232 protein-coding genes, 5 tRNA genes and 3 pseudogenes (2 of these 240 running past the window's edge) are annotated in these 228,131 nt (G+C 64.2%); 116 read left to right on the top strand and 124 right to left on the bottom strand.

Going from position 1 to position 228,131, the window contains the following annotated elements; all coding sequences use genetic code 11:
• Positions 1-1,058, bottom strand: partial view of a 3-hydroxyacyl-CoA dehydrogenase NAD-binding domain-containing protein gene (locus AC5Y42_RS05590; RefSeq protein WP_499896409.1) — the beginning only. The gene continues 1,075 nt to the left of window position 1, outside the view; 1,058 of the gene's 2,133 nt are visible here — the first part of the coding sequence; the start codon lies at positions 1,056-1,058; its stop codon lies off the left edge, out of view.
• Between the two features lie 5 nt (positions 1,059-1,063).
• A complete protein-coding gene (locus tag AC5Y42_RS05595) occupies positions 1,064-2,275 on the bottom strand; it encodes an acetyl-CoA C-acetyltransferase (RefSeq protein ID WP_499896410.1) in 1,212 nt (403 codons plus the stop codon).
• A 191-nt stretch (positions 2,276-2,466) separates the two neighbouring features.
• On the opposite strand from AC5Y42_RS05595, the gene AC5Y42_RS05600 reads away from it, so the two are divergent.
• Positions 2,467-3,663, top strand: coding sequence for a pyridoxal phosphate-dependent aminotransferase (locus AC5Y42_RS05600; RefSeq protein ID WP_499896412.1), 1,197 nt, complete (start codon positions 2,467-2,469; stop codon positions 3,661-3,663).
• On the opposite strand, the gene AC5Y42_RS05605 is transcribed toward AC5Y42_RS05600, so the two are convergent.
• From AC5Y42_RS05605 to AC5Y42_RS05620, 4 genes are read right to left on the bottom strand one after another with little or no spacing between them, the layout of a single operon-like run.
• On the bottom strand, positions 3,635-4,084 hold the full coding sequence (locus AC5Y42_RS05605) for an SRPBCC family protein (protein WP_499896413.1): 450 nt from the start codon (positions 4,082-4,084) through the stop codon (positions 3,635-3,637). The two genes, AC5Y42_RS05600 and AC5Y42_RS05605, sit on opposite strands and share 29 nt — an antisense overlap.
• Before the next feature lie 11 nt (positions 4,085-4,095).
• Positions 4,096-4,551: an SRPBCC family protein gene (locus tag AC5Y42_RS05610; RefSeq protein ID WP_499896414.1), complete on the bottom strand. Its 456-nt coding sequence runs from the start codon at positions 4,549-4,551 to the stop codon at positions 4,096-4,098.
• A 40-nt stretch (positions 4,552-4,591) separates the two neighbouring features.
• The gene (locus AC5Y42_RS05615; RefSeq protein WP_499896415.1) at positions 4,592-5,725 is read right to left on the bottom strand and encodes a CaiB/BaiF CoA transferase family protein; all 1,134 of its coding nucleotides are present in this window, start codon (positions 5,723-5,725) and stop codon (positions 4,592-4,594) included.
• Positions 5,726-5,731: 6 nt separating this feature from the next.
• The gene (locus AC5Y42_RS05620; RefSeq protein ID WP_499896417.1) at positions 5,732-6,172 is read right to left on the bottom strand and encodes an SRPBCC family protein; all 441 of its coding nucleotides are present in this window, start codon (positions 6,170-6,172) and stop codon (positions 5,732-5,734) included.
• A 66-nt stretch (positions 6,173-6,238) separates the two neighbouring features.
• Here AC5Y42_RS05620 and AC5Y42_RS05625 point away from each other — a divergent pair, with 66 nt between their 5' ends.
• Positions 6,239-7,906 carry an alpha-keto acid decarboxylase family protein gene (locus tag AC5Y42_RS05625; protein WP_499896419.1) on the top strand — a complete coding sequence of 556 codons (1,668 nt, stop codon included), beginning with the start codon at positions 6,239-6,241 and terminating at the stop codon, positions 7,904-7,906.
• Here the strand turns inward: AC5Y42_RS05625 and AC5Y42_RS05630 are convergent.
• From AC5Y42_RS05630 to AC5Y42_RS05650, 5 genes are read right to left on the bottom strand one after another with little or no spacing between them, the layout of a single operon-like run.
• Entirely contained in the window at positions 7,903-8,076 is a 174-nt protein-coding gene (locus tag AC5Y42_RS05630; RefSeq protein WP_499896420.1) for a (2Fe-2S)-binding protein, read from the bottom strand. The genes AC5Y42_RS05625 and AC5Y42_RS05630 overlap by 4 nt on opposite strands.
• 12 nt (positions 8,077-8,088) lie before the next feature.
• Positions 8,089-8,688: a fatty-acid--CoA ligase gene (locus AC5Y42_RS05635; RefSeq protein WP_499896789.1), complete on the bottom strand. Its 600-nt coding sequence runs from the start codon at positions 8,686-8,688 to the stop codon at positions 8,089-8,091.
• A 26-nt stretch (positions 8,689-8,714) separates the two neighbouring features.
• Positions 8,715-10,118, bottom strand: a complete 1,404-nt coding sequence (locus AC5Y42_RS05640; protein ID WP_499896422.1) for a FadD3 family acyl-CoA ligase — start codon at positions 10,116-10,118, stop codon at positions 8,715-8,717.
• Between the two features lie 32 nt (positions 10,119-10,150).
• Entirely contained in the window at positions 10,151-11,341 is a 1,191-nt protein-coding gene (locus AC5Y42_RS05645; RefSeq protein WP_499896424.1) for an amidohydrolase family protein, read from the bottom strand.
• 35 nt (positions 11,342-11,376) lie between these two features.
• A complete protein-coding gene (locus tag AC5Y42_RS05650) occupies positions 11,377-11,811 on the bottom strand; it encodes a hypothetical protein (RefSeq protein WP_499896426.1) in 435 nt (144 codons plus the stop codon).
• 100 nt (positions 11,812-11,911) lie between these two features.
• Between AC5Y42_RS05650 and AC5Y42_RS05655 the strand changes: the two genes are divergently transcribed.
• From AC5Y42_RS05655 to AC5Y42_RS05665, 3 genes and pseudogenes are all read left to right on the top strand, one after another.
• Complete coding sequence (locus tag AC5Y42_RS05655; protein ID WP_499896427.1) at positions 11,912-12,643, top strand: enoyl-CoA hydratase/isomerase family protein; 732 nt, start codon at positions 11,912-11,914, stop codon at positions 12,641-12,643.
• Entirely contained in the window at positions 12,640-13,047 is a 408-nt protein-coding gene (locus tag AC5Y42_RS05660; protein ID WP_499896429.1) for an Rv2576c family protein, read from the top strand. Before AC5Y42_RS05655 ends, AC5Y42_RS05660 begins: the two co-directional genes overlap by 4 nt.
• A 218-nt stretch (positions 13,048-13,265) precedes the next feature.
• Positions 13,266-13,397: pseudogene (locus AC5Y42_RS05665) on the top strand (pyridine nucleotide-disulfide oxidoreductase); the annotation flags it as partial.
• 40 nt (positions 13,398-13,437) lie between these two features.
• Here AC5Y42_RS05665 and AC5Y42_RS05670 read toward each other — a convergent pair.
• Positions 13,438-14,049 carry a TetR/AcrR family transcriptional regulator gene (locus AC5Y42_RS05670; RefSeq protein WP_499896430.1) on the bottom strand — a complete coding sequence of 204 codons (612 nt, stop codon included), beginning with the start codon at positions 14,047-14,049 and terminating at the stop codon, positions 13,438-13,440.
• 163 nt (positions 14,050-14,212) lie between these two features.
• Here AC5Y42_RS05670 and AC5Y42_RS05675 point away from each other — a divergent pair, with 163 nt between their 5' ends.
• Complete coding sequence (locus tag AC5Y42_RS05675) at positions 14,213-15,493, top strand: cytochrome P450 (protein ID WP_499896432.1); 1,281 nt, start codon at positions 14,213-14,215, stop codon at positions 15,491-15,493.
• Entirely contained in the window at positions 15,490-15,747 is a 258-nt protein-coding gene (locus tag AC5Y42_RS05680) for a hypothetical protein (RefSeq protein WP_499896436.1), read from the top strand. The genes AC5Y42_RS05675 and AC5Y42_RS05680 overlap by 4 nt, the downstream gene beginning before the upstream one ends.
• On the opposite strand, the gene AC5Y42_RS05685 is transcribed toward AC5Y42_RS05680, so the two are convergent.
• The 3 genes from AC5Y42_RS05685 to AC5Y42_RS05695 form a co-directional block, all read right to left on the bottom strand.
• Complete coding sequence (locus AC5Y42_RS05685; RefSeq protein WP_499896791.1) at positions 15,744-17,180, bottom strand: adenylate/guanylate cyclase domain-containing protein; 1,437 nt, start codon at positions 17,178-17,180, stop codon at positions 15,744-15,746. The genes AC5Y42_RS05680 and AC5Y42_RS05685 overlap by 4 nt on opposite strands.
• A gap of 211 nt (positions 17,181-17,391) precedes the next feature.
• Positions 17,392-17,760, bottom strand: a complete 369-nt coding sequence (locus tag AC5Y42_RS05690) for a hypothetical protein (RefSeq protein WP_499896793.1) — start codon at positions 17,758-17,760, stop codon at positions 17,392-17,394.
• Positions 17,761-17,911: 151 nt separating this feature from the next.
• Positions 17,912-18,313 carry a hypothetical protein gene (locus AC5Y42_RS05695; RefSeq protein WP_499896438.1) on the bottom strand — a complete coding sequence of 134 codons (402 nt, stop codon included), beginning with the start codon at positions 18,311-18,313 and terminating at the stop codon, positions 17,912-17,914.
• Positions 18,314-18,567: 254 nt separating this feature from the next.
• On the opposite strand from AC5Y42_RS05695, the gene AC5Y42_RS05700 reads away from it, so the two are divergent.
• The 3 genes from AC5Y42_RS05700 (at position 18,568) to AC5Y42_RS05710 (ending at position 20,570) form a co-directional block, all read left to right on the top strand.
• The gene (locus AC5Y42_RS05700) at positions 18,568-19,302 is read left to right on the top strand and encodes an Rv1363c family protein (RefSeq protein WP_499896446.1); all 735 of its coding nucleotides are present in this window, start codon (positions 18,568-18,570) and stop codon (positions 19,300-19,302) included.
• A complete protein-coding gene (locus tag AC5Y42_RS05705) occupies positions 19,299-19,916 on the top strand; it encodes an Rv1363c family protein (protein WP_499896447.1) in 618 nt (205 codons plus the stop codon). The genes AC5Y42_RS05700 and AC5Y42_RS05705 overlap by 4 nt, the downstream gene beginning before the upstream one ends.
• A gap of 126 nt (positions 19,917-20,042) precedes the next feature.
• Entirely contained in the window at positions 20,043-20,570 is a 528-nt protein-coding gene (locus AC5Y42_RS05710; RefSeq protein ID WP_499896794.1) for an Rv2253/PknI dimerization domain-containing protein, read from the top strand.
• 21 nt (positions 20,571-20,591) lie between these two features.
• On the opposite strand, the gene AC5Y42_RS05715 is transcribed toward AC5Y42_RS05710, so the two are convergent.
• From AC5Y42_RS05715 to AC5Y42_RS05770, 12 genes are read right to left on the bottom strand one after another with little or no spacing between them, the layout of a single operon-like run.
• Positions 20,592-22,313, bottom strand: a complete 1,722-nt coding sequence (locus AC5Y42_RS05715) for an MCE family protein (RefSeq protein WP_499896448.1) — start codon at positions 22,311-22,313, stop codon at positions 20,592-20,594.
• On the bottom strand, positions 22,314-23,588 hold the full coding sequence (locus tag AC5Y42_RS05720; RefSeq protein WP_499896450.1) for an MCE family protein: 1,275 nt from the start codon (positions 23,586-23,588) through the stop codon (positions 22,314-22,316).
• Entirely contained in the window at positions 23,585-25,003 is a 1,419-nt protein-coding gene (locus tag AC5Y42_RS05725) for an MCE family protein (RefSeq protein ID WP_499896452.1), read from the bottom strand. The genes AC5Y42_RS05720 and AC5Y42_RS05725 overlap by 4 nt, the downstream gene beginning before the upstream one ends.
• Positions 25,000-26,118, bottom strand: coding sequence for an MCE family protein (locus tag AC5Y42_RS05730; protein WP_499896453.1), 1,119 nt, complete (start codon positions 26,116-26,118; stop codon positions 25,000-25,002). The genes AC5Y42_RS05725 and AC5Y42_RS05730 overlap by 4 nt, the downstream gene beginning before the upstream one ends.
• Positions 26,111-27,145 carry an MCE family protein gene (locus AC5Y42_RS05735; protein ID WP_499896455.1) on the bottom strand — a complete coding sequence of 345 codons (1,035 nt, stop codon included), beginning with the start codon at positions 27,143-27,145 and terminating at the stop codon, positions 26,111-26,113. The genes AC5Y42_RS05730 and AC5Y42_RS05735 overlap by 8 nt, the downstream gene beginning before the upstream one ends.
• Positions 27,142-28,329, bottom strand: coding sequence for an MCE family protein (locus AC5Y42_RS05740; protein ID WP_499896457.1), 1,188 nt, complete (start codon positions 28,327-28,329; stop codon positions 27,142-27,144). Before AC5Y42_RS05740 ends, AC5Y42_RS05735 begins: the two co-directional genes overlap by 4 nt.
• Before the next feature lie 11 nt (positions 28,330-28,340).
• Entirely contained in the window at positions 28,341-29,204 is an 864-nt protein-coding gene (locus AC5Y42_RS05745) for an MlaE family ABC transporter permease (protein WP_499896458.1), read from the bottom strand.
• Positions 29,201-30,013 (bottom strand): MlaE family ABC transporter permease, encoded by an 813-nt coding sequence (locus tag AC5Y42_RS05750; RefSeq protein ID WP_499896460.1) that lies wholly within the window; start codon positions 30,011-30,013, stop codon positions 29,201-29,203. Before AC5Y42_RS05750 ends, AC5Y42_RS05745 begins: the two co-directional genes overlap by 4 nt.
• The gene (locus AC5Y42_RS05755; RefSeq protein WP_499896461.1) at positions 30,003-31,172 is read right to left on the bottom strand and encodes a thiolase C-terminal domain-containing protein; all 1,170 of its coding nucleotides are present in this window, start codon (positions 31,170-31,172) and stop codon (positions 30,003-30,005) included. The genes AC5Y42_RS05750 and AC5Y42_RS05755 overlap by 11 nt, the downstream gene beginning before the upstream one ends.
• Complete coding sequence (locus AC5Y42_RS05760; protein WP_499896463.1) at positions 31,169-32,344, bottom strand: Zn-ribbon domain-containing OB-fold protein; 1,176 nt, start codon at positions 32,342-32,344, stop codon at positions 31,169-31,171. Before AC5Y42_RS05760 ends, AC5Y42_RS05755 begins: the two co-directional genes overlap by 4 nt.
• An 11-nt stretch (positions 32,345-32,355) precedes the next feature.
• Positions 32,356-33,561 carry a CaiB/BaiF CoA transferase family protein gene (locus AC5Y42_RS05765; protein ID WP_499896465.1) on the bottom strand — a complete coding sequence of 402 codons (1,206 nt, stop codon included), beginning with the start codon at positions 33,559-33,561 and terminating at the stop codon, positions 32,356-32,358.
• On the bottom strand, positions 33,558-35,090 hold the full coding sequence (locus tag AC5Y42_RS05770; protein WP_499896467.1) for an aldehyde dehydrogenase family protein: 1,533 nt from the start codon (positions 35,088-35,090) through the stop codon (positions 33,558-33,560). The genes AC5Y42_RS05765 and AC5Y42_RS05770 overlap by 4 nt, the downstream gene beginning before the upstream one ends.
• A gap of 257 nt (positions 35,091-35,347) precedes the next feature.
• Here AC5Y42_RS05770 and AC5Y42_RS05775 point away from each other — a divergent pair, with 257 nt between their 5' ends.
• From AC5Y42_RS05775 to AC5Y42_RS05800, 6 genes and pseudogenes are all read left to right on the top strand, one after another.
• Complete coding sequence (locus tag AC5Y42_RS05775; RefSeq protein ID WP_499896469.1) at positions 35,348-36,049, top strand: SDR family NAD(P)-dependent oxidoreductase; 702 nt, start codon at positions 35,348-35,350, stop codon at positions 36,047-36,049.
• A gap of 15 nt (positions 36,050-36,064) precedes the next feature.
• A complete protein-coding gene (locus AC5Y42_RS05780) occupies positions 36,065-36,925 on the top strand; it encodes a mycofactocin-coupled SDR family oxidoreductase (protein ID WP_499896471.1) in 861 nt (286 codons plus the stop codon).
• Between the two features lie 10 nt (positions 36,926-36,935).
• Positions 36,936-37,130, top strand: a pseudogene (locus AC5Y42_RS05785) (ferredoxin); the annotation flags it as partial.
• A 59-nt stretch (positions 37,131-37,189) separates the two neighbouring features.
• Complete coding sequence (locus AC5Y42_RS05790) at positions 37,190-38,554, top strand: cytochrome P450 (RefSeq protein WP_499896472.1); 1,365 nt, start codon at positions 37,190-37,192, stop codon at positions 38,552-38,554.
• A 78-nt stretch (positions 38,555-38,632) separates the two neighbouring features.
• A complete protein-coding gene (gene tnpA, locus AC5Y42_RS05795; RefSeq protein ID WP_499896474.1) occupies positions 38,633-39,046 on the top strand; it encodes an IS200/IS605 family transposase in 414 nt (137 codons plus the stop codon).
• Positions 39,043-40,596: an RNA-guided endonuclease InsQ/TnpB family protein gene (locus tag AC5Y42_RS05800; RefSeq protein ID WP_499896475.1), complete on the top strand. Its 1,554-nt coding sequence runs from the start codon at positions 39,043-39,045 to the stop codon at positions 40,594-40,596. Before tnpA ends, AC5Y42_RS05800 begins: the two co-directional genes overlap by 4 nt.
• A gap of 25 nt (positions 40,597-40,621) precedes the next feature.
• Here AC5Y42_RS05800 and AC5Y42_RS05805 read toward each other — a convergent pair whose 3' ends face one another.
• Positions 40,622-41,830, bottom strand: a complete 1,209-nt coding sequence (locus tag AC5Y42_RS05805; protein ID WP_499896477.1) for a cytochrome P450 — start codon at positions 41,828-41,830, stop codon at positions 40,622-40,624.
• A 47-nt stretch (positions 41,831-41,877) separates the two neighbouring features.
• Here AC5Y42_RS05805 and AC5Y42_RS05810 point away from each other — a divergent pair, with 47 nt between their 5' ends.
• On the top strand, positions 41,878-42,486 hold the full coding sequence (locus tag AC5Y42_RS05810) for a TetR/AcrR family transcriptional regulator (protein WP_499896478.1): 609 nt from the start codon (positions 41,878-41,880) through the stop codon (positions 42,484-42,486).
• Between the two features lie 77 nt (positions 42,487-42,563).
• Here the strand turns inward: AC5Y42_RS05810 and AC5Y42_RS05815 are convergent, their stop codons facing one another.
• Positions 42,564-43,736 carry an acyl-CoA dehydrogenase family protein gene (locus AC5Y42_RS05815; protein ID WP_499896479.1) on the bottom strand — a complete coding sequence of 391 codons (1,173 nt, stop codon included), beginning with the start codon at positions 43,734-43,736 and terminating at the stop codon, positions 42,564-42,566.
• Complete coding sequence (locus AC5Y42_RS05820; protein ID WP_499896481.1) at positions 43,720-44,718, bottom strand: acyl-CoA dehydrogenase family protein; 999 nt, start codon at positions 44,716-44,718, stop codon at positions 43,720-43,722. The genes AC5Y42_RS05815 and AC5Y42_RS05820 overlap by 17 nt, the downstream gene beginning before the upstream one ends.
• A gap of 349 nt (positions 44,719-45,067) precedes the next feature.
• On the opposite strand from AC5Y42_RS05820, the gene AC5Y42_RS05825 reads away from it, so the two are divergent.
• From AC5Y42_RS05825 to AC5Y42_RS05840, 4 genes are read left to right on the top strand one after another with little or no spacing between them, the layout of a single operon-like run.
• Complete coding sequence (locus tag AC5Y42_RS05825; RefSeq protein WP_499896483.1) at positions 45,068-46,156, top strand: amidohydrolase family protein; 1,089 nt, start codon at positions 45,068-45,070, stop codon at positions 46,154-46,156.
• Between the two features lie 22 nt (positions 46,157-46,178).
• Positions 46,179-47,324, top strand: coding sequence for an amidohydrolase family protein (locus tag AC5Y42_RS05830; protein ID WP_499896484.1), 1,146 nt, complete (start codon positions 46,179-46,181; stop codon positions 47,322-47,324).
• On the top strand, positions 47,325-47,717 hold the full coding sequence (locus AC5Y42_RS05835) for a Rieske (2Fe-2S) protein (protein ID WP_499896486.1): 393 nt from the start codon (positions 47,325-47,327) through the stop codon (positions 47,715-47,717).
• 17 nt (positions 47,718-47,734) lie between these two features.
• Positions 47,735-48,604, top strand: a complete 870-nt coding sequence (locus AC5Y42_RS05840) for an alpha/beta fold hydrolase (protein ID WP_499896487.1) — start codon at positions 47,735-47,737, stop codon at positions 48,602-48,604.
• A 2-nt stretch (positions 48,605-48,606) separates the two neighbouring features.
• Here the strand turns inward: AC5Y42_RS05840 and AC5Y42_RS05845 are convergent, their stop codons facing one another.
• Complete coding sequence (locus tag AC5Y42_RS05845) at positions 48,607-49,080, bottom strand: hypothetical protein (RefSeq protein ID WP_499896489.1); 474 nt, start codon at positions 49,078-49,080, stop codon at positions 48,607-48,609.
• A gap of 27 nt (positions 49,081-49,107) precedes the next feature.
• Between AC5Y42_RS05845 and AC5Y42_RS05850 the strand changes: the two genes are divergently transcribed.
• The 11 genes from AC5Y42_RS05850 (at position 49,108) to AC5Y42_RS05900 (ending at position 57,698) form a co-directional block, all read left to right on the top strand.
• Complete coding sequence (locus tag AC5Y42_RS05850; protein ID WP_499896490.1) at positions 49,108-50,418, top strand: NADH-ubiquinone oxidoreductase-F iron-sulfur binding region domain-containing protein; 1,311 nt, start codon at positions 49,108-49,110, stop codon at positions 50,416-50,418.
• Complete coding sequence (locus tag AC5Y42_RS05855; RefSeq protein ID WP_499896491.1) at positions 50,415-50,711, top strand: ferredoxin; 297 nt, start codon at positions 50,415-50,417, stop codon at positions 50,709-50,711. Before AC5Y42_RS05850 ends, AC5Y42_RS05855 begins: the two co-directional genes overlap by 4 nt.
• Entirely contained in the window at positions 50,708-52,351 is a 1,644-nt protein-coding gene (locus AC5Y42_RS05860; protein ID WP_499896493.1) for a thiolase C-terminal domain-containing protein, read from the top strand. The genes AC5Y42_RS05855 and AC5Y42_RS05860 overlap by 4 nt, the downstream gene beginning before the upstream one ends.
• 73 nt (positions 52,352-52,424) lie before the next feature.
• Entirely contained in the window at positions 52,425-53,294 is an 870-nt protein-coding gene (locus tag AC5Y42_RS05865; protein WP_499896494.1) for an alpha/beta hydrolase, read from the top strand.
• On the top strand, positions 53,294-54,112 hold the full coding sequence (locus AC5Y42_RS05870) for an NAD(P)-dependent oxidoreductase (RefSeq protein ID WP_499896496.1): 819 nt from the start codon (positions 53,294-53,296) through the stop codon (positions 54,110-54,112). The genes AC5Y42_RS05865 and AC5Y42_RS05870 overlap by 1 nt, the downstream gene beginning before the upstream one ends.
• Positions 54,109-54,897 (top strand): NAD(P)-dependent oxidoreductase, encoded by a 789-nt coding sequence (locus AC5Y42_RS05875; RefSeq protein ID WP_499896497.1) that lies wholly within the window; start codon positions 54,109-54,111, stop codon positions 54,895-54,897. Before AC5Y42_RS05870 ends, AC5Y42_RS05875 begins: the two co-directional genes overlap by 4 nt.
• A 101-nt stretch (positions 54,898-54,998) precedes the next feature.
• Positions 54,999-56,201, top strand: a complete 1,203-nt coding sequence (locus AC5Y42_RS05880) for a cytochrome P450 (protein WP_499896499.1) — start codon at positions 54,999-55,001, stop codon at positions 56,199-56,201.
• Positions 56,198-56,389, top strand: a complete 192-nt coding sequence (locus AC5Y42_RS05885; protein WP_499896500.1) for a ferredoxin — start codon at positions 56,198-56,200, stop codon at positions 56,387-56,389. The genes AC5Y42_RS05880 and AC5Y42_RS05885 overlap by 4 nt, the downstream gene beginning before the upstream one ends.
• 141 nt (positions 56,390-56,530) lie before the next feature.
• A complete protein-coding gene (locus AC5Y42_RS05890) occupies positions 56,531-56,761 on the top strand; it encodes a FitA-like ribbon-helix-helix domain-containing protein (RefSeq protein WP_499896502.1) in 231 nt (76 codons plus the stop codon).
• 16 nt (positions 56,762-56,777) lie between these two features.
• The gene (locus AC5Y42_RS05895; protein WP_499896504.1) at positions 56,778-57,176 is read left to right on the top strand and encodes a type II toxin-antitoxin system VapC family toxin; all 399 of its coding nucleotides are present in this window, start codon (positions 56,778-56,780) and stop codon (positions 57,174-57,176) included.
• Positions 57,177-57,407: 231 nt separating this feature from the next.
• Positions 57,408-57,698, top strand: a complete 291-nt coding sequence (locus AC5Y42_RS05900; protein ID WP_499896506.1) for a CDGP domain-containing protein — start codon at positions 57,408-57,410, stop codon at positions 57,696-57,698.
• Between the two features lie 11 nt (positions 57,699-57,709).
• Here AC5Y42_RS05900 and AC5Y42_RS05905 read toward each other — a convergent pair whose 3' ends face one another.
• From AC5Y42_RS05905 to AC5Y42_RS05965, 13 genes are all read right to left on the bottom strand, one after another.
• Entirely contained in the window at positions 57,710-58,912 is a 1,203-nt protein-coding gene (locus AC5Y42_RS05905) for a cytochrome P450 (RefSeq protein ID WP_499896507.1), read from the bottom strand.
• 77 nt (positions 58,913-58,989) lie between these two features.
• Complete coding sequence (locus AC5Y42_RS05910) at positions 58,990-59,295, bottom strand: DUF1330 domain-containing protein (protein WP_499896508.1); 306 nt, start codon at positions 59,293-59,295, stop codon at positions 58,990-58,992.
• A 12-nt stretch (positions 59,296-59,307) separates the two neighbouring features.
• Positions 59,308-59,496, bottom strand: a complete 189-nt coding sequence (locus AC5Y42_RS05915; RefSeq protein WP_499896510.1) for a ferredoxin — start codon at positions 59,494-59,496, stop codon at positions 59,308-59,310.
• Positions 59,493-60,776 (bottom strand): cytochrome P450, encoded by a 1,284-nt coding sequence (locus AC5Y42_RS05920; RefSeq protein ID WP_499896511.1) that lies wholly within the window; start codon positions 60,774-60,776, stop codon positions 59,493-59,495. Before AC5Y42_RS05920 ends, AC5Y42_RS05915 begins: the two co-directional genes overlap by 4 nt.
• 160 nt (positions 60,777-60,936) lie before the next feature.
• Positions 60,937-61,440, bottom strand: coding sequence for a hypothetical protein (locus AC5Y42_RS05925; RefSeq protein WP_499896513.1), 504 nt, complete (start codon positions 61,438-61,440; stop codon positions 60,937-60,939).
• Positions 61,437-62,042, bottom strand: coding sequence for a TetR/AcrR family transcriptional regulator (locus tag AC5Y42_RS05930; RefSeq protein ID WP_499896514.1), 606 nt, complete (start codon positions 62,040-62,042; stop codon positions 61,437-61,439). The genes AC5Y42_RS05925 and AC5Y42_RS05930 overlap by 4 nt, the downstream gene beginning before the upstream one ends.
• Before the next feature lie 148 nt (positions 62,043-62,190).
• On the bottom strand, positions 62,191-63,339 hold the full coding sequence (locus AC5Y42_RS05935; RefSeq protein WP_499896515.1) for an acyl-CoA dehydrogenase family protein: 1,149 nt from the start codon (positions 63,337-63,339) through the stop codon (positions 62,191-62,193).
• Between the two features lie 2 nt (positions 63,340-63,341).
• Positions 63,342-64,487, bottom strand: a complete 1,146-nt coding sequence (locus AC5Y42_RS05940; protein WP_499896516.1) for a thiolase family protein — start codon at positions 64,485-64,487, stop codon at positions 63,342-63,344.
• On the bottom strand, positions 64,480-65,286 hold the full coding sequence (locus tag AC5Y42_RS05945; protein WP_499896517.1) for an enoyl-CoA hydratase/isomerase family protein: 807 nt from the start codon (positions 65,284-65,286) through the stop codon (positions 64,480-64,482). The genes AC5Y42_RS05940 and AC5Y42_RS05945 overlap by 8 nt, the downstream gene beginning before the upstream one ends.
• Entirely contained in the window at positions 65,286-66,494 is a 1,209-nt protein-coding gene (locus tag AC5Y42_RS05950; protein WP_499896518.1) for a CaiB/BaiF CoA transferase family protein, read from the bottom strand. The genes AC5Y42_RS05945 and AC5Y42_RS05950 overlap by 1 nt, the downstream gene beginning before the upstream one ends.
• Entirely contained in the window at positions 66,494-67,252 is a 759-nt protein-coding gene (locus AC5Y42_RS05955; protein ID WP_499896520.1) for an SDR family NAD(P)-dependent oxidoreductase, read from the bottom strand. The genes AC5Y42_RS05950 and AC5Y42_RS05955 overlap by 1 nt, the downstream gene beginning before the upstream one ends.
• Positions 67,252-68,418: an acyl-CoA dehydrogenase family protein gene (locus tag AC5Y42_RS05960; protein ID WP_499896796.1), complete on the bottom strand. Its 1,167-nt coding sequence runs from the start codon at positions 68,416-68,418 to the stop codon at positions 67,252-67,254. Before AC5Y42_RS05960 ends, AC5Y42_RS05955 begins: the two co-directional genes overlap by 1 nt.
• Positions 68,419-68,490: 72 nt before the next feature.
• Complete coding sequence (locus AC5Y42_RS05965; RefSeq protein WP_499896521.1) at positions 68,491-69,786, bottom strand: amidohydrolase family protein; 1,296 nt, start codon at positions 69,784-69,786, stop codon at positions 68,491-68,493.
• A gap of 274 nt (positions 69,787-70,060) precedes the next feature.
• Here AC5Y42_RS05965 and AC5Y42_RS05970 point away from each other — a divergent pair, with 274 nt between their 5' ends.
• The 7 genes from AC5Y42_RS05970 to AC5Y42_RS06000 are packed head-to-tail and all read left to right on the top strand — an operon-like array spanning position 70,061 to position 75,683.
• The gene (locus AC5Y42_RS05970) at positions 70,061-70,591 is read left to right on the top strand and encodes a carboxymuconolactone decarboxylase family protein (protein WP_499896523.1); all 531 of its coding nucleotides are present in this window, start codon (positions 70,061-70,063) and stop codon (positions 70,589-70,591) included.
• 4 nt (positions 70,592-70,595) lie between these two features.
• Positions 70,596-71,873 (top strand): aromatic ring-hydroxylating oxygenase subunit alpha, encoded by a 1,278-nt coding sequence (locus tag AC5Y42_RS05975; RefSeq protein WP_499896525.1) that lies wholly within the window; start codon positions 70,596-70,598, stop codon positions 71,871-71,873.
• Positions 71,857-72,180, top strand: a complete 324-nt coding sequence (locus tag AC5Y42_RS05980) for a hypothetical protein (RefSeq protein ID WP_499896527.1) — start codon at positions 71,857-71,859, stop codon at positions 72,178-72,180. Before AC5Y42_RS05975 ends, AC5Y42_RS05980 begins: the two co-directional genes overlap by 17 nt.
• A 3-nt stretch (positions 72,181-72,183) precedes the next feature.
• On the top strand, positions 72,184-73,398 hold the full coding sequence (locus tag AC5Y42_RS05985) for a metal-dependent hydrolase family protein (protein WP_499896528.1): 1,215 nt from the start codon (positions 72,184-72,186) through the stop codon (positions 73,396-73,398).
• Positions 73,382-73,801, top strand: coding sequence for a nuclear transport factor 2 family protein (locus AC5Y42_RS05990; RefSeq protein WP_499896530.1), 420 nt, complete (start codon positions 73,382-73,384; stop codon positions 73,799-73,801). Before AC5Y42_RS05985 ends, AC5Y42_RS05990 begins: the two co-directional genes overlap by 17 nt.
• Positions 73,798-74,889, top strand: coding sequence for an acyl-CoA dehydrogenase family protein (locus AC5Y42_RS05995; RefSeq protein ID WP_499896532.1), 1,092 nt, complete (start codon positions 73,798-73,800; stop codon positions 74,887-74,889). Before AC5Y42_RS05990 ends, AC5Y42_RS05995 begins: the two co-directional genes overlap by 4 nt.
• A gap of 26 nt (positions 74,890-74,915) precedes the next feature.
• Positions 74,916-75,683, top strand: coding sequence for an acyl-CoA dehydrogenase family protein (locus tag AC5Y42_RS06000; RefSeq protein WP_499896798.1), 768 nt, complete (start codon positions 74,916-74,918; stop codon positions 75,681-75,683).
• A 76-nt stretch (positions 75,684-75,759) separates the two neighbouring features.
• On the opposite strand, the gene AC5Y42_RS06005 is transcribed toward AC5Y42_RS06000, so the two are convergent.
• Positions 75,760-76,932: an acyl-CoA dehydrogenase family protein gene (locus AC5Y42_RS06005; RefSeq protein WP_499896534.1), complete on the bottom strand. Its 1,173-nt coding sequence runs from the start codon at positions 76,930-76,932 to the stop codon at positions 75,760-75,762.
• A gap of 197 nt (positions 76,933-77,129) precedes the next feature.
• Here AC5Y42_RS06005 and AC5Y42_RS06010 point away from each other — a divergent pair, with 197 nt between their 5' ends.
• The 6 genes from AC5Y42_RS06010 to AC5Y42_RS06035 all read left to right on the top strand — a co-directional run bounded on the left by AC5Y42_RS06010 (position 77,130) and on the right by AC5Y42_RS06035 (position 82,915).
• Entirely contained in the window at positions 77,130-77,786 is a 657-nt protein-coding gene (locus AC5Y42_RS06010; protein WP_499896535.1) for a TetR/AcrR family transcriptional regulator, read from the top strand.
• A 37-nt stretch (positions 77,787-77,823) separates the two neighbouring features.
• Positions 77,824-78,645, top strand: coding sequence for an acyl-CoA thioesterase (locus AC5Y42_RS06015; protein WP_499896537.1), 822 nt, complete (start codon positions 77,824-77,826; stop codon positions 78,643-78,645).
• A 241-nt stretch (positions 78,646-78,886) separates the two neighbouring features.
• Entirely contained in the window at positions 78,887-80,089 is a 1,203-nt protein-coding gene (locus tag AC5Y42_RS06020) for a cytochrome P450 (protein ID WP_499896539.1), read from the top strand.
• A 47-nt stretch (positions 80,090-80,136) separates the two neighbouring features.
• Positions 80,137-80,973, top strand: coding sequence for a mycofactocin-coupled SDR family oxidoreductase (locus AC5Y42_RS06025; protein ID WP_499896541.1), 837 nt, complete (start codon positions 80,137-80,139; stop codon positions 80,971-80,973).
• A gap of 64 nt (positions 80,974-81,037) precedes the next feature.
• Positions 81,038-82,051: a phosphotransferase gene (locus tag AC5Y42_RS06030; RefSeq protein ID WP_499896799.1), complete on the top strand. Its 1,014-nt coding sequence runs from the start codon at positions 81,038-81,040 to the stop codon at positions 82,049-82,051.
• Positions 82,052-82,090: 39 nt separating this feature from the next.
• Entirely contained in the window at positions 82,091-82,915 is an 825-nt protein-coding gene (locus tag AC5Y42_RS06035) for an SDR family NAD(P)-dependent oxidoreductase (protein WP_499896542.1), read from the top strand.
• On the opposite strand, the pseudogene AC5Y42_RS06040 reads toward AC5Y42_RS06035, so the two are convergent.
• The 11 genes and pseudogenes from AC5Y42_RS06040 to AC5Y42_RS06090 all read right to left on the bottom strand — a co-directional run.
• Positions 82,912-82,998 (bottom strand): annotated as a pseudogene (locus AC5Y42_RS06040) (oxidoreductase); the annotation flags it as partial. The gene AC5Y42_RS06035 and the pseudogene AC5Y42_RS06040 overlap by 4 nt on opposite strands.
• 129 nt (positions 82,999-83,127) lie before the next feature.
• Complete coding sequence (locus AC5Y42_RS06045) at positions 83,128-83,982, bottom strand: LLM class F420-dependent oxidoreductase (protein ID WP_499896544.1); 855 nt, start codon at positions 83,980-83,982, stop codon at positions 83,128-83,130.
• Positions 83,979-86,405, bottom strand: coding sequence for a CaiB/BaiF CoA-transferase family protein (locus AC5Y42_RS06050; protein ID WP_499896545.1), 2,427 nt, complete (start codon positions 86,403-86,405; stop codon positions 83,979-83,981). The genes AC5Y42_RS06045 and AC5Y42_RS06050 overlap by 4 nt, the downstream gene beginning before the upstream one ends.
• A 2-nt stretch (positions 86,406-86,407) precedes the next feature.
• A complete protein-coding gene (locus AC5Y42_RS06055) occupies positions 86,408-87,358 on the bottom strand; it encodes an enoyl-CoA hydratase/isomerase family protein (protein WP_499896547.1) in 951 nt (316 codons plus the stop codon).
• Positions 87,351-88,481 (bottom strand): M24 family metallopeptidase, encoded by a 1,131-nt coding sequence (locus AC5Y42_RS06060; protein ID WP_499896548.1) that lies wholly within the window; start codon positions 88,479-88,481, stop codon positions 87,351-87,353. The genes AC5Y42_RS06055 and AC5Y42_RS06060 overlap by 8 nt, the downstream gene beginning before the upstream one ends.
• Positions 88,471-89,706 carry a M24 family metallopeptidase gene (locus tag AC5Y42_RS06065; RefSeq protein ID WP_499896550.1) on the bottom strand — a complete coding sequence of 412 codons (1,236 nt, stop codon included), beginning with the start codon at positions 89,704-89,706 and terminating at the stop codon, positions 88,471-88,473. Before AC5Y42_RS06065 ends, AC5Y42_RS06060 begins: the two co-directional genes overlap by 11 nt.
• 9 nt (positions 89,707-89,715) lie before the next feature.
• Entirely contained in the window at positions 89,716-90,777 is a 1,062-nt protein-coding gene (locus AC5Y42_RS06070; protein WP_499896801.1) for an amidohydrolase family protein, read from the bottom strand.
• 176 nt (positions 90,778-90,953) lie between these two features.
• Complete coding sequence (locus AC5Y42_RS06075) at positions 90,954-92,195, bottom strand: cytochrome P450 (protein ID WP_499896551.1); 1,242 nt, start codon at positions 92,193-92,195, stop codon at positions 90,954-90,956.
• Between the two features lie 3 nt (positions 92,196-92,198).
• Complete coding sequence (locus AC5Y42_RS06080) at positions 92,199-92,393, bottom strand: ferredoxin (protein ID WP_499896552.1); 195 nt, start codon at positions 92,391-92,393, stop codon at positions 92,199-92,201.
• Positions 92,390-93,061 carry a TetR/AcrR family transcriptional regulator gene (locus AC5Y42_RS06085; protein WP_499896802.1) on the bottom strand — a complete coding sequence of 224 codons (672 nt, stop codon included), beginning with the start codon at positions 93,059-93,061 and terminating at the stop codon, positions 92,390-92,392. Before AC5Y42_RS06085 ends, AC5Y42_RS06080 begins: the two co-directional genes overlap by 4 nt.
• A gap of 36 nt (positions 93,062-93,097) precedes the next feature.
• Positions 93,098-93,910, bottom strand: a complete 813-nt coding sequence (locus AC5Y42_RS06090; protein WP_499896553.1) for an SDR family NAD(P)-dependent oxidoreductase — start codon at positions 93,908-93,910, stop codon at positions 93,098-93,100.
• A gap of 311 nt (positions 93,911-94,221) precedes the next feature.
• Between AC5Y42_RS06090 and pstS (AC5Y42_RS06095) the strand changes: the two genes are divergently transcribed.
• The 3 genes from pstS (AC5Y42_RS06095) to pstA are packed head-to-tail and all read left to right on the top strand — an operon-like array spanning position 94,222 to position 97,277.
• A complete protein-coding gene (gene pstS, locus AC5Y42_RS06095) occupies positions 94,222-95,367 on the top strand; it encodes a phosphate ABC transporter substrate-binding protein PstS (RefSeq protein WP_499896554.1) in 1,146 nt (381 codons plus the stop codon).
• A gap of 54 nt (positions 95,368-95,421) precedes the next feature.
• Entirely contained in the window at positions 95,422-96,375 is a 954-nt protein-coding gene (gene pstC, locus AC5Y42_RS06100) for a phosphate ABC transporter permease subunit PstC (RefSeq protein WP_499896555.1), read from the top strand.
• The gene (pstA, locus tag AC5Y42_RS06105; RefSeq protein ID WP_499896557.1) at positions 96,372-97,277 is read left to right on the top strand and encodes a phosphate ABC transporter permease PstA; all 906 of its coding nucleotides are present in this window, start codon (positions 96,372-96,374) and stop codon (positions 97,275-97,277) included. Before pstC ends, pstA begins: the two co-directional genes overlap by 4 nt.
• A 356-nt stretch (positions 97,278-97,633) precedes the next feature.
• On the opposite strand, the gene AC5Y42_RS06110 is transcribed toward pstA, so the two are convergent.
• Positions 97,634-98,380 (bottom strand): TetR/AcrR family transcriptional regulator, encoded by a 747-nt coding sequence (locus tag AC5Y42_RS06110; protein ID WP_499896558.1) that lies wholly within the window; start codon positions 98,378-98,380, stop codon positions 97,634-97,636.
• A 424-nt stretch (positions 98,381-98,804) separates the two neighbouring features.
• Here AC5Y42_RS06110 and AC5Y42_RS06115 point away from each other — a divergent pair, with 424 nt between their 5' ends.
• From AC5Y42_RS06115 to AC5Y42_RS06145, 7 genes are all read left to right on the top strand, one after another.
• Positions 98,805-99,584, top strand: a complete 780-nt coding sequence (locus AC5Y42_RS06115; RefSeq protein WP_499896560.1) for an alpha/beta hydrolase — start codon at positions 98,805-98,807, stop codon at positions 99,582-99,584.
• Positions 99,585-99,659: 75 nt separating this feature from the next.
• The gene (locus AC5Y42_RS06120; protein WP_499896561.1) at positions 99,660-101,333 is read left to right on the top strand and encodes an FAD-dependent oxidoreductase; all 1,674 of its coding nucleotides are present in this window, start codon (positions 99,660-99,662) and stop codon (positions 101,331-101,333) included.
• A 13-nt stretch (positions 101,334-101,346) separates the two neighbouring features.
• Entirely contained in the window at positions 101,347-102,582 is a 1,236-nt protein-coding gene (locus AC5Y42_RS06125) for a cytochrome P450 (protein ID WP_499896563.1), read from the top strand.
• A gap of 34 nt (positions 102,583-102,616) precedes the next feature.
• A complete protein-coding gene (locus tag AC5Y42_RS06130) occupies positions 102,617-104,272 on the top strand; it encodes an acyl-CoA synthetase (RefSeq protein WP_499896564.1) in 1,656 nt (551 codons plus the stop codon).
• The gene (locus tag AC5Y42_RS06135) at positions 104,269-105,258 is read left to right on the top strand and encodes an NAD-dependent epimerase/dehydratase family protein (protein ID WP_499896565.1); all 990 of its coding nucleotides are present in this window, start codon (positions 104,269-104,271) and stop codon (positions 105,256-105,258) included. Before AC5Y42_RS06130 ends, AC5Y42_RS06135 begins: the two co-directional genes overlap by 4 nt.
• Positions 105,259-105,603: 345 nt before the next feature.
• Positions 105,604-106,452 carry an SDR family oxidoreductase gene (locus tag AC5Y42_RS06140; RefSeq protein WP_499896567.1) on the top strand — a complete coding sequence of 283 codons (849 nt, stop codon included), beginning with the start codon at positions 105,604-105,606 and terminating at the stop codon, positions 106,450-106,452.
• A gap of 12 nt (positions 106,453-106,464) precedes the next feature.
• Positions 106,465-107,862, top strand: a complete 1,398-nt coding sequence (locus tag AC5Y42_RS06145) for a WS/DGAT/MGAT family O-acyltransferase (RefSeq protein ID WP_499896568.1) — start codon at positions 106,465-106,467, stop codon at positions 107,860-107,862.
• Between the two features lie 132 nt (positions 107,863-107,994).
• Here the strand turns inward: AC5Y42_RS06145 and AC5Y42_RS06150 are convergent, their stop codons facing one another.
• From AC5Y42_RS06150 to AC5Y42_RS06200, 11 genes are all read right to left on the bottom strand, one after another.
• The gene (locus tag AC5Y42_RS06150; protein ID WP_499896570.1) at positions 107,995-109,962 is read right to left on the bottom strand and encodes a serine/threonine-protein kinase PknD; all 1,968 of its coding nucleotides are present in this window, start codon (positions 109,960-109,962) and stop codon (positions 107,995-107,997) included.
• 22 nt (positions 109,963-109,984) lie between these two features.
• Entirely contained in the window at positions 109,985-111,097 is a 1,113-nt protein-coding gene (gene pstS / locus AC5Y42_RS06155) for a phosphate ABC transporter substrate-binding protein PstS (protein WP_499896571.1), read from the bottom strand.
• 180 nt (positions 111,098-111,277) lie between these two features.
• Positions 111,278-112,093, bottom strand: a complete 816-nt coding sequence (locus tag AC5Y42_RS06160; protein ID WP_499896572.1) for an alpha/beta fold hydrolase — start codon at positions 112,091-112,093, stop codon at positions 111,278-111,280.
• Positions 112,094-112,189: 96 nt separating this feature from the next.
• A complete protein-coding gene (locus AC5Y42_RS06165) occupies positions 112,190-112,780 on the bottom strand; it encodes an NADPH-dependent FMN reductase (RefSeq protein WP_499896574.1) in 591 nt (196 codons plus the stop codon).
• A gap of 8 nt (positions 112,781-112,788) precedes the next feature.
• On the bottom strand, positions 112,789-113,778 hold the full coding sequence (locus AC5Y42_RS06170) for a cyclase family protein (RefSeq protein WP_499896575.1): 990 nt from the start codon (positions 113,776-113,778) through the stop codon (positions 112,789-112,791).
• A complete protein-coding gene (locus AC5Y42_RS06175) occupies positions 113,766-114,590 on the bottom strand; it encodes a coniferyl-alcohol dehydrogenase (RefSeq protein ID WP_499896576.1) in 825 nt (274 codons plus the stop codon). Before AC5Y42_RS06175 ends, AC5Y42_RS06170 begins: the two co-directional genes overlap by 13 nt.
• Complete coding sequence (locus AC5Y42_RS06180) at positions 114,587-115,888, bottom strand: LLM class flavin-dependent oxidoreductase (RefSeq protein ID WP_499896577.1); 1,302 nt, start codon at positions 115,886-115,888, stop codon at positions 114,587-114,589. The genes AC5Y42_RS06175 and AC5Y42_RS06180 overlap by 4 nt, the downstream gene beginning before the upstream one ends.
• Positions 115,885-117,609 (bottom strand): FAD-binding protein, encoded by a 1,725-nt coding sequence (locus AC5Y42_RS06185; RefSeq protein ID WP_499896579.1) that lies wholly within the window; start codon positions 117,607-117,609, stop codon positions 115,885-115,887. Before AC5Y42_RS06185 ends, AC5Y42_RS06180 begins: the two co-directional genes overlap by 4 nt.
• On the bottom strand, positions 117,606-118,523 hold the full coding sequence (locus AC5Y42_RS06190; RefSeq protein WP_499896580.1) for a 3-carboxyethylcatechol 2,3-dioxygenase: 918 nt from the start codon (positions 118,521-118,523) through the stop codon (positions 117,606-117,608). The genes AC5Y42_RS06185 and AC5Y42_RS06190 overlap by 4 nt, the downstream gene beginning before the upstream one ends.
• Positions 118,471-120,159 (bottom strand): bifunctional 3-(3-hydroxy-phenyl)propionate/3-hydroxycinnamic acid hydroxylase, encoded by a 1,689-nt coding sequence (locus AC5Y42_RS06195; protein WP_499896581.1) that lies wholly within the window; start codon positions 120,157-120,159, stop codon positions 118,471-118,473. Before AC5Y42_RS06195 ends, AC5Y42_RS06190 begins: the two co-directional genes overlap by 53 nt.
• A 1-nt stretch (position 120,160) precedes the next feature.
• On the bottom strand, positions 120,161-121,024 hold the full coding sequence (locus tag AC5Y42_RS06200) for an alpha/beta fold hydrolase (protein WP_499896582.1): 864 nt from the start codon (positions 121,022-121,024) through the stop codon (positions 120,161-120,163).
• 128 nt (positions 121,025-121,152) lie between these two features.
• Here AC5Y42_RS06200 and AC5Y42_RS06205 point away from each other — a divergent pair, with 128 nt between their 5' ends.
• From AC5Y42_RS06205 to AC5Y42_RS06215, 3 genes are all read left to right on the top strand, one after another.
• Positions 121,153-121,818, top strand: coding sequence for an IclR family transcriptional regulator (locus AC5Y42_RS06205; protein ID WP_499896583.1), 666 nt, complete (start codon positions 121,153-121,155; stop codon positions 121,816-121,818).
• A gap of 14 nt (positions 121,819-121,832) precedes the next feature.
• Positions 121,833-123,449 (top strand): FAD-dependent oxidoreductase, encoded by a 1,617-nt coding sequence (locus tag AC5Y42_RS06210; RefSeq protein ID WP_499896584.1) that lies wholly within the window; start codon positions 121,833-121,835, stop codon positions 123,447-123,449.
• Positions 123,450-123,553: 104 nt separating this feature from the next.
• Positions 123,554-124,990 (top strand): WS/DGAT/MGAT family O-acyltransferase, encoded by a 1,437-nt coding sequence (locus AC5Y42_RS06215; protein WP_499896586.1) that lies wholly within the window; start codon positions 123,554-123,556, stop codon positions 124,988-124,990.
• A 5-nt stretch (positions 124,991-124,995) separates the two neighbouring features.
• Here the strand turns inward: AC5Y42_RS06215 and AC5Y42_RS06220 are convergent, their stop codons facing one another.
• Complete coding sequence (locus tag AC5Y42_RS06220; RefSeq protein WP_499896588.1) at positions 124,996-125,796, bottom strand: lysophospholipid acyltransferase family protein; 801 nt, start codon at positions 125,794-125,796, stop codon at positions 124,996-124,998.
• A 106-nt stretch (positions 125,797-125,902) separates the two neighbouring features.
• On the opposite strand from AC5Y42_RS06220, the gene AC5Y42_RS06225 reads away from it, so the two are divergent.
• Positions 125,903-126,988: an NAD-dependent epimerase/dehydratase family protein gene (locus AC5Y42_RS06225; RefSeq protein ID WP_499896590.1), complete on the top strand. Its 1,086-nt coding sequence runs from the start codon at positions 125,903-125,905 to the stop codon at positions 126,986-126,988.
• Here AC5Y42_RS06225 and AC5Y42_RS06230 read toward each other — a convergent pair.
• Positions 126,966-127,484 carry a TetR/AcrR family transcriptional regulator gene (locus AC5Y42_RS06230; protein ID WP_499896804.1) on the bottom strand — a complete coding sequence of 173 codons (519 nt, stop codon included), beginning with the start codon at positions 127,482-127,484 and terminating at the stop codon, positions 126,966-126,968. The two genes, AC5Y42_RS06225 and AC5Y42_RS06230, sit on opposite strands and share 23 nt — an antisense overlap.
• A 161-nt stretch (positions 127,485-127,645) precedes the next feature.
• Between AC5Y42_RS06230 and AC5Y42_RS06235 the strand changes: the two genes are divergently transcribed.
• Genes AC5Y42_RS06235 through AC5Y42_RS06250 form a run of 4 tightly spaced genes read left to right on the top strand, consistent with a single transcriptional unit; the run spans position 127,646 to position 130,011 of the window.
• The gene (locus AC5Y42_RS06235) at positions 127,646-128,389 is read left to right on the top strand and encodes a hypothetical protein (protein ID WP_499896591.1); all 744 of its coding nucleotides are present in this window, start codon (positions 127,646-127,648) and stop codon (positions 128,387-128,389) included.
• On the top strand, positions 128,386-129,150 hold the full coding sequence (locus AC5Y42_RS06240; RefSeq protein ID WP_499896593.1) for a hypothetical protein: 765 nt from the start codon (positions 128,386-128,388) through the stop codon (positions 129,148-129,150). The genes AC5Y42_RS06235 and AC5Y42_RS06240 overlap by 4 nt, the downstream gene beginning before the upstream one ends.
• A 10-nt stretch (positions 129,151-129,160) precedes the next feature.
• A complete protein-coding gene (locus AC5Y42_RS06245; protein ID WP_499896595.1) occupies positions 129,161-129,745 on the top strand; it encodes a cytochrome c oxidase subunit 3 in 585 nt (194 codons plus the stop codon).
• Positions 129,742-130,011, top strand: a complete 270-nt coding sequence (locus AC5Y42_RS06250; protein WP_499896597.1) for a cytochrome C oxidase subunit IV family protein — start codon at positions 129,742-129,744, stop codon at positions 130,009-130,011. The genes AC5Y42_RS06245 and AC5Y42_RS06250 overlap by 4 nt, the downstream gene beginning before the upstream one ends.
• Positions 130,012-130,141: 130 nt before the next feature.
• Here AC5Y42_RS06250 and meaB read toward each other — a convergent pair whose 3' ends face one another.
• The 6 genes from meaB to AC5Y42_RS06280 all read right to left on the bottom strand — a co-directional run bounded on the left by meaB (position 130,142) and on the right by AC5Y42_RS06280 (position 136,478).
• Positions 130,142-130,999 carry a methylmalonyl Co-A mutase-associated GTPase MeaB gene (meaB, locus tag AC5Y42_RS06255; RefSeq protein ID WP_499896598.1) on the bottom strand — a complete coding sequence of 286 codons (858 nt, stop codon included), beginning with the start codon at positions 130,997-130,999 and terminating at the stop codon, positions 130,142-130,144.
• 10 nt (positions 131,000-131,009) lie between these two features.
• Positions 131,010-132,149: a thiolase family protein gene (locus AC5Y42_RS06260; RefSeq protein ID WP_499896600.1), complete on the bottom strand. Its 1,140-nt coding sequence runs from the start codon at positions 132,147-132,149 to the stop codon at positions 131,010-131,012.
• 27 nt (positions 132,150-132,176) lie between these two features.
• Positions 132,177-132,944 (bottom strand): enoyl-CoA hydratase/isomerase family protein, encoded by a 768-nt coding sequence (locus AC5Y42_RS06265; protein WP_499896602.1) that lies wholly within the window; start codon positions 132,942-132,944, stop codon positions 132,177-132,179.
• Positions 132,945-133,122: 178 nt separating this feature from the next.
• Positions 133,123-134,205, bottom strand: coding sequence for an acyl-CoA dehydrogenase family protein (locus AC5Y42_RS06270; RefSeq protein ID WP_499896604.1), 1,083 nt, complete (start codon positions 134,203-134,205; stop codon positions 133,123-133,125).
• Positions 134,192-135,097 (bottom strand): acyl-CoA dehydrogenase family protein, encoded by a 906-nt coding sequence (locus AC5Y42_RS06275; protein WP_499896605.1) that lies wholly within the window; start codon positions 135,095-135,097, stop codon positions 134,192-134,194. The genes AC5Y42_RS06270 and AC5Y42_RS06275 overlap by 14 nt, the downstream gene beginning before the upstream one ends.
• A complete protein-coding gene (locus tag AC5Y42_RS06280) occupies positions 135,075-136,478 on the bottom strand; it encodes a class I adenylate-forming enzyme family protein (protein WP_499896606.1) in 1,404 nt (467 codons plus the stop codon). Before AC5Y42_RS06280 ends, AC5Y42_RS06275 begins: the two co-directional genes overlap by 23 nt.
• Before the next feature lie 90 nt (positions 136,479-136,568).
• Between AC5Y42_RS06280 and AC5Y42_RS06285 the strand changes: the two genes are divergently transcribed.
• Positions 136,569-137,576, top strand: coding sequence for a 2Fe-2S iron-sulfur cluster-binding protein (locus tag AC5Y42_RS06285; protein ID WP_499896607.1), 1,008 nt, complete (start codon positions 136,569-136,571; stop codon positions 137,574-137,576).
• A gap of 12 nt (positions 137,577-137,588) precedes the next feature.
• The gene (locus tag AC5Y42_RS06290) at positions 137,589-138,032 is read left to right on the top strand and encodes a TIGR03618 family F420-dependent PPOX class oxidoreductase (protein ID WP_499896609.1); all 444 of its coding nucleotides are present in this window, start codon (positions 137,589-137,591) and stop codon (positions 138,030-138,032) included.
• On the opposite strand, the gene AC5Y42_RS06295 is transcribed toward AC5Y42_RS06290, so the two are convergent.
• From AC5Y42_RS06295 to AC5Y42_RS06310, 4 genes are read right to left on the bottom strand one after another with little or no spacing between them, the layout of a single operon-like run.
• On the bottom strand, positions 138,029-139,054 hold the full coding sequence (locus AC5Y42_RS06295) for a CaiB/BaiF CoA transferase family protein (protein WP_499896610.1): 1,026 nt from the start codon (positions 139,052-139,054) through the stop codon (positions 138,029-138,031). The two genes, AC5Y42_RS06290 and AC5Y42_RS06295, sit on opposite strands and share 4 nt — an antisense overlap.
• A complete protein-coding gene (locus tag AC5Y42_RS06300; RefSeq protein ID WP_499896611.1) occupies positions 139,051-140,007 on the bottom strand; it encodes an LLM class F420-dependent oxidoreductase in 957 nt (318 codons plus the stop codon). The genes AC5Y42_RS06295 and AC5Y42_RS06300 overlap by 4 nt, the downstream gene beginning before the upstream one ends.
• Positions 139,992-140,417, bottom strand: coding sequence for a cobalamin B12-binding domain-containing protein (locus AC5Y42_RS06305; RefSeq protein ID WP_499896612.1), 426 nt, complete (start codon positions 140,415-140,417; stop codon positions 139,992-139,994). Before AC5Y42_RS06305 ends, AC5Y42_RS06300 begins: the two co-directional genes overlap by 16 nt.
• A complete protein-coding gene (locus tag AC5Y42_RS06310; RefSeq protein ID WP_499896613.1) occupies positions 140,418-141,995 on the bottom strand; it encodes a methylmalonyl-CoA mutase family protein in 1,578 nt (525 codons plus the stop codon).
• Positions 141,996-142,064: 69 nt separating this feature from the next.
• Here AC5Y42_RS06310 and AC5Y42_RS06315 point away from each other — a divergent pair, with 69 nt between their 5' ends.
• Positions 142,065-142,874: an SDR family oxidoreductase gene (locus AC5Y42_RS06315; RefSeq protein ID WP_499896614.1), complete on the top strand. Its 810-nt coding sequence runs from the start codon at positions 142,065-142,067 to the stop codon at positions 142,872-142,874.
• Between the two features lie 18 nt (positions 142,875-142,892).
• Here the strand turns inward: AC5Y42_RS06315 and AC5Y42_RS06320 are convergent, their stop codons facing one another.
• Positions 142,893-143,690: a methyltransferase domain-containing protein gene (locus AC5Y42_RS06320; protein ID WP_499896615.1), complete on the bottom strand. Its 798-nt coding sequence runs from the start codon at positions 143,688-143,690 to the stop codon at positions 142,893-142,895.
• Between the two features lie 17 nt (positions 143,691-143,707).
• A complete protein-coding gene (locus tag AC5Y42_RS06325; protein ID WP_499896806.1) occupies positions 143,708-144,346 on the bottom strand; it encodes a M15 family metallopeptidase in 639 nt (212 codons plus the stop codon).
• Between the two features lie 174 nt (positions 144,347-144,520).
• Between AC5Y42_RS06325 and AC5Y42_RS06330 the strand changes: the two genes are divergently transcribed.
• From AC5Y42_RS06330 to AC5Y42_RS06365, 8 genes are all read left to right on the top strand, one after another.
• The gene (locus tag AC5Y42_RS06330) at positions 144,521-144,895 is read left to right on the top strand and encodes a WXG100 family type VII secretion target (protein ID WP_499896616.1); all 375 of its coding nucleotides are present in this window, start codon (positions 144,521-144,523) and stop codon (positions 144,893-144,895) included.
• A gap of 3 nt (positions 144,896-144,898) precedes the next feature.
• Positions 144,899-146,713 (top strand): Rv0964c family protein, encoded by a 1,815-nt coding sequence (locus AC5Y42_RS06335; RefSeq protein WP_499896617.1) that lies wholly within the window; start codon positions 144,899-144,901, stop codon positions 146,711-146,713.
• Positions 146,710-147,132: a hypothetical protein gene (locus AC5Y42_RS06340; protein WP_499896618.1), complete on the top strand. Its 423-nt coding sequence runs from the start codon at positions 146,710-146,712 to the stop codon at positions 147,130-147,132. The genes AC5Y42_RS06335 and AC5Y42_RS06340 overlap by 4 nt, the downstream gene beginning before the upstream one ends.
• Positions 147,133-147,511: 379 nt before the next feature.
• Positions 147,512-147,844: an Imm63 family immunity protein gene (locus AC5Y42_RS06345; protein ID WP_499896808.1), complete on the top strand. Its 333-nt coding sequence runs from the start codon at positions 147,512-147,514 to the stop codon at positions 147,842-147,844.
• A gap of 73 nt (positions 147,845-147,917) precedes the next feature.
• Positions 147,918-148,220, top strand: a complete 303-nt coding sequence (locus tag AC5Y42_RS06350) for a hypothetical protein (protein WP_499896619.1) — start codon at positions 147,918-147,920, stop codon at positions 148,218-148,220.
• A gap of 313 nt (positions 148,221-148,533) precedes the next feature.
• Positions 148,534-148,803, top strand: coding sequence for a hypothetical protein (locus tag AC5Y42_RS06355; RefSeq protein WP_499896621.1), 270 nt, complete (start codon positions 148,534-148,536; stop codon positions 148,801-148,803).
• 262 nt (positions 148,804-149,065) lie between these two features.
• The gene (locus AC5Y42_RS06360) at positions 149,066-150,439 is read left to right on the top strand and encodes a rolling circle replication-associated protein (protein ID WP_224097131.1); all 1,374 of its coding nucleotides are present in this window, start codon (positions 149,066-149,068) and stop codon (positions 150,437-150,439) included.
• A gap of 59 nt (positions 150,440-150,498) precedes the next feature.
• Positions 150,499-150,810, top strand: coding sequence for a hypothetical protein (locus AC5Y42_RS06365; protein ID WP_131806047.1), 312 nt, complete (start codon positions 150,499-150,501; stop codon positions 150,808-150,810).
• 57 nt (positions 150,811-150,867) lie between these two features.
• Here the strand turns inward: AC5Y42_RS06365 and AC5Y42_RS06370 are convergent, their stop codons facing one another.
• Positions 150,868-151,449, bottom strand: a complete 582-nt coding sequence (locus tag AC5Y42_RS06370; protein ID WP_014710943.1) for a TetR/AcrR family transcriptional regulator — start codon at positions 151,447-151,449, stop codon at positions 150,868-150,870.
• Between the two features lie 83 nt (positions 151,450-151,532).
• Between AC5Y42_RS06370 and AC5Y42_RS06375 the strand changes: the two genes are divergently transcribed.
• Positions 151,533-152,726: a cytochrome P450 gene (locus AC5Y42_RS06375; protein WP_014710942.1), complete on the top strand. Its 1,194-nt coding sequence runs from the start codon at positions 151,533-151,535 to the stop codon at positions 152,724-152,726.
• 58 nt (positions 152,727-152,784) lie between these two features.
• On the opposite strand, the gene AC5Y42_RS06380 is transcribed toward AC5Y42_RS06375, so the two are convergent.
• The gene (locus AC5Y42_RS06380; protein WP_014710941.1) at positions 152,785-153,420 is read right to left on the bottom strand and encodes a TetR/AcrR family transcriptional regulator; all 636 of its coding nucleotides are present in this window, start codon (positions 153,418-153,420) and stop codon (positions 152,785-152,787) included.
• Positions 153,421-154,216: 796 nt separating this feature from the next.
• Between AC5Y42_RS06380 and AC5Y42_RS06385 the strand changes: the two genes are divergently transcribed.
• The gene (locus AC5Y42_RS06385; RefSeq protein WP_024636820.1) at positions 154,217-157,303 is read left to right on the top strand and encodes an MMPL/RND family transporter; all 3,087 of its coding nucleotides are present in this window, start codon (positions 154,217-154,219) and stop codon (positions 157,301-157,303) included.
• Complete coding sequence (locus tag AC5Y42_RS06390) at positions 157,300-158,196, top strand: alpha/beta fold hydrolase (protein ID WP_014710939.1); 897 nt, start codon at positions 157,300-157,302, stop codon at positions 158,194-158,196. The genes AC5Y42_RS06385 and AC5Y42_RS06390 overlap by 4 nt, the downstream gene beginning before the upstream one ends.
• Positions 158,197-158,224: 28 nt before the next feature.
• Here the strand turns inward: AC5Y42_RS06390 and AC5Y42_RS06395 are convergent, their stop codons facing one another.
• Positions 158,225-158,671: a DUF6188 family protein gene (locus tag AC5Y42_RS06395; RefSeq protein WP_014710938.1), complete on the bottom strand. Its 447-nt coding sequence runs from the start codon at positions 158,669-158,671 to the stop codon at positions 158,225-158,227.
• 264 nt (positions 158,672-158,935) lie between these two features.
• On the opposite strand from AC5Y42_RS06395, the gene AC5Y42_RS06400 reads away from it, so the two are divergent.
• Positions 158,936-160,504, top strand: coding sequence for a hypothetical protein (locus AC5Y42_RS06400; protein WP_224097130.1), 1,569 nt, complete (start codon positions 158,936-158,938; stop codon positions 160,502-160,504).
• Positions 160,505-160,511: 7 nt separating this feature from the next.
• On the opposite strand, the gene AC5Y42_RS06405 is transcribed toward AC5Y42_RS06400, so the two are convergent.
• Positions 160,512-160,943, bottom strand: coding sequence for an NUDIX hydrolase (locus tag AC5Y42_RS06405; RefSeq protein ID WP_008263949.1), 432 nt, complete (start codon positions 160,941-160,943; stop codon positions 160,512-160,514).
• 79 nt (positions 160,944-161,022) lie between these two features.
• Here AC5Y42_RS06405 and AC5Y42_RS06410 point away from each other — a divergent pair, with 79 nt between their 5' ends.
• The 5 genes from AC5Y42_RS06410 (at position 161,023) to AC5Y42_RS06430 (ending at position 165,084) form a co-directional block, all read left to right on the top strand.
• Positions 161,023-161,817: a GntR family transcriptional regulator gene (locus tag AC5Y42_RS06410; RefSeq protein ID WP_020821582.1), complete on the top strand. Its 795-nt coding sequence runs from the start codon at positions 161,023-161,025 to the stop codon at positions 161,815-161,817.
• 99 nt (positions 161,818-161,916) lie between these two features.
• Positions 161,917-162,339, top strand: a complete 423-nt coding sequence (locus AC5Y42_RS06415) for a hypothetical protein (RefSeq protein ID WP_008263947.1) — start codon at positions 161,917-161,919, stop codon at positions 162,337-162,339.
• Positions 162,336-163,682, top strand: coding sequence for a hypothetical protein (locus tag AC5Y42_RS06420; protein WP_020821580.1), 1,347 nt, complete (start codon positions 162,336-162,338; stop codon positions 163,680-163,682). The genes AC5Y42_RS06415 and AC5Y42_RS06420 overlap by 4 nt, the downstream gene beginning before the upstream one ends.
• Positions 163,683-163,692: 10 nt before the next feature.
• Positions 163,693-163,926 (top strand): helix-turn-helix transcriptional regulator, encoded by a 234-nt coding sequence (locus tag AC5Y42_RS06425; RefSeq protein WP_008263943.1) that lies wholly within the window; start codon positions 163,693-163,695, stop codon positions 163,924-163,926.
• Positions 163,927-165,084, top strand: a complete 1,158-nt coding sequence (locus tag AC5Y42_RS06430; protein WP_008263933.1) for a tyrosine-type recombinase/integrase — start codon at positions 163,927-163,929, stop codon at positions 165,082-165,084. It begins immediately after the preceding gene.
• Positions 165,085-165,116: 32 nt separating this feature from the next.
• Here the strand turns inward: AC5Y42_RS06430 and AC5Y42_RS06435 are convergent.
• The 3 genes from AC5Y42_RS06435 to AC5Y42_RS06445 all read right to left on the bottom strand — a co-directional run bounded on the left by AC5Y42_RS06435 (position 165,117) and on the right by AC5Y42_RS06445 (position 165,406).
• Positions 165,117-165,193 (bottom strand) — tRNA-Phe (locus AC5Y42_RS06435).
• Positions 165,194-165,220: 27 nt separating this feature from the next.
• A tRNA-Asp gene (locus tag AC5Y42_RS06440) sits at positions 165,221-165,297 on the bottom strand.
• A 36-nt stretch (positions 165,298-165,333) separates the two neighbouring features.
• Positions 165,334-165,406: transfer RNA gene (locus AC5Y42_RS06445), tRNA-Glu, on the bottom strand.
• Positions 165,407-165,529: 123 nt separating this feature from the next.
• On the opposite strand from AC5Y42_RS06445, the gene AC5Y42_RS06450 reads away from it, so the two are divergent.
• The 4 genes from AC5Y42_RS06450 to AC5Y42_RS06465 all read left to right on the top strand — a co-directional run bounded on the left by AC5Y42_RS06450 (position 165,530) and on the right by AC5Y42_RS06465 (position 168,816).
• A tRNA-Lys gene (locus AC5Y42_RS06450) sits at positions 165,530-165,605 on the top strand.
• Positions 165,606-165,887: 282 nt separating this feature from the next.
• Positions 165,888-166,466 carry a hypothetical protein gene (locus AC5Y42_RS06455; protein ID WP_499896625.1) on the top strand — a complete coding sequence of 193 codons (579 nt, stop codon included), beginning with the start codon at positions 165,888-165,890 and terminating at the stop codon, positions 166,464-166,466.
• A complete protein-coding gene (locus AC5Y42_RS06460; protein ID WP_499896627.1) occupies positions 166,453-167,430 on the top strand; it encodes an McrB family protein in 978 nt (325 codons plus the stop codon). The genes AC5Y42_RS06455 and AC5Y42_RS06460 overlap by 14 nt, the downstream gene beginning before the upstream one ends.
• Before the next feature lie 6 nt (positions 167,431-167,436).
• Positions 167,437-168,816 (top strand): 5-methylcytosine restriction system specificity protein McrC, encoded by a 1,380-nt coding sequence (locus AC5Y42_RS06465; protein WP_499896629.1) that lies wholly within the window; start codon positions 167,437-167,439, stop codon positions 168,814-168,816.
• On the opposite strand, the gene AC5Y42_RS06470 is transcribed toward AC5Y42_RS06465, so the two are convergent.
• From AC5Y42_RS06470 to AC5Y42_RS06505, 8 genes are all read right to left on the bottom strand, one after another.
• Positions 168,789-169,931, bottom strand: a complete 1,143-nt coding sequence (locus AC5Y42_RS06470; RefSeq protein ID WP_499896631.1) for a DNA-methyltransferase — start codon at positions 169,929-169,931, stop codon at positions 168,789-168,791. The two genes, AC5Y42_RS06465 and AC5Y42_RS06470, sit on opposite strands and share 28 nt — an antisense overlap.
• Positions 169,932-170,151: 220 nt before the next feature.
• Complete coding sequence (locus AC5Y42_RS06475) at positions 170,152-171,507, bottom strand: tyrosine-type recombinase/integrase (RefSeq protein ID WP_499896633.1); 1,356 nt, start codon at positions 171,505-171,507, stop codon at positions 170,152-170,154.
• Positions 171,507-171,761 carry a DUF4314 domain-containing protein gene (locus AC5Y42_RS06480; RefSeq protein ID WP_499896635.1) on the bottom strand — a complete coding sequence of 85 codons (255 nt, stop codon included), beginning with the start codon at positions 171,759-171,761 and terminating at the stop codon, positions 171,507-171,509. Before AC5Y42_RS06480 ends, AC5Y42_RS06475 begins: the two co-directional genes overlap by 1 nt.
• On the bottom strand, positions 171,761-172,462 hold the full coding sequence (locus AC5Y42_RS06485) for a recombinase family protein (RefSeq protein WP_499896636.1): 702 nt from the start codon (positions 172,460-172,462) through the stop codon (positions 171,761-171,763). The genes AC5Y42_RS06480 and AC5Y42_RS06485 overlap by 1 nt, the downstream gene beginning before the upstream one ends.
• A 58-nt stretch (positions 172,463-172,520) precedes the next feature.
• Entirely contained in the window at positions 172,521-173,333 is an 813-nt protein-coding gene (locus AC5Y42_RS06490; protein ID WP_499896638.1) for a hypothetical protein, read from the bottom strand.
• A 346-nt stretch (positions 173,334-173,679) separates the two neighbouring features.
• Positions 173,680-175,773, bottom strand: a complete 2,094-nt coding sequence (locus tag AC5Y42_RS06495; protein ID WP_499896640.1) for a bifunctional DNA primase/polymerase — start codon at positions 175,771-175,773, stop codon at positions 173,680-173,682.
• A gap of 439 nt (positions 175,774-176,212) precedes the next feature.
• Positions 176,213-176,788 carry a hypothetical protein gene (locus tag AC5Y42_RS06500; protein ID WP_499896641.1) on the bottom strand — a complete coding sequence of 192 codons (576 nt, stop codon included), beginning with the start codon at positions 176,786-176,788 and terminating at the stop codon, positions 176,213-176,215.
• A 122-nt stretch (positions 176,789-176,910) separates the two neighbouring features.
• Positions 176,911-177,114 carry a DNA-binding protein gene (locus tag AC5Y42_RS06505; protein WP_499896643.1) on the bottom strand — a complete coding sequence of 68 codons (204 nt, stop codon included), beginning with the start codon at positions 177,112-177,114 and terminating at the stop codon, positions 176,911-176,913.
• 311 nt (positions 177,115-177,425) lie between these two features.
• Between AC5Y42_RS06505 and AC5Y42_RS06510 the strand changes: the two genes are divergently transcribed.
• Positions 177,426-178,601, top strand: coding sequence for a hypothetical protein (locus tag AC5Y42_RS06510; RefSeq protein WP_499896644.1), 1,176 nt, complete (start codon positions 177,426-177,428; stop codon positions 178,599-178,601).
• 135 nt (positions 178,602-178,736) lie between these two features.
• Entirely contained in the window at positions 178,737-178,949 is a 213-nt protein-coding gene (locus AC5Y42_RS06515) for a hypothetical protein (protein ID WP_499896646.1), read from the top strand.
• Between the two features lie 211 nt (positions 178,950-179,160).
• On the opposite strand, the gene AC5Y42_RS06520 is transcribed toward AC5Y42_RS06515, so the two are convergent.
• Positions 179,161-179,694 (bottom strand): hypothetical protein, encoded by a 534-nt coding sequence (locus tag AC5Y42_RS06520; protein WP_499896647.1) that lies wholly within the window; start codon positions 179,692-179,694, stop codon positions 179,161-179,163.
• Positions 179,695-180,002: 308 nt separating this feature from the next.
• Between AC5Y42_RS06520 and AC5Y42_RS06525 the strand changes: the two genes are divergently transcribed.
• The 4 genes from AC5Y42_RS06525 to AC5Y42_RS06540 all read left to right on the top strand — a co-directional run bounded on the left by AC5Y42_RS06525 (position 180,003) and on the right by AC5Y42_RS06540 (position 182,311).
• Positions 180,003-180,130, top strand: a tRNA-Lys gene (locus tag AC5Y42_RS06525).
• Positions 180,131-180,342: 212 nt separating this feature from the next.
• Positions 180,343-180,558 carry an excalibur calcium-binding domain-containing protein gene (locus AC5Y42_RS06530; RefSeq protein WP_499896649.1) on the top strand — a complete coding sequence of 72 codons (216 nt, stop codon included), beginning with the start codon at positions 180,343-180,345 and terminating at the stop codon, positions 180,556-180,558.
• A gap of 39 nt (positions 180,559-180,597) precedes the next feature.
• The gene (locus AC5Y42_RS06535; RefSeq protein ID WP_499896651.1) at positions 180,598-181,155 is read left to right on the top strand and encodes a DUF2510 domain-containing protein; all 558 of its coding nucleotides are present in this window, start codon (positions 180,598-180,600) and stop codon (positions 181,153-181,155) included.
• A 70-nt stretch (positions 181,156-181,225) separates the two neighbouring features.
• Entirely contained in the window at positions 181,226-182,311 is a 1,086-nt protein-coding gene (locus AC5Y42_RS06540) for a F420-dependent hydroxymycolic acid dehydrogenase (protein WP_499896653.1), read from the top strand.
• On the opposite strand, the gene AC5Y42_RS06545 is transcribed toward AC5Y42_RS06540, so the two are convergent.
• On the bottom strand, positions 182,308-183,213 hold the full coding sequence (locus AC5Y42_RS06545; protein ID WP_499896654.1) for a class I SAM-dependent methyltransferase: 906 nt from the start codon (positions 183,211-183,213) through the stop codon (positions 182,308-182,310). The genes AC5Y42_RS06540 and AC5Y42_RS06545 overlap by 4 nt on opposite strands.
• A 67-nt stretch (positions 183,214-183,280) precedes the next feature.
• Positions 183,281-184,177: an SAM-dependent methyltransferase gene (locus AC5Y42_RS06550; protein WP_499896656.1), complete on the bottom strand. Its 897-nt coding sequence runs from the start codon at positions 184,175-184,177 to the stop codon at positions 183,281-183,283.
• A gap of 77 nt (positions 184,178-184,254) precedes the next feature.
• On the opposite strand from AC5Y42_RS06550, the gene AC5Y42_RS06555 reads away from it, so the two are divergent.
• The 3 genes from AC5Y42_RS06555 to AC5Y42_RS06565 are packed head-to-tail and all read left to right on the top strand — an operon-like array spanning position 184,255 to position 185,397.
• On the top strand, positions 184,255-184,752 hold the full coding sequence (locus tag AC5Y42_RS06555; RefSeq protein ID WP_499896658.1) for a nucleoside deaminase: 498 nt from the start codon (positions 184,255-184,257) through the stop codon (positions 184,750-184,752).
• A 46-nt stretch (positions 184,753-184,798) separates the two neighbouring features.
• A complete protein-coding gene (locus tag AC5Y42_RS06560; RefSeq protein ID WP_499896660.1) occupies positions 184,799-185,188 on the top strand; it encodes an ArsR/SmtB family transcription factor in 390 nt (129 codons plus the stop codon).
• Between the two features lie 5 nt (positions 185,189-185,193).
• Complete coding sequence (locus AC5Y42_RS06565; protein WP_499896662.1) at positions 185,194-185,397, top strand: zinc transporter Slc39a7; 204 nt, start codon at positions 185,194-185,196, stop codon at positions 185,395-185,397.
• Positions 185,398-185,407: 10 nt separating this feature from the next.
• Here the strand turns inward: AC5Y42_RS06565 and AC5Y42_RS06570 are convergent, their stop codons facing one another.
• On the bottom strand, positions 185,408-186,421 hold the full coding sequence (locus AC5Y42_RS06570) for an oxygenase MpaB family protein (protein ID WP_499896663.1): 1,014 nt from the start codon (positions 186,419-186,421) through the stop codon (positions 185,408-185,410).
• A 69-nt stretch (positions 186,422-186,490) separates the two neighbouring features.
• Here AC5Y42_RS06570 and AC5Y42_RS06575 point away from each other — a divergent pair, with 69 nt between their 5' ends.
• The 5 genes from AC5Y42_RS06575 to phoU all read left to right on the top strand — a co-directional run bounded on the left by AC5Y42_RS06575 (position 186,491) and on the right by phoU (position 192,373).
• Positions 186,491-187,075: a TetR/AcrR family transcriptional regulator gene (locus AC5Y42_RS06575; RefSeq protein WP_499896665.1), complete on the top strand. Its 585-nt coding sequence runs from the start codon at positions 186,491-186,493 to the stop codon at positions 187,073-187,075.
• 85 nt (positions 187,076-187,160) lie between these two features.
• Entirely contained in the window at positions 187,161-188,183 is a 1,023-nt protein-coding gene (locus tag AC5Y42_RS06580; protein ID WP_499896666.1) for an acyl-ACP desaturase, read from the top strand.
• A 7-nt stretch (positions 188,184-188,190) separates the two neighbouring features.
• Positions 188,191-189,324, top strand: a complete 1,134-nt coding sequence (dusB, locus tag AC5Y42_RS06585) for a tRNA dihydrouridine synthase DusB (protein ID WP_499896668.1) — start codon at positions 188,191-188,193, stop codon at positions 189,322-189,324.
• A 239-nt stretch (positions 189,325-189,563) separates the two neighbouring features.
• A complete protein-coding gene (locus tag AC5Y42_RS06590) occupies positions 189,564-191,633 on the top strand; it encodes an LCP family protein (protein WP_499896670.1) in 2,070 nt (689 codons plus the stop codon).
• A gap of 71 nt (positions 191,634-191,704) precedes the next feature.
• Positions 191,705-192,373, top strand: coding sequence for a phosphate signaling complex protein PhoU (gene phoU / locus AC5Y42_RS06595; RefSeq protein ID WP_499896672.1), 669 nt, complete (start codon positions 191,705-191,707; stop codon positions 192,371-192,373).
• Here phoU and pstB read toward each other — a convergent pair.
• The 4 genes from pstB to AC5Y42_RS06615 all read right to left on the bottom strand — a co-directional run bounded on the left by pstB (position 192,370) and on the right by AC5Y42_RS06615 (position 196,238).
• Positions 192,370-193,146 carry a phosphate ABC transporter ATP-binding protein PstB gene (gene pstB / locus AC5Y42_RS06600; RefSeq protein WP_499896673.1) on the bottom strand — a complete coding sequence of 259 codons (777 nt, stop codon included), beginning with the start codon at positions 193,144-193,146 and terminating at the stop codon, positions 192,370-192,372. The genes phoU and pstB overlap by 4 nt on opposite strands.
• 192 nt (positions 193,147-193,338) lie before the next feature.
• The gene (gene pstS, locus AC5Y42_RS06605; RefSeq protein ID WP_499896675.1) at positions 193,339-194,424 is read right to left on the bottom strand and encodes a phosphate ABC transporter substrate-binding protein PstS; all 1,086 of its coding nucleotides are present in this window, start codon (positions 194,422-194,424) and stop codon (positions 193,339-193,341) included.
• A gap of 141 nt (positions 194,425-194,565) precedes the next feature.
• Positions 194,566-195,474, bottom strand: a complete 909-nt coding sequence (gene mshD, locus AC5Y42_RS06610) for a mycothiol synthase (protein ID WP_499896677.1) — start codon at positions 195,472-195,474, stop codon at positions 194,566-194,568.
• Positions 195,471-196,238, bottom strand: coding sequence for a winged helix-turn-helix transcriptional regulator (locus tag AC5Y42_RS06615; RefSeq protein ID WP_499896678.1), 768 nt, complete (start codon positions 196,236-196,238; stop codon positions 195,471-195,473). The genes mshD and AC5Y42_RS06615 overlap by 4 nt, the downstream gene beginning before the upstream one ends.
• 114 nt (positions 196,239-196,352) lie before the next feature.
• On the opposite strand from AC5Y42_RS06615, the gene lmeA reads away from it, so the two are divergent.
• The 7 genes from lmeA (at position 196,353) to AC5Y42_RS06650 (ending at position 200,233) form a co-directional block, all read left to right on the top strand.
• Complete coding sequence (lmeA, locus tag AC5Y42_RS06620) at positions 196,353-197,159, top strand: mannan chain length control protein LmeA (protein WP_499896679.1); 807 nt, start codon at positions 196,353-196,355, stop codon at positions 197,157-197,159.
• Complete coding sequence (locus AC5Y42_RS06625) at positions 197,156-197,563, top strand: thioredoxin family protein (protein WP_499896681.1); 408 nt, start codon at positions 197,156-197,158, stop codon at positions 197,561-197,563. The genes lmeA and AC5Y42_RS06625 overlap by 4 nt, the downstream gene beginning before the upstream one ends.
• Positions 197,564-197,592: 29 nt before the next feature.
• The gene (locus AC5Y42_RS06630; protein ID WP_419866417.1) at positions 197,593-197,682 is read left to right on the top strand and encodes an Ms5788A family Cys-rich leader peptide; all 90 of its coding nucleotides are present in this window, start codon (positions 197,593-197,595) and stop codon (positions 197,680-197,682) included.
• 78 nt (positions 197,683-197,760) lie between these two features.
• On the top strand, positions 197,761-198,249 hold the full coding sequence (locus AC5Y42_RS06635) for a DUF4395 domain-containing protein (RefSeq protein WP_499896682.1): 489 nt from the start codon (positions 197,761-197,763) through the stop codon (positions 198,247-198,249).
• Positions 198,228-199,061 (top strand): sulfurtransferase, encoded by an 834-nt coding sequence (locus AC5Y42_RS06640; RefSeq protein ID WP_499896683.1) that lies wholly within the window; start codon positions 198,228-198,230, stop codon positions 199,059-199,061. Before AC5Y42_RS06635 ends, AC5Y42_RS06640 begins: the two co-directional genes overlap by 22 nt.
• 1 nt (position 199,062) lies before the next feature.
• Entirely contained in the window at positions 199,063-199,365 is a 303-nt protein-coding gene (locus tag AC5Y42_RS06645) for a DUF1416 domain-containing protein (RefSeq protein ID WP_065014517.1), read from the top strand.
• Between the two features lie 226 nt (positions 199,366-199,591).
• On the top strand, positions 199,592-200,233 hold the full coding sequence (locus tag AC5Y42_RS06650) for a heme-binding beta-barrel domain-containing protein (RefSeq protein WP_499896685.1): 642 nt from the start codon (positions 199,592-199,594) through the stop codon (positions 200,231-200,233).
• Positions 200,234-200,530: 297 nt separating this feature from the next.
• Here AC5Y42_RS06650 and AC5Y42_RS06655 read toward each other — a convergent pair whose 3' ends face one another.
• Positions 200,531-201,382 (bottom strand): aminodeoxychorismate lyase, encoded by an 852-nt coding sequence (locus tag AC5Y42_RS06655; protein ID WP_499896809.1) that lies wholly within the window; start codon positions 201,380-201,382, stop codon positions 200,531-200,533.
• 138 nt (positions 201,383-201,520) lie between these two features.
• Between AC5Y42_RS06655 and ygfZ the strand changes: the two genes are divergently transcribed.
• Both ygfZ and AC5Y42_RS06665 read left to right on the top strand, forming a co-directional pair.
• Positions 201,521-202,615 carry a CAF17-like 4Fe-4S cluster assembly/insertion protein YgfZ gene (gene ygfZ / locus AC5Y42_RS06660; protein WP_499896686.1) on the top strand — a complete coding sequence of 365 codons (1,095 nt, stop codon included), beginning with the start codon at positions 201,521-201,523 and terminating at the stop codon, positions 202,613-202,615.
• A gap of 136 nt (positions 202,616-202,751) precedes the next feature.
• Positions 202,752-202,943 carry a DUF3073 domain-containing protein gene (locus AC5Y42_RS06665; protein ID WP_499896688.1) on the top strand — a complete coding sequence of 64 codons (192 nt, stop codon included), beginning with the start codon at positions 202,752-202,754 and terminating at the stop codon, positions 202,941-202,943.
• Between the two features lie 4 nt (positions 202,944-202,947).
• Here AC5Y42_RS06665 and purM read toward each other — a convergent pair whose 3' ends face one another.
• The 7 genes from purM to AC5Y42_RS06700 form a co-directional block, all read right to left on the bottom strand.
• Positions 202,948-204,042, bottom strand: a complete 1,095-nt coding sequence (gene purM, locus AC5Y42_RS06670) for a phosphoribosylformylglycinamidine cyclo-ligase (protein WP_499896689.1) — start codon at positions 204,040-204,042, stop codon at positions 202,948-202,950.
• Between the two features lie 36 nt (positions 204,043-204,078).
• Positions 204,079-205,644 (bottom strand): amidophosphoribosyltransferase, encoded by a 1,566-nt coding sequence (gene purF / locus AC5Y42_RS06675; protein WP_499896690.1) that lies wholly within the window; start codon positions 205,642-205,644, stop codon positions 204,079-204,081.
• A 290-nt stretch (positions 205,645-205,934) separates the two neighbouring features.
• Entirely contained in the window at positions 205,935-206,327 is a 393-nt protein-coding gene (locus tag AC5Y42_RS06680) for a sterol carrier family protein (protein WP_499896692.1), read from the bottom strand.
• A gap of 3 nt (positions 206,328-206,330) precedes the next feature.
• A complete protein-coding gene (locus AC5Y42_RS06685) occupies positions 206,331-206,960 on the bottom strand; it encodes an Rv0804 family intramembrane glutamic endopeptidase (RefSeq protein WP_499896693.1) in 630 nt (209 codons plus the stop codon).
• On the bottom strand, positions 206,960-208,726 hold the full coding sequence (locus AC5Y42_RS06690; protein ID WP_499896694.1) for an alpha/beta hydrolase: 1,767 nt from the start codon (positions 208,724-208,726) through the stop codon (positions 206,960-206,962). The genes AC5Y42_RS06685 and AC5Y42_RS06690 overlap by 1 nt, the downstream gene beginning before the upstream one ends.
• 3 nt (positions 208,727-208,729) lie before the next feature.
• Positions 208,730-211,000 carry a phosphoribosylformylglycinamidine synthase subunit PurL gene (gene purL, locus AC5Y42_RS06695; RefSeq protein WP_499896811.1) on the bottom strand — a complete coding sequence of 757 codons (2,271 nt, stop codon included), beginning with the start codon at positions 210,998-211,000 and terminating at the stop codon, positions 208,730-208,732.
• Positions 211,001-211,124: 124 nt separating this feature from the next.
• Positions 211,125-212,384 (bottom strand): M18 family aminopeptidase, encoded by a 1,260-nt coding sequence (locus tag AC5Y42_RS06700; protein ID WP_499896696.1) that lies wholly within the window; start codon positions 212,382-212,384, stop codon positions 211,125-211,127.
• Between the two features lie 50 nt (positions 212,385-212,434).
• On the opposite strand from AC5Y42_RS06700, the gene AC5Y42_RS06705 reads away from it, so the two are divergent.
• Positions 212,435-213,451, top strand: a complete 1,017-nt coding sequence (locus AC5Y42_RS06705; RefSeq protein ID WP_499896698.1) for a Dyp-type peroxidase — start codon at positions 212,435-212,437, stop codon at positions 213,449-213,451.
• A complete protein-coding gene (locus AC5Y42_RS06710; RefSeq protein WP_499896700.1) occupies positions 213,451-214,248 on the top strand; it encodes a family 1 encapsulin nanocompartment shell protein in 798 nt (265 codons plus the stop codon). The genes AC5Y42_RS06705 and AC5Y42_RS06710 overlap by 1 nt, the downstream gene beginning before the upstream one ends.
• 77 nt (positions 214,249-214,325) lie before the next feature.
• Here AC5Y42_RS06710 and AC5Y42_RS06715 read toward each other — a convergent pair whose 3' ends face one another.
• Positions 214,326-214,904: a TetR/AcrR family transcriptional regulator gene (locus AC5Y42_RS06715; RefSeq protein WP_499896702.1), complete on the bottom strand. Its 579-nt coding sequence runs from the start codon at positions 214,902-214,904 to the stop codon at positions 214,326-214,328.
• Positions 214,905-215,041: 137 nt separating this feature from the next.
• Here AC5Y42_RS06715 and AC5Y42_RS06720 point away from each other — a divergent pair, with 137 nt between their 5' ends.
• The gene (locus tag AC5Y42_RS06720) at positions 215,042-216,367 is read left to right on the top strand and encodes a glycosyltransferase (RefSeq protein WP_499896703.1); all 1,326 of its coding nucleotides are present in this window, start codon (positions 215,042-215,044) and stop codon (positions 216,365-216,367) included.
• On the opposite strand, the gene purQ is transcribed toward AC5Y42_RS06720, so the two are convergent.
• The 3 genes from purQ to AC5Y42_RS06735 are packed head-to-tail and all read right to left on the bottom strand — an operon-like array spanning position 216,334 to position 217,968.
• Positions 216,334-217,008 (bottom strand): phosphoribosylformylglycinamidine synthase subunit PurQ, encoded by a 675-nt coding sequence (gene purQ / locus AC5Y42_RS06725; protein ID WP_499896705.1) that lies wholly within the window; start codon positions 217,006-217,008, stop codon positions 216,334-216,336. The two genes, AC5Y42_RS06720 and purQ, sit on opposite strands and share 34 nt — an antisense overlap.
• The gene (gene purS / locus AC5Y42_RS06730) at positions 217,005-217,244 is read right to left on the bottom strand and encodes a phosphoribosylformylglycinamidine synthase subunit PurS (RefSeq protein ID WP_499896707.1); all 240 of its coding nucleotides are present in this window, start codon (positions 217,242-217,244) and stop codon (positions 217,005-217,007) included. The genes purQ and purS overlap by 4 nt, the downstream gene beginning before the upstream one ends.
• A 52-nt stretch (positions 217,245-217,296) precedes the next feature.
• The gene (locus tag AC5Y42_RS06735) at positions 217,297-217,968 is read right to left on the bottom strand and encodes an ATPase (RefSeq protein WP_499896709.1); all 672 of its coding nucleotides are present in this window, start codon (positions 217,966-217,968) and stop codon (positions 217,297-217,299) included.
• A gap of 32 nt (positions 217,969-218,000) precedes the next feature.
• Between AC5Y42_RS06735 and AC5Y42_RS06740 the strand changes: the two genes are divergently transcribed.
• On the top strand, positions 218,001-218,639 hold the full coding sequence (locus tag AC5Y42_RS06740) for an MBL fold metallo-hydrolase (RefSeq protein WP_499896711.1): 639 nt from the start codon (positions 218,001-218,003) through the stop codon (positions 218,637-218,639).
• 67 nt (positions 218,640-218,706) lie between these two features.
• Here the strand turns inward: AC5Y42_RS06740 and AC5Y42_RS06745 are convergent, their stop codons facing one another.
• Genes AC5Y42_RS06745 through AC5Y42_RS06755 form a run of 3 tightly spaced genes read right to left on the bottom strand, consistent with a single transcriptional unit; the run spans position 218,707 to position 221,616 of the window.
• Positions 218,707-220,350: an FAD-binding dehydrogenase gene (locus AC5Y42_RS06745; RefSeq protein ID WP_499896713.1), complete on the bottom strand. Its 1,644-nt coding sequence runs from the start codon at positions 220,348-220,350 to the stop codon at positions 218,707-218,709.
• A gap of 27 nt (positions 220,351-220,377) precedes the next feature.
• On the bottom strand, positions 220,378-221,082 hold the full coding sequence (locus AC5Y42_RS06750; protein ID WP_499896715.1) for a DUF2334 domain-containing protein: 705 nt from the start codon (positions 221,080-221,082) through the stop codon (positions 220,378-220,380).
• A 45-nt stretch (positions 221,083-221,127) separates the two neighbouring features.
• Positions 221,128-221,616 carry a glutathione peroxidase gene (locus AC5Y42_RS06755; protein WP_499896717.1) on the bottom strand — a complete coding sequence of 163 codons (489 nt, stop codon included), beginning with the start codon at positions 221,614-221,616 and terminating at the stop codon, positions 221,128-221,130.
• Positions 221,617-221,679: 63 nt separating this feature from the next.
• On the opposite strand from AC5Y42_RS06755, the gene AC5Y42_RS06760 reads away from it, so the two are divergent.
• The gene (locus tag AC5Y42_RS06760; RefSeq protein ID WP_499896718.1) at positions 221,680-223,140 is read left to right on the top strand and encodes a DHA2 family efflux MFS transporter permease subunit; all 1,461 of its coding nucleotides are present in this window, start codon (positions 221,680-221,682) and stop codon (positions 223,138-223,140) included.
• 28 nt (positions 223,141-223,168) lie between these two features.
• On the opposite strand, the gene AC5Y42_RS06765 is transcribed toward AC5Y42_RS06760, so the two are convergent.
• Positions 223,169-225,319 (bottom strand): S9 family peptidase, encoded by a 2,151-nt coding sequence (locus AC5Y42_RS06765; protein WP_499896720.1) that lies wholly within the window; start codon positions 225,317-225,319, stop codon positions 223,169-223,171.
• Positions 225,316-226,209: a phosphoribosylaminoimidazolesuccinocarboxamide synthase gene (locus AC5Y42_RS06770; RefSeq protein ID WP_499896722.1), complete on the bottom strand. Its 894-nt coding sequence runs from the start codon at positions 226,207-226,209 to the stop codon at positions 225,316-225,318. Before AC5Y42_RS06770 ends, AC5Y42_RS06765 begins: the two co-directional genes overlap by 4 nt.
• 216 nt (positions 226,210-226,425) lie before the next feature.
• On the opposite strand from AC5Y42_RS06770, the gene AC5Y42_RS06775 reads away from it, so the two are divergent.
• Positions 226,426-227,040, top strand: a complete 615-nt coding sequence (locus AC5Y42_RS06775; RefSeq protein ID WP_499896724.1) for a hypothetical protein — start codon at positions 226,426-226,428, stop codon at positions 227,038-227,040.
• On the opposite strand, the gene AC5Y42_RS06780 is transcribed toward AC5Y42_RS06775, so the two are convergent.
• On the bottom strand, positions 227,027-228,028 hold the full coding sequence (locus tag AC5Y42_RS06780; RefSeq protein ID WP_499896725.1) for a tellurite resistance/C4-dicarboxylate transporter family protein: 1,002 nt from the start codon (positions 228,026-228,028) through the stop codon (positions 227,027-227,029). The genes AC5Y42_RS06775 and AC5Y42_RS06780 overlap by 14 nt on opposite strands.
• Positions 228,025-228,131 carry the end of a cytochrome P450 gene (locus tag AC5Y42_RS06785; RefSeq protein WP_499896726.1) on the bottom strand. 1,144 nt of this gene lie beyond the right edge of the window, so only the last 107 of its 1,251 coding nucleotides appear in the window; the start codon falls outside the window, past its right edge; the stop codon is at positions 228,025-228,027. Before AC5Y42_RS06785 ends, AC5Y42_RS06780 begins: the two co-directional genes overlap by 4 nt.

Here is a 228,131-nt window from a genome sequence, read left to right on the forward strand (position 1 = left end):
AGGCTGACGTCCTTGAGCACCACGTCGAAGCCGGCCTTGGCGGAGACGTAGGCGATACCGGCGCCCATCATGCCGGCACCGAGCACACCGATCTTGTTGATCTTGACCGGCTCAATGCCGTCTGGCCGCGAGCCGCCGCCGTTGATGTGCTGCAAATCGAAGAAGAACGCCTGAATCATGTTCTTGGCCACCTGGCCGGTGACCAGCGAGGCGAAGTAGCGGCTCTCGATGCGGCTTGCGGTGTCGAAGTCGACCTGAGCGCCCTCCACCGCCGCGGACAGGATCGCCCGCGGTGCGGGCATCGGCGCGCCCTTGAGTTGCTTGCGCAGGTTCGACGGGAACGACGGCAGGATGGCCGCCAGCGACGGCGACGCCGGGGTGCCGCCAGGCATCTTGTAGCCCTTGACATCCCACGGCTGAGTGTGGCTGTCCGGGTTGGCCTTGATCCACGCCTTGGCGGCGGGGACCAGCTCCTCGACGCTGCCCAGCACCTCGTCGACCAGACCCATGTCCTTGGCCTTGGCAGGCTTGAACCGGGTGCCCTGAGCGAGCACGCTCACGAACGCGTTCTGAATACCCAGCATTCGCACGGTGCGGGTCACTCCACCGCCACCGGGCAGCAGCCCCAACGTTGCCTCCGGCAAGCCAATCTGGCTGCCCTTGACGTCGGCGGCGATGCGGTGGTGACAGGCCAGCGCGATCTCCAGGCCCCCGCCCAGCGCGGCCCCGTTGATGGCGGCGACGACGGGCTTGCCGAACGTCTCCAGGGTGCGCAGATCCTTCTTGACCCGCTCGACGGTGTCGAAAGCCTGCCCGGCGTCTTCGGGGCCGAGATTGATCATGCCCTTGAGGTCACCGCCGGCGAAGAAGGTCTTCTTCGCGCTGGTGATCACCACACCGGCGATCGAATCCGCTTCCGCGACAAGGCGTTCGACGGCCTTGGTCATCGACTCGGCGTAATGCTCGTTCATGACGTTGGCCGACCCGGTCGGGTCGTCCAGGGTCAGTGTGACGATGCCGTCGGCGTCCTTGTCCCACTGAATCGTGTTCTCAGGCATGTGAGTTAAACCCTCTCGATGATCGTCGCGACGCCCATGCCGCCGCCGATGCACAACGTGACCAATGCGCGCCGGGCGTTGCGGCGCTCCAGTTCGTCGACCATGGTGCCCAGGATCATCGCGCCGGTAGCACCCAACGGGTGACCCATCGCGATCGCACCGCCGTTGACGTTGAGCTTCTCGTCGGGGATGTTCAGGTCCTTCTGGAACTTCAGCACCACCGAGGCGAACGCTTCGTTGAGCTCGAACAGGTCGATGTCGTCGACGGTCAGGCCGGCCCGGTCGAGCACCTTGCGGGTGGCCGGCGTCGGGCCGGTCAGCATGATCGTCGGCTCCGACCCGCTGGTGGCGGTGGCCACGATGCGGGCCCGCGGGGTCAGCCCCTGCGACTGGCCGGCTTTTTCGCTGCCGACGAGCACCAGCGCGGCGCCGTCGACGATGCCGGAGCTGTTACCGCCGGTGTGCACGTGGTCGATCTTCTCCACCCAGTGGTACTTCTGCAGCGCCACGTCGTCGAAGCCGCCCAGCGCCGCAACGCCTTCGAAGGCGGGCTTGAGCTTGGCCAGACCCTCCATCGTGGTGTCGGGCCGCATGTGCTCGTCGTGGTCGAGGATCAGCAGGCCGTTCTGGTCGCGGACCGGCACCACCGACTTGGCGAAGTAGCCGCCCGACCACGCCGCGGCGGCCTTCTCCTGGCTGCGCAGCGCGTAGGCGTCGACGTCCTCGCGCGAGAATCCCTCGATGGTGGCGATCAGGTCGGCGCCGATGCCCTGTGGCACGAAGCCCAGGTCGTAGTTGGTGGCCGGGTCCAGCGCCCAGGCGCCGCCGTCAGAACCCATCGGCACCCGGCTCATCGACTCCACGCCGCCGGCCAGCACCAGGTCGTCCCAGCCGGAGCGCACCTTCTGGGCGGCGGTGTTGACCGCTTCCAGGCCCGACGCGCAGAACCGGTTGAGCTGCACGCCGCCGGTGGTGTCGGGCAGGCCTGCGGCCAGCACAGCGGTGCGGGCGATGTCGCCGCCCTGGTCGCCGACCGGCGAGACGACGCCCAGGATCATGTCGCTGATCAGGGTCTCGTCGAGGTCGGGGAACCGGTTGCGCAGCTCGTCGACCAGGCCGACGACCAGGTCCAGCGGCTTGACCTCGTTCAGTGACCCGTGGCGCTGCTTGCCTCGCGGGGTGCGGATGGCTTCGTAGACAAAAGCTTCTTCGGACATGGCTGATTCCTCTTCACACGTGGGTTTCGGATCCGTCCACCGGGGACGCTAGTCCTCTGCAGGCCAGCCTAACAGGGCAGCCGATCAACCTGTTGGTTGGGAGCTCCTCAGCGCCGAGCGTGAAGTTGGGTTCACTTTCGATATCGAGCGTGAAGCTACGTTCACGCTCGGCCGCTTTAAGCTCGACGACCATGACGGTGTCGCGGCTGCGGCCGTACGCGACGACGGTGTTCGCCGAGATGTCGGCGCTGGCCGCGCGCATCGGCGCGGTGAACCTCGGGCAGGGCTTTCCCGACGAGGACGGGCCGCCGGGAATGCTCAAGGCCGCTCAGGACGCCATCGCCGACGGCGTCAACCAATACCCTCCGGGCCTGGGCATGGCCCCGCTCCGAGAAGCCGTCGCCGCACAGCGCCAGCGGCATTTCGGCATCGACTACGACCCGGACACCGAGGTGCTGATCACCGTCGGTGCCACCGAGGCCATCGCGTCGGCGGTGCTGGGCCTGGTCGAACCCAGCTCCGAGGTGATCCTGATCCAGCCGTTCTACGACTCCTACTCGCCGGTGGTCGCCATGGCGGGCGCACAACGGGTCGTCGTGCCACTGGCGGCCCACGGTCGCGGCTTCGCCCTGGACACCGACGCACTGCGGCGTGCGGTGACACCGCGGACCAAGGCGCTGATCGTCAACTCGCCGCACAACCCGACCGGCATGGTGCTGACCGAAACCGAACTGACAGCCATCGCGGAGATCGCCGTCCAAGCCGATCTGCTGGTCATCACCGACGAGGTCTACGAGCATCTGGTCTACGACGGCCGCCGACATCTGCCACTGGCCGGCTTCGACGGCATGGCCGAGCGCACGATCACCATCTCCAGTGCCGCCAAGATGTTCAACTGCACCGGCTGGAAGATCGGATGGGCATGCGGCCCAGCCGAACTCATCGTCGGGCTGCGGGCAGCCAAACAGTACTTGAGCTACGTCGGCGGCGCGCCGTTTCAGCCGGCGGTGGCTCACGCGCTGAACACCGAAGAGGCCTGGGTGGCCGCGCTGCGAGCCTCGTTGCAGCAACGACGCGACCGGCTCGCCAACGGGCTGACTGAGATCGGCTTCGAAGTGCACGACAGCTCAGGCACCTACTTTCTGTGTGCCGACCCGCGCCCGCTCGGCTACGACGACAGCACGGCATTCTGCGCGGCGCTACCGGAACAGGTCGGCGTGGCGGCGATCCCGATGTCGGCGTTCTGCGAACCGGACGCCGGCAAGCTTTGGAATCACCTGGTGCGCTTCACTTTTGCCAAACGCGACGACACGCTGGACGAGGCGATCCGTCGACTGGCCGCGCTGGGTGAAGGCCCGGCTATTTCGGCGCGCTCTCGCCACCCATGACTCGCTTGCGCAGGCCCTCTGTCGCCGCACCCAACACGATTTTGCTGGCTCGCTTGACGATGAACTCCGGTACCGGTCCTGAGGGTTCGACGGTGATGTCGAAGCGCACCCGGGTCTTGTCGACGCCCTCACGCTTGAGGCTGTATTCGACATGCTGTCCACGCTGCTGGAAAGTCTCTTCAGCATCCCAGACCACCCAGTCGGGACCCCAGTGATATTCCAGGATCTCCTTGTCGACCAGCCCGAAAATCTTGAGAGTGGCCCGCACATGATGCGGCCGGCCGTCTTCGTAACGGTCGAGCACTTCGACTTGTCGGTGCACCGTTGACCATGACGTCAACGTGCTGACATCGGCAAGCGCCTCCATCACGACGTCCGGCGGCGCGTCGATGATGATTTCTCGCGACGCTTGTACGGCCACCGGTCCCGCTCTCAGCCCTGCTGATCCGGCCGGTCGACACCCATCACCCGCCTGCGCAGCCCCTCGGTGGCGGCGTGCAGGATCCTCTTGCGGGCGCGGTTGACCAGAAACTCGGGCAGCGGGGCCGACGGCTCCAGGGTGATGTCGAATCGCACGCGGGTTTTGTCGTCGCCTTCACGTTGCAGGGTGTATTCGACGTGTTGCCCGTGCTGTTGACCCGTTTTGCGCGCATCCCACACCACCCAGTCAGGGCCCCAGTGGTATTCGACTACTTCCTTGTCGACAATGCCGACCACCTTCACGGTGACCTTCACGTGGTGGGGCCGACCGTCCGGATAGCAGTCCAGCACCTCGGCCTGTTTGTGAACCGAGGACCAGGACGGCACCGACCCAATGTCAGCTAGCGCGTCGAGGATCGCATCCGGCGGCGCGTCGATGACGATTTCGCGTGATGCTCGTACGGCCACTGGCATCAAGCTTATAACCGCAGGGGGTCCGTCACCGGGATTACCAGCCGATGGCCTCCAATGGTGTCGTCCCGGTCGGCGGCACCTGCACCGGACCGGCGGGCGTGCGGGAAAACCGCGGCGCCGGCGCGGCCTGCTCGACGCCATGAGCGTTGACGACTGTGGCGCGTGCGGTCATGTGCGCATCGCCGGCGGCCTCAGCCCACGTCAACACCGGGGTCACACATGCGTCGGTGCCCGCGAAAATCTTCGTCCACTCGTCGCGGGTCTTGCCGGCGAAGCGTTCGGTGAAAATCTCACGCATCCGCGGATAGGACCCGATGTCGAGTTGCCCCGGCACCTCGTCGGCGGACAACTCGAGCCCGCGCAGCAACTCGGCAAAGAACTGCGGCTCGATCGCACCGACGGCCAGGTACTTGGCGTCGGCGGTCTCATAACAGCGGTAGAACGGCGCACCGCCGTCGAGCAGAAACGACTCACGCTCGTCGCGCAACGCCCCCGTCGACTTCATCGTCCACATCATCTGGGCCAGCACGCTGACCCCGTCGATCATCGCGGCGTCGATGACCTGACCTTTACCGGAATGCTCCCGCTCATACAGCGCGGCCACGATGCCCAGCAGCACCAACATCGAGCCACCACCGAAGTCGGCGACCAGGTTCAGCGGCGGCATCGGCGGCCGGTCGCGGTAGCCCAGTGCTGACAGCGCCCCGGTCTGCGACAGGTAGTTGATGTCGTGGCCGGCGGTGGCGGCTCGCGGCCCGTCCTGGCCCCATCCGGTGATCCGCGCGAAGATCAACCGGGGGTTGACCGCAGCGCAATCCTCTGGGCCGATTCCGAGCCGCTCGCAGGTGCCCGGCCGGAAGCAGTCCAGCAGCACGTCGGCGTTGGCGGCCAACTCGAGTAGCCGCTGGGGTTGCGCCTTGACGTCGAGGTCGACGATGCGTTTGCCGCGGTGCAGCAGGTCGCGCTCCTCGGCCGGCATGGTGAGGACTGCTTGGTGGCGACCCGCTGCGCCCGGCTTCGCCGCGCTTGCGATCGCCACGCCGCCGGGGCGGCGCACCCGCACCACATCGGCACCCAGGTCGGCGAGCACCATCCCCGCGTGCGGCCCTGGCCCGATGCCGCCGAGTTCGACGACCCGCACGCCCGCCAGCGGTCCGGGGTGCGTCACCGACAGTCAGCCCTTCTTGACTTTGAGCACCTGTTTGCGCAGCCCGTCGGTGGCGGTTTCCATGCCGCCCTTCATGGTGCGTTTGAGCAGGAATCCGGGGATCGGCACGGACGGATCGACGTCCATGTCGAATCTGACCTTGGTCTTGTCGCCTTGGGACGTCAGCGTGTACTTGGCGTCCTGGGCCTTCAACTGCCCCGCGGACACCAAAGTCCAACTGACGCTGTCGGCTGCCCAGGTGTATTCGACGACCTGCTCGTCGGTGAGGCCGGCGGCCTTGATTTTCATCTTCACCCGACGCGGCCGACCGTTGTCGTGGGTGTCGAGTATCTCGGCGCTCTGGTACTGCGGCGACCAGGACGGCGTGTTCTCGACGTCGGCGATGACGTCGAGGATCTCCTCCGGGCTCGCTTCGATGACGACTTCGCGGGAATCCTGCACTGCCATGGTCCGCACCATAGCGAGGCCGCGCCTTGCCCGGTGGTGTTTTCGGCGCAGCGTAGCGTCGGTCTGGTGACTGCCTATACCATCGGTGATTACCTGCTGGACCGCCTCGCCGAACTGGGCGTCACGCACGTCTTCGGCGTTCCCGGCGACTACAACCTCGAATTCCTCGACCACATCGTCGCCCACCCCGACCTTCGGTGGGTCGGTAACGCCAACGAACTCAATGCCGGCTATGCCGCCGACGGCTATGGCCGGCTTCGTGGAATGGCAGCTGTGGTAACGACGTTCGGGGTCGGCGAGCTATCTGTGGCCAACGCGATCGCGGGCAGCTACGCCGAGCACGTTCCAGTGGTGCACGTCGTCGGCGGACCGTCCAAAGACGCCCAGGGCACGCGTCGGGCACTTCATCATTCGCTCGGCGACGGCGATTTCGAGCACTTCCTGCGGATCAGCCGGGAAATCACCTGCGCCCAAGCCAGTCTCATGCCCGCAACGGCAACCCGCGAAATCGACCGGGTGCTGTCCGAAGTACGCGAGCAGAAGCAGCCCGGCTACCTGCTGCTGCCCACCGATGTAGCGCGTTTCGAAACCGAGTCGCCGACGGCCCCGCTGCCGCGTTACACCGGTGGCACCAGCCCGCGCGCGCTGTCGTTGTTCACCGATGCCGCAACCGAACTCATCGCGGAACATCAGCTCACGGTGCTGGCAGACTTCCTGGTGCACCGTTTGCATGCGGTCGACGAACTCGAGGCGCTGCTGGCCGCCGATGTGGTGCCACACGCCACGCTGATGTGGGGCAAAAGTCTGGTCGACGAGAGCTCGCCGAACTTTTTGGGTATCTACGCCGGCGCGGCCAGCGACGAGCCGGTCCGCCGGGCGATCGAAGAGGCGCCCGTTCTGGTCACCGCGGGCGTGGTGTTCACCGACATGGTCAGCGGATTCTTCAGCCAGCGCATCGACCCGGCGCGAACCATCGATATCGGCGCTGAACAAAGCACCGTAGGCACACAGGTTTTCGCTCCGGTGGAGTTGTCCGCGGCGTTGGAGGCGGTCACCGAAATCCTGGCCCGGCGCGCCGTGAACTCGCCGGCGGTCGCGCCCACGTCCGACGACGTCAGCCGGGATCCGCCGGCGCGGGACCGGCCGCTGAGCCAGGAGGTGTTGTGGGACAGGCTCTGTGACGCACTCACCCCGGGCAATATAGTGCTCGCCGATCAGGGCACCTCGTTCTACGGTATGGCGGCGCACCGGCTTCCGCGCGGGGTGACCTTTATCGGGCAGCCGCTGTGGGGGTCGATCGGTTACACGCTGCCCGCCATGCTCGGCGCCGGGCTGGCCCACCCGGAACGCCGGCCGGTGCTGCTGATCGGTGACGGAGCAGCCCAGCTCACCGTACAAGAACTCGGTGTCATCTCCCGCGAGGAGCTGTCCCCGGTGGTCGTGGTGGTCAACAACGACGGCTACACCGTCGAGCGGGCGATTCACGGAAAGACGGCCCCCTACAACGACATTGTGCGCTGGGACTGGTCGAAAGTCGCCGGCGCGCTCGGTGTGACCAACCACCTGACATTTCGGGCGGAAACCTACGGTGAACTCGACGACGCCCTTACCGCCGCCGCCGAGCATCAAGACCGGATGGTGCTCGTCGAAGCCGTCGTCGGTCGCTTCGACATTCCGGATTTGCTCACCGAACTGGCTCGGCCCACGTCGCCGGACGGCAGCGCGCGCCGCTAGCGGGCTGAGCGTCTGTCCGCTTCGAGAATGGCACGCAAGGTGTGCCGGCAACGACCGCAGTCGGCGCCCGCGCCGCACGCGCCGGCGATTTCCTTGGTCGTCGACGCTCCGTCGGAGACCACCTCGGTCACCATCTGGCTGGTGATGCCGTTGCACAGGCAGACGAACATGCTGCGGTCCGTTCAGTCCTCGATCCGCATCATGTCCATGAATCTGCCCACGAACAACGGCGGATAGGCTCCTCTCCCCTGGCCGGTCATCCACTGCGCGGCAGCGTCAGGATGGTCGATCCAGCTCCGCACACTGTCCTCGTCGTCGAGTTCCTGCAGGATCATCACTTCCTGCCCGTCGTCGAAAGCCTGGAAAAGCCACGTCTTCCGAACGCCTGCAGTGGTGAACTTGTCGAGCGCGCGACGCACGTCCAGGCTCATCGCCGGCACGTTGTCGACGGCTGCGATCGCGGCCACCACCACCCCGGGTGCCCGCGGCTTGGCCGGCGGCGACGATTCGAAACGATCAACGACCTCCCCGGCGAAGACGGCTGGAATGTCGTCGACGCCCACGGCATCGAACCACTCGAAGAAGACCCGCGACCGCAGCAACTCCACGATCGGCTCTCTGCTGTGCACACCGATCATCACCAGTACGCGCCCGTAGTCATGGATGGACTTGTAGACCAGCACATGATGCGCGCCGATATCCGCGAGTGCCGATTTGCGTCGTTTCAGCAGCGGCCACACCCGGTCTGGATTCGGAACTCGGTAATCCGATGCGATCACCATCGAATGCGGGTGCGGCTCGACGGCGCTCACCGAAGTTTGTCCTTCATCACCTTGCCGGTCGCGTTCAGCGGCAGCTCGTCGCGGAATTCGATGTATCGCGGCGCTTTGAAACCGGCCATCCGCTGCCGAGACCACGCGAGCAAATCACCTTCGGACACCGGTGTTTTCGGCACCACGAAGGCTTTGCCCACCTGGCCGAGTCGCTCGTCGGGAACACCGATCACAGCAGCCTGGGCAACTGCGGGATGTTCCAGTAGAAAGCCCTCGATCTCGGCCGGGTAGGCGTTGAACCCGCCCACGATGAACATGTCCTTCTTGCGCCCGTCGATCCGTAGCCGACCCGCCGCGTCAAGCGTACCCATATCGCCGGTGTGCAACCATCCTTCGGCGTCGATTGCCTGCGCTGTCGCCGCGGGCTCGTCCAGGTAGCGTTGCATGACGCCGTAGCCACGAGCCAGCACTTCGCCGTCGTCGGCGATGCGCACCTCGACGCCCTCGCAGGGCAGGCCCGCAGTGGTGGCCACGGCCTCGAAGGAATCACCGGGCCGGGACAAGGTGATGTTGCCGGCCTCGGTGAGGCCGTAACCGGTCATCAACGTCTGGAAGGGCAGTTCATCGTGTATCCGACGGACCAGTTCGACGGGGATGTCGGCGGCACCGGTCACGCCTGCCCGTAACGTCGACAGCTTGGCCTTATCGGGCACTGTCAGCAACGAGTGGTAGAGCGTCGGCGGCCCGGGCAGCATCGTGATGCGTTCGCGGTCAATCAGATCCACGATCATGCCGATGTCGAAAACCGCGACGGGCAGCATTGTCGCGCCGCGGAGGAACGACGCGACGAGGCCCGCCTTCAAGCCGAACGTGTGAAAGTAAGGGTTGATCATCAAATAGCGGTCGGCCTCGCGTAGATCTGCGAGAGTGGCCCACTCTTCGTACATCCGCAGCGTCTGTTGATGATTCATCATCGCGCCCTTTGGGCGACCGGTCGTGCCCGACGTGAAGATGATGTCGGCGATGTCGGAGCCGCTCACAGTCTGCTCGAATGGTGGACCGTGGGACAGCATGTCAGATTTCAGATCGACCACCGGAACCCCCGCCGGTGCGGTGTACTCATGGCCCAGGAAGCCTTGCTGAACCAGGACGGCCTTGGCTTCGCTGCGGGCGATAATGTCGCCGGCTTCATCGGCCTTGAACCGCGTATTGACCGGCACCAAGACACCACCGGCGGTGAGAAGCCCGAACGCCGCGATGATCCATTCCGCGCAGTTCGGCGCCCAGATGGCCACTCGGTCGCCCTTGTCGATACCGAAGTCAGCGAAAGCGCCTGCTGCGCAGCGGATTCGATCGACAACCTGAGTGAATGTCAAGCGCAGCGGACCGTCGACTATCGCTTCCGCGTCGCCGAAGCGGTCCGCCGCGCTCACAACCATCTCGGGGATGGTCCGCCACCGCGCGTGATAAGTCACACCGTGACGAGCCGACCGAGGTTGCCGCCCATGATTTTTGCCTGGTCTTCAGCTGACAGGTGTGACAGCGCGTTGACGTAGTAGGTCGGCTCCGCCAGTCCTTCCGGGTGCGGCCAGTCCGAGCCGTACAAGACCTGATCCACGCCGACGAGGTTGACCAGATCGTCGATGCCGTCTTCGAAGAACGGGCTGACGTGGATGCGGTTCTTGACCATCTCGACCGGGTCGCTCGGGAAGGCTTCCGGGGCCTTTCGGAACACCTCGGCCAGCCCATCCAGCAACGGGGTCATCCACTTCGAACCGGCCTCGACGATCGCGACCTTCAGCTTGGGATGGCGGTAGAGCGCGCCGTGGATCACCCACGAGCCCACCGAGTCCTGGATCGGTCGCCACTCGTTGAGGATGCCCATCGCGTTGGTTTGGAACGGCAGCATCTCCTGGTCGGCGCCGTCCCATTCGGAGGTGTACCGGGAGTAGCCACTGTCGCTGGAGTGCATCCCCACCAGCAGGTCGTGCTCGACGACCCGCTCCCAGAACGGGTCGAACTCGGGCAGCGCGAACGACCGGGGGCCACGGAAGCCGGGAACCGGCGCCGGGCGGACCAAGATGCAGCGGGCACCACGCTTGACCACCCACTCCAGCTCCTCGATCGCCTTCTCCACGATCGGCAGGGTGATGACCGGGGTGGTGAAGATCCGGTTCTGGTAGTTGAAGCCCCAGACCTCATCGAGCCACTGGTTCAACGCATGGATCAAGACGTGGATGGCGACCGGATCGTCGCGCAGCCGCTCCTCGATCAGGCTGGCCAGCGTGGGGAACATTAGGGTGCGGTCCAGGCCCAGCTCGTTCATCTTCTCCAGCCGCGGGCCGGGCTCGAAGAAGGCCGGAATCGCGCGCATCGGCTCACCGAACAGCTCACGCTTGCTCTTGCCGTCCGGGTTGCCGTACTTGAAATACTCCTCCCAGGCGCCCGGCCTGGCGACGACCTCGAAGGTCGGGTTGGGAATGTAGTTGCTGATCACGCCGCGCAGCGCGATCTTGGTGCGCCCGTTGATCTGCACGTACTGGACGAAGTTCTTGTACTCCTTGGGCAGGAACTTGGTCAGCGCTTCCGGCGGCTCGTAGAGATGGTTATCCGCGTCAAAAATCGGAAACGGGACATCTTCCCGATGCGACAACTGCCCCATGAAATCCTCCTTCGCAGTTTTCGAGAATACTATTCTCACTCAGAGGTTAGCGCAATGCGCTCCCGGACCAGCCTCTTCTGCACCTTGCCGCTCGCCGTGCGCGGATAGTCGTCGGCCTCGAGTAAAACCTCTGGCCACTTCTGCCGGGCCACTCCCCGCTCGGCGAGGTGGTTGCGGACTTCTTCGACGCGCCTGGGATCACTGGTCGTGCCGGAGGTGAAGGCGATCAGGCCCGGTCCGGCGGGATCGGCGGCGACGGTGCCGCGGGCGTGCAGCCCGGCTGCCGGCCGACGGGCCACCCGCTCGACGTCGCGGAAGGTTCCCGACCACGTTCGTACGGCCGAGTAGACCCGAAATCCCGCGTCGGGCTGCGGCGTCCAGCTTGCGGCCAGCACCTGTCCGATGGTTTCGCGCGTCCACCAGCCCGCCTGCTCATACCGCGCGACGAGTTCGGCGGGAATTGTGCGCATGCCGGGGCTCCGACCGGCAAAATGTTGGGATCCTTCGACAGGCAGGGGCGATGTTATTCTCCTGCCAGGAGAATGCCAATATCGCGATGGAGACCCGCACATGGTGGATCTGGAGTTTGACCAGGGTCTTGCCGTGCTCACCATTGACCGGCCACACGCCCGCAACGCCATCGCGCTGGACACCATGGACCAGTTGGATAAGGCGATCGACGCGGCCGAGGGCGCCAGCGCGCTGGTCATCACCGGCGCGGGTGATCGGGCGTTCGTGTCGGGCGGAGACCTCAAAGAACTCAGCGCCATCAGGACCGAGGACGACGCCGCGACGATGGCGTGGCGGATGCGGTCCATCTGCGATCGCCTCGCCGGATTCCCCGCGCCGGTGATCGCCGCCCTCAACGGGCACGCGCTCGGCGGCGGGGCCGAAGTCGCCGTGGCCGCTGACATTCGGCTGGCCGCCGAAGACATCCGGATCGGCTTCAATCAAGTAGCGCTGGAGATCATGCCGGCCTGGGGCGGCGCGGAGCGGCTGGCCGCACTGGTCGGCAAAAGCCGGGCGCTGCTGCTGGCTGGAACGGGCACCGTGCTGGACGCTGCCGAGGCCGAGCGCATCGGATTGGTCGATCGGATATTGCCGCGGTCCAGCTTCGACGATGATTGGCGGCAGATCGCCGGCCAGTTGGCACACCGCGCGGCCGGTGAGATCAAACGGGTGGTGAAAGGGGTGTCCGCCGACGATGCGGTGAAAGCCTTCGCCCGACTGTGGGTCAGCGACGCCCACTGGGCGGCCGCCGATCTGGTGATGAACCGCAGCGCCAAAGGAGGTGCGAGATGAAATCTCTGCTGGGTGCAGCATTGGCGATGGTGGTGACCGCGACAACATTCGCCGCGCCGTCACAAGCGGACGACCCAATGCATGAGGTCAGGTACGTCATCACGTCAGCCCATCCGATCTATGCCGACATCTATTACCTGGATCAGCAGCCGCCCAAGTTTTCCGACTACAGCCACAACCCCTACCAGTTCACTCCCCACGTGAACGCCGATATCGCGCCGGGTCACCCCTGGGTTTCGCCTCCGGTCATGCTCTCGACGCCCGACGTGTACGCCATGGTCGTAGTCAGCACCGGTACCGAACCTGGCACGCCACAGTTTCACTGTGCTCTGATCATCGACGGGAAGGTGGTCGTCTCGAACGACGGCGCCAAGGGCGTGATCTGTTCGCAGCGCACCTGGTGACCCAGGCGCCCGTTGCCGACTTGCGCGGCTGTTGGCTCGCCGGCAACTGACAGCGGCCTCACACCACACGTCACGTCGGCAAGTGTGTATTGGCAACCGGTGAGTAGCACGTGGTGCTACACAGTGCTACCGCGGTCGCGTGACTGCGCAACCCGAAATCACTCAACGCGACTTGCGCATACGATCCAAGGAGATCATGGATGCAGTCCCGGCCCGCTGGCCACCGGGCAGTCATACCCGACGGGTTCTGCTGCGATCGAATCAACGACGAACCAGTGCGATGGAGTACCGGTCAGCCGCCGGCATCGGCGGACGCGGTGTTGTGGGCGACAGGGCGGGTGCGGGACAACGACCCGCTAGCACAGCTCAACTCAACCAGCGCTCAGTGAGTCAGGGAGTCGCCGACGCACCGTCCGGGACGGGATCGCCCTCGAGGCGCTGCAGGTAACCCTCCACGAACGCCGCGGTTTCAGCGTGGCCCGCAGACATACCCAGCGCTTGTTCCATGACCAGCACCCGGGACACGCTCGTGATCAACACCGACCATACCAACGGCGGCACCTCGGCGACAGCCATGCCGTAGCGCTCCATCACCGCTGACACCGCCTTAGCCTGCTCTTCACGGAAACGCTCTGCGTAGTAAGCGATTTCGGCTTTGAGCGCTTTGCGATGATTGGCCAAGGCAACGTACTCCATGGTCACCGCGGTGGCCGCCGGATCGAGACTGAACCGCCACAACGCCCATAGCGGTTGCGGCGACGCCAACGCCCGCGCATGCAACTCGAGGCCTTCTTCACCACGGCGGCGAAACGCCGCCAGGAACAGATCGTCCATTGTGCGGAAGTAATAGTGCACGAGTTGCGGTTTCAGCCCGGCCTTCTCGGCGACACGGCGAGACGTGACTGCGGCATAACCTTCTTCGAGCATGAGCTGCTCCGCCGCGTCGAGCAGTACGCCGCGGTTTTTCGCGTCGGGCGCTCCGATTCTGCGTGCGGACGTCATCCCTCTCCCGATCCTTGATGAACTCGCCGATCGTAGCGTCGACCTTGACCACGACCTTAACGCCATGCTAAGCAGTTGCTCAGCACTTTGACGATCTCGTACGCGGGCGGTGCTACGTCTCGCCGCGACACACAGCCCAAGTCTGAAGGAGACGCGTAACACCATGACCACCACCTTCGAGTCGATCGACTTCTTCACCGACCCGTCCCTGGTCCCCGATCCTTACGCTTACTTCGACTACCTCCGCGACCAAAACCCGGTGCTCAAGCTCCCGCACTACAACGTCGTCGCCGTCACCGGCTGGGAAGAGGCGAACGCGGTCTATAAAGACACCGACTCGTTTTCGAACTGCGTCGCGCTCGGAGGGCCGTTCCCGCCGCTGCCGTTCGAAGTCGATTGCGATGACCTCAGTCCGCTGATCGACTCCCACCGCGACCAGTTTCCGATGTTCGAGCACATGGTCACCATGGACCCGCCAGACCACACCCGCGCCCGGTCGCTGCTGAGCCGGCTGTTGACGCCGAGCCGGCTCAAGGAGAACGAGGACTTCATGTGGCGGCTCGCGGACCGTCAGCTCGAGGAGTTCCTCGGTGAGGGCAAGTGCGAATTCATCGCCGAATACTCAAAGCCCTTCGCCACCTTGGTGATCGCCGACCTGCTCGGAGTCCCAGAAGAAGACCACCAGGAATTTCGCACCATCCTGGGAGCGGATCGTCCGGGCGCACGGGTCGGTGCGCTCGACCACGAATCGGTCGGCGTCAACCCGCTGGAGTGGCTCGACGACAAGTTCTGCTCCTACATCGAGGAGCGGCGCAGTGCGCCCCGCGACGACGTGCTGACCGCGTTGGCGACGGCAAAGTATCCCGACGGAACTACGCCTGAGGTCATCGAGGTGAGCCGATCGGCAACCTTCCTGTTCGCGGCCGGTCAGGAAACCACCGCTAAGCTGCTCTCCGCGGCACTGCAGGTGCTCGGCGACCGGCCCGACATTCAGCAGCAGCTGCGAAATGACCGCAGCCTGATTCCCGGCTTCATCGAGGAATCGCTGCGGATGGAGAGCCCAGTCAAAAGCGACTCAAGGCTGGCCCGCAAGCCCGCCACGGTGGGCGGCGTCGACATCCCCGCTGGCACCGTCGTGATGGTGTTGCCCGGTGCGGTCAACCGTGATCCGCGCCGGTTCGACAATCCGCACGAGTTCCAGCTGGACCGCAAGAACGTTCGCGAGCACATGGCGTTTGCCCGTGGCGTGCATTCTTGTCCCGGTGCGCCACTGGCGCGGGTGGAGGGCCGCGTCTCGCTCGAGCGCATCCTGGACCGGATGACCGACATCGCGGCCAGCGAGGCAAAACACGGGCCGGCCGGTGAACGCCGCTACACCTATGAACCGACCTACATACTGCGCGGGCTTTCCGAACTGCACCTCACGTTTACCATGACGGGGTGAGCCGCGCCAGCCGGCGAGAACGTCGTCCGCGGTTCCTGGGCGTCGTGTACCGCACGCCGGTGCGACATCTCACGTCGACCGCCGAACAGGTAGCAGATCAACTGATCTGGCGTTCCACCGGCACGCCCGGTGTCGACTGGAAAGGCGGCGAGCACTATCTGAAGCGCCACATTGCGAAAACGAATAGACATGCCCACGACGCCGAACTGAGCCGCAACCTGTGGGACCGCAGCCTCGCCATCGTCGACAGCTAGTGAGCGGGCGTCATGATCTGCGTGGCTTCCGAGCGTCCACGCAGCACCGTGGAACCATGGGCCACCCAGTGCTGCCGCTCGGCCTCGTCGGCACGTGTAAGGGCGGCATCCGAACACAGCACCCGGCGCTCCGAGGTTTTCGCGAGGTCGGCCAGTCGCGCCGCTTCGTTGACCGCATCGCCGACCACCGTGTATTCATAGCGGTTTTCGGCACCGATGTTGCCTGCAAAAACCCGGCCGGCCGATATCCCGATACCGAAGTCCACCACCGGCAACTCGCGCAACCGCGTCTGCAAGGCGCGCGCAGTTGCCAAAGCAGCCGACGCCGCCCTGCTGTTGCGGAGCGGCGCGCCGAAGACCGCCAGTGCGGCGTCACCCTGAAACTTGTTGATGAAGCCCCGCTGTTGGTCGACCGCTCCGACTACGATCCGGAAAAATTCGTTCAGCACACCGGCGACCTCATCAGGCGGTCGACTGGCCGCCAGCTCGGTCGAACCCACGAGGTCCACGAACAACACCGCCGCTTCTCCTACTTCGCCGGATAGCGATGCACCTTCTTCTACTGCACGACGCGCGACGTCGACCCCGACATGCCGGCCAAACAAGTCGCGGAGGCGGTCCCGTTCGGTGAGTCCGCCAACCATACGGTTGAATCCGCTTTGGAGAAGCCCGATTTCGGAACGCTCGTAAACCTTGACGAACGTTCCAACTTGCCCATGCTCGATTTCTGCCATGGCGTCGACGACGTCGCGTACGGGGTCTGAAATTGATCGGGCCACCAGAATCATCCCACGCAGGCCCAGCATCACCGCGACAAGGGCAAGCACCAAAACGGCGGTCTCGACAGACGTGGTCTTCGGGACGATCCAGCCGTTCGACCGCAAGATGATCAGCGTCGCAATCCCCAACATCGGGAGCCCGCTGGATAGCAACCACATGCCTATTAGTCTGGCCAGCACGCCCGGTGCCGTCACAAAACCCTCGAAATCCGTTGTGGCAGCGGCAACAATCGGCCGGAGCGGACGTTGGCTGAGCAGTACGGCGGTGCCTGTCGCTGCGGAACCGCCGAAAACGATGGCCATACAGGTCGCCACCGCGACTGTGAGGCCGCCATCGAGGTTGAGCAATACGAAGATCGCGCCGCTGGCCGCCCACGTCGACGCTAAAACTATCGACTGATTCCGGACCAGGTCCATCGCCGCACGCCGTTGATCTGGGTCAGGCTCGCGGTGGGGAACGAACCAGCGCAACGAAGGAATGATCAGCAGGAACCCGGCGGCCAACACGGCAACCGTGCCCAGGACGATCACTGTCACCGATGTGATGACGTACTTCGCATCGAAGTCCGGATGGAATGAGCCGAGCCTATGACCGGTTAGTGCGACGACGACGATAAGAATTTCGGCGACGCTGAGCAGGTGCGCGAACGCCAGGCCGGCCGCATACCGAGCCGATGATCTGGCAAAGGTGCTGCGCGGCGCGTCGGCCAGCCTGCTCACACGATGAAGATAGCGAGGCTACGTGTCGCCGCGCACCTGTTGTTGCCGCAGAGACCGGATTGCTGAGTTCGGTCGACCTCCCGTTGACAATCCGGCGCACTGCGTTTGTCGCGCAACCAGCGCCGGATGGCGCAACTGGTTAGTCCTAGTAACGCACCAACGAAAACGGGAAGCTCACGGTCCCGCCCGGAGCACCTCCGCAGCCGGCGTCGAAAGTCGAGTCCACCGAACCGGCCAGCGTCACCGGATCCCAGGAATACGTGTCGTGCGATGGCAGAAAGTACACCGTGCAGCGCACTCCATCGGGCACATCGATGACCATCGTGTAACGACCATTCGCGAGGTTTGCGTCGGTATTCCAGGGCGCCGCCTGGCCATTGGGTCTCGGCAGGGCGTCTACATGGACGCAGTCCGTGGTGGGCACGACCGTATCGCGGGCGCACGGCGCGACCGACCAGATCCACGAGTGGCCCGGATCCCGCGGGGTCTGTAGGACGAAGTTACCGAACGGCATCCTGGCCGCGGCAGTCGGCGCGAGGGCTAAAGCGGTTGAGACGAGCACGACACTGACCACTGCGATCTTCGGGGTCTTCACGGTCTCTCCGTTCTTTGTCGCCCGCGGGCTTTGGCCGACTATTGGGTGCGGCCGGCAAAGATTTTTCCGGCTATGTGTCGGCCCGCACCCAAGTAGTGACACCGTCATGCCCTATGCACACCAGGAAGAGACCATCAGGCGCCTGCGCAACATAGTTCTGGTACCGCAGCCCGCATTCGGCGCCTTCGTCCTTGATTCCGGCCATCGGAGGTGACCGGAACCATCGCGGCTGATATTGCCTAGGCGAGCCGCAGAACATCAGCCGTCCGGGTTGGGTGGCGGGCACATAACCGCCGGAGACGCCGAATACGTAATAAGTGGTGTTGTCGCACGGAGCGCCGAGAACCATATTCGGAGCAATGCCCGGAGTGCAGGCCGGATAGTCGCACACCGTGGGCCCCGCGGCAGCCGGCGGCGGCATCGACATGCCGACACCGATCAGCGGGGCGACCACAGCCACGATGAATCGCACCAAGCTAGCCTGGCATAGCCGATAAGAAAATTCTCTTTTTTGGAGAAGGCCGGCTCCGGATGCAGCGCCCCACCCGCCGCGTGTTCCTGCAGGCCCGCAAGTGCGCTATGGCCGCAATGGCACGTGCTCAAAGATCTGGACATTGGTGATGGCTTCCGTGCGCTAACACACGTGCTGGTAATGTCATTCTCCGTGCGTGGTTGGAAGTTGTCAGACCGCCACGACTCGGTTGCGCCGGCGATGGTTGGAGGCAAGTGACCGATTCCGATACGGACCCCGCGACCGGCCCCGAGCTGTCCGCCTCGCTAGCTGAAGCCGAGGAAGAGGTCATCCGTGCAGGGGCGCGCGCCGAGGCGGCCCGCGCACTCGCAACGCAACTACGCCAAGATGCCGAAGCCGACTGCGGCGACCAAACCGGCAACGTCGAGGAGACCGAAGACGACACTGATGTGGACGGGCCAACATTGGTAAGAGCGCGACGTTGGCGCCCACCACGGGTCCGTCGCCCTAGCCGGAAAGCGGTGGCTGTCGGTGTCGGGATTGTGCTCATCTGCGCCTCGCTCGGTGCTAGCGGCTATATGGTGTGGCAGGACCACGCCATCGCGCACAAACGGCAGCTCGCCCCGGAGTTCGCTGCGGCCGCACGTTCTGGGGTCACAGCGTTGATGACCATCGACCCAAAGCACGCCAAGGATGACATTCAGCGCAGCATCGACGCGTCCACCGGCGAGCTCAAAACCCAACTGGAAGCGCGATCGGGATTCATGGCTCAGCGGGCCGAGGAATCGAAGGTGATCAGCAAGGTCACGGTGGAAGCCGTCGGTGTCGAGTCATGGACCGAGAATTCGGGCGTCGCACTTGTCTCGGTGAAATCCGACGTCACCGATCCGGACAACTCGAAACGCCCCCCGATGTTGTGGCGGATCAGCGTCAAGATCGAGCGGGACGGCGGTCAGCTCAAGATGTCCGGAGTTGATTTCCTGCAATGAGTGTCGAGCAAGAGTCGTCGCCAGACAGCGTGGAAACTCCGCCCATCGGCGAGGCGGAGGAAGTAACCGCTGGCGAGGAATCGGTGCGCGCCAGCGGATCGTCAGCCGCCGGGCGCCTCGCCCGCCGATGTCTAGCGAGGTGGCGTCCAATTTGTGCGACGGCGTTGGTCATTGCCACGATCGCGGTTGCTGCCGGTTTGTTCTTCTTCCAGTACCGTCCGGCTCAGCGGATCGGCGGCGCGGCCACACATCAGGCAGTCCAAGCGGCTTCGGACGGTGCCGTCGCGGTGCTGTCGTATTCCTATGACAATCTGGACCACGACTTCGCCCGGGCCAAGTCACTTTCGACCGGAGAATTTCTGTCCTACTACAGCAGGTTTAGTCAGGACTTCATCGCGCCCGCGGCGCGGCAGGGGCATCTTATTGCGACGGCCGAAGTACTGCGGGCAGCCGCAATTGAGATGCATCCGGATTCGGCGATCGTCTTGGTGTTCATGAACCAGAACACCGCAAGCAAAGAAAAACCAGAGCCGTTGACGACAGCCAGCAGCGTCGTGGTGACGCTGACGAAAGTCAATGGATCCTGGCTGATAGCGAAGTTAGATCCATTGTGATGGCCGCGACGGTCGGTTATGCGGATCGGCGACTTAGCGGCGAAGCTGGTGTTACTCTTCACGCTCAGCGACGCCGCTGCCGGCACCGGAAAGCCCGTATCTTCTAGTTGGGTCAAGGAACACGCAATGCGTTCAATGGAAATAACCGCCGCCGCGATGCTGGTGGCCGCCAACGTATTCGGTACTTTCGGCCCTGCCTCACCGGCGGGGGCGACTACCAAGGAGGACGTCGCCCTCAACGGGACGTATCAAGTCACGTCCAACGGCAATTTGGCCAAGATCAACCGTCAGTTCAATCAAGAGGCGGTCGTCACCACCACGTGGACGATCAGCTCAACCTGCACCACCTTCGAGGAGTGCACCGGTACGGTGCACAGCGCGCAGGGTTGGACTGCACCGATCCACATACGTGACGGTCTCATGTGGTACGTCACGCACGACGTGCCCGACTGGGAAAAATGCGAGGACGGTACCGCATTCACCGGCCGCCAGGAATTCACTTTCTGGCCGGTCGACCCGAACGGAAGCGGTCAAGTAGTGACCGGATCACCGACGCTGGCCGGCAAGGACAAGACAATCGGGCCAAGCGGCGCCTGCGGCCAGAACCAGTGGCTCACCGTCGAGATGCCGGTGCGGCTCGACAAGATCGGCTAATCGAGCATTCGAGCCCGGGCTTCAGGTAGGCAGCATGTCCCGCCACGTTTTGGGCGCAGCCGGCTTCACCAAATCTGACTGCTGGTATACGTGGCCGTCACGACTGACATATCGACCGGTACGCGGATCGTATTGTGCCGTCGCGACGGCCGCCAGCGGACCGGCTATCTTGGGCGCGAATGAGCTGTGAGCCGCCCGCGGCTGATCACCATTGCCTTTGTCGGGTGGTGAGGGAAGCGGGGCCGGCGCGGGTACGGCTGCGGGTTGCGAAACTTCGCCCGGCGCAGGAACATCCAGCGGCGCTATCGGCGGATAATCGGCCGCCTGTGTCGACATGTAGCCCGACGACGGCACCGGCGGCGAAGCATGCCCCGGCCCCGGTGGCCCGTACGTTCCGCGCGGACCCGGCGGCGTGCCGCGCGGGACCGCCCCCGGCGGCAGCGGTGTCCCCTCGAGTGGCCCGAAAATTCTCTGGTCCGAGGTGACTCGGTCGTCGGGCGGAATGCCCTGCGCCAGTAGGTTCGGGTCCAGCGGAGAGGGACCCAGAACGTGTTGGCGCATCGCCAGCGGCATGTATGGCTTGTCGCTTTTGCAAATTTCGACCGTCGGTGCACGCTTTCCGGGCTTGTCCATGCACGGATAGTTACGGGCGCCGCGCACCGAGAGCGGTGAGTCCTGCGGCAGTTTGCAATACAGCCCGTCCGGAGTGTCGATGTCGCTTTCGTCGTCCGGCGATCGCCAACTGCTCTGCGGCAGGAAGCCGACCGTGCAGATCGGCGGATCGTCGATTGTGAGTGCGAAGTCGCCATGGGCGAGACCGTTCGGCCAGTTTATGCCGTTGGCCGTTTGCTCGATGGCGACCAGTGGCGGCAGTAGTACCAGCAGTTGTTCCAGCCCCGGGTGGTAGGTGACGCCGATCTGACCGATGGTGGTGAGGTTGGCCAGCAGAACCGGCAGCGTCGGTTTGACCTGCTCGAGAAGCCGTGACGCCTCGTTCGCGGCCTCGGGGCCATTCTGCAGCACCGTACGAACTCGCGAGTCGTCGTTGGCGAGCACGTCCGAGATACCGGCGAAGCTGCGCGCCCACGTTCGGATCGCGTCGGTGGTCTGCGCCTGGGAGTCCAGGAACGGTCCGCTGTCGTCGATCAGGGTTCGGGTGCGGTCGGCAATAGCGTTGGAGTAATCCGCAATTCGGGAGGTCGAGTCCGAGAGTGATCCAACGTCGTAACCGGAGCCGTTGAATGCCTGGAACGTCTCGTCGAGTAATTGGCCGAGCTTTTGCTTGGGGATGCTATTGACGAGCGCACTGACTTGATCGAGCATGGGCCCGACCGCCTGTGGAATCGTGGTGTCGCGCATGACGATTGTTGAGCCGTTGCGCAGGTACGGGGCCGAGTTGGTTCGTGGCCGCAAGTCCACGTACTGCTCGCCGACTGCCGAGACGCTGCGCACCTCGGCTTGCAGGTCTGCCGGGATCTTGGGCGAAGCGCCAAGAGACAGCGTCGCTTTCGCGCCGTTGGGCGTCAGGCTCACCGCGGTCACCTTGCCGACTTGCACTCCTCGGTACGTCACGTTGGAAAATCGGTAGAGGCCGCCGGTGGCGGGCAGCTCCAACGTGACCGTCATCCGTCCGATGCCCAGCAGGGTCGGCGCTTGGATGTAGAAGAGAACCATCGCGACCACACCGATGATCCCGACCGTGGCGAAGATCGCCAGCTGGATTCGGACGAAGCGCGACAGCATCTATCCGCCACCTTCCGTCGGCGGGATTCCCGGCGGCGAAGCAGCGGGCCCCGGCGGGGGAGCAGGCGACGGCGCATCCGCCGGGGACCCCGGTGGCGGCCCGGCCGGTGGCGGAGGACCAGGCAGCGGCACAGCGTTAGGCGGCGGCGGAGCGCCCGGTGGTGCCGCACTCACGCCGGCATGCAAGGGATCGAGTGTGTAGTTCAGGTAAGGCGGCTCACCAGGCGCCGGTGGTTCGCTGGCGCCCAGCTGTCCCCAGTGGGTTCCCAAGAACGGTCCTTGCTTGAGCCGGGGAATCGTGAGGTCGAGCTCCGGAGAAACGTTGAAGTAGTCACCGCGAACCGCGCGATCGATGAAGTTCTGCCCGAACGGGAAGACCGACGCCCACGCGATAGCCGCGTCGAGATCCGGTCCGACGTCGGCAAGCGCACGTATCGTCGGCTCCAGGTTTTTCAGGTTCCTGACGAGGTCGGCCTGGCTGTCATTGACCAGCTTGGTAGCGGTATCGCTGAACACCCGAAGTTTGTCCAGGGCTTCCGTCAGGCGCGGCCGCTCTTTGATCAGCACCTCCAACGCCGGGGGGATCTTGTGCAGCGCCGCAGTGATGACGTCGCGTTGCCCGGCGAAGCTGTCGGCAAGCCGGTTCAGCGCCTGGATGGACGCCACGATATCGTCGCGCTGTTGGTCGAGCGTGCCCACGAACTTGTCCAGGCGGGTGAGCAAATCCCGCACGGCGCCCGCCCGACCGGACAGGGCCGCGCTGAAATTGTGGATGATCTCACCGAACTGCCCCAGCCCGCCGCCGTTGACGACCACCGATAGCGACGAAAGGGTTTGCTCTGTCGATGGATACGTCGACGCCCGGTTCAGCGGGATCGTGGCGCCCGGTTGCAGTCGCCCGACCCCCGGCTGACCGAGCGGCGGATTGAGCTCCAAGTGCATCGACCCCAGCAGGCTTGTTTGACCGACACTTGCTACCGCGTTGGCGGGGATGACGACATCGCGCTTTACCGAGATCTGGACGTCGGCGTGCCATCCCTTCACGGTCATCGGGCCAACACTGCCGACCACTACATCGTCGATCATCACCGGCGAATTTGACTCCAGCGTAGCGACATTAGCGATCTCAACGTGATAGGTGTCGGCACCTGCCCCGCGTCCCACTGCGCCAGGCAGTGGTAGTGAATTCAGGCCGTGGAATGCGCATCCGGTTGCGGTCAGCACCACGCAACAGCCAACGGCGAGCACTCGCCGAACGCCAGCCCGGACGGTCATGGCTGCGGCCGTTCTGCCGGCAGCGGGCCAGGTGGCGGAGGTGGTGGTGGCGATTCCATCGGCACTGTCGGCGCCGGTGGCAGCGGCATCGCCGCTCCGGGTATCCGTGGGAGCGGTACCGACGGCGCCGGCCCGGGCACAACCGAATCACCGTTCAATCCGGTATAAGCGGACACCGCGGGCGGGATCTCGGGCGGTCCGGGCTTGGGGCCTTCACCACCGGGCGCCAGCCGGGGCTCGGCATAGATGATGTTTTCCGGGTTCGCCGACGGCATGAGGACTGGGTTGATGGGGATCGGCGACTCGTTGTAGTTCAGCACCCGCAATCCGGGGCCGAGAAACAGGGCGCACAACTTGCCCGATTCGACCGCGGTGACAGTCTCGACGGCTGCCATCATCGAGCAGCCGGGAATCGGCAACGGGATAATCGCACCCGACGCCGTGGAATTCGCGAAGGGTACGATTCCGAACCCGCCGTTGATGGTTCCGGTGTCGGGGTTGTAGTCGTTCATGAAGTTGGCGATCGCCGTCGGGGCGAGGTGTAGAAGGTTTTCCAACGCCATGTGGTTGTCGACCAACGGCTGGGTGACGTTGGCCAATCGCGTTATCTGCTCGCTGGTCTGGTCACGGGTTTCCGCGATGAACCGCTGCACTTCGCCGACCGCCGTGGACAGGTTCGTCACCGCCGCGTCCAAATCGGATTTGCTGTCGTCGACCACGCTGGTAAGTGTGGCGAGCCGATTGTTGAACTGCACCAGTTGGACGTTGCTGTCGCGCAGCGCGGTGACGAAGGTCTGCAGATTTTTGATGATGTCGACGATGTTGCCGCTGCCGTCCGCCAGGATCCGTCCCACCCCGGACAGTTGGGCCAACGCCTGATGTAATTTCTCGCCGTTGCCATTTCCCAATGCGTTGGCGGCGCTGTCGATGAACCGGCCCACCGATGTGTCCGAAACGCCGCCTTTTGGCCCCAGATCCGTTGCCAGCCGCATCAATTGGGTCTTGACCTCGTCCCACTCGACCGGTACCGCGGTACGCTCGACCGGTATTGTCGCGCCGTCGGCCATGACGGGTCCGCTGTCCCGGTAGGCGGGTGTGAGCTGAACGTAGCGGGCAGCAACCAGGTTCTGCGCGACGATCACCGCTTTCGCATCCGCTGGAATCGGCACGTCATGGTCGACGTGCAGGGTCATCTTGGCCCGCGTGCCCTCGGGTTGGATGGACTTGATCGTGCCGACTTTGACGCCGGAGACGCGCACTTCGTCACCGGGATAGATCGCGGTCGTCGTCGTGAAGTACGCGGTGACGGTACGCGGGCGAAAGAAGATCTCGCGCACAACCACCGCCCCGCCGGCAAGGACGAGTCCCACCAAGGCGATGGCGAGCCACATTGACAGCCTGGTGCGCCGCATCATTGCGTCCCTCCGATCCGTCCGCCCAACGTACAACCAGGGCACTCTGGAATCCCGTTGTAGGGGAAGGGGACCAGCGACCGCGGTAGGGGCGACGGGAAGCCAGGACCGCGAGCCGGGTCGAAGGTGCGGAACCCCCAGAGATATTCCATGAACGGCCCGAAGATTTGGGGGACAGACAGGTTCGGCACGAACGCTGAGTAGGAAAACATGCTGGAAACGGCCTCGCCCAACGTAATCGCAAACTTTGCGGCACCCGGCAACGCCTTGGAGATGTTGTCGCGGTTCTTCTCCAACATCGCGGTCACCGAATTCAGCTTCTCCAGCGTCGGCGCCAACTTGCCCTCGTTGTCGTGTACCAGTCCCGACAACTGCTGGGCCACCGCCGACGTGCTGGCCAGCAACTCGACGATCTCCTGTCGCCGCGCGACCAATATTTGGAGCAGATCGTCGGAGTTGAGGATCAGCTGGTTCACTTGCTGGCTGCGTTCGGAGAGAATGTCGGTGACATCGCCAGCACTTTTGAGCAGCTGGCCCAGTGATTGGTTGCGGCCGTTGAGGGTTCGCGACAGCCGGGTCAGGCCGTCAAAGGCCGGACCCAGTTGCGGCGCGATCTGGTTGAGCGTCGCAGCCAACGTGTCCAGCGACTGGTTCAACGATTGGGTGCTGGTCCCGGTGGTGTTGGTGGTGAGATCGCTGACTGCCTCGCTCAACGAGTACGGCGACGACGTCCGCGACACGGGGATTACGTCCATCGGATGCATCACGTTGCTGCCGGCCGACTCCAGAGTCAGCATCCGCGCGCCGAGCAGCGTACCGGTCCTGATGTGCGCGGTGGTGTCGGCGCCGAGGGGGATGTTGCCCTTCAGCGTGAACGTCACCAGTGCATCGCCATGGCGCAGAGCGACACTCGATACCGAACCGACCTTGATGCCGGACACTGTCACGTCGTTGCCTGGCGCCAGACCGCCGGCTTCGGAAAACAACGCCTGGTACTTAACGGCCGTCGCCATCGACACCAGCCGGTCGGGCGACAAGCCAACCAGGATCACAAGCGCGATCACGACAGCGCCGATGAATCCGGCCTTGATCAGCCCAGCTCCGCGGTACTTATGCATTGGGTTCCTTGCACCTTCCCGCTTCAGACTTGAACAGTGGGGCCACTACGGTCTTGCCTTGCAAATCCGTACCCCGGAGCGTTAGCAAGCAGAAGTAGTACGGGATGGTGGCACCCATGACGCCCAGTCGTGTCAGCTTGCGGAAGTTCTTCGGCATCCGCTGGATTGCGGCGTCGATTCGGTCTTTGTCTTGATCGAGCAGTGGCGCCAAGCGACTCAACTGATCCACCGTGCCGGCCAGCGGGGGTCTAGCGTTAGTCAGCAGATCCGCGAGTGACGTGGTTCCGTTGCTCAACGAGTCGATCGCTGTGCCGATGGTGTCGCGGTCGTCCGATAATCCGGTGACCAACTGTTCGAGGCGATCGATGGCGCCGGAGAATTTGTCGCCGTCCTTTGAAAGGGTCGCCACCACGGTGTTCAGGTTGTCGATCAGTTGCTGGACCGTCTGGTCGTTGTCGGCCAGAGCATTTGAGAACGACGTTGTCTTCGAGAACAGCGACTGCAAGTTTCCGCCTTCGCCCTGAAAGACCTCGATGAGCGATGCAGTCAGCGCATTCACGTCTTGCGGATTAAAGCCCTGGATAACGGGTTTCAGCCCACCGAGCAGCAAATCGAGATCAAGCGCCGGCGCGGTGCGCCCGACGGGAATCTGCCCCCCGACCGGCAGCCGCTTGGTCGATCCCGGGCCGTCGACGAGCTCCAGATAGCGGTCACCGACCAGGTTGAGGTAGCGAACGGCAGCCTTGGTGCCCTCGGTGAGCATGATATTGCGGTCAGCGTCGAACTTCACCGCAACCTTCTTGTCTGGGCGCAGCGAAACACCGTTGACAGTGCCCACCCGGATTCCGGCGACCCGCACCGAATCTCCGACCTTCAGACGTGAAGCATCGTTGAAGATCGCCGAATAACCAGTGACCGCGCCGGTGCGGTACTGGCCGAAGATGAAGAACAAGAAAGCGGTCAACACCGTCATCACGATCCCGAAGACCGCGAACTTGATCACCGTCGCACGCAACGAGCCCCTCATCCTTGTTGTCCAACCTGAGCGGGGTTGCGCGGCGGCCCGTCAATCGGCCCGTAGAGCAACTGCTTGAGCCCGTCGAAATTCAGCAGTATCTGTGGGTTCCCGTACTTCCACGGGTTGGCACCGGTGTCGCCGACCACATACTTCGCCTTGGTGTTGAAGGGCAGCTTCGGAAGACCCGTACACTGCGGGCCACCGGTGGCCGCAACCTTGGGCAAGTCCGTCGGGTACCGATAACGTTCAGCGCCGAGCAGTAACGTGGCCGATAGGTGAATAGCCGGTTCGAAGAGCGGCGGAGAGTGTGACAACGTGGCGAGTCCGCCGAAACCGCAGTTGAAGGCCTTGTTGTAGGCATTGGTGAGATCGGTGGTCGGCACCAGCAGATGTAACGCATCTGTCAGCGACTTGCGGTTGGTGCCGATGACATCGTTGCCGGTGTCGGCCAAACCGATCGCGCTGATCAGCAGCGCGTCCAAATTGTGTTGCTCCTCGACGATCGCCTTACTGATCGTTGTCGCATTGGCGGCGGTTTTCACGAGGTTCGGCGCCGCGTCGGCGTAGGCGTCGGCTATCGCAGGGAGGACAGCGGTGTCGTGGCTCAAGGCGGACAGGCTTGGGTCGAGTTTCGCCAGAAACGAGTCGAGATCGCTGAGTGCCTGACCGATCTTTTCACCACGCCCACTGAACGCGGTCGCCAAAGCCCCGAGAGTTGCGTTGAGTTTGGCCGGGTCGATGGTGTCTAGAACCGACGACAGCCGCTGGAAGACGGTGTTGATCTCGACCGTGACGTGTTGGCTGTCGAGCACCTGGCCGGCGTGCAACGGCTGCTCCGACGGTTCGGCCGGCGGTAACAGGTCGACAAACTTGGCGCCGAAAACTGTTGGCGACGTGAGGTCGACGAGCACATTGGAGGGAATAAGGTGCATCTCGGATGGATACATCGCCAAGTGCAGCACCGCCTGGCCGTTCGGCCGCGCCTCGATCGAATCGACCTTCCCCACTTGCACGCCGCGCATCTTCACCTTGGCGTCCGGGTTCATCACCAAGCCGGCACGCGGCGAAAGCACGGTAACCGGTACACTTTCGGTGAAGCTGCCCTGGAACAAGCCCACCGCAGCGGCGACAATCGCGGCGATAATCGCCACGGTCACCAGACCCGTCAGTGCGCGTATCCCAGTGTGTTCCATCGGATCCTTTCCTATCCCGAGAGGTTGAAGTTTCCGTTCGAGCCGTAGATCGACAGCGAAACCAGCAGCGTTACCGATACCACAACAATGAGCGAGGTGCGGACCGCATTACCCGTAGCCACCCCGACACCCTCCGGTCCACCTGAGGCGAAATACCCGTAGTACGTATGTAACAACAGGACGGCGACCGCCATCAAGACCGCCTGCAAGAACGACCACAGTAAGTCGATGGGGTTCAAGAAGGTATCGAAGTAGTGGTTGTAAAGGCCACCCGATTGGCCGAACAAGACAACCGTGGTGAATTGGCTGGCCAGGAACGACAAAATAACCGCAATGCTGTAAAGCGGTGTGATCGCGAGCATCCCGGCGATGATCCTGGTGCTGACCAGGTACTCGACGGGCCGGATCGCCATGGATTCCAGTGCATCGATCTCTTCGCTGATCCGCATGGCGCCCAGTTGTGCGGTCACACCGGCACCGAACGTGGCCGCCAACCCGATCCCGGCAATCACCGGCGCCGCGATGCGGACGTTGATGAATGCCGCCAAGAAGCCGGTCAGCGCTTCGATGCCGATATTGCCCAGCGAGCTATAGCCTTGGACGGCGAGTGTGCCGCCCGCGGCCAGCGTCAGAAATCCAACGATTACGACGGTTCCGCCGATCATCGCCAAAGTTCCAGCACCCATGCTGATTTCGGCGATGAGGCGAATGACTTCGCGCCGATAGTGGATGACTGCGTGCGGCATCCCGGCGATCGCCCGGCCGTAGAACAACGTGTGATCACCTAGCTCGGCCAAAGCGCCGACCGGCCTACGCCATTGGCCGAGGGCACGGGTCGTCCGGGGATAGGTGGCTCGCAGCGTCCGCGCAGTCATGACTTGCTCGAGAATCGGATGCCGATGGCGGTGACCACCACGTTGATGACAAAGAGCGCCATGAATGCGTACACCACAGTCTCGTTGACCGCGTTGCCCACCGCCTTGGCCCCCCCACCGGAGATGGTCAGGCCCCGATAGCACGCGACCAAGCCGGCAATCAGTCCGAAAAGTGCTGCCTTGACGCAGGAGATGATCACCTCGGGCACGCCGGTCAACAACGTGATGCCGGCGGCGAACGCGCCGGGATTGACGTCCTGGACGAACACCGAGAAGATGTAGCCGCCCAGAATTCCGATGATCACGACGAGGCTGTTGAGCAGCAGGGCCACTAATCCCGACGCCAACATGCGCGGGGTCACCAAGCGCTGCACCGGGTTAATGCCCAGTACCTCCATGGCGTCGATCTCCTCGCGGATGGTTCGCGACCCCAGGTCGGCACACATTGCCGTCGCTCCCGCCCCGGCCACGATCAACACGGTCACCACCGGACCGACCTGGGTGACCGCCCCGAACGCGGCACCCGCGCCGGACAGATCGGCAGCACCTAGTTCGCGCAGCAGGATGTTGAGAATAAAGCTGACCAGCACGGTAAACGGTATGGCCACCAACAGTGTCGGCACCAATGAGACCCGCGCGACGAACCACGACTGTTCCAGCAACTCACGCCATTGGAAGGGCCGGCGGAACACGAATTTCACTGCGTCAGCAGACATCGCGAAAAGCCCGCCGACGGCCTGCATTGCGCCGGAAAGGCCATTCGGCAAGCTGATCCCGGTGGACCAGCGCTCCGCCCCCTTACTTGCCATCGGCGCCCGGTCCTTCCACAATGGTGACGGCCGATACTGCCGTCGGACCACCGATATTGTGCGCCAGTCCAATACGCGCACCATCCACCTGGTTGGCAGCCTCACCGCGGAGCTGTTCGAAAAGCTCCACGCATTGTGCCACCCCGGTCGCGCCCGGCGGATGTCCTTTGGACTTCAGGCCGCCGCTCGGGTTGACCGGCAGTGCGCCGCCGACGCTGGTCACCTGCTCCTCGACGAGTTTGTGCGCACCGAACCGCTCGGCGAATCCGAGGTCCTCGTAGCTGATCAGCTCGATACCGGTGAAGTAGTCATGGACTTCGGCGACATCGACGTCCGCCGGCGTCAGGCCGGCCATCGTGAACGCACGCTTGGCAGCGCGCACGGTGGCCGGAAACGTCGTCATGTCCGGCTTGTGCTGGTGCATCACCGAATCCAGTCCGAGGCCGACACCGCGGATCCACACCGGCCGGTCGGTGAACCGGTCGACCACATCTTCGGCGGCGAGCACGAGTGCTGCCGCGCCGTCACTTTGCGGCGCGCAGTCGTAGAGACCGAAGGGGCTGACCACGGTCGGCGCGGCCAACGCCTGCTCGAGGGTGATCTCGAAGCGCAGGCGCGCCTTGGGGTTAGTGACTCCGTGGTAGTGGTTTTTGACCGCGACCATGGCCATGTGCTCTTTGGTGGCAGCCGACTCGTGCAGATAGCGCGCGACGTGCAAGGCGAATCCGGCGGGCGCGACCAGGCCCAGCGGATAGTCCCATGCCATGTCCCGAGCCATCGCCTCCCACTCCCACAGCAGGTCCTTCGACGCGGTTTCGCGGAGCTTATCCGCGCCCATGACCAGTGCGACGTCGAATGCGCCAGATGACACCCCGAAAAGCGCATTGCGTACGGCGTCATTGCCGGTGGCACAGGAGTTCTCCACCCGGGTGACGGGGACGTCGGTCAGGCCCAGAGCGTCGGCCAAGATGCCCGACGGAAATCCGTCGGTGGTGCCCATTGCGCCGAACCAGGCGGCCTGCAGATCGGTTTTGGCCAGACCCTTGTCGACGGTGGCCGCGCAGTCGGCGAACGCCATCGGCAGCAGGTCTTTGATGCCCAACGCGAAGTGTTCGGCGAACGGCGTCATCCCCGCGCCGACGATGGCCACTCGCTTCATGCCGCCGCCTCCTCGGGTTCGAAGGCGTAACCGTAGTCCGGAACACCCGACCGCACGGCGATTCTGCGCAAAACGAGACGCCCCTTCTCGCCGATCGAAATCGCGTCCGGCTCAGCGCCGGTCACCTTGACCAGTGCGCGCACCTCCGAGTCGTCGAGTTCGACGATGGCCAATGCGTACGGCGTGCGCAGACCGGGCACCGGCATGTGCACCGAGACCGCGGTGTAGACGGTGCCGGTGCGCGGAAGCGGTACCAGCTCGTAGTCGGTGGCCAGCGTCCCGTCGTCGCCGACCCGGTAGCGCGGCGGAAAGTCCAGTTCGTCGCTGTCCGCGTGTTTGCCTGCCTCCCAGCGGACTTTGGCTTCGAAGGCGCGTTCGTAAGCGGCCAACGAAATCGCCAGATCGCTACCGGCGACGAACGTGGTCTCGGGCATCACCCGAGCGGCCGGCTGATGACGGTAGATCCGCGCCTCTCCGCCGACCACCGTGATTCCGGACAGGCTGGCCTGTTCGACTGCGACCAGGCGCCCGGTCATCTGCGCGGCTGACAGGTCGGCCAGCGCGAACAGCCCAGAACTCGAGCCCACCGTGGGTAGCCGGGGCTGCTGACCGGCGGACAACTCAACGGCCTGCTCGTGTTCCACGCCGGCGACGGCCAGCGGGGTGTCGACCCAGGCCGCCTTCAATGAGGCCACCACGCCGCGCTGCTGCAACAGCCGCGGGTCGCCGTAGTCGTGCACCACTCCGACGGCGTTGCGGGTGCGCACCGGCAAGCTGCGAGCGATGCGGGCGGCGGTGCGGACATGCAATCCGTCCTCGGCGGTGACGAGTGCCGCCGCGCCGGCCGGGTCGAGATCCACGCCGATGATCAGCGTGCGCGGGCGGGCCGAGCTCAGCGCGTCAAGCGTCGCCGGCGCCCCGCCCAGCCGTTCGTCAACTTCCAGCTCGGGATCCAGCCCCAGCCCGGCCAGTAACACCGCGGCGTTGCTGCTTTCGGTCAGCGGCAGGCTGCGGCTGACCACGATGACTTTTTCCACGGCGCCGCCACCACGGAGCGCTGCGCGGCCGGCTTCGACGGCCAGCGTGATGGCGTCCTCGTCGTCACCCGCCGCCCGGTGATAGGGGGTACCCCAGCACGGCAGGTAGGTGCCAATCGCGGCGACGTGCGGCATCGCGGGTCCCCTCAGGTGACGGCGCCGGCCGTCTTGAGCTCGATGATCCGGTCCCAGTCAAAGCCGAGCTCCGTCAAGATCTCGTCGGTCTGCTCGGCGAATCCGGGCGCCGGCCCCGATGCGGGCGCCGCGACGTCGAACTGTACCGGGTTGGCGACCAGTTCGAGTTCGCCTGCCTGTATTACATATTCGTTAGCCCGGATCTGGGCGTCGTCGGCGGCCTGCAAGGTGTCCTGCACCGGCGCCCAGGGGCCCGCCAACGTCGCGAAGCGCTCACTCCATTCGACAAGAGTGCGGGTGGCGATCACGGTACTCAGGATCTCCACGGCTTCGGGCGTGTGTGCGGCGATGTCTTCGACGGTGCCGAAACGAGGATCGTCGGCCAATTCGGGGCGATCGATGTGCTGGCACACGTCGGCCCAGAACTTGGTGGGCTGCATCATGACGAAGGAGATGTAGCGGCCGTCCTTCGTCGTATACAGCCCCACCAATGGGTTATTGGGGGCGCCGTGCACACCGGGCGGCAGCGCCTCCAACCGCTGTCCGAGATGTACGGTCAACGCCACCGTGTGCCCCATCGACCACAGGCCACTGCCGAGCAGCGAGACGTCCACGATCGACGGCTCGCCGGTGCGCTCCCGTTTGAGCAGGGCCGCCGCAATGCCGCCGGCGAGGTTGGTGCCCGAGATGGTGTCGCCGTAGGCCGGTCCGGGTGGACCGATCATTCCGTCCATCCCCGCCGGGGTGATGGTGGCGGCGGTTCCGGCCCGGCACCAGAAAGCGGTCATGTCGTAGCCGCCCTTTTCCGACTCCACCCCGCGCGGGCCGAGCGCGCTGCCACGGGCATAGATGATTTTGGGATTGACCGCGCGGATGTCGTCGACGTCGATCCCGAACTTCGTGCGGTGTCCCGGCAGGAAGCTGGTCAAAAAGACATCGGAGCGGCGAGCCAGCTCGTAGAGCACTTCCTTGCCCTCGGGAATCGATATGTCCAGTCCGAGGCTGCGTTTGCTGCGGTTGGCGTGCTCGATGTTGGGATTGGGGTCGCCCTCCACCCGCAGCATGCCGGTCTGGCGCAGGCCACGCTGGGGGTCGCCGGTCACGGCGTGCTCGACTTTGATCACGTCGGCGCCCCATTCGGCCAGCACCGCACCCGCCGACGGGACGAACCCGTACATGGCGACCTCGAGAACGCGGATCCCTTCCAGTGGTCTCATGCGGCTCCCCCCGCAACAGGCACGGCAAAGGTCTTGCGTTCCAGGAACTCTTCCAGCCCGGCCACCCCCATCTCGCGGCCGACGCCGGACTGTTTGAAGCCCCCGAATGGGCTGTCGGCGGCGAAGTAGTTGCCGCCGTTAATCGAGAACGACCCGGTCCGGATCCGCCGGGCCACCGCCAGCGCCCGATCCTGGTCGGCGCTGAACACCGCGCCGGCCAGACCATAGATGGAGTTGTTGGCGATGCGCACGGCGTCGTCGTCGTCGTCGAAGCTGATGACGGCCAGCACCGGCCCGAAGATCTCTTCCTGCGCGATCTCGCTGTCCGGGTCGACGTTGGTCAGCAGCGTCGGCGCATAGAAGTAGCCCGGATCCAATCGCTGGCCACCGGTGACCAGGGTCGCGCCGGCGGCGACGGCCCGCTGCACCATGCCGTGGACCTTGTCCCGCTGGCGCTCGTTGATCAGTGGGCCCATATATGTTTTCGGGTCGGCCGGGTCGCCGTGGCGCACGTTGGCGAAGTGTCCCGCGATCAGCTCGACAATCTGATCGTGGTGCGTTGTGGGCACCAGCAGCCGAGACGTCAGGGCGCAACCTTGACCGGCGTGGGTAACCATGGAGAACGCCGCGAACATGCTGGCCATGGTGAAGTCGGCGTCGTCGAGCATGATCACGGCCGACTTGCCGCCGAGTTCGAGGAAGACGCGTTTGACCGTCTCGCTGGCCGCGGCCATGATCTTTCGCCCGGTGGCGGTGGAGCCGGTGAACGTGACCGCGTCGACGTCGGGGCTGGTGGTCAGCGCGGCGCCGACCGCCGGGTCAGAGGAGCTCAGCACGTTCACCACGCCGGGCGGGATGTCGGTGTGGTTGGCAATCAGCTCACCGAGCGCCAGCGTGATCAGCGGTGTATCCGGCGCGGCCTTGAGCACGACCGTGCATCCGGCTGCCAGCGCCGGCGGCAGCTTGGCCAACGCCAGCTGATTGGGATAGTTGTAGGCGATGATCGCCCCCACCACCCCGGCGGCTTCTTTTTCCACCCAGCGGTGATGCTGCATGCCGCGCGATTCGATGTCGCCCAGATCCTCGCTCATCGGGTAGGTCCGCAGCAGGTCGGCGTAATACCGGACGATGTTGATCGGCTCATCGAGTTGCGGGCCGTGGGTCAGTGCGCGGGTGGCGCCGACTTCGGCGATCGTCAGGTCGCGTAGCTCCTCGGCGTGGTCGACCAATGCTTGGTGCAGCTGATCCAGACACCGGATCCTCAGCTCGACGTTGGTGGACCAGTCGGTGGTGTCGAAAGCACGCCGCGCCGCAGCGATCGCGGCCTGCGCGTCGTCGATGCCGGCATCCGGTGCGTGGCCGAGCACGTCGCCGGTGGCGGGGTTGACCGAGGGGAAGGTCTGTCGTGCGGTGACGAGGCGACCGTCGATCAGCAGTCTGCGGTCGGCGGCCGATGACTGCGCGGGGCTGTCGCCGGGGACGGACTGCCGATCTCCCTCGACCGTCCCCACCGTGTCCTGCGCACTCATTTCACCCTCCTCGACACATGGATAATTGCATTCTCATACCGGGCGAATCATACATTCCAGGTACGAGAATTCAACCAAACGGGAGAAACGAGACTGCCGTACTCGTGGGGGTTCGCGATGCCCTAGCCCCACACTGTCTTCGCAGGCCGAGCAGGGTTTCTGCCCAGCCTTGCGACCAACCTCGGTCTGAGAGTAGGGTTCTCATAATCGGAAGGGAGATTCTTGGTGTTCGAGACGGTCTCTGACGGAGCCGGGACGTGAGGACCGCCGTCGTCACCGGCGGCGGATCAGGTATCGGCCTGGCCGTCGCGGAGCGGTTGCGCGCGGGCGGCTACCGGGTTGCCACCGTCGACCTCAAACCGTCCGAGACCGAGTACGCCTTCACCGCCGACGTCACCGACCGAGCACAAGTCGACGCCGCGTTGTCGGCGATCCGCGAGCAACTGGGCCCGGTGACCGTCCTGGTCAACGCTGCCGGGCTCGACGGGTTCAAACGCTTCACCCAAATCGAGTTCCCGGACTGGCAGCGGATCATCGACGTCAACCTCAACGGGGTCTTCCACATGATCCAGGCGGTGCTGCCCGACATGCTGGACGCCGGCTGGGGCCGCATCGTCAACATCTCGTCGTCGAGCACACATTCCGGCACCCCCTACATGTCCCACTACGTGGCGGCCAAGTCCGCGGTCAACGGGCTCACCAAATCGCTGGCCCTGGAGTATGGGCCCAACGGAATCACGGTCAACGCGGTGCCGCCGGGTTTCATCGATACCCCGATGCTGCGCAAGGCCGAAGAGCACGGTCATCTCGGCGACGTCGAGAAGAACATCGCCGCGACTCCGGTACGTCGGATCGGCAGGCCCGAAGACATCGCCGCCGCGTGCGCCTTTCTGATCTCCGAGGAAGCCAGCTACATCACCGGTCAGATACTCGGTGTCAACGGCGGTCGCAACACGTAACCGGAAGGAGCAGTTGTGGGTCGGGTAACAGGGAAGGTCGCGTTCGTCACCGGCGCGGCCCGCGGCCAAGGCCGCAGTCACGCGGTGCGGTTAGCCGAGGAGGGCGCCGACATCATCGCGGTCGACCTCTGCCGTGACATCGAAACCATCGGATATCCGATGGCCGACCCGGAGGACCTCGACGAGACCGCCCGTCTCATCGAGAAGACCGGCCAGGCTGCGGTGATCGCCCAGGCCGACGTGCGCGAGGCCGGTGAGTTGCGCACCGCTTTGGAGAGCGGTCTGGCCGAGTTCGGCAAGCTCGACATCGTGGTGGCCCAGGCCGGCGTTGCGGGCATGAAAGGCCAACCGCCGCTGCAGGCCTGGTGCGACGTGATCAACACCAACCTGATCGGCACCATCAACGCCATTCAGGTGGCGCTGCCGCATCTGCGTGAAGGCGCGTCGATCATCGCCACCGGTTCCACCGCGGCGCTGATGGACACCGCCAAGAAAGACAACCCGGGCAACGACCCCGGCGGCATGGCCTACGTCCACTCCAAGCGCGCCCTGTCGACCTACGTACACGATCTGGCGACCGAGCTTGCGCCGCTGGGGATTCGCGCCAACGTCATCCATCCGACCAACACCAATACTCCGATGCTGCAGAGCGACCCGATGTACCAGTCGTTCCGGCCGGACCTGCAGAACCCGACCCGCGCCGATGCCGAGCCGGTTTTCGGTGTGCAGCAGGCGATGCGGATTCCCTTCATCGAGCCCGAAGACATCAGCAACGCCGTGCTGTGGCTGGCCTCCGACGAGGCCCGGTACGTCACCGGTGTGCAATTGCGCGTCGACGCCGGCGGCTACCTGAAGTGGTACGACTTCAGCAAGTAAGGGGAGAAACGTGAAGGTTTGGGTCGACCCGGACCGCTGCCAGGGACACACACTGTGCGCCATGATCGCGCCGGACTCCTTCGTGCTCGACGACATCGAAGGCCATTCCTCGGCGGTCACCGAAGACGTTCCGCCCGAACATGAATCGCAGGTGCGAGAAGCCGCCCAGTCTTGCCCGGAGCAAGCCATCATGATTCGTGGCGATCGCGAGGGCGGCGAAGCCGGGCGACGCGGGTCGCCACAAGAGGGCACGGAGACAGGGCCTTGAGCGTCGACGACGTCGTCAGCGACAGCGATCGCAAGAAGAACCGGTATCACTTCGACCGGCACACGCCGGAATACCGAACCCAGTTCGAGAAAATCACCGAGGAGATCCACGCGAAATGTCCGATCGCGTGGAGCGAGACCTACGACGGCCACTGGGTCGCCGGCGGCAGCCAGGCAGTGTTCGAGCTGGCCCGCTGCCCGCACGTCTCCAACGACCACGACGTCAACGGCGAACGCCAGGGCTACCAAGGAATTTCGATCCCGAAAGCCAAGCGGGCAAGCGGCGTACGCGGCGGCATCCTGGAGATGGACGAGCCCGAGCACCGCAACTATCGCAATGTGCTCAACCCGTACCTGTCCCCGGCGGCGGTCAAGCGTTGGGTTCCATTCATCGATGACGTGACGCGGGCCTGCCTCGACGAGAAGATCCAGGAAGGCCGCATCGACTTCGTCGACGATCTCGCCAACATCGTGCCGGCGGTGCTGACGTTGGCGATGCTGGGTATCCCGCTGAAGAAGTGGGCGATCTACAGTGAGCCGACCCACGCCGCGGTGTACACCCCGGAGCATTCTCCAGACCTCGAGCGGGTCGTGGCCATGCACCGTCAGATGGGGCTCGATCTGCTCAACAACATGATCGAAATCCGGGAGAACCCCCGCCCCGGCATCGTCAATGCGCTCGTCCAGGCGCGGATCGACGGCGAACCGGCACCGGATATGGAGATTTTGGGCAATCTCGGTTTGGTAATCGGCGGCGGGTTCGACACCACGACCGCGCTGACCGCGCATGCCATGGAGTGGCTTTCGCAGCATCCCGACCAACGGGAGTTGCTCAGTCGGCAGCGGGATACCCTCCTCGATTCCGCCACCGAAGAATTTCTGCGCTACTTCACCCCCGCCGCCGGCGACGGACGCACCTTCTCCGACGACGTCGAAATCGAAGGAACTCATTTCAAAGAGGGTGAACGGTTATGGATCTCCTGGGCGATGGCCAACCGCGACCCGGCGGTGTTCACTGACCCCAACACGATCATCATGGATCGGAAAGGCAACCGGCACTTCAGCTTCGGCCTCGGCGTGCACCGCTGCATCGGCTCCAACGTGGCCCGCACGGTGTTCAAGTCCATGCTGACCGCGGTGCTCAACCGGATGCCGGACTATCGTTGCGACCCCGACGGCACCGTGCACTACGAAACCATCGGGGTCATCCAGGGCATGCGGCATTTGCCGGCCACCTTCAGCCCTGGGCGTCCGATGGGTGCCGGTCTCGACGAGACGCTGGAAAAGTTGCAAAGAATCTGCGACGAACAGGAACTCGCCCGCCCGATCACCGAGCGCAAGGACGTCGCCGTCATCGACTAGGGCCTTCGTCGGCGGGCCCTACCCCACCACAGCGTGGTCAGGCGAGTTTTGTCGGTGTCGTTGCGTAGTGTTCGGGTCATGTCAGGTCAGCGGTTTCGTCGCACGCTGGGAGGTGTGTGCTCGCTGGGGCTGCACTTGGTGTGGTGCCTGAAGTACCGGTGCCGGGTGTTGGGCGGGCGGGTCCCCCACCGCTTGGACGAACTGATCGGGCAGATCGCCGAGGAGCACGGTTGGCAGTTCGTGGCTGACGAAGTGATGCCCGATCACGTGCACTTGTTCGTGCGTGTCGGACCGACCGATGCCCCGGCCGCGGTGGTGCGCGCGTTCAAAGGGCGCACTGCGCGGGTGGTGCGCCAGGAGTTTCCGCACCTGCGGAGGTTGGCGAGGGTGTTGTGGTCGCCGGCGTATTTCGCCGTGTCGGTCGGCTATGTGTCGGACACGACGGTGCGCCGCTATATCGAACACCGGCGGGATGCGGTATTGGCGTCATGAGTCAACAGGTTCCGATCACCTGTGCCCGGCTGCACGGCAGCGCGGTGTATCTGGGCGAGGTCACCGGGCCGGATGGCACCGAGGCGCCGGTGTGGTCGACTGATCCGGATGAGGTGTTGGGCTGGCTATGTGATGGGTTCCGGTTCCGGTTCAACCAGCGCCGTTCGACGCGTTGCCGGTATTTGACTTGCGAGGACCGTGACGGTGATCGGGTGATGGTGAGCGACCCGTGCGGGGAGCCGGTGCTGGTGCCGATCGGGCGCACGGTGACTGATATCAGCGATGCCCAAGCCCGGCGCCGGCACAGCTTTCTGGCCGGTTTGCCGTCACTGGTGTTGGAGGCGACGCGGAAAACTGAAGCGACGGAATGGTTTGCGGCCGGTAAGCGCCGCACGACCAATAAGGCTGCGGGCCGGCGGCCGGGGGCGATGCCCGGTTTTCGCCGTAAGGATTCAGATCGGCGGTTTGTGTGCTGGTTCAACGGTGGCCGCAACGCGGTCTTCACCAAGACGGGCCGCCGCTCTGGTGTGGTGACGATCAGCGGCGCCAATCTGAGAACGCACCGCGCACCAGGATTGGGGCCCGAGGGCAAACCGCACAAGCTGGGCTGGAAGGTCACGCTGCACGTGCGGTTGTCGCAGCCGATCCGCGCCTACACGTCGGTGCGGGTGAACTGGACACGCCGCCAAGTGGTGTTCGTCAACGAGCCGCTACCCGTCGCCGACAAGGTCCCTACCGGTGAGATCGTCGGTATTGATCGTGGTGTGGTGCACACCGCCGCTGATGACCGCGGTGGGTTCTACGATGCCCCCGACATCGCTGGCTTGGACAAACAACGCAAGTTTCATCAGCGTCGGATGGCTAAATCCCGTGTGATCGCGGCCCGCCAGGGGCGGCGTTTCTGGGAGTCGAGACGCTATCAGGCGCACAAGTCCGCCGCCGCCAATTTGGCCGCGCGGCAGGTGCGGATCAGGGACGACTTCGCGCACAAACTGAGCACCCAACTCGTGCGCCGAAACGATGTCATCGGGATCGAGAAACTGCCGGTGGAACGTATGACACGGCGGCCCAAACCTGTTCGGGACCCGAACAATTCGATTCGCTTTCTGCCGAATGGGGCCGCACGGAAACGAGGGCTCAACCGGTCCATGCGCAATGCCGCGCTGGGCAGACTCGCCCAGTGCATCAAGTACAAAGCCAACCTGGCGGGGGTGGCCTTCGTTGAGGTGCCCGCCGCCTATACCAGTCAGCGTTGCCATCGGTGCGGGCACACAGCACGGGAGAACCGCGAAAGCCAAGCGGTATTCCGTTGCCTCTCGTGTGCCTGGACCGGCAATGCTGACACCAATGCCGCCGTGAACGTGCGTGAGGAAGCCCTCACGCGCTGGGCGGCGCAAACCGAACAACTGGCTGGGACATCCGGTAAGAAACCGGGCGGGATCACTCCCGTCAGCCAGGCGGGGAGCAAGAGTAAGACCGAGCCCCTCACGGGTCCGGCCCCTGAGCCGGCGGCATCTGCGATGAACCGCAAACCACCCGACGCCGCCTAACGGCCAAGGGAATCCACCTGATTCATCAGGTGGAGGATGTCAAGATGCGCAGCCGCTCCCAGCCCCGTACGGTCGAGGTCGGCGCCAGCTGCGCGGTCTCATAGTCGATGTCCCAGTCCGGCCAGCGGTTGAGCAACTCGTCGAGCGCTACCCTGCCTTCCAGCCGAGCCAGGTTCGATCCGAGACAGAAGTGCGCCCCCTTGCCGAAGGTCAGGTGTGAGCCGTCGTTGCGGTGGATGTTGAACGTAGCGGGATCGGCGAATCGGCGCGGGTCGCGGTTGGCAGCGCCGAACAACAACAGCATGGCGCTGCCGGCCGGCACCGTCGTGTCGTAGCACTCGAAATCTCTTGCCATCCAACGTGCCACGTGCGGGCCTGTCGGCTCGAACCGCAAGGTTTCGTTGATGGCACGGTTCAGCAGCGACCGGTCCTGGAATACGTCGCGGCGTTGGTCGGGATGCTCGGCGAACACCTTGGCCAGCCAGCCGATGAGCCGTCCGGTTGTCTCGTTGCCGGCACCGGCCACGACCTGGGTGTAGCGCAGCACCTCATCGCGGGTCAGCTTTCGTGTCACGCCGTGTTCGTCGTCGAACTCGACATTGAGCAGCGCAGTCATCAAATCATCGGAGGGATTCTTGGCCCGCCAGTCGATGTAGTCGGCGTAGATGCGCCCGTCGGCGATCCGGTCGGGGTCCATCACCTTCATCGGCGCGCCCGCCCTGGTGCGCAGGACGGCATCGTTGGCATCCCGGACACTGACCTGATCGGCTTCCGGGATGCCCATCAACATGCCGATCACCCGCATCGGCATCATCGAGGCCAGTTCGGCGATGATGTCGAAACCGTCCGACCCGACGTGCGGATCCAGGCAGCGCGCGCAGAATCGCCGGACCTGATCCTCGATCTCAGCCATCCGGCGTGGTGTGAAGACCCGCGACATCACCCCACGCAGCATGGTGTGCAGAGGCGGATCCTGAAACATCATGACACCGGGCGGCATGTCGAAATCCGATTGCACGAGTTCAAGGATGTCGCCGCGGCTGTTGGAGAACGTCTCCCAGTTCAGCAGCGCCTGCTCGACATCGGTATAGCGTGACAGCGCCCAGAAGTTGTAGCGCTCGTTGTAGTAGATCGGCGATTCTTCGACCAGCCGGGCGTACACCGGATAGGGGTCGGCGACGATATCGACATCGTAGGGGTCGTAGTAGACCTCGGTGTCGTTTGCGATTGTCACTGCGCCCTCTCCTTGTTTGGGCGATCGCCCAATTATATGCTGAGCCCATGTCTAGCAGCCCTTCCGCCGGGCGGTCAAGAGTGGGCGTCCGCGATTCGTCGACCCGGCGCTCGCTGATCCGGGCGACAGCCGAAGTGATCATCGACGAGGGCTACGCCGCCGCGACGTCGCGGCGGGTCGCTACCAAGGCCGGCATCCGGCCGGCGCTGGTGCACTACTACTTCCCGAGCATGGATGACCTCTATGTGGCCGTCTTGCGGACCGGGGCAGAGACGACCCTGCAGCGTCAAAGTCAAGCCATGACCGGCGATGCTCCGCTGCACGCGTTGTGGCGGCTCAACAGCACACAGGGCGCCCAGTTGATGCTGGAGTTCATGGCTCTGGCCAACCACCGCAAGGCGATTCGCAGCGAGATCGCCGCATACGCCGAGCGGTATGGCGATATGGAGTCGGCCGCGTTGACCGAGGCAATGGCCGCCCACGGCGTCGACATGAACGAGTTCCCGCCGGTGGTGATGTCGATGATCTTGACGAGTCTGGCGCGCATCATGTTGCTCGAACAAAGCCTCGGCATCACCCGCGGCCACGACGCGACCCGCGAGTTCGTCGAACGCTACCTCGACCGTTTCGAAGTGCGCGGCGGGCTCGATTCCTAGCTCCGCGATTGTGCGGTTTGATACGCACACCACGGCGCGTCGCGTATGAAACGGCACAGCCGGCGCTGACGGTCGATTCAGTGCGGCAGGCCCAAAACGCGCTGGGCGATGATGTTGCGCTGAATCTCCGACGTACCACCGGCGATGGTGCCGGAGAAGCTGCGGGCATAGCGCTCAAACCAACTCGCGAAATAGTGATCGAGGTTCATCGGCGCATACGGTCCGGTCAGCGCGGGATGCAGCAGTCCGTCGGCGCCGGCCGACGACAACGCATGCTCGCTGGCGCTTCGCTCTGCCTCGGAGCCAAGCAGTTTGAGCACGGAGATGGCCGCCACGTCTTCCTCGCCGCGCGCGGCGCGCGCCAACGCCACCGAGCCCAGCAGTCGCAGGGCTTGGTGGTCCATCGCCAACGTGGCGTACTGGTCACGCTCCAGCGCCGTGGCAGGGCGGAAATCGGCGAGCAGGTTATCCAGTCGATCAGCGAAACCCAGCCACATCATCGTGCGTTCGTGGCCGAGAGATCCGTTTGCCACCCGCCAGCCTTGGTTCTCCGGTCCGACCAGGTTCTCGGCCGGCACCCGCGCGTCGGTGAAGAACACTTCGTTGAAGTCGAGGTCATCGATCGAGCAGATCGACGGGAACGGGCGGCGCGCCACTCCGGGAGTATCCGTCGGGATCAGTAATGCGCTGATGCCCTTGTGCTTTGGAGCGTCCGGGTCGGTGCGCACAAAGGTCAGCAACACGTCGGCATCGTGCGCCCCTGACGTCCACACTTTCTGCCCGTTGACGACGAAATGGTCACCATCGCGCACCGCGCGGGTACGCAGTGACGCCAGATCGGAGCCCGCGCTGGGCTCGCTCATCCCCAGCGACGCAGTGATTTCGGCCCGGAGGATCGGCACCGCAAAGCGCTGCTTTTGTTCGTCGCTGCCGAACGACAACAACGATGCGGCAATGATGTTCACGCCCTGCGGATTGAAGCTGTGGTAGATGCGCCTACGGCACAGCTCCTCGAGGTGGACGAACTGCTGCAACACCGTCGCGTTGCGGCCGCCGAACTCCGGAGGTTGACCGGGCAGCAGCCAGCCGTTGTCGAACAGCAAGCGCTGCCAACGTCGTGTCCATGCCGGCATGTGCGACACCGACCGTGGGCGCTCGAGCGTTTCGGCTTCGGCAGGCAGATGCTCGTCGAGGAAGGCCGAGAAATCCGCGCGGAACGTCTCGACGTCGGGATCAAAGGTGAGCTGCACGGTATTCCTCTGCGATCATTGCGCGATGCTCGGCAGCGCCGCCGAGCATGTGCTCGCCGGCCTTGGCGCGCTTGAGCGCGAATTGCAGATCGTTCTCCCACGTGAAGCCCATCGCGCCGAACGACTGCAGTCCGTGCCGGAACACCAGCGACTGACACTCGCCGGCCGCGGCCTTGGCCATCGCCGCGGCCAACCGGCGGCGCGGATCGTCTTCAGCAATCGTCAGCGCGGCGAAATAGCCCAGGGCACGGGCGCGTTCGATCGCTACGTGCATATCGGCGGCCTTGTGCTGGATCGCCTGGAATGAACCGATCGGAACCCCGAATTGCTGACGGCTGCGGACATGCTCGAGGACCAGATCCAAAATGCATTGGCAGGCACCGACCATCGTCATGGCCATACCGGTCAACGCGACATGACGCGCCCGCTCGGTGTCGACGCTGACCCGGTCCGCGTCGGGGACCCGAACGCCGGCGAACGTCACGTCGGCGACATGCAGCACCGGGTCGAACACCGGGGTGCGCCGGGCAGTTACCGCACCGGCGTCGACGATGAACACCGCTGCGTCGGTGACCACGGCGAGCTGCTCGGCGCGATCCCCGTCCAGCACGTGGCGGGCGGTGCCGTCGAGCACCCATCCGTCGTCGTCGCGGCGCGCGGACACGCCGGTGTAGACCGCAGTCCCGGAGCGGTGCGGGTCGAACCGATCGGCTGCCAACGGCGCGAACTGGGTCATCGTCGCCAGGAACGGGGTGGGGTCGGCGGCGCGACCCAACTCTTCGGTCACGATGGCGAGTTCCACCGCGCTGGCCGCCTCGTTCAGTTCGGTCCAGCCGAGATCGACGTAGACCTTCCAGGCCGGGCTCGGGTCAGCGTCGTCTTCGGCGACGCTTCGCACCAACGCCGGCGGACACTGCTTGGCGACGACATCGCGGACGGTTTCCTGCCACAGCCGCTGATCAGCATCGAACTCCAAGAGCATTCGCGCGCCTCCTCGCCGCTGTGGCCAACCGTTCGAGAATAGCATTCTCGTTATCGAAAGTAACCGTCTCGGCGACGGCGAAACCACTTGCGGTCGAACAACTCGGACGCGGCGCGGCTATCAGGCGAGAAACCCGCACGACGTGGACCGGCCGTCGCATGCTGGATCAGAATGCTATTCTCGAATTGGAAGAATTTTGCTTACAGCAGGTCTCCGGCAGCAGCCCCGTGATTAATCGAAACGCTTACCGGAAATCCGTTGATTGGTGGTAAACGAGAATGTTAGATTACCTATCGACAGGCAACATGGGCCCGGCCGGTCAAACCGTTGCAGCCGGAAGGTGGCCTTCGTGATCGAGCACGCTGACGGGACACGAACACCGGTTATCGACGCGAGCGTGCACATTTTCTCCGCGTCGACACCTGACCTTCGCAACTTCCTCCGTGAGCCGTTCAAGAGCCGCGGCTTTCCCGACTACGAAATGGACTGGTACGGGGCTCCCGGCGGCGAGTACGCGAAGGGCACCGGCGGGCGTGACATCGGCTATCCGGGCTCAGACCCCGCGATGGTCGGCAACCACCTGTTTGCCGAACGCGGAGTCGACGTCGCAGTGCTGCATCCGATGGGCCGCGGGATCATGCCCGACCGGCACCTGGGCAGTGCACTGTGCGCCGCGCACAACGAGATGATGGTGTCGCGCTGGTTGGAATCCGCCGAGTTCGGCGATCGGTTCCGCGGCACCATCCGGGTCAACCCCGACGACGTCGCCGGCGCACTGCGTGAGATCGCCAAGTATCAAGACCACCCGCAGGTGGTGCAGATCGGCGTCCCGCTGCAGTCACGCGAGCTCTACGGCAAACCGCAGTTCTGGCCGCTGTGGGAAGCTGCAGCCGACGCGAACTTGCCTGTGGCCGTGCACATCGAGGTCGGCTCGGGCATCGCCTACCCGCCCACGCCATCCGGTAACACCCGCACCTATGAGCAGTACGTCAGCTTCATGGCGCTGAATTACCTCTACCACTTGATGAACATGATCGCCGAGGGTGTGTTCGAGCGGTTCCCCACGGTCAAGTTCGTGTGGGCCGACGGCGCCGCGGATTTCGTGACACCGTTCAGTTGGCGGATGGACTGCTTCGGCCGGCCGCACCTCGAGCAGACGCCGTGGGCGCCGAAGATGCCGAGCGACTACCTGCCCGGCCACGTCTATTTCGTGCAGGGCAGCCTCGACGGCCCTGGCGATGCGGAATTCGCCGGCGAATGGTTCGGCTTCACCGGCAAGGACGACATGGTGATGTTCGGCTCCAGTTACCCGCATTGGCAGTGCAACGACGTGCGAGTCCCCAGTGCCTTCACCGCCGAGCAGCGCGACAAGTTGTGCTGGCGCAACGCGGCAGAGCTCTACGGCATAGATGTCCAGGCCAGCGTGGCTGCACAGTAGAAGTTAAGCAAGGGAGACCACGATGACGACGATTCAGACTCAAGAGCGGGTCCCCGCCGCCGAGCGCATCGCTGTCCGGTGCGTCGACTCCGATGTTCATCCGGTGCCCAAACGTGGTGAGCTGACCCAATACATCCCGGAGCCGTGGCGCAGCAAATATTTCCTCGCCCGCAATGTCGGTGAGCAGATCTACTACGACGCTCCGGATTACGCGCACGCCTACGCGATGCGCGTCGACACCTTCCCCTCCGGCGGTGAGTTCCCCGGCAGCGATCCGGACATGGCATTCCGGCAGCTGATCATGGAGGCCGGCTCGGACATCGCGATCCTGGAACCCGGCGCCTACCCGGCGCGGCTGCCTGGAGCGCAGCACGCGATGTCATGCGCTTTGAACGACTGGCAGGCCAACCATTGGCTCGATAGCCACAACAACTGGCACGAGCGGTGGCGCGGGTCGATCTGTGCGGCCATCGAGGAGCCGGAAGCGACCGTTCGCGAAATCGAGCGGTGGGCCGGGCACCCCTACATGGCGCAGATCCTGATCAAAGCCGAGCCGCGCCCGTCGTGGGGGGATCCGAAGTACGACCCGATCTGGGCCGCGGCGACCAAGCACGACATCACGGTGAGCTGCCACTTGTCCCGCAGCCACTTCGAAGAGCTACCGATGCCGCCGGTCGGATATCCCAGCTACAACCACGATTTCATGGTGACTTACTCGTTGCTGGCCGCCAATCAGGTGATGAGCCTGATCTTCGACGGTGTCTTCGACCGCTTCCCCACCCTGCGGATCGTGTTCGTCGAGCATGCCTTCTCCTGGGTGTTGCCGCTGATGTGGCGGATGGACGCGATTTACGAGGCCCGCAAGTCGTGGCTGGACATCAAGCGCAAGCCGTCGGAAATCCTCAAGGAGCACATCAAGTTCACCACCCAGCCACTGGACTACCCGGAGGACAAGACCGAGTTGACCCGTGCGCTGGAGTGGATGGAGTGCGACAAGATCCTGCTGTATTCGTCGGACTACCCGCACTGGACGTTCGATGACCCGCGCTGGCTGGTCAAGCATTTGCCCAAGACGGCGCGCGAGGCGGTCATGTTCAAGAACGGCATCGCGACTTATCACCTGCCGGAAACGGTTCCGGTGCTCGAAGGTCAGGTACGGGTGCACTGAATGCCCGAAGAAGTCAAGCGGCCCCGGCTGGCACAGGGTCGCGAGCATGTCGTCGCGACGGTGGACGAAATCCCGCCGGGCACACACAAGTTGGTGCCGATCGGACGCCACGGCGTTGGTGTCTATAACATCAACGGCACGTTTTACGCCATCGCGAACTACTGCCCGCATCAAGGTGGTCCGCTGTGTTCGGGACGTGCCCGGGGCCGCAGCATCGTCGACGAGAGTGTCCCCGGCGACGCAGTGATGGTCCGCGACCTCGAGTACATCTACTGCCCATGGCATCAATGGGGTTTCGAGCTGGCTACCGGTACCACCGCAGTCAAGCCCGAGTGGAGTATCCGCACTTACCCGGTCCGGGTCGTCGGCAATGACATTCTGGTAATGGCCTGAGGTTGAGGAGAACGCGCGTGTCGTCTATCGAGATCAACGGCGGGGATGTCGTCTACGAAATCCTCGGCTCTGCGGGTGATCTCATCGTCTTGACGCCAGGCGGCCGGTTCAGCAAGGAAATACCCGGACTTCGTCCGCTGGCCGATGCGCTAGTCGACGGCGGGTATCGGGTATTGCTGTGGGACCGGCCGAATTGCGGGGCCTCCGACGTGCAATTCTATGGTCAGAGCGAGTCGCACATGCGGGCCGAGACCCTGCGCGGCCTGTTGACCAAACTCGACACCGGACCGTGCATCATCGCCGGTGGTTCGGGCGGAGCGCGAGACTCGATGCTGACAACCATGCTCTATCCCGAACTCGTCACCAAGCTCGTGGTTTGGAACATCGTCGGCGGTATCTACGGAACCTTCGTCCTGGGCTCGTATTACGTGGTTCCCAGCATTCTCGCGGTACGCGGCAGCGGGATCGAGGGACTGCTCAAGGTCCCCGAATGGCGCGAGCGCATCGAGGAGAACCCGGCCAACAAGCAGCGACTGCTCGACCTGGACCGCGACGAGTTCCTCACGGTGATGCTGCGCTGGCTCAATGCGTTCGTCTCCAAGCCGGGCCAAACCATCCCTGGTGTCGACGACGAGATGTTCGGCCGGATCACGGTTCCCACCTTGATCATCCGTGGCGGTGAGAACGATTGGGATCATCCCAAGCGGACGTCACTGGAAGTCAATTGTCTGATCAAGGGTTCCAAGCTCATCGACCCGCCGTGGCCGGAGGACGCCTGGGAACGGGCCGGCGAAGAGCGTGCCGCCGGAAAGGTGGATCGCTTCAACATGTTTGACACCTGGGTGCAGGCCGCGCCCGCAATTCTGGGGTTTTTGAGCAGCCGATGACGCTACGTCGTGAGAATGTGGACCTCAGAGTTGAGCGCGGATTCCAGCGCGGTGTGAATACGGCTCTCCGGCATCCGATCCAGGTCGGCCTGCCGCAGCGTCACATAGACAACGTCAAATCCGTCGTCCCCCGGTACGCGCTCGATCTCGCCGGTGAGCCCGAATCCCGCCAGTACGCCGTGTGCGTCGTCGTCGGTTCCCCGGCTGACGTAGGTCACCACGCCGGCAACCGGGTCGGTGCCGAACGCCTTGCGACACAGCTCGACTGCGGTCCGCGTGACCGCCTCGACGTCATCGCCGGCGATCAGCAGTTGCACCTCGCGGCGACCGATCGGCATGGCGCCAAGGCTGATGTCCAGCACGTCGGCGCCGGCTGCTTGCGCGAGCTCCAGGAGGGCGACCATGCCCTGGTCTAACTGCGCAGGTGTCAGCGCTCCCGACGGGTCGACACCCACCCGCACCACCGCGGTTCGCATGCACACCAGCCTAGCGAGGGAGGGTTGATGGAAACTACCGCCACCGCTTCGGCCCTCACCGTCGCCAGTTGGCCCGGCTGCGAACCGCGATTGCTGCGCGATCACCCGGGGCGCGAGGACTTTGCGGCATATCGGGAATCGGGCGGCTACCGTCACCTCGAGTCCGCCGACGGCCTGCTTGACGACGTCGAACGCAGCGGGTTGCTGGGCCGCGGCGGTGCCGCCTACCCACTGGCGGTCAAGCTACTCGCGGTGCGGGACAGCGGCCGACGCAGTGGATCCGGCACCGTTGTCGTGGCGAATGGCGAAGAGGGCGAACCCGCCTCGATCAAGGACCGATGGTTGCTGCGCAACCGGCCGCATCTGATTCTGGACGGGCTGCGGCTGGCGGCGGCAATCGTGGCCGCCGACCAGGTCTACGTGTACATGTCCGATCCGGAATCGGCCCGCAGCGTTGAATCCGCCCTGACCGAAATCGATACCGGCACCCTCGGCGACGTCAGCGTCGGCATTCGGGTGGTCGATCCCGGTTATATCGCCGGCGAAGAGACCGCGGCGGTCCGCGCACTCAACGGCGGCCCGGTCAAGCCGACCGACAAACCTCCCCGACCATTCCAGCAGGGAGTCAGCGGACGCCCGACGCTGGTGAGCAATGTCGAAACCTTGGCCAATCTGCCTTACCTGCAGCGGCACGGCGCGGCAGCGTTTCGCGCGCAGGGCACGGCGCTGTCTCCCGGGACCTTCTTGATGACGCTCACCGGCGCCAGGCGGCCCGCGGGTCTCTACGAGGTTCCACATGGCGTTACGTTTCCAGACCTGCTTGCGCTGCACGGTGTTTCGCCCGACCAAGTCAACGGCGCGCTGTTGGGCGGCTACTTCGCCGGCCTACTCAACCGCACGGTGCTGGATACCACCATGGACCACGAGACGTTGCGTGGACTGGGCAGCGGCTTGGGCGCCGGCGCCGTCACGGTGCTCACCGATGACTGCGCGGTAGCCGTCGCCGCCTCGGTGCTGGCCTATTTCGATCGCGAAAACGCCGGGCAGTGCGGTTCATGCTTCAACGGCACCGCAGCGATGGCAGCCGTCGCCGCGGCGCTGCGCGACGGTGTCGCTACCGACGAAGACCTGGTCCGGCTGCGCAGCTGGTCGGTGGTGCTGCGGGGACGTGGCGCCTGCGCGACGCTGGACGCCGCCTGCAACGTCGCGGCAACGCTCCTCGACCAGTTTCCGCACGCCATAGAACGGCATCGCGAAAACGGCTGCGCTGCATGTCAAGCCGACACATTCCGAGCCCAGCGGCCCTACGAGGTTGAGCCGACATGTGCGAACGCATGAAAATCCGCCTCGACCGCACCATCTGCGACGGGTTCGGTATCTGCGCCAAGCATGCGCCGCAGTATTTTTCGCTCGACGACTGGGGATACGCGTCCCTGATCGGCGACGGCACTGTCTCCGAAGAGGACCGCGACGCGGTGATGCGCGCCCTGATGGACTGCCCGGTACACGCCATTATGGAGATCGGTGAGCGTAGGCCCGACGACAGCCATCCGCCGTCGGACTGCGCAGAGGATCCCGCCGCAGACCTCAAAACCGAAGAAAACGAAGCGGAGTGGGGGTTCACCCGTTGAGCGGACGACCACTGCCCCTGATCACGCAGGACAATGAGTTCTTCTGGACGTCAGGCGCCGACGGCACTTTGCGGCTACAGGAGTGCACCGACTGCGCGGCGCTGATCCATCCGCCCGCCCCGGTGTGCCGGTACTGTCGCTCACACCAGATGGCTGTTCGGGCAGTGTCTGGTCGCGCGACGCTGGCCGGGTTCACCGTCAATCATCGATTCAGCCTGCCCGATCTGCCGGCTCCATATGTCGTAGCGCAGGTCGCGATCGACGAAGATCCACGGGTTCGGTTGACCACCAACATCGTTGACTGCGACCCCGATCGGCTGGAGCTGGGACAGCCCGTCGAGGTCGTCTTCGAGCAGGTCGACGACGTGTGGCTACCGTTGTTTCGTCCCGTCGAGGGTGCCGCGGCGCCATTGCCCGTCGACGAGATCGCTCCCGAGCGCTTCGGCGAGCATGTCCGGCCGATGCTCACGCAGGAGAAGTTCGAGGACAAGGTCGCCCTCACCGGCATCGGCATGTCGGAGATCGGTCGCCGGCTGATGGTGCCGCCGCTGGCGCTGACGGTGCAGGCGTGCGAAGCCGCCGTCGCCGATGCCGGGTTGACGCTCGACGATATCGACGGCCTCTCAACCTATCCCGGCGGCGGCAACCTGGGCGGGTTCGGTGAGGGCGGCATCACCGCGCTGGAGGCGGCGCTGGGTATCCGGCCAGTGTGGCACAACGGTGGCATCGAGACCTTCGGTCCAGGTGGCTCGGTGATTGCCGCGATGCTCGCCGTCGCCGGCGGATTGGCCCGTCACGTGTTGTGTTTCCGGACGCTGTGGGAAGCCACCTACAACGAGTTGATGAAGCAGGGCAAGATCGCCCCACCAGGGGGTCGCACGACCAGCTGGTTGATGCCGTTCGGCGCGACCTCGGCAGCGCATACCTTGGCGCAGAACGCGCAGCGTCACTTCCATCGCTACGGGACCACGAAAGAGACACTGGGCTGGATTGCGTTGAACCAGCGCGCCAATGCCGAACTCAACCCGTCGGCGGTCTACCGATCTCCGATGACCATGGACGACTACCTGAATGCGCGGCCCATCACCACGCCGTTCGGGCTCTACGACTGTGATGTGCCGTGCGACGGGGCGATCGCCGTCATCGTCTCCGCCATTGACGCTGCCCGCGACCTGCCCAAGTCGCCGGTCTTGGTGGAAGCGGTGGGAACGCAGATCGTCGAGCGAATCGACTGGGACCAGAGCACTTTGACTCATGAACCCCAGGTGCTGGGCCAATCGGCGCACATGTGGTCGCGCACATCGCTGAAACCCGACGAGGTCGATGTCGCCGAACTCTACGACGGGTTCACGATGAATTGCCTGTCCTGGATCGAGGCATTGGGATTTTGTGAGATCGGCGGTGCCCGCGAATTCCTGGACGGCGGCAAGAACATCGCCTGCGATGGCCAGTTGCCGCTCAACACCCACGGCGGTCAGCTGTCACACGGTCGCACGCACGGCATGGGCTTGCTGCACGAAGCTGTCAGCCAGCTGCGCGGCGAGGCCGGCGACCGGCAGGTCGCCGACGCCCGCGTGGGCGTGGTCAGCAGCGGCGGCTTGACGCCCAGCGGCGTTCTGCTCCTGCGGACGGACGCATGAGCCCGCGCCGGCGACGATGCAGCGGGGTCCCCGCGCAGCGGGGGCCGCGGAGCGCGATGAGGAGGAGCGGCGCATGAGCCTCCGCCCGAGAGTGGTGATCGTCGACGGGGTGCCGATGTCTGCGCTTGTCGCCGAAGCACCGGAGCCACGAGCGACTGTCATCGCCTTGCACGGCGGCGGCACCACCGCCGCCTATTTCGACTGCCCTGGCCATCCAGCGCTGTCGTTGCTGCGCACCGGTGCTGCGCGCGGCTTCACAGTTATTGCGCTCGACCGGCCCGGCTACGGCAGTTCCGCGCCGTATCCCGGGGCGCTGGCAGAACCAGAGCAACGGGTCCGACTGGCGTATGGCGCGGTCGACCGCATCCTTGGCCAGCGGCCCTCTGGCGCCGGGCTGTTCGTGATGGCCCATTCGAACGGCTGCGAATTGGCGCTGCGGATGGCCGCCGATGACCGCGGTCACGGTCTGCTCGGTGTGGAAATGTCCGGTACCGGTCTTCATTACCACCCCGCGGCCCGAGAGGTGCTGAAGACGGCCAGCCCGACGCACCGGCCACCCGGGCTGCGTGAACTGCTGTGGCATCCGGCGCATTTGTATCCCGCCGAAGTGGTGGGCGGAATCACCAACGCCGCCACCGGCGCACCTTACGAGGCGGCGATGGTCACCGACTGGCCCCGTCACGACTTCCCGCGCGTAGCCGCCCAGGTGCGCGTCCCCGTACAGTTCAGCGTCGCCGAGCACGAAAAGGTCTGGCAGTCCGACCCGGCGGCGCTGGCGGAGATCGCTGCGCTGTTCTCCGCCGCACCGAGATTCGTGATCAACGAACAACGCGACGCGGGACACAATCTCAGCCTCGGTCATACCGCCGCGGCGTATCACGAGAAGGTCTTTGCGTTCGTCGAGGACTGTCTCGCTACCCAAGCTGATTTGGAGGCCGGTTGATGCAGGTGGGGTTCATCGGGCTGGGCAGTCAGGGTGCTCCCATGGCCAGAAGGATCGTCGAAGCCGGATATCCGACGACGTTGTGGGCGCGCAGACCTGCCTCACTCGAGCCCTTCGGCGACACGGCAGCCAAGGTCGCCGAGTCGCCGGCCGAGCTCGCTGCCGTCAGCGACCTTGTCTGCCTGTGCGTCGTCGGTGACGCCGACATCGAAGAGGTTGCCGGTGGCGAGAACGGACTACTGGCCGGACTCAAACTGGGCAGCGTGATCGCCGTGCACAGCACCGTACATCCGAAGACATGCCACAAATTAGCTGAAATGGCGGAGGCACAAGGCGTCTCGGTGATCGACGCCCCGGTGAGCGGCGGGGCGCCGGCCGTCGAGGAGGGTCGTCTGCTGGTGATGGTGGGCGGCGACGCGGAGGTGGTCGAACGCTGCCGCCCGGTGTTCGAAACCTACGCCAACCCCATCGTGCACCTCGGCGATCTGGGTTCTGGTCAAACCACCAAGCTGCTGAACAACCTGCTGTTCACCGCAAACCTCGGAACGGCGGCCGGCGCGCTGTCGCTCGGCGAGGCACTCGGCGTCTTGCCGGACCGTCTCACCGAGGTCATCTCGCGCGGCAGCGGGAACAGCTTCGCGCTCAATGTTCTTGGTGGTGACACCGGCGGTTTGGATCGGCTTGCCGGCCTAGCGGGCGCACTGCTGCAGAAGGATGCCCGCTTGGTCGCCGACCTTGCCGATACTGCCACCGTTCCCGGCGGCGCCGTGCTGGATGCCGCCGACGCCACCCTGACCCTGATGGACCACCCACGGTGAAAATCGGCTTCATCGGTGCAGGGCGGATGGGCCGGCCGATGGTGGGTCGCCTCGTCGACGCCGGCCATGACGTCCGAGCATTAGGCCGATCCGACGAGAAACGGGCCGCCATCACCCAATTGGGTGCGACGGGCGTGTCCGAGGTAGTCGAGTTGAGCGCCGGCGCCGACGTCGTCGTGGTCTGTGTTTTCACCGACGAGCAAGTGCGCCAGGTTTGTCTGGACAACGATTTGCCCGCCACGATGGCGGCCGGTTCGAGCCTGGTAGTACATACCACCGGAAGTCCGCGCACCGTCGAAGCGATCGCAGCCTCATCTGCTGTCGAGGTGGTGGATGCCCCCGTCAGCGGTGGACCGCATAACGCCGCGGCCGGCGAATTGACCGTGTTCGTGGGCGGAGCCGATGAAACAGTCGCTCGGGTGCGGCCGGTGTTGAGCTGCTACGGCAATCCGGTCTTGCACGTCGGCCCGTTGGGTGCCGGGCAAAAGGTGAAACTGGTCAACAATGCGATGTTCGCCGCGAACATCGGGCTGCTGTCCGAGTCCGTCGAGCTCGGGCGGCGCCTCGGCGTGCCGGAGTCGACGCTGCTGTCGGCACTTACGCACGGTAGCGCAGCCAGCCGCGTGCTGGACCTGATCGCCGGCGGCGGTTCCGTCGCCACATTCACCGAGATGGCCGGTGAATTCGTGGGCAAAGACGTCGCGATAGCCAGAAGTATTGCAACCGAACTCGGCAGTAACCTCGGCGTGCTCGACGAGGTCATCGAGGCGGCATCGAAGGGATAAATGGGTGTTTCATTCCCGCCACGAATGATTTACCGTTAGCGTTACAGTCACGCCTTTCGTCGTAACGATTCCAGCCGCAGGGCCGCTGCTGAGGAGATGCCATGACCAAACCGAAGGTTGTCTTCGATCCGTTCTCTGAGGACTATTTCACCAATCCATTCGAGACGTACCGACGGATGCGCGAGGACGCGCCGCTGTACTACGACGAGCAAGAAGACTTCTACGCGTTGACGCGCCACGACGACGTGGCGGCCGCATTCAAAGATTTCGAGACCTATTCGTCGGCTCGGGGTTGCGACCTGGCGATGGTGCGTTCGGGCGAGGTGCCCCAGAAATCGATCATCTTCATGGATCCGCCCGACCATCGCCACATGCGCAGCCTGCTCAACAAGGCATTCACCCCGCGGGCCATCCAATCCCAGAAGGAGACCGTCCTCGAGCTGGTCGAGAAGTACCTGGGTGCGGCCAATCCTGATCAGTTTGATGTCGTCCAGGACTTCTCCGGCCCATTCCCCGTCGAGGTCATCACCAGGATGGCCGGCGTGCCGGAGGAATTCCGTCAGCAAGTGCGCCACTGGATCGACACCAGCCTGCACCGCGAACCTGGACAGGTCGGGTGGAGCGAAGCCGGGATGCAGGCCAACCTCGATAGCGCGATGTATTACTTCAGCCTGATCCAGCAGCGGCGCGAGGAACCGCAGGAGGACATGATCAGCCGGCTCATCGCCGCGGAGATCCCGGGCGATGACGGTGAAATGCGCAAACTCGACGACATCGAAATCACCGGATTCGCAGTCCTTTTGGGTGGCGCTGGCGCTGAAACCGTTACCAAGCTGGTCGGCAACGCGGCGGTCATCTTCGCCCGCAACCCGGACCAATGGCAGAAGCTGCTTGATGACCGGAGCAAGGTCCCGGCGGCGGTGGAAGAGCTGTTGCGGTACGAAGGGCCGGTCCAATACAACGTCCGCTACACCGTTAAAGAGGCTCACGTCAGCGGCGGAACAATTCCTGCCGGCAAGCCGGTGTTTTTGATCGGCGCCGCGGCGAACCGGGATCCCGACGCCTTCACCGACGCCGACACATTCGACATCGATCGCGACCAGACCCAGGCTCAGCACCTCGGCCTTGGATACGGGATCCACAGCTGCCTTGGCGCGGCATTGGCCCGGATGGAAAGCCGGATCGCACTGGAGAAGCTGCTCGACTTCATGCCCCGCTACGAAGTGAATTGGGATGGTCTGCAACGTGTCCACATGCAAAACGTCGCGGGCTGGCAGAACGTTCCGGTGAAGGTGATTCGGTGAAAGTAGAAGTCGACTACGGATTGTGCGAAAGCAACGGTGTCTGCATGGGCATCAATCCGGAAGTCTTCGATCTCGGCGACGACGACGTGCTGAGAATTCTCAAGCCGGACGTCACGCCCGAGACCGAGGAGGACGTGCGGCAGGCTAGCCGCCAGTGTCCGCGTCAGGCGCTGTCGATCACGGAGTAGTCACCGGGCTTGTCGCGGTGGTTTGGAACATGTCAGGTGACTCGCCTCGGTAATTCCCCACCGGTGTCCGGCGATACTTGAGGTTTTACCCAAAAACGCAGCGTGCGCATGCGCATGGCATGCGCATGTAAACTTGTGGCCATGGCAGTTGCGATACAGATCAAAGATGTCCCCGAGGAAGTTCGCGACGCGCTGGCGGCCCGCGCCGAGGCGCGCGGTCAGTCCACCCAAACGTATCTGCGATCGCTGTTGGAACGGGAGTACCAGGCTCAACGCAACCGGCAACTCTTGGAGGCGTTGGCCGGTCATCGCAGTCTCACCATGACAGCCGAGGAAGTGGCGACCGTCATCCGCGCCGACCGCAACGGGTGAGCTTCCTCCTTTGATCGTGGTGGACGCAGGCGTGCTGGTGTTGGCGCTCACAAGCAGCACTCCGAAAGGCGACGCGGCACGCGCGGCCCTGGAGGGCGACGATGGCTGGCTCGCGCCGGCCCACATGCCAGGCGAGGTGCTACACACCCTGCACAAGGCCGTATTGCGAAAGCAATTGGAACCTGAGGACGCCGAGGCTGCCGCCGACGCCGTCACCGCGCTAGCTATCGAATACGTACTTCCTGACGCACTGCTCCTGCGCACCGCCTGGGCGTGGCGGCACAACATCTCGATCTACGACGGCTTGTATGTCGCTGTCGCCGCCGAACACTCCGCCGCCGTGATCACCGTCGACAGCCGCTTGGCCAGTGCCACTGATCAACTCGGCATATCTGTCGCGATCACTCTGCTCTAGGTCCGCCAGAGATGCGGGGTACACGCCTCGTAAAGGGGGTAGGTTCCCGACTTGCAACAAACCTCGAATGTCTGTGCCCAGCTCGGCATAATGGGTTTGGATCACGACCGCAAAGGCAGCAAAAGTCCGTTACATAAGCGGTAGCGTCATTGGTTGCTGGCTGGGCCGTCGACGGCATTTCCGTCGGAAGCCATCAACAACGCCTCAGCGGCGACGTGACGGGAGACGACCATGAAGCGCTGCATCTTCGGAGCACTGGCCGCCCTTCTGACGGCCACAGCGCTGATCGGCTCTGCACCGCCGGCCAGCGCCGGCTGCCGGTACGGCGGACCCGTGATCAGCAAGTGCGACGGACCCGTCCAGCCTGATGGCAGCTGGGAACGTTGTGTGGCCGTCGCCCACTTGATCTATAGCGGCGCCAGTTCCTTCCTCGCGCCCGACAAGCGCTGCGATGTGATGGGTCCCGAGCAGCACCCTGGCGATCTCGGCTTTGCCGACCCGCCGATGCACATCGACGACTAAACCGGAAATCTTCACAGCACCCGGACCGGGACGTGTGACCAGCCGGCAACGTTTTGCATGCTGACGCGTTGACAGCCCTCCCAGCGAACTTCGTAGCGGGGCATGAAGTCCAGCATCTTCTCGAGCGCGATGACACATTCCATCCGCGCCAGTGCCGCGCCCAGGCAGCTGTGAATCCCGTAGCCGAACCCTAGGTTCTGCGCCTCGGCGCGGTCGCGGTCGATGTCGAACGTATCGGGATCGGTCCAGGCTTCGGGGTCTCGATTGGCCGACCCACCGACGAGAAAGACAGGTTTGCCCGCCGGGATCGTGATGCCATGCAGCTCTATATCTTTCATCGAACGGCGGACGTTGTATTGTGACGGCGCCTCGTAGCGCAACAACTCTTCCACCGCTGCGGGAACCTTGCTGCGGTCCTCGAGCAGCATCTGCCACTGCGCAGGATTGCGGGCGAACACCGTTGCCGCGTTCCCGATCAACTTGGTGACTGTTTCGGCGCCCGCGCCACCCAGCAGCGTGGCAAATCCGGCGATCTCGGAGCCCTTCAGTCGCGTCTTCTCGCCATCATCGCGTTCGATCGCCGCTGCGATCAGGCCGCTGATCATGTCATCTTGCGGGTCGGCCCGCCGCTGTCCGATGAGCTCGTAGTACATCACCCAAGCATCAGCCATCGCCCGGGCTCCGGCTTCCGACATCTCGATCTGGCCCGGCTCGCGATGCAGTAATTCGTCGATCCACAGCCGCACCTTTTGGCGGTGCTCGGCGGGCACGCCGAGCATCCGAGTGATCACTTCGACCGGAAACAACGCCGAAAAGTCCTGCACGACATCGAATTCGCCAGGATCGCCTGCCGCCAGAAACCGCTCGACTTGCTCGGTCACCATCGGCTTGAGCGACATGATCGCCCGTGGGGTGAACACCTTGTTCACCAGGCTGCGCATCTGCCGATGCTCAGGTGGGTCCATCGAGATGATCATCTTCGCCGGCAGCTTTTGACCCGTTCGCACCATCGCCAGATCCACGCCGTAAGCCGACGAATATGTCTCGAAATCCTTGAACGCCGCCGCGACATCCGCATGTCGCGTCAACGCGTAGAAGTCATACTGCTCGCTGTAATAAACTGGCGCCTCGGCTCGCATCCGGCGATATGTCTCATAGGGTCCGGTGAAGAACTCGTCGGAAAACGGATCGAATACCAGCGCGGCGACGCTCATACCGTAACACTAACAGTATCAGCACCAGTATAAGCGGACGCGTCGGGGCCCGGGGAGAAGAGCCCCGAGATCAACTGCTAGCCAGGCGTGGTCGGCATGTCGAAACCGGAGAGAATGACGGCGTTGCAGTCGGCCGCGGCCTGCCGCAGTTTCGCCGCTTTTTGATAGCCCTCGGACTCGTACCAAGCGCGCGCCGCATCCACCGATTCGAATTCCAGGACGATGGTCTGGTCACCATGCCAGCTACCTTCGATGACCTTGGGAGCCGTATCCACCGCGAGAATGTTGACGCCGGCCATCGCTCCTCCCGCGGCCCGGCCATACGCCTTCATCCCCTCCGGGTCTTTGATGGCCTCGGTCAGGATGACGTATCCCTTGGGCATAGCGACAGCTCCTTAACTCGTCTCGATGGCCTGTTCTGGGCATTCTTTGACCGCATCACGAACCGCATCTTCGAACTCGACGGGAATCTCGGGCACGATCACCGTCGAGTAGCCGTCGTCGTTCAGCTCGAACACCGACGGGCAGATCGTGGTGCAGATCCCGTGTCCGCGGCAGCGGTCCTCGTCGACCCTGGCTTTCACTGAGTGCCCTCCGCCGTGAATTCGAGGTGCAGTTCGGTCAAGCCGCGCAGGATGTAGGTCGGAACATATTGGTAGCGACGGTCATTGGCCGGGCCATGCCGGCGTTCTGAAATCGTGATGTTGGCAGTCCGGTCCAGCAGACGTTCAATCGCCACTCGGGTTTCGGCCCGGGCCAGCGGCGCACCTGGGCAACTGTGAATCCCGCGTCCGAACGAGATGTGCTGCCGCGCGTTCTTGCGGGCAAGCTCGAACGTCTCCGGATTCTCAAACCTGCGCGGATCGCGGTTGGCGGCGGCATTGACGACCATGACCGTTGTGCCCGCGGCGATTTCGACTCCGCCGACGCTGGTGTTGACACGGGACAGCCGGAAGTCGCCCTTGACCGGGCTTTCGATGCGCAGTGCCTCTTCGATGAAGTTCGGGATCAGGCTGCGGTCATTGCGCAGCTTCTGCTGAATGTCGGGACGTTCCCCGATGACCTGTAGCGCGGCGCCGAGCAGCCGCACCGTCGTCTCCTGACCCGCCGAGAACACATTGGTGGCAACGCGGGCCACGTCGGTCACATCCGGATTGGACCCGTCGGGGAAGGTCGCGGTAGCCAGGCCCGTCAACACGTCATCGAGAGGGGTACGGCGACGGTCCTCGACGTACTGCGCGAACGTGCCGTAGAGAAATTCCAATGGGCTGTGCGCCAGCGACTTTTCGCCGGTGCCACCGACGCCGCCGCCCGCGTTGCGGTGAATGCCGGTGACGAATTCCTCGCGGTCTTCTTCGGGCACGCCGAGCAAATCGGCGATGACCAGCAGTGTGAACGGACCGGCGAAGCCCTTGATGAATTCGCCCTCGCCCGGCGCCAGGAAGTCATCCAGTACCCGGTCAGCGAGCACCCACATGGCGTCCTCGTTCTCCTTGAGGCGCTTGGGAGTGATCAGCCGCATCAACAGCGCACGATGATCCGTGTGCGTGGGGGGATCCAGTGTCGGCAACTGGTCGCTGAACGGCAACTCGGCGCGGTGCTGCTCGATCAGTTCGGTCACGTCGTCACCCTCAAGCGGCACCGGGAAGCCGGGGAACGGCCCGGTCACCGAAACGCATGACGAGAAGGTCTCCGCATTGCTGGCGACCTCGACGGCCTCCTCCCAGCCGGTCACCATCGTCACCCCGTGGTGCGGCTCCCGCATAACGGGGCACTGCCCGCGCAGCGCGTCGAAGTACGGATACGGATCCTCGACCAGACGGCCGTCCTTAAAGAAATCCATCGCGGTGAAGTCATCCGCCATCTACTGCTCCGTTCGCGGCTAGTGAGAACGTCCCTCTCAGCGATGAATATTACATTTCCACAGCAGGTCGCCAGCGTCAACGTGGGCTACGTGGTCGATCTCAATGCACAGCGCAGGACGCGGCTGCCAGGCGCCGGATCCCGCCGGCGGAGGGCGGGACTCAGCTGGCCGGGACCAAGTCCGCGGCGACCGACGGACAGGCCATGACGCCCGTGCGGAAGGTCTCGACCAGCCCGATTCTGTCCCATACCGAGGCCGCCGCGAGCGCCTGGGCTTTGAATGCCTGCGCCGCGGCGCTCAGCCGGTGGTGGACCAGGCCGACGCTGTCGTTCAATTCGGCCGGCCACGTCTCACCCCACAGGGTGACTTCGGTGGCGCCGGCGTCCAGGGCCTGCAGCACGCCTTGGCGAACCCGGGAATCGCATCCGATGAGATCGGCGGCGGCTGCCAGAGTCTGCGGAATTGGACGATGCCCCACCGTGGCCAAGGCGTGTTCGAGGTCGATGATCTGGGCACCGAGGATCTGCAATGGCCGTTCGTCGAGGTGGTCGGCGACCAGGACGGTCACGTCCCAGCCGGCCATGGCCCGGTCGAACAGCCAGCCGCCGGCGAACCGCACTACGTCGATGACGTTCGCCGCGACGACGTCGAGCCGGTATCTCATGTCGTGCTCGGCGGTGTCATGTCGCGGGCCAGCGACTCCGCGTACTCCTTGAACACTTCGGTCAGCGGTATCGAAGGATCGAGCAACCATGTGGTCTCCATTCCGGTGATGAACGCGAGAATTTGCACGGCCTTGACGGCGACATCCATATCCATCCGGAACTGGCCGGTCTCCTGACCGCGCCGGATGAGAGCGGTGACGATCTCGACGGCGTCCTGGTATCTGCTGACCAGACGGTCATGCAGGGGCGCATCTGGATCCATATTTTCGGCCAGCAGCACGGTGTAGGTGCCCACCAGTTCCGGTGACCGGTAGAAGCGCTCTGCGACGGCGGCGATTTCCGAGATCAGGTCGCCGGCCCGGTCCGCGTGGGCGTCGTCGTCGGCATCGCGGACATCGACTACTGCGTGCAGCAGCTGGTCTTTGGATTCGAAATGGTGCAGCAGGCCAGCTGGGCTGACACCGGCTTCACCGGCGATCTGGGCCAATGTGGTGTTGCGCCACCCGTTGCGGGTCAGCAGCCGCTGCGCGACCTTGAGGATCCGCTGTTTGCGGTCTTCGCCTTTGGCCAGCAGCGTGTCGTAAGGCCGTGTCTCCGGCACCGGGCTCCTTCGGTCAACCAACCGGTGGTGATCGCCGGCGCAGCGGAGCCGGGCGCAGCGGGTCGCCACCAACCAACCTAGTGAACACACAGTAGGTTGGTTTGCGCGTTGTGACAAGGGTCTCAGTGAAGGAAGTTGGCGGCGCCAGTCACAGCCCGAGTGACTTGGCGATGATCACCTTCATCACCTCGCTCGTTCCGGCATAGATGCGGGCCACGCGCGCGTCGGTGTACAGCCGGGCGATCGGATACTCCATCATGTAGCCGTAGCCGCCGAACAGCTGCAGGCAGCGGTCGACGACGCGGCCCTGCATCTCGGTACAGAACAGCTTCACCTTGGCCGCATCGGATCCCGACAACTCGCCGGTGACCAGTTCGGCCGTCGCGCGGTCGACCATCGTCTGCGCGGCCTCGATCTCAGCGGACATTGCGGCCAACTCGAACTTGGTGTTCTGAAACGACGCGACCGGCGTGCCGAATGCCTTGCGCTGTTTGACGTAATCGATGGTCGCGGCGACGGCCGCCCGCGCTTGGGCCGCTGACCCGATGGCCACGGTCATCCGCTCCTGGGGCAGGTTGTGGCCCAGGTAGCCGAAGGCCTCGCCCTCGTCGCCGAGCCGATTGGCCACCGGCACCCGGACATCGGTGAACGACAGTTCGGCGGTGTCCTGAACCCGGCAGCCCATCTTGTCCAGCGCGCGGCCCTTGACGAAGCCGGGCATCCCGTCCTCGACCACCAGCAACGTCAGCCCGCGCCGGCGGTTGTCGGGATCGGTCGACGTCCGGGCGACCACGATGACCAGGTCGGCCAGCAGGCCGCCGGTGATGAAGGTCTTGGCGCCGTTGACGACATAGTCGTCACCATCGCGTACGGCGGTGGTGCGGATACCCGCCAGGTCGGAGCCGGTACCCGGTTCAGTCATTGCGACCGCCGTCAACAGGGTGCCGGCGGCGAGACCGGGAAACCAGCGCTGCCGTTGCTCCTCGTTGGTGTAGTGCAGGAAGTAGGGCAGGATCACTTCCAGCTGGGTGCGGACGGTGCCCATGGTGACCAGAGCCCGGGCGGCTTCCTCCTGCAGGATGACGTTGTAGCGGTAATCGGGCAGGCCCGAGCCGCCGTATTCCTCGGGGATGGCCATGCCCAACATGCCCAGCGCGCCGAGCTTTTCGAAGATCTCCCGCGGCATCCGGCCGGCTTTCTCCCAGTCGGCGTAGTGCGGTTCGATCTCTTTGTCCACGAAATCGCGGGCCAATCGCCGAAACGCCTCGTGATCGTCGGTGAACAGCTCTCGACGCATGCTCAGGCCACCAGTTCCACCAGGGTGGCGTTGGCGGTACCGCCGCCCTCACACATGGTCTGCAATCCATAGCGAATACCGTTGTCGCGCATGTGATGTGCCATTCGGGTCATCAGCACCGCGCCGGACGCGCCCAATGGGTGTCCCAGCGCGATCGCGCCGCCGAGCGGATTGAGCCGCTGGGGGTCGGCGCCGGTTTCGGCCAGCCACGCCAGCGGCACCGGGGCGAATGCCTCATTCACCTCGAACACACCGACGTCGGCGACCGAGACGCCGGCTTTGGCCAATACCTTCTCGGTGGACGGAATGGGACCGGTCAGCATCAGCACCGGATCGGCCCCGGTCACCGCGCCGGCCCGGTAGCGCACCAGCGGGGTCAGGCCGAGTTCGAGCGCGGTCGCTGATGTGGTGACCAGCAGTGCGGCAGCGCCGTCGGAGATCTGCGACGAGTTGCCGGCATGGATCACCCCGTCGTCGACGAAGGCCGGCTTGAGCGCGGCGAGTTTTTCCACGCTGGTCCCCCGCCGCACACCCTCGTCCCGGGTGACCGCGGTGTCGTCGACGAACACCGGCACGATCTGGGCGTCGAAGGCGCCGCTGTCTTGGGCGGCGGCGGCAAGTTCGTGCGAGCGCGCCGAGTACTCGTCGAGCCGGGTCCGGGAAAAGCCCCACTTCTTGGCGATCATCTCCGCGGACAGGCCCTGGTTGAACGAGAAATCACCATAGCGCTCAAGGACTTTGGGTCCATACGGCATTCCGGTGGCCCGGGCTGCGCCCAGCGGCACCCGGCTCATCACCTCCACGCCGCCGGCGACGACGACGTCCTGCTGACCCGACATCACCGCCTGTACGGCGAAATCGAGGGCCTGCTGGCTGGAACCGCAGGCCCGGTTAATCGTGGTTCCCGGAATGCTCTCCGGCCAGCCCGCGGCCAGTACCGCGTAGCGACCGATGTTGCTGGACTGATCCCCGACCTGCGACACGCAGCCCCACACCACGTCGTCGACGATCTCCGGATCGATGCCGCTGCGTTGCACCAATTCATTGAGGACGATCGCCGACAGGTCGGCGGCGTGCATCCCCGACAGTGCGCCGTTGCGTTTGCCTACCGGGGTACGCACCGCCTCGACGATGACTGTTTCACGCATCTGTCTGCTCCGATCTCGAAACTGCCCACCGACCAGTAAACGACGGCTCCCGTCGTTGGGCGAACGCGGCATAGGCCTCGGCGGCATCAACCGTGGCAAAGTTGACCACCTGCGCACGGGCTTCATTGGCCAACGCGTCACGCAGTGTCCGGTCGGCGCCCTCGTTCAGCAGCGCCTTGCTGTGTGCCAGCGCGATCTGCGGGCCGGCCGCCAGACGGTCGGCCAGATCGGTGACGTAGGTGTCGATCTCTGCCGCGGCGACCACCCACGTCACCAGGTTCAGGGCTCGGGCTTCCTCGGCGTCGATGGTCTCAGCCAACAGCGCCAGCCGCTTGGCCTGTTGTAGCCCGACGATTTTGGGCAGCAACCAGGAGCCGCCGAGATCCAGTGACAGTCCACGCTTGGAAAAGATTTGGCAAAAGCTCGATTCCGGTGTCGCCACCACGAAGTCACAACCCAGCGCCAGATTCCACCCAGCACCCACAGCCACCCCAGTCACCTTGGCAATCGTGGGCACCGGTAGTTCATGCAGGGCCAGCGCCACGTCGGTGAGCAGTCGCAATTTGTATGTGGGATGGCCGCCATCGGGGCTGGAGATGTCAGCGCCCGAGCAGAACGCGCCGCCGGCGCCGGTGATGACGACCGCGCGCACCCCGCGGTCGTTTCGTGCGGCCGTCAGGGCCTCCGCCAATGCAATCCACAACTCGCGGTTGATCGCATTTTTGCGGCGCGGGCGGTTCAGCGTCAGTGACCGGACGCCGTTGCGGTCGCTGCAGAGCAGCACAGGCTCATCGGACATCAGCGGTAGACCGCTCCGATGGCGCCTTCCGCACGCAGCGCAGTGATCTCGTCATCGATGATGCCGAGTTCGGCCAATACCGCGTCGGTGTGCTGTCCGAGCCCGGGTACCGCACCCATCGCGGGACGATAGCCGCAGACCACCGGCGGAGGCAGCAGGGCCGCAATGGGGCCCGCAGGTGTGTCGACTTGTTGCCAGCGGTCTCTCTCGCTCAGTTGTGGGTGCACCAGCACCTCGCTGGGCAGGTTGTAACGTGCGTTGCCGATACCGGCGGCGTCGGCGGTCTTCTGCACATGTTCCAGATCGCGGCTTGCACACCAGCCGCTGATTGCCTCGTCGAGGACGGCGCGGTGCGCCACCCGCCCGGCGTTGGAGGCGAACCGCGCGTCGTCAGCCAAGTCGTCGCGCTGCAGGATCTCGCGGGAAAGCCGTTGCCATTCCTGGTCGTTGGTGGTCCCCAGCACCACAGTCTGTCCGTCGGCGGTGCGGTAGGCGCCGTAGGGGGCCACGGCCGGTGAGCTCATGCCCAGCGGCTGCTGGTCGATGCCGGAATGCTGGGTGTAGGTCAGCGGGTAGCCCATCAGGTCGGTCATGGTGTCGAACAGGCTCACGCTCACCGCGTTGCTCACCGCGCCGCCGCCATTACGCGAATACAGCAGCGCCAGAATCGAAATCGCCGAGTACAGCCCGGTGCTGATATCGGCCACCGGCGGCCCGGGCTTGGCCGGCGCGCCCGGGGAGCCGGTGACCGCGCACGCCCCGGATTCGGCTTGGGCCAACAAGTCGTAGGCCCGCTTATGCGACAGCGGGCCACCCGAGCCGTAGCCGTCGATTTCGACGGCGATCACGTCTGGGTGCCGCTGGGCGAGGTCATCGGGGGCAATGCCCAGCCGGGCGGTCGATCCCGGCGCGAGGTTGGACACCAGAACGTCGGCCCGCTCCAGCAGCCGGTGCAGAATGGCTAGTCCGGCAGCCGTTTTCACATTCAGGGTGACTGATTCCTTGCCGCGGTTGGCCCACACGAAGTGTGCGGCCAGCCCGTTGACGACGTCGTCGTAGTGCCGCGCGAAGTCTCCGCCGTTGGGGTTTTCCACCTTGATGACACGAGCACCGAAATCGGCGAGTACCCGGGTGCACATCGGCGCGGAGACGGCCTGTTCCAACGCCACTACGGTGACACCGGCCAGCGGCGCCGCGGAGTCGGGCATTACATCACCATTCCGCCGTCCACGGGCAGCACTTGCCCGGTGATGTAGGAAGCGGCATCCGATGCGAGGAACACGAACGCCCCGGCGACCTCCTCCGGCTCGGCCCAGCGCCGCAGCGGGATGCGGTTGCGCATGTTGGCCGCGAACTTCTCGTTCGTCCGGATGGTTTCGGTCATCGGAGTTGCCGCCAGCGGCGCCAGTGCATTGACCAGAATATTTTTGGCGGCAAGTTCGCGGGCAAGCGATTTGGTGAACCCGATGATGCCGGCCTTGGCGGCCGAATAGTTCACCTGGCCGAGCGTGCCGGTCAACCCGGCCGCCGACGTCACATTGATGACGCGCCCGGTCCCGTCGGTAGGGATGTGCGGCATCGCCGCCTGTGTGCAATTGAACGCGCCCATCACATGGATATCGAACAACAGGCGGAACGACTCCTGGGAAGTCTTCTCGAACATCGCCGGCCGGGTCACGCCCGCGTTGTTCACCAGAATGTGCAGCTTGCCGTTAGCCAGCGCGGCCGCTTGCGCTGCTGCTGCGTCGGCGGACTCGCGATCCGACACGTCCAGCGCAGCAGACTCGACTCGTGCTCCCGATGCCGAAATCTGCTCTGCCACCGCAGCTGCCGTGTCCTTGTCCACGTCGGTGACAAGTACCGCCGCCCCCGCGTCGGCCAGTGCCTTGGCGACCGCGGAGCCGATGCCACCCGCGGCGCCGGTAACCAGCGCGGCGCGGCCCGACAGGTCGAAGTACCGGCCCATCAGTAGCTCCTTGGCAATCCGAGCACGTGCGAGCCGAGAAAGTTCAGGATCATCTCCTGACTGACCGGTGCGATCTTCATCAGCCTGGCCTCCCTGAAGTACCGCGATACGTGGTACTCCTCCGAATACCCCATGCCGCCGTGGGTTTGCAGCGCGCGGTCGGCGGCGGTGAAACCGGCGTCGGCGCAAAGGTATTTGGCGGTATTGGCTTCACGCCCGCACGACTTGCCGTTGTCGTAGAGCCAGGTGGCCTTGCGCAGTATCAGCTCGGCGGCGTCGAGCCTCGCCAGCGAGTCGGCCAACGGGAATTGGATGCCCTGGTTCATGCCGATCGGTCGTTCGAAGACGTGTCGTTCGTTGCCGTACTTCACCGCCTTCTCCAGCGCGACCCGGCCGATGCCGAGGGCCTCGGCGGCGATCAGCATCCGCTCCGGGTTCAGGCCGTCGAGAATGTACTGAAACCCTCTGCCCTCCTCGCCGACTCGATCCTCTACCGGAATGTGCAGGTCGTCGATGAACAGCTCGTTGGAGCTGACGGCGTTGCGGCCCATCTTGCGGATCGGCCGGACGTCGACCCGGCTGCGGTCCAGGTCGGTGAGAAATAAGGTCATCCCGTCGGTCTTCTTGCTGACCTCGTCGTAGTGCTGCGTCCGGGTCAGAAGCAGGATCTTCTGCGATTCGATCGCCTTGGAAATCCAGACCTTTCGGCCGTTGACCACGTAGTGGTCACCGTCTCGCTTGGCGAACGTGGTGATCCGTGAGGTGTCCAGGCCGGCACCGGGTTCGGTCACCCCGAAGCACACGTGCAGTTCGCCCGTCGCAACGCGGGGTAGCGTGCGGGCCTTCAGTTCGTCGGAACCGTGCACCACCACCGGGTGCATGCCGAAGATCGACAGGTGAATCGAGCTGGCGGCGTTCATCCCGCCGCCGGACCGGGCGACTTCCTCAGCCAGCAGCGTCGCTTCGGTGATACCCAGGCCGTGGCCGCCGTACTGCTCCGGGATCGTCATCCCGAGCCAGCCGCCGCTGGCGATCGCCTGGTAGAACTCGGTCGGAAACTCGTGCGCCTGGTCTTTTTCCATCCAGTAGTGGTCGTCGAACTTGGAAGCCAGTTCGGCGACCGACTTGCGGATCAGCTCCTGGTCGTCGGTCAGCTCGAAGTTCATTCCACCGCCGGGCACTGCGGGACTCCTTCGGGTCGGTTGATGCACCGGCGCAGTTGCATTCCGGCGGCGTGCTCAGTCCTTGTTGCCGGTGAGCGCTTTGGCGTTGGCGGCAAAGTCGGCGAACGACGAACCCGACCGGTCTTTGTGCTGACTGAGCGCCTGAATCGAGACGTCGTGTCCCTCGGCGGCCTTGCGCAGCGCGCCGACCGTCGCCTGCTCCCGGGGAATGTGGCTGAACGGGTCGAACGAGTACCAGCGCATCGCGTTCTCGTGGGTCACCTTGTTGATCTCGTCGTCCGGCACGTTGTTGGCGGACAAGACCTCCCACAGCTCTTCGGGAGCCCCGGGCCACATCGAGTCGCTGTGCGGGTAGTCGGCCTCCCAGCAGATGTTGTCGATGCCGATCATGTGGCGCAGCTGCACGCCGACCGGGTCGCTGATGAAGCAGGTCAGGAAGTGCTCCCGGAAAACCTCACTGGGCACTTTGCCGCCGAAGTTCTGATGGGTCCACGTCGAGTGCATCTCGAAGGTACGGTCCACGCGCTCCAAGAAGTACGGAATCCAACCCGTGCCGCCCTCCGACAGTGCGACCTTGAGGTCGGGGTATTCCTTGATCGGCTTGGACCACAACAGGTCTGCCGCGGCCTGGACGATGTTCATCGGCTGCAGGGTGATCATCACGTCCATCGGCGCGTCGGCTGCGGTGATCGCCAGCCTGCCCGATGACCCGATATGCACATTGAGTACGGTGTTGGTGTCGCACAACGCCTTCCACAGCGGATTCCAGTACTCGTCGTGGAAGCTCGGGTACCCCATCGCCGCCGGGTTTTCGGTGAAGGTCAGCGCGTGTACACCCTTTTTGGACACCCGCCGTACCTCGTCGGCGCACTTCTCGGCATCCCAAATCACCGGCAGCGCCATCGGGATGAACCGGGCCGGATAGGCCCCGCACCACTCGTCGATGTGCCAGTCGTTGTAGGCCTGCACCAACGCCAGCGAGAATTCCGGGTCTTCGGTGGCAAACAGCCGCCCGGCGAAACCGGGGAATGACGGAAAGCAGATCGAGCCCAGGATCCCGCCGGCGTTCATGTCCTTGACCCGCTCGTCGACGTTGTAACAGCCCTTGCGGATCTCGTCGAGCCCGGTTGGCTCGATCCCGTACTCCTCCTTGGGCCGGCCGGCCACCGCGTTCAGCGCGACATTCGGGATCACGGTGTCGCGGAACTGCCAGGTGTCGGAGCCGTCCGGGTTGTGCACCAGGCGCGGCGCATCGTCGGCGTACTTCTTGGCCAAGTGGTTCTTGAACATGTCGGGTGGCTCAACAATGTGGTCGTCGACGCTGATCAGGATCATGTCGTCTTTGTTCACCGGTTGGTCCCTTCCCTCGGATACCTCGGGCCATGGCAGGCGATGCGGGTGAGTCCCCGCTATGGAAATTAGCTTCTCAGATCGCGAGAATCAACATCTTCAGACTACCCCCTACGTAGGCTGCGCGTCGCCGAGACGTCTGGAGCGCCGACGCCGCCGATGATGTTTCTGCAGGTGACCACCACCTTTTTTGCCGGTATTGACCAATCCGACGGATCATGGAAACCTATTGGTCAAATATGAGAATATGATTCTCCACATTGAGGAGGCTGCTATGCGTCTGTCCCCGCTGCCGGCGGATCAGTGGGACGACGCTGTCCGGCATGCGGTGGCAGGCATGCTGCCCGAGGACCGACGAAACCCCGACGACGCGGGAAACCTCCTGGCCACCCTGGTGCACCACCCCGAACTCACCCGCGCGTTCTTGCGGTTCAGCGTCTACCTGCTGTACGGATCGACGCTGCCCGAACGGGTTCGAGAGCAGGTCATCCTGCGAGTCGCGCATCGGCGCGGCTGTGAATACGAATGGACCCATCACGTCACCATCGGCAAGCGGGTCGGACTGTCCGACGCCGACATCGCCGCTATCCAATCCGGCGACCCGCGCGACGAGTTCGACCGCGCGGTCCTCACTGCGGTCGACGAGCTCGACGAGAAGACCAACCTGTCGGATGCGACCTGGACGGCGCTGTCCGAGCGGCTCGACGAGCGGCAGCGGATGGACCTGATTTTCACGATCGGTGGCTACACCGCGCTGGCGATGGGCCTGAACACCTTTGGCGTCGAAGTGGAACAAGAAAGGTAAAATCGTGCCACATTTCACCAAGCCTGCTGCCGGCAGTTGGACCGAGAACTATCCGGAACTGGGCACCGCACCGGTCGATTACAGCGACTCGATCGACCAGGCATTCTTCGAAGCCGAGCGTGATGCGGTGTTCAAACGGATGTGGCTCAATGTAGGAAGAGTCAACCGCCTACCACGCACGGGCAGCTACTTCACCAGGGAACTACCCTCAGCGGGGCAAGGCACGTCGGTGATCGTCGTCAAGACCAAGGACGGGTCCGTCAAGGCGTATCACAACGTCTGCCGCCACCGCGGAAACAAGCTGGTGTGGAACGACTTTCCCAACGAGGAGACCTCCGGCACCTGCCGGCAGTTCACCTGCAAGTACCACGCCTGGCGTTACAACCTCGACGGTGACCTGACCTTCATCCAGCAGGAGGACGAGTTCTTCGACGTCGACAAGGGCGACTACGGACTGGCTCCCGTCCGCTGCGAGCTGTGGGAAGGCTTCATCTTCATCAACTTCGACGACAACGCGGCGCCGCTGATCGACTATCTCGGACCGCTGGCCAAGAGCATCGAGGGCTACCCGTTCGGCGAGATGACCGAGACCTACTCGTACCGGGCCGAGGTCGGCAGCAACTGGAAGCTGTTCATCGACGCGTTCATCGAGTTTTACCACGCACCGATCCTGCACCAGGGGCAGTACACCAAGGAGGAAGCCGCCAAGATCCAGAAGTTCGGCTATGAAGCACTGCACTACGAATTGGCCGGCCCGCACAACCTGCAGTCGACCTGGGGCGGCCAGGCCCCGCCCCCGGACATGTCCATGGTCAAGCCGATGGACCAGGTGTTGCGCAGCGGATTGTTCGGCCCGTGGGACAAGCCGGAGATCATCGAGAACCTGGAGCTGCCGCCGGGTGTCAACGTGAAAAGAGTGCCGCAGTGGGGTATCGACTCGTGGCTGTTCTACCCGAACTTCATGCTGCTGATCTGGGAGCCGGGCTGGTTCCTGACCTATCACTACTGGCCGACCGCGGTGGACAAGCACATCTTCGAGTGCACGCTGTATTTCGTTCCGCCGCGCAACGCACGGGAACGCCTGGCTCAGGAGTTGGCCGCAGTGACGTTCAAGGAGTACGCGTTACAGGACGCCAACACGCTGCAAGCGACCCAGACCATGATCGGCACCCGGGCCGTCAAAGAGTTCCTGCTGTGCGACCAGGAAGTCTTGATCCGCCACTTGCACAAGACGACCAGTGACTACGTGAAGGAGTACCAACGCAATGGCGCTACCGTCTGAATTCACCGATCTCGAGCCGTATTTGGACTGGGACCTGGCGACCGAGCCCGAGCGCTACGCTAAACGGCTGGCGTCGTCGATGCCGGAGTTGCAGGCGTTTTACGATGCCGCGTTTCCCCGCCTGGAAGACGTGATCGCATACTGTGACAAGTACCCCCTAACCGATCTACCCGAGGATGCGCGAAGCCTGATGCACCTCATGCAATCGCTGGTCATGGTGTCGTTTCCGGTCGAAGCGTGGAAGCAGCCGCGTGTACCCGACAGCGGTGCGGCCTGGGTGGAACTGATCCGGGAACCGGTGATCTGAACGGTGCTGACACTCAAGGCAGCCGGGCTACTCGACGTCGACGCCGGCGAGATCGTCCGTCCCGGCATCCTGCGGGTGGATGGCGAGCGGATCGTTGGTGTCGGCGGCGATCCCGAGGGTGACGTCATTGACCTCGGCGAACAGATCCTGCTGCCGGGGTTGATGGACATGGAGGTCAACCTTCTGATGGGCGGGCGCGGAGAGACCGGCCTGGCCTCGTCGGTCCAGGACGATCCGCCGACGCGGGTGCTGCGTGCGGTCGGCAATGCCCGCCGCACGCTGCGGGCCGGCTTCACCACCGTGCGCAACCTCGGGTTGTTCGTCAAGACCGGGGGATACCTGCTCGACGTCGCGCTCGGCAAAGCGATCGACGCGGGTTGGATCGAGGGCCCGCGGGTGGTTCCGGCCGGTCATGCCATCACCCCGACCGGCGGGCATCTGGACCCGACGATGTTCTCCGCGTTCGCTCCGGATCTGCTGCACTTGACCGTCGAGGAGGGTATCGCCAACGGCGTCGACGAGGTCCGCAAAGCCGTTCGGTACCAGATCAAGTACGGCGCTCAGCTGATCAAAGTGTGCTGCTCGGGTGGGGTGATGTCGCTGACCGGAGCGCCTGGCGCGCAGCACTATTCGGATGAGGAGTTACGGGCAATCGTCGACGAGGCGCACCGCCGGGGTCTGCGGGTAGCAGCCCACACTCATGGTGCGGAAGCGGTGGTGCACGCGGTCGCGGCGGGTATCGACTGCATCGAGCACGGTTTTTTGATGGACGACGAGGCGATTGCCGCGCTGGTCGACCACGACACATTTTTGGTGACCACCCGGCGGCTGGCCGATGCCATGGATGTCTCCAAGGCGCCGCCGGAGTTACAGGCCAAGGCCGCCGAGATGTTCCCGAAGGCACGCACCTCGCTGCTGGCCGCCTATCAAGCCGGCGTGAAGATTGCGGTAGGCACGGATGCGCCGGCCATTCCGCACGGCCGCAACGCCGACGAACTGGTCACCCTCGTCGAATGGGGCATGCCACCGCTCGCAGTGTTGCGGGCGGCGACGGTCACTGCGGCCGATCTCATCAACGTCACCGACCGGGGACGGCTGGCCGAGGGACTGCTCGCCGACGTGATCGGTGTGCCCGGAGATCCGTTGTCCGACATCACCGTTACCCAGAACGTGCAGTTCGTCATGAAAGGCGGCAAGGTATATGCCGACAAGAACTGACGATCTTGTCGAAATCCAGCAGCTGCTCGCCCGGTACGCCGTCACCATCACCCAGGAAGACATCGACGGGCTGGTGGGCGTCTTCACGCCCGACGGTACCTACAGCGCGTTCGGCGAAACCTATTCTCTGGACCGCTTTCCCGTCCTGGTGGACGCTGCGCCCAAAGGCTTGTTCCTGACCGCGACACCGGCGATCGAGTTGTCCGGCGACACTGCGACCGGCACCCAGCCGCTGTGTTTCATCGACCACGCCACCCACGACATGCGGATCGGCTATTACAACGACACGTATCTGCGCACCGCCGACGGCTGGCGGCTGAAGACCCGCGCGATGACCTTCATCCGTCGCAGCGGCACGCACGACTCGGGCCGCCCGCACGCGGTGGGGCGTCCGCCTGCATGAAGGTCGAGCAGTTCCGGGCGGATCTGCGTGCCTGGCTCGACGACAACGACCTGACTCCGGGGCCGGAGCATTCGCTCGAAGGTCACATGCAGCAACTCGCCCGAGTCCACGGCGCCCTCTATGACGCCAATTGGATGCGCTACGGGTGGCCCGTCGAGGTCGGCGGAATGGGTGGTCCTGCAATGCTTCGCGCGATCGTCGGTGAAGAGGTGGTCGGGCGGGGGCTTGCGGAACCGGGACCCTACTCGATGGTCGAGGTGCTGGCGCCGACGATGATCGACTACGCGCCGGCCGAACTCGCCGCTGAAATGGTGCCGCGGCTGCTGTCCGGCCGCGAGCAATGGTGTCAGGGCTTTTCCGAGCCCGGATCCGGCAGCGATCTGGCGTCGCTGTCCACCCGCGCTGCCGCCAGCGGCGACCACTGGGTCGTCAACGGGCAGAAGGTCTGGACCAGCTTCGCGCAGTATTCGACCCGCTGCATCCTGCTGACCCGCACCGCGCCCGGACATGACGGCATCACGGCGTTCTTCGTCGATATGGATACTCCGGGCATCACCGTGCGGCCGCTGCGCACCATGCACGGGGTCGACGAGTTCTGCGAGGTGTACTTCGACGACGTCGTGATCCCCGGCGACCGGATGCTCGGCGCGCCGGGTGACGGCTGGCGGCTCGCAATGGACCTGCTGCCGTATGAGCGCTCGACCTGCTTTTGGCAGCGGATCGCTTACCTGTACTCGCGATTCGACCGACTCATCGCCGAAGCAACCGACCCGGATGACTCCGCTTTGGGCTCGGCGTATCTGGCCCTGCACACCCTGCGCTGCCGCTCGCGTGGCACCCAGCATCGGTTGGCCGAGGACGGGACGCGGCTGGGGCCAGAGACATCGATCGACAAGGTCTTGTTGGCCACCGCCGAGCAGCGGCTGTACGACACCGCCCGGGACCTGCTGCCGGGTGTCGTCGAGCTCGGCGAGACAGACTGGCGCACCGAATTCCTGTATTCACGCGCGGCGACCATCTACGGCGGGACCGCCGAGATTCAGCGCAACATCATCGCCCGCCGGCTGCTGGATTTGGGCAAGGAGTGAGCGTGGACACCGATTCGTTGGAGCTGATGGAGGACGCGCTCCGCAAGACCATGACCTCGGTCTCCGGCCAGCAACTCGATGCGGCGCTGGCCGACCTCGGCTGGCTGGACATGCTCGACGAAACACCCGATGCCGCAGTCGCTTTGGTGTTCCGGCTACTCGGCGAGACCGGAGCCCACGCGCCTGTTCTCAACGACGTCGTGTTGCGCGAAGCCAGCCGTGGTGGCGGCGGCACCGTGGCGCTGCCCTACGCGGGCGGCGGCTGGATCCGCTGGGAACGCACCGACCAAGACAGCTCGACGCTCGGTGACGGCCTGCCGATACACCTTGTGGCCGAAGGGGATCCGGTGCCGCTGGCCGCCGGACGGCGCGCCCTCGCCTGGTGGCTGGTCGGAGCCAGCCGGGCGATGTTGTCGCTGGCGCGCCAACATGCTCTGGACCGCGTGCAGTTCGGCCGCCCCGTCGCCTCGTTCCAGGCGATCCGGCATCGGCTGGCCGAAACACTCGTCGCGATCGAGGGCGCGGAGGCCAGTCTGCACGCCGACGCAGCCGAGCCAGACGACCTTGGTGCGCTGCTGGCCAAGGCCGCGGCCGGTCAAGCGGCGCTGACCACCGCGCGGCACTGCCAACAGGTGCTCGGCGGTATCGGCTTCACCGCCGAACACGAGTTGCATCGTCATGTGGAGCGCGTGCTGGTATTGGACGGAATGCTCGGCAGTGCAAGGGAACTCACCCGCGAGGCTGGCGCCATCCTGCGGGCGATGGGTTTCGCGCCGCGGCTGGCAAACCTCTAGCCGCTAATTGCGCGAGCGTGCGTGTCTCCGGCCGACACGCCGCTCTAATGCTCGGGTTTGTGCACGCTCGCACGGGTTATCGGGGCAGGCCCAAAACCCGCTGAGCGATGATATTGCGCTGGATCTCCGAGGTGCCGCCGGCGATGGTACCGGCAAAGCTACGGAAGTAGCGATCGAACCAACTGCCGTAATGGGCATCCAAGTTCAGCGGTGCGAACGGACCGGTAACGTCGGGGTGCAGCAGGCCGTCAGCGGCTGCGGCATTGAGCGCATGCTCCGATGCGGTCTGCACCGCCTCCGATCCCAACAGCTTGAGCACCGACAGACCCGGCACGTCTTCCTCGCCACGGTCGGCACGGGCCAGAGCCGCCGAGCCGAGCAGTCGCAATGCCTCGGAATCCATGAGCAGGGTGGCGTAGTGGTCGCGCTGCAGCGGATCCGACGGTCGGTAATCGACGATCAGTTCACGTAGCCGGTCGGCGTATCCCAACCACAGCATCGTGCGTTCGTGGCCCAGCGAGCCCGTCGCGACCCGCCACCCCTGATTCAACGGGCCCACCAGGTTCTCGACCGGCACCCTCGCGTCGTTGAAAAAGACCTCGTTGAAATCCAGATCGCCGCGATCCGACGCCGACGCGAAGGGCCGGCGCGTCACGCCCGGAGTGTCGGTGGGGATCAGCAACACGCTGATTCCCTTGTGTTTTGGCGCATCGGGGTCGGTCCGCACGAACGTCAGCAGCACGTCGGCGTCGTGAGCGCCGGACGTCCACACCTTCTGCCCGTTGACCACGAAGTGGTCCCCGTCCAATACCGCGCGGGTCCGCAACGAGGCCAGATCGGAGCCCGCGCCCGGTTCGCTCATCCCCAACGATGCCGTTATGTCGGCCCGCAGAATCGGCACCGCCCAGCGCTGCTTCTGCTCGTCGGTTCCGAATGACAACACCGACGCGGCGATGATGCCTATTCCCTGCGGATTGAAGCTTTGGTAGACACGTCGCCGCGACAACTCTTCGAGATGTACGTATTGCTGCAGGACGGTGGCGTTGCGCCCACCTAACTCCGGCGGGTTACCCGGAAGCAGCCAGCCGTGCTCGAACAGCAACCGCTGCCATCGGCGCGCCCAGTCCGGCACATGCGACGACGAACGAGGCCGCTCGCCGGCTTGAGCCTCGTCGGGCAGATGCTCGTCGAGAAAGGCCACGAATTCGGAGCGGAACGCTTCTACGTCAGCATCAAAAGTCAGCTTCACGGGTACTCCTCGGCATCGGCGCCCGCAGTTCCACATTTCTGCTTCCGTGAGCACTGCAAAGAGAATAGTATTCTCGTGGTGAGAAAGTTACAATCTCTGACACGTCGTCCGTGAGGGGGTGCGAGACACCGATGGCACGGCGTTCTCCGGTACAGTCCAACCATGTTCTCCCCTCACGGCAACCGTCCGAGTCGTCGGTGACCAGTCCGAGCGAAGAGCCGGCCTGGAAGCAACGGGCGGTCGAGCGGTCGATCAAAACCGCGAAACTGCGCGCGGCCCAGCGCGTTCAGCGCTTCCTGGATGCCGCCCAGGCCATCATCATCGAAAAGGGCAGCACGGACTTCACCGTTCAAGAGGTTGTCGACCGCTCCCGCCAGTCGCTGCGCAGCTTCTACCTGCAGTTCGACGGCAAACACGAGCTGTTACTCGCCTTATTCGAGGACGCGTTGAGTCGGTCCGCCGACCAGATCCGCGCCGCTACGGCCAATCACTCCGACCCACTCGAGCGGTTGAAAGTCGCCGTCGAACTGCTCTTCGAGGCATCCCGACCCGATCCCGCCGCTAAAAGGCCGTTGTTCACCGACTTCGCACCGAGATTGCTGGTCTCCCATCCAGCCGAGGTCAAAGTCGCTCATGCACCGCTTCTGGCATTGCTCACCGAACTGATGGACGAGGCGGACGCCGCCGGGCAACTGCGTGCCGACGTCCCACCCCGGCGGATGGCCGCAATGACGATGCAGACGGTGATGTTCATCGCACAATCGAGCGGCGGTTCCGATGACGCGACCGTGCATCCCATCACCGCCGACGAGGTGTGGGACTTCTGCTCACGGGGATTCGCAGCGGAGAATTAGGTTACCTAGATCCGAGAACTCGACTTACACTAACTGAGTGCTCGACCTGTGGACGGACTTGCTCGGCTGTTTGAAGCTGCGGGTCTGCGACGGCGAGCAACCCGGGCAAGCCAACGTAACCGTGTTCGAGGCACTCAACCAACAACTGGAATACCATCGGATTTTCGGCGGTCAGCTGCTGGGCCAATTCGTCCGCGCGGCCACCACGAGCTGCCCGGACAAACACATCAAATCGCTGCATGCGGTGTTCGCCCGCGAAGGCCGCGCCGACGAACCGGTGCGATACCAACTGACCCGTCATCACGAAGGCCGGTCATTCGCGACACTGGCGATCACGGCTGGCCAGTCCCGCGGCACATTGGCCACCGGCTCGGTTTGCATGCACATGGCCGAGGACGGCCCCGATCACCAGAGCACTGAGGGCGTGCCGCCCGTCTTGGACGAGGGGCACCGGGTCGAATTGGACCTGATCCCTTGGGAAACTCGCTCAACCGACGATCTCAACTCCTCCACCGCCGGTCCACCCCGGTTCGAACTCTGGATGCGCACGCCGCCAGTTGACGCCGAGCTGGCGCCCGCGCTGGCCGCCTACGCCACCGACCTCACTTTGATCGGGACGGCGCTGCGCCCGATCGAAGGATTCAACCAACGCGGCAATGGGACCGCGTTCACCTCCGCGGTGACCAGCCATACGCTGTGGTTCCACCGCCCTTTCCGCACCGACGACTGGCTCCTGCTGCGCCAGCACAGTCCGATGTTGGCGCACGGCCGGTGCTTTGGATGCGGCGACGTGCTGAGTGCAGACGGCTCGCTCGTCGCTTCCTATGCGCAGGAGGCCCTGTTGCGCTTCAATCAGTGACGCCTGGAGCCGAATGCGTTGGCGGCCAAGCTCACTGGCCATGACGCGCAGGGAGAAGCCGCACTTGCGGTGTTCGAATATCGCACCGATAGGCTCGGCTGAGAATTTGATTCTCGCAATGCGAGAACTTTAGATGCCATAAACGGATTCGAGATTGACACTGGTAGCGGCTGATGACAGAGTTCAGAGGCAACAGGATGCAAGATCCCGTGAGAACACGGTTCCGTGAGAGGCGATATCCGTGACAGTCAGTGCCGCCAGTGACGTCTACTACGACCCGTACAACCCCGAACTGAATGCCGACCCCTACGGAATGTTTCGCCGGCTGCGCGAAGAATCGCCGCTGTACTACAACTCCGAGCACGACTTCTATGCGCTGAGCAGGTTCGCCGACGTCGACCACGCTCTGGTGGACTACCAGACCTTCAGCTCGGCCCGCGGAGCGATCCTGGAACTGATCAAGAGCAACATGGAAATGCCTTCTGGCGTCTTGATTTTCGAGGATCCGCCGGTGCATGACATCCATCGCAAGCTGCTGGCACGGATGTTCACGCCTCGTAAGATCAACGAATTGGAAAACAAGATCCGAGATTTCTGTGCTCGCTGCTTGGATCCGCTGATCGGCACCGACCGGTTCGACTTCGTGACCGATCTTGGAGCGCAAATGCCGATGCGGGTGATCGGAATGCTGTTGGGCATTCCCGAAGACGACCAAGAGGCGATCCGGGACCGCTCGAATGCCACCATGCGCACCGAGGTCGGCCAACCGATGACCATCGCCTCGGATGGCTTCGACACCGGTGAGGCTTTCGCTCAGTACATCGAGTGGCGGGCGGAGCACCCGTCCGATGACATCATGACGGAGTTGTTGAACGTCGAGTTCGAAGACGAGACCGGCGCTACCCGCCGACTCACCCGCGACGAGCTGCTCGTCTATGTCAACGTGGTGGCCGGGGCCGGCAACGAGACCACCACCCGGCTGATCGGCTGGGCCGGCAAGGTTCTCGCGGAGCATCCGGACCAGCGCCGCCAACTGGCCGAGGATAAGTCGCTGATTCCGCGGGCTATCGAAGAACTGCTGCGCTTCGAGCCGCCGGCGCCACACGTCGCACGGTATGTGACCCGCGATGTCGAGCTCTACGGCCAGACGGTACCCGAGGGCAGCGTGATGATGATGCTGATCGGGGCGGCCAACCGCGACCACCGCCAATTTCCGCCCGACGGTGACGTTTTCGACATTCATCGGGAAGCTCGTCAGCACTTGGCCTTTAGTGTCGGCACACACTACTGCCTTGGCTCGGCGCTGGCTCGATTGGAGGGGCGGATCGCACTGGAGGAGATCCTCAAGCGCTTCCCCGAGTGGGATGTCGACCTGACCAACGCCATGTTGTCTCCGACCTCCACAGTGCGGGGATGGGAAGCGATGCCGGCGATCATCCGCTGAGCCAACCTAATGTCAACAGTTAAACGTCAACAGAAACTGAGGTAATGATGGCGGGACGAGTCGAAGGCAAGGTCGCCTTCATCACCGGTGCCGCGCGCGGTCAGGGCCGGGCGCATGCGGTGCGACTGGCGCAGGAGGGCGCCGACATCATCGCGGTCGACATCTGCAAGCCGATCGACAGTGTCCAGGTTCCGCTGTCCACACCCGAAGATCTGGCCGAGACGGCAGACCTGGTCAAGGGCCAAAACCGCCGCATCTACACCGCCGAAGTCGACGTGCGCGATTATGACGCACTGAAAGCGGCGGTGGACGCCGGTGTCGAGCAGTTGGGTCGGCTGGACATCATCGTCGCTAACGCCGGGATCGGTAACGGCGGGGCGACGTTGGACAAGACCAGCGAACGAGACTGGACCGACATGATCGACGTCAACCTCGCCGGTGTGTGGAAGACCGTGAAAGCCGGTGTGCCGCATCTGCTGACCGGCGGACGCGGCGGGTCGATCATCTTGACCAGTTCGGTGGGCGGCCTGAAGGGATATCCGCACACTGGTCATTATGTAGCTGCCAAACACGGCGTGGTGGGGCTCATGCGGACCTTTGCTGTCGAGTTGGGCCAGCACATGATCCGGGTCAACTCCGTGCATCCCACCAACGTGAACACACCGTTGTTCATGAACGAGCCGACGATGAAGCTGTTCCGCCCCGACCTGGAGAACCCCGGCCCAGATGACCTCAAGGTCGTCGCGCAGATGATGCACACCCTGCCCGTCGGTTGGGTGGAACCTGAGGACATCAGCAACGCCGTGCTGTTCTTGGCGTCTGACGAATCCCGCTATATCACCGGTGTCACGTTGCCGATCGACGCGGGCAGCTGCCTGAAGTAGATCAATCGTGCCAACAACCGAGCTCCCGGTTCCCAAAGAGTGGGAACACGTTACCCCCGAGTGGATGACGGCAGCGATCGCCCGCCACTATCCCGGTGCCGAGGTCAACGAGGTCACCGTCGACATGCACGACGACGGGACCAACAGGCGTGCCCGGCTGGCGTTGAGCTATTCGGCGGGCACGGGGCCGGCCACCGTCTTCGTCAAAGCCGCGGACCCGGCGCACAAGGAGCTGATCCGCGCCACCAGCGGCATGTTTCACGAGCCTCGATTGTTCAATTCCGGCGTCGCATTACCGCTGGAGCATCCCATCGTCTACACCGCCCTCATCGACGAAGGCGACTACGACTTCGTGATGGTCATGGAGGACCTGAGGGCACGCGGAGCAGACCCACGCGATGCGACGCGGCCTATGACGGTGGCGGAAGTCGCCACCGGTGTGCGCGGCCTCGGCAGGATGCACGGACAGTATTGGGGCAACAGAGTTCTCAAGACCGCGGAACTCACCTGGCTTGAGCCGTTCGAGCCCTGGGGTGGCATGGAGATCGCGCCCCTGCCGGCAGCGGTCGAAAAGTTGGGCGACGACGCTCCCCCGCAAGTGAAATCGCTGACGATCGAGCAACTGATCGGTAATATCTGGGCGCCCTATATTCGCACGCTAACCACGTCGACGCAGACCCTATTGCACGGAGATCCGCATATCGGCAACACCTATCTGCTGCCTGACGGCGAAGTTGGCTTTCTGGATTGGCAGGTGGTACGCCGCGGCAACTGGTCGCTGGATCTCGGATATTTCCTTCAGGGTGCATTGACCACAGCAGATCGACGCCAATGCGAGCGCGAGCTACTCGAAGAATACCGTGATGCCCTGGCCTTGCCGGACGACGAGCTGCCATCATCAGAAGAGATCTGGCTGCGCTACCGGGCATCGGTGGCCCATGGACTGACCCTGTGGCTCTGCACCGCGAGCGCCGGCGAGCTCTGGCAGCGGCCAGACATCGCTTTAACGCTGGCGCAACGGTATTCGGCCGCCTACGCCGACCTAGACTCAGCCGCGGCTTTGGCAGCCATCGCGTAATCGATACGCATCCAAATCCGCATCGGTTAACGTTTCGCCATGGACGGTTTCGAAGGTCGGGGCGCGGTCATCACCGGCGGCGCAAGTGGCATCGGTTTCGCCACCGCCAGCACCCTTGCCCGGCGCGGCGCGGCCGTCGTGCTGGGCGACGTCGAAGGTCCTGCGCTCGAGCATGCAGTCGCGCGACTACGCGACGAGGGCCTTGACGCGCACGGCGTGGTCTGCGATGTCCGCCACCTCGACGAGGTTAAACACCTGGCCGACGAGGCATTTCGCCTGCTCGGGCGGATCCACGTGGTCTTCAACAACGCCGGCGTCGCAGTGGCCGGGCCGATCGCGCAGATGTCGCATGACGATTGGCGCTGGGTCATCGACGTCGACCTCTGGGGACCGATCCACGGTGTCGAAGCGTTTCTGCCCCGACTCCTCGAGCAGGGCGACGGTGGCCACATGGTGTTCACCTCGTCGTTCGCCGGCCTGGTGTCGAACGTCGGCCTCGGACCGTATTCAGTCGCCAAATACGGCGTGGTCGCCCTCGCCGAGGCGCTGTCGCGCGAGGTCAAGGCGAACAACATCGGGGTGTCGGTGCTGTGCCCGATGCTCGTCGGAACCAATATCGGCGACTCGCAGCGCAACCGCGGTCCTGACTACGGAGGGCCGGTGCGGCAGGCTGTTCCGGGCCCGGATGCGGCCGACGAGGGGGTCCTCGACGTCGATGCCGTCGCCGGCCTGACGGTGGAAGCCATACTGGCCAACCGGCTTTACGTCCTGCCGCACCAGGCCTCGCGGGGATCAATCCGTCGCAGGTTCGAGCGGATCGACCACACTTTCGACGACCAGGCCGCCCACGGCTGGACCCACTAGCCGGGACCAAGCGTCGGTTCAGCTGTGTGCGGATGGTGATACCAGCCACCCGCAGCGGGTGTCCCGCCGTCGACATGTCCGGTGCCAGTGCGTTGGCCGGATGCCGTGCGGTGCGAGTTCGAACGCCGCGGCTCTGCCCAGTGCACCAATCGATCCGGCGGCAGCGACGCGACCGCTGAGCTGGATGGCGGACGGACTGATTGCCACGGAATCTAGCCTGCCGCCGCCGTTTTTTCGAAGTGCTGATCGGCGAAACGGGCGATGCCGTCGAGTGCGTCGCGGGTGCGTTGCCACGGCGCGACGATGAGCCGGTCGATGCCGGCGTCAGCAGCGCGCTGGACATCCTCGGCCGAGGAGATCGGCACGGAGGTGGTGATTTGTGGTTTGCCGCTGCGCCCGTGCTCGGCCCACAGCCCGGACAGTATGCGTACCGACTCCGGTATCCGATCCACGGTGTGGTTCATCGGCAACCAGCCATCGCCCAGCCGCGCGACCCGGCGTAACGCGGCCTTGCCGTCGCCGCCGATGTGCAGCGGCGGGCCACCCGGCTGCACCGGCTTGGGCTCGAACATGACTTCGCCGAAATCGAAGAAACAGCCGTGGTATTCGACACTGGGTTGACTCCACAACGCGCGACACACCTGTAATGCCTCGTCGACCCGCGGACCGCGGCTGTCGAAGTCGAGACCGACCGCCTCCCACTCTTCGCGAAGCCAGCTCGCGCCGACACCGAAGTCGAAGCGGCCGCCCGACACGATGTCCAAGGTCGCAGCGGCGCGTGCGCTGACGAAGGGGTGGCGTAGGCCGATGTTGTAGACATAGGTGCCCAAGCGGATCGTCTCGGTCTGGGCGGCAAGAAACGACAGGTAGTTCAGCGCGTCGAAAATCGGTGTCTGCGGCGGAACCGGTGGATGGGCATCGCCCTGGTGAGGACTGCCGCTCATCGCGACTGGGAACACCAGATGTTCAGGGAGCCACACCGACTCGAAACCCAGCGCCTCCGCCTGCTTCGTCAGCTCCGGCCACAGGCCGGGATGGGCACGCGCGAGCGGAATACCGAACTTCATTGGGCTTTCGCCTTTCTCGCTACGCCCGGTGCCGAGCCGATAACGCCGTCAGCTTCCAGCACCGCGATCTCAGACTCGGTGAGCCCGAGTTCGGCGAGTAGTTCATGATTGTGTTGCCCGAGCAGCGGCGCGGACTGCTGATGAAAGCGGTGGGGCCCACGGGAGAAGCGCGCCGGCACCGTGCTGTGTGGAACCGACTGGTTGACCGGGTGGCCGACGGTTTCGAAGAAACCGCGGAAAGCCAACTGCGGCAGCTCGGTTTGCCGATGCGGCTGCATAACCTTTGCCACCGGGACACCGGCTTCCCACAAGCTGTGCACGATCTCGTCGCCGCTACGGCTCTGACACCAAGAGCTGAGCTGCTCGTCGATCCGGGCGTGTCGTTGCCGCCGGCCGGCTGCATCGGTCAGTGCCGGATCCATCGCCCACTGCGGCCGGCCGAGGGCGTCGCGCAGGCCGGCCCACTGCTCGTCGGTTGCCACTGCGACCGCGACCCAGCTGTCGAGGCGGCCGAATTCGTCGATGTCGGCGGTGCGGTAGAGGTTTTGCGGTGCCGCCGTGGGCCCGCGGTTACCGGCACGTTCCAGCAGGGCCCCGTAGGAGCTGTATTCGACGACCTGTTCGGCAGCGACGTTGATCGCGGCGTCGACCATGGCGGCTTCCACTAGCACTCCTTGCCCGGTTCGGCGTCGGTGCTCCAGCGCCAGCAGGAGCGCGTTGACCGCGTGTATACCGGCGTTGGGGTCGCCAACCGAATATGGGTCATACGGGTTGCGGTCGGGATAGCCGGTGAGCCAACTCAATCCGGACGCTGCCTCGATCACATAGGCGAAGGCCGGATTGTCCCGCCAGGGTCCGTCGAGTCCGAATCCGGGCATCCTCAGCAGGATCGCGTCAGGCCGTATCGCCTGCACGGCCGCGAAATCCAGTCCGATCTGTTCGAGCACCCGGGGCGTGAAGTTCTCGACGATCACGTCAGATGTCGCGACGAACCGGCGCAGCAGATCACGTCCGGCAGCGGTCTGCAGATCGAGCGTCAAGCCCTTCTTGTTGGTGTTGAGACCGGAAAAGATCGGCGAGCGCTCCCACCATTGGTCTTCGGTCATCGGCACCCCGGCGATCAGCCGAGTGCCGTCGGGCCGGCCGGTCGACTCGACATGGATGACCTCGGCGCCGAGCAGCGCCAGGAAATGCGTGCACGATGGGCCCGCCCAGAACGTCGTCATGTCCAGCACCCGCAATACGCTGAACGGCAGGCGATCCGCGGCGCCGCTGCCCGCCGGGCGGACGGGCGGGTGGGCCTGGCGGTAGCGGGCGGTATGTTCACCGAGTCGCGGGGCGGGTCGCGGCGGCGGCAGCAGCGGGGGCTGCATGCGGTAAGGATGAGCGGGCTGACTGAACCCGTCCCGAGGATTGGTGACGAACGACCGGCGCTGTTGGAAGTGGTCCAGGCCGGTGATGTTGGCGCCGTTGGCTACGGGAGCGTTGGGGACGCGGAAGGCGGTGGCGAGGTCACGGATCTCCCCGACGGTCTGCTCCTCGAACCAGGCGTAGATGTCTTCGGCCTTCTCGTTGGCCTGCTCGGTGATCGTGAGCGGCGAGTCCTCGTCGATCCAGTCCTGGTGACCGGTCATCGCGCAAAGATCGAACCACTGCTGGGCAGTCCCGCAGCCGACGTCGATGAGGCCGTCCTTGGCCCGTGCGATTCCCGGGACGGTGAGCCGGCGGGCGTCGCGCCACGGCCGGCCGAGCATCTCGAAGTAACTCACCGGGAAATACGTGAGGCCCAGGATCTGAGTTTCCAGCATGGACAGGTCGACGAGCTCACCGCCGCCGCTGTCGATTTGACGCAGTCGCGACGCCAGGGTGATCGCACTGGCAAACGCCCCCGCCACGTATTCCCCGACCTGGCCGCCGACGAATACCGGTGCCCGATCCGCCGATCCGCGACCCAGCCCGACGATGCCCCCGGACCAAGCCTGCAAGGTAAATTCGGTCGCCGGCCGATCCCGCCACGGCCCTGTCAAACCGAACGGGGTGATCGCGGTGACGATCACATGCGGGTGCTCCCGGCGGATTTCGGCCGGGGCAAACGTCGGGTGCTCGGCAACCGCCGAGCCGCGCGACCACACCACCGCGTCGGCGGATGCCAGCAGTCCGTTGACGAACGCGACATCGCGCTCGGAATCGGCCACTACGCTGTGCTTGGAGCAGGACAAAAAACTGAACAGGGCTCCGTCGCTGCCCGATTCGATGTCCGAACCCGACGCGGACCATCGCCGCAGCGGATCTCCTTGCGGTGGCTCGACTTTGACCACTCGGGCTCCGCCGTCGGCCAATAGTTTGGTGCAGTAGGCACCGGCAATGCCGGTGGACAGATCGACGACGGTATAGCCATCCAAGGGGCCGGGTAGCGGCTCCACGGTTACCCGTTCTTCTCGCGGCTTGACTTGCTCAACCGGAACTCGGGCGGAAACTTGCTGTCGTTCTCCTTGACCGCATCGTTCAGCCCGCTGTCAATGGCGTCGTCGAGCATCAAATTGTCGCCGTCGGGAACCGCACTGCCGCCCATCGATTCGAACAAACCGGTCAGCAGGCTGCCGAGATATTCGCCCTGGTGCTGCTTGACCACCTCGAAGAAGATCTTCTGCATGAAGACGGTATCGGTGGGGCGGTTACGTGCGCACGCCCGTGCGTACTTGTCGACTTCGGCCTCCAGCTGCTCCCGCGGCACGACCTTGTTCAAGAAGTTGCAGTGAAACATCTCATCGGCGGTGAAAGGCCGCCCGGTGAAGACCATTTCCTGAAAAGTACGCAGGCCCATTGTCTGAACCCAGGTCCACATTCGCGGGCCCCAGCCGTAGTAGCGGAACGATGGGTGGCCGAACAGCGCATCGTCGGAGGCGATCACCAGGTCGGCGTCGGCGGCCTGGTAGAAATGCCAGCCGTAGCAGTATCCCTTGGCTTCGACGATGCTGATCTTCTTGAATTCCTGCAACGCCCGATTGCCGGCCTGCGCGTTGGCGTACCACTGGCTGATCGTCGCGCCGTGACGAAACGAACCTTTCGGCGGGTACTGAATTCCGTCGTCTTCCAGCCTCAGTTCGGCCAGCCGGGCCTCGGGCGAATCACGGCCCTCCATGAACTCGGGAAGGTCGGCACCGCTGCCGAGATCGTCGCCGACGCCGCGAATCACCACCACCTTCACGTCGTCGTCGACGGTGGCCCCGCGCAGGAGATCGGCGTAGCGAAGCCGCGCCGCGGTAGTGGGTGCGTTGAGAAACTCGGGGCGGTTGAACGTGATCGTCGCGATCTTGGTCGTCGGGTCCTTCGCGTAGAGGATGATCTCCTCGGGCGGCGGAGGGTTGTCAGGCATGGACGACGCCTTGCCATGACGGACTCGTGGTCAGCAACTCTGGGCCGTCCGCGGTGATCAGCACCGCCTCACGGCCGAACACCGCGCCGACGCCCCGTTCCCAAACGTAACCGGTGACGGCGAGCACCATGCCCGGCTCCAACTGTTCCTCGGCGGCGGTTGCCGGCAGATGCGCCGAAACCACCGGCGGGTCGAAACCCAGCCCCAATCCGCGTGCCACCGGCATCGGCGGCAGCGGTTCCCCCGCAGCGTGGTATGCGGCCAGCAGTTCAGCGGCCGGGGCGGCCGGCTGACACGCGTCATAAAGCCTGTCCCACAGCAATTCCCAGCGTCGGTAGAGATCGGCGGCACCATCGACTTCGCCGACCGGCCAGCTGCGGCCCACTTCGCCGGCGTAGCCGCCGGCAAGCACACCCGCCGACAGCGCCACCAGGTCACCGGACGCGACCCGTCCATCGTCGCTGCCCCGCCGCCACGGGTGCTCGCGCGAAGTCACCCATGCCCCGTCCTGGGTCGCCGGCGTGCTCACCCCGCCGGCCGCCATGGCCTCCAACAGGACGCCGGCCAGGGTCTTCTCGCTGACTCCGGGCCGTAATCCGGCGGCCGCCGCGGCCAGTCCGTTCTCGGCCACCCGGATGGACGCACGCAGTGCCGTCACCTCTTCGGCTGTCTTGATACGCCGGGCGGCCCGCATCGCCAGCTCCCCGTCCACCAGTTCGGCGCTGGGGAAGGCCACCGGCAGCAGCTGTGCGAAGCCGGGGGAAAGCGCATCGGTGCCAACGCGTTTCGCTGTGGCCGCACCGTCGATGCGTTGCAGCACCGAGATGGTGTTCATCGGATTCCAGGCGATGCCATAGAGGTTCTCGTGCGGGATATCCTCGGGCACCCCCTCATCCCAGGTGCTGAGCAGGTGAATGGCGCCGGTTTCCGCGACGACGACACAGGTCGGACCGAACGGCCGGGTGCCGGCCACCCATAGCTGCGGCACACCGGTCATGTAGCGCACGTTGGCCTGCCGGCCGAGCACCAGAATATCGAGGTCGTGGGCCGCCATTTGGGCCAATGCGCGCTCGCGGCGTCCGCAGCGCAGCGCGGGGTCGTCGGGCAGAACCTCAGTAGCCATAAGGGTGATAGGGGTAGTCGGTCAACGGGATCCAGCCTTCCTCGGTGATGACGATGATCTCTTCGCTGCGGTAGCCCCCAGTGCCGTCCTCCCACACGACCGGCTCCAGGACCAGCACCATCCCCGGTTCGAAAACAAAGTTCTCGTCGAACTCGTCACCGAGATCGGTGCCGATCATTGGTGTTTCAGCAGCGTTCACGCCGATACCGTGACCCAGGTAAAAATGCGGCAGCCACGGTCGGCTGCCGCCATTGGCTTTCGTCGCGGCTCTGCCCAGCTCCGCGGCGGTGGCGCCGGCACGCGTGACGCCGAGCACCGCGGTCATGATTTCCCGCCATCGGTCGAACTGCGCCTGCTGGCGCGCCGTGGGGTCCTGGCCCACCACCCAGGTTCGGCCGAAATCCGAGCAGTAACCGGCGTAGGTGATGCTGACGTCGGTCCACAACACGTCGCCCGCGGCCAGTTCGCGGTCGGTTGTCAGCAGCGGCAACGCCAGATCGCCGTGGGTGGTCCACACCCCGTCGGCCTTGTTCTTCGGCATCACTTGCCAGATCGGTTCGAGCATGCTGGCCATCGCGCCCAGCTCGAAGGCGCGACGCAGAAAGCCGGCCGACAAGTCGATCTGGCGGATGCCGGGGGCCAGGGCGGCCTGCACGTCGATCATGGCCTGGTCAGTGATGCGGCACGCCCTGCGGATACAGGCCAACTCGTCGGGAGTCTTGATGAGCTTGGCGGCGCCAATCACCTGGGCGGCATCGACCGGTCTGCCCGCCCGGAACAACTGGTCCTGGGCGCGCCGCATCGCTCCGGTGAACTCGTCGACCGCGACGACCGCCTCGGCGGGCACCAATTCGGCGACCACCCGCGCGAAGTTCTCCACGCCCTCGTCAAACTCCAAATAGACTGGGCCGTGCAGATGGTCGGCGGGCAGCCCGGATTCCGATGCCGTGCCTTCGCGGAATGGCAGGAACAAATGTGGCCACGGGTCGTCGGCACACACCACCGCGACGGGGCGTTCGACGTAGGACAACCCGGCGTCGCCCAGCGGCCAGCTCGCACCGGTGGCATAGACGACGTTGTTGTTTCCCAGCAGGATCAACGCATCAACGCCGCGGTCGGCCATCGCCGAGCGTAGCCGCGCACCGGTCTGAAAGCGCATCCGATCGAGGTCCGGAGTGTCCGGGATCTCGATTGCAGACGGCGGTGCCTGCATAAACGTGGTCATCAAACTGCCTTACAGTCCGAGGAATTGGGTGATGTTGCCGCTCACAATCTGTACAGCCGCCTCCGGGCCGACCGCATCGACGACTGCGGCCAGCGACTTCTCGGAATAGCCGTAGGTGCTTTCGTTGTGCGGGTAGTCGCTCGACCACATCACCTTGTCGACGCCGATCTTGTCGATCAACTGCAAACCCAGCGGGTCGAGCATGAACGACGCGCTCATGTGCTTGTCCCAGTAGTACCGCACGTCGTGCTCGAGGGGTCGGTTGAACATGTGCTGATAAGACGCGACGAGATGCTCGGCATCCTGCAAAGCCCATGGCACCCAGGCGATCCCGCCCTCAAACCAGCCGATGCGCAGCTTCGGATGCCGGTCGAGGATGCCGGAGAAAATGTACTTGGAGAAGGTTTCCCGGAACCCGTCGATATTGATCATCATGCCCACCACCACGCTGTTGAATTCGCATGGAGTTTTCGGCGGCGTCTCGCCGATGTGATGAGTGACCGGCAGGCCGGCTTCTTCGATCTCGTCCCACACCGGGCTCATGGCATCGCTGGCGTAGTCGATGATATTGCCCTCGTCGTCCTTTCCCGGGTTCAGCGGAAGCAGGAATGTCTTGAGACCAAGCGATTTCAGATCCGTAAGAGTCCGGCGGGTGCCTTCCGGGTCCCACCAGTTGATGAGTCCCGCACCGTAAAAGTGACCACCTGATCGCTCCTGCAACTCGGCGATGTACTCGTTGTAGATGCGGAACGCGAGTTCGCGAAGTTTTTTGTCCGGGTAGTGGAAGAGCGCCAGGATCGCGTTGGGGAATGCCAACTCCTTATCGACCCCGTCGTCGCGCAACTCCTGGATTCGCGCTTCGATGTTGGTGCTTCCGGCCCCCGGCAGGTCGTCGTACTGCATCAGCACCGCGCTGAAGTCGCCTGGCAGGAACGATTGCCCTTTGCGGCCGACCTGGTAGGCGCCATCCTCGTACCAGATTCGCGGTGCCTTGTCTTTGAGGTCATCAGGGAAGCGCTCGTAGAAGATGTCCTCGGCAAGCGAAATGTGGTTGTCCGCAGAGAAAACCACAGTGCCTGCCGGCAATCCGGTGCTTGTGACGTCGGCGTGGCCGCGACGATCCTTGGGTGCGCCGTATCCTCCGGGCGGATAGAGCGAGATGGTGGACTGGCTGGACATCGTTGATCCTCCAATCGGATCGGCTTGGTTTTCGAGGGTAGTCATCTAGGCCTGGCCCTTATAGGCGATCACCAGGTCACCGGCAACTCGTAGACGCCGTATGCGAGGCGGTCGTTTTTGAACGGGATCTTGTCGAACGGCACCGCCAGTTTCAGGGTGGGTATGCGCCGGAACAGTTTGTGAAAGACCATCTGCAACTCCACGCGGGCCAACTGCTGACCGACGCATTGGTGCGGGCCGAAACCGAACGCCAGGTGCTGGCGGGCGGGCCGATTCAGATCGACTACCTCGGGGTCCGGGAACTCGGCGGGGTCCCAGTTCGCCGGAGCCAGGTCGATGATGATGCCCTCGCCCGCACGGATCACCTCGCCGGCAATCTCGATGTCCTCGGCGGCCACCCGGCGCTGCCCGTTCTGAATGATGGACAGGTAGCGCAGCAGTTCCTCAACCGCATTGGCGATCACGGTGTCGTTGTTGGTGTCTCGGATCACCGCCAGCTTCGCGGGCTCCTGCAGCAGCGCAAGAATCCCCAGACCGATCATGTTCGCAGTGGTTTCGTGGCCGGCGATCAGCATCCCGGTGCCCAGTTGAGTGGCCTCTTTGAGGCTGAGTTCGCCGGATTTCACCCGGTCTCCCAGGTCCGACACCATGTCTTCGGTGGGTTCGGCTATCCGTGCCTCCAACAGCCGGATCAGATACTTGGACAGCTCGGTTGCGCCTGCAGCGGTGTCCTTGGCGGTCGCGTACCGGGAGACGCCCATGGTCGCGTGCTCCTGGAAGAAGCCGTGATCTTCGTAAGGCACGCCGAGCAGCTCACTGATCACCAGCGACGGGATCGGCAACGCCAGCGCCGTCACCAGATCGGCGGGTTGCGGGCCGGCAAGGATGGCGTCGATGTGCTCGTCGATGATCTGCCCGATCGCTGGGCGCATGGCTTCAACTCGCCGGGAGGTCAGCGGGCGGGACAGCATGCGCCGGAAGCGAATATGTTCGGCCCCGTCGGAGGTGAAGACCGATCGGGGGCGCTTGTGCACCGTGGCCAGCATGCCTTCGTTCCAGTGTGGAAAGCCATCGCGCCGGTCGTCGACACTGACCCGCGGGTCGCCGAACAGTGCCCGCGCCTCCTGGTATCCAGTGATCAGCCATGGCGTGCTGCCGTCCCAGATCCGCACCCGGGAAAGCGGTTTCGTTTGAGCGAGTGCCATCACGTCCGGCGGCGGCGCGAACGGGCAACCGCCCGACCTCGCCATCGGGTATTCCGGAATTCCCGAGGTGGTCTCGGTCGCGGCGCCGGTGAGCGTGTCGGACACTTCTCACTCCTCGATGTGAATGGCTTGGGCAGGGCACACCGCGGCGGCGCCGCGGGCGTCGTCAGCCTGCTCGGCCGATGGGCGTTCGTTGAGCAGCACGACGACACCGTCCTCGTCACGTTGGTCGAAAATCTCGGGTGCCCGCATCACGCAGTTTCCCGAAGATGCGCATGCGTCTTGGTCGACAGTCACTTTCACCGGTCGCTTCTTTCACTCACCGGGGCAAGCCACAAACCCACGATCGCGTCGATTAGTCCGGAACCGGCGGCCTGCCAACTGGACACGGATGTTTTTGCGGCAAGCGCACGTTCGCGGTCGGCGCAGGTGTGCATCAGCAGGTTGCGGGCCATCAGATTGCGCTCCACCCGAACCCCGACCGGCAACTCGGGCAGGCAGCCGTTGATGCCGTCGATCACCTGCACCAGCGACGGGGACGTCAGCGCATCTTTGACGACGATGTTGTGATAGGCCGGGTCGGTCATCACCTGCGCGGCAAACCGCGCGTACCAAGTGGGGTTGCCCAGTTCGGCGAGGTGTTCGGTGAGCGGACGCACCAGGCACGCCACCCAGTCGCGCATCTCGCTAGACGCGCCGGCCTGCACAAGCTGAGCAACCATCTCGTCGCGCAGTCGCTCGATGGGCACCCGGTGCTTGTGCTCAATGGCGCGTACCAAATCGGTTTTGGTGCCGAAGTGGTAGCCGACCGCGGCGTTGTTGCCCTGGCCGGCGGCCTCGCTGACCTGCCGGTTGGACACCGCGAACACCCCGTGCTCGGCGAACAACCGCTCGGCCGCGGTCAGGATCGCCTCCTGCGTCGTGCTGGCCCGCTCGGTGCGCGCGGGCCTGGCCGTAGTCACGACGCCCAGTCAACCGCGCAGCGTACTTTAAGTCAAGCGATTGATTTAATCTTTCGGACGGCGCCGCCGGATCGCTTTGCCGGCCGACGTGCCGCCGTCGACCGGGAGCACCGTCCCGGTGACATAGCAGGATCGGTCACCGGCCAGATAGAGCGCGGCTTCGGCGACGTCGTCCGGTGTGCCCTCGCGCTGCAGCGGCCGGTCAGCTCGCATCTGCTCCCGGATCGTGTGCTCGAAGCGTTCGAGCTCTTCAGGCGACTTGGCGGAGGTCGACGATGCCAGTATCGGAGTGGGGATATTGCCCGGGGCAATGCAATTGACCCGGATCTCGTAGTGTGCCAACTCGATTGCCACAGACTTGGTGAATTGGATGACCGCCGCCTTGGAGGCGCGATACGTCATCACCCCGCCACCGGCCTGGATACCACCGATCGACGACACATTGACGATCGAACCGCCGCCGCCGGGCGCCATGTGCCGAGCCGCCTCGCGGGTGCCTGCCATGACGCCGAGCACGTTGACCGCCATCACCCGCTGGAAGTCGGCGAGGTCGTCCTCCAGAAAACTGCGGTGCATCCGACTGGAGATACCGGCGTTGTTGACCATGATGTCAAGGCCGCCGAACTGCCGAACGGCCCGCGAGACCAATTCGGTGACCTGGTCGGGGTCTGCGGTGTCGGACTGACGGAAATCCGCTTGGGCGCCGTGCCTTTCCGCTAGCGCCTTGCCCCGGTCGGCATCAATGTCGCCGATCACCACCCGGGCGCCCTCCGTCAAGAACCTCTCGACGATGCCGGCGCCGATGCCCGAGGCACCGCCGGTGACGATCGCGACCTTGCCGGCTAATTCGTTGACCACACCGATGAGTTAATCGACGCGATCTCGGTTAAGTCAAGCGATTGATTTAGGAACTGGACCCGGAGCCGCGTCCCGCGGAGCACGGCGACGATGGTTTCCCGCTGCCGGCGATCTTGAAAAACCAGTGGATTCCCTGGCTGCCTGATCTTCGTGCGTGATACGTTCGCGTCGGTGGGGCCTTTAACTATGCGTCTACACGGTGCCGGCTTGGAGCAGCCGCGGAGCCACCCCACTTGCATGGCTGCGGAGCTTGGCGTGACCTGGTGGCGCAGTGAATGCAGTCGTCATCCCTTCCGTTCAAAGGAGCCGATTTGAAACTCAAACGATGTGGCGCTGCGCTCGGTGTGATTGCCACCGGCGCACTGGTGCTGTCGGCGTGCGGCAATGACAACAGCGCGAATCAAGGGAACCAAGGAAACAACCAAGGGGCGCAGCCGTCTGGTTCGGCGTCTGCTTCGTCGTCGGCGAACGTCACGTGCGGCGGAACCAAGACGCTGAAGGCCAGCGGGTCGACAGCGCAGGCCAACGCGATGGCTCGATTCGTCAACGCTTTCGAGCAGGCGTGCCCGGGTCAAACCCTGAACTACACCGCCAATGGTTCGGGCGCCGGCATCAGCGAATTCACCGGCAAGCAAACTGACTTCGGCGGTTCGGACGTACCACTGAGTGCCGACGAGGCCGGCAAAGCGCAGGAACGTTGCGGCTCGCCGGCATGGAACCTGCCCACGGTGTTCGGGCCTATTGCGGTCACCTACAACGTCAAGGGCATGGACAAGCTGGTCCTCGACGGGCCGTCGGCCGCCAAGATCTTCAACGGTGCCATCACCACGTGGGATGACCCTGCGATCAAGGCGCTGAACACCAACGCCACGCTGCCCGCCGAGCCGATCCACGTCGTGTTCCGCAGCGACGAGTCCGGTACCACAGCCAACTTCCAGGAATACCTCGACGCGGCGTCCGATGGCGCGTGGGGCAAGGGTGCCGGAAAGACGTTCAACGGCGGTGTCGGTGAAGGCGCCAAGGGCAACGACGGCACTTCGGCTGCTGTCAAGAACACCGAAGGGTCGATCACCTACAACGAGTGGTCGTTTGCTCAGGCACAGAAGCTGAACATGGCTCAGATCGTCACCTCCGCGGGTCCCGAGCCGGTGTCGATCAGCAGCGACTCGGTCGGCAAGACGATCGCCGGCGCAACGATCAAGGGGCAGGGCAACGACTTGGTCCTCGACACGATGTCCTTCTACAAGCCGACGCAGGCCGGCTCGTACCCAATCGTGCTGGCGACCTATGAGATCGTCTGCTCGAAGTATCCCGACCCGCAGGTTGGTTCAGCTGTCAAGGCGTTCCTGCAGGCCACCATCGGCCCCGGGCAGAACGGCTTGGCGGACAACGGGTATATCCCGATTCCCGACTCCTTCAAGTCGAGACTGTCCACCTCGGTCAACGCTATCGCCTGATCTGAGGCCGCCATTTCCCGAGAATCGCTGACCCGGCCCAATCCGACCGGGGCAATGCCTGGGTTGACGGCGACAGGTAGCGGTGCAGGACGGCACGGCGACCGACTGTTCAAGTCGGTCGCCGTTGCCGCCGGCGCGACGATCGTGATCGCGATCGGTTTGATCGCGATATTCCTGCTGATCCATGCCGTGCCGTCGCTGCGTGCCAACCACGCGAATTTCTTCACGAGTGCCGAATTCGACACCCGCGACGCCAAGAACCTGGCGTTCGGTATCCGCGACCTGTTCATGGTCACGGTGCTGAGTTCGATCTTCGCCTTGGTGTTGGCCGTACCGGTCGCCGTCGGGGTGGCGGTGTTTCTGACCCAGTACGCGCCGATAAGGCTGTCGCGTCCGTTCGCGGTGATGGTTGATCTGCTGGCTGCGGTGCCGTCGATCATCTTCGGGCTCTGGGGAATCTTCGTATTGGCGCCGCAGCTCGAGCCGATCGAACTGTTCCTGAACCGCCACCTGGGATGGTTGTTCCTGTTCCACAAGGGCAATGTGTCCCTGGTGGGCGGTGGCACGATCTTTACCGCCGGAATTGTGCTGGCCGCGATGATCCTGCCGATTATCTCCTCGGTATCCAGAGAAGTGTTCCGGCAGACCCCGCATATGCAGGTCGAAGCGGCGCAGGCGCTCGGCGCGACGAAGTGGGAAGTCGTGCGGATGACCGTGCTGCCGTTCGGCCGAAGCGGTGTCATTGCGGCGTCGATGCTCGGTCTGGGACGCGCGCTAGGAGAAACGGTGGCCGTGTTGATCATCTTGCGCGCGGCCGCCCAGCCCGGGCACTGGTCGCTGTTCGACGGCGGCTATACGTTCGCTTCCAAGATCGCCTCGGCCGCAACCGAATTCAGTGAACCGCTACCGACTGGAGCCTACATCTCCGCTGGATTCGTGCTGTTCGTGCTGACGTTCATGGTCAACGCCGCCGCCCGTGCAGTCGCCGGCGGGAAGGTGAACGGGTGAGTACCGCAGCGCTCGACCGACCGGTCAAAGCCGCGGCGTTTCGCGGCATCGGCATCAACCGGCGAATCAAAAACAGCGTCGCGACAGTGCTTTTCCTCGTCTCATTCGTCGTCGCGTTGGTGCCGCTGATCTGGGTGCTGTGGGTCGTCATCGACCGTGGTTGGTGGGCCGTCACCCGGAAGGGCTGGTGGACCCATTCGCTGCGCGGCGTGATGCCCGAGCAATTCGCCGGCGGTGTCTATCACGCGCTCTACGGGACGGTGGCGCAGGCAGTGGTGGCCGCCGTCATCGCCGTGCCGCTGGGCTTGATGGTCGCGATCTACTTGGCCGAATACGGTCCCGACCGCCTGACTCGGGTGACCACCTTCATGGTCGACGTGCTGGCCGGGGTGCCCTCAATCGTGGCGTCGTTGTTCATCTTCAGCCTCTGGATCGCGACTTTGGGCTTCGAGCAGAGCGGATTCGCGGTATCCCTGGCGTTGGTCTTGCTGATGTTGCCGATCGTGGTGCGTGCAGGCGAGGAGATGCTCAAGCTGGTGCCTGACGAACTGCGGGAAGCCAGCTACGCATTGGGCATCCCGAAGTGGAAAACGATCGTGCGGATCGTCATTCCCGTTGCGCTGCCGGGCATCATCTCCGGCGTCTTATTGTCGTTCGCGCGCATCATCGGCGAAACCGCACCGGTGCTGGTGCTGGTCGGCTACAGCCGCTCGATCAACTACGACATGTTCAGCGGCAACATGGCGTCACTGCCGCTGCTGATCTACACCGAACTCACCAACCCCGAACACGCCGGTTTCTTGCGGGTTTGGGGCGCGGCGCTGACGCTGATCATCGTGGTGGCCGTCGTCAACTTGGTTGCCGCCCTGGCAACCAGAATTCTGGCCATCGGGCGGACCTAGCCGTTTCGGCGACTCCTACTGTCATGTATTGATGACCGCTGTTCTTCGGTGCAAAGGGGATGGTGACGAGGTCATATCAGGCCCTCTGATAGTCGGTTGGCAAACTCGCGCGGGCTGGATGCTCACAGTTCCGGGCGAGGGTCGATTTTTAAACGTGCAGCGTTCGAACTCGTCTCAGAGCGCGTGGGAGCAGAGCTCGGACTCTGCGCGTGCCGGTTCAGCCGTGGCTTCGAATGGTGTGAGCGCTGCGGTGTTGTCGACGTGAATGGGTGCGTCCAAATGTCCGGCAGCCGGTCGCAGTAATCGGGGTGTTGATGGGCGCATTGCATCGTTTCCGCCGCGCAGACACTGGCCGTTTACGGGCGCGCGGGATTTCTCGCACCGGGCGTCCGGAATACCGGTTCAACTGACGGCGGATCGTCGATCAGCACGGGCAGTACGAAGACTCTGACGTAACGTCGTACCAGCTCCGGATCATCGCTTCCGGGGACCAGACCGCGCAGCAAGCTGACCGCAGACACGGTTAGATGGTGGGCCGCGTCGATCGGACGGACACCGTGGCGCAAAGCGCCCTTCCCCTGACCGAGTTGAAAGGTGATCAGAGACTCGACGATTGCGGTCAGCGGCGTCGACTGGGCGAGGTAGTCCGCGAGCGTCATCTGGTCGGAGTGCTCGGTGAGGACTCCGAAAACTTTGTCTTGGGCGAACTCGGTGGCCACGACGACCAGCGCCTCGACGATCATCGTCGCTATATCGGCGTCGGCGTCGAAACGCTCGAAGATGGTGGCTACATGCCGATCCGTCGCCCGGGCCACCAGCGCGGCGAGCAGTTCGTCGCGGGTCGAGAAATGACGATAAATAATTGTGCGGGTATAGCCGGCTTCCCGGGCGATCACATCCATGGTGGACGCGCGATAGCCTCGCTCGATGAGCGAGCGCTCCGCCGCATCCAGCAGAGCTTGCTTGGCCTCCTCAGAGGTCTTGCCACCCCCGAGAGGTCGCCCGCGGGACCGGTTTTGACCGGTGTCCCGTGTTGGCATGACCTTCTCGATTCGATAGCTCAATTCCCACCGCAGGTCACGGCTGGCCGTCTCGGGTGGCAATTGCCGACGGTACTACCCACATCGGCTGGCGGGCACGGGCGAGCGTCCGCATACCGCCTACAGGTACCTCGAAGAGGGTCCGATTGCCCGGCGACGCGTCGGGCAAGCTGGCAGCAGAGCCGCGAAAGTTCGATTATGTGTACAGCGCGCACCTCTCTGTGTACTATTTGCTCCACCGCGATCAAACCGCTCATTTTTTCAAGGAGCGATTATCGGTTTACCAGCAGGGTCCTTGGCGACCGAGAGGCCGAGTCTCCAGTCTCAGGTCTGGTACCGACTCGCGCAACGAACGCTGCTGGCGCAGGCCCGCCGGTCAGTCGCATCATCGACTGATAGGTCGCTGAGTGACCGGCTGACAGCCGTGGGACGTCACATCAACAACCTCGCGCGTCTTCGGCGTCTGCGGCCGGTCAAGGGTGTACAGGTGAGTCGCAATCGCGTTGACGGCGTCCTGGTGGAGACCATCCGCACGACCGCTTCCGGCCGCCGACCGCGGGAGGACGCCGCGATCGTTTACCTTCACGGCGGTGGGTTCTTCTGCGGAAGCCTCGACACCCACCGCCACATCGCCGCGGCTCTCTCTCGACGCACTCAACTGCCGGTCGTGCACGTCGAGTATCGCCAACATCCTCAAGTCACTATCGACCGGACTATCGAAGATTGCTTAGGCGCCTACCGGTGGCTACTCGATCAAGGAACCGATCCGGCCCGGACCGTGCTGGCAGGCGACTCCGCTGGAGGATTCCTCGCCTTCGCGACCGTCTTAGCGGCCCAACAGCAGGGCTTGGGAACGTCCGCGGGCGTGATCGGAATCTCGCCGCTGCTCGACCTCGACGGCACTCACCGCGTGGCGCACGCCAACGCGTCCCGCGACCCGATGGGTGTCGGCGTCGGACTCTCAGCCCTCATCGACTGCGTCGGTTCCGCAGCAAAGGACCGCGACGCCATCTCGCCGCTGAATGGGGACCTGAACCATTTCCCACCGACGTTGATCGTCGCTGCCGAATCCGAAGCGTTGCTCAGCGATGCGGAGCGCATGTACGGAGCGCTGACTGAACGCGGACGTGATTGCACACTCAAGGTGTGGCCCGGCCAACTACACGGATTTCCGGCGATGTTGCCTTTCCTGCCAGAAAGCCGAGCGGCTCTCGACTGCATCGTCGAATTCATTGACGCGCGGCTACCGCAAACGGGATGGGTTTGATGTGCGAACGATGGTTGCGCCGGTGGTTGTTTCGATCGTCACCCAGATCCGAACCGACTCAGAGGAGATGAGGTTATGGCATTCGTGATCACACAACGGTGCTGCAACGATGCCAGTTGCGTTCCGGAGTGCCCGGTCGATTGCATCCGTCCGGCTCCCGATCACGCGGAGTTCGCGACCACCGAGATGCTCTACATCGACCCCGAGACGTGCATTGACTGCGGCGCCTGCGTGGATGCCTGTCCGGTCGGCGCGATCTATTCCGAGGATGAGCTGCCCGAGACGATGGGGCGCTATAAGGACATCAACGCGAAATATTTTGAGCGGCATCCCTTGCAGCCGGATTTGAGCATTTTGGAGAATCCCACCCGGCCGCCTGAGGAATTGGGAACACTGCGAGTTGCGATCGTCGGCGCTGGCCCTGCAGCGTGTTATGCGGCCGAGGAACTGATGTCTCGGGCCGATGTCGAGGTTGACATGCTGGACCGGCTGCCGACGCCGTTCGGTTTGATCCGTGCCGGTGTTGCGCCCGATCACCTCGGGACCAAGGGGGTCGGGCCAATGTTTGATGAGAAGTTCGACCACGACGCGTTTCGGTTCCATCTCAACGTCGAGTTCGGCGAACATCTGACCCACGAGGAACTGGTCCGTCATCATCACGCCGTCATCTATGCGGTGGGAGCTTTCGACGAGCGGCGGCTCGATATTCCGGGTGAAGACCTCAAAGGCAGCCATCCCGCGTCGGAATTCGTCGCGTGGTACAACGGCCATCCCGACTACGCGGACACACCGTTCGACCTTTCCGGTGAGCGTGCGGTTATCGTCGGTAACGGCAATGTCGCCTTGGATGTGGCGCGGATCCTGCTCCTCGGGGCGGACGAGCTGGCGACTACCGATATCGCTGATCACGCGCTGGAAACGCTGCGGCACAGCAATATTCGCGAGGTGGTGCTACTCGGGCGCCGTGGGCCGGTTCAGGCGTCGTATTCGTCATCGGAGTTTCTCGCATTCGGCTATCTTCCTGCTGTCGATGTCGTGATCGATGAGCGGGAACTCGACCTGGATCCGGCCAGCAAGGCGGTGATCGAAGATCCCGAGGCCGAGCCGGCGCTAGCCTTGAAAATGCAGTTGGCGCAGGAGTATGCGAAGCGGTCGGTGGACGCGGCCCATAAGCGCGCCGTGTTCCGGTACCTAGTGTCGCCCGTCGAGATCCTCGGAGACCAACACGTCGAGAGCGTGCGTGTCGTCAAGAACAAGCTGGTCGAGTCCGACGGTGTCTTGAAAGCCACCGCCACCGACGAGACAGAAGATTTCGAGGCCTCGCTGGTGTTGCGCTCCATTGGTTTTCGTGGCCGGCCGTTACGTGGACTGCCGTTCGACGAAAGAACGGGAATTGTTCCCAACGACCACGGCCGCGTCGTCGGCGATGCCGGTGAGCCGATGACGGGTGCCTACGTGGCCGGGTGGATCAAGCGTGGTTCGACCGGCACGATCGGCACCAACAAGCATTGTGCGGGCGAAACGGTCGAGAGCATCCTCGAGGACTTCATGGCCGAGCGGCTCGACGCCCCGGCGGCCGACCGGAGTTCGTTCGAGCGGTTGGTGTCCGAGCGCCAACCGGATGTTGTCAGCGGCGGCGGCTGGCGCGCCATCGATGAGGCCGAGCAGCACCGCGGGGAGTCGTGCGGACGTCCGCGGGTCAAGTTCACCGACGTCGCCGAGATGGTCGACGTAGCCAGGAACGCGTGAGAGGAGGACACCGGTGGCAGAGCCAAACCTTCCGGAGGGGTTCGACGTCACAGATCCGGATATCTATGTCGAGAGGGTGCCGTTCGAGGAGTTCGCCGAGCTTCGCCGGGCCGCGCCGATCTGGTGGAATCCGCAGCCGCGCGGCGCCGGCGGATTCGACGACGACGGTTTCTGGGTGGTCAGCAAACTCGACGACGTCAAAGAGGTGTCCAAGCGAAGCGACGTCTTCTCCAACTATGAGAACACGGTCGTACCACGTTTCGCCGATGAGATTCCGCGAGAGAACATCGAGCGACAACGAGCCATCATGCTCAACATGGACGCTCCCGAACACACCAAACTGCGCAAGCTGGTGTCCCGGGGGTTCACCCCGCGTGCGATCAACACTCTCAAAGAGAGCTTGAGCGAACGTACCGAGAAGATCGTGAATTCCGCTGCGGAGTCCGGCTCTGGCGACTTCGTCACCCAGGTTGCCGTCGAGTTACCGCTGCAGGCGATTGCCGACCTGATCGGCATACCGCAGGACGACCGGATGAAGGTCTTCGACTGGTCGAATCAGATGATGCAATACGACGATCCGGACTTCGCCGACATCGATCCCGTCGAGGCGTCCTCGCAGATCCTGGCCTACGCGTATGAGATGGCCGAGCAGCGCCGCAAACAGCCCGCCGACGACATTGTGACCACCCTGATCGAAGCGGACATCGACGGCGACGAACTCAGCTCGGAGGAGTTCGGCTTCTTCGTGATCCTACTTGCGGTCGCGGGCAACGAAACAACCCGCAACGCCATCACCCACGGGATGAATGCGTTCCTGGAGAATCCTGACCAGTGGGAGCTGTTCAAAAAGGAGCGGCCGAAAACCACCGCAGACGAGATCATTCGCTGGGCGACACCGGTCACGTCATTTCAGCGGACCGCGCTCGAGGACACCGAACTCGGTGGCGTTCCGGTCGAGAAGGGACAGCGGGTCGTCATGCTGTACGGCTCGGCGAACTTCGACGAAGACGCGTTCGACGACCCGAACACGTTCGACATCACGCGAAACCCCAACCCGCACGTGGCCTTTGGCGGAACCGGTGCCCACTACTGCCTTGGCGCGAATCTGGCGCGGCTCGAAGTCGATCTGATCTTCAACGCCATCGCCGATCACATGCCAGACATCTCCAGGGTCTCCGAGCCTCGTCGGCTGCGGTCAGGTTGGCTCAATGGCATCAAGGAGTTCCAGGTCGACTACCACACCGGTTAGCCGCAGTGAACATGACCGCGGAAGGTATATCTAGGTGACCCGATCCTTGCCCTCCCCTGACGAGTTCATTCGCAGAGCCGCGGATACAGTCAAGGGCATCAATGTGCTTCGCAAGCGCGGCCTCTTCAATCCGTTGCGGCCCGACCACGGCATCCACTCGGCCCTCAGTGCGAAACGGTACGGTCCGTTTGCTGGGCTGATCATTCCCGGCGCGCGGCGGTACGGATCCGCACCGGCCATCGTCGATGAGCGCGGCGCGCTGAGCTTCCGCGAGCTCGACGAGCAGTCCAACGCGTTGGCGCACGGGTTGGCAGAACAAGGTGTCGCGGAGGCAATGGTGATCGCCGTGCTGGCGCGCGATCACCGCGGGCTGGTCCTGACCATGGCCGCCGCCGGCAAGCTGGGTGCCCGGCTGGTGATGATGAACACCGGTTTCGCCAAGCCGCAGTTCGCCGACGTGTCCGAGCGCGAAAACGTTGAGGTGGTTCTGCTCGACAGCGAGTTCATGGCATTGCTCGATGCGATTCCGCACGACATCCCGCGGATCCTGACCTGGGTGGACGAGAAGGACGACATCGATCCTTCGACCCTGACCATGGACGGGCTCATGGATGGCCGGTCGACAGATGGGCTGCCGGTCCCCGGCAAGGCGGGCAGCATGATTCTGCTCACCAGCGGCACGACCGGAACGCCCAAGGGTGCACCACGCGAGAAAGTCTCGCCGCTGTCGTCTGCACAGTTCCTGGATCGGATCCCGCTGCCCAAGGGTGGGACGATCGTCAACGCAGCCCCAATCTTCCACGGGACAGGGCTGTCCCAGTTCGCCATCGGGCTGGCCCTGGGAAACAGAATCGTCTTGCACCGCCGGTTCAATCCGGAAGGCACCCTGCGCAGCGTCGCCGAAAACCGTGCAGACGTACTGGTGTTGGTACCCACCATGCTGCAGCGGATGATCGACCTCGGTCCAGATGTACTGGCGAAATACGACACGTCGTCGCTGAAGATCATCTTCGCCGCCGGGTCGTCGCTGTCACCGGACTTGTGCAAACGCACCGCCGAGGTCTTCGGCGACGTCCTTTACAACCTCTATGGGTCCACCGAGGTCGCGGTCGCAACCGTCGCGACGCCAAGCGAGTTGAAGAAGGCCCCCGGCACCGCCGGGAGGCCCCCGGTCGGTTGTCGGGTCGTGCTCTACGACGAGAACCGCGCCAAGATCACCAAGCCGAACGTCACCGGCACCATCTTTGTCGAAAGCGTCCTCAGCTTCAGCGGTTACACCGGCGGGGGAACCAAAGAGATGGTCGACGGAATGCTCGCCAGCGGCGACGTCGGTCACTTCGACGAGAACGGGCTGCTGTTCGTCGACGGTCGTGACGACGACATGATCGTGTCCGGCGGCGAGAACGTCTTCCCGCTCGAGGTCGAGAATCTGCTCGCCGAGCGTGAGGACATACAAGATGCGGCCGTGGTCGGAGTCGACGACCGGGACTTCGGAAAGCGGTTGCGCGCGTGCATCGTTCCCGGCCCGTCAGGCCCGCGTGACCCCGAGGAGATCAAGACCTACGTCAAGAACAATCTCGCGCGCCACAAGGTGCCGCGTGATGTGGTGTTCCTCGATGAGCTTCCGCGCAATGCGACCGGAAAGCTGCTGCGCCAGCAGCTCATCGACATGGACGTGGGCTCCGGATGAAGATTGCGGTCACCGGGGCGGCAGGGTTTCTCGGTACGAATCTGATCAATCGACTGGTCGATGACGGTCACGAGGTCAAAGCGATAGACCGCGTTCAGTCCCGCCATACCCGCGCCGACGGCGTCGAGTGGATTTCCGGCGACGTACTCGACACGGACTCGATGACCCACGCCCTCGACGGCGCCGAGATCGTCTACCACCTCGTCGCGATGATCACCCTCGCCCAGAAGGACGAGAAGGCTTGGGAAGTCAACACCGCCGGCGTACGCACCGTCGCGCAGGCGGCACGCAAGGTCGGAGTGCGCCGGATGGTGCACTGCAGTTCGGTGCATTCGTTCGACCAGTACGCGTGTGGTGGACGTCTGGACGAGACATCGGCGCGGTCGACATCGCCGGAGATTCCGGTGTACGACCGGTCGAAGTGTGCGGGCGAGGCGGAACTGCGCAAGGTCATCGACGCCGGGCTGGACGCGGTGATCTGCAACCCCACCGGCGTCTACGGACCGGTGGACTACGGTCCCTCGCGATTCAACGGCATGTTGCTGGACGCGGCGCGCGGCAGGGTGCCGGCCGTGATCGAGGGCAGCTTCGACTTCGTCGACGTGCGCGACGTGGCAACGGGTCTGATGGCTGCTGCCGACCGCGGTCGTATGGGTGAGAACTACCTGCTTCCCGGCGAGATGATCACCATGTTCGACGCTTTCCGGATGGCCGCCAAGTTCGCCGGGCGCCGAGGTCCGCTCTTCGCGTTCCCGCTCAGCGTCATCAAGCCGATCCTGTTCGTCGCCGAGCCGATCGGCAGCCGGTTCGGCTCGGACGTGGTGTCGAAAGCGGCGATCGGCGCGCTGCTCGCCACGCCGGTCATCGATGGCACCAAGGCCCGGACAGAGCTCGGCTATTGTCCGCGTCCGACTGCCGACACCATCCGCGACCTGGTCGCCTTCTTCGTCACCTCCGGTCAGCTCGAGAGGAAGTCGCGGTGGTGAATTGTGGTTTGCAACCTGCCGCTCAGGCGGCTGACTCCGATGCAAGGACGGCAAAGGAGGCGACCTTGAGGGTTACCGATCGGTCGAGAGAGCGACTGTTCAACTTCACGCTGCCGATGGGCGATCGGACGGAATCGGGCGTCGGATCACGAAGGGGTGGAGCGGTAAGCGTGCGCAAGTACTGTCGTCAGCCGGCGATCACCGCACCGCGCATACCCGCACAGCGCAAGGAGCCGATGAGGTTTCCGTTCCGCCGCTCTAACGTCACGGCCAGCGTCGCGCTCATCCGTCTAGCATCCCGGCGTGGTCGGCGCCGTTACGGTGGTGCTCAGGAAATGAAGAACGATGGCGCGTAAAGCAACGACCGTGCGGGACAAGGTTTGCGTTGTCACCGGGGGCGCTAGAGGGATCGGGCTCGCGACGGCCACAGCGTTGCACAAGCTCGGCGCGAAGGTGGCGATCGGCGACGTGGACGAGAAGATGCTGAAGGAATCCGCAACGAAGATCGGCCTCGAGGTCTACGGCGAGCTCGACGTGACTGATTGCGAGTCGTTCGCCGGCTTCCTCGACGACGTCGAGCGCCGGCTCGGCCCGATCGACGTGCTGGTCAACAATGCCGGAATCATGCCCGTTGGCAAACTCATCGACGAGTCGGACGCCCTCACTCGCCGGATCCTCGACATCAACATCTACGGTGTGATTGTGGGCAGCAAACTGGCCGCGCAGCGGATGGTCAAGCGCGGCGGGGGGCATATCATCAACATCTCGTCGATCGCCGGTGAGGTGCCCACGGCGGGGCTGGCCAGCTACTGCGCAACCAAATTCGCCGTAGTGGGTTTCACTGAATCCGCCCGCATCGAGTACCGCGACAGCAAAGTCCAGTTCTCCACGGTGCTGCCAACTTTCACCAACACCGAACTCACGGCCGGAACGGTTGGAGTGAAGGGGCTGAAGAACGCCGAGCCAGAGGACATCGCCGGCGCCGTGGCCCGTCTCATCGAGAAACCAAAGCCCCGTGTATCGGTGACCCGCGTGGTCGGCTTCTTCGTCGGCTTCCAAAAACTCATGCCGCCACGCGTGAACGAGTTCATGACCCGCAAATTTGGCGCCGAAAGAGTGTTTCTGGACGACGTCGATCCGCAACAGCGCCGCACCTACGAAGAGCGAGCTCGCGGAACCGAGCTCGAGAACTGATCGGGAATCATCATGAAGCGACTTTCGGGTGTTGACGCGGCATTCTGGCACGCCGAAACGGCGGGCTGGCACATGCACGTGGGAGCGCTGGCTATCTGCGATCCCACCGACGCGCCGGACTACAGCTTCGACTGCGTGCGCGAGCTCATCATCGAACGGCTGCCGCAGATGCCACAACTGCGTTGGCGGGTGGTCGGGTTCCCGTTGGGCCTGGACCGACCGTGGTTCGTCGAGGACGACGAACTGGACGCCGACTTTCACATCCGCCGCATCGGGGTGCCCGCCCCCGGTGGGCGAAAAGAACTCGAAGAGCTCGCAGGCCGTCTGATGTCCTACAAGATCGATCGTTCCCGCCCACTGTGGGAGCTGTGGGTGATCGAAGGCGTCGAAGGCGGTCGCATCGCGACACTGACCAAGATGCACCACGCCATCATTGACGGCGTATCGGGTGCGGGCCTCGGCGAGATACTGCTCGACATCGCACCCGAGCCACGACCGCCGTCGGAGGACACCGTGGGGTCGTTGGTTGGCCTTCGGATACCCGGCCTACATCGAGTCGCGTTAAGCGCGGTGCTTAATCTCGGAATCAAGACGCCGTACCGCGTCGCACGGCTGGTCGAGCAGACGGTCCGCCAGCAGCTGGCCACGTTGGGCCTCGCCAGCAAGCCGCCAGGTTACTTCGAGGCCCCGCACACCCGGTTCAACGCGCAGGTCTCACCTCACCGGCGGGTCACCGGCGCTCGGGTTGAAGTGGCGCGAGTCAAGACCGTCAAGGACGCCTACGAGGTGAAGGTGAACGACGTGGTGCTTGCGCTCGTGAGCGGTGCCGTCCGAGAGTACATGCTCAAACGAGGAGAATTGCCCGACGAGCCGCTTATCGTGCAGATCCCTGTCTCTACCCGCACCGAAGTGAACAGCAACGACGTCGGCAACCAGCTTGCGACGATGACCGTCTCGCTCGCCACCCATGTCGAGGACCCCGGCGAGCGGATCAAGGCCATCCACGAAAGCACCCAGAGCGCAAAGGAAATGGCCAAAGCGCTGTCGGCACATCAAATCATGGGACTCACCGATACCACACCGCCCGGACTGCTGCAGCTGGCCGCACGCACCTACACCGCCACGGGATTATCTTCCAACCTGGCCCCGATCAACCTGGTGGTGTCCAACGTGCCGGGACCGCAGTTCCCGCTGTACATGGCCGGAGCCAAGCTCGAGTCACTGTGGCCGCTCGGACCTCCGGTGCTGGATGTGGCGCTCAACATCACCTGCTTCTCTTATCTGGAGCACATGGACTTCGGCTTCGTCACCACCCCCGAAGTAGCCGATGACATCGACGAGATGGCCGATGCCCTCGAGCCAGCCCTGGCTGAACTCGAACGCGCCGCGGGCATCGCGATTGAACACTGAGCGGCGCAAATTTGAGCGACATCAGCGCGCCGCTGCGCGTCATCAGCGCGTATCCGGGAAGGCTGGGCGGATCGGCCAGTTACCGGAATGGCTGGACTACGAAGGCGTCGACGACGATGTGCCGTTCCTGCTTCAACTGGGCGGCAACTTCTCCACCCTGTTGTTGCCGCGGTCGGCGACGTAGACGTTTCCGTCGTTGTCCACCGCCACATCCAACGGGGTGTTGAGGCCGGTGAACGGCAATACCACCGGTTTGTCCGACCCGGCCGGCAGCTTCACCACTTGGCTGTTGTCGTGTTCGGTGACGTAGACGGTGCCGGCCTTGTCGACGGCGATACCCCAGGGCACGGCAAGACCGGTGAACGGCAGCTCGATCTGCTGGTTGGTACCGGCCGCCAGCTTGAGCACCCTGTTGTTGTCGGAGTCGGTGATGAAAACGTTGCCGGTGCTATCCACCGCCACACCATCTGGGTGGTTGAGGCCATTGAACGGCAAATCGGTCTGCTGGTTGGTACCCGCGTCGAACTTGACCACCCTGTCGTTGCCCCGGTCGGCGACGTACACGTTGTTGGCGCTATCCACGGCCACACCCTCGGGATAATTGAGACCGTTGATCGGCAGGTCCGTCTGGTCGTTCGACCCAGGCGCCAACTTCACCACCCGGTTGTTGAAGTCAGTGACATACACGGCGCCGGCGCTGTCCACGGCCAACCCTTGGGGTTCGTACAGGCCGGTGAACGGCAGCACGGCCGGACTGCTCGAGTCGGGCGCCAACTTCACCACCCGGCCGTACATGCCCTGGTTGGTGACATAGACGTTGCCGGAGCTGTCCAGTGCGACCCCACCTGGGGAGAGGTGGAAGTTGAGGCCCTTGAACGGCAGGTCAACTTGCCCGTTCGCCGACTTCGGCCCCGACGACGACCCAAATACGAGAATCGCGACCGCGACGAGGACGCCGATCACCACGAGCGCGATAGCCCCGATGATGACCCACCGCCTGCGTTGCTCGTCGTCGGCGCCCGGCGCCTTGCTGAAGTCCGGTGCGTCGCCAGGGCTGCCCGCCGCCGGGATCCCCGGCTGGCTGGGCCAGTTGCCGCCGCCGGTGTCCGGCGGCGGCGCCCACGCCGGCTGGGTCCACGCGTCGCCGCCAGGACGCGACCCAGTGGACTGGTTCCGGAAACCGGCCGGGCCCGCCTCGGCGGCCGGCGCCAGCTGGGTGGCGTTTTCGCCTCGCCTCAAAATCGTGGCGGCCTGATGCTGCTCGGTTGTGGTCAGCGCGTCGTGGGCTGCCGCGGCCAGATCCCCGGCGGTGCGATACCGGTCCTCGGGCTTTTTGGCCATGCCCTTCGCGATCACCTGGTCCAGCGCCGGCGGGACATTCCCGGGCTGCATTTGGCTGGGTCGCGGCACCGGCTGCATCAAATGTGCGGCGACCAACTGTTCGATGCTGTTCACCTGGTAGGGCGGCGCTCCGGTCAAACACTCAGCCAAAACACAGGCCAGCGCGTAGACGTCTGCGGGATAACTGACCTCGTCCCCGGAAAACCGCTCCGGGGCCATGTACTTGTAGGTTCCGATCGCGGTACCCGTCTGGGTCAGCCCCGGGTCGGTCGCAGCGCGGGCAATACCGAAATCCACCAGGTAAGCGAAGTCGTTCCCGGTGATCAGAATGTTTTCCGGTTTGACGTCGCGATGCATCACGCCGCTGGCATGCGCCGCGTCCAGCGCTGAGGCGATCTGGCTGACGATCGCCACCGCCCGTCCCGGCGGCAACGGCCCGCCGCGGGCCAGAATCTCACGCAGCGACGTGCCCTCGATCAGCCGCATGTCCACGTAGAACTGCCCATTGATCTCGCCGTAGTCGTGGATCGGCACGACGTGTGGCTCGGTCAGTCGTCCCGCCGTGTCGGCCTCGCGTTGCATCCGGGCGCGAAACTCGGGGTTTCCGGAAAATTGGGAGGAGATCAGCTTCAACGCCACCACCCGCCGCTTGCGGGTGTCCTCAGCCTCGTAGACCTCGCCCATTCCGCCCCGGCCCAGTAGCCGCTTCAGCTGATAGGGCCCAAACCACGAACCCACCCGCGAATCTGGGTCGGTCACCGTCGACGCTCCCTTCCGCTCATCACGAGATCGCATTCACCGCCGACTCGAGTTTCGATTCGAACGATTTCGGTAGCGGAATGTATCCGTACTCGTCCAAACCCTCCTGCCCCGAACCGATGCTGGCTTGCATGAACGCTCTCACAGCCGGGCCGGTTGCGGGATCCGGATACTTTGAGCAGACGATCTCATAGGTCACCAATACGATCGGGTAGGCACCGGACTGCGTGGGTTTGTAGAACGACGACGTGTCCACCACCAGGTCGTTGCCCTGCCCCTTGAACCTCGCTCCCTCAATCGTCTTTCCGACTGATTCGGCAGTGATCGTTACGGGATCCGGTCCCGCTGAGGTAATGACCTGGGCCATGTTCAGCTGACGCCCCACCGCATAGGACCACTCGTTGTAGGTGATCGCACCGTCGGTGGTCCTCAGCACCGACGACGTGCCCCCATTGCCGTCGGCGCCCTGCCCGACACCTCCGTTGAACGTTTTTCCGCTGCCTTTGCCCCATGCACCGTCGGAGGCGACATCGAGGTATTTCTGGAAGTTGTCGGTGGTCCCGGACTCGTCACTGCGGAACACGACCAGAATCGGCGTCGCAGGCAAATTGGCGCCTTTGTTGAGCGCGGTGATCGCCGGGTCATTCCACATCGTGATGGTGCCGTTGAAGATCTTGGCCGCCGTGGGCCCGTCCAGGTTCAAGGTGTTGACGTTTTTGATGTTGTAGGTGATCGCGATCGGTCCGAACACCGTCGGCAGGTCCCACGCCGGCGAGCCGCACCGCGCTGATGCCCTGTCGGGCTCGCCTTTGGATGGATCCAGAGCCACGTCGGAGCCACCCAGGTCCGTCTCGTTACTGAGGAACTGCTCCACGCCCTTGCCGGAGCCATTCGCGTCGTAGTCCAGCGTGTAACCGGGGCACGCCCGGATATAGGCATAGACGAATTGCTCTATCGCGTGCGTCTGCGCGGTGGAGCCACTCGCCTTGAGTTTCTTTTTGCCGCCGCAGTCCACCGGCACCGCCGTGGCACTGGATTGCGACGACGAGCTGTTGTCGTGGCTGCTGCACGCCGACACCACCAGTGCCGCGGCGACCAGCAAGCTCAGGGCGGCGCTGAATCGGTTGACCTTCACGCAACTCCTTTGAAGCGTCACGGTGACGAATACGCTCACTCCGCCGCCGGGTCGAGCCGAGCGCGGAACCACCCTCCGTCGCACAGGCGCATCGCTGCTCGGCAATAGTCGGCAACAGAACGCTGAGCTTACCGTGAGTAGGTAACAGCCGAGGATGAACGGTCGTTTGTCGCTGTGCGGTCAGCGGAGAAATTCCTGTAGCAATTCGTTGACATTTGACGATTGCTCGATTTGCGGGCAATGGCCCGCCGCTTCGACCACTGCCGAACGGCCGTCGGGAATCTGGTCGGCAATCTGCTTGGCCCAACCGAGCGGAAGTAGTTTGTCGCACGCCCCTTCGATTACCAGAGTCGGAACCGAAATGCGCGGGTACGCACGGCTACTCGACGGGTTCGGTGGCGGCGGGGCGCCGGGACGACGAAACCGCGCCGCCGCGACGGCTTCCCAGGCACCAGGCGCGGTGCTGGATTCGTAACGGCGGCGCACGTAGTCGTCGTCGGCCGGGTAGGCGGAATCATGGAAGAGGGCCGCCACGATGCGGCGCATGCCCTCGAAGGAGGCGTCGTATTCGTAAAGCGCCTGCATGTGATCGTTGCGCTGGATGTCTCCGCCGCCGCAGATGACCACCATGGCGCGTATCGGCAGCAGTGCCGAATCCGACGTGGCGTCGTTGAGCAGCATGATGGCGCCCATCGAATTGCCGACGAAGTACGCCGAGTCGATTCCTAACTCAGCGCAGAACCGCGCGACGTGGCGGACCCGCATACCGCGCCCGTCGTTGAAGTCGATGACCTTAGCCGACCGCCCGAAACCCAGCATGTCCGGCGCCAGGACCCGATGGTTGGCGGCCAGGACCGCGATGTTGCGTTCCCAACCGATTTCCGCGCTGACACCGAACTCCCCGCCGTGCAGCAAAACGACCGGATCGCCAGCTCCGGCTTCCAGGTAGCTGGTGACGAGCCCGTCGATCACGGTGGTCTTGTGCTGGATCTCCAACGAGGCTCCTCAGTTCGGGTACTCGGCAACCGTGCGTGCCCAGCACCATCCAGCGTGGAAACCACCATGTACCAGCACAAAACGCACGGCGGCCGCTCAGCCGGCGCTCGGGGCGGGAGCCGACCGCGTAAACGTCAGCACTTGGGATGCCAACAGGTCGAGCTGAGCCTGCACACCGGTATCGGCCAGTGCTCCGGCCGTATCCCAGATCTGGTCTGCCGAGTTGATCGCCACGCCCAGCGGAGTGGGCCAGGCGCGCAGCGCGTGACCGATCGCCCGGAGTTGGTCGAGCGTGCCCACCGCCGCCTGCCATCCGTAAGCGCAGCTGATACATCCCCACGGCTTGTTGTCGAGGTACACCCGGGAATCGTCGCGCATGTCCTCGATGTAGTCGAGTGCGTTTTTCACCAATCCCGAGATGCCGCCGTGGTAGCCGGGTGAGCCGACGATGACGGCGTCCGCCTCGCGCAGCGCGCCGATCAGCTCGATGGCTCTGGCTGTTCGGGCCGGTTCGTGCGGGTTGTACATCGGCAGATCGATGTCCTCGCCGCAGTACAGCTTGGTGCGTCCACCTTGGCGCTCAACGGCTGTCAGACAGTTCCGTAGCGCCCGTTCGGTCGACGAGTTCGATCGCAACGTCCCGCCCAGACCGACGACCAGTGGCCCGGCCTCAGTTAGTTTGGTCATCTTCGTCCCTACTTGATTGCGATGGGATTCACCGGAGACCCCACCGCGCCAACGACTCTGAGCGGCGGGGCGACCAGTTGAAACTCGTAGACCCCGTCGGCTGCGCAGTCTGCTGCCAGTGCAGTCAGGTCCCAGTACTCGCCGAGCATCAAACCCATGTCACGCAGGCACAGCATGTGCATCGGCAAATACGTTCCCTCGACCCCGGATACCGGGTGTTCGACCATCAGGTTGTCGGCGGCCACGGCCGCGACGTCGTGGTCGTGTAACCAGGAAGCGCAGCGCCAGTCCAGGCCCGCACCGAGCTCACTGCCGTCACCGGTCTCGAGAAACCGCGCCCACCAGCCGGTCCGGATCAGCACAATGTCCCCGCGTCCGATCGCCACCTGCTGTGAGCGGGCGACGTCGTCGAGTTCGCCGGGCGTGATGGGGTTGCCGAGTTCGAGGAACGTGTCTGCACCGCGGTGGCGGACCAAATCCAGCAGCACACCGCGGGACGTGATGCCTTTGCCGTCGACCTTGTCGATGCCGCAGTGAAATGCGCCGAAGCTGGTGACCGAACCCGCCGGGAAGCCGTTGTAGAGCTGGTCGTCGTAGTAGACGTGGGACAACGCATCCCACTGGGTAGCGGCCTGCAGCGGCATGATGATCATGTCGTCGTTGAAGCGGAACGGATTGTCTTGAAAGTATTTACTGAGCTCCTGTGCGCTCGGGTTGCGGTCCCACTGCGGTCCGTGTTGGGCCAGCGTGCTGGTGTCGCCGCCGTCGACGGTCATGACGTGGATCGGATTGTGCCGGAACTGAAACGCGCCCTGCGGGCCTGCTGACCCGAAGTCCACACCGAGCGGAAAGACCTTGCCGTGCTTGACCAAGCTCGCTCCTTGGGCGATCTTGTCCGTGGTGATGAAGTTCAGGGTGCCCAGCTCGTCGGTATTTCCCCACCGGCCCCAGTTGCTGACCTCGCGTGCGGCGCGACGAAAGTCGGTCAGGCCGGCCACGATGCGGCTCCTCCCTCGAGTTCACCGGCGATCGAGACGCCCACGGTTCCGCCGTCGACCCAGATGACCTGTCCCGAAATGTAGCTGGCAGCGCGGCTATTCAAAAACACCAGCACTGCGGCTTGTTCGTCGGGCTCGGCGACTCGGCCCAACGGCTTGGGGATATCGTCGAGATAATCCTGACCGTAGGCGGTCCGTAGTTGGTCGAGAATCGGTGTTTCGGTCACCCCGGGGCCGGTGCAGTTGATCCGGATACTCCTGGCGCCGAGGGCGGCGGCACATTTCATGGTGTAGAGAATGATCGCTTCTTTCGACAACCGGTACCCCCCACCGGTCAGCGCATCGGGGTGGCGGTGGCACCACTCGATGCCCTCGGCCATCGTCGCGGTATGCAGCAGCCCGGCCGTTGTTTGGTGACGATCCCGGTAGCCGGCTGCTGCCAGCGAGGACACACTGACCACTGACGACCCTGCGGGCATCTTGGGGATCACCGCCTCGGTGAGATGCCGCAGGCCCAGAAAGTTGACCGTCACGACGAGCAGCGGATCGCCGATCCCTGAGGACACACCGGCGACATTGAACAGCGCATCCACCTGCCCGCCAACGGATGCCACCGCACGATCGATCGACCCGGCATCAGTCAGGTCAACCTCGTGAAACTCGTCGATCTCGACGGTCGGTCGCGCACGGTCCAGACCGACGACCTCGGCCCCGAGTTCGGCGAGTTGGGCCACCACCTGCGCACCGATGCCCGAAGCACATCCGGTCACGACCGCCCGGCGGCCGTCATAGCGCCACAGTTGCTCGATCACGAACCTTGTTCTTTGGCGCGCTGCGCCGCTTGGACGCGGCCCTCGTTGATCTCGGCCATGGCTTCGGGGATCTCGCTGGCGGTGAACTTCCCTCCCCGGCCGGTGGGCAGCCCGCCGAAGGAGTAGCTTTCGTCGAACTCCGGTGCGGTCGAGGCCGTGCGGCGCGCCTCGATCTTCTCGACGACCGGCGCTAGCCGCTTGGTCTTCTCGGCCACCGCTTTGGCGTCGCGTTCGATGAATTCCGGCAGTACTTCTTTGCCCATGATTTCGATGGATTCCATGGTGCCCTCGTGGCTGCGCGGGTTGAGCAGCAGGATGATCTCGTCGACGCCGCTGTCCTCGTAGCCTCGCAGGAACTCTCGCACGGTGGCCGGTGAGCCGATCGCGCCGCGGCCGGGCCCGTAGGCCAGCGTCGGGTCTTTCTCGCATTCCTCGAGATACCGCTCCCAGACGCCGGTGCGTCCGGGGGTGTGCACACCGGTCATGTAGTAGTGCATGATCCCGAACGAAAAGAAGCCGCCACCCATTCCGAGTCGGTCAAGGGCCTGCTCGTCGGTCTTGGCCACCATCATCGACAGGTCGCCGCCGATGGCCAGGATGTTCGGGTTGATCTGCGGAGTGACCGGGACGCCGCTTTCCTCGAGTTCCTTGTAGTAGCCGTTCACCCGCTCGGTCAGCGGACCCGGCCCGGTGTAAGCGAAACTCAGTGCACCAATGCATTTTTGGGCCGCCATCTGAACGGATGCCGGCCTTGTGCAGGCCACCCACACCGGCGGGTGCGGCTTTTGCGCCGGCTTGGGGATGACGTTGCGGGCCGGCATCTCGATGTGCTGGCCTTTGAATCCGGTGAACGGCTCCTCGATCATGCAGCGGATCGCCACTTCGAGTGCCTCTTCCCACTGCGTGCGCTTATCGGCGGGATCGATGCCGAAGCCGCCGAGTTCGCCGACCGAAGACGACTCTCCGGTGCCGAACTCGACCCGACCGTTGGAGATCAGATCCAGGGTGGCGATGCGTTCGGCCACCCGGGCCGGATGGTTGACGACCGGCGGCAGGTGCATGATGCCGAAGCCCAGGCGAATGTCCTTGGTGCGCTGGCTGGCCGCGGCCAAGAACATCTCGGGCGCGGTGGAATGGCAGTACTCCTCCAGGAAGTGGTGCTCGGTCAGCCAGACCGTGGAGAAGCCGGCCTTATCGGCCGCCTCCACTTCGTCGAGGCAGTCCTGCAGCAGGATCCGCTCGTCGTCGGGCTGCCACGGGCGGGGCAGGGCGAATTCGTAGAACAGCGAGATCTTCACTGGTTACCTCCGATAAGTGATGAGCTTTGGCTGACAAGGTGTTTGGCGGCGACGTAGCCGAATGTCATGGCCGGGCCGATTGTCGCGCCGGCACCGGCATAGCTGCGTCCCATGACGGGTGCTGCGGTGTTGCCGACCGCGTAGAGGCCGCCCACCACGGTGTGGTCGTTGCGAAGCACCCGGGCGCACTCGTCGGTGCGCAGACCGCCCGACGTGCCGAGGTCCCCGAGAATGACCCGGAAGGCGTAATAGGGCGGTTTGCCGAGTGGATACAGGTTGGGGTTGGCCAGGGTAGGATCTCCGTAATAGTTGTCGTAAACGCTGTCACCTCTGTTGAAGTCGTCGTCATGACCGTTGCGGGCCAGCTGGTTGAAACGTGTTGCGGTTTCGCGTAGTTGGTCGGACGGGATCCCGATCTCGGCGGCGAGCTCATCCCAGCTGTCGGCGGCTTTGACCACACCCGACGTCAGCCAGGCCTTCGGCACCTTGCGTCCGGTGGGCACCGGGGCGCCCGGAATCTTGGGTAGCGGCAGATGCCCGGCCACAACGTAACGGTTCCAGGACCGGTGGTCGGTGATCAGCCAGCACGGGATGTGGGTGATCCCGGATTTCTGCCCGTCGAGCATGGCGTGGCCGAAATCCATGTAGGGTGCCGCCTCGTTGATGAAACGTCTGCCCGCGCCGTTGACGATGAACTGCGCCGGCATCATGCGCTCGTTGAGCATGAACTGCATTCGGCCATCGGGCCATTGGATGGCAGGGAACCACCAGGCTTCGTCGAGCAGGTCGGTGGCGCCGCCCACCTGTTGGCCCGCACGGATACCGTCGCCGGTGGCCGCGGGGTTGCCAAAGCTCCAATCATGGTCGACGACCGGTTGGTGCTCTTTGCGCCAGGCCAGCTCGTGGTCGAATCCACCGGTGGCCAGAATGACTCCCCGGCGGACGTGGATCTGCTGCGATACCCCGTCTTTGACGACGACGGCGCCGATGACCGATCCGCCGTTGTCGGTGAGCAATTGTGTCATCGGCGAGTCCAGCCACAGCGGGATGTCGCGGTCTTTCATCGCCAGCCGCAGCCGTGCTGCGAGCGATTGACCGATGGCCGCGACGCGGTCGCCGAAGAGCCGCGCCCGGATCATCCGCCACATCAGCTTCACCAAAACGGCCTTCCCCGCCCAGGATTGGCGCACCTGATAGAACGATCGAAGCTCCTTGGGGCCAAGCCAAATTCCCTTGGGAGCCAGCGCCAAGGGTTGCAGCAGGTTTTGCTCCTCTTCGGCCAACTCGCGCAGGTCGATGGGAGGCACATTGATCGTGCTGCCGAGTTCGGAGCCGCCGGGCAGTTCCGGGTAGTAATCGGCATAGCCGGGTTTCCACACGAACTCAAACCATGGGCTGAGTTGTTCGAGAAACGCCATCATTTCCGGCGCGGAGTCGACGTACTGCCGGATCCGCGCATCGCTGACGAGCCCTTCGGTGATGCGCTGCAGATACTCGACAACACCGTCGCGAGGCGGTTCGTAACCTTCCCGGTGTTGCGCGGGCGCGCCCGGCACCCAGATTCCGCCGCCCGAGAGCGCCGTGGAACCACCGAAGTGGTGCGACTTTTCGACGACCAGAGTGTCCAGACCCGAAGCGTGGGCCGTCAGGGCGGCGGTCATCCCGCCGCCGCCGGAACCGACGACCAGCACGTCGACGGTGTGCTCGACCGTTTCCGTCATGTCGACATCGCCGTGCGGATGGCGAACCCGGCGATGAGTTCGGCGGCTGCTTTGTAATAGCGCACCTCGGTCTGGTAGGGGCCGGCCGCCGCCAGCGCAGCGAAAGCCGCGACCCAGGTGCGGATCTCGTGCGCGGAGTTGCCGCCCTCATGGGCGATGAACGAGTTGGACCACTCATCGAGGTCGGCAAGCTGACCGGAGTCGACGATCTCGAGGAATCGGTGATCCCAGGCCGGGTTGATCGGTTGACGGTCGCTGCGCCCTTCGGCCAGCGCCTGCGCCGCCTCGATCACCGCCGTCTGTCGGGCCTGACGCTGGTCGGAGGTCATCGGTTTGCCGTGCACGATCCGTTCCGCTACTTGCGGGGTTGCCGTCGCCAAGGTCGCTATCGGCGGATCATGGGACAAGCCACCGGATCCCACCACCAGGACCCGCTTGTCCAGCGTTGCCAAATAGTGGCCGACCGCGGTTCCCAGTGCTCGAGAACGTTGAAGCGGGCCGAGCGGTGTGGCGACCGAGTTGATGAAGATCGGCACCACCTGGGGTGCCGTGGCGGCGCCGAACAGTTTCTCCAGGGGTTGGACGGTGCCGTGATCCACCGCCATGCTCGCCGAAATCGCGAGGTCGACGCCCGCATCGAGTACCGCTTTGGCGCAGGCGATCGCGATCGCATCGGGAACGTTGAGCGGTCCGGCGTGGGTGCCGTAGTCGCCGACACCCGCTGCGCCGGTGGCGATGCAGAACGGCGGCATCAGCTTGTAGAAGAATCCGTTGTAGTGGTCGGGCGCGAAGATGACTACGAGTTCGGGGTCGAACCCGCGAACGAAATCCTGAGCTTGCGCCACCGCACTGGCGATGTCATCAATGAGGTCCTTGGGCGGCCCCGGCAGATTCAGTAGCGGGCTGTGGGACATACAGCACAGGGCTATGGGCACTTCGAGAATCACCCCCTCCCGGAGTCAAGGTGAGGACGTCGAAAAGTGCCGCGCTCAGTTCCGGTGCGAGCTGAGCGATTCCGGCGGCAGCGATGCAACGGTCGGGACGCAGGAACAATACGGATTCCTGATGGGCGTCGAACCAGGTTTTCAGATCGCCGTCGCGATCGCCGACGATCACCACGTCGGGATCGTCGTGACCGGTCCACTGCAGCTGAGGCAGTGGACGCGCTGCCACAAACCGCGCGCCGAGCGCTTTCCAGCTCGCAAACGCCTGCTCCCCCAGAATTTCCCGCGGATTGTTGTTCCACGCCAGCACCGCGAAGTTGGCGCCCAGCACATCGTCGAGCATCACGTTGCGCTGTTCGCGGGTATCCACGCGCGGCTGCACGAACAGGGTGCCGACCGGCGAGTCTTCGCGGCGCGGTTCGGAATGCACAACCGCGCCGTGCTCGTAGCGCGGCATCGGCTTGAACCGCATCTCCAGCACATACCGCTTGAGCGAGGGCACAATTGAGGCTGACCGCACCATGAGGTCGCGGACGGCGGCGACCCTTCGGTTGGTCGGGGAGATGACCCGGCCCACCATGGTGGACAGGTCGATCATGGCCCGGGCATGCTTGCGCCGTTCGACGTCGTAGGTGTCGAGCAACGCCTCGTCGGCTTGGCCGGTCACCACTGCGGCGAGCTTCCAGCCCAGGTTCGCCGCGTCCCGGATACCGCTGTTGTAGCCCTGCCCTTGCCAGACCGGCATCAAGTGTGCGGCGTCGCCGGCAAGAAGCAGCCGACCGCGGCGGAACGCGCCCGCGATCCGGGAGTGGTGGGTGTACACCCGCCGCCGGATCACCTCGACCCGATCCGGATATGGCACGAACGGAGCAAGCATGCGCGCCAGGAAGTCCGGGTCCTGCGCCTGCTCATCGGATTCGTCGGCGTGAATCATGAATTCGAACCGCCGGATTCCATGCGCGATAGAGATCGACGCATAGGGTCGCTCAGGGTCGGCACCGACTTCACTGTTGGGATGACCGAGTGGATCATTCGCCAAGTCGACGACCAGCCATCGGGTCGGCGAGGTCGTGCCGTCGAAGGACACGCCCATCAGCCGCCGGGTGGCGCTGCGCCCGCCGTCGCAGCCGACGACATAGCGCGCCCGCACGCTCGACGGATCGCCGTCGCCACCGAGCTCGACTGTCACGGCGTCCGGTGCTTCCGCGTATGAGGTCATCGGGCGATTCCAGCACACCTCGACGTGCTCGAATCTGTCCAAGCCGCCCAGTAATTCGGCATCAACCAGTGGCTGCACGAAGCCGTTGCGCTTGGGCCAGCCGAACCGGGCATCGGCGGGGGCCATCTCGGCCAGCAATCGGCGCTTGGCGTCGACGAATCGCAGAATTTGGTTCGGCACGGTATGGGGCAGGATCGCCTCGACCAGTCCGATGGTCTGGAAGGTCCGCAGTGCCTCGTCATCCAGGCCCACCCCGCGCGGATAGTCGATCAACGTTTCCCGCTCGTCGACCACCATGGTGCGAACACCGTGCAGGCCGAGGATGTTGGCTAGCGTCAGGCCGACGGGGCCTGCCCCGACCACGACGACGTCGAGATCTGTTGTCACGTCAGCGTCCCAGCAGGAAGTCGAGATGCAACCGATTGAACGTCTTGGCGTCCTCATACTGCGGCCAATGTCCGCAACCGCCCATCACCTCGAAGCGCGCGCCGGGAATCATCGACGCGATCCGGCGGCCCTCGCTGACATCGGCGGTGGGGTCATCGCTGGTCCACAACACCAGGGTGGGCGCAGTGATCCGGCCGTACTCCGCCGGCCCCAGCAGGTTGCGCGCCCGGATCTCGGGATCCTGCAGGGCCATGATGTCGCGCATCGCGGCGACGAAACCCGGCTGGCGATATACCCGCTGCCGACTGGCGACCAAGTCGTCGTAGCCCTTCGACTTGTCGGCCATCAACCACTTGATCCGGGCCTGCACGGTCTCCCAGGTCGGATTCTCGGCCGCTGCCATCGACAGCGTGATAATACGTTGCATCACTTCGGGATCGGCCTGCGAACCGCCGGCGGTGTTGAGCACGAGCCGGTCGACTTTGTCGGAGTGATCGGCAGCGGCGCGCGCGGCGACCCAACCGCCGAGCGACTCACCCGACAGGCTGGCTCGCTCGGCGCCGATTGTGCGCAGAACCGCCAGCAAATGTTCGACGTAGTGACTGATCTCGAGCGGATGACCGGGCTTATCGGTGTAGCCGTGCCCGAACATGTCGATGGACCACGTCCAGAAATGCTCGGCATGTGCTTCCAGATTGCGGACGTATGCCTCGGCGTGGCCGCCTGATCCGTGCAACAGCACGAGTACCGGTTTGCCCGGGTCGCCGGCGCGCAGGAAGCGGGTGCGAACGCCGTCGGCGTCGAGGTAGCCCTGCTCGCACGGGACACCCTGGAGGTCACTCCAGACGCTTTCGTACTCGGCCACCTGGCTCCTTCTGCGGAAGTCTGGTTCTCGTCGGGCGCAACCATCGTGTGCTAAAATCGCACAGTGATGTGCACTATATATAGAGCATCACTCTCCGCCGGTTGTCTGTCAAGGGAAGCGCCGCGGCCGTGAACGGGTCACAGACGCTGGCCAGAGGACTCAGCGCCCTGCAACTGGTCGCGGCGGCGCCTTCGGGTCTGAGCGTGCAACAGGTCGCCGACGCCGTCGGGGTGCACCGGACGATTGCCTACCGCCTGCTCGGCACGCTGGCTGAGTTCAGGTTGATCGCCAAGGGCGACGATGGCCGCTACCGCCCGGCGGCGAACCTTGCCGTGCTGGGGGCCTCGTTCGATCGCAATCTGCGCCAGCTCAGCGTGCCGATTCTGCGGGCGTTGGCCGACGACCTCGGCACCACCGTGTCATTGCTGGTGGCCGAGGGCGATCAGCAGGTGGCGATCGCGGTGATCGTGCCAACCCAGGTTCCCTATCAGCTGGCGTTTCACGAGGGCAGTCGATACCCGTTGGACCGAGGCGCGGCCGGGATCGCACTGTTGGCGAGCATGCCGGCGCGGCCGGCAGAACGCGATCTCGTCGCCGAGGCGCGCACGCGGGGCTGGGTAATCACCCACGGCGAAATCGAGCCCAACACTTACGGTCTGGCCGTGCCGGTGCGCCGGGAGCCACCCTCACCGCCGACGTGTATCAACTTGATCTCACACCGGGAAGGCGTCGTGATGGGCGGGCAGGACGCCGTCATCACGGCGGCCAAGCAATTGTCGGAAATCCTCGGCTGAAAGGACGCGCACCCATGCCTTCTTGGGACCATGAAGTCGACGTCGACGTGCTGGGCAGCGGCGGCGCCGGCCTCACGGCGGCCCTGACGGCAGCCGCCGACGGCGCGTCGGTGGCGGTCTACGAGAAGGCCGCAACCGTGGGTGGCACCACCGCGGTGTCCGGCGGAGTGGTGTGGATTCCCGCGCATCGTCGTTGTCCCGACGAAGAATTGACGGTCGCCGACGCATTGCGCTATCTGCAGGCGCAGTCGCTCGGTTCGATGGACGAGGCGCTGGTCGACACATTCGTCCGCACCGGCCCGGCCATGCTCGACTTCGTCGAGGCGCACAGCGGTCTGCGCTTCGAAATCGCCACCGGCTTCCCCGATTACAAACCCGAGCTTCCTGGCGGGCGGCCCACCGGAGGCCGGTCGCTGAGCGCCGCACCCTTCGATCTGAGCCGGCTGGGCCAGTGGCGCGACCGGATCACCTCGTTTCCCGCTGACTGGTCCAACGTCGGATTCGACGCCGAAACCCGGGCGCGGCTGCACGCGGAGGTCGACGAGCACGCATCGGACCTGTGCGTGGCCGGCACCGCGCTGATTGCCGGGCTACTCAAGGGATTACTCGACCTGGGCGTGACACCGCAGACCAACGCGCGGGCCGAGGAGCTGGTTGCCGACGACGACGGGATTACCGGCGTCCGGGTTCTCTGCGACGGACAACAGCTGACCGTGCGCGCCCGTCGCGGCGTGATTCTGGGTACCGGCGGGTTCGAGTGGAACCGGCCATTGGTCCACGCATTTCTGCGCGGCCCGATGCACGGAGCGGTCTCGCCGCCCAACAACACCGGAGACGGCTTGCGGATGGCGATGGCGCACGGGGCCGATCTGGCCAACATGGGCGAAGCGTGGTGGGTGCCCATCGTGCAGATCCCCGGCGACACGATCGACGGCGAACAACGCAGCCGCAGTGTGCGGCTGGAGCGGACCCGCCCGCGCAGCATCATCGTCAACCGCGCCGGACGACGATTCGTCAACGAGGCGTGTGACTACAACTCGATGGCCGGGGCATTCCACTACCTCGACCCGCGCGACGGGTACGTCAACGATCCGGCGTGGATCGTGTTCGATTCGCTGCACCTGAAACGCTATGGGTTTTTGGGCGTCGCCCCCGGGGAGCCCGTGCCGGACTGGTTCTGCGCGTCACCGGACTTGGCCGAATTGGGCGCCAGGGCCGGTATCGATTCCGACGGGCTGGCCCGCACGGTCGCAGAGTGGAACCGCAATGTGGCCGCCGGCCACGATCCCGACTACGGCCGCGGATCGAGCGCGTACGACGGATATTGGGGTGACGAGCGGGCGACGACGCTGGCCGAGAAGACGCTCGGGCCAGTCGATAACGCTCCGTACTACGCGGTCCCGGTGTCAGTGGGTGCGATGGGAACCAAGGGCGGACCGCGCACCGACGGTGACGGTCGCGTCCTGCACGTCAACGGCGAGCCGATACCGGGGCTGTTCGCCGCCGGCAACGCGATGGCGGGTGTAACCGGCCGGGCTTACGGCGGTGCCGGTGGAACCATCGGACCGGCAATGGTTTTCGCATTCCGCGCCGCGCATGCCGCGGCCACCGGTCGCTCGGTTGACGCCTGACGCGTTCCGCCGGCGAACACGACTTTTCTCCGAAACCACCGATCAGCACCGCGCGGATGGTTCGATAGCTCCATCAACCGAGTCGCTAGCGATCGAGGTGGGCAATGAGGCGACTCAACGGCATGGACGCCATGTTGCTGTACACCGAAACCCCCAGCCTGCACACGCACACGCTGAAGGTTGGGATCATCGACGCCACCGACTTCGACGGTGAGTTCAGCATCGAGGTGGTTCGGCAGACCTTTGAGCGTCGCCTGCACCTGCTGGACCCACTGCGCTTCAAGCTCGTCGATATTCCCTGGCGGCTACACCACCCGATGTGGCTGGAGAATTGCGAGGTCGATCTCGACTATCACTTACGTCGGGTGCAGATTCCGCAGCCCGGCGGTCGACGAGAGCTTGACCAGGTAATGGGCGAGATCGCCAGCACGCCGCTCGACCGTAGCCGACCGTTGTGGGAGTTCTACTTTGCCGAGGGCCTGAGTGACGATCGCTTCGCGCTGATCGGCAAGGTGCATCATGTGCTCGCCGACGGGGTTGCCTCAGCGAACCTACTGGCGCTGCTGATGGATCTGAAGAAATCGGCCGGCGACGAACATGCCGACTACGAACGCTGCGCCCTGCCCACCAGGACCGAGCTGTTGCGGGCGGCCGGACGCGATCACATGCGGCAGGTTGCCGCGCTGCCGCGGCTGGCTACCGACGCCGCACGTGGCATCTCCCGCGTCCGGCGGCGCTCGCGGAATCGCGGCGAACACCCCGATCTGGCCGAAAATTTCAAAGCGCCACCGACCTTTCTCAACCATGTCGTCTCGCCGGTACGGACGTTCGCCACCGCTGTCCTGTCGCTGGCCGAAGTCAAGGAGACTGCCAAACACCTCGGCGTGACGTTCAACGACATCGTCCTGGCAATCGCCGCGGGCGGGCTGCGAGAGGTGTTGCTGCGCTATGACGGCAGGTCTGACCGGCCGATCATCGCCTCGGTGCCGGTCAGCACGGACAGATCCCCAGACCGGATCTCCGGCAACGAAATCAGCGGACTGTCGGTGTCGTTGCCCGTGCACGTCGACGATCCACTCGAGCAGGTTCGTCTGGTCTCGGTGTCCACGACTATCGCCAAGGAAGATCACGATCTGCTCGGCCCGCAGCTGCAGGGCCGGCTGATGGCGTATCTGCCGCCGCCGTTGACCCCGGCCCTTTTTCGGTGGTCGTCGAAACGGGCGGCACAGAACAGGGCGATGAACGTTGCGGTCTCCAATGTGCCCGGGCCACGGGAACGCGGCACGATCGGAGGCGCTCCGGTGACCGAAATCTACTCGGTAGGAATTCTTTCCGCGGGCGCCGCGGTCAATATCACGGTGTGGAGTTACGCCGACCAGGTCGACATCTCAGTACTCTCCGACGATCGGACCTTCAACGACATCCACGAAGCCACCGACGCGATGATTCATGCGTTCGGTGAAATCCGGGGGGCCGCAGGCTTTCCCGGCGAACCAGCCAGGGTCGAAACGGCGATGGCGCCGGCAACCGCCAACGGCTAGCCGCTTCACCCCAGCAGTGGGAAGCGGCGCTGCTGCGCGAGCCGGTCGAGAGCGGCCTGCATCACCGAACGCACATGCGTGTCGACCTCGGCGATATCCGGTTCCGGACCGAACCGGGCCGCGACGTCGATGGGCTCCAGCACCTCGGTGACGATCTTGGTGGGCAGCGGCAGGTTGGGCGGGAAGATCACGCTGAGTCCGAACGGGACACCGAAGCTGACCGGCAGGATTTTCATTCGCGCCCGGTACAGTCCCAGCAGTTTGGCTATCCGGTCACCCCGCAGCAGGAACAGTTGACTCTCTTGGGCCCCGATGGAGACCATCGGCACGATGGGGACGCCGGTCTCGATGGCAGTGCGCACGTATCCGGTGCGGCCTTGGAAGTCGATGGTGTTGGCACTCAGCGTTGGCCGGTACGAGTCGTAGTCGCCACCGGGGAAGACCAGTACCACCCCACCGGACCGCAGTGCCTGGGCAGCGTTTTCGCGGTCGGCGTGGATGACGCCGGCCCGGATCAGCCATTGGGCTAGCGGCCCGATGAACAAGCCGTAATGGCCCAGTGTGTAGACCGGCCGGTCGTATCCGAATTTGTGGTAGAAGGCGGGCGCGAAGACCAGTACGTCGGGAGTGAGCATGCCGCCGGAGTGGTTGGAGACCACCAGTGCACCGCCGGCGGCGGGAAACGACTCCAAGCCGCGTACCTTCGCCCGGAACCATCGCTTGACGATCGGCCCGATCGTGTTCGTGAGCTGTCGGGTGAGGCCCGGGTCCCACTTGGCGATGTCCGGTTTGCCGTTACCGCTCACAAACTCCCCTGTCTCTGCACCGGCCTGGATCAGCGTTTACCTGCGGATATGATACTCTCCGCATTCGAGAATGTCATAATCCATCCTTGTGCAGCTGAGGGGGCGCATGCCTGGAACCGTCCTGGTGACCGGAGGGTTCGGGCTGGTCGGGTCGGCGACCGTGCGACGGCTGGCCGCCAGTGGCAGACAGGTGGTGGCCGCCGACCTCGACACCCCCGCCAATCACAAGGCGGCGCGAGCGCTGCCGGCCGGCATCGATACCCGGTGGGCAGACCTGACCGACCCTGCCGCGGTCGATCGGCTGATCGCTGAGACCGCGCCCGCGGCAATCGTGCATCTGGCCGCCGTCATCCCGCCGCAGATCTACTCCAACGCCAAGCTGGCCCGCAAGGTCAACGTCGACGCGACCGGCACGTTGGTGCGTGCCGCCGAAGCGCAACAGGTCCCGCCACGTTTCGTGCAGGCCTCCAGCAATGCCGTGTACGGCGCGCGTAACCCGCACCGGGTGACGGCTCCCGTCCGGGCGGACACCCCGCCCAAGCCGTCCGATGTGTATGGACAGCACAAGCTCGAGGCCGAAGAACTCGTGCGCTCGTCGAAGCTCGACTGGGTGGTGCTGCGACTCGGTGGTGTGTTCAGCGCCGACCCCACCGCGATGCCGTTCAGTTCCGACGCGTTGTACTTCGAAAGCTTGCTGCCGACCGACGGGCGGCTGCACGGCGTCGATGTCCGCGACGTCGCGGCCGCGTTCGCGGCGGCAACCACCGCAGACGTCGTCGGCGAGATCCTGCTGATCGCCGGCGACGACTCACACCGGTTACGGCAAGGCGAGGTCGGCCCGGCCCTGGCCGCCGCCCGCGGTATGGCCGGAGTGCTACCCGCGGGCAGGCCCGGCAATCCGGACAGCGACACCGACTGGTTCGTCACCGACTGGATGGATAGCACCCGGGCGCAGCAGGCCTTGAATTTCCAACATCATTCGTGGCCCGACATGGTCGCCGAGATGCGCGCGCAGGCCGGCTGGACGCGCTACCCGATGCGACTCCTGACCCCGGTGGCGCGGCAGATTTTGACCCGGCGCGCGGCCTACCGGCATGCCCCCGGGCGCTACGCCGATCCCTGGGGAGCGATCCGCGCCAGGCTCGGAGATCCGCGGCCCGATACGCCGTTCACTCAGCGGACGTCTCCATGAATCGGCGGGTCAGCCGAAGCAGCTGCGAGCGCAGCGCCTCGTCGTCGACGTCAGCCACGAGTGGATGCATGACGCCGACGGCGATGGCGCCGGACAGCATCGCCGCCGTCACTCGCGCGTCGTCGCCGGCGTCGCCGACAAGGACGCCGTAGAGCCGCTGGATAAATTGCTGGAACGGCTGATGTCGGGCAAGCAGGCGGACGATGACGGGATCGAATTGCAGCGTGCTCGCCACGCCGCGGCGCTTGACGGCAAGTTCGATCACGCCGTCGAGCAGCAACTCGCGCGCCCGCAGCTGGGACTGCTCGGCTTCGGCGGCCTCCAGCGCTTCCTCCAGGCCGCCGAGCTCACGTTCGGTGAGCGCGATGACGATCTCGTCCTTGGTTTTGAACTGGTGGTAGACAGCGGCTTTCGTCACGCCGATGGCGTCGGCGATCATCTGCAACGATGTTCCGCCGACCCCGTTTTCGGCGATCAGACGCAGTGCGGCATCCAGAATGCGGGTCTGAGCGGCGCTGCGCCGGATGGAACGCAGTCGCGTGCCGGCCTCAGTGGACACCACCCGGCCAGCCTAGCCGATCGGCTATTGACCGTGCCTAGCCGATCGGCTAGGTTCGGCGAGCAGGTGCCAACTCCCTTCGGATCCCGGAAGGTGTGATGTCGACTCTCGCCGAGGAGCAAGATGTCCGACCGACGGTGAGCGTGCGCGGTCAGTTGATCTGTTTGTGGCTGACGCCGGTTGTCGCCGTGGTTTTGTTGATCGCGTTTCTGGCGTTCCCGGGCTTCTTTCCGCCGATGTCGCCTCGAATGACCGCCGACCAGGTGGCCGACTTCTACGCGCACAACACCACGATGATCCGCTTCAGCATGATCACCTACAACCTGTTCGGCATCATGTTGATCCCGCTGTTCGCGCTGATCGTCGTGCAGATGAAACGGATGGCGACACCTAACCAAGTGCTCGCCTACTGCTACTTGACCGCGGCCGTCAGCGGCGCAACGTTATTCGCGCTCGCCGACATCTTCTGGCTGGTGGCCGCCTACCGGCCCGAGCGGAATCCGCAGTTGATCCAACTACTCAACGATTTGGCCTGGATTACGTTCATTGCACCGGTCGGCATGCTGGTGGTCCAGAATCTCTGCCTTGCGGTGGCCGTCTACCTCGACGCGCGGCCCCGGCCGATTTTCCCGCGCTGGGTCGGCGCATTCAGCCTGGCGACGGCAGCGGCGATGACACCGGCCGCGTGTGCAGCCGTAGTTCGAAGCGGACCGTTGGCCTGGGACGGGGTGGTGTCGTTCTGGCTGCGCATCGGTGCCTTCGCGTTGAATGTGGCGGTGATGTTCGTCGTGCTGCGTACGGCGATCAAGCAACAAGCTGACGACGGAGTCGCAGCGGAATGACCCGCAGCGCAACGGCTTCAGCGGTGGCGACTGCCGCCGGAGATGGCGAGCGCCACCGGCCGAGGACCAAAACCGATCTGCTGATCTGCTATTGGGTTGTCCCGACTTTTTACAGCATGTTCGGCCTGATCTTCGTCGTGCTGACACGGGTGATGCCGCCGCCGCGCCCCGATGTCGCCGCCGACCAGATGGTCGCTTTCGTGCATCAGCATGCGTTGACCATCCAGATCGGGTTTGCGCTGTTGATGCTCATCATCGGCTTCGCCGGCGTGACCAACGGCATTGTCGTGTATGAAATCAAGCGCATGTCGGTCAGCCCGGTATTCGCTTATGCGTACCTGGGCGCACTGGCCGTCGGCGCGATACCGGGATGCCTGATGGCCGCAATATCGTTCCTGACGGCTGCATTCCGGCCCGACCGCGACCCGGAGATCGTCGCGCTGATGTATGACCTGACATTCTTGTCTTTCGTCGGATCGCTGGGATGTTTCTCCACCGGATATCTGGTGTTCGCGATCGCCATCCTGTTGGACAAGAACCAGGTTTTTCCCAAATGGCTGGGTTACATATCGATTTGGCAGATCGTCACCGAGTTGCTCGCCGCCCCGGTGTTCATCTTCAGATCCGGACCACTCGCGTGGAACGGTTCGATCAGTTTCTGGATGGGCACGGCGATCTTCGGGTTCTGGCAGGTATGTGTGATCGTGCTGTTGAAGGTGGCGGTCGACCGCCAGCCGCTCGGTCAGCAGGTGCAGGATTAGGGCTGGGCCGATGACAGAAACCCGCTCAGATGTCGGCCGCAAGCCGCAGGCACATGTACCCGGCGATGGCAGCATGTGGGTGTTCGTGCTGGGCGACCTCATCATCTTCGGCGCCTATTTCGTCATCTTCATGGTCTACCGCGCGCAGCAGCGTGCTCTTTTTCTGGAATCCCAGGAGCACCTGAGCCTCAACATCGGGGTCGTCAACACGTTGGTGCTCATCGCCAGCTCGTGGTTCGTCGCGCGTGGCGTGCACGCGGCCCGTTCGGCGGATCACACCGCCGCGGTGCGACTACTGTTCTGCGGCGGTGGTTGCGGCGTCCTGTTCATGGTGATCAAAGCCTACGAGTGGTATTCGAAAATCAGTCAGGGACTGACCTTTCCACGCAACGACTTCTTCATGTTCTACTACCTGCTCACCGGCGTGCACCTGTTCCACGTGCTGCTCGGGCTGGTGATACTGGGGGTCGTCGTCGTCGATCAGCGCAATCCCACGCTGCGGCGGGTGAGTATGGCCGAAGCGGGCGCCACCTATTGGCACATGGTGGACCTGCTGTGGATTGTCATCTTCGCGCTGCTGTACGTGATGCGATGACCACGACTGCGCGGCTCACCGGCGTGTGGCTGGTTCTGTCGGCGATTACCGTCGTCACCTGGTGGCTCGGGCCGGCGCACGCCCAGGGGACGCCGACGGCCAGCGTCCCGATCACGATCGCGGTCTTGGCCCTGGCATTGGTCAAGGCGCATCTGATCATTGCGAACTTCATGGAAGTGCGCACCGCGCCGCGGTGGTTGCGGCTAGGCAGCGATGCGTGGCTCGTCGCCCTTTGGGGCGCGATCCTGGCGATCTACCTCTGGTGAACAACTGGCCGGTCGGGCCAAAAGTTGTTGCCGGGAGTGCGGTTTCATACGCAACACGCCGCAGCACCCGTATGAAATTGCACAATCGCGGTGCGGGCGTGCGGGAGGGCGGGAGCCGGGCGGCGAACCGTCAGGACAGCAGCCCGTCGGCGGCGGAGTAGGGATCGCTGCGGCCATCGGCAACCGACGCCGCGAGCCGGTCGAGATCCGGGTGCGTCCGCAGTCGGGTTTGCGCAAGCGACAGGATCTGCGCCCGCGCGCGCGCCAACCGGCGCCGATGGCTGTCGGTTCGGTGATGGGCGTCGATCGCCTCCATCAGTTCCGCCAGGCCTTCACCCTTCGCGGCGACGAGACTAAGGATCGGCGCCGTGGTCTCGGCGCGCAGATCGCGAATCGTCTGCTTGGCGCCCTCCCGATCAGCTTTGTTGACCACCACGATGTCGGCGACTTCCAACAGGCCCGCCTTGGCAGCCTGCACGGCGTCGCCGGCTCCCGGGTTGAGGATGACGATGGTAGGGTCGGCGACCGCAGCGATTTCGATCTCGGACTGCCCCACGCCGACGGTTTCCAGCAGCACCACGTCGTAAGCCAATGCGCCGAGCAACCGGATGGCCGCGGGAACGGCGGCGGCCAGTCCGCCCAGATGGCCGCGGGTGGCCAGCGAACGAATCAACACCTCGGAGTCGTTGATATGGCGGGTCATTCGAATCCGGTCGCCGAGCAATGCACCACCGCTGAATGGCGAGGACGGGTCGACGGCCAGCACCGCCACCCGCAACCCCCGCTCGCGATAGCCCCCGACGAGAACCGCGATCGTCGTCGATTTGCCCGCCCCCGGCGGCCCGGTGATGCCGACGACGTATACCGGCGACGGATCGAGGCTATCCAGCACCTCGGCACGACGGTCACCCTCGACCAAGCTGAGTAGCCGACCGGCCGCGCGGGGAGATCCGTTCCGCGCGGCGGCGATCAACTCGGCGATGTTCATCTCCAGGATTTTATGGCGCCGGCACCTCGATGACCGTGGCGGAACCCATCCCACCGCCCGCGCACATCGCCGCGACCCCGAAACCGCCGCCGCGCCGCCGCAATTCGTGCACCAGCGTTACGAGCATCCGGGCCCCGGTGGCCGCAACCGGATGCCCTAACGAGCAGCCGCTGCCGCTGACGTTGACCCGGTCGGGGTCCAGATCGAGCAGTTTGATCGTGGCCACGCACATCGACGCGAACGCCTCGTTGATTTCGAACAGGTCCACGTCGGATAGCGAAAGGTGTGCGCGGGCAAGAGCCTTGGGGATGGCCTCGACCGGCGCCAGGCCGGTGGCAGCGGGATCGACACCGACCGAGGCCCAGGCGCGGACGGTCGCGAGCGCGGGCAGACCCAACCGGTCGCTTGCGATGGTCAGCACAGCGGCGCCGTCGTTGGCACCGCAGGCATTGCCGGCCGTGATCGAGAAGCCATCGATCTCGGGGTGCAGCGGCTTGAGCGCGGCCAGCTTCTCCATTGTGGTGTCCCGACAGGGGTGCTCGTCGACGTCGAACAACCCGTGCGGTGTCTCGATCGGGACGATTTCGTCTTTGAACCGTCCCTCGTCGATTGCGGCGATTGCATTGCGGTGCGACCGCAGCGCCCAGGCGTCCATCTCCTCGCGGCTCACGCCTGCCGCCACCGCGGCATTCCAGCCGACGGTGATCGACATGTCCATGTTCGGCGCGTCCGGCCGGTTCGGGTGCGTCGGTGGGAACCAGTCGACCCATTCCCCGTCAACCTGCAGGCGCGATCGCGGCGACGTCGAGGCGGAGTTCACCCCGCCGGCGATGATCAGCTGGTCCATTCCGGCTCGCACGCTGGCCGCCGCGCTTTGCACCGCGGCCTGGCCGGCCGCGCAATGGCGGTTCTGGGCGAGCCCAGGCACGGACGGCAACCCTGCGGTCACGGCGGCGTGCCGGGCCAATACCCCTCCGCCGTACAGACCTTCGCCCAGGATCACGTCGTCGGGCTGGGCCGTATCCACGTCCGCCGCAGCTTCGGCAACCACGTGGTGTGCCAGCTCGTACGCGGTGGTGTCGCGCAGGGTGCCCTTGCGGGCGGTACCGATGGGTGTCCGCAGCGCGGACACGATGACAGCTTCAGGCACAGCTTTTCTCCAATTCGACAAGCGGGGTCAGTTTTTGCCGGCGGTCAGTTTGGTGACGATCGAGCGGAAATCCTCGGTTTGGAAGGACTCCTTTTCGGCGGACAGCGCGAAGTCCAGGGTGGCCAGCACCGCACGCTCGAGGTGCACGTTGAGCACCCGTTTGGTGCTCTCGACCGCTTGCTGCGGCAGCTCCATGATTTTCTTGGCGGCTGCCATCGCCTCGGCGACCGGGTCGTCGGCAATGTGGTTGGCCAACCCGAGTTCGACGGCGCGCGCCGCAGAAATACGCGCGCCGGTCAGCGCGTACTCCTTGGCCAACAGCAGGCTGATATGCAGTGGCCAGGTCAGCGGTCCCCCATCGGCGGCCACCAGCCCGACCTGCACGTGCGGATCGGCCAGATAGGCGTCTTCGGCGATATAGACAATGTCGGACAGTGCAACCAGGCTGCAGCCGAGGCCGACGGCCGGCCCATTGACGGCCGCTACTACCGGAATTCGGCACCGCGCCATCCCCAGCACAATGTCGCGTCCATGCGCGATCGTCTTGGCACGCAGGTCGGCGTCCTGCGCCAATTCGGCCAGGTAGTGAAAGTCGCCGCCCGCCGAGAACGCCCGTCCGCTACCGGTGAGCACGGCGGCCCGCGCGGAGCGGTCGGCGCTGAGCCGCGGCCACAGCTCCGCTAACCCGGTGTGCAGGTCGTCGTTGACCGCGTTGAGCGCATCAGGGCGGTTCAGCGTGATGATCCGCAGCGGACCGTCGGCGCGGACGTCGATTTCGGTTGGCATGTCGTACACGTCAAACTCCTTCCGATGGTCGTGACCCGCTTCACCCGGGCTTCGCCCGCGTTCGCGATCACTCCTACTTCGATGGTCGTGACCCGCTTCACCCGGGCTTCGCCCGCGTTCGCGATCACTCCTACTTCGATGGTCGTGACCCGCTTCACCCGGGCTTCGCCCGCGTTCGCGATCACTCCTACAATCCCAAGATTCGTGAGGCGATGATGTTCTTCTGTATCTGTGATGTGCCGCCCATCACGCTTTGTGCCCGGCTGTACAGATAGGCGCTGAGCAGGTCGGCGTCCTGGGTCCCGCCGACCGCCAGCGCGGCGTGGCCGACCGACTGCTCCACCCAGGTCATCAGCAGCTTGTCCAGCGACCCGTCCGATCCGTGCGACACTCCGTCGAGCTGCTCAGACAGCCGCCGTCGAACGTGATGGGTCAGCATCTCGGTTTGCACTGCCGCCCAAGCGAGTTCGTCGCAGGGTGGGCCGTCGCTGCGCGCGGCCAACTGGCGCACCAGCTTGCCGTAGCGCGCCGCATAGCCCAGCGTGGACGGTTCGCGTTCGTGTCCGACCACTGTCATGGCGATTGCCCACCCGTCGCCGGGGGCGCCGACCATCTGGTCGGCGGGCACCGTCGCACCGTCGAAGAACACTTGGCCGAACTCGGTGGTGATGCCGTTCATCATCTGCAGCGGACGTTGTTGCACGCCGGGCTGTTTCATCGAGATCACGAACGCCGACAAGCCGCGGTGGCGTTTGGCGCCCGGATCGGTGCGGGCCAGCAGCAGACACCAGTCGGCGACGTCGGAGTAGCTGGTCCAGATCTTGTGTCCGTGTATCACGTAGTTGTCGCCGTCGCGGGTGGCGGTCGTGCTCAGCGACGCGAGGTCCGAGCCGGCGCCGGGTTCGCTGAATCCCTGGCACCAGCGCTCGGTGCCGTTGATCATGCCGGGCAGGAAGCGCCGCTGCAGTTCTTCGCTGCCGTGATGTCCAAGTCCGACCACCAGGTAGCCAAGGCTGGGCCGGGGCGGAGCCCCGGCGCGGGCCAGCTCCTCGTCGACGATGACGTCGTACACCGGTGGCAGCTCCTGACCGCCGTGCTGCCGCGGCCACGACAACCCGAAGAAACCGCCTTCGTAGAGCGCACGATGCCATTCCCCCTGCCGGCTCCAATACTCGTCGCCGGAGCTCGCAAATTCCTTGGCATGTACCGCAAGCCAAGTCCGCAGCCGATCCCGGAAGGCGGCCTCGTCCGGCGAATCACGAAAGTCCAATGTCGACCTCCCCTAGTTTCACGGGCCACAGCCCGGCAGATGTCAGTGCGCGCCGCAAGTAGACGTGCGCCAGGCATTCCCAGGTATTGCCGATGCCGCCGTGTACTTGTACCGAAGTCTCACAGACCGTTCGCGCGGCGCGCGCGCAGTAGATCTTCGCCACCCGGGCGGCTCGAATCGCTTCGGCAGGCGGAAGTTCGTCGACGGCCCACGCCGCGTGGCGCAGCACACTCACCGAACCTTCGATCAGCGCCAGGCTTTCGGCTAACAGGTGAGCGACCGCTTGATAGGAGCCGATCGGCTTGCCGTACTGCTCACGGATTTTTGCGTAGTCACAGGCCAGCGTGTGCGCTCCGCGCGCCGTTCCGACCAGGTCCGCCGACGTGGTGGCCAGCGCCAGCGCCAGCCAGCGCGCGGCCACCTCATTGGGCACCTCGCCGATGACACTCGGCGTTCCGGAGAACTCGGCGCTGGTTCTGGTCAGGTCCGCGCCCGTCCGGGCGCCACCCAGATCGACGGCCGACACCGTCGTCTCACGCAGAATCAACGCGCGCCGGTATTCGCGTGCGTCGATTGCATAATCTCCGAAGGCAATTGTCGCGCCACGGCTATCTGAATCGATGTGCCGAGCCAGCTCGTCGGCCAGCACCGGCCCCAGAAACGGCGCATCCACCAGTCCGCGGCCGAATTCCTCGGCGACGATGGCGACTTCGACACCGGTGGCCCCGTCCGACCGCAGCGCACGCCAGCCCGTCGCCGTGATCTGCTTGTCCAGCCGCGTGATCCGGTCTTGGTCGGTCAGGCTTTGAACCGATCCGGGACCGAGGTCGTCGGCCAGTTTGGCGGCGGCGTCACGCAGTTGTTGTTGTTCAGCTGTCAGACGTACATCCATACCGCTCCTTCAGCGTTCGACGCAGCACCTTGCCCGACGGCAGCCGCGGGATATCGTTGACGAACACCACTTTGCTCAGCCGTTTGTAAGATGCCAGCCGATCATCGACTCGCGCGCTGAGCTCCGTTGCGTCAACGGGGATGTGCGTTGCCACGGCGGCGATCACCGCCTCCCCGTCGCGCCCGTCGGGAACGCCGAAGACCGCGCAGTCTTTGACCGCGGGATGACCGTGTAGCACGGATTCGATTTCGGCGGGTGCGACCTGGAAGCCCCGCACCTTGATCATCTCCTTGGATCGGTCGGTGATCCGCAGCCAGCCCGCGTTGTCGAGACATCCGACGTCTCCAGTGCGATACCAGCCGTCGCAGCACGCCTCTGAGGTAGCGGCGTGCGGCAAGTAGCCGGCCATCAGCGACGCCGAGCGCGCCTGGATCTCCCCGACTTCTCCCGGGCCGACTGGTTCCCCGGTCTGCATCGAGACCACCCGAACGTCGACGCCGGGCACCGGCTTTCCGACCGAATCGAGTCGCGCACCCTCAACCGGATTGCAGGCGATGACCGGCAATTCGGTGGTGCCGTAGGCAGGAACCCAGCCGATGCCGGTGCGCCGCGTGAGGCTTTCGGCGACACTCACGCTGACAGGCGTGGCGCCCCACATGATGAACCGCAACGACGAGAGGTCATAGGACTCCAAGCGCGGGTGCGTGGCCAGCGACAACGCGATGGGCGCGACCGCCATCTCAATAGTGATGCGGTCGGCCTCGATGTGGGCCAGCATCGCGTCGATGTCGAACCGGCGATGCAACCGCAGCCAGACGCCGGTCTGCAACGCGGTCACGATGTTGAGCAGACCCAGAATGTGCGACGGCGGTGTGGTGATTTGGATTCGATCACGCGCGGTCATCGCGAGCGCATCGCGCCAGTGCTCGACCGCGGCGCGCAGGGATCCGTGGGTGTGTCGCACAGCTTTGGGCAGACCGGTGGTACCCGAGCTGAACACCAGCAGTGCATCGCTCTCGGCCCGCGGTGACGCCCGCACCGGCGAGCCCGGCGCGATCGGTTCGTCGAGGTGCAACATCGGCATGAAGTCCGACAGCACCGGCTGATCACCCACAGCGTGCCCGGGGTTCGTCAGGGCTAACGCGTGCTCGACCTCGTCGCGCTTCCAGGCCGGGCTGATCAGCACCGGCGTCGCGGCCAGTCGCCAGATGGCATGCACCGCGACGACGAATTCGGGTCGGTTGGACGACATCAGCGCGACCCGGCCGCCGGCGGTGACCCCTTGCGTGCTCAGCGTCGCCGCCAGGCCGTCGGCCAGCGCATCCAGCTGCGGCAAGGTGTACTGCCGCTCCTCGAACGCGAGCGCGGTCGGTCCGGTCACCCTTGCCCCTCGACGGATTGAGAAGAAGCTATCGCTTTGAGAGAATAGTATTCTCTATACTGAAGAACGCAAGTACGGAAGGGGGTGGCTATGGCGGAGCTGCACGCGTTTCATCGGGCGACGGTAACCCGGATCGTGAAGGAGACCGCCGATGCCCGCACCTTCGTGCTGGCGCCACATGACCAGCCCTTTCGTTACCGTGCCGGGCAATTCTGCACGTTTCGGGTGGCCGTCGACGGCGAGGAACTGTATCGGTCCTACTCGATGTCGAGCGCCCCGGAGACGGACACGGAATTGATGACCACGGTCAAACGGGTGCCGGGCGGCAAGGTGTCCAACTGGCTGGTGGACAACGTCTCCGAGGGCGACGAGCTGACCATGACCCGAGCCGCCGGAATCTTCTGCCTGAGCAACAGCTCCGTGCCATTGCTGGCTTTCGCGGGCGGTAGCGGCGTCACTCCGATCCTGTCACTGGCCAAGAGCGCGCTGGCGACCACGGACCGCCCGCTGCGGGTGCTGTGCGCGGACCGAGACCGGGCGTCGGTGATCTTCGACGCGGTGATGGACGAGCTTGTCGAGCGTTACCCCGGTCGGCTGGCGGTTGTGCGGCATCTCGATAACGAGCAAGGGCTGCTCGACGCCGCCGCGGTCCGGGATTTCATTGCCGACGACGTCGACGCCGACAATTATGTCTGCGGACCCGAAGGCTTCATGACCGTGGTGCGCTCCACCCTGCCGGGCCCGGGACAGCTGTTCGTCGAGGACTTCGACGCGGCACCGACGGTAAAGCCGCCTGCAGCGGCACCGTTCGACGACGCCGCGGCCGACGGCACGATCACCATTCACCTCGACCGCAAGAAAGTGACGGTGCCGCGGGTCGCCGGCGAGACCCTGTTGGAAAGCGCCCGCCGGGCCGGCCTGGCACCGCCATTCAGCTGCGAAGCAGGCAACTGCGGAACCTGCATGGCACGACTCAGCGAGGGCAGTGCGACCATGCTGGTCAACGATGCGCTCGAGCCGGACGAGGTGGCCGACGGCTACGTCCTGACTTGCCAGGGCATCCCCGACACGCCATCAGTGACGGTGCATTACGAGTAGCGTCGCAAGCTCATGGCCGAGCTTTCGAATTTCGCGAATCATCTGTCACGTGATCACGGGCTGTGCGTGTTCAGTACCTTGCGCCGGGACGGCAGTATCCAGTCCTCGGTGGTGAATGCCGGTGTGTTGCAACACCCGCTGACCGACGTGCCGGTCGTCGTACTGGTGGCCATCGGAGGCTCCCGCAAGCTCGCCAACCTCCGCGCCGATCCGCGCGCCACGGTCGTCGCCAAGTCCGGCTGGCAGTGGGCCGCCGTCGAAGGGTCGGCAGAGCTGATCGGCCCGGACGACCCACACCCGGACCTCGACGAGGAGCGGCTGCGACTATTGCTCCGCGAAATATTCACCGCCGCCGGCGGAACCCACGACGACTGGGACACCTACGACCGGGTGATGCGCGAGCAGCGACGCACCGCTGTTCTCATCGCACCGACCCGGGCCTACTCGAACCCTTAGGCGTCCAACTTGGGCGGCGGCCGATAATCCGGCTGATAGCCGGCGATGTGAATCGGGCTGCCGACGAGCCGGAAATCACCTGCGGTGACAATGATCTCGGGCGTCGACTTCAGCGCATCGGGCAACGTCCGCACGGCTGCGGCCGGCACGCCGAGTGGCCGCAGCCGCGTTTCCCAACTGGCGGCGGTGTCGGTCGCCAAGGCGTCGATAACGATGGCACGCACCTCCTCGGCCCGGGTTACCCGCTCGCCCATCGACTCGAACCCCTCGATGTTCGCTTCACCGGCGAACGCCTTCCAAAAACCGTCGTGGGTGATGAACAGTGCAAGATAGCCGTCAGCGGTCGGAAACATCTGGGCCGGAACGTAATACGAGTGCGCACCGAAGGCTCGCCGCTGCGGCTCGACACCGTCGTTGAGGTAGGCGGACGCGTGGTAGTTGAGCTGAGAGAACATCACGTCGCGCAATGACACGTCGACCTGGCCGCCGCGACCGGAGATGATGTGCGCGAGCAGCCCCAGCGCGGCACTCATTCCCGTGGAGTTGTCCGCCGAGGAGTAACCGGGCAACGTGGGCGGCCCATCCGGGTCACCGGTCAGTGCCGCTACCCCGGTGGCGGCCTGGACGACGTAGTCGAACGCCGGGTCGTCGCCGCCGTGTAGCCCGAAGCCGGTGATCGCCACGCAGACGATCCGGTCGTTGAAACGGCGCAGCGACTCATAGGTCAGGCCCAGCCGGCGGATCGCGGATGGCTTCAGATTGACCAGCAGCGCATGCGATTCGGCCGCGAGCTCACCCAGCTTGGCTTGGCCTTCTTGTGAGTTCAGGTCCAGACAGATGCTGGCCTTGTTGCGGTTGAGGCTGGCGAAATAGCTGTCACTGACCTGCCGTGAGATCTCTCCGCCCGGCGGCTCGACCTTGGTGACCTGCGCACCGAGATCGGCCAGCAGCATGGTGGCGTACGGGCCGGCCAACATGGTGCCGACCTCGAGGATTCGGATGCCGGCCAGTGGTCCCGTCATCCCAGATCGGCACCCAGTGCCGCGATGACTTCGCGGGTGCGCCGTTTGGACGCGACGAGCTCGTCACGGTTGTCACCGATTGGCAGCAACCGCACCGAAAGATCCGTCACGCCGGCGTCGGCGAACCGACGAAATCGCGCAAGGATGGCCTCCTCGTCACCGACGGCGCAGATGTCACCGACGTCTTTGGCGTCGCCGTAATCCAGCAGCCGCTGATAGTTCGGCGAAACTTCGGCCTCTCCGAGGATCCTATTGGCGCGCTCCCGTGCTGCGTCGACTTCGGTTGGCGCACAGAGGCACACCGGAATACCGGCGACGATCCGCGGTGCGGGCCGCCCGGCGTTGTCGGCAGCCTTGGTGATGCGCGGCACGACATGCTCGGCGACGGCTCGCTCGTCGGCCATCCACAGCACGGTGCCGTCGGTGCGCTCCCCGGCAAGGGTCAACATCACGGGGCCGAGTGCGGCGACGAGCACCGGCAGCGGCGACACCGCGGCCAGATCCAGCGGATTGTGCACGGAGAAATGTTGGTTGTCGACATCGACCGGGCCGGGTCCTGCGAATGCGGCCTCGAGCACCTCCAAGTAGTCGCGGGTGAAGCCGGCCGGCCGTTCGTAGGGCAGGCCGAGCATGTCGCGGATGATCCAGTGATGCGAGGGTCCGACACCGAGGGCCAACCTGCCGCCGGTGGCAGCGTGCACCGATAACGCCTGGCGCGCCAAGGCGATCGGATGCTGCGCCTGCAACGGCACGACGGCGGTGCCGAGTTCGATGCGGGTGGTGCGGGTGGCCATCAGCGCCACCGCGGTCAGCGCGTCGAAATCGTTGGGCACCTGAGGGATCCACGCGGTATCCATGCCGACGTTCTCGGCCCACTCGATATCGGCGAGCAACTTGGTGACCTTGCGGGCCGAGTCGCCGCGCTCGGCGCCGATCATTACTCCGAGACGCACGGTTCCTCCACGGTCGGTTCGGGCACGCCGGTGAGCCGGCGGATCTCTCGCACCAGCACCTCCAGCGCTGTTCCTGTCGGAAAGACCGCCGCAGCACCGGCGGCCAGCAGTTTGGGCACGTCGGCCTCCGGGATCGTCCCACCGACGACGACGGCAATGTCGGCGGCGTCGGAGGCACGCAAGGCTTCGATCGTTCGGGTGGTCAGCGCGACATGCGCACCGGACAGGATGCTCAGCCCGACCACGGCCACGTCTTCCTGCACGGCGATCGACGCGATGTCCTCGATGCGCTGCCGGATCCCGGTGTAGATCACCTCGAAGCCTGCATCGCGCAGGGTGCGGGCGACGATCTTGGCGCCGCGATCGTGTCCGTCCAGGCCGGGTTTGGCCACCAAAATTCGTGCTGTCATTCAGAACACCACCGGTTGGTCGAATTCGCCCCATACCGCTTTGAGCGCGGAAACCATCTCGCCGACCGTGCAGTAGGCGTTGGCGCAGTCGATCAGCTTGTGCATGAGATTATCGGTTCCTTCGGCGGCACGAGACAATGCGGCAAGGCTGGCTTCCACTGTGGCCGAATCTCTTTCGGCCCGAACCTTGGACAATCGCTTGAGCTGAAGATCGCGTCCCTCGGCGTCGAGCTCGTACGTGACGATCTCGGGTGCCGGCTCTTCGGAGACAAACCGGTTGACGCCGACAACCGGACGAGTGCCCGCCTCGATGTCCTGGTGCATCTGGTAGGCCTCGTCGGCGATCAGGCCTTGCAGATAGCCGTCTTCGATGGCACGCACCATTCCGCCGTGCTGTTCGAGGTCGTGCATGATTTCGATGATGCGGCCCTCGGTCGCGTCGGTGAGCGCTTCGACGAAGTAAGAGCCGCCCAGCGGATCGGCGACCCGGGCGACACCGGTTTCGTGTGCCAGGATCTGCTGGGTGCGCAGCGCCAGCGTGGTGGACTCCTCGCTGGGAAGCGCAAACGGCTCGTCCCAGGCCGCAGTGAACATCGACTGCACGCCGCCGAGCACGGCGGCCATCGCCTCGTAGGCAACCCGCACCAGGTTGTTCTGCGCCTGCGGTGCATACAGCGACGCGCCACCACACACGCAGCCGAACCGGAACATCGACGCCTTGTCGGTGGTGGCGCCGTAGCGTTCACGCACGATGGTCGCCCAACGACGCCGTCCGGCTCGGTATTTGGCGATTTCTTCGAAGAAGTCGCCATGGGTGTAGAAGAAGAACGAAATCTGCGGGGCGAACTGGTCGATGGTCATCCGGCCGCGTTCCACCACGGTGTCGCAATAGGTGACGCCATCGGCCAGCGTGAACGCCATCTCCTGCACCGCGTTGGCCCCGGCGTCGCGGAAATGCGCGCCGGCCACCGAGATCGCATTGAACTTGGGCACTTCGGACGCGCAAAACTCGATGGTGTCGGCGATCAGCCGCAGCGACGGTTCCGGCGGCCAGATCCACGTTCCGCGGGATGCGTATTCCTTGAGGATGTCGTTCTGGATGGTCCCGGTGAGTTTGGCCCGCGGTACACCCTTGCGCTCGGCGGCCGCCACGTAGAACGCCAGCAGGATCGCAGCGGTGCCGTTGATGGTGAAGCTGGTGCTGATCTTGTCCAGTGGAATGTCGTCGAACAGGATCTCGGCGTCGGCGAGAGTGTCGATCGCCACGCCGACCCGGCCGACCTCCTCGCCCACTTCGGGGTCGTCGGAGTCGAACCCGCATTGAGTGGGCAGATCAAGCGCTACCGACAGACCCGTTCCACCTTGGTCTAACAGGTAGCGGTAGCGGCGGTTGGACGCCTCGACGGTGCCGAACCCGGAGTACTGACGGAAAGTCCACAGCTTGCCGCGGTAACCGCTGGCGAAATTGCCCCGGGTGAATGGATAGGTGCCCGGCGGCGGCGGCTCGACAGGACGGTCCCCCGGCCCGTATACGGGTTCCAGCGGGATGCCGGACGAGGTCTCAGTGTGGTTATCCATCGACTGATAACGTACTTGCCAAAAAAGAGAATGCCAATACCGCATGCCTGACCAGGCCAAAGGAGAGTGATGGGTACTTTTGACGACCGCACGGTGGTGATCTCGGGCGCCAGCCGCGGGATCGGTCTGGCGATCGGTATCGCCGCGGCCAAGCAAGGGGCCAATGTGGTGCTGCTGGCCAAGACCGACCAACCGCACCCACGCCTGCCCGGCACCGTGCACACCGCGGCCGCCGAAATCGAGGCGGCCGGTGGCAAGGCTTTGGCCGTGGTCGGCGACGTGCGCCGGGAAGAGGACGTGCAGCGCGCGGTCGACGCCGCGGTCGCTCGGTTCGGCGGGCTGGACGTCTGCGTGAACAATGCCAGCGCCATCGCGACCGAACCGACCGAGAATCTGTCGGCCAAGAAGTTCGACCTGATTCAGGAGGTCAATACTCGCGGCACCTTCCTGCTGACCCGCGCCTGCCTGCCGCATCTGCGTGCGGCCGCCAACCCGCATGTGCTGACGATCTCGCCGCCGGTGAACATGAACCCGCGCTGGCTGGGTGCACACCCCGCCTACACGCTGTCGAAGTACGGGATGACGTTGTTGTCGCTGGGCTGGGCGGCCGAGTTCGCCGAGACCGGGATTGCGGTCAATTGCCTGTGGCCACAGACCTACATCGCGACCGCGGCAGTGGCGAACATGGCCGACGGCCAGCGGCTTGCGGCGTCGTCGCGCAGTCCGGAGATCATGGCCGACGCGGCAGTCGAGATCCTCTCCCGTCCCGCTCGACAGACCACGGGCAACTGCTACATCGACGCCGAAGTCTTGCGTGGGCAGGACTTGTCGCGCTACGGCGGCGGTGACCAGCCGATTCCTGACCTGTTTCTGGACTGAGCCAGCGCAGACGATTCGCTATGCGCGACAGAGAATTTCGCCGTGAGGGATCGCCAACCAACCATCAGGTGCGGCTGCCCAGGCCCGCCACGCGGAGGCGATCTCGGCGAGCTCGTCGCTCGTGGCCAGCGCCGAGTCCACCAGCTGGTCGGCCAGCGCCGACTGCACAATCCGGTCCGCCCACATGCCACCCCACCAGTCGCGGTCCTCGGGCGTGGCGAAGCACCAGATCCCGCCGCCGGGTGTGATGTCGTCGAATCCCGCTTGGCTGGCCCAAGACAACAGCCGGCGCCCGGCGTCGGGCTCGCCGCCGTTGGCGCGGGCCGCGCGGTCGTAGAGATCCAGCCACCGATCCAGCGCCGGAAGCTGCGGATACCAGATGAATCCGGCGTAGTCGGCGTCGCGCGCGGCGACATAGCCGCCCGGCATGCACACCCTGCGCATCTCTCGCAGTGCTTGAACCGGATCGGCGACGTGCTGCAGTACCTGGTGCGCGTGCACGACATCGAAGGTGGCATCAGCGAATTCGAGCGCGTGCACGTCTGCTGTCGCGAATTCGACGTTCGACAGCCCGCACGCCTGGGCTTCGGCACGGGCGGCATCCAACGCGTCATCGGTGATATCCACGGCGGTGACTTGACCCGGTGCGACGCGGGCGGCCAGGTCGACGGTGATCGTTCCCGGTCCGCAGCCAATGTCCAGCAGCGACATCCCTGGTTGCAGATGTGGTAAGAGGTAACCCGCGGAATTCTCGGCGGTGCGCTGTCGATGGGAGCGCAGCACCGACTCGTGATGGCCGTGGGTGTAGCGATTCACCGTGCAGCTCCTAGCTTTTAGTTGACCGGAACATCGAGGATCGGGTGGTCGACGGTCGACCCCGGACCGTCGAAATGCCACCACTCGCCCGAATACACCTGCAGCCCACCGATGCTCATCGCATCACGAAGTCGGGCCCGGTTTTTCTGCGCGGCGGTGCTGACACTGTCGGTGGCGAAGGCGTGGGCACGGGGAGTGAAGTCATCGAAATCGGTGCCCATGTCGACCAGACAGCGGACACCGCCTTGTTGGCAATGCGTGCCGGCGAGCGTCACATCAACCGAACGTCCCGCCTCGTGGCTGTGTGCATACCGGCCGGGTCGCGCCACCCACGCTGGATTGGGCACCACCTGAAACATCCTGACCTGTACCTCGTGCGGTCGGTAGCAGTCCCAGAAGGCCAAGGCGGCGCCTTGCGGCCGCAGCGCGTTCGCCGCGGCCGCAAGGCCCGGTGCCATGGATTCATGCACCAGGCAGCGCGCGTTGGCGGGATACAACGGCATCCCGGTGAAATTGTTGGGTGTCGCATACCGCAGGTCGATGACCGCGTCCGGAACGACGCTTCGAACGTCGACGAATCCCGCCGCCTGTGCCTTGGCGCTCACCGGCGGTACGTCGGCGCGGGCCAACGATGGCCAGCAGATGGCGCATGCCATGACGAGCAGTCCGACCAGGAACCGGCGAATGCCCCACATGGTCGGCATTGTCCTCGATCATCGAGCGATCAGTGATCGCGGTGTCACCTGCTGCCTGCAGGGACGTGGATTTGATGGAAGCTGGCCAGCCTGAGTTTTTGGCGCATTGGGGCGTGCTCGGGCGGCGGTAAACTTTTGCCCAAACCGGTCGGGTGTGGCTGTGTGAAAGATCGGGTGAGCGTGGCGGGCGAGAATTTGCGGGTAGACCCGGTAGATGTGCGTTTCGCGGGTGAGCAGGTTGATGCGAATGCCGGGGATTTCCTGACCGGACATGCGGCGGCGCACGAGCGCATCGCTGCTGCCCAGGCCGGGTTTATTGGGGACAGCGCGGCGGCGTTAGCCGAGTTGACTGCGCATTGGCAGGAAGAAAGCGTCAGCCACCACCGTGAACTGTGCGAGCATGCCGAGAATTTGCGCACAGCGGGCGTCGAATATGAAACCACGGACACCGACGGGGCGATAAAACTTGACGCTGCCGCGTCGGAGGTGGCCAACCGAATGGGGATCTGACGGGTGGGTTTGACGCTCGCCGATCTGCAGGAGTGGGACCCCGAACAGATCCACGAGGTCGCCGACGCTGCCGCGGCACGCGCACGACACAGCCGGGAAGCCGCGCAAAACATCGCTAACCTGCCGGTCTTCGCTACGTGGCATGGTGAAGCCGGAGCAGCCGCCCAAGATGCGATGACCAAGAGCGGCACCAAAATGGAGCTGTCGGCGCAAAACGCGTTTCGGGTGTGGGCTGGCGCCGGGCACGCCTATCAGGAAGCCGCGGCGGTCAAAAAAGAACTCGCCGACATCTTCGCCGAGGCGGCGGCCGCGCCGGTGGTGCACATCGACACCGCAAGCAACGCGGTGATTCCGCCGGACACCAGCGGCATGGCCGATGCCGATATCCAGAAGGTCAAAGCCAAAGTCGACGAGCTGCGACGCAAGATCACGGCGCTGCTGGCCACCGCTGAGAAGACCAACTCCGATTTGGCGGCTGTACTCAGGGCGGCCACCGGGGCGGTGGCTCCCGATACCGCCGCAGATCCGCCAGGAGGCAAGCCACGGACGTGGCAAGACATGCTGTTGCCCCCCGGCGCCGGGCCGGGCGGTGCCACACCTGGCGGCCCGACCACCCCGGCCGACCCCACGGGCAAGCCACCGACACTGGAAGACCTCATGTTGGGAAGGGGTCAGCCTGCCAACCAACAACCTCCCCCCGGCAGCCTGCCAGACCTACTGAGCCGGCTTCACCAACCCAGAGCTCCTGGCACACCGGCGCCTCAGCTAACACCTGCCGACGCGGAGAGATTCAAGGCCATGGCCCGCCAAAGCATGGCCCTCGACGGTGTGCCACCCGATCAAATCGAGGCACGCCTGGACGCGATTGTGGCGCGGACCCAGCAGTGGATCGACAACGGTATGCCCAACTACGTTGCCCCCGAGCCGCAACGCCCGCCGCCGCCGGGATTCGGCGAAGGATTCGGTGACCGATGGCGGGCGACCGAGCAGGGCATTAAAAACCTGATCGGTCAAGGAGGACCCGGCGCACCGGGCGTCCTCGAGTCATGGGAGCAGATGCTCAAAAGTACCGCCGAGACAGTCCAAAACCCGGTTGGTACGGCGACCGAGGAAATCAAAAATGCGTTGGACTCACCGAGTCCCGCCTACTACTTGGGCGCCAAAGCCTCCGACGGCGCCTTCGCCCTGCCTGGACTGCTGTTCGGTGGCGAAGGTGCCGCAGCATTTCGTGCAGGCGAACTCGCCGACCTAGGCCCCGGCGTGCTCGATACCGGTCCGGCGGTTTCACCGCATGCACCGATCGGTTTCGATCCGCCCGCCACCTATAACCCGTGGGCAGACCATGCGGCCATGGATCTCAATTCCGCGTTCGCGCACGGAGGACCCACTGCAGACCTCAGCCGACAAGTCGCTGACATGTCGACCCACTACATTGGCGACAACCCGGACCGAGTAGTCCTGGGTAAGTGGGAGGGCCAGGAAAACGGATACATCGGTGAAGCCCGGGGCCATGGCGGCATCTACTTTGACACCGGCCACCCAGCCTGGGATGCCCTCACCAGTGGACTTACTAGCGCACAAGAGCGAGGCGTGGCCTGGCAAGTCAACGAACGGTTCCTCAGCACCCAAATGGAGGACGGTGTGTCCCGCATTGAATACGTTTTGCCCAAAGGATGTTCTTCGCTTGAGGATGTGGTCCGTTCAGATCCGAAGTCATTTTCCGCAATGGAGATACGGTACTTGACCGAAAATGCGTCCGCATACGGATACGAGCGTGTCGGGAATTCCTGGGTGAGAGTGGGAGGCGGTCAGCCGTGATTGAGAATTTTTCCGCAGAAGTCGAAGCGATCGTCGGCCCGCTATTGGCCGACCTTGGGTTTACATTAGACGAAGTCGACAATAGTGTTGATGAGGGAGGGCGACGGGGCTCCGTCGTTTACTACCGGTCCGACGACTGTAAAATACAAATCTACAGATCGTCGCGAGAGGGCAGTGTGAATTGCATGATTGCGCCGCTAGATGCACTAAACGTATTCGGTCTTCATGACCAATCTTACAAATGGCAGTATTTCACCAATTTTTCGACAGCGCCTGATGTGCCTCTTGAAGAGTTGGTTCAGCAAGTCAGTTTCGAACCTGAAACCGACCGGGAGCAGTTGGAGTGGGTGAGAGATCGTATCGTCGAGTACTATGGTGCGGCGCACACTGGCATTCTCAAAGTGTACGGTAAGGAGTAGTCGATTCGAGAACTTGCTCTTTTGGCCGATAGTAGGCGACGTGTCATGAATCCCATCGTCGTGAGGTCTGCCGACGGCGACCCCATCCAGAATGACACCGAGTTCTGATAGCAGTGGTTTCACTGTTGTTTGAACTTTTGCAGAAAAGACGGACGACTACATCTTTTATTATCCACATAAATTCAAAGCGGCTCGAAGTGCGCTCCAACGCGCCGAATGAGTCATGATTGGTCGTCGTCCCGATGGCGTGAAAGTGATCCTAAACCCGAGCAGGTAGACCAGGGAATATTTGATAGATATGGACCGCGCCTTGGACGATAGATCCGCCGAACTCCAACTTGAAATCGATCGGCTGTCAGAGAAGCTAGGCGTCCGTGCGATGCGGGTGGGAATACGAACAAGAGACGATCTGAATATTTACATCACCGACGACGGGACCTACCACTTCACTTTCTACGAGCGAGGAAAGCTCGGCTTCGACCGGTCGGGCAGCCTCGACGACCTTCTCTACTGGTACTGCAAAGACATTGTCAGCAACCAAGCTGCCAAATGGGTGGGAGATCGAGCAGAACGCTTCAAATACGAATACCAGGTGTTAAGCGGGTTCGACATTCGCTGGGCGAAGAGGCGGGTGCGTGAACTTGCCGCTATGTTCCGTAATGGCCAGCCGCAAGACATTGCCTTACTCCCTGACATCGGCGAAGTGCTGTGACAAGAGTCGTCGAAATCCACAGCATGAGACGGGAGCTCAGAAATTAGTCTTCTTGTGCTAGGAAAGAAGAAACATGACAATCGAAAACTTTAGCGATGCGGTTGAGTGGGCTTTCACGACTGGCAATACAGCTCGCGGTCCGGGATTCGACAGCCGCGAGGTCATCGCTCGTTATGGCGAAGAGGATGGTGGCGCGCTGATAGAGAAGATGGATTCGCTGATGGGTGAGGCCATGCGTACTGAGGTCGATTGGGCACAATATGATCTCGTCGGTTCGCTATACTACGTTGCAGATAAGCTGCGGGAGAACCATCCCGAGCTGACGTTGGAAGCGGCCAAATGTTTTGGCCGGTATTTCACCTTTCAGATGCGTTGATATAGTTGGTGAGGTCATTAACGAGATCACTTTCTGGTTTGATTAAGACCGTCGGCACCCCGTTATAACTGGTCAGTTGCTATCTGCAACGTGTGGAGTTTTCAACCGCGTCACAATCTAAAGCGAACGACCAGTGAAAGCGCTCGCCGATTCGCAGCGCGAACCCGTTAGACGCCGTGCGCACGACAAACCTCGCACTGTTGACAGCCACGACCTACGCCACCTCAACAACCAAGCCGGCCCACAAACGCGGCACTGACCTGCGCGATGTACAAATCGCGATTACCACTTCACGCCTCCCGTCATAGCTAACGTGTACGACGACCTCTACTCAGGCGAACTCGACCAAGTCGCCGTCACCTTGACGGACTCCTCCGCAGCCGAAACAGGCGATTCGATGAAGAACAACGGACAGGAACTGGACGAACCCAATCAACCAAAACGTGCAAGCGCCACGCTTGCGCAAGGCCAGAGACTGTGGCCAGGGCCGGGATCGAACCGGCGACCTTCCGCTTTTCAGGTGGATGGAACGGCCGCTGGCCTGCGGTTTAATGACTCCCATACGTCAAATACGCCGCGCTGAGCGCGTCTGACGCAGGCTGCTCGTCCGGCGATCGGACACAGACCGGACACGGTGACAGCACTCCCGACAAGGGACCCTTCATCGCCCGTCACTCAGTGATGCGCGCTGGGGGCTCCCGGGGAGCAGGTACCCGATGCCCGGCATCACGAGGTCGAGCGCGCATTCAACGAGCTCGATTGCGGAGCGACTCACCCTTCGGCCGGACACAACCCGAACGGCCAGCCGGAACACGGACGGAGCGGCGGACGCCGGTAGACCGCGAGTGCCCGAGGCCGGCAAGGCCGCAGGGCGCGAGAGCGGTAGCGGTCGGTCGGACGGCGGGAGCGGCGTAGACCGTGTTCCGGCTGGGACCAACGGGCTTGTTATATGCGCCAAAAGTGTCCGCGACACCGTCGACGGCATTGTTGATGCGGAACTGTCGGCCTCGGATGCCTTGGGGCTGCGGTTCCCGAGGCCCAACATGGTGGCCTCGGCAGCGGCGCTGTTCGAACCGGCCGAACCATGGGCGCATGGACGGGACCGGCTGGATGTCGAACCTGAGTGCGGGCGATTCCGGATCACGATCGGCCCGGGCGTCGTCCGTCTCGGCTGGACCAATCCCGTTCGCGCGGAGAAGGCATCTGAGCGGACCGTGGGCCAGCACATGCAGGACGTAGCGGGCGAGGTAGACCGCATAAAGGCCGGTCGTGATGTGCCTGACCCGTCGGGCCGTGCGATCACCGAATGGTCCCGCAAGTCGCGTGCGGCGATGTGCCGCACCTTCGCCGAGCTGGACTACACGCCGATGGTGGAAAGCGGACGGGTACCCGCGATGGTCACGCTGACCTACCCCGGCGACTGGGAATCGGTCGCACCCGATGGAGCCAGCGTAAAGCGACATATGATGCTGTGGCGCAAACGATTTCAGCGCGAATGGGGTGAACCAGCGCGCTACATCTGGAAGATGGAATTTCAACGCCGCGGCGCACCACACATTCACCTATGGATGGCTCCCCCGTATACCGTCGGTCGATCAGGCCGTAGGTTCAGCGAATGGTTGTCGCAGGAATGGGCGGAAGTCGTCGCCCATCCCGACCCTGAACAACGCACACGCCACTTGCGCGCCGGTACGGCTATCGACAGCCTCAACGGATTGCGTGCTTGCGACCCCAAACGCTTGGCGATCTACTTCACGAAGCACTCATCACCGAATAGATTGGGCGACAAGGAATACCAGCACATCGTTCCGGAGGCCTGGCGGCGGCCGGGCCGCGGACCGGGTCGCTTTTGGGGGGTCCACGGGTTGGAACGAGCAACCGCAGTCGTTGAGATCGCCCAGGACGCATACCTGACGGCCCGAAGGATCATCCGTCGGTGGTCTCGCTCACAGGCCATTCATAGCGATTGCACCCACTGCTTCCCCACCGCACTCGTTCCGCGAATGACCCGCGTCGCAGTTCAACGAACAAACTCCAAGACTGGCAAAGTACGCCACCGCAACGTCTGTCGGAGGCGACTTCTCTGCCGCCAAGGCGGCTTCGCGGGTGGCTACGCCCTTGTGAACGACGGACCAGCGTTCGCATCCCAGCTCGCGGCAGCGTTATCGGCGGATCGGGCGAAGGCGGTGCGCGACGAACAACTCGCGGGCCGTAAGTGATCTAACGCAATTCACCTCTGACCGTCGCATTGCAGCAACCGGCTACATACGCTTAGCACGTGACCATCGAACTGTCGCCGCGCCTGCCGGATGGTGAGCGGCCGAGGAATCATCAGGAATTGGCCGCTGAGCAGATGGACCTGGACAACGTGATCAACGAGCTACTCCTGCGGCTGGAGGATCATAAATATCGTTGGGAGCTTTATGAATTCGGACTTTCCGACACTGAAGAGCGACGTCAGGTGCACACAGTCATTGAGCAGCTGCGGCTGGCGGTGCATACGGGTGGGCCAGCCGTACTTCATCCGCTGCGTCACGCGCTGTCTGTAGCTCACTCCGACGACCCCGCGTCGCCTGGATGCTCCGGATAGTCCGAGTCGCGGGCCATGCTCAGCTGCGCACTACCGTCCACGCGGTGCGGGGGACGGCTAGCGCGGTCGTAAACCGACAAAAACGAGGTCGTGAATTGTTCTGGCAATTCGATCTTCGTCGAGCGCATCGTCAAGCACTAGGTAGGTCAGTGCGCTGGTCGTGACGGCACCGAATAGCGCGATCGCGGCAACTGCTGGGTTGTCGAGGGTCACGAGTGAGCCGTCGCCGGCGCCAGCGCGAAGTAACGTCTCGACGGGTGCGAAGTATGCGGCGCTGATCATGTCGGCGATGACGGGCATGCGGGCGGCGCGGCCCAGTTCCCCGATGAGAGCGCGGCAGACGGCGGGTCTCTGTGCCATCACGCGCAGCTGGGCACTGATGACTGCGTGCAGGCGCTGAGCGGCGGAGCCTTCTGCCTCCACGACTGCGGCGACCTCGTGCGCGACTTGCTGTAGGACGTCTTCGAGGAGGAAGGCGAGTATTTCCTCTTTGCCGGCGAAGTAGTAGTAAAGGGTGGCCTTGGCGATGCCGGTGGTGGCGGCGACGTCTTCGATCTTGGTGTCGTTGAGCCCGCGGTCTGCGAAAAGTGCCGCCGCCGGCGGCAGGCGGTCGGCAATTTTTCGCGGAACCTCGCGCATTGACGCTCCTCTCGGTTGGACTTACAGTCTAAACTACTGGATTAGACAGCCGTATAATTAGATTCACAGCGGTAGGAGCTCAGATGACGACGGTGCAACTTCGCTACGACCCGTTCGATGCGACGATTCAGGACGATCTCTACCCCATCTACCGGCAGCTGCGCGACAAAGCCCCGCTGTATCGCGCAGCCGATTCCAACACGTGGGTTTTCAGTCGCCACGAAGATGTCGTCAGCGCGCTGCTTGACCATCACACCTACTCATCCGTGGACGGCATATTTCCAACTCCACCGGGCTCAGATTTCCACGCATCGTTCTTGCCCATGATGATTTTGATGGATCCCCCGCGACACGATCAGCTGCGCGCGTTGGTAAGCAAGGCGTTCACCCCGCGGCGCATCGCGGCGTTAAGTAGTGGGATTGAGGACCTGGCGGAGGATTTATCAGATTGCCTTGACCGGGGCGCAGGGTCGGTTGACTTTGCCGCCGACTTTGCCGCCGTCCTGCCGGCCATGGTGATCGCTGATTTGCTCGGCATTCCTCGCGAGGACCGCGCACAGTTTCGGCAGTGGTCAACCACGATGGTCCAGTCCAATCCGGCGCGCGGTGAGATGGGCGAGGGGCTGGCCGCGGCTGCGGCCGTCTATGCCTACTTCACCGACTTCCTCGCCGAGCGTCGACGCGAACCGCGCGGCGACTTGATGTCGGCCTTGGTGTCCGCCGAGATCGACGGAAAGCGTCTTACTGACGAGGACCTCCTTGGCTTTTGCCTGTTGCTGCTCATCGCAGGCCATGAGACCACCTCGAACCTGCTCAGCAACGCCGCAGTAGTGCTTGCGAGCGATCCCGACATTCGCCGACGACTAGTCGCCGATGACAACTTGCTTGGTCCCGCAGTTGAGGAGCTCCTCCGGTATGACTCACCGGTGCAAGGACTTTCACGAACTCTGACCCGCGACGTCACGCTGCATGGCGTCACGATGTCCGTCGGTGATTCAGTGCTGCTGTTGTTCGGCTCGGCTAACCGTGACGAACGAGTGTTTGCTGATCCCGACGTGTTCGATATCGGGCGCAAACCCGAACATCAAGTGGCGTTCGGCCGAGGTATCCACTTCTGTCTCGGTGCGTCATTAGCGCGGATGGAGGCCCGGATAGCGTTGCGCGCCCTGCTGGCCCGAGTGCCCAACTGGGAAGTCGACCTAGAGAACGCGCAGCGCCTGCGGTCGGGCCTCATCCGGGGCTATATGTCTTTGCCTATCTCGTGGTCGGCAAATTAGCCGAACTGCGCGTCAGGCAGAGCGGCTGGGGCGGCGCCATTCCCGCGGAGCGGGATCACTACGATGCGGGCTCGTCGACCTTGCGGCGGTGCGCGGCGAGGAAGTCATCGACGATGCGCTCACAGTCTTGACGATCGATGGCACGCAGCCCGGTGAGGCGCGCGAAGGCGACCGGCCCCACGAGTTGGCACAGGATCAGCTCGGGGTCGAATTCATCGAGGTCGGCGCAGGCTTCGGGGCTTTGCAAAAGTAGATCGAACGGCTGGCGATACTGCTCGATGATCCGGGTCCGCAGCGCGTGCCGATCGTAGGTCTCCTGAGTGCTGTTTGATGTTGGGCCAAGCGCGACCCAAGCCAGTGTGGTGACGTGCAGCGGCGCCTCCTGGAACAGCGTGGCCTGTCGGCTCAACAGTTCGATGAGTTGGTCGCGCAACGATCCCGTCGCCGGCGGAAGGTGAACCTGCGGCAGCAGCCGTTCAAATGTGGCGGCCAGTAGTTGAGTGGAGCTGCTGAAGTGGCGATAGAGGGTCGTGCGCGCAACTTTAGAGGCCTTGGTGACCGCGTCTATGGTGACGGCTTCAATCCCGCCGGCGCTGAGGAGTTTGGTGGCTGCATCTAATAGCCGGGTCCGGGAGCGCACCAGGCGCGGATCGACATCGTCGTCGACCGGCATGTCAAAACCGTCGCGCTCCATATGGTCACCGTAAACCCTACGCATACCTGGCCCGCACCGAATCGCATCTGCATTGGCGATTGATCCAGCCACTACCCAACTAACGCTACTGTTGGTAGCATAGCGCTACCAATAGTACAGTTATTCGTAGGGGTTTGTGCGTAGTAGGGGGATTCGTGATCAGGCAACGGCTCGAACAACCCGTGGTCCAAAAGGCCACCAATGCACGGCTGGCATGTCGGTTCATGAGGCCATCCCACGAACCCTCCCAACTTGTGCGGCAGGGACTCGCACACGCCGAGGATGGCGTTCTGCGATGAATGCGCTGCTTGCGCTAACCAGGACCCAAGTGTGGATGAGTGCGGCTCGCGGTTTCAGGCTCAGCGGCCGCACCATTACCAGTGACATCCACCGAACGCCGCCGGACCAAGACCGCGTTCGTCCTCGGCATTACCCGCCTCGCTACTGCTCATACCTGGACGACAATTTGATGAACCGGGAAATGTACAACCACGTGCACGACGATCCCACCAGGCTAACTTCCCGGCTGGCTTTTCGTCTGCGGCGTTCATGAACCTTTCAGAATTTCGGCGACGGTGCGTCGTCACGGTCAATCAACCTGCGCGCCGAGGGGCACGTCGCGCCAGGCGCGAAATGCTGGTCCGTCGCCTGCGGGGTGCTCTCGGGCCAATCCAGGTGAGTAGTGCGGTAGCGGTCGACGGGTGCACGCCTGTCGCGGTTTCGGCGACGAAGCGAAAGGGTACTAGCGGTACTGTTCCGACACCGTTAGTTTCTTTTGGGATAACGGAGGTGGGGGATGGCGGACAACGGGTGGGTTTCCTCGGGGGTGGCGACGCTGAGTCGCCCAGTTCGGGAGCAACTTCGCAAGGTCGCGGCGGGCGAGGGCGCATACAGTGATCGACTAGCTCGCCTGGCGGGGTTCAGCATCCGACATAAGGTGCTGGTCATCGGGGCGTGGGTGGTGACCGCCGGCGTCCTGGCGATGCTGTTCCCCCAGCTGGAAACCGTTGTGAAACAGCAGTCGGTGAATCTGGTCCCCCCTGATGCTCCATCGCTGCAGACGGTTGACCGGATGGGCACGGCATTCGGCGAGCAGGGGTCCAAGACCACCGTCTTTGTTGCATTCGAGGACCCGACGGGCCTGACTGCGCCGGTGCGTCAGCGCTACAAAACGATGGTTTCGCGGTTGCGTGCCGACTCCCAGCACGTGCGACTGGTTCAGGATCTGTTAGCCGACCCCGTTACTGCGGGTCAGGCGATGAGCCAGGATGGCAAGGCGTGGTATGTGCCGGTCGGGGTAGCTGGCACGCTCGGCGATCCTAGAGCGGCGGAATCCGTTCGGGCGGTGCGCGCTATTGTCGCCGAGTCGTTTAGCGGTACGTCCACGATCGTTCGTGTAACCGGACCTCCCGCGACATTCAGCGATCTAATCGATTCGGCTGAGCAGGATTTGATTGGCATCTCCATCGTGACAGCCGGTCTGATCGCGGTGATTTTGCTGGTCATCTATCGGTCACTAGTTACCGCGTTGCTGCCATTGCTCGTGATCGGTGTGAGCCTGGCGGTCGGGCGCGGGGTGCTCTCGGCGCTGGGCGAATCAGGAATGCCGGTGTCGCAATTCACGATTGCGTTCATGACTGCCATCTTGTTGGGTGCCGGCACCGATTATTCCGTGTTTCTGATCAGCCGGTATCACGAGCAGCGCCGCCAGATGATTTCGGCTGACCTGGCTGTGATTAACGCAACCGCCACCATCGGGCGGGTGATCATGGCTTCCGCCGCGACTGTGGCGTTTGCGTTTCTATCCTTGGTCTTTGCGAAGCTGAGCGTATTTAGCGCATTAGGCCCGGCGTGCGCGATCGCTGTCTTTGTCGGAGTCGCAGCTACAGTAACGTTGTTTCCTCCGGTATTGGCGCTTGCCGCGAAACATGGCATTGGCGAACCCAAAGCTGACCGCACGCGCCGATACTGGAACTGGATCGCCGTGGCCGTGGTCCGCCGACCCGCCCCACTGCTGGCCGCCAGCCTGGCACTTGTATTAGGCCTCGCGGCTGTCGCGCTGACTATGCACATCAGCTACGACGATCGGCAAGGACAGCCGGCGACGACCACCAGCAATGAGGGCTATCGCTTGCTGGATAGGCATTTCCGCAAAGATATCGTCATCACACAGTTCATGGTCGTCGAATCACCCACAGATATGCGCACCAGTAAAGGCCTAGCCGACCTAGATGAAATGGCGTCTCGAGTGTCGCAATTGCCGGGCGTCACCAAGGTTTCCGGTGTCACTCGGCCCACCGGTGCACGCCTCGATCAGGCACAGCTCTCGTGGCAAAACGGCCAGATCGGCAACAAGATGGCCGGCGCGGTCGCCAAGGGAGACGCCCATAAGGACGACCTGGCCAAACTCACCAGTGGCGCCGACCAACTCGCCGGCGGCCTGGCGCAACTTGACACCACCCTGCGCACGGCATTGACACCGCTGACCGCGGTCCTTACCCAAGCCCAGTCCAGCGGATCGCAATTTCAACACTTTCGCCCTCTGCTGCAGCAACTTTCGGCTACCACACCAACCATCGATCAAGCGATCCGAACCGGGCCGGGACTGCGTCAAGAAGCTCAACAAGCCCAAAACGCGATCGCCACGATCGATCCGCTGGTTGGTGCGCTCAACACCTCCCCGTGGTGTGCCACCACACCCGAGTGTGCCCAGATCCGCGATCAGGTGCAGATTCTGGTGACCTTGCGCGATGGCGGCTTTTTCAGCCAGCTCGCCAACCTGGGCGACATGTACCAGCCGGGCAGCGACAATGCGGCGGGCACCGTAGCAGATCTGCAGAGCACGGTCACCTCGCTGAACAAGGCTTTCGGAGCACTCGGCGATCCCGCCGACATGGCCGGCAATATCCGCCGCCTCCAAAACGGCATCAGCCAGCTCGCGTCGGGTGCACAAGCCCTGGCCACCGGCGTGCACACCCTTGCCGACAGCAACATCGAAATGTTGTCCGGCATGAGTCAGGTCGCCACCCAATTACAAAATTCCGCGCGGTCCAGCGCCGGTTCGGACAACGCCAGCGGCTTTTACCTGCCCGCCAACACCTTCGAGAATCGCCAGTTCGCCGATGTGGCAAAACATTTTATGTCGGCCGATGGCAAGACCGCCCGCTTCGCGATCGAATCGAGCTACAACCCCTACAGCAGCCAAGCGATGGATCTCGCTCAGAAAATCACCGAAGTTGCCGGGGCCGCACGCCCGAACACCTCCCTGGCCAACGCCACGATATCGATGGCCGGTTTCCCCGCCGTCAACTCCGATATTCAGCGCCTGCTGTCGGCCGACTTTCATCTGCTGGCGATCGCCACGCTCGTCATCGTCGGAGTGATCCTTGTCCTTCTCCTGCGTGCCTTGCTGGCCCCGCTCTACCTCCTCGGTACGGTCGTACTCAACTATGGCGCGGCACTGGGCATTGGGACGCTCGTCTTCCAATACGGCCTGGGTAAGGAAATCGCCTGGCCCGTACCGCTTGTGGCGTTCATCATCCTGGTCGCCGTCGGCGCCGACTACAACATGCTGCTGATCTCGCGGTTACGCGAAGAATCCGCTCACAACATTCGCGTCGGCGTGCTACGCACGGTCGCAAACACCGGTTCAGTCATCACCTCAGCCGGGCTCATCTTCGCCGCGAGTATGTTCGGCCTGATGGTCGGCTCTGTCGGAATCATGATCCAAGTCGGATTCATCGTCGGCTGCGGCCTACTACTCGACACCTTCGTCGTTCGCACCCTCACGGTGCCCGCGATCGCTACGCTCCTGCGCGAGGCCAGCTGGTGGCCGCAACGGAAATCCTCGACTCACAACGGCCGACCACACCGGACCACATGACAATTGGCCGAGAGCGCATCCGCACCAGCGACGGGATCACTCTCGTGGCCGATTGCTACCGGCACGCCGCGACTCACCCCGTCGTGTTGCTGCTCCATGGCGGCGGCCAGAACCGTCACGCGTGGGCCACCACCGCCCGTCGACTCTATTCCCACGGCTACACCGTCGTCGCCTACGACACACGAGGTCACGGCGACAGCGACTGGGACCCGAGCGGACAATATGACATCGAACGGTTTGTGTCCGATCTGATCTCGGTACGAGGACACGTCAGCGCCGACAGTCCCCCCGCCGTCGTCGGCGCGTCGCTGGGTGGGCTGATCATCCTCGCTACCCATCTGCTGGCCCCACCCGACCTCTGGGCAGCCGTTGTCCTGGTCGACATCACCCCGCGAATGGAATTTCATGGGGCCCGTCGCATCCTGTCATTCATGGCCGGACACCCCGACGGATTCGGCACGCTCAATGATGCCGCCGATGTCATCGCCGAATACAACCCACGCCGCGCGCGACCCGAAAATCTCGACGGCCTGCACAAGGTTCTGCGCCAACGTAGCGATGGCCGATGGATCTGGCGCTGGGACCCGGCCTTCATCAGCTCCAACTTCGATGTCCTCCAAGGCAATCTCATGACGGGCAGCGAGGAGTTCGACGCCATCAGCGGATTCCTCGCCGAAGGAGCACGTCGAATCACGGCCCCAACGCTGTTGGTACGCGGGGCACTTTCAGACGTAGTCTCCCAGGAAACCGTCAGCGAATTCCGCCAGCTCGTCAGGCACGCCGAAACGACGGACGTCACCGGCACCGGTCACATGGTTGCCGGCGACAACAACGACGCGTTCACCGCCGCGGTTACCGACTTCCTCGACCGCGCCATGAGGACCCTGACATAAGCATCCAGCGAGTCTTCAGCCACCCGGGCTACTGATGTGCCATGGCTTTGGGTTGTGTTGCGTCTGAGTCATTCTCGTCGACAGGAAGGTCGTGCCGAATCGCTCGGACGCGACCTCGCGGCAGACACGCCACGTATCCGTGACACTTGCCATAGAGTTCCCACGAGGTCGCCGCTACATCCGGGTCGACGTCGATGCGGTGGCCGGGGGAGAAACAGAGATGTAAGGCCCCGTCGTCGTCGCACCAGGCGCGCGTGCAGATCGCTCCGGCAAGGTCCAACAGTGGCCGCTCCTCGGGCGAAAGGTTGATGGGGTCGATCAACACTTCATCCGACGGCCAGGCTCCTGCCGGCGGGAGGGTCAGTCGCAGCGGTCGGGAAATCACCAATTCGTTGTAACCGTCGAGGTCGAGTATGAGCCCTTCGTGCAGCGAGACTCGCTGAACGGTGCATTGCTCAATCCATTGCGTGTGCATAACCGCCCCCTTCGACGCGTCGGTGAGTCCCATCTATGCTACCGATAGTAGCGCAACGATACTATTAGTATTCCTATGCGCTATCGCGGGCGTTCCATGCATCAAGAATGCGCTGCAAACCTCGATCAATGCGCTCGCGCGCCTCCCCTGCCGTGCGGCTCTGGTGTGGCTGCGGTCGGTTGACCTGCCGTATGCATGCAGTCGTCGGAATGCGAACACTACGGACCGATCTGAGTTGTCATCCCCAAGTGCGACCATCCCAATATGGCGATCACCATCCCATCCGGCCGGCCCAACTGGCGCTTCATGCGCTACGTTCGGCCGCCGACGAGAGACTCGAAGTTGGAGCCTCTGTACCCATTGAGGCCGGCAACGCGCCCGGTGCGGCTGGGCATTGATGTCGGGACCATCGCGGAGCCGCCGGAGGAGGGCTACATCACCGGGTTCCTGACGCGCGACGAGATCGAGGTGCACCTATTGATCCCGGCGGCAACGGAAGCTCCGAGCGGGTGGACCGAGTTGCTCGATGAACCGCCTTGCCACACCGTCAATTTCACGAACGTAGCTGACGCAGGCAAGTTCTGCGACGCGGCCGAGTTCTCCGTCAGCACCGCTCGTGGCGAGAGCTACCGTGCCTGGTCCAAGGCTCGGTTCTTCGCCGCGTACCAGCAGCTCGATGAGCACGATGCGCCGGACGGCCTCCCCCCGTTGACGCTCGATCAGCGACATCGTGCAGCTGCCTATGCTGCCGCCGCCGGGGCTGTTGGCATCGATGCCATCGTCACCACCGCCCCCACTGCGGGACGAACAGATGTCGCCGACAACGATGTGGTCGTCAGCGTGACACCCGACGCGGCTGTACCACTCATCGGTCACTACTTGCGGGTGACTAGCAATCCGGTTGTGACGGTCGAGCGCGGCATGTTGGTGGGTGGCGGAAGCTGGGAGACGACGGAGTCGACTGCGACCATCGTCAATCTTTACGACTGGGGCACGGTCAGCGGATTGCCATACTTCGATGCCGCTTCAATGTTTGCGGCTGCCGCTAAAGGTGGACCTGAGGCCGCAGAGGCATTCACGTCGGTTCGCATCCGCCTGAGACGTGCAGCGCGCGCGTTCGACGATCTGCTGGCCGCGCTGTCGAACCCGCTGGACGGGAAGCGGAACGAAGATGTTGCCGAGGCTACCGCTGAAGCTTTTGACCGTGAATTACTCTATCTTGCAGCAGTTTTCGATATTTTCGGGCGTGCTTACCAAGCGATGGTCGACCCGTCAGTTGATCGGAAAAAGGCTCGGGGATCACTCGACTCGCGGACCTTCATCGACAAGGAAGTGCGAACGCAGTACGACCAGTCACTTTTGGGTGACGTGACGCGCCTGCGGGTGTATGCGTGGCTCTGCAAGCAGTTGAGGAATCACATCCACGATGGCGTTCTTGCCGTCGACACCCACCCTGGCCGCAGCTACGGCAACACGATGAACGTGGCGCTGAATCTCAGTGTGATTCCCGAGTTAGCCCTCGGTGCCGACAATGAGATGACTCAGCACCACTACGACGCGCTGGGAGTGTGGCAGACCGAACCTGTTTCGCCCTTTACCGGTTCGTCAATGGTGGCCGACCTTGCGACAACCGGTTTCACCCTCATCCGAGCGGCGCTCGAGTACATCGAAGCGTTCACGAAACTTATCGTCCGGAACAAACCGGCGAATGCGCCGTCGTCTAGTGCGTTCCTGGGATGCGTGCAGGCTCGTCCGGGCGAGGTCGAGCCAGCGCCCCCAAAGCGAGCAGTGTTCTATCAAGCACTGTTCGGATTACATCCGGACAGCGTGTAGTGGACCCCTAGCAGCCCGACACGAGGTTGACGCCGTCATGGACCCGCGAATGAGTTTCTTCGTCGAACGCGTCCAGTACACGCACCGCGAATGCAGGATTCATCGCTGACTGAACTTCCTCCCTTGTCATCCAACGAACCTCGCGGGCTTCCGCAGTGGGGTGAGTGTCCCCATCGGCCGGATGGCAGCGGTAGACCAGAGCGACAATCCCATGGGTCAGGTTCTTGTAAACGCCGGTGAGACGTTCTACCTTCACCGTCAATCCGGTTTCCTCAAGGACTTCGCGCCGAACACCGTCCTCAAAAGATTCGCCTAGTTCGAGTACACCACCAGGGGCTTCCCAGTGGCCGTTGTCGTCCCGCCTGATCACGAGAACGCGATCATCGTCACGCACTACGATGCCGGCGACACTGACCGAGTGCTTAGGCGAGGTTGCCATTTCTGGGGTCCTCCTTGTTCGATGCCGGCAGAAGAGACACGGGTTGACTGGCTTCCTAGACTAGTCGTCTAGACATGTGATGGAAGGCCAGCGGGTGCTGCAACTTGGACAAATCGACAGAGCCGATGACAAGCCGCCATATCGGCAGATCGCGGGCATGTTGCGAGAAGCGATCCGTTCCAACCGGCTAGCTCCCGGGGAACGACTGCCGTCTGAGACGGAACTTATCGAGCATTTCGGTGTGGCACGCATGACGGTAAGACAAGCTGTGCAGGAGCTTCGTTCCGAGGGACTGGTCGTCTCGCAGCATGGCCGCGGGGTGTTTATTCGCCCGACGCCCCCCATCCGCCGGCTCGCGTCGGATCGATTCGCGCGACAGCATCGCGCGGCAGGCAAGGCGGCGTTTACCGTCGAGGCCGAGAAATCGGGTTACTCGCCGCAAGTCGACAATATTGCGGTGAGCCGCGAGAAGCCGAATTCGTTTGTAGCGGAACGACTTCGATTATCACCGGACGATGACATCGTCGTGCGATCGCGCCGCTACCTGGCGAATGGCCGACCGGTTGAAACGGCGGTCTCCTTCATCCCGGCTGCTTTCGCCGAAGGCACGAGGATCGAGCAGGTGGACACTGGGCCCGGGGGCATCTACGCCCGACTGGAAGAGAATGGCCACGTACTCGGTCACTTCACCGAGGAGGTCGCAGCCCGAATGCCCACTCCCGAAGAACGGCGGCAACTGGAACTCGAACCAGGCGTTCCCGTATTGACAGTGCTGCGAACCGCATATGACGCGAATGACGTGGCGGTTGAGGTCTGCGACACGGTGAAAGTTGCTTCCGCCTACCTGCTCGAATACGAGTTCCCGGCCCGCTGAGCCCAAAGTCTTCGATCAACTGGGCGTCGACCGTTGCACTCCTCTAGACGACTATGTAACCTCAACTTGTCTAGAGCAGTTCTCATGAAAGGTCGACAAATGTCTGTGCCGAAATGGCTCAAGGTGTCACACCAGCAGGTTTTCCCACGCAAAGCGTTTGTGGTGTCCGACGTGACGGCGGTGATCGATTACGAGCGGTCGACGAAGGACAACAAGGTCCAGGCCACTGATCGAGAATCAGGCGCTCCGTTGTGGCAGGTCGAAGTCCTCGACGGCGACCCGACAGCTAGTAAGCGAGCGCGCACTCTCACCGTCAAGTTCGCAACGCCCAAGCAGCCTGTGTGCCCACCGAACACTGCCGGAATGCCCTTCACACCAGTGATTTTCGAGGAACTATACATATTGCCGTACGTAGACCGTTCGAGCGAATCCGGCCGCATCGCGTGGTCGTTTCGGGCCTCGGGTATGACTGCGGACACCGGCAAGGCGGGGTCCTCAGCGGGAGACCGGGTGTCAGCATGAGTCCGTACGACCCCGTAGTACCTAGCGATCCGTATTCGATTCCAGATCCCGACGCCGGCATCGACTTCTTTGACCTCACGCACCTGCTGGCGGTCGGCGCCATGTGGCTCATTGCGGTGATCGGCGTGGTCGCCGTTTCGCTCGTCGTTTGGAGAGTGCGTTCCCCCGCCACATTTGGGCGTTATGTTGCAACACCAGCATGTCGGGCCCGATGGCTGATCTGGGCATCGATCTCCTGGCCACGGGTTGCCAAGGCCTGCGGGTTGTCGACTCCCGAGCACGTCACACGCACGGACGCACAGGGCAAGAGCAGGACGAGGACAGTTTGGACTCATCCTCGCCTTCTCGGGGTGAGCATGTTCGGCGACTGCCTACGGATGACAGTCCGAACACGGACCGGCCAGACGGTGGACGACCTCGAAAACGCGGTCCCCGCAATTCGTGACGCTGTCGGGGCGCATTCCGCCCGCTCGACACTGATCGGCCCCGGCACGGTTCGCGTGGAATTCGTTATGAAACAATGCCTTTCAGAGGCAGAGACCGCTGCATTCCCAACCAGCGTCGAGCCGACGGGCGTCGAGGTCGGCCGGCGTGAGAATGGGTCGGCATGGACTCTGCGCGTCGCCGGCCTGCACACCCTCACTGTTGGGTGCTCGGGTGCGGGCAAGGGCTCCGTTTTTTGGGGCATTGCAGGCGGATTAGGCCCAGCCATCAAGGCGGGAACCGTGCGGCTGTTCGCCGTGGATCTCAAGTACGGGATCGAAGTGTCAGTCGGGTCTGCACTATTCAGCGGCATTGCGACGACCGAGGCCAACGCCGCGAGACTGCTGACCAACTTGGAGGAGCTACTAGACAGCCGCGGTCGCAGGATGGCCGGCCGAGCGCGTTCGCACACACCGAGCACCGCCGAACCGCTCGTCGTGCTGCTCATCGATGAATTCGCGGGCTTGACCGCATACATGACGGACGCGGCACTGAGGAAGCAAGTTGCGGGCTCACTCTCACGCATCCTGACAAAGGGTAGGGCTGTAGGCATCGTGGTCGCCGCATTCATGCAGGACCCTCGCAAGGAGATTCTGCCCATGCGCGGGTTGTTCACCCAAACCGTCGCACTGCGGCTGCGCTCACGCGACGAAGTCGCCATGGTCTTGGGTGACGGCCTCGCCGACGCCGCCCCCGCGCATCGGATCAACCCAAATGAGCCTGGTACCGGATACGTCATCGCCGAAGACGGGTCAACGATGCGAGTACGCGCCGACTTCTGGCCCGATTCGCTAATCCGTTCTGTCGCACAAGAATACGGGCCTACAAGCTCAAGTCGCGCTGGTTCAGCAGAGAACTGAGGACATCGGCATGACAACCCTCGGCATCAAAACCAGCGCCACCGCGACAGCGACCTTTCCAGAGCTTCTAACAGCGGAGCAGGTGGCCGAGCTGCTTGGCGTGTCCGCTGCGACGGTGAGTCGATGGGGCGCATTGCGCGAACACGGCGCAGACGTGGGACCGCCCTGCTACACGCTATCTGATCGCGTAAGACGTTGGGACGCAGCTGAAGTCCGCGCATGGCTTCGTAAGGTGCGTCGCTAAGTGGCCGGATCGGTCCCGCGCGGTATCCGAAAGCGGATCAATTCGGCCGGTCTGCCGCGCTATCAAGTGCGCTACCTGGTGCGTGATTCAGACTCCCCGTCGGGATGGGCTGAGACGTCGTCGACGTTCGCCACCTTGCGAGAAGCGCGGGCATTCAAGGCCGACCGGGATGGCGAAGCGGCGATCGGCGCCAGACGCTTCGACCCCCGACTTGGCCGGGCCAAACTCGCCGCTGTCTGGACGCAATACAGCGCGTTGAAACGCCCCGCAGTGTCGCCCAAGACCTGGAGCGGCTACACCCAGCATTGGGAACTACGCATCAGTCCGCGTTTCGGCCACGTCCCGGTTGATGAAATCAGCCGAAAGGATATACAGCAATTCATCGATTCCATGACCGTCGGTCCCTGGGCCAAACTCGCCACGCTGCGGCTGCTGCGGTCGATTCTCGACATGGCGCGCGAGGACGGTCGAATCCACAGCAACCCGGCTGACGGGGTGTCATCCGGGCGGATACCCACCCGAGAACGCCACCGCTATCTGACCGCCACCGAAGTCGCCGCCCTGGCAGCCGCATGCGGCGACCACGGCGACGTGGTGATCATCCTCGCCTTCACCGGCCTGCGCTGGTCCGAACTCGTCGGCCTGCGGGTCGGCGACATCGACCTAACTGCGCGTCGGCTCTATGTCCGCCAGGCCGCGCCAGAAGTGGAAGGCCGGATCATCGTCGGGCCGCCAAAAACTCGCGCCGCCGCCCGAACCGTCCCACTCCCCCAAATCGTCATCGACGCGCTCAAACCAAGGATCGATAATCGCGCGCCCACAGAACATGCAATCACCTCGCCAAATGGCGGGTTCCTCAGATCAAACAACTGGCGCCGGCATACCGACTGGAACGAAGCCCTAAAGAAAACCGGACTGGTGCCGCTGACGATTCACGACCTGCGCCACACCTACGCCAGCCTGGCCCGGGCCTCCGGCGCCGACCTCCGCTACGTCCAGAAGACGATGGGGCACTCGACGCCGACCGTCACCGCGAACATCTACAGCGACCTCTATTCAGACGAACTCGACCACGTAGCCACGAATCTCGACCGGCTTCAGGACGTCGCCAAAAACCGGGCGAACGGACAGGAACCGGACACACCGAACCATCCATAGAGTGCCATCACCGCGTCCGTGCAGCTCAAGACTGGTGGCCAGGGGCGGGATCGAACCGCCGACCTTCCGCTTTTCAGGCGGACGCTCGTACCGACTGAGCTACCTGGCCGGAAGGCACCGTGTGCCTCGCCGTGAATGGCGACCCTGACGGGACTCGAACCCGCGACCTCCGCCGTGACAGGGCGGCGCGCTAACCAACTGCGCCACAGGGCCTTGTTGCACTGCCTGCTCCGCGTCGCCGCGTCGCGGTACCCCCTACGGGATTCGAACCCGCGCTACCGCCTTGAAAGGGCGGCGTCCTAGGCCGCTAGACGAAGGGGGCCAGAACCGAATCTCTCCGGGGTACTCGCAACATGGTTCCGTTGTGAGCCAAGCCAGCTTAGGCCACCGCAGACCCAATCCTCAAACGAGCCCCACCGAGGGACGCAGTATTCTGTGCGTCGCAGCCCCTATAGCTCAGTTGGTAGAGCTACGGACTTTTAATCCGCAGGTCCCAGGTTCGAGCCCTGGTGGGGGCACCACCGAACGTCCATGTCAGGCAGTTGTCGGCGGCCACACGCCAACCGCAGCGGACCCCGGCAGGCCATCTACGTCCACACCGCGTCCACACCGTGCTTGCACGGCACGCCGGGAGGCCGTAACCGCAACATCGCCTGACCACGTTCGATAGGGTCGTCCCGGTGCCAAGCGATCGTGTTGTTCCGACCCACGTCCTGACTAAGGACGCCGTGCGGTGGTCGATCGACACTCTTGGCGGGCGGCGCATCCACCCCGCCTTCATCTACTACCTGTACTTGCGGAAGATGGACCTGCGCGACGAGCTCGACCTGGCGTCCGCGTCCTCTGCGGAGTTGCAAGCGCTATTGACCATGCCCGGAGGCCCGGCAGACCGCCCGTACTACAGACCGCTACGCGAACGGGGCGATCGAACAGGTCAGCTGCTTCGATCGTTCTGGCTGCAACCGAACCTCGCTGGCAGCTGGTCTCCTGGTTCCCTCAAGCGCATCACACGGGCGGCTTGGCTGGTGAGCGACAGCAACGAGTACGTCCTACCCGAGGACCACGCCAGTCAAGCGTTGGCCAGGCTGCTGTACAACACAAGAGTGTCAGCAATCGCGATGGGCTCCTACTTCCTTCGCAACGACGGCTTCGCCATCAGCGGGGATCCCGTCAGCACCGATGTGATTGCTGGATTTCGGAGCAAATTTCTCTACCACGCGGACAACGACGATGAGTTTGATCTCCTCTTCGACTCGGCTACACCTGAGGTCGACTTCGAGTGGTTCGAGCCAAATGAGCAGCAGCGCTCTCGGATAGATACCGGATGGATCGAAACTGAGCCGAGCAACTCCCCGAAGGTGAGTTCTGATGGTTCTGCGTGATCTTTTTACGGATTGGCGGATGCTGACCGCCGACGACCTCGGCATCGGCGTCGAGGCGCACGCCCACGGTGGCTTCGGGTCTACCGCGCCAGACTCACCGATACTCACAAGCGCCCATCCGCTCGTACAGCTTGCCGAGCGACTAGCGCGCAGATCGGGCGGTGTCATCTTCACCGGCCCACCCGGCACCGGCAAGACGTACGTCGCAGCCGAGACGGCCCGCCTGATCACTAACGGAGACGACCGCCGCATGTGGTTCGTTCAGTTCCACGCGTCGTACGGCTACGAAGACTTCATGTACGGGTATCGACCTACCGAGAGTGGATTTGCGGCCTACAACGGCCCGTTCCTGCAGGCCGTGCGGAAGGCAAGCGAGGACCCCGAGAAGCGGCCTCACGTCCTAGTGATCGATGAACTCAGCCGCGCCGACGTGGGGCGAGTATTCGGCGAAGCACTCACGTATGTCGAGCGTTCCAAGCGCGAGCGTCGATTCCTCATCGCATCTGGCGAAGAGATATGGGTCCCATCGAATCTGTACATCCTCGCGACGATGAACCCCTTGGATCGTGGCGTGGACGAGGTTGACGCTGCCTTCGAGCGGCGTTTCGCGAAGGTACGAATGGACCCTGATGCAGAGGCACTGAACGACATCCTCACCGACAAGGGCGTGGACGACGGGCTGAGGGACGCCATCACGAACTGGTTCAAGCGCATCAACTCGCTTGCAGCGAAGAATCCTGCCGCATCGGTCGGGCACGCCTACTTCACCGAGGTTGCCGATCTAGAGTCACTACGCGAACTGTGGGATCACCAGCTGCAGTTCTTGGTAGAGCGGGCGTTCCGCCTGGACGAGAAGAACAGGGCTGGTCTTGAGTTGCAGTGGCAGCAGTTATTCGCTCAGGAGACCGAGCCGACAGAAGATGACGCGGAAGACTCTGACGTGCCTTCGCCTGGCGAGGAATAGCTACTGATGGAGCAAGATCCGGGCGTCATCGAAGTGTCGTGTGAGGAATACGGACACGTCGATATCGACCCGTCGCTCCTACTGGCCCCGGACGGCCGGCTCCGTATCAACGATGACGTGATGAATAGGGACGCATACCGAGTCTCATTCGCCAAAGGGAAGCTACGGTTTACGGCGTCATCAATGGTCGGAGTGATCCCACTCAATGACAAGGTGATACTTCGAGTCAGGCCACGCGTTCCCGTCTCAAGCCTGACCAAGATGGTTCTCGATACCGGGCACCCAGTGGTCGCCCTGCAAGCGTTCCGGAGCTACCGGGGTCATGGGACCGCGCCAGAGTGGTTGTTGGATCGGTATGCCGAGGCACTCATCGCCCAGGTCGACCAGATCTTGGATAAGGGACTTTATCGCCAGTATGTGCGCCGCGAAGGCTCTGGTTCCTTCCCGCGCGGACGTGTCGACTTTCAGCGGACGGTGGCGTCGTTCGCCTCACGCGGCATTCCGAACAAGGCCGCGTACTCATGGCATGAACGGACAGTCGATAACCCGCCCAATCGGTGCCTCAAGGCCGCGCTCCAAGTAATCCATGCGCATCTGAGCCGGGGAAAGTTTGAGAAGGGCTACGGTTCGCTGCTGGCGGCGCTTGTCACGCAGTTCAGGGCTCTTGAGACCGTGGAGGACGACCAAACGCTTGGGTTCCTCGAAGACCCCGAAGTTCTAGGTGTACGGCCACTACCTGATCCACGTTTCTACTACCGCTCGGCTCTAGATATCGCCCTCTTGGTATTACGCGGCCAAGGCGTTGCCCTCGAATTGGATGGTGATGACGTCCGTGTACAGTCACTGCTAGTCGACATGAACGATTTGTTCGAATCCTATTGCCGCATTATGCTTCTACGGGAGGCATCGAAGCGGCAGTGGCCGATTGCGGTGCTGGACCAACAAGGCAAGGTGCTCCTCTACGAGACTCCTGACGTCTTACCTGTCCGTGACGGCTTGGTGCTCAACGCCATTGGCCCAGGCACTTCCGCCGAGGCGACGCCCGACATCGTATTCCGAATGCCCGACGGCTCGATTCCCCTAGTCGCCGAGTGCAAGAACACGGCAAAGGGCGGCGCGCTCCCCGACCGCAGCGAGGTCAATCAAGCTGTGACTTATGCGGTCCGCTATCAACTAGACAAAGCCCTGGTGGTGCGTCCGCGCAAACATGGTCAGGCCGGACTCTCTTATGCGGGTCAAGTCGGTTCCGTAGCCGTCTATGAGTATTCGGTCGATCTTGGCAGCGAAGATCTCGACGGCGTTCAGGCTGATTTCGCGGATGCCGTTGAGTACCTAATGCCATCCGCCGCGACGGAAGCTCAGCTCCCTTTACCGACCACGGGTTGATCCATCAGCGGTACGAGGTCCACCCCGATTGCGTCCCTGCCTTCGCCCGCAGCGGTCTTTAGCGTTGTGCCGGTGCCCATGAAGGGGTCGAGCACCACCCCGCGACCCGGCGTCGCGTGCCCACAATCGGTCCAGCCAATCGTCTTCTTCTTCGCGAAGGTAAACTCCCGAAAGTAGCCTCCCAGTACCGCTTTCGCTTCGGCAGCCAAGCGCTGGACCTCGGCCGAGTTACGACCGGTACCGCTTTGGAACTTGGTCGCTTTGCCTACATCCGAGACCCCAAATGCCTGGATGGCCTTGATGTGTTCGGGCGTGAGCTTGTGCTGTTTGGCGAGCTCCATGGCCCGCTTAGCCTGAGGGCGCGATGGGTCCAGTTCGGCCGTTCTTTCAATCACCCGATAGCGCGGAGTGCCACAGCTTTGACATACCTGTCGCGGGCAACCGAGCATGATCGCGCGGCGAACCAATTCCTGCGGGTACGGGGCGAGGTGCTGTCCCATGTTTCGCTCGGGGTTGATCGTCCATACGTCACCGGGATTCGCGCCGTTGCCAATTGCGGCGGAGTATCCGACTAAGTCGTAGTAGTAATCCGGTTTGTACGTCAGGTGGATTATGTACTCATGGCGATTGGCGAGCCGGTTCTTGACCGGGTCGGGCATTCCGCCGTCCTTTGCCCAGATAATTCGGTTCCGCACCGACCAGCCCTGGTCGACGGCCTTGAACTCTATGCGGCCAGGGATGCCCACAAGCGATTTATTATGGTACGTGTCGCCGACATTCAGAAATACTGAGCCGCTAGGCCGCAGCACTCGCTTCCATTCATCTAGGCAGTCCATGATCGATGACACATACGCGTCCGGCGTAGCTTCGAGGCCGATCTGATCTTGATGGCCGTAATCGCGCTTGTTCCAGTACGGCGGTGACGTGACTACAAGATCGACGCTGTTTTCGGGCAATCCCGTAGCCCTCGCATCGCCGTTCGTCACCACAATCTCGGGCTGGAGGAGGTGCGGCTCCCAGTCGTCTAGAGACCCTACGGAGGCCACCGCGAGCGGGGTTCGGCCTGCTGCTTCAACCTCCACGTTGGCCTTGACCGCCCTAGTCCGGCGGGTCATGACGCTACGTCCTGCAGGTTCATCGTGCTGTTCTCCATCTCAAGGTCTGAACTGTAGGACCGGTCACCGACACGGTGACCCGCGCTCCGAATCGTGACGCCCCCTCGTGCATCGTGTGCCACTCTTCCGCCTGCGGACTCGACTCGTTGCATAACCAGATGTATAGCGGCAAAAATCAAGATCGTCGAGCACCACGCCGGGGTGTCAACACCGTCTGCTGCTACGCCGACGCCGTCCAATCCCGTCCCTGCCCCAGGACCTTGCCCATTCCATCTGGCACGCCTCGACCGACCCGTGGCGCTACCACCTCGTCCTCAGTGATGTAGTCCGCGTACGTGGTCAGTGTCAGCACGAACGACGAGTGGCCGAGCCACTTGCTTACCTGCATGTAGTGCTCACCCGCGCTCAGGTTCATCGTGGCGAACGTGTGCCGCAGGTCGTGAAACCGTACTGACCCTAGGCCCAGCGCTGCGCACGCGGGCTGAAGGTAGTTGTCGTACAGGTTGTCGGCCACCACGGGCTTGGCCCAATCGAAGTTTGACCGGCTGCGCCGACCGGGGAATAGCGGCGCGTGCGGGTACTGGACGGCGAACGGGTGAACTGTAGTCAGGTAATCGCGTAGCTCGTCGGCCAACCACGGGGCTAGAGGTACTACGCGGTTCGTGCTGGCGTCGCTCTTGGGCGTCCCCTCGATCCACTTGCCGCCTTCGCGCTTGGCGGTACGGACGACACGGATGCTTCCAACCGTGGCGGGGTGGGCGGACAAGGTGACGTCCTGCACCTGCAGACCCTGAAGCTCAGCCGCGCGGACACCGGTATGCGCCGCGAACAGCACGGCCAGCGCGTACACATCGTTGCTCTTCTCGCGCGCAATCCAGTCCGATACCGCTGCTACCTGGTTGGCCGTCAGCGGGTGATGCGCGAACGGCGTGGTCCCCGCGCCAGCTCGGCGCTTGGTGGTCTGCCTGCGTCCCGACAGCACCGGGTTACTGGCGATGGCCTGGTCGTCCTGCGCGGTGTCCAGGATGCGTTTGAGCGTGCCGATGATCTGCTTGACCGTCTTCGCGCTGCGATGCACAACCGTGGCGGGAGAGGGTTTGCGGCTGGTGTCGGCGGTACCGCGCGTGACGAAGCTGCGCCGCTCGTGCGGTGCGAGCAGCTGCGCCCGGAACGCGGTGACGTCCGCTGTGGTGATGGCCGCGACTGGCTTGCTACCGAATACCGGCGCGATGTGCGTGCGGTAGATCTTCTCGTAGCCCGCGATGGTGTGGTCGTCGATGGTTCCGGCCAGCGATTCGAGGTACTGCTTGGCGTACTCCCCTAGTGGCCGATTGGCCTTCGCCTTGGCGCTGGTCGGGTCGATGCCGCGTCCGCTGTCCAGCTGGTCCTCCACCTTGCGAAGGTGGGCCTTCGCGGCCTTCTCGGTGGGGAACGTCTCGCTTGTCTGTTTGAACGTGCCCGTCGGTGCTCCGAACTCATCGCGGACGGGCTCACGCCACCGAACCTGGTAGCTCACTACCGGCTTACCGGCCTTATCCAGCTTGCCCGTGGTGCGCTTGCGTATCGTCGCGGCCATCACTTCACCTCTTCCTGGCCGTTGGTGGCCATCCCCTTGCACGTCGGTTCCAGCGGCTCGGTACGGCCAATGACGCGGTACGGGTCAACGTCGACGAGCAGCAGCAAGCCGCGTCCGTTGTCCCAATCCACATCGGCCTGCCTGCCCGAGTCCATTAGCCGCACTACGGTTCCCGTGGTGCCGACGGCAAGCGGGTCAGGGTCATCAGGCATGGTGCCCGTGATCTGGACGCGGTCTCCGGGCTGCAGAGTCATCACGCCACGCCCTCACGCTCGAGAACACCACGCACGGTGCTGTAACTCCATGCACCTCTACGGGGAGATGCGATGCCGTCGGAATCCAGAGCCTTCGCGATGGCCTTGGTTCCCATTCCGCCGCTACGCAATTCGACGATGCGCTCCACGGTGTCTCGGTCGATGGTCGACGGCTTGCCGAGCTGCTTTCCGGCCTGCCGTGCCTTGATCAGGCCCTGCTTGGTGCGCTTGCTGATCAGCTCCCGTTCTTCCTCGGCCACTAGGAGTCTGGCGTGCGCGACCAGCTGAGACACTGTGTCGCTATCGGTTCCGTCCAGCCCGACGATGCGCCATCCTTCGGCCTTGGCGTCGGCCACCAGCTTCGCGCCGTCCGCCATGCTGCGGCTAGAGCGGTCAAGTGTGTTGACTACCAACACATTCGCAATCCCGGCCTGAATGGCACTCACAGCGGCTATGCGTCCGTACAACTTATCGGTCTTGCGTCCGCTCATCAGGTCGATGTGCAGCCCGACCAGCTGCATACTGTTGGTCGCGCAGAACTGCTCGACCTGTTCGCGTTGGGCCTCTAGTCCGTAACCGTTCTCGGCCTGCCTGTTGGTGGAAACGCGTAGGTACCCTATGGCTCGCGGTGCCGGGCAGCCGGCGTTTGCTCCGCTCATGTTCTCTCCTCGGTGTAGGTTGTGGCGGGTGACGACCGTCACTCACCTCACCCAATACTTATAGCCGACCCGTCTAGCTGCGCAGATGTGCAATTTCGGCCTATGGTCGCGGGTATCGCTTGTGCGGGCTCTCGATGGCCCGTTGCTCGTCGAACACTCCGCTTTCCCTGTTTGCCTCATTCGCCATCCTGATCGCCGCCATGCCCGTGATGTGCAAGTCACGCGGTGCTGGCGTGCGCGGCGAGCGTGACCCGTCTCGGCCCTGTGCTTGCGTGTCGCGGTCGTCCTCGCGCGGCCTGCCCTCTCGTGGCGACCCGGTGCGCGAAGGCTCAGACCCGTCTGAAGAGCTGCCCGACGCGTCATCGCCGTATCCGGTAAGCCCAACCATGGCGGGGGGCGCTGCGTCGACGCCGGCTGAACAGTAGGCACTACTGACGTCTAGCGATTCGTCCGGCGCGGTACCACCGATGCTGTCGAACACCGTCTCATACGGCTTCGCTTCGCCCTGTGACAGTACAACTTCCGCGGGCGGCTTGAGACCGGCACGGTCCAGACTGTTCTGAATGGCCTTCAGTTGGACGTCGGGTGGCTTGCTGTCGTCGAACGCAAACTCGATCAGTTTTCCCATCAGGCGGTTCGAGGCGTTTTCGACACGGATGCGTGCGGCCTCCTTGACCTTCTTCGTCGCTCCGCCGTGGGTCCGACACACCGTTGCTCCATAGATGGCGAACTTGCGACACCGCTCACCTCTGGAATTGGTTGCAACACAACGCCTGTCTGGGTTGCTGGCCAATAACGCGTCCTGCCGATTAGGCAGTTCGATGGGGTCTGAGTTCGATGCCTCAATCACAGCCGGAAGGTTGTGCTCCTCTACCACTTCCGCATCGATAATCTCGGATTCGTCGTTGCTCATGTTCTGCGTACTCCTTCAGTCGTGCTGTCTTGTATGGGCGAATCGGTCAAGCCGTACAGCTTCATCGACTCTGGGCGGCATCGGCGCGGGTCGAAAACCGCCCTATAAAGGCGGGCGGCGGTTTTCGCCTCCGAACGTTGCTGGGTGCAGGGCGAAAATCGGGCCGGATTTCGAGCCGGATTTCGACCCTGACTTGCGAAAACCATTGCCGGACAGTCGGGCCGGTTTTCGCGCGGTTTTCGATTGCTGACGCCTGCCCGAGCCGGTTTTCGCCCAGCATCACGCGCTGACCTGGCACGATGTCCAAATCGGTCGAAAACCGGCCTACCCCTGCGAATTTCGCCAGTTAGGTCTTGACGCGCCATTGCGCCTCCCTTCCGCCTCCACCGCTCCCGCCACGGCTGCCGGGCAGATGCTCAAATGCGGAGTCCTTGACGAGACGGGTGAGGACTCTGGTCAGCTTCGATTTTTGAGCCGCGGTAAGCGCATCGCCGTCGCGAAGCTTGTAGACCCGGTGGCCGAGGACGCGCAGCGTGAACCATTTGTCACCCTGAGCGGCGGCATACGAAAGCACATCGGCCTCTACGTCGATGGAAGAGCTGGAACCGACGCTGTGGCTGTGCTGCACGGTGAAGGTTTCGATGCGTTCCTGCGGCTGCTTTAGGTGATTGAACTCCACAGCGCCGCTACCGGCTTCACCCCACAGCAGGACCACACTGCCCTGACCGGCTGTGAGCCACGAGTTCCCGTACACATCGGACAGCTTGTTCGGCTTACGGTTGTCTGCGGTGGCCTTGCGCTGGTGATGCAGCGTGACCACATCGCACCGCAGTTCGTTCAAGACCAGCTGCACCGCGTCGTTGAAGCCGATGCCGTCCGAGTCATCGATAAGGCCGGACACCAGGTCCTTGAGAGAGTCGACTACCAACAGACCGGGATCGCGGCCACGACGGCGCACCCACTCACAGAACGCGTCGGGTGCCTCGTTGGCTTTCACCGGGATAGGACCGGGCCAGATGATGATCTCGCTTGCCAGGCGGTCACGAACGTCGTTGTCTTCCAGGTCGACCATGCGCGCCAGGCTGCGCCGAATCTGTGCGCGGCGGTCCATGGCCAGGTACAGGATTGGGCGGTCGTCAGCGGCCACGGGAAAGCCGAGCAATTCCGGCTCCCGCAGCTTCTTGCGAGCCAGGCACAGCTGCTGTGCAACGGTTGACTTTCCGACGCCCTGTGGCCCGACGATCATCAAGCCTTCGCCCTGCGCCCAGATCACCCGCGAGCCGTCTCCCCATAGCGGCTCTGTGTCTAGGTCTTCGGTCAGGAACGCCAGCGCGTCTATCGCCCGTTCGGCGCCAACTTCGATCTTGGCCGCAGCGGTACGTTCGGTGACACGACGTCGAGCCTCTTGCCTCTCTAGGAGCGTCTGAACTTCGCGTTCGATTCGCTTCTCTGCGTCGTTGGGCGTGGCGAACGGGTGATCGTCGTCCGAACGGGTCTGCTTCCACTCATCGCTCTGCCACGCGTCGTACAGCTGTTCCTCGGACGTATCTCGTACCTGCCCTATGGCGTATGAGACCAGCCGGCCGAATTCCTCCTCGTCCAGGTATCGGCCGCGTTCCTCGTAGGCTTGCTCTGCGGCGGTCCTGATGTGTTCCAGGGCGTTTGCCCACCCGAACCGCTTGCCCTTCGCTTCGCGAGCCGCCCAGCACAGCGCGTCACGGATCGCATTACGGACGCTTTCGCACTCAGGGGACTTGATCGTCTTGCCGATGATCCACAGCACCGCTTCGGGCAGCGGCCCATCGTCGTAGCGTGCGGCGAAGTCGGCAACCTCTGGGTCTGTTGCGTCCACCCCTCCCGCCATGGTTGCGCTCGCCGGTAGGCCGTCCAGGTACTCCTGCGGCAGATGCGGGATCTTGTCCAACGACGGCAGGACACCCGTCTTGCTCCGCTTCCCGTTCGGTAGGAGCAGCCGGTACCGCTGGCCGGTGTGGTGCCAGCTGGGCGGCACGGCCATGTAGCGGTGATGGTGGTCGAGAAACTCGACACCGCCGTTTGTCACCTCTTTGGGGTAGAAGCCCATCGGGACTCGGTACAGCCGGATACCGGACACACCGTCGCGGCGGGCGGTGACTCGATAAGTCGGCGGCAACGGACCGAACTGCGTCTCCCAGTCCGCTAGTGTCCGACCTCCGTTCTTGCCGTCGTACGCGTCCACGTCGATGCCCAGCACGCCTTCGGGCAGCCGCTCGCCAAGGGCCAGGATGCCGCCCTCAGTGGCGGTGCGCTGATGTGCATTCGTTGCTAGCTCTTCCCAAGTGTCGGGTGACGCATCTGCGCCGTGGAAGCCGTGGCGGGAGGCAGCCCAAGGGTCCTTATATCTGCCTTTACTTTCCTTGCCGATGGGTATCGGGCCCCTCCAGCCGTTGAGCCCGTTCATGTCCGCCTGCTGAAGCCAACGCTCAACCGACAGCGTCTGTGGCACAACTGGTTTGATTCCCGCGTCGGCTCGGGGAGAGGGCGAATCTGCTAACATTGCAGATACTTTCCTTTCGCGACGTGACCCGTTCTTCCTGACCAGAAGCGAGCGGGTCACGTTGTTTTGTTAGGTGGTAGTGGTCTTCATGTCCCTCGCCTCACATCGGCGTGTCTGATACGTCATTCGAGTACGGCGTCTGCTTCAGCTAGGAGCTCAATGGCTCTGGCGCGCTTACTCTCCGCCTTCTCGCGGCGCATTCTTGCCTCGTCAACCACCCGCCGGCTGGCCGAACGCGCCACCATGTCACGGACGTAATCGATTGGCAGATCTAGGCGAAGGCTGATGGCAGCCGTGCAATACCCCTGATCGTGTAGCCGCGCTATCCGTTCCTTCTCGAACATCAGAACTCCACCATCGGCGGGCGGTCACCGTCGTCGACCCACTTGTGCAGCGGACCCGCGTAGTCAGGGTGGCCGTACTTGATCCAACTCAGGGCTTCCAGGCACTCATCGCAGATTCTCCAGCCGAATAGATATTCGCCGCGCTTGTAGACCAGGGTGAACCGGGCATGGCCGACCTGGTGGTCGTAGCACCGACCCAGTAGGTGCAGATCACAGCGTGTCTGGCCGCCCAAGGTTTCCCGAAGACAGGTTTGCCAGTCATAAGGCGTCTCTAGGGCTACCGCGTACTTGCTGCGCATGGTCAGCACGTACAGCCGGTTCGCCGTGAGGGGATCGCGCTCGACGTATCCGGGTGCATGACGTGAATCGATGAGCACGTCTTGCTGGATACGGCGGTCTTCCAAGTAGCCGCTATACCGCTCGGCGGCGCACATTTGAAAGATCATGTCGCCCTGCGGTGTCAGCTTTCCCGTGACCGGACTTCTGGTGTTGCTCGTGTCGAACGCGGCGAACTCGTCGTACACGCCGTGGTCGTCCAACACGCCACAGATGTGGATCGCTGCCACCGCCGCCATGGCTTCGCCATACGCTTCCGCTTCACGCTTCTCAACGTCTGTGAAAGGCTCAAGCGGTATGCCGGATCGCGCTGCGCCAGCTTCCATTGCAGCGTTCAGTCGCGCCTGTAGGTCGTCGTCTATCACAGTGCCTCCACTAATGCATCCAATTGTTCGCGGCTCCAATAGCCCCTACGGCCAACGATCTTGGGCTTTGGCAGCTTGCCGGTGTAGTACGCGTGGTACTTGATCGTCTCGACAGTGGCTGCGGCGAATCCGAGCGACTGTAGATACCGCGTGGCGTCCTGTAGATCAAGCCACGCGTTGAACGAAGCGATTCGTGTCATGGCGGTAATGCGCTCTCTGGCGTTGGTGTACGAAACGGTCTGTGTCACAGGCCCGCTGAGCCCCAGGATAGCCGACCGCAGCCCGCGCGTCCGCACCGTTCGCGGGTGATGCGCGCCGAAACGCGATGGGCCATAATGGTTCTCACGGGCATGGTGAAAGCCCTGTAAGTCTCCCCGAGGTCAACTGGCCGATGTCCCGGTTTGGGACTGGTGCAGCCAGCACCGCCGTCGCGAGGGCGGTTGCGGTTGCCCTTTCAGCTCACCGCCTTCGCACCGACGGTTCCCAACCGAACCTGTACGGAGACAACACAATGACTACACTCACCACCCCTCGTCTCAATCCCAAGCTTTTGCAGCACCTCTGGCCGATCGCGCCATTTGGCGCCGAAGGCGGCTACCAGACAGAGGGCGACATTCTTGTCAATACCACCGCAGACGGTGTCGACCTCAATGTGATCTGGGCAGAAGTTGCCGCCGTGGTCAAGGCTTGGAACGCCGAACGGTCAGCACTGACTAGCCTTCTCGCCTTCCACACCACCAACACCGCCGACGCCATTCCACAGAGCCGTAGTGTTGACAGCTTTGAGGAGGCATCCGAGTTCGGTGAGCCTGAGTCGATGCGGCCTCCCGGCGATTACCACCTCATGGGCTACACATTCAGAGACTTTGACAAAGCGTCCCGCTGGACGTGGAAGTACCTCCGCGACTCTACGGCTGAGCAGGTCCGTGCCGTCGCCAACTACGCACTGGAGGCCGACAACAAGCTGACCACCGGCACGATTTTGCAGCGTCTGTTCGATCCGGCACAGGGTGCCAATGAGTGGGCGCACCCGGTCTACGGCCTCTACAACGGTGACTCCATGATTCCGCCCGCGTACCTCGGCAAGGAATTCGCCGCCGCGCATCAGCACTACCTGGTATCCGAAAGCGACACCATCGATTCCGGTGATCTTGAATCAGCCGTTCGCAAGGTTGTCGAGCACGGATACGGGATGGAGGCCAACTCTCGTCTGCTGGCCCTGATGAACCCCGCGCAGGCGGAAGTGGTGTCTACGTTCAAGGCTGGTGAGCTCAACGCCACGGGCGTGATCGCCAAGCACGACTACATCCCGTCCGCTGGAGCACCTGCGTACCTGCAGCCCGAGAACATCGTCGGGCAGGTCGCGCCGGAGTCGTTCAACGGTCTCAAGGTGCAGGGCTCCTACGGGCCGGTGTGGGTCATCCAGTCGGATTTCATCCCAGCCGGATACTTTGCCGTGGTCGCCACGTACGGAGCCAACAGCCCCGACAACGCCATCGGCTTCCGCGAGCACCCACTGCGTCAGTACCAAGGTCTGCGTACCATTCCCGGCGTTCAACCCGGCTACCCGCTGCAGGACGCCTACTTTCAGCGCAGCTTCGGCGTCGGTGTGCGCCGTCGCGGCCAGGCGTGCGTGACGCAGATCAAGGCAGCCGGTAACTACGTGGCCCCGGTGATCCCCAAGTGACGCCGTCAGACTGGCTGAGTCGCAACCTGTCCGATGTGATCGTGGCCGTGGCTCAGGCTGGTGCGTCGCTGGCCGGCTCAACACCGGGAAGCGTTGAAACACAGGCAGATGCTCACCTGCAAGCAGGCTCGCGCGATGAGTAGCAGCGGCATTGGCCGGTCCGTAATCGGCGACTACAACCCACGCCATGCGATGGACATGGACCAACTGGACTCCGAGGCATCTGAGTTCTCTTGGGGGCCGGGTTTGGAACCGCGCGCGCTGCGTGATGCACCACCGTCACAGGGTGGCCGGTATCGCGGCACCACGCCGCCGTGCGATCCGCAGACCAACGTGTCTCACCGTTAGGCTGGCTGCGCGCGGTACCGTATGCCGCTTGCGCGCCACACAGCGAACCAGCCGGTCAGAGCCAGCCGCTTGCCGTGTCGGTTCGCTGGACTTGACCGTCAGGTGCCCATCTCGCGCCTGGCGGTCAAGTGCTATTCACTCAGCAACCATGGCGGGAGGAGTGTTCGCCCCCGCTGTTCAGTTTTCAAGGTACGCATCGTCATTGACTCGTCTAGTTGGAATCAGTGGCCAGCTGAATGCTGGTGAGCAGTTCCTCGATCAATCTGCAGATTGTCGATTGCTTCTCGGCTGCGTCGGGCTCGAGCCCGTCAATGTTGCGGATGGCTGTCTTTGCGCGCGCCAGTGTGTCGGTGGCGTTCCGCGTTCCTCTCGCACCGCCGTTGCTGTGCTTGGACTGGCGCACCTCGCGGTAGTACTTGCGCCACATCTGCTGGTGCTCCTGGCTGCTAAGGTCGGCATCCGACAGCTTCGGATCGTCGCCGCCCGGCAACAGCTGCTCAGCGGGCGTGCAGTGCCCTTCCTCGGCGGCCAACTGCCATGTGTCATAGACCAGTTGGACGGTGCGCTCGGATACGCGAGCGAGCTCGGCAAACTTGGCGCAGGACACCTTATTCCGAACTTGTTCGGATTTCGACGGCCTACCGGCACCGGCCTGTTTGCGCACGTTGCGGGCGACCAGCAGGCCAAGCTGCCAGCCACCCTCGAAATAACGGCCGAATTTGGCCGCGTCGTCTTCGATAGACATAGAGATTCCTCGTCATAGGTGTACGGTCACTGCCCCGCTTTTTTCACCGAGCGACGAAGAGGAATGCGCTCCTACCAGACCAGCAAGGGACGTGTGGGGTGAGTATCACGTCCGGCCATCGCGTCAGTCCCAGGTGGCTCGTAACCATGATCCTGTGGCCGCGATGACGCCACCATAGTCCGTTTCGTCAACCCACGCCAGTGCTCATGCCTTGGTCCACGTCCACATCGCGTCCACAAAATTCGCAGTTCTGCGCGAACTGGTATGACGCACCACACAGCGGCGGAATCGACCCGTCGCTCGTTAACGCCCTAGTAGGCCTAAGTCATTAGAGCCGCTAATGGATCACGCGAACGCCATGTAGGGTGCGCTGCAGCCTTTGACCTACGGACTTTTAATCCGCAGGTCCTAGGTTCGAGTCCTAGTGGGGGCACCATCGCAGGGGGCACCATCGCAGGAGCCGTTCCCGTTGCCGTACCAGCGCGACGAATGCTCTAGCGACTTGATGTTCACCGGCTCTACCGCGCTTTGCGCCACCCGCATCAGCGACTTTCGAGGCCACGCGATGGGGTGATTCCGCCTCAGGTACGCTCCGCTGGCAACGTTTGGTGCGGGGAAGTAAACAAAAGACTACTTGGGGGTACTGGCATGGCACTTCGCGTTCTCTTGGCTGCAATCGCCGTCGGCGTCTCTGTTATCGGCGTGGGCGTGGCACTCGCACCCACCTCGGTCGCAGGCCCGCCGTACAAGAACTGCTCTGAGGCTCACGCTGATGGTCGCTACAACATTCCAGAGGGTGACGCGGCCTACCGCTCAAAGCTGGATCGCGACGGCGACGGGCTGGCTTGCGAGCCCAAGCCGTAAGACCTTATTGCACAACGGAAAAGCTAAACAGGAGATCCGATGACCACGGCCACGCCCCAACCCGGCTGGTACCCCGACCCGTCCGGCACGGGGCAACGATACTTCGACGGCACGCAATGGCTCCCACAGCAGGTTCCGCCACCCCCGCCCCTGCCGTCGATCGTCATCAACAACCACAACGCCGTCAACACCAGTCCGACCGTGATCGTCGCCAGCGGTCCCAACCACGCCCTGCACCTGATCTTGACCCTTCTCACGTGCGGCATGTGGCTGCCCGTGTGGGTGATCGTGTCCGTTGTCGCCCATAGCCGCCGGGTGGGGGCGACCGGACAACCGAGCAAGACCGCAGCAGTCCTCGGCGCGGTGCTTGGTGGCTTGGTCCTTCTGGGACTCGTGGCCCAGCATCCGGCAGCACTGATCCCGCTTGCCATTATGGCCGGCGTGGGATACCTCGGGTATCGCGCGTACGAACGGGCTGTCGAGCGTCGCGCCGAGCAGGACAAGCTCGCTGCCCGCGCCGATACGGAGCACCAGGCTTTCATGCGCGGCGATGAAGCTGGGATTTACGGTCAGTATCAGCCGCCACCAAACCAATAGAGTTTTCGGTTGATCCTGGACACGCGCACTGCGGTGACGTCGCAGCTCCATTCCGGGTACTCCCCGCCTCATGAGAGGAATGTCACGGCGCACGTTCGGACTGCTCGCGGCAGGCATCAGTGCCACCGGTATGGCGGCCGCTTGCGGCTCGAAGCCCGCCACCACGCCGCCCAGCTCGCCCCCGCCGGCATCGGGGCCCGGCGTGGGCTTCGTGTTGTCACACGAGCAGTTCACCACCGCCCAGCTTGTCGACCAGGCGCAGGCCGCCGAGCAGGCCGGGTTCAGGTATCTGTGGGCCAGCGACCACATCCAGCCGTGGCAGGACAACGAGGGCCACGCCATGTTCCCGTGGATCACGCTGGCGCTGGTAGGCCAGCAGACGCAGCATGTGCCGTTCGGCACCGGCGTGACATGTCCGATCTATCGCTTTCACCCGACGACGGTGGCGCACGCCTTCGCGTCGCTGGCGGTGCTCTACCCCGGCCGGGTCTTTCTCGGCGTCGGCACTGGTGAACGCCTCAACGAGCAAGCCGCCACCACACAGTTCGGCCCCTACCGTGAGCGCCACGACCGACTGATCGAGGCCATCCAGCTCATCCGCCAGCTATGGAGCGGGAAACGAATCTCATTCCAAGGCCGCTACTTTCAGACTAATCAGCTCAAGATCTACGACCTGCCGCCGTCGCCGCCACCCATATTTGTCGCTGCCGGCGGCCCCAAAAGCGCGCGGCTGGCCGGGCGGTACGGCGACGGCTGGATTGCGCAGGCCGACAGCATGACGGACCAAAAACTGGTGACCGCCTTCAATCAGGGAGCCAAGGATTCCGGCCGCGACCCCGCAAGCCTGACCAAGCGGGGTGAGATGTTCGCCGTGGTCGGCGATCAGGCAGAAGTCAACCGCGCCGCCGAGCTCTGGCGGTTCACCGGCGGCGCCGTCGACCAGCCCAACCCCGTCGACATCCAGCAGGCGGCGCAAGCCAATTCACTGGACAAGGTGATCGACGGCTGGACCACCGGCACCGATCCGGGCACCCACATCAAAGCGGTGCAGGCGGTTCTCGACGCCGGTACGACACCGTTCATGCACTTTCCCCAGCAGGACCCGACAATGGCGATCGACTTCTACCGCACTCAGGTCCTGCCTCGGCTGCACTAATTCAGCGCCGCGCGGATGTAGCCGACATCGCCGAATGGCATCTCGCCGTCGCCCAGCGGCCGCAGCCCGTACTCGACGAAGAGATCGGCATTGCTGCTGCCGATCGTCTGCCAGCCGCGGTGAGTCAAGTAGGCGGCTGTCTCGTTACGGTCGCCGAAGTACAGGAGATCGGTCATCTCCAGGTCGTAGCCGTACTGGCGCCACTGTTCAGCCAGTTTCACGGTGCTTTCGCGCTGCGCCTCAGTAAGGTTGTCGACGGTCTCGGTGCCCAGCCGACTGCCACGAGCACTGAGCCGCGTGATGTTGTCCAGGAGTCGATCCTGGGCCTCCGGCGGCAGGTAACCCAAAAGCCCCTCGGTGAGCCATGCGGTGGGCCGGTCCGGGCGAAAGCCCGTGCCCTGCAGCGCGGTTGGCCAATCGTCGCGCAAGTCGATGGCCACCGGACGACGATCCGCAGACGGACATACGCCCAACTCGGCAAGTGTCCGCGTCTTGAACTCGATCACTTGCGGTTGGTCGACCTCGAACACCGTTGTGCCATCGGGCCACGGCAACCGGTAGGCGCGCGCGTCAAGTCCCGACGCCAAGATCACCACCTGACGGATGCCCGCGGCCATCGCGTCGGCGAAGAAGTCGTCGAAGTACTTGGTGCGCACCGCCAGGTTCTCGGACATGCGATCCAAGTCCAGAGCCGGGTCCTCGATGTCGGTGCCGGCGAGCTCCCCACGGGCGAATTTGGTGAAGAACTCCACGCCGACCGCCTTAACCAACGACTCGGCGAACGGGTCATTGATCAGCGGATCGGGTCGTTTGCTGGCCACTGCCCGCTGCGCAGCGACGGCCGTGGCCGTCGCCCCCACACTGGACGCCAGATCCCAAGAGTCACCATCGGTACGTGCCATATCATCCTCCGCACAATCAGAATACTTAGTTAGTATAACAAGTATTCTGACGGAGTGATTCCGGCGGTTAGCGCACGGCGCTGAGGTAAGTCACGTCGGCGAACGCCGCAGCGACCTCGTCGTCGGGATAGACGAAGCCGTTGTCGGCGTGCAGTTGCGCGACGGTGCGGTGGTTGACCTGCCAATCGTGTCGCGTCAAGTGGTCGATGATGTGGCTGCGCTCGAAATGGTAGACCAAGTCGTTGAAGTCGATGTCAAACCCGAGCTCACTCATCCGCTCGTGATGTGTACGCCACCGTTCGTCGGTGAAAATGCGTGTGTCCGGGACGAATTCGCAGGCGAGCCGGCTGCCGCCAGAACTCAGTGTGGTGATGTTGTCGAACAGCGCATCCTGGGCGTCAGGCGGCAGGTACACCACGAGACCCTCGGCGCTCCACGCAGCCGGCGCATCGGCGTCGAACCCGGCGGCACGCACCGCCGCCGGCCAGTCGTCGCGCAGGTCAACGGCAACAGTGCGCCGCTCGGCGGTCGGCTCGGCGCCGAGCCTGCTCAGTGTCGTGGTCTTGAACTCGATGACCTCGGGCAGATCGACTTCGTAGACAACCGTGCCGGACGGCCAGGGCAAGCGATAGGCCCGAGCATCCAAACCGGCCGCCAGGATGACCGCCTGGCGGACACCACTTTTCGTCGCGTCGAGGAAGAACTGGTCGTAGAACCGGGTCCGGACACCCATCCCCCGGGCCATGCGGTCCGGATCGAATTCGGAGTCCGCCTCGACGGGAATCTCATTGTTGACCAGCCGGGTGTAGACATCGATGCCGACTGCCCTCACCAGCGGTGCGGCGAACGGGTCGTCGATCAGCGGCTCCGGCCCCGCAGCGGCCAGCGCACGCTGAGCGGCGACCATCGTTGCTGTCGCCCCGACGCTCGACGCCAGATCCCAGCTGTCGCTATCGGAACGCATCGGCATGCTCCTATCTCGGTTTTCATTAATATAGATCAGCTAGTTATTCGCCCATATGCCGGAGCTAGCCTGGGGACATGGACTTCGTCCAACGGACCGTCGACCTGGCTCGGCATAACGTCGCCGAAGGGGGCCGCCCGTTTGCGACGGTCATCGTCAAGGACGACGACATCCTCGCCGAGTGCGCCAACCAGGTGGCCCAGACCCACGACCCGACCGCCCACGCGGAGATCCTCGCCATCCGGCAGGCATGTAAGCAACTGGGCACTGAGAACCTCGTCGGTACCACTATCTACGTGCTGGCCCACCCGTGCCCGATGTGTCTCGGTGCGCTGTACTACTGCTCACCCGATCAAGTGGTCTTCCTGACGTCGCGCGACGAATACGAGCCGTACTACGTCGACGACCGCAAGTACTTCGAGCTCGCCACCTTCTACGACGAGTTCGCCAAGCCCTGGGAGCAACGCCGGCTGCCCATGCGCCACGAGCCCAGCGAGGCAGCGGTGGACGTCTATCGGTTCTGGCGGGAACGCAACGGCGGTGACCGCCGCGCGGCGAATTCAGCCGTCGATTGAATCGAAGCCTTGACAACCCTGCACTCAGTTGCACTATTATTTGCGTATGCATGCAGATAACAGAGCATCCCGATTGCCGGACGATCAGGTCAGCCTGGTGGTCGAGGTGTTTCGGATGTTGGCCGACGCGACCAGGGTCCAGGTGCTGTGGTCGCTCACCGAACGCGAGATGTCGGTCAACGAGCTCGCCGAACATGTCGGCAAACCGGCGCCATCGGTCTCTCAGCACCTAGCGAAGTTGCGGATGGCGCGATTGGTGCGCACCCGCCGCGAAGGGACCACGATTTTCTACAGCATGGAAAACGAGCACATCTGCCAACTGGTTACCGACGCCGTCTTCAACGCCGAGCATGCCGGCCCAGGGGTTCCACCGCACCACCGCTCCGATGCGGGGCTGCAGGTGGTTGCCAGAGTGACAGCACAACAAAGGAGATGAGGATCATGTCGCACCACACCCACCCACACGAAACGCCGCACGCCCACGAACACGAACACGACGGCGTCGCTCACACGCACGAGCACACCAGCCACGAGCATGAGCACGTCGAGCACGACCACGCTCACAGCCACGACGACGGCACCGAGCACGCTCACCAGCACGTGCATCAGTCCGGCCTCGAGGAAGCACACAGCCACGCCCACTAAGGGGCACGCGTTACACGTTGGGGCAGTAGTGCTTTGGGTTGCCGCGCTCGTCCAGCGGGGGCAGGTTACGCGCGGGCGTGTGCACCAGCGGTGTCTCGGCCGGGATGCGACCGGTGGCGCGGTCCCACCCGGCACGAGCCCGCGGATGCTTGCGGTAACGCGGGGGCACCACGGCGAAGACCAGGCGCACGACGTCGCCGAGCCGGCGATGCAGCCATTCGTCACGGGGTGACCAGCTGTAGCCCATCAACTCGCGCACCGGCGGATCGTAGAGGCCTACCGTCAGCCAGACGAAGAACGGTGCCATTAGTTTGCGCTGCACCTGCCACAACCAATTCGGAATCCATTGCGCAAACGGCGGTTTGGGCAGAACCGTGAGGTCGAGCACTTGGCGTGCCGCCCAATTGTTCTCCAGCACCTCGCGGCACATGTGGTCCCAGTAGATCTGGAACTCCTCCCAGCTCTTCGGCACCGGGCGCATGCTCATGCCATACATGCGGTACCACTCGACATGCTCGTCGAACAGCTGGCGCTTCTGCGCCTCGGTGATGCCACCGCAGAACCGTTCGGCCACATGCAATGTGCCGACAAAGAAGGTCGAGTGCGCCCAGTAAAAGACGTCGGGGTTCAGCGCGTGATAGCGGCGGCCCTGCGCGTCGGTGCCCTTGATGTCGGTGTGGTAATCGCGAACCTCGGCGCCGGTCGTCGGAGCGCGGTCACCGTCGAAAACGACGCCGCCGATCGGGTAGAGCGACCGCAGCAGCCGCGGCCAGCGCTCCCGGAAGAACGTCGAGTGGTCTTCGACGGCCGCGCCCAGCTGCGGGTGCATGTTCTGCATGGAACCGGCCCACGGTCCCTGCAGCATGCCGCGCCAATCGCCGAAGTATTTCCACGTCAGCGAGTCGGGTCCGAGCGGCATCGGCGGCGCGTCGTACCCCGACGGCGAGACCGGGCAGCCGCTGGCCACTTCGCCGGACCCGCCATCGCTGGTCAGCGGGTGCGCCTCAGAAGTATCTTGAGTCACTGGTGAGGTTCCTGTCGGTCGTCAGCCAACCTGACTACATGCGTTGTCACTATCCAGTTTAGGAGGGCTGTGTCGTCGGGTCAACGACGGGGCCGCTGGTCCGGTGTCCCCTTGGAGGATCGGCAGGCGCTGCGCCGCGACAACCTCGTCGGCGCCGGCGTGCAGCTGCTCGGCGAAGAAGGCGGTCCCGCTCTGACTGTGCGGGCGGTATGCCGGGAAGCCGGACTCACCGAGCGCTACTTCTACGAAAGTTTCGCCGACCGTGACGAATTCGTCCGCGCGGTGTACGACGATGTCTGCACGCGCGCGATGTCGACACTGATGTCGGCGGGCACACCGCGGGAGGCCGTCGAGAGATTTGTCGCACTGATGGTCGACGACCCGGTGCGCGGGCGGGTCCTGCTGCTGGCGCCCGGGGTCGAGCCCGTGCTGACCCGCTCCGGCGCCGAGTGGATGCCCAGCTTCATCGACTTGCTGCAGCGCAAGCTGACCCGAATCGGCGATCCCATCCGCCAGCACATGGTGGCCACCAGCTTGATCGGCGGCCTGACCGCGCTGTTCACCGCGTACCTGGACGGGCGCCTGGCGGCCAGCCGCGAGCAGTTCATTGACTACTGCGTCGACATGCTGCTCAGCAGGGCCGCGACGTACTAGCGCCACGCCGGGACACAAACTTGCTGCTACTGACATACACAGATATATTGACTGCAACCAACAGACACAGATAACCGGAGGGTCCATGTCGGGAGACTTGACCGACCTACAGCTGTTGCAGGAACTCGAGCCGGTCGTTGAGAAGAGCATCAACCGGCATTCGAGCATGCACAAGAACTGGAACCCGCACGACTACATCCCGTGGTCGGACGGGAAGAATTTCTATGCGCTCGGCGGGCAGGATTGGGATCCAGAGCAGTCTCAGCTTTCCGACGTCGCCCAGGTGGCGATGGTGCAGAACCTGATGACCGAGGACAACCTGCCGTCATATCACCGCGAGATCGCGATGAACTTCGGCATGGACGGCGCCTGGGGACAGTGGGTCAACCGCTGGACCGCCGAGGAGAACCGGCACGGCATCGCGCTGCGCGACTATTTGGTGGTAACTCGGGCAGTTGACCCGGTCGAGTTGGAGAAACTGCGCCTCGAGGTGGTGAACCGGGGCTTCAGTCCAGGCCAGAATCAGCAGGTTCGAGAAGACCTGTTCGCCGAGAGCCTGTTCGACTCGATCATCTACGTCACCTTCCAGGAGCTGGCCACCCGGATTTCGCACCGCAACACGGGCAAGGCGTGCAACGAGACGATCGCCGACAAGCTGTTGGCCAAGATCTCGGCCGACGAGAATCTGCACATGATCTTCTACCGCGACGTCACCGAGGCCGGTTTTGAGATCGCGGCCAACCAGGCGATGAAGTCGCTGCACAAGGTGCTGCGCAACTTCCAGATGCCCGGCTACCAGGTGCCGGAGTTCCGGCGCAAGGCCGTGATGATCGCCGTCGGTGGGGTGTACGACCCGCGCATCCACCTCGATGACGTCGTGATGCCGGTGCTGAAGAAATGGCGCATCTTCGAGCGTGAGGATTTCAGCGGCGAGGCCGCGGCGATGCGTGACGACCTGGCGGTGCTGATCAAAGAGCTCGAGCAGACCTGTGAAAAGTTCGAGGTGTCCAAGCAGCGCCAACTCGACCGGGAAGCCCGCACGGGCAAGAAAGTCACCGCAGCCGAACTGCACAAAACCGCAGGCACGCTGACGATGAGCCGGCGGTAGCCCGCCGTTGCGCATCGGCCCCATCACGCTCGCCAGCCCGGTGGTGCTGGCCCCAATGGCGGGCGTGACCAATGTCGCGTTCCGCACGCTGTGCCGTGAGCTGGAACAAGCCAAGGTCGGCACCGTCAGCGGTCTCTACGTCTGCGAGATGGTGACTGCCCGCGCGCTCGTCGAGCGGCATCCGGCCACTATGCACATGACGACATTCTCCGCCGACGAGTCCCCGCGATCGCTGCAGCTGTACACCGTCGATCCGGCCACCACATATGAGGCCTTCAAGATGGTCGCCGACGAGGGCCTGGCCGATCACATCGACATGAACTTCGGGTGTCCGGTGCCGAAGGTGACCCGACGCGGTGGCGGCGCCGCCTTGCCGTTCAAGCGGCGGCTGTTCGGCCAAATCGTCGCGGCGGCAGTGCGGGCGACCGACGGCACCGACATTCCCGTGACCGTGAAGTTCCGCGTCGGCATCGACGACGCCCACCACACCCATTTGGACGCCGGCCGCATCGCGGAAACCGAAGGCGCGGCCGCCGTCGCATTGCATGCCCGCACCGCGGCGCAACGCTACTCCGGCGCTGCGGACTGGGATCAGATCGCCGCGCTCAAGCAACACGTGCGAACGATCCCGGTGCTGGGCAACGGGGACATCTTCGACGCCAGCGACGCGCTGACGATGATGGCCGCCACCGGATGCGACGGCGTCGTGATCGGCCGCGGCTGCCTGGGCCGCCCCTGGTTGTTCGCCGAACTGTCAGCCGCCTTCACCGGCAGTCCACCGCCGACCCCGCCAACCCTGGGTGAGGTGGCCGACATCGTCCGCCGCCACGGTGTGTTGTTGGCCGCGCACTTCGGCGAAGACAAGGGCATGCGCGATATCCGCAAACACGTCGCCTGGTATCTGCATGGGTTCCCGGCCGGATCCGAGCTGCGACGAGCATTGGCGCTCGTCAAGACATTGGCCGAGCTCGACGTTTTGCTCGACGAGCTGGACGCGGCTGTTCCATTTCCGGATGCGGCCACCGGCCCGCGGGGCCGGCAGGGGTCACCGGCTCGGGTGGCTCTGCCCGACGGCTGGCTGACCGACCGCGACGACTGCACGGTGCCGGCGGGCGCCGACATCATGCACTCGGGTGGCTGAATCGAGACCACCTCGACATCGCGTTTCTGCCGAGGGCTGGCTACGATGTGGAACTTGTTGCAATGTGCCCCGTGGCGGGACCCGCCGGGGCGCCGCTGGACGAGAGCGAGAACAACGGGCGCGACCACACCGGTCGCGTGGAACCGCAGTGCTGCCACCGCCAGCACTGCCCTGATGTATGCGCACGAACACACAGATGTTTACGGGCATCTCATCGGAGCTTCGGAGGCCGGTAGGACATGAGTGACGGCGACTTTGGCGCCGATGAAGCCACTCCCGGCCCCTCCCATGCCCCGGGCGCCGCGCCGTGGGAACGATTCGGTTCGCCGGCCCATGACGCCGACCCCGTTAGTCGATGGTCGCCACCGCCAACCGAGCCCGCTGAGCCCGATGACAGCGAGCCGACCGGATGTCACACCGGAGGTGGGCTCAGCGTCGCCGAACTGATCGCCAAGGTCGGCGGTCAGGCGACGGTCCGGCCCAGCCATCGTCGCGCTGCCAAGGAAACAGAGCCGCCCGACCTGGTCCCCGCCGCCCCCGACGCCCAGCCGGTGTATCGATACGATGCCTACGCCGTGTCGACGTCGTCGGCCTACGCATCTGAGCTGCCGGACCTCGACGTAGCTCACCGCCCACGGCGCAGCGCCCAGTCTCAAGAGACCACCGTGCTGCCAACGGTGTCAGAAAAGGTGCCGCCGGCGCGGATCACCGGAACGGCTACAGCTGCCGAAGCCCCGGCACCCGAACCGAAACGCAAGCGCGGGCCGCTGTTGGCGGCCGGGCGCTCGGTGGCGGCCCTGATCGCCGTGTTGTCGCTGGCGCTGACCGGCGGGGCGTGGCAGTGGAGCGCCTCGAAAAACAACAGGCTCAACACCATCAGCGCACTGGACCCGCATTCCCGCGACATCGTCGACCCCAATGGGCAATACGGCGACGAGAACTTCCTGATCGTCGGGGTCGACTCGCGTGCCGGGGAGAACAGCGAAATGGGCGCCGGCGACACCGAAGACGCTGGCGGCGCCCGATCGGACACCATCATGCTGGTCAACATCCCGGCCAACCGCAAACGCGTGGTCGCGGTGTCTTTTCCGCGCGACCTGGCGATTACGCCGATGAAATGCGAGGCTTGGAATCCCGACACCGGCGCCTACGGCCCGCTCTACGACGAGGACACCGGGACCTACGGGTCGAGATACGTCTATACCGAGACGAAACTGAACTCCGCGTTCGCATTCGGCGGCCCCAAATGCCTGGTGAAGGTCATCCAGAAGTTGTCCGGCCTTTCCATCAACCGGTTCATGGCCATCGACTTCTCCGGTTTCGCCAAAATGGTCGACGCGCTCGGCGGCGTCGAGGTTTGCAGCACTACCGCACTGAAGGACTACGAGTTGGGCACGGTGCTCGACCATGCCGGCCGCCAGACCATCGACGGCACGACAGCGCTTAACTATGTGCGGGCGCGCAACGTCACCACCGAGAACAACGGCGACTACGGGCGCATCAAACGTCAGCAGCTGTTTCTGTCGTCGCTGCTGCGATCGCTGATTTCCAGGGACACGTTCTTTTCGCTGAGCAAGCTCAACAACGTCGTCAACATGTTCATCGGCGACAGCTACGTCGACAACGTCAAAACCAAAGACCTCGTCGACCTCGGCCAATCGGTACAGGGCGTCTCGGCCGGGCACATTACCTTCGTGACGGTACCGACCGGCGAAACCGACGAGAACGGCGACGAGCCGCCCCGCAGTTCCGACATGCGAGCGCTCTTCGACGCCATCATCAACGACGACCCGCTGCCCGGTGAAAACGACAAGAATGCGACGGCGAGCCTGTCCACCCAGTCGACTACCAGCACAGCGCCGCCGCCAAGCCCCGCCGCTGAGGCACATGCCGAGCATGTCCAAGCCGTCACGACGGCCCCCCAGGACGTCACCGTCCAGGTCTTGAACTCGACCGGAAAGACGGGTCTGGCCGCCACGGCCACCGATGAACTGCAACAACAGGGTTTCAACGTCATGGAGCCGTCCGACTACCCGAGCTCACTGAAATCCACCACGGTCTTCTTCTCACCGGGCAACGAGCAGGCCGCCGCCACAGTGGCATCGACGCTGGCCAATTCAAAGGTTGAGCGGGTCAGCGGAATTCACGGGGTCCAGGTGGTTCTCGGGTCTGACTTCTCCAAAGTGAGTGCGCCCCCACCCAGCGGCTCGTCAATCAGCGTGCAAATCGACCGCAACGCACACAGCACACCCACCAAACTTCCCGAAGACCTGACGGTCACCAACGCCGCCGATACCACCTGCGAGTAACCGCAGGAGTTTTCGCGTGCATGAGTGGCGCTTCATGCCATTTCGGCGGCTGAGAACGTAGTCTTGGCGATATGCGGACCGCCTACCATGAACAACTTTCGGGGCTCTCCGAACGACTCGGCGAGATGTGTGGGCTGGCCGGAGCCGCCATGGAACGTGCAACACAGGCGCTGCTGCAGGCAGATTTGGTGCTGGCCGAGCAGGTTATCTCCGACCACGAAAACATCGCGCGGCTGAGCGCCCGTGCGGAGGAAAGCGCTTTCGTGTTGTTGGCCTTGCAGGCTCCTGTCGCCGGTGATCTGCGGGCGATTGTCAGCGCAATCCAGATGGTCGCAGATATCGACCGTATGGGTGCGCTGGCCCTGCATGTCGCCAAGATCGCGCGCCGGCGTCATCCCCAGCACGCACTACCTGAAGAGGTCAACGGTTACTTTGCCGAAATGGGCAGGGTAGCAGTCGAATTAGGCAACAGCGCACAGGAGGTGCTGTTGTCACGCGACCCGGAGAAGGCGGCGCGCATCCGGGAAGAAGACGATGCCATGGACGACCTGCATCGGCACTTGTTCACCGTGCTGATGGACCGGGAGTGGAAGCACGGAGTGGCCGCCGCCGTCGACGTCACGTTGCTGGGCCGATTTTACGAGCGCTTCGCCGATCACGCCGTCGAGGTAGCACGTCGAGTCATCTTCCAGGCGACCGGCAAGTTCCCCGAAGACGACGCGGTGCCCACGTCCGGCTAGCCAAAACGGCCGGAAATGTAATCTTCGGTGGCCTTCTGGGTCGGGTTGGAAAAGATCTTCTCGGTGTCGTCGATCTCGACCAGTCGACCGGGTTTGCCGACGGCCTCGAGGTTGAAAAATGCGGTTTGGTTGCTGACCCGCGCGGCCTGCTGCATGTTGTGAGTGACGATGACGATGGTGTAGTCCTGCTTGAGCTCGGCGATCAAATCTTCGATCGCCATCGTCGAGATCGGGTCCAACGCCGAACACGGCTCGTCCATCAGCAACACGTCTGGCTGCACCGCGATGGCTCGCGCGATGCATAACCGCTGCTGCTGGCCGCCGGACAACCCGCCGCCGGGCCGGTCCAACCGGTCCTTGACCTCGTCCCACAGGTTGGCGCCGCGTAGCGAGTATTCAGCCGTGTCGTCGAGTTTTTTGCGGTTGCGCACACCCTGAAGCTTCAATCCGGCCACCACGTTGTCGCGTATCGACATGGTGGGAAATGGGTTTGGCCGCTGAAACACCATCCCGATCGCCCTGCGTACACCGACAGGGTCGATGCCCGAGCCGTAGATGTCGTCGTCGTCGAGCAGCACCGTGCCCTCGACGCGGGCTCCCGGGAGAACTTCGTGCATGCGGTTGAGCGTGCGCAGCACCGTCGTCTTACCGCAGCCGGACGGGCCGATGAACGCGGTTACACTGCGAGGAAGAACCGACAGCGATACATCGGCAACCGCGTGGAACGACCCGTAATAAATGTTGAGGTCTTTGAGGTCCAACCTCTTAGCCAACGCACGCTCCTGCCTAGAATTTCTTAGGCTCAACGACTTTCGCGACCACCCTGGCCCCGACACCGACGCAGGCACACCGGCCGGTCGTCTGGTGACACATCATACCGGCCAGTATGTCGCAGATGCCGAAGTGCTGGTCCCATAGCTTCCTGTTCTGCCATCTATCTTTCGCACCGGCAGCCGCCGGATCAATCAATCGATCGCGTTGATCGCGGCGACCAGGCGTGTCTTGAACTTGGCGGGCAGTGGAACATAGCCGGCCGAGGAGAGACCGCTCTGACCGTCGTGGGTGGCCACGTTCAAAAATGACTTCACTGCCCCGGAGGTAGCCAGGTCGTACCCCCTGGAACACACGATCTCGTATATCGCCAACAGCAACGGGTAGGCACCAGGCTCTCTGGTGCTGTAGAGCGCCTGCAGATCCAACTTGAGGTCGTTGCCGCTGCCGATGAACTTGGCGTCCTCGATAGCGGTGGCGGCGGTGTGGTCGGTGAGGGCGACGGCTCCGCTGCCGGTGTCGATCTGGGCATACGAGATCCGGGCCTGATCTGCGAAGCTTTTCTCGACATAGCCGATGGCGCCCGGAGTGGATTGCACGGCCTGCGCCACGCCGCCCGACGTTTGGGCGCCGTCGCCCACGCCACCCTGAAAATCGGTGCCGGTGCCCTTGGTCCAGGTTTGCGGGGCGGCCGCCACCAGGTACTTCTGGAAGTTGTCAGTGGTGCCCGACGGGTCCGAGCGGTAGATCGGTGTGATCTCGATGTCGGGTATCGCCACGCCGGGGTTCAGCGCGGCGATCATCGGATCACGCCAACTGGTGATGGCGCCGCTAAAGATTCGCGCCAGCACATCGGCGTTGACGATCAGCGGATTGACCCCATCGAGGTGATAGGCCACCGCAACCGGTCCGAACACCAACGGCAGGTGCCATACCGGATGCCCGTGACAGCGTTTGGCAGCCGGATTGATCTGGTCGGATCTCAACGGCGAGTCCGAGCCGGCGAAATCGACGTGCCCCGCGACGAACTGCTCGCGTCCAGCGGCCGAGCCGGTCGCGTTGTAGGAAACGTTGTTACCAGCGCACAACCGGCCCCAAGCCTGGTTGAACAGCGCAATCGCATTCTGCTGAGCGGTCGACCCTTCACCGGCCAGCTCGTCCTTGCCGCCACATTTAACCGATCCCTTCGATGCCCCGGTGGTGGTACCGATGTTGTCGTCGCTGCCGCACCCGGCCAAAACCACACTGGTGGCCACCGCCGCTACCAACGCTTTACCCACCGTGTTGCGCCTCACTGATCTCGCTTTCTCACCGATGAAGTTCGCAGCTCAACCTTTACGCTAGTGAGGTCACCAGGTCATCCGAAACCGGTTCGCCGGTATTGGGCGGCGCCGCTGTCACCGGCAGGCCGGCCGTGTACGTCAGGGATCGTTTGCGGCATAGGCGGTGTCGATGCTGGCGACAGTGAAGCCCAGCTGTTGGTAGGTGCGCAGCGCGGCCGTGTTGTCGGATTCCACGTAGAGCATCACCGTGGGATCGGCGGCGTCGGCCAGCCGCCGCGCCAGGTATGCGATGCCAGCGGCGGTCAGTGCACGACCGAGGCCGCGACCTTGCGCCGACGGGTCGACCCCGACGACGTAGACCTCGCCGAGGCCCGCAGCGTCGGGATGCACTTTGGTCCAATGGAAGCCCAGCAGCTCGTCGCTCGTCTCGTCGAACGCCAAAAACAGCCCGTCCGGATCGAACCAGGGTTCGCCGCGGCGTTCGGCCAGGTCGGCCGACGTCCAGCCACTCTGTTCCGGATGTCCGGCGAATGCGGCGTTGTTGACGCGAAGCAGCTCCGCATCGTCGCTGCTTCCGGCGTAGGTCCGCATTCGCACCCTGTCCGGCGTTGCGGGCGCGGCGGCGGTGTTCAACGAACGGCGCATCTGGATGAGCTCGCGCACCGGTGCCAGATGCAGGGCCGCCGCCGTCGCCTGGGCCGCGTCCAATGTGCCGTGTGCCCAGAAACGATTGCGCGCATCGGTTTTCGTCAACGCAGCCTTGATCATGGCGGCACCGACACCGCGCCGACGGGCTTGCGGATGAACCACAAGCTCGGCCATGCCGAAGAAATCGTCGTGCGGTGGGCTGAGGTTGAGGTAGCCGACCACCGTGTCCCGGTCTTGGCCGGTGGCCACGAGGTGCTCGGTGCGATCGTGGCTTAACTCCCGCAGAACTTGCTCGCCGACGGGTGCTACGCCATCGAATTCGATTGCCGCCGTGACAAGTTCACGTACTTGCTGCTGCTCGGCCGCAGTCAGCTCGGAGCGCCAGTCCGGCGGGGTCACTGGCTGTGCAACGGGTCGACTAGCGGGTCCTGGCTTGTGTCCAGTTCTGGCTCGTTGTCCGCGGGGGTGTCCGAGTCCTCCCCCGAAGATCGGCCGCGGGCGGGTCGGACCGCCTTGTAGCCCACGTTGCGTACCGTACCGATCAACGATTCGTATTCTGGCCCGAGCTTGGCCCGCAGCCGTCGCACGTGCACGTCGACGGTCCGGGTGCCGCCGAAGAAGTCGTAGCCCCACACTTCATGCAATAGCTGTGCTCGGGTAAACACCCGACCGGCGTGCTGCGCCAGGTACTTCAGCAGTTCGAATTCTTTATAGGTGAGATCCAGGGGACGGCCGCGCAGTCGAGCGGTGTAAGTGCCTTCGTCGATGGCCAATTCGCCGAGGCTGATTTTGCCGGCGGACTCCTGGTCGGCCAGGCCACCGCGTCTGCCGACCAACAAACGCAGCCGAGCATCGATCTCACCTGGTCCGGTACCGGGCAGCAGAATCTCGTCAAGGCCCCAATCGGCGTTGATCGCCACCAGCCCGCCTTCGCTGACCACCGCCACCACCGGGATCGACCGGCCCGTGGTGCCCAGCAGGCGGCACAGGCCGCGCGCCGCCGGCAGGTCATTACGCGCGTCGACGAGCACGATGTCGGCGCTACCGGCTTCCAGCAGCGAGGACACGTCCGCCGCGGCCGCTCGCACGGTGTGGGCGAGCAGCGACAACGACGGCAGGACCGAGTCGGGGTGCGGCTCCGCGGTCAGCAGCAGTAGATCCAACGAGCCCCTCCAGCGTCGTGGGAAAGGCGTTCCCCAGATTCAGCGGCCAGGTCATCTAACGATAGCGTGCTACCTGCTGATTCGCCCGGTGACGATGCACGCCACAATAAGCGGATGCGTAGGGTGCTGGTCGGTGCGGTAGGCGTATTGCTGGCCGTCGTACTCGTGCTCATCGGAGCTGTCGGGATCGATTTTGGAATCACCGTCTACGCCGAGTACCGGTTATCCCGGACGCTGCGCGACACCGCGCATCTGGGGTCAGACCCATTCGTCGCGATCCTCGGGTTTCCGGTCATCCCGCAGGCAATGCGCCGCCATTACGACGAACTGGAGGTCAAAGCCACTGCGGTCGATCAGCCTCGGGTTGGCAAGGCCACACTGGAGGCGACCATGCACTCCATCGGCCTGACCGACGCGTCGTGGCTGATCCGGCCCGACGCCAAGCTTCCGGTCGGCAAGCTGGAGAGCCGCATCATCATCGACTCGACCCACCTCGGGCGATACCTGGGCATCAGCGACCTGATGGTCGAGGCGCCACCGCAGGAGACCAACGATGCTACCGGCGGCACCACCGAATCCGGGATCTCCGGCAGCCGCGGGCTGGTGTTCACCGGCACCCCGAAATCGGCACACTTCGACAAGCGGGTCAGCGTCTCGGTGGACCTGTCGATCACCGGCAAGGACCGGACCACCTTGGCGTTCACCCCGACCGGCGTGCTGACCGGCCCGGATACCGCCAACCAGAAGGTGCCCGACGATAAAAGGGACGCTGTGCTGGCCGCCTTCCGCCAGCAGCTGCCCGACCAGAAGCTTCCGTTCGGGGTGGCGCCGACGAGTCAGGGGGCGCGCGGCTCCGATGTGATCATCGAAGGCATCACCAAGGGAGTAACGATCACCCTCGACGGGTTCAATCAAGCATGACTGCACTCGTCGCGATCGCGGCCGCGGTGGTGCTGGCGACCGCGACCGGGTGGCTGCTGACCCGCCGAGCCGGCCAGCTCCGGCCGATCGATCCCCGCAGCACGCTAAACACCAGCGATCTCGGCTTATCGCCAGACGGGCCGACCGTCGTGCATTTCAGCGCCCCGTGGTGCGGACCGTGCGACCAGGTGCGACGGGTGGTCAGCCAGGTCTGCGCTGATCTTGGCGACGTGGCGCATGTGGAAATCGACATGGACGCCAACCCTGCTGCGGCACGCAAGCTTTCGGTCCTGTCGCTACCTACCACGTTCATCTTCGATGCCGACGGTCAGCAGCGCTATCGCACCGCCGGCGTCCCCAGGGCCGCTGAGCTGCGCTCGGCGTTGACCCCGCTATTGGCTTGATTGTCGGGCCATTGGGTAAGCTGTGCATCGTGTCCGCCCGCCTCGAGCTCGTGCTCACCAAGCGTCGCGCAGTGGATCTGTGCCGCACCGCGGGTTGTTGCTGTTGTTGTAGCTGCTGAGTAGCGCAGTTTGCGCCACTCTCGGAGCAGCCATTCTGGCGTGCCTCCAGCCCTTCCGTTGTCAACAGGAGCAGCTCTTTGTCGTCGAAATCCCACACCACCGCCCAGGTAGACGTTCGCGGCCCGCGATTCGTCGCCTGGGTCACCACCGCAGTGCTGGTGGTCACGCTGATTGTCGCCGGATCCAGCGCGCCGGCCGCCACCGTCATATTGGCCGGGCAGGCCGTCGTCTTCGCGATCGGCGCGTGGGCCGGGCCGCGCAAACACCCCTACGGCTTGGTGTTCGCCAACCTGGTGGCGCCGCGGCTGGGCCCGGTCCGCGAGCGTGAACCGGTGCCCCCGCTGAAATTCGCTCAGTTGGTCGGCTTTGTTTTCGCCGTCGTCGGCGTTTCCGGGTTCGCTGCCGGCATTCCTCTGCTCGGCATCGTCGCCACCGCGGCCGCTCTGGTGGCGGCCTTCCTCAACGCCGCCTTCGGCATCTGCCTGGGCTGCCAGCTCTACCCGCTCGTGACGCACCTGCGTAACCAACCGAAAGGATCCACACCATGGCACGCTCCGACGTCCTAGTCTCGACTGACTGGGCCGAGAGCAATCTCGACGCCGCTAACACCGTCTTCGTCGAAGTCGACGAGGACACCAGCGCCTACGACACCGGTCATATCGCCGGCGCGGTCAGGCTGGACTGGCGCGCCGACTTGCAAGACCCGGTCCGCCGCGACTTTGTCGACGCCCAGCAGTTCTCCAAGCTGCTGAGTGACCGCGGTATTTCCAACGATGACACCGTGATCCTTTACGGCGGCAACAACAACTGGTTCGCCGCCTACGCCTACTGGTACTTCAAGCTCTACGGCCACGACAAGGTCAAGCTGCTCGACGGCGGTCGCAAGAAGTGGGAGCTCGACGGTCGTCCGCTGTCCACCGACACCGTGAAGCGCCCCGCGACGTCCTACACCGCCAAAGCCCCCGACAACTCGATCCGGGCTTTCCGCGACGAAGTCATCGACGCCATCAACGCCAAGAACCTGGTCGACGTCCGCTCCCCCGACGAGTTCTCCGGCAAGATCCTGGCCCCGGCGCACCTGCCACAGGAACAGAGCCAGCGGCCCGGGCACATCCCGAGCGCGATCAACGTGCCGTGGAGCAAGGCCGCCAACGAGGACGGCACCTTCAAGTCCGACGAGGACTTGGCCAAGCTCTACTCCGGCGCCGGCCTGGACGGGTCGAAGGAGACCATCGCCTACTGCCGGATCGGTGAGCGGTCATCGCACACCTGGTTCGTGCTGCAGGAATTGCTCGGACATCAGAACGTCAAGAACTACGACGGCAGTTGGACGGAATACGGCTCCCTGGTTGGGGCCCCGATCGAGTTGGGAAGCTGATATGTGCTCTGCACCGAAGCAAGGACAGACGTTGCCGGCCAGCGTCGACCTGGAGAAGGAGACGGTGATCACCGGCCGCGTCGTGGACGGCTCCGGACAGGCCGTCGGAGGCGCGTTCGTGCGCCTGCTCGACTCGTCTGACGAGTTCACCGCCGAGGTCGTCGCGTCGGCCACCGGTGACTTCCGGTTCTTCGCCGCGCCCGGATCCTGGACGCTGCGTGCGCTCTCGGCCGCCGGCAACGGCGACGCGGTGGTGTCGCCGTCGGGCGCGGGCATCCACGAGGTCGACGTCAAGATCGCCTGACGCCCCTATTTCTCGGGCGAGCGTGCGTGTGCCCGGTCGACACGCCGAGGTAATCACCGGGTTCGCGCACGCTCGGCGCGCGGGCGGACTCCCCGCCAGTCGGCGCGCACGGAAGAACTAGACTCGTCGCCGTGGTGCTGTTCTTCGAGATCATGTTGGTCACGGCCGTCGTGGTCATCACATGGTTCGCGCTCTATGCGCTGTATCGGCTGATCACCGACGAGTCGTGAGTGATCGGGCCGGCTCGGGTGACCGTGCGGTAGCCGCGGCCGCCGAACGCGCCAAGGTGACAGCGTCGCGCAACATTCCCGTCTTCGACGACCTGCCGGCGCCGGCCGATACCGCCAACTTGCGCGAAGGCGCCAATCTGCACGAAGCGTTGCTGGCGCTGCTACCGCTGGTTGGCGTGTGGCGTGGCGAAGGTGAGGGTCGCGGAACCCAGGGTGACTACCACTTCGGCCAACAAATCGTGGTGTCCCACGACGGAGGCGACTACCTGAACTGGGAGGCCCGGTCCTGGCGGCTGACCGACTCCGGTGACTACGCCGGACGTGACCTGCGAGAGACGGGTTTTTGGCGCTTCGTCGACGACCCCAGCGACCCCAGCGAATCGCAGGCCATCGAGTTGCTGTTGGCTCACTCCGCGGGCTACGTCGAGTTGTTCTACGGGCGGCCGCGCACCCAGTCGTCGTGGGAGTTGGTCACCGATGCGCTGGCACGCAGTAAGTCGGGCGTGCTGGTCGGCGGCGCTAAACGGCTTTACGGCATCGTCGAGGGCGGTGACCTGGCCTACGTCGAAGAGCGGGTCGATGCCGACGGCGGATTGGTGCCGCATTTGTCCGCCCGGCTCTCCCGGTTCGCGGGGTAGCCGTTCTCGTTGACTCTGCGCGTACCAGGGAGTCTTCTCGCACTGTTGCGTGGTGGACGCAGAATCAACGTCCAGACATGGGACGGCCCCCGAGCCGTAGTTCCAGGTTGGACTGACCGGAGGCTCGGGGGCCGGGTGACTGCGGGGAATTCGCCAGCGCGCGCCGAAGATTCCTCGCCTGTGCGCTGCTTAGCGCGCAGCCACCTCACATGTCCATGACGCTATCAATTCGCGGACCACCTCCTTCCTTGTGTACGGCCGACGCTACCTGTTAATCGGCCGGGGAGACAACCGAATTCACCGGTCGCTGACGATGGCGGCGTCGACCAGCCCGGTGAATTCCGCCGCCATCGGCGAACGCGGCAAGGCCTTGCCGTCCAGCGTGTGCACGCGCGCGGCCAATGTCATGCTCGACACGAGCCAAACCCCCTGCGCGGCAAGCAGGTCCTCCACCCGCAGCGCGCGGTAGTCGCAGTCGTAACCCTTGGCCCGGGCGACCTCGAAAAGAGCCTGCTGGGTAGTGCCGCGCAGGATCGGATACCACGGCGGCGGCGTCAACAGGCACCGATCGTCGGTGGCGATCACCACGGTCGAGCGCGGCCCCTCCAGGATGTAGTCATCGGAGCTGACGAAGATGACGTCGCCGGCACCGTGCCGGGCGGCATGCCGCAGCGCCGCCATGTTGACCGCGTACGACAGCGTCTTGGCGCCGGCCAGCAGCCACGGCATCGCATCCGCGCCGGTGGCGGGCAGCCCGCGCGGCAGCGTCACCGCGGCCACCCCGTCGCGGCGGGCGTGGGCCACACGGTCGGCAACTGCGTTGACGGTCACATACGCCGTCGGTGCCGAACCGCTTTCCCGGCCGCGGCTGTAGACCAGTCGCAGCGCGCCCTCGTCAGTGGTGCCGGCCGTCCACTGCCGGGCGGCGACATCGATTGCGCGTCGCCAGGCCGGCAGATCGGGCTGCGCCAGGTCCATCAATAGCGCCGAGTGGGTCAATCGGCCCAGATGCGCCTCGACCAGGCAAGCCCTGCCGTCGCGAACCAGCAACGTCTCGAAGACTCCGTCGCCGCGCACCGCGGCGAGGTCATCGGCGAACAGCAGCGGTGCCTCTGACGCATGAATCTCGCCGTCGAGCGTGACGACCACACCCGGATGGCGTGCCATGGACGAAGAGCCTAGCTAATCGCCCGAGTGTGAAGCCAGGTTCACACTCGGCGGCGAAGGTGAACCTGGCTTCACTTTGGCCGAGGTAGCTGGCCTCGGAAGCGGACGTAGAGTTGACACGTGACTGCAGTTCCCGCTCCCGCGAACGACCCTGACGCCGGCGCGATCTGGCATTACGGCGACCCACTGGGCGAGCAGCGCGCAGCAGAAACCGACGCAGTGGTGGTGGATCGGTCGCACCGCGCAGTAGTGACCCTGACGGGTGCCGATCGGCAAACCTGGCTGCACACCGTCTCGACTCAACATGTCAGCGAGTTGCCCGATGCCGCGTGCACCGAAAACCTCGTGCTGGACGGGCAGGGTCGCGTCACGGATCACTGGATCCAGACCGAACTGGGCGCAGTCACATATCTGGACACCGAGCCGTGGCGCGGCGACGCGCTACTGGACTACCTGGGCAAGATGGTGTTCTGGTCGCAGGTCAGCCCCGCCGCCGCCGATTTGGCCGTGCTGTCGCTGCTGGGCCCACGGCTGGCTGAACAACCGGTGCTCGATGTGCTCGGCGTCGACGTGTTGCCCGCCGACATGACAGCGATGCCGGTGCCCGGCGGCGGCTTCATCCGCCGGATGACCGGTGCACCCGAGGACCAGATCGAGCTCGACCTGCTCGTCCCGCGCGATCAAACCGCCGACTGGCGGCGCCGTTTGACCCAAACTGGAATTCGTCCGGCGGGAGTGTGGACCTACGAAGCCCACCGGGTGGCCGCCGTGCGGCCGCGGCTCGGTGTCGACACCGACGAGCGCACGATCCCGCACGAAGTGGGCTGGATCGGCGGTCCGGGATTGGGCGCCGTGCACCTGGACAAAGGCTGCTATCGCGGGCAGGAGACCGTCGCGCGGGTGCACAACCTGGGTAAACCGCCCAGGATGCTGGTGTTACTCCACTTGGACGGCTCCGTCGATCGGCCCTCGACGGGTGATGCGGTGCTGGCCAACGGTCGCTCGGTGGGCCGGCTGGGGACCGTCGTCGACCATGTCGATCTGGGCGCGGTGGCACTGGCACTGCTCAAGCGCGGATTGCCGGCTGACACCGCCTTGGTTACCGGCGGGAACGCCGACGTCGCTGCCGTCATCGACGCCGATTCGGTACCGCCTCCCGACGCGGTTGGAGCCGGGCGGGCGGCAGTGGAACGACTGCGCGGCACGACCCGATGACCACGCTCACAGCGGACAGGCCAGGCCGACATGCCATGACCGGGCACGGTAAACTGTCGGCAGGACAATAAATTCACTGACAGATCGGAGCCGCCTACTCATAGGCCGCTCCGTTATTGCGCGAGGGGGTTCCCCCATGGGCCGCGGCCGGGCTAAGGCGAAGCAGACCAAGGTTGCTCGAGAACTGAAGTACAGCTCCCCTCAAACCGATTTCGAGCGGCTTCAGCGCGAGTTGTCCGGGTCGAGCGCTGACGACTCCGACCAAGTGGACGATGACGACCAGCTTCCGGACGAGACGTGGGGCGACGAAGACGCCTGGCGTCGCTAGAAGTTCAGAACCGGGGGTGCTGCCCGACCAGCTTGGCTCGGGGGCTTTCTTTTCCGCCCTTGCTGACGGTGCCCAGCACCCAGCAGTCCAGGTGCCGCGCGGTCAGGATGGCCAAGGCGCGGTCGGTGTCCTCCGGAGCGACGACGGCGACCATCCCGACACCCATGTTGAAGGTTTTCTCCATCTCGGCGCGCGTCACCCGGCCACGCTGCGCGATCATCGCGAAGATCGGCGCTGGCGTCCAGGTTCCGCGGTCGACCTCGGCCACCAGTCCCTGCGGGATGACGCGTTCCAAATTGCCGGCCAACCCACCGCCGGTGACGTGGCAAAAGGTGCGGACATGGGTTTCGGCGGCCAGCGCCAAACAGTCCTTGGCATAGATGCGGGTGGGCTCTAGTAGCTCCTCACCCAACGTGCGGCCGAACTCCTCGACATAACCGGCCAGGTTCATCCGGTCGATCTCCAGCAGGACGGCGCGGACCAGAGAGTATCCGTTGGAATGCAGGCCGGAGGAGCCCATCGCAATGATGACGTCGCCGGGCTTCACCCGTTCGGGTCCGAGTACGTCGTCGGCCTCGATGACGCCGACGGCCGTGGCCGAGATGTCGTAGTGGTCCGGCTCGATCAAACCGGGGTGTTCGGCGGTCTCGCCGCCGAGCAGTGCGCAGCCCGCCCGCATGCACCCGTCGGCGATCCCGGCGACGATGGCGCTGAGCCGCTCGGGCACGATCCGGCCTAAAGCGATGTAATCCAGGAGAAACAACGGCTCCGCACCGCAGACCACCAAGTCGTCGACCACCATGGCGACCAGATCCAGTCCGACGGTGTCGTGCTTGTCCATGGCCTGGGCGACCGCCAGCTTGGTGCCGACCCCGTCGCTGGACGCGGCCAGCAGCGGCTCGCGGTAGTCGCCGCGCAGAGCGAACAGTCCGGCGAATCCACCGAGCTTGCTGCGTACCTCGGGTCTGGTGGCCTTGGATGCCAACGGCTTGAACAGCTCTACGGCTCGGTCACCGGCTTCGATGTCCACTCCGGCCGATGCATACGTGACACCCTGATTGCCCGGCTCTTTTCCGGAGTCTTTCCCGCGCTCGGTCATCGCGATAAAGGCTACCGGTCGACGCCGGGCCCCGGGCTAGGGATGCCGCAGAACGGAGGCCTGCTCCTCCTCCGGAGACGGCTCCGGGGCCGAAAGCTCGGTTGGCACACCGGCGCCGCGCGCCGCGTTGGTCAGCATCTGCTCGATGACGTTCTTGCCTAGCGCGGTCTCGCTGGGCAGCTCGATCGGATACTTGCCGTCAAAGCAGGCAGCGCATAGCCGGGAGGTGGGCTGCTCGGTGGCCGCGATCAGACCCCGCAGCGAGATGTAGCCCAGCGTGTCGGCGTTGATGGCATGGCGCACCGCTTCGAGCATCTCGCCCTCATCCTCGACGGCGTTGGCGATCAACTCGGCTGGGGACGGGAAGTCGATGCCGTAGAAGCAGGGCCACTTCACCGGTGGCGACGCGATGCGGACGTGCACCTCGACGGCGCCCGCCTCCCGCAGCATCCGGACCAGGGCACGCTGGGTATTGCCGCGGACGATCGAGTCGTCGACGACGATGAGCCGCTTGCCCCGGATGACTTCTTTGAGCGGGTTGAGCTTGAGCCGAATGCCCAGCTGGCGGATGGTCTGTGAGGGCTGGATGAACGTCCGTCCGACGTAGGCGTTCTTCATCAGGCCCTGCCCGTAGGGAATGCCGGATTCCTGGGCGTAGCCAACCGCAGCAGGGATGCCGGACTCCGGAACGCCGATTACCAGGTCAGCGTCGATCGGATGTTCGCGGGCCAGCCGGCGCCCGATCTCGACCCGGGCGCCGTGCACCGACCGGCCGGCGATCGTGCTGTCCGGGCGAGCCAGGTAGACGTACTCGAAGATGCAGCCCTTCGGGGTCGGGTTGGCGAAGCGGGTCGACCGCACCCCGTCGGCATCGATCGCCAAGAGCTCGCCCGGTTCGATGTCACGGACGAACGAGGCGCCGACGATGTCCAGCGCAGCGGTTTCCGAAGCCACCACCCAACCGCGGTCCAGCCGGCCCAATGACAGTGGCCGCACTCCATGCGGATCGCGACATGCATAGAGCGTGTTCTCGTCCATGAACGTCAGACAGAACGCTCCCCGCACCGTCGGCAGCAACTCCAGCGCGGCCTGTTCCAGGCTGGAATCGGCGGCGCCGTGAGCCAGTAACGCGCCCAGGATGTCGGAATCGGTGGTGGCCGCGCCGGGCAGCCTGGGGTTGATCAGCCCCGCCTCGCGGGCCCGCGTGACCAGTGCGGCGCTGTTGACCAGGTTGCCGTTGTGCCCCAATGCGACCCCGGTGCCGGCCGCTGTGGTGCGGAACACGGGTTGGGCGTTTTCCCAGGTGGTATTGCCGGTGGTCGAATAGCGGCAGTGCCCGATGGCAACGTGACCCTCCATGGCCGCCAGCGTCTGCTCGTCGAACACCTGGCTGACCAGACCCAGATCCTTGAACACCAGCACTTGGGAGCCATCGGCGACGGCGATGCCGGCCGCTTCCTGGCCGCGGTGCTGCAGTGCGTAAAGGCCGTAGTAGCTCAGTTTGGCGACATCTTCGCCAGGAGCCCAGACGCCGAACACCCCGCATTCTTCGCGGGGTGAGTTTTCCTGAACCTCGAGGAACTGGGGCTGCTGCACGGTCACGATGGGGCGGCTCCCTGTGGGCGCGAGTGGTGACAGTAACGGAGTCTACGGAAACGACGGTCAAGACACCGAATCGGGCGAGCGTGTTGCGCCTCTGTCAACGGTTTTTGACCCGCGATCAATTCCCACAAGAATTCAACATTCACGCAGGTCACAAAAACCACTCCGGTCACCGCTATCACGCGCTGGCCGGCGCCAGGTCGTCGAGGATCTGATACCCAGCGAGTACCCCGGCGTGAGGGGTGATGCCGGGCCCGCCGTGGCGCCCCGCGCCGGCGAGATAGAGGCCGTCAACCGGCCAGGCTCACCAGCGGCAGCCACATCTCGATCTCACCTGCCCGCGACCCCGAAAGCTGCGCCGCCCCAACGGATATGGCGTCGGCGAGCCGCATCAGTCCGGTAGCCAACAACAGCCAGGTGCGCGGATCGGTTTCGACGACGTTGGGCGGGGTGCCCCTGGTGTGCCGTGGACCCGAAACACACTGGACGGCGGCGAATGGTGGAATGCGGACTTCGACGCTGGCGCCGGGTGCTTGCCCAGCCAACGTGCGGGCGGTGAGCCGGACTGCGGCCGCCAATTCGGCGCGTTCGGGAGCAGGACGGGTCTCGTCGCGCAGCCACTCCTCGACCGCCAGCACCGCTGCGCGGGTCTGGGCCGGATCAGCGCTCTGCCGGGTGGCCATGGCTTAGCCGAACCGGCGCTTGATCGTCAGCGCCGCCACCGCACCGGTCTCGTTGATCGCCAGGTGCGCCAGCATCGGCGCCGCCAAGCTGCCGGATTGCTCAGCCAGCCAACGGAATACCCAGCCGGCGATACCCGTGGCCAACACGGTCGGCACCACCGGCTCGCCGGTGGCCCGCGCATCAGCGATGTGGGAGAGACCGAAGGCCGCGGCTTGCAGCAGCCGACCGCCGGAGTCACCGAACGCGGAGGTGGCGACGGTGGCCAATGCCGCACGGTACGCCGCTTCCTCGCTCCACACCGTGCCCAGCGGTATCCGCCACAGCAACCAGACCGGCGCGGGGGAAGGCAATTCACGGATCGACATCGAGAACCGGACCATGGGCACCGCTGTCGTCGCCGCGATGGCCGCTGCCACGGCGACACCCGTCGTAACTCCGAGCCGCAACCCCGCCCACAACCGCGGCGGACGCAGACCCAACTGTGCCCCAGTCAGCAGCACCAGCAGTCGGGCCAGCCCCGCCTGCGCCGGCGCCCGCCACGGCATCGGAATACCAGGGCTGACAAAGCTCCAGCCAACCAATGATGCGGCCAGTGCAACCGCCCACGCCTGACCAAACATTCTGTGGCGCATCAATGCTCAGGTCCGTCAGCGCCCTCGGTGTGTTTCAGCGCAACCCGTATGCGCTCAGTGTCGTCGGCTGTCCATCCGTCGGGTGGAGCGACCGCGGCCCAGCCGTCCAACACGATGTCGCCGTAGTTGTGGCCATGTCCGCCCGGCATGCCCTCGGCATTGGTCAGGTCGGCGCTGACCTGCCAGAACGTGACGATTGGATACCAGCGCATCGACGCGCTGCGATCCTGGCCGGGCGGTTCAACCAGCCAATCCGGGCGGCTGAACAACAAGTCTGGTGACCACCAGACCACCGGGTCGGACGGATGCTGCAGAAACAGCACCCGGGCCCCGTCCCACGGCGGGGCGGCAATGCGGGAGACGTCTGCTGACGTCACAGCTTCGGAGAACCGAACGGTTCGCCCGTTGTCGTAGCGCGGCTGCACCGCAGGGGTGCCCGGATCACGCCGCACCAGCAGCGCATGCCATAGCGAGCTGTCCTGCGGCGGCCCGACCCACAGCACGCCGCTGAAGCCCATCCGTGAAATGTCGGGTAGATAGTCGAAGGCGCTTTGCCCGGCCATCGAGCCCAGGCTCTCGCCGTAGAGCACCAGCTTCGGCCGCTGACTCGGTTCCAGTTGCTGCCAACGGTCGTGGATCGTGTCGATCAGCAACCGGCCGGAATCCATCGACTTCTGCTTATCGGCCAAAAAGGAGATCCAGCTGGGCAGATAGGAGTACTGCACGCCGACCATCGCGGTGTCGCCGTTGTACATCATCTCGATCGCACGCGCCGCCACCGGGTTGATCCAGCCGGTGCCGGTGGTGGGGACGATGACCAACACCTTGCGACTGAAAGCCTCGGTGCGCTCGAGTTCGTGGATCAGCACCTTCATCCGCCCCTCGTCGTCGTCGGCGGTATGCAGACCGGCGTACACCCGAATGGGCTCCCTGGCGAGCCGGCCGTTGACCCGGGTCAGCTCGGCCGCGTGCGGGCCGGTGGCGACGAAGTTGCGGCCCTGGTAACCCAGTGTTTCCCAGGGCGCGAATGACATTGGGCTGCCGGATCTTTCCGGAAGTGTGGGTGGTGTGATGCCAGCCCTGGTTTCGCTGTTCTGCGGTTGGAAGGCGGCGTTTGCCCCGGCGAAGAATCCGCGGATCAGCACGCCGTTGATCAAGGTGACCAACACCACCACCACGATCGCGGTGCCGATGAACAGCGCCGTCTCGCTGTGCAGGTGCCACCGCCTGATCAGCATCCGCGCCACCAGCTTGATGGCGTCGATGAGCACCCGGAATACCGACACCACCAGCGCGCTGACCGCTACCGCGACGAGCAGCGTGCGCAGATAGGACCCTGTGCTCGGTCCGTCGATACCCATCAGTGCCGAGACCTGCCGCTGCCAGGAGGCGGCCGGGATGAGCATCAGCACACACGCCGTTGGAGCGGTAGCCACCACGGCCGCCTTCACCCAGAACAGCGGCCGCGCCGGCGGGGGCCACCAGGCGGCGTTGCGGAGGACGAAGCGGTGCACAGCCTTTCCGATCACCACACCCAGGCCGTACCCGATGGCGGCGTTGACACCGCCGATCAAGCCCTGAAACAGCCAGTCATGCGGCAACAGCGAGGGCGTCAGCGACAGACAGAAGAACAAAGCACCAAACGCAGTCCCGACGAAGTTCAGCCGCAGCAAGCTCCATGCCCAAATCAGCAGCGGGTGGCGGCCGCGGGTGGCGGTCTGTGGCGGGGCCGACTCACCGGTGACGTCGTCGACGGGGGTGCTCATGTCCTATCCAAAGAGCCGCGGCAACACACCCTCAAAGGTGCTGCGCAGTTCGTCCAGGGACACCGTGAACAAACCCTGTACCTCCACCGAATCCGAACCCTGGTCGACGACACCGATGCGAGTCGCAGACAGCCCCCGCGCCTCACACATCGAGACAAACCGGCTCACCTCGGTGCGCGGCACAGCCACCAATACTCGGCCCGCCGATTCGGAGAACAACATGACAAATGGGTCAGCACCGGCGGGAAGCACTATGCGGCAACCTGTTTCGCCAGTCAGCGCCGATTCCACCACGGCCTGGGCCAGCCCGCCTTCGGACAGGTCGTGAGCCGCGGATACCAGACCGTCTCGCGAGGCAGCGCCCAACACATCGGCCAGCAACTTTTCGCGGACCAGGTCCACCGCAGGGGGTAATCCACCCAAGTGGTCAGCGGTCACCTGCGCCCAGATGGAGCCGTCGAATTCGTCCCGGGTGTCGCCCAGCAGCAGCAGCGTCTCCCCCGCCTCGGTGCCCATGCCAGTAGGCAGACGCCGGCCCACGTCGTCTATGACGCCCAACACACCAACGACGGGGGTGGGCAGGATGGCCGTCGACCCGGTCTGGTTGTAGAAGCTGACGTTGCCGCCGGTCACTGGAATGCCCAGTGCTGCACAGCCATCCGCGAGCCCGCGGACTGCCTGCGCGAATTGCCACATCACGCCGGGGTCTTCAGGTGACCCGAAGTTCAGACAGTTGGTGACCGCGACCGGGGTGGCGCCGGTGGCCGCCACGTTGCGGTACGCCTCGGCCAGCGCGAGTTGGGCACCGGTGTAAGGATCCAGCAGGGTATAGCGGCCCGACGCATCGGTCGATACCGCGATGCCGCGGCCGGTGGCCTCGTCGACGCGCAGCATGCCGCCGTCGGCGTATTCGGCGAGCACGGTGTTGCCGCGCACGTAGCGGTCGTACTGCTCGGTGATGAAGGCGCGACTGCACAGGTGCGGACTGCCCAGCATCGCGAGCAACGTCGCGCGCAACTCGTCGCCGGTGGCCGGCCGGGGCAGCGTGTTGGACCGGTCGGCGTTGAGCCCTTCCTGCGAGTCCGGGCGGGCGACCGGACGCTGGTAGACCGGGCCCTCGTGGGCCACCGTGCGGGGTGGCACGTCGACAACGGTCTCGCCGTGCCAGCTGATCTTCAGCCGGTCGCCGTCGGTGACCTCTCCGATCACGGTGGCCAGCACCTCCCACTTACGGCACACCGCCAGAAATGCGTCGACGTTCTCCGGCGCGACCACCGCGCACATCCGCTCTTGCGACTCGCTGCAGAGCACCTCGGCAGGGGTCATGTTCTTGGCCCGAAGTGGAACCGAGTCCAGCTCAACAGTCATGCCGCCATCGCCTGCGGATGCTAATTCCGATGTGGCACAAGCTAATCCGGCCCCCCCGAGGTCCTGGATGCCGACCACCAGGCCGGCGGCGTACAACTCCAGGCAGCACTCGATGAGCACCTTCTCCATGAACGGATCGCCGACTTGCACCGAGGGCAGCTTCTTGCGGCCATTACCCGACTCGTCGCCGCCGAAGGTCTCGGAGGCCAGTACCGACACCCCACCGATACCGTCGAGCCCGGTCCGCGCACCGAACAGAATGATTTTGTTTCCGGCGCCCGAGGCAAACGCCAGATGCAGGTCCTCTTGCCGCAGCACACCCACGCACATCGCGTTCACCAGCGGGTTGCCCGCATAGGAGGCATCGAAGACGGTTTCACCGCCGATATTCGGTAAGCCCAGCGAGTTGCCGTAGCCGCCGATACCGCGCACCACACCGTCGACTACGCGGCGGGTGTCCGGGGCGTCGGCCGCGCCGAAGCGCAACTGGTCCATCACCGCGACCGGTCGAGCGCCCATCGCCATGATGTCGCGCACGATGCCGCCGACCCCGGTGGCCGCGCCCTGATAGGGCTCGACGTAAGACGGGTGATTGTGTGACTCAACCTTGAATGTGACCGCCCAGCCATCGCCGATGTCGACGACACCGGCGTTCTCCCCGATGCCGGCCAACATGCCGGTCCGCATCTGCTCGGTGGTCGTCTCACCGAAGTAGCGCAGGTGGACTTTGGACGACTTGTAGGAGCAGTGCTCACTCCACATCACCGAGTACATAGCCAGCTCCGCGTCGGTGGGCCGACGCCCGAGGATGTCGCGGATCCGCTGGTATTCGTCGTCTTTGAGGCCCAGCTCGCGGAACGGTTGAGGCAGATCAGGGGTGGCGGCGGCCTGCTCGACGGTATCCACCGCTTGGGTGAGCCCGGATGTCACGCGAACAGTCTAGGCAGCTCCGTATCGAGCCTGCGGTCATGGCAGCGAGACTGCGCCCAGATCGTTGGCCGGCATGATTTCTCGCTGGCCGCAGTATCGATCAACTCGGCGACAAGAACGCCTGAAGCGCCGCGGCGTAGGCGGCCACGTCGTGGGCGCCCATCAGCTCGCGCGCCGAGTGCATCGCCAGCTGTGGGGCGCCGACGTCGACGGTCGGAATGCCGGTCCGCGCCGACGTCATCGGGCCGATCGTCGAGCCGCAGGGCAGGTCAGCGCGATGCTCGTAACGCTGTAACGGCACCCCGGCCTGCTGGCAGGCCAGCGCAAATGCGGCGGCCGTGCGGCCGTCGGTGGCGTAGCGCAGGTTGGGCTGGACCTTGAGCACCGGCCCGCCGTTGATCGCGATGAGGTGGCCGGGCTCGTGGCGGTCCGGGTAGTTCGGGTGCGTGGCGTGCGCCATGTCGCCCGAAGCCACCGTCGACCCGGCAAGCCGGCGCAGGAAATCCTCGCGGCCACCGCTTGCGGCCAACACGATCCGTTCCAGTGTGGTCAACAGCAGTTCGGAGTTCGCGCCGTGATCGGAGGTAGAACCGACTTCCTCGTGATCGAACAGCGCCAGCACCGGCACGTACTCGCGCGGCTGGGCGGCCAGGAAGGCTTCGGTCCCCGCATAGCAGGTCGCCTGGTTGTCGAGCCGCGCAGCGCTGACGAACTGGCCGTCGACACCCGACAGTGTCGACGGTGTCAGGTCGTAAGTCATCAGGTCGAAGCCGAGCACGCTACGGGCATCGACGTCGGACTGTTCGGCGACGTAGTCCAGAAACGGGCCGGCGGTGTCCCCGGCTGCCCACACGGCGTTGACGTGGCGCTGCGGATCCAGGGCGACCGCCGTGCGGTCCTCGGCCAGGTGAATGGCCAGCTGCGGCACTCGCAGAATCGGCTCGTCGATGCGGACTAACCGGTGGGCAACGCCGGCGCCGTCGGCCACCGACAGCCGCCCGCTGATGCCCAGGTCGCGATCCAGCCAGGAGTTCAGCCAAGCGCCGCCGTACGGCTGTAGCGCCACCACTTGCCACCCCGCCACCTGGCGGTCGGGGTATTGCTTGACCCGCAAATTGGGGCTGTCGGTGTGGCCGCCGACGATGCGAAACGGTCTTTCCGGGTCACCGCTGCCGTCCCAGGCCACCAGCGAGCCGGCCCGGACCGTGAAGAACTTGCCGCCGGCGGTCGGCCAGACATCGACCTCGGCCAGTTCGGAGTAGCCGGCACCGCGCAGCCTTTCCGCCACGGTGGCGCAGACGTGAAACGGCGACGGGGATGCGTCGATGAACTCGCACAGGGCCTGTGCCGTGGCCGCCATGCCACTCATCTTTTCATCACGGCGACGGGCGGCACGTTAGGGTCGAAACCGTGACCGATGTGCAGCCGCAACCGGTTCTCGCGCCGTTGACACCGGCCGCGATCTTTCTGGTGGTCACCATCGACGAGGGCGGCGAGGCGACTGTGCACGAGGCGCTGGCCGACGTCTCCGGGCTGGCACGCGCGATCGGATTCCGGGATCCCACCAAACGCTTGTCGGTGGTCACCTCGATCGGATCCGGCGCCTGGGACCGGTTGTTCAGCGGGCCCCGGCCCGTCGATCTGCATCCGTTCATCGAGTTGCACGGGCCGCGGCACGCCGCACCCGCCACTCCCGGTGACGTGTTGTTCCACATCCGCGCCGAGATGATGGATGTCTGCTTCGAGTTGGCCACCCGGCTGGTCAACGCCATGGCCGGTGCGATCACCGTCGTCGACGAAGTGCATGGATTCCGGTTCTTCGACAACCGCGATCTGATGGGATTCGTCGACGGCACCGAGAACCCCGACGGGCCAGTGGCCGTGAGCTCCACCCAGATCGGCGACGAAGACCCCGAGTTTGCCGGCGGGTGCTATGTGCACGTGCAGAAATACGTCCACGACATGGCCGGGTGGAATGCGTTGTCCGTTACCGAGCAGGAACGGGCTTTCGGACGAACCAAGCTGGACGACATCGAATTCGACGACGACGACAAGCCGGCCAACTCCCATCTCGCGCTCAACGTCATCGAAGACGACGAGGGCAACGAGCTCAAGATCGTGCGCCACAACATGCCGTTCGGCGAGGTCGGCACGGGCGAATACGGGACGTACTTCATTGGCTACTCGCGCGATCCAGCCGTCACCGAGGAGATGCTGCGCAACATGTTCCTCGGCGACCCGCCTGGGGTCACCGACCGCATCTTGGACTTCTCCACCGCAATCACCGGCGGAATGTTCTTTTCCCCTACCGTTGACTTCCTCGACGATCCGCCGCCGCTGCCGGATTCACCGCCGACAGCGCCGGCAACGGATCCGGCACCCGGAGATGGCTCGTTGGCGATCGGCAGTCTGAAAGGAAAATCCTGATGAACAACCTCTACCGCGACCTCGCGCCGATCACCGAAGCGGCTTGGGCTGAAATCGAATTGGAGGCGACGCGTACCTTCAAGCGTCACATCGCGGGGCGTCGGGTGGTCGATGTCAGCGAGCCCGGCGGACCGGTGGCGGCGGCGGTCAGCACCGGACGGCTAACCGATGTGACGGCGCCCACCGATGGAGTGGAGGCGCACTTGCGCGACAGCAGGCCTCTTGTGCGGCTTCGGGTTCCGTTCACACTGTCGCGTTCGGAGATCGATGACGTGGAACGCGGTGCGCAAGACGCCGACTGGGATCCGGTCAAGGTAGCGGCCAAGAAACTGGCGTTCGTGGAAGACCGGGCGATCTTCGAGGGTTATCCGGAAGCGTCGATCGAGGGCATCCGCAGTGCGAGCTCCAACCCTGCGCTGACACTGCCCGAGGATGCCCGTGACTTCCCCGACGTGATCACCCAGGCACTTTCCGGCCTGCGGTTGGCCGGTGTCGACGGTCCCTATTCCGTGCTGCTGTCGGCCGACGCGTACACGAAAGTCAGCGAGACCACCGAACACGGCTATCCGATCCGCGAGCATCTGCACCGGCTGGTCGACGGTGACATCATCTGGGCCCCCGCGATCGACGGCGCATTCGTATTGACCACTCGCGGCGGCGACTTCGATCTGCAGCTGGGTACCGACGTAGCGATCGGCTACCTGTCCCACGACGCCGACACCGTGCAGTTGTACATGCAAGAGACCATGACGTTCCTGTGCTACACCGGCGAAGCCTCGGTCTGCCTCGGGACGTAACCCCTCCGCGCGAGCGTGCGTGTCCCCGGGCGCCACGCCGCGCGTGTCGCCGGGTCCACGCACGCTCGCGGCCATCGTCAATTCACTTGTGGCCTAGCGAAAACAGTCTCGGCCAACATGCGCCGGCACCAAGCTCTGTAAGCGTCAGTGCTCCATCCGTCGCGGTGAGTGATCCGCAGGTAGGTGTCGACACTGCACACCACTGCGGTCGTTTCGACGATCTCGTCGAACGGAACATCAACACGAAGCCATCCACGGTCGCGGAAGACCCCAAGCACCCGCTGGGTCTGCAGGTTGATGCTGACAAGTATCTCGTTGAGGTATCTATCCAACTCGGGATCAGCGCCCGCGCCGCCGATGAGCGCAAGAGTCAGTTGCGCGGTCCGTTCGTGCACGTCTGTCTGGGCGGCGGCGACGAAGTCCAGCGCCTCCTCGCGGTCGTCGATAGCCATGAGTCGGCGGCCGACGTCCAGATTGAGGACGTTTTCTTCGCCGGCCACGCCGAACGCTGCGTATTCGATGGCGGCGATGAGCAACGCGGCCTTGGGCCCTTGCCCCTGGACCGTTTCGGCAGACACACCGGCTGCAGCGGCGATCTTGGCCAGCGTGGTGCGTGCATAACCCTCAGTGGCGAAAAGCTCCGCCGCAGTCGCCACGACTCGTGACCGCGTCGCCTCTGCCTGCTGCTGACGCAACTCGGACCGATATGCCCGCGGCCGACGGGCTGTTGACTTGGGTGACACAGTAATGAATACTACATGACTAAGTTGGACTGCGGGTCGCGGGAGGCGCAATGTCATCGATCCTGATCGCCAGCGTCCCTGCGCCCGGTCATGTGACGCCCTTGCTAGCAGTGGCGGAACACTTCGTCATGCGTGGTGACGACGTGCGATTCATCACCGGTGCGCTATTCGCCGAGAAGGTCGCCGCCACGGGCGCGTCATATGTGCCGCTGCCCGCCGAAGCCGATTTAGACCACCGAACCCATCTGCAAACCTTCCCCGAGCGCGCCAGGTTGAAGGGTGTCAAAGCGATCGCTTTCGACGTCGAACATGTCTTTGCCCGCCCAGCCAAGGCGCAATACGACACGATCGTCGCTGCGCTCGCGGCGCATCCCGCGGACGTGGTGCTCGCCGAGCCAGTTTTCGTCGGCGCTGCGTTCCTGCTCGAGCACCCGCGCTCGGCGCGTCCACCAGTCATCATGTGCGGAGTCGTTCCGTTGTGCATCGAGAGCCGCGACACCGCGCCATTCGGCATGGGACTGCCGCCGGCCCGGTTCCTCAACCGCGCTCGTAACAGCGCGCTGACTGCTTTGAATCGTCGAGTCGTGCGGCGGGCCAACCGAGTAGTCAACGATCTCTACAGGGAAGTGCACGGCAACGATATGCCGTGCACGATGGCGGGCTGGGGTCGCCGAGCTGATGCACTCGTACAGTTCGGGGTTCCCTCGTTCGAATACCCGTTGTCCGATGCGCCGCCCGGCCTTTACTTCGCCGGGCCGCTGTCGGCTACCGGCTCGCAGGCCCCACTACCGGAGTGGTGGTCTGATCTCGACACAACCCTGCCCGTCATCCACGTCACCCAGGGCACGGTTGCCAACACCGACTATGAGCAGCTCATCGCGCCGACGCTGCGTGCGCTCGCCGACGAGGATGTTCTGATCGTGGTGGCGACGGGCGGTCGCCCGCTGGACACGCTGCCCCCACTGCCGGCGAACGCCCGGGCAGCGATGTACCTGCCCTACGACGAATTGCTGTCGCGCACTGCGATTTACGTGACCAATGGCGGCTACGGCGGCGTGCAGTACGCCTTGCGCTACGGCGTGCCGGTCGTCGCCACCGGCGGCAAGGAAGACAAGCCCGAGGTCGGTGCTCGCGTCGCCTGGTCCGGCGTCGGTCGCCGGATTCGAAGTGAGCGACCAACACCACGTGCGCTGCGCCGCGACATTCTCGCTGTGCTGAATCGACCGAGATACCGCCAGGCCAGTCAGCGGGTGGCGGCCGATATGGCTGCGGCTCCCGGCTTCGCCGGCCTGGCCGGCATCGTTGACGGATTGGCCGCCGAACTTTCGTCCAACTCCTGGGCTCAAGCCGTCAGAACGGAATCCAACGCGGAATAGAAAAGACCCAGCCCGTCGTCAGAGGGGCCGGTCAGCGCTTCGATGGCATGCTCGGGGTGCGGCATCAGCCCGACGACGCGTCCGTCGGCCGAGCTGATTCCGGCGATATTGCGCAACGAGCCATTGATGTTGTCGTGGTAGCGAAACGCTACTCGCCCTTCGCCTTCCAGCTCGTCGAGCACATCCGCCGAAGCTACGTAGCGCCCTTCGCCGGACTTCAACGGAACCAGCAAATCAGCCTGCGGCTCGAAACGGGACGTCCATGCCGTCGTCGTCGACTCCACCCGCAGCCACACATCACGGCAGACAAAGTGCAACCCGGCGTTGCGAGTCAGCGCACCGGGCAACAAGCCTGCTTCACACAGAACCTGAAAACCGTTGCAAATCCCCAGAACCGGCAGTCCACCTCGTGCTGCGGCCACGACTTCGCCCATCACCGGTGCGAACCGGGCGATCGCACCGGCTCGCAGGTAGTCGCCGTAGGAGAACCCCCCGGGCACCACCACCGCGTCAACGCTCTTGAGATCGGCGTCGGCGTGCCACAGGTTGACCACCTCGGCGCCGACAAAGCGAGCCGCCCGCGCCGCGTCGACGTCGTCGAGCGTCCCGGGAAAGGTGATGATGCCGACCCGCGCCGTCACTGCGCCTCCCGGCTTACGGTCCAATCCTCGATCACCGTGTTGGCCAACAGCGATTCGGCGATCTCCGCAAGCTGCGAGTCATCGATGGTATCGTCGACTTCCAGCTCAAATCGCTTGCCCTGCCGCACATCTGAGACGCCGGCATGGCCGAGACGCCCCAATGCGCCGACAATCGCCTGACCCTGTGGGTCAAGAATCTCGGCCTTGGGCATCACATGCACAACTACCCGGGCCACCGGCGGTCCTCCTTAGGCTTGTTTGCTCGGCGCCAACTCTACCGGTGCTACCTCACCCACAGGATCCGATATAGGCGGCGCACAGCGGTGCGGTCATCGCGTCCAGAATCTGATCGTCGGAGATCACCGGCCATGGCAGCTGCGGAGGGGCCGTCGCCCACAGGGTGAGTTCGCTGATGGTGCTGCTCTGCGGGTGAGCGACCAGATAGGTGCGCATGATCACCGGTCCGCTGATCACTGCGGCCAGCCGATTGGGCCCCTCGGCCGTCACCGACGGCGACTGCGCCGGTGAGCCCAATTGACAGCCGCGTAGCGCAGCGGCAGCGATGTGGAGCACCGAGGAGGCGTTCTGGCCGCCGCGTGCAGTGTCGCCGCGCCAGTGCAGAATCTGGGCCTGCAACTGCCATTGCCCCTGCGGATTGAGCACTGTCGCGCGGCTGGCGACAGTGGAGTCCCGGCTGTCCTGCGGGAACCGCGGGGTGGCGCACAACTCTTCGAACCGGAAGCGTGGCGTTGTACCCGTCAGTGGCACCGCGATGCCAGCAAGTGACGGCCAGCGATAGGTGGTGTTCAGCGGTACGGCTCGGGTTTGGATCCAGGCGGTATCAGGAATCGTGTCGCACACCGGCGGACAGGCCTCGGGATCCGCATGCGCGGTGCCCGCCGGCCCCGGGCCAACAACGAGGCCGCCTGCCAGCAGCATCGTCGCCAGGATCACCCGCACAGCACATACCCCCTGCGCGCACAATCGTAGGCATGGAACTCACGCATTTCGGCCATTCCTGTCTGCTTGCCGACTTCGGCCATACCACTGTGTTATTCGACCCGGGTAATTTCTCGCATGGTTTTGAGGGAATCACCGGCTTATCGGCCATCGTGATCACTCACCAACATCCCGATCACGTCGACCACACCCGATTGCCCGCGCTGTGCGAAGCCAATCCGGATGCCGCGCTATACGCCGACCCGCAAACCGCCGCGCAACTCGGCGAGCCCTGCACGGTGGTGCAAGTCGGTGACGAACTGTCCGTTGGCGAACTGACGATCCGGGCCCTCGGCGGTCAGCATGCAGTCATCCACCCGGAATTACCAGTTATCGACAACATCTCGTATCTCGTGGGCGACGGCGACCATCCCGCGCGCCTGATGCACCCCGGCGATGCGCTGTTCGTCCCCGACGAGCCGGTGGACGTGCTGGCCACCCCGGCGGCGGCGCCGTGGATGAAGGTTTCCGAAGCGGTGGACTATCTGCGGGCCGTGGCGCCGGCCCGCGCGGTGCCCATCCACCAGGGCATCATCGCGCCCAACGCCCGGGGCATCTACTACGGCCGGCTCAGCGAGATGACCGACACCGACTTTCAGGTACTCCCCGAAGAGAGCGCAGTCACCTTCTAACGCGCGAGCAGACGCAGAATCGCACGTTTCGTTGCGAAATCGTGCGATTCTGCGTCTGCTCGCCAAACTAGGCGATGTCGCCCGCGGCGCCGCGCCCCGCAGCGCGTCCCGAGAAGATGCAGCCGCCCAGGAACGTTCCCTCCAGCGCCCGGTAGCCGTGCACGCCGCCGCCGCCGAAGCCGGCTACCTCGCCGGCCGCGTACAATCCGTCGAACGGGCTGCCGTCGGCTTTGATCACGCGCGAGTCGAGGTCTGTTTCCAACCCGCCCAACGTTTTTCGGGTGAGGATGTGCAGCTTGACCGCGATCATCGGCCCGGCCTTGGGGTCGGCCAGGCGGTGCGGGGCCACCACCCGGCCCAACCGGTCGCCCAGGTAGCTGCGGGCAGCACGTATCGCGGTGATCTGACTGTCCTTGCTGAATCGATTGGCCACCTCGCGGTCGCGCGCGGTGACTTCATCGGCAACGGTCGAATACTCCAGCGGCAGCACGTCCGGCAGTTGGTTCATGGCGGACACCAACTCACGCAACGAGTTCGCGCTGACGAAATCCACGCCTCGGTCGACAAAGGCCTGCACCGGGCCCGGTGGCCCCGAGCGGGCCCGCGACACCAGCAGCTCGCGCACGCTACGACCGGTCAGGTCGGGGTTCTGTTCTTGACCCGAGAGTGCGAACTCCTTCTCGATGATCTTGGCGTTCAAGATGAACCAGGTGTAGTCGGAGCCGGATTGGGCGATGTACTCCAGCGTGCCGAGCGTGTCGAAGCCCGGATACAGCGGCGCCGGCAGCCGCTTGCCCTTGGCGTCCAGCCACAGCGATGACGGTCCGGGAATGATCCGGATGCCGTGGCGCTGCCAGACCGGGTCGTAGTTGGTGATGCCTTCGGTGTAGTGCCACATCCGGTCGCGGTTGATGACCCGCGCTCCGGCCTGCTCGGTGATACCGATCATCCGGCCGTCGACGTGGGCCGGCACTCCGCTGAGCAGTTGCTCGGGCACCCGACCCATCCGCTTGGGCCAGTTCGCCCGCACCATCTCGTGGTTGCCGCCGATGCCGCCGCTGGTGACGATTACCGCCGAAGCCCGGAACTCAAACTGAGACACCACCTCTCGTGTCGACGCCACGCCGCGCGGTTCTGCGGACGGTGCCAGGACGCTGCCCCGAACGCCGGTGACGGCGTCGTTCTCGACGATCAACTCGTCGACCTGATGGCGGTGCGCAAAACGCACAGACGGACGGTCCCGCAACCGCCGCGCGAAGATCTCGACCAGCGCCGGGCCGGTGCCCCAGGTGATGTGAAAGCGTGGCACCGAATTGCCGTGTCCCCGCGCGTCGTAGCCGCCGCGCTCGGCCCAGCCCACTAACGGAAAGATCTGCAAGCCCCGGGCCCGCAGCCAGCTGCGCTTCTCCCCGGCTGCGAAATCGACGTAGGCATGCGCCCATTGCCTCGGCCAGTAATCCTCGGGCCGGTCGAATGCGGCGGTGCCGAGCCAGTCCTGCAGCGCCAGTTCGTGGCTGTCGCGAACACCGAGGCGGCGTTGTTCGGGGCTGTCGACAAAGAACAGGCCGCCGAACGACCAGAATGCCTGCCCGCCAAGATTGGCGCTGTTCTCCTGGTCCAGGATCAGCACCCGCATGCCGCGATCGACCACCTCGCAGGCGGCCACCAAGCCAGCCAGTCCCGCTCCGACAATGATGACGTCAGCGTCCATGGCGCTAAAGAGTAGCGACCCGGGTGGTCAGGCCGCGCCGAGTATCACCCGATCCGGTCGCCACCGATATACGGACGGTTCGCAGCCGTGCAGCAACGCCAGGTCGGCGGCATCCAGCATCGCCTGTAATGGCCCGGGCTTGCGCAGTTGGCGACTGTCTACCGCAAGCCGCACAACGCCGTCGCGCCGGGCGATGCGCTCAGCGGACAGCACCAACATCCGGCACCACCACGGCTCGGTCAGGAAACCTTCGCCGATCCCGAGAACCCGCGCACGCTCGGTAGTGTGGCGGACCAGGTCGGTGGTTCCGTGCAGGTCGGCCAGCAGACGAAAGCCATTGCGCGGCAACGCTGTGACGGCTCCCTGCGAGACTGCCCACCCGGGTGCGGCGAACAGCCGGGTACGCAGTCCGAGGTGCTCGAGCACTCGGTCTGCCGCCATCAGCCGCAGGTTGGCCTCATGGGCGGGCAGCGTCGCAAATTCGCCGCGGCGCTTCTTGGTGGCCGCCTCGTCGTAGCCGTGCAACACGATCGCATCGCCGCAGGCACGCCGGCCGGCTAGCCATTCCACGGTGCGCGGATCGCGGTCGAGCCGGTAGCCGCCCTTGAGGCGCGGGGACACCAGCAACGACACCGGCACCCCGCGAGAATCCATCTGCCCACAGAATGCCTCGACGTCGGCCAACGTGCGGTCTCCGATCCCGGAGACCGAAACGATCAGCTTTCCAGACACACCACCAGTGTGCCGATCGCAGGTGACCAGACGGTGAAATGCCAGCTAACTCGGCAGCACGGCTTCGATGGCCTCGATCACCTCCGGCGCATCGGGCGCCGTGCGTGGCCGGAACCGATTGACTACGGCTCCGCCGGGCGCGATGAGGAACTTTTCGAAGTTCCACTGCACATCGCCCGCCTCTCCGGCGGCGTCGGACGTCTTGGTCAGTTCGGTGAACAGCGGATGCCGACCAGGTCCGTTGACCTCGGTTTTGGCGAGCAGCGGAAACGTCACACCGTAGTTGGTGGAGCAAAAGGTTTGGATTTCTCCGGCGGTGCCGGGTTCTTGGCCCATGAACTGGTTGCAGGGCACCCCGATCACCGTCAGTCCGCGCTCGGCGTAGTCCTGGGCCAGTTTTTGAAGTGCGCTGTATTGCGGGGTCAGGCCGCATTTCGAGGCAACGTTGACTACGAGCACGGCGCGATCGGCATATTCGGCCAGCGACGTGGGGCGATCGTCGAGAGTGGTCAACGGGATTTCGGTCAGCGTCATGCTGCGAGACTACGTCAGCATCCGCAAAGTAGGTTGGTCATCTAGCTAGTTGTCGTTACGCTGGTGTCCGTGCTGCGCTCCCGCCAGTCGACCAGCAACGAACCCAGCTATCCGGACAGGCTCGACTCGGGCCTGCTGCGGATAGCCGGTGTGTGCGCCGTGGCTGTGGTGATGGCGATCATGGACGCCACAGTCGTGGGGGTTGCGCAGCGCACGTTCATCACCGCGTTCGGGTCCACCCAGGCCGTTGTCGCCTGGACGATGACCGGCTACACGCTGGCGTTGGCCACGGTGATCCCGCTGGCCGGCTGGGCCGCCGACCGATTTGGCACTAAGCGGCCGTTCATGGCGTCGGTACTGGCGTTCACAGTGGGCTCATTGTTGTGTGCACTGGCGCCAAACATCAGTGTGCTCATCGTATTTCGCGTGCTACAAGGGCTCGGCGGCGGCATGTTGATGCCGCTGGCCGTGACCATCTTGAGCCGCGAGGCAGGTCCGAAGCGGATCGGCCGTCTGATGGCGGTGTTGGGTATTCCAATGCTGCTCGGCCCGATCGCCGGACCGATTCTTGGTGGTTGGCTAATTGACACGTACAGCTGGGAGTGGATTTTCGGGATCAACGTGCCAATCGGTTTGGCCGCATTCGCTCTGGCTGCGATGGTCTTTCCACCGGATCGCGCGACCCCGTCGGAGGCTTTCGACGTGATCGGCATGCTGCTGCTGTCGCCGGGTCTGGCCGGCCTGCTGTATGGGGTGTCGTCCATCCCGGGTCGCGGCACGGTCGTTGACGAGCACGTGTGGATACCGGTAGCGGTCGGCCTAGTGATGATCACTGGGTTCGTTCTGCATGCGCTGTACCGGACGGACCACCCGCTGATCGATCTGCGGCTGCTCAAGAATCGCGAGGTCACCGCTGCCAACTCTACGTTGTTGTTCACCGCGGCAGCTCTTTTCGGCGCCGGACTGCTCCTGCCGAGCTGCTTTCAGCAGATGTTGCTCCAGACGCCGCTGCAGTCGGGAGTGCACATGATCCCGGAGCGGTTGGGTGCGTTGATCGCCATGCCGATCGCCGGAGTGTTGCTGGACAAGCGCGGCCCGCACAAGATCGTGCTGGCCGGCATCACGCTGATCGGTGCCGGCATGGCCATCTTTGCCTATGGCGTCTCGACGCAGGCCAGCTACCTACCCGTGCTGCTGACGGCACTGACGCTGATGGGCATGGGTCTGGGTTGCACGACGATGCCGCTCGTGGCGGCGGCCGTACAATGCCTGACCCCGCACCAGATTGCGCGCGGTTCGGCGCTGGTGCACGTCAATCTCCAAGTGGCGGCGTCGATCAGCACCGCCCTGATGTCGGTGATACTCACCAACCAATTCAATGCCAGCGATAACGTTTCACACGCTTATACCGCGGTGTTCGTCGTGGCCGCCGCGATGGCTTTGTTGGCGTATATCCCCGCGGCGTTTCTGCCCAAGAAGCCGATCGCCGCGGTAGCCGACCGGCCAGCGACGATGGCTCACTGACCTCGGCTAGTGCCCGCGTCGCACGCGTCTACCCGTGCGCACCGCTGAGCAGGTCGTCTACCTGGCCGCCGCCATAGTGGTCATGATCTGCGGCAGCCAGCAGCCAGGCGTACTGGAATGCGACTTCCTTCCACCGCTCGTAACGGCCGCTGATACCGCCGTGGCCGGCGTTCATCTGAGTTTTCAGCAACACCGGATTGCCGTCGGACTTGGCGTGCCGCAACGCCGCAACCCATTTCGCCGGCTCCACGTAATAGACTCGGGTGTCGTTCAGCGAAGTCATGGCGAGGATGGCCGGATACTGCTTTTTATCGACGTTCTCGTAGGGCGAGTAGGCCTTCATATAGGAGTAGACGGCTTTGTCCTGCAACGGGTTTCCCCATTCGTCCCACTCGGTGACGGTCAACGGCAACGACGGGTCCAACATGGTCGTCAGCGGGTCGACGAAAGGCACCACTGCCAGGATGCCGGCGAACAGATCCGGTTCCTGATTTGCCACCGCGCCCATCAGCAGTCCACCTGCGCTGCCGCCCATTGCCACCAGGCTCTGCGGTTGAGTCAGCCCGGAGTCAACCAGATGTCTGGCCACCGCAACGAAATCGGTGAAGGTATTCTTCTTTTGCAGTAGCTTGCCGTGTTCGTACCACAGCCGGCCCATTTCACCGCCGCCGCGGACATGGGCGACGGCGAACACCATGCCCCGGTCCAGGAGGGACAGCCGCGCGATCCCAAACTGCGGATCTTGACAGATCTCGTAGGCGCCATACCCGTACAACACTGTCGCAGAAGGGAATTCGATGTCGGTCCGGTGCACGATCGACACCGGAATTCGGGTGCCGTCGTCCGCCAGTGCCCAATCGCGTCGTTCGACGTAATCCTCGCGCCGGAAGTCGCCAAGCACGGGTTGTTCGCGCAGCAATGTGCGCTCTCCGGTGGCCAGGTCGAGGTCGTAGATCTGCACCGGCGTGACAAACGATCCGGCACCGATACGCAGCTTCGGCGAATTCCAGGCCGGGTTGGGCCCAAGACCTGATGACATCAGCTCCGAGTCGAACGAAATTTCTTCGGGACGGCCATAAACGCCGTCGTCGCCGATGGGCCACAACTGGACCCGCGGCAGCGCCTCGCGTCGGTAGCTGAGCACCAAATGGCGTTCCAGGGCATCCACGGCGTCGAGTCGGACGTCATCCCGGTGGCCGATGAGCGTGCGCTTCGCTGCTGGATCGCTGACCGGTGTCTCGACGAGCGTGAAGTTCACCGCGTCTTCGTTGTGCAGGATCAAAAACCGATCCTCACCACCGACGACGGCGTGCTCCACCGAGTATTCGACGCCGTCCCGGCGCGGCCATACGGTAACGAATTCGGCCTGAGGATCGGCGGCGTCGGCGTAGCGGACCTCCGATGTGATCGCCGATCCGGCGGCAATCAACACGTAGGCATCGCTGCGGGTGCGGCCCACCGCCAGCCAGAACCGTTCGTCCGCTTCGTGATAGACCTTAGCGGCGGGCAGGCCCGACCCGATTCGATGCCGCCACACCGTGTCCGGACGCCAGGCCGCATCCACGGTGACGTAGTACACGGTGCGGTTATCGGTCGCCCAAGTCGCTCCTGCGCCGATTTCGACAATCTCGTCGGAATACCGCTCGCCTGTTCGTAAATCTTTGAATCGCAGGGTATAGCGCTCGTCGCCGACGATATCGACGGAATACGCCAGGACGTTGCCGTCGGGGCTGACACTGGCGGCACCCAACGCGAAGAAGTCGTGGCCGTCGGCCTCGACGTTCTCGTCGAGCAATATCTGCTCGCCAGAAATTTCGGTGTGCTCGTCGAACACGGGCGGCGTCCAGTCGTCCGGATCGGTGACCGGGCAACGGCAGTGCACGCCGTATTGCTTGCCTTCGAAGCTGCGGGCGTAATACCACCACTGGCCACGCCGGGTAGGCACCGACAGGTCGGTCTCCTTGGTACGTGCCTTGATCTCGTCGAAAATGCGCTGCCGCAATGGTTCCAGCTGGGCGGTCGACTGGTCGGCGTAGTCGTTCTCCGCCTCCAGGTAAGAAATCACGTCTGGATTGGCCTTGTCACGCAGCCATTCGTATGGATCGACGAACACGTCGCCGTGGAATTCCCGTCGACTCTCGACCCGGTTGGCGACCGGCGGCGCCGGCGTAGCGGTCACGCTCCCGGCCCGATCCAGTCGTCGAACCGCAGTCCGGAAATCCGTTGGTAGGCATCGACGTAGCGGTCGCGCGTGGCTTCGATGATATCGTCCGGTAGCGGCGGCGGTGGCTGCGAGCCCGTACGGTCCCAGCCGGACTCGGGACCGGTGAGCCAGTTGCGGACGAACTGCTTGTCAAAGCTGGTCTGCACCAGCCCGGGCCGGTAGTCGCCAGCCGGCCAGTAACGTGACGAATCCGGAGTGAAAACCTCGTCGGCGAGCACCAGGTCGCCCTGATTGTCGATACCGAACTCGAATTTAGTGTCGGCGATGATGATTCCCTTCGTCAGGGCGTGGTCGGCAGCCTGCACATAGGTCTGCAGCGTACGGTCGCGCAGTTGGTTGGCCCGCACCGCACCCACCATCTCGGTCATCCGCGCGAACGAGATGTTCTCGTCATGCTGGCCCAGCTCGGCCTTGGTCGCCGGGGTGAACAACGGCGTGGGAAACTTGCTGGCCTCCACCAGACCCGGTGGCAGCGGGATACCGCAGAGGCTGCCGCTGGCCTGGTAATCCAGCAAGCCCGAGCCGGTCAAGTAACCGCGGGCCACACACTCCACCGGAAGCATCGTCAACTCGCGCACCACCAAAGCGCGGCCGAGAACCTCGTCGGGAATCCGCGGATCGTCCGGCGGGCCGGCCAGGTGATTGGGCGCCTCGACGAAATCGAAGAAGAACACGCTCATTGCGGTCAGGATGCGACCCTTGTCCGGAATCGTGCTGTCGAGCACGTAGTCGAACGCCGAAATCCGGTCGGTCGCGACGAACAACAGGTGCTCGGCGTCGATGCGGTAAAGCTCACGGACTTTGCCGCTGGCCAGATGCCGGTAGTCGGACAGGGCGGGACGCATCGGGTCAGCTTAATGGCGATCGCAAGCGCGGCGGAGCCGGGCGCAGCGGGTCGCCATCATCAGATCAAGCGGCGATCGCAAGCGCGGCGGAGCCGGGCGCAGCGGGTCGCCATCATCAGATCAAGCGGCGATCGCAAGCACGGCGAAGCCGGGCGCACTACGCCGGCGCGCGATTATCGGGCAGCTGATCACTGCTGCTGTGCTGGGATCAGGGCTATGAAATCGAGGTTCGTACCTTACGCCACCACGCCTGCGCGACTGCTGGGGCAGTTGTTCAGCGATGCTGTCGTCGTTGTGTGGACTGCCGTATGGGTATTCGTCGGCTTGGCCGTGCACAGTGCGGTGTCGACGATCGCCGAGGTGGGACGGCAGGTCGAAGATGGCGCACGCGGAGTCGCCGGCAACCTGTCGTCAGCAGGCCATAACGCCGACCGCGTTCCGCTCATCGGAGACGCCCTCAGCAAGCCGCTCACCGCAGCCAGCAAGCCGGCCCTGGACATTGCCGCCGCCGGACACAACCTGGACACCACCGCCACCTGGTTGGCCGTCGTTCTGGCGCTCGCAGTGGCGGCGCCACCGATTTTCGCAGTGGTGATGCCTTGGCTGGTGTTGCGGTTGCGGTTTTTCCGTCGCAAATGGACGGTGAGCGTACTGGCTGCCACACCCGCCGGCGAACAGCTCCTCGCGTTGCGGGCATTGGCGAATCGGCCGCTGCGCAGGCTCAGCGCCGTCAGCGCCGATCCGGTCGGCGCGTGGCGGCGCGAGGATCCCGCGGCCATTCGCGGCCTGGCTGCTCTTGAGCTGCGGTCGGCAGGGGTCAGGGTTCGCTAGCTCTGGACGCGCTGCCGATTCGCAGCAATCCGGCGACGACGACGATCCACCAGACGCCGAATGCATTCCAGAAGAACACCAACGAAACTGTGTGCAGAGCCCGCAGCTGTAACTCGACTGCCATTGCGTCAGTGGCGGCGGAGTACATGCCCAGTGGAAATACCAGCGTCCACCACACCCCGGTGAATTGCAGGACCTCCGGACGCTGACTGATGCGATGCAAACCGAAATAGATCAGCGGTGGTATCCACAGGGTGGCCGCCACCCAGGTCACCACCGTGACCGTGCGGACACCGCCGGCCAGCCAATGCGGGGCCTGCTGATGGATGTAGTCACCGGCCAGCGTCGCGATCGCCAAGCCGCCCATCAGGATCCAGGTGTCGGGCTCGAACCCGTCGCGGTCCTGTCGCTCGGCAACTGCGCGCCAAAGCATCAGGCAGGTCATCAAGCAGTAGATGGCGATCGCCACCAGCCAAATCGGTAGGGCAACCATCAACCACCAGCCGTCGCCGGTGTGATAAGCCGCCTGAGCGGCGACAATCGCCAACCCGGACGACCCGACGCTGGCCAGCTCCCACGCGCCGTGTACTCGGTCGCGTAGGGCTGCCCAGCCTTGCCCGGTCATATTCCGCGCGGTGAGCACGATCAACACCAGCCACGACACCGAGGCGATCGCGCCGAGTACCCGCACCACAATCGGATGGGACACCACCCGGGAGTCCAACACCGCACACGCCGCGACGAACGTGAACAATCGCAGCGTGATATCCGGATCGCGCAGATCCCACGGTACGAGTTGGCGTTTGGCGACGACGCCGATGACCACCAGCATGACGAGTACCAACAGGCCGAGCGACGCGAGGATGCCCAATGTTCCGCTGACCCACGGGTAGTGATGGTTGCGTGCGGCGATAGACAAGATCCCAGTAGCCATCACCGCCGAGAAGACGTCCGGCGTCAGCGTGACGGCACTGAGTCGAATTCTCACCCAGCACCGAGTAGTTTCACCACCAAGTGGCGGATGCCGGTATGGCGGTTGCTACGAGTCCATTCGACGGGTGCGACGAGCTGCACGCCGTCGAAGCGCGTCA

The organism is Mycobacterium sp. NGS48 (genome assembly GCF_059812585.1).

Bases quoted from the DNA above. Each gene is read 5' to 3' on its own strand.
- AC5Y42_RS05595 (WP_499896410.1), bottom strand. From the start codon at position 2,275: ATGTCCGAAGAAGCTTTTGTCTACGAAGCCATCCGCACCCCGCGAGGC.
- AC5Y42_RS05600 (WP_499896412.1), top strand. From the start codon at position 2,467: ATGACGGTGTCGCGGCTGCGGCCGTACGCGACGACGGTGTTCGCCGAG.
- AC5Y42_RS05620 (WP_499896417.1), bottom strand. From the start codon at position 6,172: ATGGCAGTGCAGGATTCCCGCGAAGTCGTCATCGAAGCGAGCCCGGAG.
- AC5Y42_RS05630 (WP_499896420.1), bottom strand. From the start codon at position 8,076: ATGTTCGTCTGCCTGTGCAACGGCATCACCAGCCAGATGGTGACCGAG.
- AC5Y42_RS05635 (WP_499896789.1), bottom strand. From the start codon at position 8,688: ATGGTGATCGCATCGGATTACCGAGTTCCGAATCCAGACCGGGTGTGG.
- AC5Y42_RS05640 (WP_499896422.1), bottom strand. From the start codon at position 10,118: ATGGTTGTGAGCGCGGCGGACCGCTTCGGCGACGCGGAAGCGATAGTC.
- AC5Y42_RS05645 (WP_499896424.1), bottom strand. From the start codon at position 11,341: ATGGGGCAGTTGTCGCATCGGGAAGATGTCCCGTTTCCGATTTTTGAC.
- AC5Y42_RS05650 (WP_499896426.1), bottom strand. From the start codon at position 11,811: ATGCGCACAATTCCCGCCGAACTCGTCGCGCGGTATGAGCAGGCGGGC.
- AC5Y42_RS05655 (WP_499896427.1), top strand. From the start codon at position 11,912: ATGGTGGATCTGGAGTTTGACCAGGGTCTTGCCGTGCTCACCATTGAC.
- AC5Y42_RS05660 (WP_499896429.1), top strand. From the start codon at position 12,640: ATGAAATCTCTGCTGGGTGCAGCATTGGCGATGGTGGTGACCGCGACA.
- AC5Y42_RS05670 (WP_499896430.1), bottom strand. From the start codon at position 14,049: ATGACGTCCGCACGCAGAATCGGAGCGCCCGACGCGAAAAACCGCGGC.
- AC5Y42_RS05675 (WP_499896432.1), top strand. From the start codon at position 14,213: ATGACCACCACCTTCGAGTCGATCGACTTCTTCACCGACCCGTCCCTG.
- AC5Y42_RS05690 (WP_499896793.1), bottom strand. From the start codon at position 17,760: ATGCCGTTCGGTAACTTCGTCCTACAGACCCCGCGGGATCCGGGCCAC.
- AC5Y42_RS05705 (WP_499896447.1), top strand. From the start codon at position 19,299: ATGAGTGTCGAGCAAGAGTCGTCGCCAGACAGCGTGGAAACTCCGCCC.
- AC5Y42_RS05710 (WP_499896794.1), top strand. From the start codon at position 20,043: ATGCGTTCAATGGAAATAACCGCCGCCGCGATGCTGGTGGCCGCCAAC.
- AC5Y42_RS05715 (WP_499896448.1), bottom strand. From the start codon at position 22,313: ATGCTGTCGCGCTTCGTCCGAATCCAGCTGGCGATCTTCGCCACGGTC.
- AC5Y42_RS05720 (WP_499896450.1), bottom strand. From the start codon at position 23,588: ATGACCGTCCGGGCTGGCGTTCGGCGAGTGCTCGCCGTTGGCTGTTGC.
- AC5Y42_RS05725 (WP_499896452.1), bottom strand. From the start codon at position 25,003: ATGATGCGGCGCACCAGGCTGTCAATGTGGCTCGCCATCGCCTTGGTG.
- AC5Y42_RS05730 (WP_499896453.1), bottom strand. From the start codon at position 26,118: ATGCATAAGTACCGCGGAGCTGGGCTGATCAAGGCCGGATTCATCGGC.
- AC5Y42_RS05735 (WP_499896455.1), bottom strand. From the start codon at position 27,145: ATGAGGGGCTCGTTGCGTGCGACGGTGATCAAGTTCGCGGTCTTCGGG.
- AC5Y42_RS05740 (WP_499896457.1), bottom strand. From the start codon at position 28,329: ATGGAACACACTGGGATACGCGCACTGACGGGTCTGGTGACCGTGGCG.
- AC5Y42_RS05745 (WP_499896458.1), bottom strand. From the start codon at position 29,204: ATGACTGCGCGGACGCTGCGAGCCACCTATCCCCGGACGACCCGTGCC.
- AC5Y42_RS05750 (WP_499896460.1), bottom strand. From the start codon at position 30,013: ATGGCAAGTAAGGGGGCGGAGCGCTGGTCCACCGGGATCAGCTTGCCG.
- AC5Y42_RS05755 (WP_499896461.1), bottom strand. From the start codon at position 31,172: ATGAAGCGAGTGGCCATCGTCGGCGCGGGGATGACGCCGTTCGCCGAA.
- AC5Y42_RS05760 (WP_499896463.1), bottom strand. From the start codon at position 32,344: ATGCCGCACGTCGCCGCGATTGGCACCTACCTGCCGTGCTGGGGTACC.
- AC5Y42_RS05765 (WP_499896465.1), bottom strand. From the start codon at position 33,561: ATGAGACCACTGGAAGGGATCCGCGTTCTCGAGGTCGCCATGTACGGG.
- AC5Y42_RS05770 (WP_499896467.1), bottom strand. From the start codon at position 35,090: ATGAGTGCGCAGGACACGGTGGGGACGGTCGAGGGAGATCGGCAGTCC.
- tnpA (WP_499896474.1), top strand. From the start codon at position 38,633: ATGTCAGGTCAGCGGTTTCGTCGCACGCTGGGAGGTGTGTGCTCGCTG.
- AC5Y42_RS05800 (WP_499896475.1), top strand. From the start codon at position 39,043: ATGAGTCAACAGGTTCCGATCACCTGTGCCCGGCTGCACGGCAGCGCG.
- AC5Y42_RS05810 (WP_499896478.1), top strand. From the start codon at position 41,878: ATGTCTAGCAGCCCTTCCGCCGGGCGGTCAAGAGTGGGCGTCCGCGAT.
- AC5Y42_RS05820 (WP_499896481.1), bottom strand. From the start codon at position 44,718: ATGCTCTTGGAGTTCGATGCTGATCAGCGGCTGTGGCAGGAAACCGTC.
- AC5Y42_RS05830 (WP_499896484.1), top strand. From the start codon at position 46,179: ATGACGACGATTCAGACTCAAGAGCGGGTCCCCGCCGCCGAGCGCATC.
- AC5Y42_RS05835 (WP_499896486.1), top strand. From the start codon at position 47,325: ATGCCCGAAGAAGTCAAGCGGCCCCGGCTGGCACAGGGTCGCGAGCAT.
- AC5Y42_RS05845 (WP_499896489.1), bottom strand. From the start codon at position 49,080: ATGCGAACCGCGGTGGTGCGGGTGGGTGTCGACCCGTCGGGAGCGCTG.
- AC5Y42_RS05850 (WP_499896490.1), top strand. From the start codon at position 49,108: ATGGAAACTACCGCCACCGCTTCGGCCCTCACCGTCGCCAGTTGGCCC.
- AC5Y42_RS05855 (WP_499896491.1), top strand. From the start codon at position 50,415: ATGAAAATCCGCCTCGACCGCACCATCTGCGACGGGTTCGGTATCTGC.
- AC5Y42_RS05865 (WP_499896494.1), top strand. From the start codon at position 52,425: ATGAGCCTCCGCCCGAGAGTGGTGATCGTCGACGGGGTGCCGATGTCT.
- AC5Y42_RS05870 (WP_499896496.1), top strand. From the start codon at position 53,294: ATGCAGGTGGGGTTCATCGGGCTGGGCAGTCAGGGTGCTCCCATGGCC.
- AC5Y42_RS05880 (WP_499896499.1), top strand. From the start codon at position 54,999: ATGACCAAACCGAAGGTTGTCTTCGATCCGTTCTCTGAGGACTATTTC.
- AC5Y42_RS05890 (WP_499896502.1), top strand. From the start codon at position 56,531: ATGGCAGTTGCGATACAGATCAAAGATGTCCCCGAGGAAGTTCGCGAC.
- AC5Y42_RS05900 (WP_499896506.1), top strand. From the start codon at position 57,408: ATGAAGCGCTGCATCTTCGGAGCACTGGCCGCCCTTCTGACGGCCACA.
- AC5Y42_RS05905 (WP_499896507.1), bottom strand. From the start codon at position 58,912: ATGAGCGTCGCCGCGCTGGTATTCGATCCGTTTTCCGACGAGTTCTTC.
- AC5Y42_RS05910 (WP_499896508.1), bottom strand. From the start codon at position 59,295: ATGCCCAAGGGATACGTCATCCTGACCGAGGCCATCAAAGACCCGGAG.
- AC5Y42_RS05920 (WP_499896511.1), bottom strand. From the start codon at position 60,776: ATGGCGGATGACTTCACCGCGATGGATTTCTTTAAGGACGGCCGTCTG.
- AC5Y42_RS05925 (WP_499896513.1), bottom strand. From the start codon at position 61,440: ATGAGATACCGGCTCGACGTCGTCGCGGCGAACGTCATCGACGTAGTG.
- AC5Y42_RS05935 (WP_499896515.1), bottom strand. From the start codon at position 63,339: ATGCGTCGAGAGCTGTTCACCGACGATCACGAGGCGTTTCGGCGATTG.
- AC5Y42_RS05940 (WP_499896516.1), bottom strand. From the start codon at position 64,487: ATGCGTGAAACAGTCATCGTCGAGGCGGTGCGTACCCCGGTAGGCAAA.
- AC5Y42_RS05945 (WP_499896517.1), bottom strand. From the start codon at position 65,286: ATGTCCGATGAGCCTGTGCTGCTCTGCAGCGACCGCAACGGCGTCCGG.
- AC5Y42_RS05950 (WP_499896518.1), bottom strand. From the start codon at position 66,494: ATGCCCGACTCCGCGGCGCCGCTGGCCGGTGTCACCGTAGTGGCGTTG.
- AC5Y42_RS05955 (WP_499896520.1), bottom strand. From the start codon at position 67,252: ATGGGCCGGTACTTCGACCTGTCGGGCCGCGCCGCGCTGGTTACCGGC.
- AC5Y42_RS05960 (WP_499896796.1), bottom strand. From the start codon at position 68,418: ATGAACTTCGAGCTGACCGACGACCAGGAGCTGATCCGCAAGTCGGTC.
- AC5Y42_RS05970 (WP_499896523.1), top strand. From the start codon at position 70,061: ATGCGTCTGTCCCCGCTGCCGGCGGATCAGTGGGACGACGCTGTCCGG.
- AC5Y42_RS05980 (WP_499896527.1), top strand. From the start codon at position 71,857: ATGGCGCTACCGTCTGAATTCACCGATCTCGAGCCGTATTTGGACTGG.
- AC5Y42_RS05990 (WP_499896530.1), top strand. From the start codon at position 73,382: ATGCCGACAAGAACTGACGATCTTGTCGAAATCCAGCAGCTGCTCGCC.
- AC5Y42_RS05995 (WP_499896532.1), top strand. From the start codon at position 73,798: ATGAAGGTCGAGCAGTTCCGGGCGGATCTGCGTGCCTGGCTCGACGAC.
- AC5Y42_RS06000 (WP_499896798.1), top strand. From the start codon at position 74,916: ATGGAGGACGCGCTCCGCAAGACCATGACCTCGGTCTCCGGCCAGCAA.
- AC5Y42_RS06025 (WP_499896541.1), top strand. From the start codon at position 80,137: ATGGCGGGACGAGTCGAAGGCAAGGTCGCCTTCATCACCGGTGCCGCG.
- AC5Y42_RS06030 (WP_499896799.1), top strand. From the start codon at position 81,038: ATGACGGCAGCGATCGCCCGCCACTATCCCGGTGCCGAGGTCAACGAG.
- AC5Y42_RS06035 (WP_499896542.1), top strand. From the start codon at position 82,091: ATGGACGGTTTCGAAGGTCGGGGCGCGGTCATCACCGGCGGCGCAAGT.
- AC5Y42_RS06045 (WP_499896544.1), bottom strand. From the start codon at position 83,982: ATGAAGTTCGGTATTCCGCTCGCGCGTGCCCATCCCGGCCTGTGGCCG.
- AC5Y42_RS06055 (WP_499896547.1), bottom strand. From the start codon at position 87,358: ATGCCTGACAACCCTCCGCCGCCCGAGGAGATCATCCTCTACGCGAAG.
- AC5Y42_RS06060 (WP_499896548.1), bottom strand. From the start codon at position 88,481: ATGGCTACTGAGGTTCTGCCCGACGACCCCGCGCTGCGCTGCGGACGC.
- AC5Y42_RS06065 (WP_499896550.1), bottom strand. From the start codon at position 89,706: ATGACCACGTTTATGCAGGCACCGCCGTCTGCAATCGAGATCCCGGAC.
- pstC (WP_499896555.1), top strand. From the start codon at position 95,422: ATGCCTGGGTTGACGGCGACAGGTAGCGGTGCAGGACGGCACGGCGAC.
- AC5Y42_RS06120 (WP_499896561.1), top strand. From the start codon at position 99,660: ATGGCATTCGTGATCACACAACGGTGCTGCAACGATGCCAGTTGCGTT.
- AC5Y42_RS06135 (WP_499896565.1), top strand. From the start codon at position 104,269: ATGAAGATTGCGGTCACCGGGGCGGCAGGGTTTCTCGGTACGAATCTG.
- AC5Y42_RS06140 (WP_499896567.1), top strand. From the start codon at position 105,604: ATGGCGCGTAAAGCAACGACCGTGCGGGACAAGGTTTGCGTTGTCACC.
- AC5Y42_RS06145 (WP_499896568.1), top strand. From the start codon at position 106,465: ATGAAGCGACTTTCGGGTGTTGACGCGGCATTCTGGCACGCCGAAACG.
- AC5Y42_RS06165 (WP_499896574.1), bottom strand. From the start codon at position 112,780: ATGACCAAACTAACTGAGGCCGGGCCACTGGTCGTCGGTCTGGGCGGG.
- AC5Y42_RS06185 (WP_499896579.1), bottom strand. From the start codon at position 117,609: ATGACGGAAACGGTCGAGCACACCGTCGACGTGCTGGTCGTCGGTTCC.
- AC5Y42_RS06190 (WP_499896580.1), bottom strand. From the start codon at position 118,523: ATGTCCCACAGCCCGCTACTGAATCTGCCGGGGCCGCCCAAGGACCTC.
- AC5Y42_RS06210 (WP_499896584.1), top strand. From the start codon at position 121,833: ATGCCTTCTTGGGACCATGAAGTCGACGTCGACGTGCTGGGCAGCGGC.
- AC5Y42_RS06215 (WP_499896586.1), top strand. From the start codon at position 123,554: ATGAGGCGACTCAACGGCATGGACGCCATGTTGCTGTACACCGAAACC.
- AC5Y42_RS06225 (WP_499896590.1), top strand. From the start codon at position 125,903: ATGCCTGGAACCGTCCTGGTGACCGGAGGGTTCGGGCTGGTCGGGTCG.
- AC5Y42_RS06235 (WP_499896591.1), top strand. From the start codon at position 127,646: ATGTCGACTCTCGCCGAGGAGCAAGATGTCCGACCGACGGTGAGCGTG.
- AC5Y42_RS06240 (WP_499896593.1), top strand. From the start codon at position 128,386: ATGACCCGCAGCGCAACGGCTTCAGCGGTGGCGACTGCCGCCGGAGAT.
- AC5Y42_RS06245 (WP_499896595.1), top strand. From the start codon at position 129,161: ATGACAGAAACCCGCTCAGATGTCGGCCGCAAGCCGCAGGCACATGTA.
- AC5Y42_RS06250 (WP_499896597.1), top strand. From the start codon at position 129,742: ATGACCACGACTGCGCGGCTCACCGGCGTGTGGCTGGTTCTGTCGGCG.
- meaB (WP_499896598.1), bottom strand. From the start codon at position 130,999: ATGAACATCGCCGAGTTGATCGCCGCCGCGCGGAACGGATCTCCCCGC.
- AC5Y42_RS06275 (WP_499896605.1), bottom strand. From the start codon at position 135,097: ATGGATGTACGTCTGACAGCTGAACAACAACAACTGCGTGACGCCGCC.
- AC5Y42_RS06285 (WP_499896607.1), top strand. From the start codon at position 136,569: ATGGCGGAGCTGCACGCGTTTCATCGGGCGACGGTAACCCGGATCGTG.
- AC5Y42_RS06290 (WP_499896609.1), top strand. From the start codon at position 137,589: ATGGCCGAGCTTTCGAATTTCGCGAATCATCTGTCACGTGATCACGGG.
- AC5Y42_RS06295 (WP_499896610.1), bottom strand. From the start codon at position 139,054: ATGACGGGACCACTGGCCGGCATCCGAATCCTCGAGGTCGGCACCATG.
- AC5Y42_RS06305 (WP_499896612.1), bottom strand. From the start codon at position 140,417: ATGACAGCACGAATTTTGGTGGCCAAACCCGGCCTGGACGGACACGAT.
- AC5Y42_RS06310 (WP_499896613.1), bottom strand. From the start codon at position 141,995: ATGGATAACCACACTGAGACCTCGTCCGGCATCCCGCTGGAACCCGTA.
- AC5Y42_RS06315 (WP_499896614.1), top strand. From the start codon at position 142,065: ATGGGTACTTTTGACGACCGCACGGTGGTGATCTCGGGCGCCAGCCGC.
- AC5Y42_RS06325 (WP_499896806.1), bottom strand. From the start codon at position 144,346: ATGGCATGCGCCATCTGCTGGCCATCGTTGGCCCGCGCCGACGTACCG.
- AC5Y42_RS06345 (WP_499896808.1), top strand. From the start codon at position 147,512: ATGCGGGTGGGAATACGAACAAGAGACGATCTGAATATTTACATCACC.
- AC5Y42_RS06350 (WP_499896619.1), top strand. From the start codon at position 147,918: ATGACAATCGAAAACTTTAGCGATGCGGTTGAGTGGGCTTTCACGACT.
- AC5Y42_RS06370 (WP_014710943.1), bottom strand. From the start codon at position 151,449: ATGCGCGAGGTTCCGCGAAAAATTGCCGACCGCCTGCCGCCGGCGGCG.
- AC5Y42_RS06375 (WP_014710942.1), top strand. From the start codon at position 151,533: ATGACGACGGTGCAACTTCGCTACGACCCGTTCGATGCGACGATTCAG.
- AC5Y42_RS06380 (WP_014710941.1), bottom strand. From the start codon at position 153,420: ATGGAGCGCGACGGTTTTGACATGCCGGTCGACGACGATGTCGATCCG.
- AC5Y42_RS06385 (WP_024636820.1), top strand. From the start codon at position 154,217: ATGGCGGACAACGGGTGGGTTTCCTCGGGGGTGGCGACGCTGAGTCGC.
- AC5Y42_RS06390 (WP_014710939.1), top strand. From the start codon at position 157,300: ATGACAATTGGCCGAGAGCGCATCCGCACCAGCGACGGGATCACTCTC.
- AC5Y42_RS06395 (WP_014710938.1), bottom strand. From the start codon at position 158,671: ATGCACACGCAATGGATTGAGCAATGCACCGTTCAGCGAGTCTCGCTG.
- AC5Y42_RS06400 (WP_224097130.1), top strand. From the start codon at position 158,936: ATGGCGATCACCATCCCATCCGGCCGGCCCAACTGGCGCTTCATGCGC.
- AC5Y42_RS06405 (WP_008263949.1), bottom strand. From the start codon at position 160,943: ATGGCAACCTCGCCTAAGCACTCGGTCAGTGTCGCCGGCATCGTAGTG.
- AC5Y42_RS06410 (WP_020821582.1), top strand. From the start codon at position 161,023: ATGGAAGGCCAGCGGGTGCTGCAACTTGGACAAATCGACAGAGCCGAT.
- AC5Y42_RS06415 (WP_008263947.1), top strand. From the start codon at position 161,917: ATGTCTGTGCCGAAATGGCTCAAGGTGTCACACCAGCAGGTTTTCCCA.
- AC5Y42_RS06420 (WP_020821580.1), top strand. From the start codon at position 162,336: ATGAGTCCGTACGACCCCGTAGTACCTAGCGATCCGTATTCGATTCCA.
- AC5Y42_RS06425 (WP_008263943.1), top strand. From the start codon at position 163,693: ATGACAACCCTCGGCATCAAAACCAGCGCCACCGCGACAGCGACCTTT.
- AC5Y42_RS06455 (WP_499896625.1), top strand. From the start codon at position 165,888: ATGGACCTGCGCGACGAGCTCGACCTGGCGTCCGCGTCCTCTGCGGAG.
- AC5Y42_RS06460 (WP_499896627.1), top strand. From the start codon at position 166,453: ATGGTTCTGCGTGATCTTTTTACGGATTGGCGGATGCTGACCGCCGAC.
- AC5Y42_RS06465 (WP_499896629.1), top strand. From the start codon at position 167,437: ATGGAGCAAGATCCGGGCGTCATCGAAGTGTCGTGTGAGGAATACGGA.
- AC5Y42_RS06470 (WP_499896631.1), bottom strand. From the start codon at position 169,931: ATGACCCGCCGGACTAGGGCGGTCAAGGCCAACGTGGAGGTTGAAGCA.
- AC5Y42_RS06475 (WP_499896633.1), bottom strand. From the start codon at position 171,507: ATGGCCGCGACGATACGCAAGCGCACCACGGGCAAGCTGGATAAGGCC.
- AC5Y42_RS06480 (WP_499896635.1), bottom strand. From the start codon at position 171,761: ATGACTCTGCAGCCCGGAGACCGCGTCCAGATCACGGGCACCATGCCT.
- AC5Y42_RS06490 (WP_499896638.1), bottom strand. From the start codon at position 173,333: ATGAGCAACGACGAATCCGAGATTATCGATGCGGAAGTGGTAGAGGAG.
- AC5Y42_RS06495 (WP_499896640.1), bottom strand. From the start codon at position 175,773: ATGAACGGGCTCAACGGCTGGAGGGGCCCGATACCCATCGGCAAGGAA.
- AC5Y42_RS06500 (WP_499896641.1), bottom strand. From the start codon at position 176,788: ATGGCGGCGGTGGCAGCGATCCACATCTGTGGCGTGTTGGACGACCAC.
- AC5Y42_RS06505 (WP_499896643.1), bottom strand. From the start codon at position 177,114: ATGACACGAATCGCTTCGTTCAACGCGTGGCTTGATCTACAGGACGCC.
- AC5Y42_RS06510 (WP_499896644.1), top strand. From the start codon at position 177,426: ATGACTACACTCACCACCCCTCGTCTCAATCCCAAGCTTTTGCAGCAC.
- AC5Y42_RS06515 (WP_499896646.1), top strand. From the start codon at position 178,737: ATGAGTAGCAGCGGCATTGGCCGGTCCGTAATCGGCGACTACAACCCA.
- AC5Y42_RS06520 (WP_499896647.1), bottom strand. From the start codon at position 179,694: ATGTCTATCGAAGACGACGCGGCCAAATTCGGCCGTTATTTCGAGGGT.
- AC5Y42_RS06530 (WP_499896649.1), top strand. From the start codon at position 180,343: ATGGCACTTCGCGTTCTCTTGGCTGCAATCGCCGTCGGCGTCTCTGTT.
- AC5Y42_RS06535 (WP_499896651.1), top strand. From the start codon at position 180,598: ATGACCACGGCCACGCCCCAACCCGGCTGGTACCCCGACCCGTCCGGC.
- AC5Y42_RS06540 (WP_499896653.1), top strand. From the start codon at position 181,226: ATGAGAGGAATGTCACGGCGCACGTTCGGACTGCTCGCGGCAGGCATC.
- AC5Y42_RS06545 (WP_499896654.1), bottom strand. From the start codon at position 183,213: ATGGCACGTACCGATGGTGACTCTTGGGATCTGGCGTCCAGTGTGGGG.
- AC5Y42_RS06550 (WP_499896656.1), bottom strand. From the start codon at position 184,177: ATGCGTTCCGATAGCGACAGCTGGGATCTGGCGTCGAGCGTCGGGGCG.
- AC5Y42_RS06555 (WP_499896658.1), top strand. From the start codon at position 184,255: ATGGACTTCGTCCAACGGACCGTCGACCTGGCTCGGCATAACGTCGCC.
- AC5Y42_RS06560 (WP_499896660.1), top strand. From the start codon at position 184,799: ATGCATGCAGATAACAGAGCATCCCGATTGCCGGACGATCAGGTCAGC.
- AC5Y42_RS06565 (WP_499896662.1), top strand. From the start codon at position 185,194: ATGTCGCACCACACCCACCCACACGAAACGCCGCACGCCCACGAACAC.
- AC5Y42_RS06580 (WP_499896666.1), top strand. From the start codon at position 187,161: ATGTCGGGAGACTTGACCGACCTACAGCTGTTGCAGGAACTCGAGCCG.
- AC5Y42_RS06590 (WP_499896670.1), top strand. From the start codon at position 189,564: ATGAGTGACGGCGACTTTGGCGCCGATGAAGCCACTCCCGGCCCCTCC.
- phoU (WP_499896672.1), top strand. From the start codon at position 191,705: ATGCGGACCGCCTACCATGAACAACTTTCGGGGCTCTCCGAACGACTC.
- lmeA (WP_499896679.1), top strand. From the start codon at position 196,353: ATGCGTAGGGTGCTGGTCGGTGCGGTAGGCGTATTGCTGGCCGTCGTA.
- AC5Y42_RS06625 (WP_499896681.1), top strand. From the start codon at position 197,156: ATGACTGCACTCGTCGCGATCGCGGCCGCGGTGGTGCTGGCGACCGCG.
- AC5Y42_RS06640 (WP_499896683.1), top strand. From the start codon at position 198,228: ATGGCACGCTCCGACGTCCTAGTCTCGACTGACTGGGCCGAGAGCAAT.
- AC5Y42_RS06645 (WP_065014517.1), top strand. From the start codon at position 199,063: ATGTGCTCTGCACCGAAGCAAGGACAGACGTTGCCGGCCAGCGTCGAC.
- AC5Y42_RS06665 (WP_499896688.1), top strand. From the start codon at position 202,752: ATGGGCCGCGGCCGGGCTAAGGCGAAGCAGACCAAGGTTGCTCGAGAA.
- purM (WP_499896689.1), bottom strand. From the start codon at position 204,042: ATGACCGAGCGCGGGAAAGACTCCGGAAAAGAGCCGGGCAATCAGGGT.
- AC5Y42_RS06680 (WP_499896692.1), bottom strand. From the start codon at position 206,327: ATGGCCACCCGGCAGAGCGCTGATCCGGCCCAGACCCGCGCAGCGGTG.
- AC5Y42_RS06685 (WP_499896693.1), bottom strand. From the start codon at position 206,960: ATGCGCCACAGAATGTTTGGTCAGGCGTGGGCGGTTGCACTGGCCGCA.
- AC5Y42_RS06690 (WP_499896694.1), bottom strand. From the start codon at position 208,726: ATGAGCACCCCCGTCGACGACGTCACCGGTGAGTCGGCCCCGCCACAG.
- AC5Y42_RS06700 (WP_499896696.1), bottom strand. From the start codon at position 212,384: ATGGCGGCCACGGCACAGGCCCTGTGCGAGTTCATCGACGCATCCCCG.
- AC5Y42_RS06710 (WP_499896700.1), top strand. From the start codon at position 213,451: ATGAACAACCTCTACCGCGACCTCGCGCCGATCACCGAAGCGGCTTGG.
- AC5Y42_RS06720 (WP_499896703.1), top strand. From the start codon at position 215,042: ATGTCATCGATCCTGATCGCCAGCGTCCCTGCGCCCGGTCATGTGACG.
- AC5Y42_RS06740 (WP_499896711.1), top strand. From the start codon at position 218,001: ATGGAACTCACGCATTTCGGCCATTCCTGTCTGCTTGCCGACTTCGGC.
- AC5Y42_RS06745 (WP_499896713.1), bottom strand. From the start codon at position 220,350: ATGGACGCTGACGTCATCATTGTCGGAGCGGGACTGGCTGGCTTGGTG.
- AC5Y42_RS06755 (WP_499896717.1), bottom strand. From the start codon at position 221,616: ATGACGCTGACCGAAATCCCGTTGACCACTCTCGACGATCGCCCCACG.
- AC5Y42_RS06770 (WP_499896722.1), bottom strand. From the start codon at position 226,209: ATGCGTCCCGCCCTGTCCGACTACCGGCATCTGGCCAGCGGCAAAGTC.
- AC5Y42_RS06775 (WP_499896724.1), top strand. From the start codon at position 226,426: ATGAAATCGAGGTTCGTACCTTACGCCACCACGCCTGCGCGACTGCTG.